The 171637-nt window shown below is 66.6% G+C and carries 159 protein-coding genes and 6 pseudogenes; 75 read left to right on the forward strand and 90 right to left on the reverse strand.

Going from position 1 to position 171637, the window contains the following annotated elements; translation table 11 throughout:
* Window positions 1–160, reverse strand: a pseudogene (locus WS61_RS00005) (ferritin-like domain-containing protein); the annotation flags it as partial.
* 29 nt (window positions 161–189) lie between these two features.
* Complete coding sequence (locus WS61_RS00010) at window positions 190–1137, reverse strand: fatty acid desaturase (RefSeq protein ID WP_059498681.1); 948 nt, start codon at window positions 1135–1137, stop codon at window positions 190–192.
* Between the two features lie 430 nt (window positions 1138–1567).
* Between WS61_RS00010 and WS61_RS00015 the strand changes: the two genes are divergently transcribed.
* Genes WS61_RS00015 through WS61_RS00125 form a run of 23 tightly spaced genes read left to right on the forward strand, consistent with a single transcriptional unit; the run spans window position 1568 to window position 25305 of the window.
* Window positions 1568–3343: a fatty acyl-AMP ligase gene (locus tag WS61_RS00015; RefSeq protein ID WP_257125981.1), complete on the forward strand. Its 1776-nt coding sequence runs from the start codon at window positions 1568–1570 to the stop codon at window positions 3341–3343.
* The gene (locus tag WS61_RS00020; RefSeq protein WP_059498683.1) at window positions 3340–4050 is read left to right on the forward strand and encodes an ABC transporter ATP-binding protein; all 711 of its coding nucleotides are present in this window, start codon (window positions 3340–3342) and stop codon (window positions 4048–4050) included. The genes WS61_RS00015 and WS61_RS00020 overlap by 4 nt, the downstream gene beginning before the upstream one ends.
* The gene (locus tag WS61_RS00025) at window positions 4022–5239 is read left to right on the forward strand and encodes an ABC transporter permease (protein ID WP_059498684.1); all 1218 of its coding nucleotides are present in this window, start codon (window positions 4022–4024) and stop codon (window positions 5237–5239) included. The genes WS61_RS00020 and WS61_RS00025 overlap by 29 nt, the downstream gene beginning before the upstream one ends.
* Window positions 5236–5979: an outer membrane lipoprotein-sorting protein gene (locus tag WS61_RS00030; protein ID WP_059498685.1), complete on the forward strand. Its 744-nt coding sequence runs from the start codon at window positions 5236–5238 to the stop codon at window positions 5977–5979. The genes WS61_RS00025 and WS61_RS00030 overlap by 4 nt, the downstream gene beginning before the upstream one ends.
* On the forward strand, window positions 5969–7297 hold the full coding sequence (locus tag WS61_RS00035; protein WP_059498686.1) for a hypothetical protein: 1329 nt from the start codon (window positions 5969–5971) through the stop codon (window positions 7295–7297). Before WS61_RS00030 ends, WS61_RS00035 begins: the two co-directional genes overlap by 11 nt.
* A gap of 13 nt (window positions 7298–7310) precedes the next feature.
* Entirely contained in the window at window positions 7311–8414 is a 1104-nt protein-coding gene (locus WS61_RS00040; protein ID WP_059498687.1) for a hypothetical protein, read from the forward strand.
* A gap of 58 nt (window positions 8415–8472) precedes the next feature.
* Entirely contained in the window at window positions 8473–8727 is a 255-nt protein-coding gene (locus WS61_RS00045; protein WP_011350104.1) for an acyl carrier protein, read from the forward strand.
* A 7-nt stretch (window positions 8728–8734) separates the two neighbouring features.
* Entirely contained in the window at window positions 8735–9610 is an 876-nt protein-coding gene (locus tag WS61_RS00050; RefSeq protein WP_059498688.1) for a hypothetical protein, read from the forward strand.
* 1 nt (window position 9611) lies between these two features.
* Window positions 9612–10241 (forward strand): hypothetical protein, encoded by a 630-nt coding sequence (locus WS61_RS00055; protein WP_059498689.1) that lies wholly within the window; start codon window positions 9612–9614, stop codon window positions 10239–10241.
* 1 nt (window position 10242) lies between these two features.
* On the forward strand, window positions 10243–11226 hold the full coding sequence (locus WS61_RS00060) for a ferritin-like domain-containing protein (RefSeq protein WP_059498690.1): 984 nt from the start codon (window positions 10243–10245) through the stop codon (window positions 11224–11226).
* A 1-nt stretch (window position 11227) separates the two neighbouring features.
* Window positions 11228–12217 (forward strand): 3-oxoacyl-ACP synthase, encoded by a 990-nt coding sequence (locus WS61_RS00065; protein WP_059498691.1) that lies wholly within the window; start codon window positions 11228–11230, stop codon window positions 12215–12217.
* Complete coding sequence (locus WS61_RS00070; protein WP_059498692.1) at window positions 12207–13382, forward strand: PLP-dependent decarboxylase; 1176 nt, start codon at window positions 12207–12209, stop codon at window positions 13380–13382. The genes WS61_RS00065 and WS61_RS00070 overlap by 11 nt, the downstream gene beginning before the upstream one ends.
* 20 nt (window positions 13383–13402) lie before the next feature.
* Window positions 13403–14986: an acyl-CoA ligase (AMP-forming), exosortase A system-associated gene (locus WS61_RS00075; protein WP_059498693.1), complete on the forward strand. Its 1584-nt coding sequence runs from the start codon at window positions 13403–13405 to the stop codon at window positions 14984–14986.
* On the forward strand, window positions 14983–16074 hold the full coding sequence (locus WS61_RS00080) for a hypothetical protein (RefSeq protein ID WP_059498694.1): 1092 nt from the start codon (window positions 14983–14985) through the stop codon (window positions 16072–16074). The genes WS61_RS00075 and WS61_RS00080 overlap by 4 nt, the downstream gene beginning before the upstream one ends.
* Complete coding sequence (locus tag WS61_RS00085) at window positions 16074–17921, forward strand: acyl-CoA dehydrogenase (protein ID WP_059498695.1); 1848 nt, start codon at window positions 16074–16076, stop codon at window positions 17919–17921. The genes WS61_RS00080 and WS61_RS00085 overlap by 1 nt, the downstream gene beginning before the upstream one ends.
* Window position 17922: 1 nt before the next feature.
* Window positions 17923–19161: a citrate/2-methylcitrate synthase gene (locus tag WS61_RS00090; protein ID WP_059498696.1), complete on the forward strand. Its 1239-nt coding sequence runs from the start codon at window positions 17923–17925 to the stop codon at window positions 19159–19161.
* Window positions 19162–19189: 28 nt separating this feature from the next.
* Window positions 19190–19852: a class I SAM-dependent methyltransferase gene (locus WS61_RS00095; RefSeq protein ID WP_027786439.1), complete on the forward strand. Its 663-nt coding sequence runs from the start codon at window positions 19190–19192 to the stop codon at window positions 19850–19852.
* Window positions 19853–19855: 3 nt separating this feature from the next.
* A complete protein-coding gene (locus tag WS61_RS00100; protein ID WP_059498697.1) occupies window positions 19856–20929 on the forward strand; it encodes a TauD/TfdA family dioxygenase in 1074 nt (357 codons plus the stop codon).
* Between the two features lie 11 nt (window positions 20930–20940).
* Window positions 20941–21954 carry an ATP-binding cassette domain-containing protein gene (locus tag WS61_RS00105; protein WP_059498811.1) on the forward strand — a complete coding sequence of 338 codons (1014 nt, stop codon included), beginning with the start codon at window positions 20941–20943 and terminating at the stop codon, window positions 21952–21954.
* Window positions 21947–23026, forward strand: a complete 1080-nt coding sequence (locus WS61_RS00110; protein WP_059498698.1) for an ABC transporter permease — start codon at window positions 21947–21949, stop codon at window positions 23024–23026. Before WS61_RS00105 ends, WS61_RS00110 begins: the two co-directional genes overlap by 8 nt.
* 37 nt (window positions 23027–23063) lie before the next feature.
* On the forward strand, window positions 23064–23606 hold the full coding sequence (locus tag WS61_RS00115) for a hypothetical protein (protein ID WP_059498699.1): 543 nt from the start codon (window positions 23064–23066) through the stop codon (window positions 23604–23606).
* 2 nt (window positions 23607–23608) lie between these two features.
* Window positions 23609–25027, forward strand: coding sequence for an FAD-binding oxidoreductase (locus WS61_RS00120; protein WP_059498700.1), 1419 nt, complete (start codon window positions 23609–23611; stop codon window positions 25025–25027).
* 32 nt (window positions 25028–25059) lie between these two features.
* Complete coding sequence (locus WS61_RS00125) at window positions 25060–25305, forward strand: hypothetical protein (protein ID WP_059498701.1); 246 nt, start codon at window positions 25060–25062, stop codon at window positions 25303–25305.
* Window positions 25306–25402: 97 nt separating this feature from the next.
* On the opposite strand, the gene WS61_RS00130 is transcribed toward WS61_RS00125, so the two are convergent.
* Genes WS61_RS00130 through WS61_RS00140 form a run of 3 tightly spaced genes read right to left on the reverse strand, consistent with a single transcriptional unit; the run spans window position 25403 to window position 28327 of the window.
* Entirely contained in the window at window positions 25403–26755 is a 1353-nt protein-coding gene (locus WS61_RS00130) for a TRAP transporter large permease (protein ID WP_059498702.1), read from the reverse strand.
* A gap of 4 nt (window positions 26756–26759) precedes the next feature.
* Complete coding sequence (locus WS61_RS00135; protein WP_059498703.1) at window positions 26760–27344, reverse strand: TRAP transporter small permease; 585 nt, start codon at window positions 27342–27344, stop codon at window positions 26760–26762.
* Complete coding sequence (locus WS61_RS00140; RefSeq protein ID WP_059498704.1) at window positions 27341–28327, reverse strand: TRAP transporter substrate-binding protein; 987 nt, start codon at window positions 28325–28327, stop codon at window positions 27341–27343. Before WS61_RS00140 ends, WS61_RS00135 begins: the two co-directional genes overlap by 4 nt.
* A 565-nt stretch (window positions 28328–28892) precedes the next feature.
* Between WS61_RS00140 and WS61_RS32255 the strand changes: the two genes are divergently transcribed.
* Window positions 28893–29087 (forward strand): hypothetical protein, encoded by a 195-nt coding sequence (locus tag WS61_RS32255; RefSeq protein WP_082741815.1) that lies wholly within the window; start codon window positions 28893–28895, stop codon window positions 29085–29087.
* A 35-nt stretch (window positions 29088–29122) separates the two neighbouring features.
* Here the strand turns inward: WS61_RS32255 and WS61_RS00145 are convergent, their stop codons facing one another.
* From WS61_RS00145 to WS61_RS35450, 3 genes are all read right to left on the reverse strand, one after another.
* Window positions 29123–30208, reverse strand: a complete 1086-nt coding sequence (locus WS61_RS00145) for a helix-turn-helix transcriptional regulator (protein WP_257125996.1) — start codon at window positions 30206–30208, stop codon at window positions 29123–29125.
* 280 nt (window positions 30209–30488) lie between these two features.
* Window positions 30489–30740 (reverse strand): hypothetical protein, encoded by a 252-nt coding sequence (locus WS61_RS35885; RefSeq protein ID WP_059498706.1) that lies wholly within the window; start codon window positions 30738–30740, stop codon window positions 30489–30491.
* 620 nt (window positions 30741–31360) lie between these two features.
* Window positions 31361–31831 carry a hypothetical protein gene (locus WS61_RS35450; RefSeq protein ID WP_257125999.1) on the reverse strand — a complete coding sequence of 157 codons (471 nt, stop codon included), beginning with the start codon at window positions 31829–31831 and terminating at the stop codon, window positions 31361–31363.
* A gap of 238 nt (window positions 31832–32069) precedes the next feature.
* Here WS61_RS35450 and WS61_RS00160 point away from each other — a divergent pair, with 238 nt between their 5' ends.
* A complete protein-coding gene (locus WS61_RS00160; protein ID WP_059498708.1) occupies window positions 32070–33161 on the forward strand; it encodes an NAD-dependent epimerase/dehydratase family protein in 1092 nt (363 codons plus the stop codon).
* Between the two features lie 267 nt (window positions 33162–33428).
* On the opposite strand, the gene WS61_RS00165 is transcribed toward WS61_RS00160, so the two are convergent.
* Entirely contained in the window at window positions 33429–33917 is a 489-nt protein-coding gene (locus WS61_RS00165) for a RidA family protein (RefSeq protein ID WP_059498709.1), read from the reverse strand.
* 227 nt (window positions 33918–34144) lie between these two features.
* Between WS61_RS00165 and WS61_RS00170 the strand changes: the two genes are divergently transcribed.
* Window positions 34145–34444 carry an H-NS family nucleoid-associated regulatory protein gene (locus WS61_RS00170; RefSeq protein WP_059498710.1) on the forward strand — a complete coding sequence of 100 codons (300 nt, stop codon included), beginning with the start codon at window positions 34145–34147 and terminating at the stop codon, window positions 34442–34444.
* 172 nt (window positions 34445–34616) lie between these two features.
* Here the strand turns inward: WS61_RS00170 and WS61_RS00175 are convergent, their stop codons facing one another.
* Together WS61_RS00175 and WS61_RS00180 are read right to left on the reverse strand one after the other, a co-directional pair.
* Window positions 34617–34949 carry a cupin domain-containing protein gene (locus WS61_RS00175; protein ID WP_059498711.1) on the reverse strand — a complete coding sequence of 111 codons (333 nt, stop codon included), beginning with the start codon at window positions 34947–34949 and terminating at the stop codon, window positions 34617–34619.
* A gap of 560 nt (window positions 34950–35509) precedes the next feature.
* Window positions 35510–36433 carry a LysR family transcriptional regulator gene (locus WS61_RS00180; RefSeq protein ID WP_059498712.1) on the reverse strand — a complete coding sequence of 308 codons (924 nt, stop codon included), beginning with the start codon at window positions 36431–36433 and terminating at the stop codon, window positions 35510–35512.
* Between the two features lie 67 nt (window positions 36434–36500).
* Here WS61_RS00180 and WS61_RS00185 point away from each other — a divergent pair, with 67 nt between their 5' ends.
* On the forward strand, window positions 36501–37118 hold the full coding sequence (locus WS61_RS00185; RefSeq protein WP_059498713.1) for a LysE family translocator: 618 nt from the start codon (window positions 36501–36503) through the stop codon (window positions 37116–37118).
* A 34-nt stretch (window positions 37119–37152) separates the two neighbouring features.
* On the opposite strand, the gene WS61_RS00190 is transcribed toward WS61_RS00185, so the two are convergent.
* Entirely contained in the window at window positions 37153–37785 is a 633-nt protein-coding gene (locus tag WS61_RS00190; protein WP_059498714.1) for an FMN-dependent NADH-azoreductase, read from the reverse strand.
* Window positions 37786–37917: 132 nt separating this feature from the next.
* Here WS61_RS00190 and WS61_RS00195 point away from each other — a divergent pair, with 132 nt between their 5' ends.
* Window positions 37918–38841, forward strand: a complete 924-nt coding sequence (locus tag WS61_RS00195; protein WP_059498715.1) for a LysR substrate-binding domain-containing protein — start codon at window positions 37918–37920, stop codon at window positions 38839–38841.
* A 6-nt stretch (window positions 38842–38847) separates the two neighbouring features.
* Here the strand turns inward: WS61_RS00195 and WS61_RS00200 are convergent, their stop codons facing one another.
* A complete protein-coding gene (locus WS61_RS00200; protein WP_059498812.1) occupies window positions 38848–40110 on the reverse strand; it encodes a trans-acting enoyl reductase family protein in 1263 nt (420 codons plus the stop codon).
* A 43-nt stretch (window positions 40111–40153) separates the two neighbouring features.
* Window positions 40154–41071 carry an acetoacetate decarboxylase family protein gene (locus WS61_RS00205; RefSeq protein WP_179949641.1) on the reverse strand — a complete coding sequence of 306 codons (918 nt, stop codon included), beginning with the start codon at window positions 41069–41071 and terminating at the stop codon, window positions 40154–40156.
* 244 nt (window positions 41072–41315) lie between these two features.
* On the opposite strand from WS61_RS00205, the gene WS61_RS00210 reads away from it, so the two are divergent.
* A complete protein-coding gene (locus WS61_RS00210; RefSeq protein ID WP_059498717.1) occupies window positions 41316–41723 on the forward strand; it encodes a DUF3224 domain-containing protein in 408 nt (135 codons plus the stop codon).
* 9 nt (window positions 41724–41732) lie between these two features.
* Here WS61_RS00210 and WS61_RS00215 read toward each other — a convergent pair whose 3' ends face one another.
* The 5 genes from WS61_RS00215 to WS61_RS00235 form a co-directional block, all read right to left on the reverse strand.
* Window positions 41733–43298, reverse strand: a complete 1566-nt coding sequence (locus WS61_RS00215; RefSeq protein WP_059498718.1) for a methyl-accepting chemotaxis protein — start codon at window positions 43296–43298, stop codon at window positions 41733–41735.
* Window positions 43299–43496: 198 nt separating this feature from the next.
* Window positions 43497–43907, reverse strand: a complete 411-nt coding sequence (locus WS61_RS35455) for a VOC family protein (protein ID WP_059498719.1) — start codon at window positions 43905–43907, stop codon at window positions 43497–43499.
* A gap of 103 nt (window positions 43908–44010) precedes the next feature.
* On the reverse strand, window positions 44011–44856 hold the full coding sequence (locus WS61_RS00225; RefSeq protein ID WP_059498813.1) for an MBL fold metallo-hydrolase: 846 nt from the start codon (window positions 44854–44856) through the stop codon (window positions 44011–44013).
* Window positions 44857–44874: 18 nt separating this feature from the next.
* Window positions 44875–45201 (reverse strand): hypothetical protein, encoded by a 327-nt coding sequence (locus WS61_RS00230; protein ID WP_034208937.1) that lies wholly within the window; start codon window positions 45199–45201, stop codon window positions 44875–44877.
* Window positions 45194–45724 (reverse strand): hypothetical protein, encoded by a 531-nt coding sequence (locus tag WS61_RS00235; RefSeq protein ID WP_059498720.1) that lies wholly within the window; start codon window positions 45722–45724, stop codon window positions 45194–45196. The genes WS61_RS00230 and WS61_RS00235 overlap by 8 nt, the downstream gene beginning before the upstream one ends.
* Window positions 45725–45894: 170 nt before the next feature.
* On the opposite strand from WS61_RS00235, the gene WS61_RS00240 reads away from it, so the two are divergent.
* Window positions 45895–46788 (forward strand): LysR substrate-binding domain-containing protein, encoded by an 894-nt coding sequence (locus WS61_RS00240; RefSeq protein ID WP_059498721.1) that lies wholly within the window; start codon window positions 45895–45897, stop codon window positions 46786–46788.
* A gap of 96 nt (window positions 46789–46884) precedes the next feature.
* Here the strand turns inward: WS61_RS00240 and WS61_RS00245 are convergent, their stop codons facing one another.
* Complete coding sequence (locus WS61_RS00245) at window positions 46885–47790, reverse strand: LysR family transcriptional regulator (RefSeq protein WP_059498722.1); 906 nt, start codon at window positions 47788–47790, stop codon at window positions 46885–46887.
* 116 nt (window positions 47791–47906) lie between these two features.
* Here WS61_RS00245 and WS61_RS00250 point away from each other — a divergent pair, with 116 nt between their 5' ends.
* Together WS61_RS00250 and WS61_RS00255 are read left to right on the forward strand one after the other, a co-directional pair.
* Window positions 47907–48497, forward strand: coding sequence for a flavodoxin family protein (locus WS61_RS00250; protein ID WP_059498723.1), 591 nt, complete (start codon window positions 47907–47909; stop codon window positions 48495–48497).
* 74 nt (window positions 48498–48571) lie between these two features.
* On the forward strand, window positions 48572–49627 hold the full coding sequence (locus WS61_RS00255; protein WP_059498724.1) for an aldo/keto reductase: 1056 nt from the start codon (window positions 48572–48574) through the stop codon (window positions 49625–49627).
* Window positions 49628–49640: 13 nt separating this feature from the next.
* Here the strand turns inward: WS61_RS00255 and WS61_RS32275 are convergent, their stop codons facing one another.
* Together WS61_RS32275 and WS61_RS00260 are read right to left on the reverse strand one after the other, a co-directional pair.
* The gene (locus WS61_RS32275; protein ID WP_257126003.1) at window positions 49641–49853 is read right to left on the reverse strand and encodes a hypothetical protein; all 213 of its coding nucleotides are present in this window, start codon (window positions 49851–49853) and stop codon (window positions 49641–49643) included.
* 97 nt (window positions 49854–49950) lie between these two features.
* Window positions 49951–50637: a TetR/AcrR family transcriptional regulator gene (locus WS61_RS00260; protein WP_059498725.1), complete on the reverse strand. Its 687-nt coding sequence runs from the start codon at window positions 50635–50637 to the stop codon at window positions 49951–49953.
* A 52-nt stretch (window positions 50638–50689) separates the two neighbouring features.
* On the opposite strand from WS61_RS00260, the gene shc reads away from it, so the two are divergent.
* Entirely contained in the window at window positions 50690–52726 is a 2037-nt protein-coding gene (gene shc, locus WS61_RS00265) for a squalene--hopene cyclase (protein WP_059498726.1), read from the forward strand.
* Here the strand turns inward: shc and WS61_RS35460 are convergent.
* The 5 genes and pseudogenes from WS61_RS35460 to WS61_RS00285 all read right to left on the reverse strand — a co-directional run.
* Window positions 52720–52910 (reverse strand): annotated as a pseudogene (locus WS61_RS35460) (LysR family transcriptional regulator); the annotation flags it as partial. The gene shc and the pseudogene WS61_RS35460 overlap by 7 nt on opposite strands.
* Window positions 52911–52954: 44 nt before the next feature.
* Window positions 52955–53617, reverse strand: coding sequence for an ankyrin repeat domain-containing protein (locus WS61_RS00270; protein ID WP_059498814.1), 663 nt, complete (start codon window positions 53615–53617; stop codon window positions 52955–52957).
* 92 nt (window positions 53618–53709) lie between these two features.
* Window positions 53710–54879: a class C beta-lactamase gene (ampC, locus tag WS61_RS00275; RefSeq protein ID WP_059498727.1), complete on the reverse strand. Its 1170-nt coding sequence runs from the start codon at window positions 54877–54879 to the stop codon at window positions 53710–53712.
* A gap of 416 nt (window positions 54880–55295) precedes the next feature.
* Complete coding sequence (locus WS61_RS00280; protein ID WP_059498728.1) at window positions 55296–56105, reverse strand: alpha/beta fold hydrolase; 810 nt, start codon at window positions 56103–56105, stop codon at window positions 55296–55298.
* Between the two features lie 70 nt (window positions 56106–56175).
* Window positions 56176–56634: a hypothetical protein gene (locus WS61_RS00285; RefSeq protein ID WP_059498729.1), complete on the reverse strand. Its 459-nt coding sequence runs from the start codon at window positions 56632–56634 to the stop codon at window positions 56176–56178.
* 400 nt (window positions 56635–57034) lie between these two features.
* Between WS61_RS00285 and WS61_RS35465 the strand changes: the two genes are divergently transcribed.
* Complete coding sequence (locus WS61_RS35465; RefSeq protein WP_006767081.1) at window positions 57035–57169, forward strand: hypothetical protein; 135 nt, start codon at window positions 57035–57037, stop codon at window positions 57167–57169.
* Window positions 57170–57344: 175 nt separating this feature from the next.
* Here WS61_RS35465 and WS61_RS00290 read toward each other — a convergent pair whose 3' ends face one another.
* Together WS61_RS00290 and WS61_RS00295 are read right to left on the reverse strand one after the other, a co-directional pair.
* A complete protein-coding gene (locus tag WS61_RS00290; protein WP_059498730.1) occupies window positions 57345–58532 on the reverse strand; it encodes a YncE family protein in 1188 nt (395 codons plus the stop codon).
* 519 nt (window positions 58533–59051) lie between these two features.
* A complete protein-coding gene (locus WS61_RS00295; protein WP_059498731.1) occupies window positions 59052–59234 on the reverse strand; it encodes a hypothetical protein in 183 nt (60 codons plus the stop codon).
* On the opposite strand from WS61_RS00295, the gene WS61_RS00300 reads away from it, so the two are divergent.
* From WS61_RS00300 to WS61_RS00315, 4 genes are read left to right on the forward strand one after another with little or no spacing between them, the layout of a single operon-like run.
* Window positions 59233–59949 (forward strand): ABC transporter permease, encoded by a 717-nt coding sequence (locus tag WS61_RS00300; RefSeq protein ID WP_059498732.1) that lies wholly within the window; start codon window positions 59233–59235, stop codon window positions 59947–59949. The two genes, WS61_RS00295 and WS61_RS00300, sit on opposite strands and share 2 nt — an antisense overlap.
* Window positions 59946–60857, forward strand: a complete 912-nt coding sequence (locus tag WS61_RS00305) for a glycine betaine ABC transporter substrate-binding protein (protein ID WP_059498733.1) — start codon at window positions 59946–59948, stop codon at window positions 60855–60857. Before WS61_RS00300 ends, WS61_RS00305 begins: the two co-directional genes overlap by 4 nt.
* 10 nt (window positions 60858–60867) lie before the next feature.
* Entirely contained in the window at window positions 60868–61521 is a 654-nt protein-coding gene (locus tag WS61_RS00310) for an ABC transporter permease (RefSeq protein ID WP_034208907.1), read from the forward strand.
* Window positions 61518–62693, forward strand: coding sequence for an ABC transporter ATP-binding protein (locus WS61_RS00315; RefSeq protein WP_059498734.1), 1176 nt, complete (start codon window positions 61518–61520; stop codon window positions 62691–62693). Before WS61_RS00310 ends, WS61_RS00315 begins: the two co-directional genes overlap by 4 nt.
* Before the next feature lie 226 nt (window positions 62694–62919).
* Here WS61_RS00315 and WS61_RS00320 read toward each other — a convergent pair whose 3' ends face one another.
* Window positions 62920–63279: a sugar ABC transporter ATPase gene (locus tag WS61_RS00320; protein WP_257126012.1), complete on the reverse strand. Its 360-nt coding sequence runs from the start codon at window positions 63277–63279 to the stop codon at window positions 62920–62922.
* Window positions 63280–63574: 295 nt separating this feature from the next.
* Between WS61_RS00320 and WS61_RS00325 the strand changes: the two genes are divergently transcribed.
* Window positions 63575–64555, forward strand: a complete 981-nt coding sequence (locus tag WS61_RS00325; protein ID WP_059498736.1) for a helix-turn-helix domain-containing GNAT family N-acetyltransferase — start codon at window positions 63575–63577, stop codon at window positions 64553–64555.
* A 182-nt stretch (window positions 64556–64737) separates the two neighbouring features.
* On the opposite strand, the gene WS61_RS00330 is transcribed toward WS61_RS00325, so the two are convergent.
* From WS61_RS00330 to WS61_RS00390, 13 genes are all read right to left on the reverse strand, one after another.
* Entirely contained in the window at window positions 64738–65343 is a 606-nt protein-coding gene (locus tag WS61_RS00330; RefSeq protein WP_059498737.1) for a hypothetical protein, read from the reverse strand.
* Window positions 65340–66587, reverse strand: a complete 1248-nt coding sequence (locus WS61_RS00335; protein ID WP_059498738.1) for an MFS transporter — start codon at window positions 66585–66587, stop codon at window positions 65340–65342. Before WS61_RS00335 ends, WS61_RS00330 begins: the two co-directional genes overlap by 4 nt.
* A 286-nt stretch (window positions 66588–66873) precedes the next feature.
* Entirely contained in the window at window positions 66874–67203 is a 330-nt protein-coding gene (locus WS61_RS00340) for an H-NS family nucleoid-associated regulatory protein (RefSeq protein ID WP_034208901.1), read from the reverse strand.
* Window positions 67204–67527: 324 nt separating this feature from the next.
* On the reverse strand, window positions 67528–68877 hold the full coding sequence (locus tag WS61_RS00345) for a reverse transcriptase family protein (protein ID WP_059498739.1): 1350 nt from the start codon (window positions 68875–68877) through the stop codon (window positions 67528–67530).
* A 394-nt stretch (window positions 68878–69271) separates the two neighbouring features.
* Window positions 69272–70027 (reverse strand): histidine utilization repressor, encoded by a 756-nt coding sequence (gene hutC / locus WS61_RS00350; RefSeq protein ID WP_059498740.1) that lies wholly within the window; start codon window positions 70025–70027, stop codon window positions 69272–69274.
* 50 nt (window positions 70028–70077) lie between these two features.
* Window positions 70078–71571 carry a histidine ammonia-lyase gene (gene hutH / locus WS61_RS00355; protein ID WP_059498741.1) on the reverse strand — a complete coding sequence of 498 codons (1494 nt, stop codon included), beginning with the start codon at window positions 71569–71571 and terminating at the stop codon, window positions 70078–70080.
* A gap of 7 nt (window positions 71572–71578) precedes the next feature.
* Entirely contained in the window at window positions 71579–72370 is a 792-nt protein-coding gene (locus WS61_RS00360) for an ABC transporter ATP-binding protein (protein WP_059498742.1), read from the reverse strand.
* A gap of 28 nt (window positions 72371–72398) precedes the next feature.
* Window positions 72399–73145, reverse strand: coding sequence for an ABC transporter permease (locus WS61_RS00365; protein ID WP_034208896.1), 747 nt, complete (start codon window positions 73143–73145; stop codon window positions 72399–72401).
* Between the two features lie 12 nt (window positions 73146–73157).
* Complete coding sequence (locus WS61_RS00370) at window positions 73158–73880, reverse strand: ABC transporter permease (RefSeq protein ID WP_059498743.1); 723 nt, start codon at window positions 73878–73880, stop codon at window positions 73158–73160.
* Between the two features lie 92 nt (window positions 73881–73972).
* Window positions 73973–74833, reverse strand: a complete 861-nt coding sequence (locus WS61_RS00375; protein ID WP_050016577.1) for a transporter substrate-binding domain-containing protein — start codon at window positions 74831–74833, stop codon at window positions 73973–73975.
* Between the two features lie 337 nt (window positions 74834–75170).
* Entirely contained in the window at window positions 75171–75464 is a 294-nt protein-coding gene (locus WS61_RS32295; RefSeq protein ID WP_257126018.1) for a hypothetical protein, read from the reverse strand.
* Window positions 75465–75563: 99 nt separating this feature from the next.
* A complete protein-coding gene (locus tag WS61_RS00385; RefSeq protein WP_059498745.1) occupies window positions 75564–76523 on the reverse strand; it encodes an SDR family oxidoreductase in 960 nt (319 codons plus the stop codon).
* 292 nt (window positions 76524–76815) lie between these two features.
* Window positions 76816–77229, reverse strand: a complete 414-nt coding sequence (locus WS61_RS00390) for a DoxX family protein (protein WP_059498746.1) — start codon at window positions 77227–77229, stop codon at window positions 76816–76818.
* 944 nt (window positions 77230–78173) lie between these two features.
* Between WS61_RS00390 and fliD the strand changes: the two genes are divergently transcribed.
* A complete protein-coding gene (gene fliD / locus WS61_RS00395; protein ID WP_059498747.1) occupies window positions 78174–79688 on the forward strand; it encodes a flagellar filament capping protein FliD in 1515 nt (504 codons plus the stop codon).
* A 123-nt stretch (window positions 79689–79811) separates the two neighbouring features.
* On the opposite strand, the gene WS61_RS00400 is transcribed toward fliD, so the two are convergent.
* The 4 genes from WS61_RS00400 to rbsK all read right to left on the reverse strand — a co-directional run bounded on the left by WS61_RS00400 (window position 79812) and on the right by rbsK (window position 84115).
* Entirely contained in the window at window positions 79812–80456 is a 645-nt protein-coding gene (locus WS61_RS00400; RefSeq protein ID WP_059498815.1) for a hypothetical protein, read from the reverse strand.
* Between the two features lie 439 nt (window positions 80457–80895).
* The gene (locus WS61_RS00405; RefSeq protein ID WP_059498748.1) at window positions 80896–81843 is read right to left on the reverse strand and encodes a dihydrodipicolinate synthase family protein; all 948 of its coding nucleotides are present in this window, start codon (window positions 81841–81843) and stop codon (window positions 80896–80898) included.
* Between the two features lie 43 nt (window positions 81844–81886).
* Window positions 81887–83188, reverse strand: a complete 1302-nt coding sequence (locus WS61_RS00410; protein WP_059498749.1) for an MFS transporter — start codon at window positions 83186–83188, stop codon at window positions 81887–81889.
* Complete coding sequence (rbsK, locus tag WS61_RS00415; protein WP_059498750.1) at window positions 83189–84115, reverse strand: ribokinase; 927 nt, start codon at window positions 84113–84115, stop codon at window positions 83189–83191.
* A gap of 241 nt (window positions 84116–84356) precedes the next feature.
* On the opposite strand from rbsK, the gene WS61_RS00420 reads away from it, so the two are divergent.
* Window positions 84357–85427, forward strand: a complete 1071-nt coding sequence (locus WS61_RS00420; protein ID WP_059498751.1) for a LacI family DNA-binding transcriptional regulator — start codon at window positions 84357–84359, stop codon at window positions 85425–85427.
* A gap of 207 nt (window positions 85428–85634) precedes the next feature.
* Here the strand turns inward: WS61_RS00420 and WS61_RS00425 are convergent, their stop codons facing one another.
* Both WS61_RS00425 and WS61_RS00430 read right to left on the reverse strand, forming a co-directional pair.
* Entirely contained in the window at window positions 85635–86756 is a 1122-nt protein-coding gene (locus tag WS61_RS00425) for a Fic family protein (RefSeq protein WP_179949642.1), read from the reverse strand.
* Between the two features lie 93 nt (window positions 86757–86849).
* Window positions 86850–87767, reverse strand: a complete 918-nt coding sequence (locus WS61_RS00430; protein ID WP_059498752.1) for a LysR family transcriptional regulator — start codon at window positions 87765–87767, stop codon at window positions 86850–86852.
* A gap of 126 nt (window positions 87768–87893) precedes the next feature.
* Between WS61_RS00430 and WS61_RS00435 the strand changes: the two genes are divergently transcribed.
* Together WS61_RS00435 and wrbA are read left to right on the forward strand one after the other, a co-directional pair.
* Window positions 87894–88619 (forward strand): pirin family protein, encoded by a 726-nt coding sequence (locus WS61_RS00435; protein ID WP_059498753.1) that lies wholly within the window; start codon window positions 87894–87896, stop codon window positions 88617–88619.
* Between the two features lie 61 nt (window positions 88620–88680).
* The gene (wrbA, locus tag WS61_RS00440) at window positions 88681–89283 is read left to right on the forward strand and encodes an NAD(P)H:quinone oxidoreductase (protein WP_012337108.1); all 603 of its coding nucleotides are present in this window, start codon (window positions 88681–88683) and stop codon (window positions 89281–89283) included.
* 98 nt (window positions 89284–89381) lie between these two features.
* On the opposite strand, the gene WS61_RS00445 is transcribed toward wrbA, so the two are convergent.
* The 6 genes from WS61_RS00445 to WS61_RS00470 all read right to left on the reverse strand — a co-directional run bounded on the left by WS61_RS00445 (window position 89382) and on the right by WS61_RS00470 (window position 93579).
* Window positions 89382–89687: a hypothetical protein gene (locus tag WS61_RS00445; RefSeq protein WP_059498754.1), complete on the reverse strand. Its 306-nt coding sequence runs from the start codon at window positions 89685–89687 to the stop codon at window positions 89382–89384.
* Window positions 89688–89910: 223 nt separating this feature from the next.
* Complete coding sequence (locus WS61_RS00450; RefSeq protein ID WP_059498755.1) at window positions 89911–90645, reverse strand: LrgB family protein; 735 nt, start codon at window positions 90643–90645, stop codon at window positions 89911–89913.
* Complete coding sequence (locus WS61_RS00455; protein ID WP_059498756.1) at window positions 90642–91013, reverse strand: CidA/LrgA family protein; 372 nt, start codon at window positions 91011–91013, stop codon at window positions 90642–90644. Before WS61_RS00455 ends, WS61_RS00450 begins: the two co-directional genes overlap by 4 nt.
* Before the next feature lie 256 nt (window positions 91014–91269).
* On the reverse strand, window positions 91270–92304 hold the full coding sequence (locus WS61_RS00460) for an alpha/beta hydrolase (RefSeq protein ID WP_059498757.1): 1035 nt from the start codon (window positions 92302–92304) through the stop codon (window positions 91270–91272).
* A 57-nt stretch (window positions 92305–92361) separates the two neighbouring features.
* Window positions 92362–92787, reverse strand: coding sequence for an organic hydroperoxide resistance protein (locus WS61_RS00465; RefSeq protein WP_034208878.1), 426 nt, complete (start codon window positions 92785–92787; stop codon window positions 92362–92364).
* Window positions 92788–93012: 225 nt separating this feature from the next.
* Window positions 93013–93579, reverse strand: coding sequence for a TetR/AcrR family transcriptional regulator (locus WS61_RS00470; protein ID WP_059498758.1), 567 nt, complete (start codon window positions 93577–93579; stop codon window positions 93013–93015).
* A gap of 290 nt (window positions 93580–93869) precedes the next feature.
* On the opposite strand from WS61_RS00470, the gene WS61_RS00475 reads away from it, so the two are divergent.
* From WS61_RS00475 to WS61_RS00485, 4 genes are all read left to right on the forward strand, one after another.
* Window positions 93870–95723, forward strand: coding sequence for an ABC transporter ATP-binding protein (locus WS61_RS00475; RefSeq protein WP_059498817.1), 1854 nt, complete (start codon window positions 93870–93872; stop codon window positions 95721–95723).
* A 19-nt stretch (window positions 95724–95742) separates the two neighbouring features.
* Window positions 95743–95967, forward strand: a complete 225-nt coding sequence (locus WS61_RS35370) for a DUF4262 domain-containing protein (protein WP_218921188.1) — start codon at window positions 95743–95745, stop codon at window positions 95965–95967.
* A complete protein-coding gene (locus tag WS61_RS35375; protein ID WP_218921189.1) occupies window positions 95945–96256 on the forward strand; it encodes a DUF4262 domain-containing protein in 312 nt (103 codons plus the stop codon). Before WS61_RS35370 ends, WS61_RS35375 begins: the two co-directional genes overlap by 23 nt.
* Before the next feature lie 192 nt (window positions 96257–96448).
* The gene (locus WS61_RS00485) at window positions 96449–97621 is read left to right on the forward strand and encodes a porin (protein WP_059498759.1); all 1173 of its coding nucleotides are present in this window, start codon (window positions 96449–96451) and stop codon (window positions 97619–97621) included.
* An 89-nt stretch (window positions 97622–97710) separates the two neighbouring features.
* Here WS61_RS00485 and WS61_RS00490 read toward each other — a convergent pair whose 3' ends face one another.
* The 3 genes from WS61_RS00490 to WS61_RS00500 all read right to left on the reverse strand — a co-directional run bounded on the left by WS61_RS00490 (window position 97711) and on the right by WS61_RS00500 (window position 100069).
* Entirely contained in the window at window positions 97711–98178 is a 468-nt protein-coding gene (locus tag WS61_RS00490; protein WP_059498760.1) for a hypothetical protein, read from the reverse strand.
* Window positions 98179–98235: 57 nt separating this feature from the next.
* Window positions 98236–98904, reverse strand: coding sequence for a hypothetical protein (locus WS61_RS00495; RefSeq protein WP_059498761.1), 669 nt, complete (start codon window positions 98902–98904; stop codon window positions 98236–98238).
* Window positions 98905–99091: 187 nt separating this feature from the next.
* Window positions 99092–100069: a LysR substrate-binding domain-containing protein gene (locus tag WS61_RS00500; RefSeq protein ID WP_059498762.1), complete on the reverse strand. Its 978-nt coding sequence runs from the start codon at window positions 100067–100069 to the stop codon at window positions 99092–99094.
* Between the two features lie 57 nt (window positions 100070–100126).
* Between WS61_RS00500 and WS61_RS00505 the strand changes: the two genes are divergently transcribed.
* The 3 genes from WS61_RS00505 to WS61_RS00515 all read left to right on the forward strand — a co-directional run bounded on the left by WS61_RS00505 (window position 100127) and on the right by WS61_RS00515 (window position 103215).
* Window positions 100127–101026, forward strand: coding sequence for a DMT family transporter (locus tag WS61_RS00505; protein WP_059498763.1), 900 nt, complete (start codon window positions 100127–100129; stop codon window positions 101024–101026).
* Window positions 101027–101670: 644 nt separating this feature from the next.
* The gene (locus tag WS61_RS00510) at window positions 101671–102825 is read left to right on the forward strand and encodes a branched-chain amino acid ABC transporter substrate-binding protein (protein WP_059498764.1); all 1155 of its coding nucleotides are present in this window, start codon (window positions 101671–101673) and stop codon (window positions 102823–102825) included.
* An 87-nt stretch (window positions 102826–102912) separates the two neighbouring features.
* Window positions 102913–103215: a hypothetical protein gene (locus WS61_RS00515; RefSeq protein ID WP_059498765.1), complete on the forward strand. Its 303-nt coding sequence runs from the start codon at window positions 102913–102915 to the stop codon at window positions 103213–103215.
* Between the two features lie 95 nt (window positions 103216–103310).
* On the opposite strand, the gene WS61_RS00520 is transcribed toward WS61_RS00515, so the two are convergent.
* Window positions 103311–106358, reverse strand: a complete 3048-nt coding sequence (locus tag WS61_RS00520) for an FAD-binding and (Fe-S)-binding domain-containing protein (protein ID WP_059498766.1) — start codon at window positions 106356–106358, stop codon at window positions 103311–103313.
* 153 nt (window positions 106359–106511) lie between these two features.
* On the opposite strand from WS61_RS00520, the gene WS61_RS00525 reads away from it, so the two are divergent.
* Window positions 106512–107402, forward strand: coding sequence for a LysR substrate-binding domain-containing protein (locus tag WS61_RS00525; protein WP_059498767.1), 891 nt, complete (start codon window positions 106512–106514; stop codon window positions 107400–107402).
* Window positions 107403–107424: 22 nt separating this feature from the next.
* Here WS61_RS00525 and WS61_RS00530 read toward each other — a convergent pair whose 3' ends face one another.
* Window positions 107425–108276 carry a LysR substrate-binding domain-containing protein gene (locus WS61_RS00530; RefSeq protein WP_059498768.1) on the reverse strand — a complete coding sequence of 284 codons (852 nt, stop codon included), beginning with the start codon at window positions 108274–108276 and terminating at the stop codon, window positions 107425–107427.
* Between the two features lie 111 nt (window positions 108277–108387).
* On the opposite strand from WS61_RS00530, the gene WS61_RS00535 reads away from it, so the two are divergent.
* Window positions 108388–109035, forward strand: a complete 648-nt coding sequence (locus tag WS61_RS00535) for a LysE family translocator (protein ID WP_059498818.1) — start codon at window positions 108388–108390, stop codon at window positions 109033–109035.
* Window positions 109036–109095: 60 nt separating this feature from the next.
* Here WS61_RS00535 and sfnG read toward each other — a convergent pair whose 3' ends face one another.
* From sfnG to WS61_RS32300, 3 genes are all read right to left on the reverse strand, one after another.
* On the reverse strand, window positions 109096–110199 hold the full coding sequence (gene sfnG / locus WS61_RS00540; RefSeq protein WP_059498769.1) for a dimethylsulfone monooxygenase SfnG: 1104 nt from the start codon (window positions 110197–110199) through the stop codon (window positions 109096–109098).
* A gap of 37 nt (window positions 110200–110236) precedes the next feature.
* The gene (msuE, locus tag WS61_RS00545) at window positions 110237–110797 is read right to left on the reverse strand and encodes an FMN reductase (RefSeq protein WP_059498770.1); all 561 of its coding nucleotides are present in this window, start codon (window positions 110795–110797) and stop codon (window positions 110237–110239) included.
* A gap of 184 nt (window positions 110798–110981) precedes the next feature.
* Window positions 110982–111284 carry a hypothetical protein gene (locus WS61_RS32300; protein ID WP_257126023.1) on the reverse strand — a complete coding sequence of 101 codons (303 nt, stop codon included), beginning with the start codon at window positions 111282–111284 and terminating at the stop codon, window positions 110982–110984.
* Here WS61_RS32300 and WS61_RS00550 point away from each other — a divergent pair.
* The gene (locus WS61_RS00550) at window positions 111274–112410 is read left to right on the forward strand and encodes a sigma-54-dependent Fis family transcriptional regulator (RefSeq protein ID WP_059498771.1); all 1137 of its coding nucleotides are present in this window, start codon (window positions 111274–111276) and stop codon (window positions 112408–112410) included. The two genes, WS61_RS32300 and WS61_RS00550, sit on opposite strands and share 11 nt — an antisense overlap.
* 279 nt (window positions 112411–112689) lie before the next feature.
* Here WS61_RS00550 and WS61_RS32305 read toward each other — a convergent pair.
* The 10 genes and pseudogenes from WS61_RS32305 to WS61_RS34645 all read right to left on the reverse strand — a co-directional run.
* Window positions 112690–112827: pseudogene (locus tag WS61_RS32305) on the reverse strand (IS5/IS1182 family transposase); the annotation flags it as partial.
* Window positions 112828–113138: 311 nt separating this feature from the next.
* On the reverse strand, window positions 113139–113603 hold the full coding sequence (locus tag WS61_RS00555) for a hypothetical protein (RefSeq protein ID WP_059498772.1): 465 nt from the start codon (window positions 113601–113603) through the stop codon (window positions 113139–113141).
* A gap of 1561 nt (window positions 113604–115164) precedes the next feature.
* Window positions 115165–115590, reverse strand: coding sequence for an NTF2 fold immunity protein (locus WS61_RS32320; protein WP_179949643.1), 426 nt, complete (start codon window positions 115588–115590; stop codon window positions 115165–115167).
* Between the two features lie 12 nt (window positions 115591–115602).
* On the reverse strand, window positions 115603–119865 hold the full coding sequence (locus WS61_RS00560; protein ID WP_059498773.1) for an RHS repeat-associated core domain-containing protein: 4263 nt from the start codon (window positions 119863–119865) through the stop codon (window positions 115603–115605).
* Between the two features lie 21 nt (window positions 119866–119886).
* On the reverse strand, window positions 119887–120345 hold the full coding sequence (locus WS61_RS00565) for a DUF1795 domain-containing protein (RefSeq protein ID WP_006482386.1): 459 nt from the start codon (window positions 120343–120345) through the stop codon (window positions 119887–119889).
* A 65-nt stretch (window positions 120346–120410) separates the two neighbouring features.
* Entirely contained in the window at window positions 120411–120854 is a 444-nt protein-coding gene (locus WS61_RS00570) for a hypothetical protein (protein WP_059498774.1), read from the reverse strand.
* 43 nt (window positions 120855–120897) lie between these two features.
* On the reverse strand, window positions 120898–121767 hold the full coding sequence (locus WS61_RS00575) for an ankyrin repeat domain-containing protein (protein WP_059498775.1): 870 nt from the start codon (window positions 121765–121767) through the stop codon (window positions 120898–120900).
* Window positions 121767–124766: a type VI secretion system Vgr family protein gene (locus WS61_RS00580; protein WP_059498776.1), complete on the reverse strand. Its 3000-nt coding sequence runs from the start codon at window positions 124764–124766 to the stop codon at window positions 121767–121769. Before WS61_RS00580 ends, WS61_RS00575 begins: the two co-directional genes overlap by 1 nt.
* Window positions 124767–124913: 147 nt before the next feature.
* Window positions 124914–126794, reverse strand: a complete 1881-nt coding sequence (gene tssF / locus WS61_RS00585; protein ID WP_059498777.1) for a type VI secretion system baseplate subunit TssF — start codon at window positions 126792–126794, stop codon at window positions 124914–124916.
* A gap of 277 nt (window positions 126795–127071) precedes the next feature.
* Window positions 127072–127260, reverse strand: a complete 189-nt coding sequence (locus WS61_RS34645; protein ID WP_157692660.1) for a hypothetical protein — start codon at window positions 127258–127260, stop codon at window positions 127072–127074.
* A 140-nt stretch (window positions 127261–127400) separates the two neighbouring features.
* Between WS61_RS34645 and WS61_RS00590 the strand changes: the two genes are divergently transcribed.
* Window positions 127401–127856: a hypothetical protein gene (locus WS61_RS00590; RefSeq protein ID WP_059498778.1), complete on the forward strand. Its 456-nt coding sequence runs from the start codon at window positions 127401–127403 to the stop codon at window positions 127854–127856.
* Between the two features lie 40 nt (window positions 127857–127896).
* On the opposite strand, the pseudogene WS61_RS00595 reads toward WS61_RS00590, so the two are convergent.
* Window positions 127897–128703: pseudogene (locus tag WS61_RS00595) on the reverse strand (DNA-binding protein); the annotation flags it as partial.
* Window positions 128704–128788: 85 nt separating this feature from the next.
* Between WS61_RS00595 and dhaL the strand changes: the two are divergent.
* Window positions 128789–130217, forward strand: a pseudogene (gene dhaL, locus WS61_RS00600) (dihydroxyacetone kinase subunit DhaL); the annotation flags it as partial.
* A 16-nt stretch (window positions 130218–130233) separates the two neighbouring features.
* Here the strand turns inward: dhaL and WS61_RS00605 are convergent.
* Window positions 130234–130521 (reverse strand): DUF1330 domain-containing protein, encoded by a 288-nt coding sequence (locus WS61_RS00605; protein WP_059498780.1) that lies wholly within the window; start codon window positions 130519–130521, stop codon window positions 130234–130236.
* A 264-nt stretch (window positions 130522–130785) separates the two neighbouring features.
* On the opposite strand from WS61_RS00605, the gene WS61_RS00610 reads away from it, so the two are divergent.
* Window positions 130786–132171 (forward strand): MFS transporter, encoded by a 1386-nt coding sequence (locus WS61_RS00610; protein ID WP_059498781.1) that lies wholly within the window; start codon window positions 130786–130788, stop codon window positions 132169–132171.
* A 302-nt stretch (window positions 132172–132473) separates the two neighbouring features.
* Window positions 132474–133406 (forward strand): MBL fold metallo-hydrolase, encoded by a 933-nt coding sequence (locus WS61_RS00615; RefSeq protein ID WP_059498782.1) that lies wholly within the window; start codon window positions 132474–132476, stop codon window positions 133404–133406.
* 141 nt (window positions 133407–133547) lie between these two features.
* Here WS61_RS00615 and WS61_RS00620 read toward each other — a convergent pair whose 3' ends face one another.
* The 8 genes from WS61_RS00620 to WS61_RS00655 all read right to left on the reverse strand — a co-directional run bounded on the left by WS61_RS00620 (window position 133548) and on the right by WS61_RS00655 (window position 142804).
* A complete protein-coding gene (locus WS61_RS00620; RefSeq protein WP_059498783.1) occupies window positions 133548–134942 on the reverse strand; it encodes an aspartate aminotransferase family protein in 1395 nt (464 codons plus the stop codon).
* A 20-nt stretch (window positions 134943–134962) separates the two neighbouring features.
* Entirely contained in the window at window positions 134963–136441 is a 1479-nt protein-coding gene (locus WS61_RS00625; protein ID WP_059498784.1) for an NAD-dependent succinate-semialdehyde dehydrogenase, read from the reverse strand.
* A gap of 121 nt (window positions 136442–136562) precedes the next feature.
* Window positions 136563–137033 carry an Lrp/AsnC family transcriptional regulator gene (locus tag WS61_RS00630; protein ID WP_059498785.1) on the reverse strand — a complete coding sequence of 157 codons (471 nt, stop codon included), beginning with the start codon at window positions 137031–137033 and terminating at the stop codon, window positions 136563–136565.
* A gap of 1 nt (window position 137034) precedes the next feature.
* On the reverse strand, window positions 137035–138084 hold the full coding sequence (gene doeB, locus WS61_RS00635; protein WP_059498786.1) for a N(2)-acetyl-L-2,4-diaminobutanoate deacetylase DoeB: 1050 nt from the start codon (window positions 138082–138084) through the stop codon (window positions 137035–137037).
* A gap of 3 nt (window positions 138085–138087) precedes the next feature.
* The gene (doeA, locus tag WS61_RS00640; protein WP_059498787.1) at window positions 138088–139296 is read right to left on the reverse strand and encodes an ectoine hydrolase DoeA; all 1209 of its coding nucleotides are present in this window, start codon (window positions 139294–139296) and stop codon (window positions 138088–138090) included.
* A 10-nt stretch (window positions 139297–139306) separates the two neighbouring features.
* A complete protein-coding gene (locus WS61_RS00645) occupies window positions 139307–140311 on the reverse strand; it encodes a cyclodeaminase (protein WP_059498788.1) in 1005 nt (334 codons plus the stop codon).
* Window position 140312: 1 nt separating this feature from the next.
* The gene (gene eutB / locus WS61_RS00650) at window positions 140313–141284 is read right to left on the reverse strand and encodes a hydroxyectoine utilization dehydratase EutB (RefSeq protein ID WP_059498789.1); all 972 of its coding nucleotides are present in this window, start codon (window positions 141282–141284) and stop codon (window positions 140313–140315) included.
* A gap of 107 nt (window positions 141285–141391) precedes the next feature.
* Window positions 141392–142804 (reverse strand): PLP-dependent aminotransferase family protein, encoded by a 1413-nt coding sequence (locus tag WS61_RS00655; RefSeq protein ID WP_059498790.1) that lies wholly within the window; start codon window positions 142802–142804, stop codon window positions 141392–141394.
* 601 nt (window positions 142805–143405) lie between these two features.
* Between WS61_RS00655 and WS61_RS00660 the strand changes: the two genes are divergently transcribed.
* The 7 genes from WS61_RS00660 to WS61_RS00690 all read left to right on the forward strand — a co-directional run bounded on the left by WS61_RS00660 (window position 143406) and on the right by WS61_RS00690 (window position 149987).
* On the forward strand, window positions 143406–143885 hold the full coding sequence (locus tag WS61_RS00660) for a MarR family winged helix-turn-helix transcriptional regulator (protein ID WP_059498791.1): 480 nt from the start codon (window positions 143406–143408) through the stop codon (window positions 143883–143885).
* The gene (locus WS61_RS00665; protein ID WP_059498792.1) at window positions 143882–146005 is read left to right on the forward strand and encodes an FUSC family protein; all 2124 of its coding nucleotides are present in this window, start codon (window positions 143882–143884) and stop codon (window positions 146003–146005) included. Before WS61_RS00660 ends, WS61_RS00665 begins: the two co-directional genes overlap by 4 nt.
* A 34-nt stretch (window positions 146006–146039) precedes the next feature.
* Window positions 146040–146252 carry a DUF1656 domain-containing protein gene (locus WS61_RS00670; RefSeq protein ID WP_059498793.1) on the forward strand — a complete coding sequence of 71 codons (213 nt, stop codon included), beginning with the start codon at window positions 146040–146042 and terminating at the stop codon, window positions 146250–146252.
* Window position 146253: 1 nt separating this feature from the next.
* On the forward strand, window positions 146254–147222 hold the full coding sequence (locus WS61_RS00675) for an HlyD family secretion protein (protein ID WP_059498794.1): 969 nt from the start codon (window positions 146254–146256) through the stop codon (window positions 147220–147222).
* Window positions 147219–148715, forward strand: a complete 1497-nt coding sequence (locus tag WS61_RS00680) for an efflux transporter outer membrane subunit (RefSeq protein ID WP_059498795.1) — start codon at window positions 147219–147221, stop codon at window positions 148713–148715. Before WS61_RS00675 ends, WS61_RS00680 begins: the two co-directional genes overlap by 4 nt.
* Window positions 148716–148898: 183 nt before the next feature.
* The gene (locus WS61_RS00685) at window positions 148899–149324 is read left to right on the forward strand and encodes a molybdopterin-binding protein (protein WP_059498796.1); all 426 of its coding nucleotides are present in this window, start codon (window positions 148899–148901) and stop codon (window positions 149322–149324) included.
* A gap of 75 nt (window positions 149325–149399) precedes the next feature.
* Window positions 149400–149987, forward strand: a complete 588-nt coding sequence (locus tag WS61_RS00690; protein ID WP_059498797.1) for a nitrogen fixation protein NifQ — start codon at window positions 149400–149402, stop codon at window positions 149985–149987.
* Window positions 149988–150654: 667 nt separating this feature from the next.
* On the opposite strand, the gene WS61_RS00695 is transcribed toward WS61_RS00690, so the two are convergent.
* Window positions 150655–151326: a ProQ/FinO family protein gene (locus tag WS61_RS00695; RefSeq protein ID WP_059498798.1), complete on the reverse strand. Its 672-nt coding sequence runs from the start codon at window positions 151324–151326 to the stop codon at window positions 150655–150657.
* 636 nt (window positions 151327–151962) lie between these two features.
* Here WS61_RS00695 and WS61_RS00700 point away from each other — a divergent pair.
* Complete coding sequence (locus tag WS61_RS00700; RefSeq protein WP_059498799.1) at window positions 151963–152547, forward strand: DUF2889 domain-containing protein; 585 nt, start codon at window positions 151963–151965, stop codon at window positions 152545–152547.
* Window positions 152548–152651: 104 nt separating this feature from the next.
* Here the strand turns inward: WS61_RS00700 and WS61_RS00705 are convergent, their stop codons facing one another.
* Complete coding sequence (locus WS61_RS00705) at window positions 152652–153143, reverse strand: flavodoxin family protein (RefSeq protein WP_059498819.1); 492 nt, start codon at window positions 153141–153143, stop codon at window positions 152652–152654.
* Between the two features lie 173 nt (window positions 153144–153316).
* On the reverse strand, window positions 153317–153970 hold the full coding sequence (locus WS61_RS00710) for a TetR/AcrR family transcriptional regulator (protein WP_059498800.1): 654 nt from the start codon (window positions 153968–153970) through the stop codon (window positions 153317–153319).
* A gap of 83 nt (window positions 153971–154053) precedes the next feature.
* Between WS61_RS00710 and WS61_RS00715 the strand changes: the two genes are divergently transcribed.
* Window positions 154054–155178: an MBL fold metallo-hydrolase gene (locus tag WS61_RS00715; RefSeq protein ID WP_059498801.1), complete on the forward strand. Its 1125-nt coding sequence runs from the start codon at window positions 154054–154056 to the stop codon at window positions 155176–155178.
* A gap of 129 nt (window positions 155179–155307) precedes the next feature.
* Complete coding sequence (locus WS61_RS00720) at window positions 155308–156324, forward strand: AraC family transcriptional regulator (protein ID WP_059498802.1); 1017 nt, start codon at window positions 155308–155310, stop codon at window positions 156322–156324.
* A gap of 347 nt (window positions 156325–156671) precedes the next feature.
* Here WS61_RS00720 and WS61_RS34650 read toward each other — a convergent pair whose 3' ends face one another.
* The gene (locus WS61_RS34650) at window positions 156672–156926 is read right to left on the reverse strand and encodes a hypothetical protein (RefSeq protein WP_157692661.1); all 255 of its coding nucleotides are present in this window, start codon (window positions 156924–156926) and stop codon (window positions 156672–156674) included.
* A 988-nt stretch (window positions 156927–157914) separates the two neighbouring features.
* Here WS61_RS34650 and WS61_RS00725 point away from each other — a divergent pair.
* Together WS61_RS00725 and WS61_RS00730 are read left to right on the forward strand one after the other, a co-directional pair.
* On the forward strand, window positions 157915–158610 hold the full coding sequence (locus tag WS61_RS00725; protein WP_006497839.1) for a ParA family protein: 696 nt from the start codon (window positions 157915–157917) through the stop codon (window positions 158608–158610).
* A complete protein-coding gene (locus WS61_RS00730) occupies window positions 158603–159634 on the forward strand; it encodes a ParB/RepB/Spo0J family partition protein (protein WP_059498803.1) in 1032 nt (343 codons plus the stop codon). The genes WS61_RS00725 and WS61_RS00730 overlap by 8 nt, the downstream gene beginning before the upstream one ends.
* A gap of 91 nt (window positions 159635–159725) precedes the next feature.
* On the opposite strand, the gene WS61_RS00735 is transcribed toward WS61_RS00730, so the two are convergent.
* Window positions 159726–161042, reverse strand: coding sequence for a replication initiation protein (locus WS61_RS00735; RefSeq protein WP_034208836.1), 1317 nt, complete (start codon window positions 161040–161042; stop codon window positions 159726–159728).
* 2437 nt (window positions 161043–163479) lie between these two features.
* Between WS61_RS00735 and WS61_RS00740 the strand changes: the two genes are divergently transcribed.
* Complete coding sequence (locus WS61_RS00740) at window positions 163480–163794, forward strand: hypothetical protein (protein ID WP_059498804.1); 315 nt, start codon at window positions 163480–163482, stop codon at window positions 163792–163794.
* A gap of 163 nt (window positions 163795–163957) precedes the next feature.
* Here the strand turns inward: WS61_RS00740 and gcvA are convergent, their stop codons facing one another.
* Window positions 163958–164863, reverse strand: coding sequence for a transcriptional regulator GcvA (gene gcvA / locus WS61_RS00745; RefSeq protein WP_059498805.1), 906 nt, complete (start codon window positions 164861–164863; stop codon window positions 163958–163960).
* Window positions 164864–165004: 141 nt separating this feature from the next.
* Here gcvA and WS61_RS00750 point away from each other — a divergent pair, with 141 nt between their 5' ends.
* From WS61_RS00750 to WS61_RS00760, 3 genes are all read left to right on the forward strand, one after another.
* Window positions 165005–166303, forward strand: a complete 1299-nt coding sequence (locus WS61_RS00750) for an adenylosuccinate synthase (protein ID WP_059498806.1) — start codon at window positions 165005–165007, stop codon at window positions 166301–166303.
* A gap of 259 nt (window positions 166304–166562) precedes the next feature.
* Window positions 166563–167513, forward strand: coding sequence for a LysR family transcriptional regulator (locus tag WS61_RS00755; RefSeq protein ID WP_059498807.1), 951 nt, complete (start codon window positions 166563–166565; stop codon window positions 167511–167513).
* 294 nt (window positions 167514–167807) lie between these two features.
* On the forward strand, window positions 167808–168779 hold the full coding sequence (locus WS61_RS00760) for an aliphatic sulfonate ABC transporter substrate-binding protein (protein ID WP_059498808.1): 972 nt from the start codon (window positions 167808–167810) through the stop codon (window positions 168777–168779).
* Between the two features lie 60 nt (window positions 168780–168839).
* Here the strand turns inward: WS61_RS00760 and WS61_RS00765 are convergent, their stop codons facing one another.
* A complete protein-coding gene (locus WS61_RS00765) occupies window positions 168840–169820 on the reverse strand; it encodes an AraC family transcriptional regulator (RefSeq protein ID WP_059498809.1) in 981 nt (326 codons plus the stop codon).
* 587 nt (window positions 169821–170407) lie between these two features.
* Here WS61_RS00765 and WS61_RS00770 point away from each other — a divergent pair.
* Both WS61_RS00770 and WS61_RS32340 read left to right on the forward strand, forming a co-directional pair.
* Complete coding sequence (locus WS61_RS00770) at window positions 170408–171301, forward strand: LysR family transcriptional regulator (RefSeq protein WP_059498810.1); 894 nt, start codon at window positions 170408–170410, stop codon at window positions 171299–171301.
* A 211-nt stretch (window positions 171302–171512) separates the two neighbouring features.
* Window positions 171513–171637: pseudogene (locus WS61_RS32340) on the forward strand (efflux transporter periplasmic adaptor subunit); the annotation flags it as partial.

Raw genomic sequence — 171637 nt, forward strand, 5'->3', positions numbered from 1 at the left:
GCAGCGCCGACCATTCGGTGATCGCGTTCATCTTGATCGTCTTCGCCTGCTCGTCGGTGAGCAGCGAAGCGTCGAACCTGTCCCACGGAATGTCCTTCTCCATGTCCCAGCGGACAGCTTCGAGCGATCTGAAAAGTTCCGGATAGAGCATCGTCGTCATCGTCGTCGCAACGCACTCGGCATCGGCGGTCACGCCGATTGCGTGGACGCCGGCGCGACCGCTTCGGCATCGGGCTCGCGGTCGTCCCGATCGTCGTCCACCGAGCGCGGCGACAGCCGGCCGCGCAGCAACGCGTAGTAGAACTGTCGATAGGTGCGGTGGTAATAGCGGATGCGCGGCGCGATCGCGCCATGCAGGTCGTGCAACCGCTCGATCGGCAGGCTCGGCATCATGTGATGCTCGACGTGATAGTTGTTGCCGTTCGTGAACCATGTCATGAACGCGTTGCTCTCGATCGTCCGCGTGTTGCGGAACGGGTCGGTGCTCGTCAGGTCGCAGCGGTAGTGCTCGGGCATCTCGACCAGCGCATGCACGGGCGCCGCGACGCACACGAGCGGCACGACCCACACCCAGACGGCGAACCAGATGTGCAGCGCGAACGACAGCGCGGCAAGCAGCGCGATCGCCGCGGCCATCAGCAGATAGTCGCGGCGAATCGCGCGCGACACGAGTGCGTTGTCGCCGAAGCGCGCGCCCGGCACGACGAGCTTCGCGACGTTCTTCGCGAACTGGATATAGTGCGCGGCCATCGACAGCCGCCACGCCCACAGCCCCACATTGACGACGGGGCTCGCGCCATACTGGTCGCCGTAGTCGAAGAACTCCTTGTTCTCCGGCGTGCCGAGCAACCGGTGATGGCGCAGGTGGCTGTCCTGGTACGCGTGGAACGACACGAGCATCGGCATGCCGAGCAGCACGCCGAACACCATGTTCAGGCGCTTGCTGCGGAACCCCTGGTAATGCAGTGCCTGGTGCTGCAGCTCGACGCCGTGCGCATACATCGCGCCGATCAGCAGGATGCCGACGATCTTCACGATCACGAGCGTCGACAGCGCGAACATCATCCCGTGCGCGACAAGCGCGACGTACACCGCCAGCTTCAGCGAGAAGACCACGCCGCTCGGGCGGCTCTTCATGTCTGCAACCGGTTTCGAGCGGGCAACAAGCGATGAGGTGACGGACAAGACGCTCTCCTTGAGCCGGACCCTGCCCGGCACGATGACGCGGCGACGCTGGCGCGCTGCCGGGATGCAATTCTTCTGTGAGTCGATGTTTCGGACAAGCGAATTTTCCGAACGCATTGCATGACGCCTGCGCATGAGCGAACCACATCGTGAACTAGACGACCGGTCGAATGAGACCGACCAGTCACCTCGCGCCCCGAGCACGCTAATCATGCGAATAAGGAACCTGCGCCGGCCTTCGTGGATGCGCTCCGCTCATGCATAGCCTGCATAGATTCCGTTTGTCGCAGCGGATCGATCCGGCAAGAATCCACCTCACTCGACGAACGGCGCCGCCGGCACCGTGGCGCGAGCGGCCGTGTTCCTCAAGGGGAGAACCCTCGTGACGAAGTACGCATCCACCATTCATCGCCTGATCGAATCGCTCGAGGACGTCGCGGGCGCCATGCATCGCATGACGTTCGTCGACGACGCGGGCCACGAAGCCGGCATCACGTACCGGCGCTTCGCGGAAGAGGTGTTTCGCCAGGCCGGTGCGCTGCGCGAGCTCGGTGTGCGCGAGAACGATCTGGTGATGCTCGCGCTGCCCGCGTCGGTCGAGCATGCGGCCGCGATGATGGCCTGCGTGATGACGGGCGCATTGCCCTGCACCGTGCCCGTTCCCGCGCGGCGTGCAACGGCCGGACGGCAGGTGGCGGACGTCGCGTGCGAGTTGTACCGGCCGCGCATCGTCGTTGCCGCGGATGCGCAGGCCGCGGCCTGGCACGATGCGGCGTTTCCCGCGGCGTCCACGCGCGTCGTCGATCTCGCGATGCTGTCGAGCGCCGCGGATGCCGGCACGCGAGCGCTGATCAGCGCGAAGAGCGGCCGCGATCCGCATCATGTCCAGCTCACGTCAGGTTCGACGTCGCATCCGAAGGCCGCGGTGCTCAGCCACGAGAACGTGATCGCGAACGTGCTCGGCATCGGCGGGTCGGTGCGCTTCGATATCGCGGCCGGCGACGGCACCGCATCGTGGCTGCCGCTCTATCACGACATGGGGCTGCTCACGCTGCTGTCGAACCTCCACTACCGCGCACCGCTGCTGATGATGCAGCCGAACAGCTTCATCCGGAATCCGCTCGGCTGGCTCAAGCGCATCGCGTCGGTGCGCGCGACGACGACGTCGGTGCCGACCTTCGCGCTGCGCTATTGCGTGCGCCGCTTCAACGCCGCCGCGATGGACGGCGTCGATCTGTCCGCGTGCCGCAATATCTTCATCGGCGGCGAACGCGTCGACGATGCGACGCTGCGCGATTTCGCCGCGACGTTCGCGCCGTATGGCCTGGCGGCGTCGGCGCTGCAACCGTGCTACGGGATGGCCGAATCGACGCTCGCGGTATCGATGCACCGTGCATGGCACGAAGGCGCGGTCGACGGCGCACCGTACGTGATCGCCGACACGCTCGACCGGCGCGCGCTGATCGAGCGCCGCGACGCGCAGCCGGCCGCCGCGAACGACGGCCACGAGACGGATACCGAAGCGGACACCGAAACGGTGCTCGCGATGGGCACGCCGATCGACGGGATGGCGTTCCGCATCCTCGACGACGGCGACCACGCGCTGCCGAACCGTGCAGTCGGCGAAGTCGCGATCCGCGGCACGTCGGTGATGCTCGGCTACCTGAACCCCGACGACGGCACGATCGCCGCGCCGCTGACGGCCGACGGCTGGTTCCGCACCGGCGACATCGGCTACGTCGCGGACGGCCAGCTGCATATCCTCGGCCGCAAGAAGGAAGTGATCATCATTCGCGGCAGCAACTATTTTCCGCACGAGATCGAGGAAGCGCTGGCGTCGCACGGCGCGCTGCGCAAGAGCACGTGCATCGCGTTCGGTCTGCCCGATCCGGAAACCGGCACCGAACGGCTGGTCGTCGCGATCGAGGCGCGGCCCGTCGACGCCACGCCGCAAACGCGCTCGGAGTGCCAGCAGCTGCTCGCGTCGCGCATCGGGTTCGCCGCGCAGGATCTGTGTTTCGTCGAGCCCGGCTCGCTGCCGCGCACGACGAGCGGCAAGCTGCAGCGCCTGAAGTGTCGCGATCTCTATGCGAACGGCGCGTTGCCCGTGATTCCCGCGTCGGCCGCCGTCGAAACGGGCCAGGGAGCGTTCGCATGACGGCCGCGTCGCCTGGCCCCGTGCTCGAACTGCGCGACGTCACCCGCGTGTACGAGGGCGCGGGCCGCGTCGTCGCCGTACGCGGCGCGACGATCTCCATCGGCCGGCGCGACGTCGTCGCGCTCGTCGGCCCGTCGGGCAGCGGCAAAAGCACGCTGCTCAACCTCGCCGGCTTTCTCGACGTGCCGAGCAGCGGGGAACGCTGGCTCGAAGGCCGCCGGATCGACGACGCGCCGGACACGCTCGAACGGATTCGCCGCGAACGCATCGGCTTCGTGTTCCAGCAATTCAACCTGATTCCGGTGATGTCGGCGCTCGAGAACGTCGAGCTCGGCTGCTTCGCGTGGGGCACGCCGCGCACGCGGCGCGAACGCGCCCGCGCGATGCTCGACGCGGTGGGGCTTGCCGCGCGCGAACGACACCGCCCCGGCGAACTGTCGGGCGGCGAGCAGCAGCGCGTCGCGCTGGCCCGCGCGCTCGCCAAGGAGCCGGCGATCGTGATCGCGGACGAGCCGACCGCGAGCCTCGACAGCGCCAACGCGCGGGCGGTCGCCGAGCTGATCCTCGACACCAACCGCACGCTGGGCACCGCCTTTCTGATTGCGTCGCACGACGATCGTCTGTGCGCGCACCTGCCGCGCCGCATCGAGATGCGCGACGGCGTACCGGGAGTGAATCGTGAACTGGTCGACGTTTGCGTGGCGTAACCTCTGGCGCAACCGGCGCCGCACCGTGCTGACGATGGCGATGATCGGCGTCGCCGCGTTTGCGTCGAGCCTCGCGCTCGGCTACGTGATCGCGACGTTCGACGCGGTGCGCGAAGGGTCGATCGACAGCGGCGTCGGCCATGTGCAGGTGTTGCATCACGGCTATCTCGACCTGATCGGCGAACGGCCGCTGCAGTACGGGCTGACCGCCGACGAGCAGGCTGCCGCGACGCGCGCGATCGCCGCGCTGCCCGGCGTCGCGACGACCGCGCGCGGCATCGACTTCGACGGGCTCGTATCGAACGGCGATCTGAGCTACGGCTTCGTCGGCGAAGGGATCGAGCCGAACCGCGAGCCGCCCGGCTTCTTCGACTATCACACGGTGCTGTCGGGCCGCTATCTGTCGCCGACGCATGCGGGCACCGAAGTCGTCGTCGGCGCCGAGCTCGCGCGCAAGCTCGGCGTGCACGTCGGCTCGGTCGTGCAACTGATGGCGTCGACCGCGCACGGCGGCATCAACGCGACCGACGCGCAGATCGTCGGCGTGATGAGCACCGGCAACAAGGACGTCGACGAACGGATCGTCGACGTGACGTTCACGGCCGCGCAGGCGCTGCTGCGCACCGACCGCGCGTCGCGCATCGCGGTGTTCCTGTCGAATACCGCTCACACGCCGGCCGCCGCCGCGACACTGCGCGCCGCGCTGCCGACGCTCGACGTGCGGACCTGGGACCAGCTCGTGTCGCTCTATCACCAGGTCGTCGCGCTGTACAAGAACCAGTTCTCGGTATTCGGCGCCATCCTCTGCGTGACGATCCTGCTGTCGATGAGCAACTGGATCCTGATGAGCATCGTCGAGCGGCGCCGCGAGATCTCGACGCTGCGCGCGCTCGGCGTGCCGGCCGCCACGGTGCGCGGCGTGCTGATCCAGGAAACCGCGCTGCTCGGCCTGCTCGGCGCGGCCGCCGGCATCGCGCTCGCGCTGCTGACGATGGTCGCGCTCAATCACGCGCAGATCCACCTGCCCGCGCCGCCCGGTCGCGTGAAACCGATCCTGCTCGAATTCACCGTGTCGCCCGCAGCCGAGGCCGCCGTCGAAGCCGCGTTCGTCGTGCTCGGCGTGGCCGCGGCACTGCTCGCGACGCTCGGGCTCGCGAAACGCAACATCCTCGAAGGACTCGCCCCATGAATCGCATTCGCGTAACGTTCGCCGCGCTCGTCGCATGCGCGCCGCTCGCCGCCCACGCAGCCGACGTGCCGACGGCCCAGACCATGCTCGCCCGTGCCGACGCTTACCGCAGCACGGCCGCCGACACGCAGACGAACATCCGGATCACCAACGAAGTCGGCGGACAATCCGGCGACGCGACCCGCTATCTCGTCTACACGCGCGGCAACGGCGACACGCTCGCGCTCACGCGCAGCGGAGAAAACGACGGCCAGAAATATCTCGCGACCACGCGCGGGCACTGGTTCTATGTGCCGAACACGCGCAGCGCGGTGCGCATCAACGGGATGCAGCGACTGCAAGGCGAGGTCGTGATCAGCGACATCACGCGCACGCACTGGGCGGACAGCTATCGCGCGACGGCGGCTCCGGGCACGACGCCGATCGACGGCAAGCCGGCCACCGAGCTCGACCTGACCGCGACCGACCCCGACAACGTCTACCCGACGATCAAGCTGTGGGTCACGCCCGATACCGACGTGCCGGTGCGCGCGCAGTTCTTCCTCGCGAGCGGCCTGCTGTTTCGCAGTGCGGATTTTTCCGCGCCGGTCGACGCGAACGGCCGCAAGGTGATCCGCAAGATCACGTATCGCAACGAGGTCGAGAAGCAGCGCGCGAGCGTCGTCGACATCCTCGACGGCCAGCCGCGCAAGATTCCGTCGGGCTGGTTCAACCCCGACACGCTCGCCGATGGTCAATGAGTACGACGCCGATGCCGACGCCCATCGTGACCGCCTCCGTTCATCGTCCGGCCGGGCCAGCCGCAACTGGCCGGGTATCGCGCTCGCCATCCCGCTCGCGCTCGGCTGCACGCTCGCGCATGGAGAATCGCTGATGGATCAGCTCGGCACGCTCAACGGTATCGGCTACGCGCGCTCCGTCGACAGCATGGACGGCCGTGCGCTGCTCGGCCGCCTGATCGGCGACTCGCCGCGCAATCTGCAGGAAGCCGGCCTGCTCGCACGCATCGACGGCGAAAACCTGTTCGCGAACGCGCGCGTCGTCGCCAGTAATCATTCGCTCGGCGCGCAAGCGAGCCGCTTCAACGAAGCCGGCGTGCGCTACGCGTTCGACAACGGCATCACGCTCACGGCCGGCAAGCGGATCGACGCGCTCGACACGTCGCAGGCGTTCTTCCCGCTCGGCTTCTTCCAGAAACGGGCCGCGACGGCCGACATCTACGACCGCTACGGCGACGTCGAAGGCACGCCGCTCGTCGAAGCGAAATGGGCCGGCGAGCAGACCACGCTGCAGTTCATCGCCGGCGAGAACCGCACGCTGCGCAACGACGTCGACAACCGCGACGTCGAAGGCGCGACGCAGCTCGTGCGCGGCGCGTACAACTGGTCGGGCGGCTCGGCCGCCTTGCTCGCCGGCCGTCACGCGGGCCGCGGCGGCGCCGGCGCGACGCTGTCGTTCGACGTCGCGCGCTCGAACACCGTCTATGCGGGCGCCTGGCTCGAACGCGGCACGACGCGACCGCTGCCGGCCTTCATCGCGGACGGCACGCCGCTCGATTCGGCGGCCGCGTACGACGCCGTCGATCGCCGCAACGATCGCCAGATCATGTGGCGCAGCGCGGTCGGCATGCAGAGCGCGCTGCCCGGCAACCTGTCGCTGATCGTCGAGTGGTCGCACGACGAAGCGCGTTACGACGCCAGCCAGTGGCGCCGGATGGTCGGCGCGGTGCAGGCGAACAACGCGCTGCTGCCCGTCGCGCCCGGCGCCGCGCTGGCGGGCCTCGGCGGCACGGCCAACTTCGTGAGCGTCGACGGCAGCCTGCGCGACTATCTGTTCGCGCGGCTCGGCAAGAAAATCGGCCGCGTCGAGTATTCGCTGCGCGGCGTCTATTCGCCGCAGGACAAGGGCCTGCTCGCGATCGCGCAGGTCGTCGCCGACGTGAACAAGCGCGTGAGCGTCGACGTCGCCGTCACGCGCGCATTCTCCGACAGCCAGTCCGAGTACCGGATGGTCGGTCTCGGCACCCGTATCGACGCCGCCGTGCGCGTGCGTTTCTGACAGGAACCCTGCCATGTCCACGCTTTCCGTTCCCGCTTCGACCGCCACGCCGCCCTCTCCGCCACTGCTGCGCGTGGCCGACCAGGCCGCGTATCCGGTGCTGCGCCACCTCGACAATCTCGACACGATCGGCGCCCCGCCGCGTGCGGCGGCCCGGCTGGTCGAAGCCGCCGCCGTGCGGCTGCTCGACAGCGAGATGGTGATCGCGCTGCGTGCGTCCACACCGGACGTGCTGCCCGATGCGTCCGCGTCGACGCCGCTTCGGCACGACGAGGCGCCGCTCACCGAAGCGCTGCTCGAACAGATCGGCCGCGAAGGGTTTCATCACCTGTTCAAGCCGTTCATGCGCGCGTTCATCCGCATCATGTTCGGGCTGTTCTTCTCGGACGACCAGAACCGCCGCGCATGCGAGTGCATCGACGCCGGCCACAACTTCGCGTTCCTGATGAGCGACGGCGGCGGCCCGACGCTCGCCGCCTGGCGCACCGTCGTACGCAGCGACGACAACGGGCTCGCGCTCACGGTCGACAAGGTGTGGGGCATCGAGGCGCACCGCGACTGCATGGCCGTCGTCGCGGCACGCCTGCCGGGTGTGATGTTCCCGGCCGCTTATCTCGTGTGGCCCGACGAGTACCGAAAGCTGACACGCGCGACCTGCGGCGCGCCGTTCCTCGCGGGCAACCTGCAGCTCGCGAACGTCGCCGGCCAGGTGCGCATCGCCGCCGAGGATCGCTTGCGGATCGGCGGCCCGACCGTGTTCAACAAATACCTGACCGTCGTGCGGCCGTACTTCGTCCGCGCGTTGATGGCGCACGTCGGCTGGCTCGAACGGACCGGCCGCGTCGAGCTCGACGCCGACGCACGCGCGGTGCACCGCTTCATCGCGGACGCCGCGCGCAACCAGACCGACGACGCGCACTACAGCTTCGGCAAGGTGCAGCGCGTGCTCGCGATCAAGCTGCTGTCGAACGAGTTCCTGAGCGCGCTCGTCCGCGACGGCAAGGTGCCGCTGTTCGACGACCAGCGCGACCTGCTGGCGTTTTCGAAGATGGAAGGCAGTTCGTACCGTTGTTATCACGAGCTTCGCAAGAGCCTGCGCTGCGAAGCCGGCAGTTGACCCACGCGACAGGCCGATCGATCCCGATCAATCCAACTCAACTCCAGGAGCTCCCCTCATGACGACCCAGAACGTTCCGGCCGACGCGCTCGACATCCTGTCCCGCGAAGTCGCGAAGATCCTCAACGTCGAAACCGTCGACACGGACGCCGGCATCGGCGAACTCGGCATCGATTCGCTGAACATCGTCGAGCTGATCGTGTTCTGCGAACAGCTTTACGGTTCGATCGATCCGGAAGCGCTGAACATCACGCAATACACGACCCTGCAGCAGCTCGACGCGCAACTGCGCCGCCAGCAGCACGCGGCCTGATACGGCGATGCTCGCGCCCCTTGCCCCCGCGGCGGCCGTCGTCGTCCAGCCGGCCCCGGCGACCGCGCTGACCGTGCAGGCGCTCGCGTACCGACGCGTCGCGCCGTCGCGCGACGGCGCGGCCGTGCCGCTCGACGACACGGCCCGCGCGATCGGCGCACTAGCGTGTGCCGAACGCGAGCGACTGTGCGGCGCGATCGCCGCGGACGACTACGTGGTCAGCTCGACGATCCTGTCGATGCTGCTGATGAACGACTCGCCGCAGCATCGCGTGTTCGCGCAGGCGCTCGCCGGTACGAACGACTACACGCCCGACTGGATGACGTGCTCGTACGAGTGCGCGGGCTGGGGCTACGTGCTGCGCCGCACGCTCGCGACCGCGGCCGAGACCGGGCCGCGCACGCTGCTGCTGCAGATCGTCGACATCGACGTGCACGGCTATACGTACTGGCACGGCAATCCCGCCTGGGGGCGCTCGGGCTTCGGCGTCTGCACGCTGCTCGTCGACGTCGGTCGCGAACCGGCGCAGTCGGTCGTCGCGGACGCCGCGCCGCCGGCCAGCGCGGTCGTGCGGCTCGGTCGCGACATCCGCACGTTCTGCGCGGCGCGCCCCGGGCTGCATGCGGCGCTGCCGTTCTTTCCGGCCACGTCGCGCCGCGCACTGCTCGCGTCGGTCGGCAAGACGCCGCTGCTGCCGGACGGCCACGGCCTGTTCGGTCATGCGTTCGGCAGCGACCCGTGGCTGTCGGTGCTGCTCGCGCACCGCGACGGCGACACGCCGCGCCGCGCGGCCGTCTGCTCGCTCGCGCTGAACGGCTATTACGCGATCGCCGACGTCGCGTTCGCGCCGGACGCGACGTTCTCTCTCGACGGCGAGGCGTGACATGGTGCGGCCCGTTCACTTCACGTACCGGATCGCGCGCGACGCCCGGCAGCCGGTTGCGGTCGCGGCCAGCGCATACCGGATGCCGCTCGACACGCCGGCCGACTACGCACGCGCCGCGCTCGCGGAAGCGGCCGGCGATGCGTATGACGCCGGCAATACGTACGACGTGGCCGGCGGCGAACGCCGCGTGCTGCTCGACCACGTGCAGTATTTCGCATTCCTCGCGGAAATCACGGCGCGGATACGCAGCGCCGTGCACCCGGACGCGCGCCTGTTCATCGAAGTCTGTGCGCCGTATTTCGGCGCGCTGCCGGCCGAACTGCTCGCGCCGCACGTGCTGCTCGGCGTGCACCTGTACGACGAAGCGCTGCGCGACGCCGCGCGCGGCGCGCCGGTCGTCTGGATCGGCGACCGCATCCTGCGCGATGCGGAATTCGCCGGCGACAACCGCGTGTGCTGCGCAATCTGGCCCGCGCGTCTCGCCGATGCGTTCGACGCGCAACTGCGCGGCGCGTGGCCGGCCTATGCGATCCGGCTCGACCCGCACCCGGGTGCGTCGCGCGCCGCCGCTCCGTTCATCGATTCCGTCCATCATTCCGGCGCCGCCGCGCGGCCGGGGAGACCCTGATATGAATGACACGCTTACCGTGATGCAGGACACGGCCGATATCCGCTGGTCGATGCCCGTCGACGCGCTGATGTCGAACGACTACGCGCTGCGCGAAGAGGCGCTGAACCGGCTGTACGAGAAGGCGAAGGCCGCGCAGTGGGATGTCGCGACCGACGTCGACTGGCGCCACGACCTCGACCCGGCGAATCCGCTCGGCATGCCCGACCCGACGCTCCTGATCTACGGCACCGAGCTGTGGGGCAAGCTCGCCGACGCCGACAAGCGCGAGGTGCGCCATCACGCGCAGGGCTGGCTGCTGTCGCAGATCCTGCACGGCGAGCAGGCCGCGCTGATCTGCGCGTCGAAGCTCGCGTCGGCCGAGAGCGGCCTGAGCGCGCGGCTGTGCGCGGCCGCGCAGATGATGGACGAAGCGCGCCACGTCGAGGCGTACGCGAAGCTCGTCAACGAGAAGCTCGACGTCAGCTACCCGATGAGCCGCTCGCTGAAGGGGCTGCTGCACGACACGATCACGAGCAGCGCGCTCGACATGACGAACCTCGGGATGCAGGTGCTGGTCGAGGGCATCGCGCTGTCGATCTTCCAGAGCGTCGTCGCGTACAGCACCGATCCGTTCGTCAAGGACCTGTTCTTGCGGATCCAGCGCGACGAGGCGCGTCACTTCGCGGTCGGCCGGATCACGCTGTGCCGCGTGTACGCGGAGATGAGTGCGCACGAGCTGCGCGAGCGCGAGGAATTCATCTGCGAAGGCGCGGCCGTGCTGTACGAGCACCTGTGCGCGGACGACATCTGGGAACCGATGGGGCTGTCGAAGCGCGAATGCAGCGCGATGGTGCGCGAATCGCCGGTGTCGAGCTCGATCCGCCGCTCGATCTTCCGGCGCCTCGTGCCGACGATCCGCGAGATGGGCCTGCTCACGCCGACCGTGCAGGCGACCTTCGAAAAGCTCGACGTCCTCGACTACGCGGCGATGCCGCTCAACTGACATGACGATGCCCTCCCCCCACGCATCCCGCGACGCCGGCTTCTGGATCGGCGTCGACGCGGTGGCCTACGAGCTGCCGGGCCCGCCCGTCGATATCGAGGCCTGGGCCGCCGAGCGCGACTATCCGGCGCAGCGGGCGGCCGCGATCGCGCAGTCGGGCAGCCGCTATTTCCATATGGCACTCGACACGAGCGAGACCGATCTCGCGATCGCGGCCGTCGGCCGGCTGCTCGACACCGCGCGCGTGCATCCGTCCGACGTCGGCGCGATCGTGCACGTGCACACGCAGCAGTTCAGCGTGCCGCCAGCGCCGCGCAGCCTGCCGCATGAAGTGGCCGCGCAATTCGGCATCGAGCCGCTGTGGCTCGGCTCCGTCGCGCAACTGAACTGCGTGTCGGTCGCGGCCGGCATCGAGACCGTGCGCGCGCTGATGCGCCGCCATCCGCAGCTCGATGCGGCGCTCGTCGTGTCGTCCGACCGCGTGTACGGCGAGGATTACCGGATGCGGCAGATGACGGGCGTGCAGTGCGACGGAGCGGCCGCGATGCTGATCGCGCGCAACAGCACGAAGAACCGGCTCGGCGGCATCGCGATCGAGACGCACGCGAAATGGCATCGCGGGTCGGACACCGTCGCCGCGAACGAGGCCGACCTGATCATGATGGAGTGGCCGTACACGCGCCGCGCGATCGACGCGGCCGTCGCGCTCGAGCCGCATGCGCTCGACGCATACGATCTCGTGCTGCCGCACAACGCCGATCTGCCCGGCTGGAACGCGCTGTGCCGCGCGATGCGCGTGCCGGCCGAGCGGCTGTATGCGGAAAACATCCATGCGCGCGGCCACGCGTGCTGTTCGGATTTTCCGATCAACCTGGCCGACGTGGGGCTCGATGCACTCGCGCGCGGCCGGCGCGTGCTCGGCGTGATGCAGTCGAACTGCGGCGCGTATGCGGCCGCCACGCTTCATCCGGTAGGTCGCCATGACGCCTGAGCGCCCGCTTCCGCCCGCCGGCGACTACGCATGGATCGCCGACCTGCGCACGCCGTGCTACGTGTACGAGCCGGACGTCGCGATCGCCCGCTACCGGTCGCTGAAGGCGCGGCTCGGCACGCGGCTGATCGTGTCGCTGAAGGCGAACCCGAACCAGGACATGCTCGCGCGTTGCGCGCATGCGTACGAGGACGGCGTCGAACTCGCGAGCCGCGGCGAACTCGACGCGGTGATCGGCCGGATCAGGACGCCGCGCTACCTGAACAATCCGTCGATGGACGAGATGTTCATGCGCGCGGGGCTCGCGTCGCGCTGCCATTTCGTGCTCGACAACCCGGACGCGGTCGCGCGTTTCGTGCCGCTCGCGCGCGAAGCGGCGGCCGGCGGCAGCACACCCGGCGCGGTGCTGCTGCGCGTGAACGCCGGCGCGCTGGCAGGCGTCCACGCGAAGGCACTGTGGCACGACCACTTCGGGATGACGCCGAACGAGGCGCACGACGCGGTGCGCACGCTCGCGGCCGCCGGCCTGCCCGTGGCCGGGCTGCACGTGTTCTCCGGCCCGCATTCGTTCATCCGCCAGGACGCGACGCAGCCCGACACGCTCGTGCTGCCCGAATTGCTCGCGGCGCTGGCCCGCGATCTCGCGCCGGCCAACGGTGCGCCGCTCGGCGCGCTGAGCCTCGGCGGCGGCTTTGCCGACGATCACCCGGGCGATGCCGCGTTCGAACGCTATGCCGCCGCGCTCGCGCCGCTGGCCGGCCGGTATTCGCTCGCTCACGAATCCGGCCGCGCGATCTTCGCCGATGCGGGCGTGTTCGCGACGCGCGTCGTCGCGGTGAAGGCGTGGCAGGACCGCACGATCGCCGTCTGCGACGGCGGCCTGTCGCATGCGTTCCTGCTCGCGCAGACCGAATCGGTGATGCGCCGCCTGGCCGCGCCGTCGCTCGTGCGCCGCGCACCCGCGCCTGCGCCTCGCGGCGTGCCGACGCTTTACGTCGGCAGCACCTGCAGCCGCGCGGACGTGATCGGCCGCGACGACACGGGCGCGCCGCCCCAGGTCGGCGACATCGCCGTGTTCGCACGGTGCGGCGCGTATCACCGCACGTACTCGATGGCGCATTTCCTGTCCCACGAAGCCGCGCACGTGTACGTGCGGCCGGCCTAGACCTTCCAGAGGAGCCGATCATGAACGCATTGATCAGCATCGCCGACCTGCTCGAACACGGCGCGCAGCGCTGGCCGCAGCGTCCGGCGTATGCCGACGGCGGCGGCACACTGACTTACGACCAGCTCGCCCGCGCGGTCCGGCGCGCCGCCGCCGTGCTGGCGGCGCGCGGCGTGCAGCCCGGCGAACGCATCGCGATCTACGCGCCGAAGCGCATCGAAACCGTGGTCGCGATGCTCGCGGCCAACGCACTCGGCGCGATCTTCGTGCCGGTCAATCCGCAGTTGAAGGAAGCGCAGATCGAACATATCGTCGCCGACAGCGGCGCCGCGCTGTTCGTGACCGGCGCGCAGCGGCTCAAGCGCCTGCCGGCGCTCGCCGCGCTCGTCGGCGAACGCGTGATGCTGATGGAGGCACTGGCCGATGCGATCGACTCGCCCGGCACCGACACGCCGGCATCGGCAACGGCCGCCGCCGGCCGCCCGGTCGACGACGATCCGGCCGCGCTGCTCTACACGTCCGGCTCGACCGGCAAGCCGAAAGGCGTCGTCGTGTCGCACCGCAACCTGGTGTCGGGCGCGTTCAGCGTCGCCGCGTACCAGGGGCTCGCCGAAGACGACGTCGTGCTCGGCGTGCTGCCGCTCAGCTTCGATGCGGGCCTGAGCCAGCTCACGACCGCGCTGGCGTCCGGCGCGTGCTATACGCCGCTCGACTTCCTGCAGCCGGCCGAAGTGCCGCGCCATTGCGACGCGTTCGGCGTCACGTCGATCACCGGCGTGCCGCCGCTGTGGATGCAACTCGCGTCCGCCGGCTGGAGCGACGCCGCGCGCACGCGGATCCGCCGCTTCGCGAATACCGGCGGCCATCTCGCGACGCCGCTGCTGCACCGTCTGCAGGCGCTGTTCACGCATGCGTCGCCCTACCTGATGTACGGGCTCACCGAGGCATTCCGCTCGACGTACCTCGCACCGGCCGACGCGGCGCTGCGCCCGACCTCGATCGGCAAGGCCGTGCCGAACGCGGAAATCCTCGTGCTGCGCGCGGACGGCAGCGAATGCGCGGCCGACGAACCCGGCGAACTCGTGCATCGCGGCGCGTTCGTCACGCTCGGCTACTGGAACCGGCCCGAGCTGACCGCGCAGCGCTTTCGCCCGCTGCCGCGCCGGCACGGCGAGATCCCGCGCCCGGACGTCGCCGTGTGGTCCGGCGACATCGTGCGGCGCGACGCGGACGGCTACCTGTATTTCGTCGCGCGCGGCGACGACATGATCAAGACGTCCGGCTATCGCGTAAGCCCGACCGAGGTCGAGGACGTGCTGTTCGCGTTGCCGCACATCCGCGAGGCCGCCGTGTTCGGCGTGCCGCACCCGGCGCTCGGCGAAGCGATCGCCGCGTGCGTCGTGTCGACGCTCGACGCCGCCGCCTGCCGCGCCGACATCGCGCGGGCGTGCCGCGACGCGTTGCCCACCTACATGAACCCGCTCGTCGTCGAGTCGCTGCCGGCGCTGCCGCGCAACCCGAACGGCAAGATCGACCGGCCGGCGCTGAAAGCGCAGTATCGCGACGCATTCGCGCGCCCGAACCTCGAGGAGACCGCCGCATGACCCTGTCGACGCTCGATGAAACCTGTATCGGCGCGCCCCGCGTCGCCGCGCCCGGCACGCTCGCGTTGTCCGGCGGCGTCGTGGTGCTGCCGCCCGCCGTCGTGTTCAGCGCGATCCAGGCGCAGGAGCGCCATCCCGGCTACCGGCACCTGCTGCTGCCGCAGGCGCGCTTTGCGCGGCCGCGCGGCACGGGCGCGCTGACGCCCGACGAAGGCACGCGCCTCGCGCCGGGCGGCCGGCCCGCGCTGCGCGTCGCGCCGCCCGGGCGTAGCCTCGCCGATCTGGCCGCCGATGCCGCGCTCGACCTGCGCGATCAGCTCGGCTCCGGCGCGCTTGCGCGCACGACGCACGTGATCGTCGCGAGCTGCGCACTCAACGAAGGCATCGGCGACTCGGTCGTCGGCCGCATGCAGTACGAACTCGGGCTGCAGCGCGTGACGCCGTTCGCGCTCGGCCAGAACGGCACGCTCGGCTGGTATTCCGCGCTGATGCTGCTCGACGGGCTGCTCGACGAAGGCGACCAGGCGCTCGTGATCCTCAGCGACAAGTGGCTCTATCCGTTCTTCCGCCAGTTCGGCGACCTGGTCGGCTACGGCGACGCGGCCGCGGCACTGCTCGTCTCGCGCGCGGGCCCGGCGCCGGAGCCGGCCGCGTGGGGCGGCGTCCGGGCGGTCGCGCTCGAATTCGGGCCATCGATCGCCGATCCGTGGGCCGATGCGCCGGTCACGCTGCGCGACACGCTCGCGCCGGTCGCCGCCCGCGCGATCCGCCGCGCGCTCGAGCAGGCCAACCTGCGCGCGAGCCAGATCGACTGGTGTGTGCCGCCCGGCTTCGATCCCGGCTTCGCGGCGCGCGTGGCCGACGCCGCGTCGATTCCGGTCGCCGCGCGCATCCAGCACGACGGATCGGGCCATCTGTCGTCCGCCGAATCGGCCGCCGCGCTGATCCGGCTCGCGGGCGCGCTGGACGAAGGCGAACGCCGCACGGTGCTCGTGTGGGACGCGGCGCTGCACGGCGCGGCGGCCGCGGCCGTCGTCGATCTGGCCGGCGGCCTCGACGCCGCGCTCGATATCGAAGGAGACGCATGATGAGCGCATACAAGGTCAGCCTGCGCGAACTGCGCTTCTTTCTGTGGGAACTGTTCGAGGCCGACCGGCACTTTCTCGAACATGGGCCGTACAGCGCGCACGACCGCGCGTCAGTGGATGCGCTGCTCGAACGCGCACGCGATTTCGCGCTCGACCTCGGCCGCAGCTACCAGCAGGCCGACGTCGAGGGCTGCACGCTGCTCGACGACGGCCAGGTACGGATTCCTTCGCATTTCCACGCGCTGTGGGCGCGCTTTCGCGACGAGTGGTCGAACACGCTGTTCGGCACCGCGCACGGGCTGCCGCCGATCGTCACGCAGATGATCTACGAGATGTTCATGGGCGCGAATCCGTCGTTCATGACCTACGGCGGCTTCACGCGCCCCGCGATCAAGCTGCTGCAGATGCACGGCACGCCGCACCAGAAAGCGCTCGTCGCGCCGCTCGAAGCGTACCGCTGGGATGCGTGCTTCTGCGCGACCGAGCCGCAGGCCGGCACCGACCTCACCGCGGTCGCGCTGCGTGCGACGCCGCTCGAACGCGACATCTACGCGATCGACGGCGAGAAAGTCTATATCTCGGCCGGCATGCACGAGCTGACGGAGAACACGCTGTACTTCGTGCTCGGCCGCATCGACACGGCGTCGCCGGATTCGTTCTCGCTGTCGTGCCTCGTCGTGCCGCGCTTCTGGCCCGACGAGGCAACCGGCGAGCTGCAACCGAACCACGTCGACTGCATCGGCCTGCCGCGCAAGATGGGGCTGAAGGGTTGCGCGAACACGCACCTCGTGTTCGGCGCGAACGGCACGACCAAGGGCTGGCTGCTCGGCGGCCGGCGCAACGTCGGGTTGCTGCAGTTGATGCCGCTGATGAACCAGGCGCGGATGAGCACCGGAATGTTCGGCGTCGGCGTCGCGTCGAGCGCGTACCTGCATGCGGTCGAGTATGCGGGCCGCCGGCTGCAGGGCCGGCCGATCGAGCGCGCGTCGAACACGAATGCCGCGCGCGTCGCGATCGTCGAGCACGCGGACGTGCAGCGCATGCTGGTCGACATGAAAAGCCGCGTCGACGGCTGCCGGGGGCTGCTCGGCAAGCTCGCGGCGACCGCGACGCGCGCGGCGATGCTCGAAGCGACGCCCGACGCCGACCCGGCCGAGATCGAACGCCATCGCAAGCTGCAACTGCTGCTGACGCCGATCTGCAAGGCGTTCATCTCCGACCAGGCGTGGCGCATCTGCGAGACGGCGATCCAGGTGCACGGCGGGCTCGGCTACACCGACGCGAGCCCCGTCGAGCAGAACGCGCGCGACGTGAAGATCCTGTCGATCTGGGAAGGCACGAACTACATCCAGGCGCAGGACCTCGTGCGCGACAAGCTCGGCTTCGGCCGTCATTCGCGGCTGATCCAGTACTACCGCGACGAACTCGACGCATTCCTCGCCCATCAGCATCAACCCGGCACGCATGCGGAGCTGCGGCCGCTGTTCGATGCGCTGCGTGCGGGCGCCGACCGGATCGCCGCCGCGCTCGACGACATCGCGCGCGACGTGCAGGACGGCCACACGCATCGCAGCAGCCAGTTCTACACGCGTTTCCTGGAGATGTTCGGCGTGGTCACGTCGGCGTGGGTGCTGCTCGAATCGGCGACGATCGCCGCGCGCCGGCTCGACGCGCCCGAAACGGCCGACGTGCCGGCCGAGCTCGCGTTCTATCGCGGCAAGTTGAAAAGCGCGCGCTACTACTTCGCGAACGTGCTGCCCGTCGTCGACCAGCACGCGGCCGTGATCGCCGCGATGGCGCACGCGGCGATCAGCGTCAGCAGCGACGAACTCGCCGCGGCGGAATGACATGGACACGACACTCGATTCCGGCACCTCCGTCCCCGCGGCCGGCGATGCACCGCGCAACCTGCTGGGCCGCCCGGCGACGCGCCATCGCGGCACCGACATCGACGGCGCGACGCTCGACCCCGAAGCGCTGCGCGTGCGCGACCTCGACCTGAACGCGCTGATCGGGGCGACGACGTTCGAAGGCGCGCTCGCGCATCTGTGGTTCGACGTCGCGCCCGGCAGCGCCGCGCATCGCGCGCACGAGGCGGCGCTCGGTGCGCGGCTCGCGGCGTTCGCCGACGCGCTGGCGCCGGGCTCGGTCGGCCAGTCGGTCGCCGCCGACCTCGGCGCGGCAGGCGTCGCGCCGGTGTTCGCGGCCGCGTCCGGCCTGCTGCGCGGCCTCGACGACGTGACGGCGCGCGTGCGCGGCCCGGCGCCGGACGATGCCGATCTCGACACGATGCTGCTGTGCGCGGCCGCCGCGCCGTTCCTGCTGCACGCGGCGATCGAGGGCCGGCCGTTCGCCGCCGGCACGTCCGGCCGCGCGTCGCTCGACGCAGCCGCGACGCACGCGCAACGCATGCTCGTGCTGACCGGCGCGACGCGCGGCGATGCGCCGGCGCAAGCGGCCATGGACATGCTGCTCGTCGCCTGGCACGCCGGCTTCGGCTACATCACGCCGACCGTGCTCGCGCCGCGCGTCGCGATCGGCACCGGCGTCACGCTGGCGCAGGCGATCGCGTCCGGCTTCCTCGCCAGCGGGCCGTCGCACGTCGGCGCGGCGCTCGAAGCGATGCAGTGGCTCGCGGCGCTCGCACGCTCGGTGCCGGGCGGCACCGGCGCGCCGCCGGCCGCGCTCGACGCGGCCGGGCGCGCGGCGATCGATGCGGCGCTCGACGCGAAACGCACGCTGTACGGCTTCGGCCATCCGCTGTTCGTCGCCGATCCGCGTCCGCCGCACCTGCGCGGCCGGTTCGCGGCATGCGGCTTCGACGGCGGCTACGTGACGCTGTTCGACGCGTGCTGCGCGCAGGCCGACGCGCGCCGTGCGCTGCGGCCGAACATCGATTTCCTGACCGCCGCGACGCTGCTCGAACTCGGCGTCGCCGCGCCGTCGTGGGGCGTCGGCGTCGGGCTCGGCGCGCGCATCGCGGCGATGGCCGCGCATGCGGTCGAACGGCGCCGCCGCCCCGCGTTCGGCGTCAACAGCGCGACCGCGCGACGGCTGCTGGCCGCCGTGCCGGTCGGCTGGCTGTGAACCCTCACCCTTTCGCACAAGGAACGTCATGCTGCTCAAGAACCTGCGCCCGGCGAACGACTACGATCGCTTCGCCACCGAAACGCTCGAACCCTGGGACCTGCTGTTCATCAGTCGCATCCGCCAGCTGGCGCGCGGGATGACGCCCGGCACGATCGCCGACATCGGCACGGCCACCGGCGTCGTGCCGGTGCGCCTGGCGACCGATCCGGCGATGCGCGGCTGGCGCTACGTCGGCATCGACCTCGATCCGGCGATGCTCGACGAAGGCCGCCCACGCATCCGCGAACTCGGGCTCGACGACACGATCGAGATGCGCGTCGGCGACGCGCTCGCGCTGCCGTTCGACGACGGCACGCTGACGATGGCGGTCGGCCGCGCGACGCTGCATCACCTGCCCGACAAGGCGCTCAGCCTGACCGAGATGTACCGCGTGCTGGAGCCGGGCGGCATCGCGCTCGTGCACGACATGCGCCGCGACGCGCCGCAGCACCTGCTCGACCGCTTCACCGAGATGCGCGCGGCCGCCGACTATCCGCCGACCCACGTCGAGGAAAAGATCACGCTCGACGAAGCGCACGCGCTCGTCGCCGCGGCCGGCCTCGCGGCGGTTGCGTCGATCTACAGCCCGAGCGCGGGGCTCGGCGCGCTCGGCTTCGAAATCCTGCTGAAGAAACCGGCGCTGGCCTGAGCGATGACCGATCTCGCCTTCCTCGCCGCCCATGCCGCCGCACGGCTCGGCGCCGACGACGTGCACTGCGCGGCGGTCGCGCCCGGCGCGACGCTGCCGCTGTGCGTGACGCCGCGCAGTGCCGAACTCGCGACGTCGCCGGAGATGTTCGTCGCGTGGTACCGCTCGCGGCTCGACACGATCGACACGCTGCTCGACGCATGCGGCGCACTGCTGTGGCGCGGCTTCGCGGTACCCGACACCGCCGCGTTCGGCCGCCTCGGCGCACTCTATCCGGCGCACGCGAACGGCTATACGGCCGGCGCCGCCCCGCGCCGGCAGATCGACGGCCAGGTCTACGAGTCGACCCGCATGCCGCCGCCGTTCAGGATCGGGCTGCATCAGGAGATGGCCTACATGCCCGCGTTCCCGCGCCTCGTCGCGTTCTACTGCCGGCAGCCGGCCGACGCGGGCGGCGAGACGCCGATCTGCGACATGCGCCGCGTGACCGCGCGCGTGCCGGCCGCGCTGCGCGAGCGGTTCGCCGAACGCGGCGTGATGTACCTGCGCAATTTCGCGGCGCCGGGCGACCGCGCCGACGGCCTCGCCGCAAACCCGAACCTGCCGTTCGCCGCCTACCATCGGCCGTGGGACGACGCATTCGGCACGATGGATCGCGACGAGGTCGAGCGGCTGTGCGCGGAGCGCGGCGTCGGCTGCCGCTGGCTCGACGACGGCAGCGTGACCGTGTCGCACGTCGGCAGCGCGCTGCGCACGCATCCGCGCACCGGCGAGACGGTGTGGTTCAACCAGGCGAGCGCGCAGCACCCGAATCCGCGTTCGATGGGCGAGCTCAGCTATCGCTACCTGCAGCGCATGTACGGCGCGCGCGCCGCGTTCCCGTACGAGATCCGCTACGGCGACGGCGCGCCGATGCCGTTCGACGATCTGGTGGCGATCTACGACGCGCTCGACGACGAGGAGCGGGCGTTCCCGTGGCAGGCCGGCGACGTGCTCATCGTCGACAACATGCTGGTCGCGCACGGCCGCAACCCGTACCGCGGTGCGCGCGACACGCAGGTCATGCTGTTCGACTGAGGATGCCCACGATGAGCGTTTCGCTTCTTGCGTCCGTGCGCGCGATGTTCGGCCCGCCCGCCGCGTTCGACCGGCCGCAGCGCGCGGGCCTGCCGCCGCTGCCCGATGCACATGCGCCGGGCGCGGCGCTCGGCGCGCGCGCGATCGACGTCACGGCCGGCGATTTCCGTTTCTCCGCGCGCCACGTGCGGTTCCGGCTCGGCGCGATCACCGCGATCGTCGGGCCGAACGGCTCGGGCAAGACCACGCTGCTCGAAACGCTGCTCGGCTTCCGGCGCGGCGGCAGCGACGTGCGCGTGCTCGACGTGCCGGCCGAACGCTTCATGCGCGATTCGCGGTCGCTGCAGCGGATCGGCGCGCAATTGCAGAAGGTCGAGTATCCCGATCATCTGCGCGTCTCGGAGATCGTCGCGCTGCACCGCGCGATGTACGCGCACACCGATGCGGCGATCGCCGATGCGCTCGGCATCGCCGAACTGCTCGACAAGCCGTGCCGCGCGCTGTCGAAGGGGCAGCGCCAGCGCGTGGACCTGTACGTCGCGCTCGCGCACCGGCCCGAGCTGGCCGTGCTCGACGAGCCGTTCACGGGCCTCGACCGCCGCTATGCGGGCGTCGTGATCGACCTGCTGCGCCATCGCGCGCGGGGCGCGAGCGTCGCGATGATCTGTCATTCCGAGGAAGAACTGAGCGTGGTCGACGATCTCGTCTGGGTGCGCGACGGCGGCGTGCGCTACCAGGGCGACCGGGACACGCTGCGCGCCGAGCTCGTCGGCGATGCGCGCGCGGTCCTGCATTGCCGCGACGAAGCCGACGCGCGCGCGCTGCACGAGCGGCTCGCGGCGCTGCCCGGCGTGACCGGCGTGCGCGTGTCGGCCGCGCACGTGGTCGAGGCGTTCGGCGATGCGACGCTGCATCCGAACGTGCACCGGATCGTCGGCGAACGCGGCATCCAGCATCTCGCGCTCGCGCCGAGCACGCTGGGCGACCTGCTGCGCCTGTGCACCGAGGGCCCGACCCATGACTAAGGTGTTCCTGATCCTCGTGCGCAACGAGCTGCTCGGCTATCTGCGCAGCCGCTCGTCGCTGTTCTGGACGCTCGTGTTTCCGGTGTTCCTGCTGAGCGTGATGCTGTTCGCGTTCGGCGGCTCGGGCTCGCTCGGCACGGCCGACATCGCGTTCGACGCGCCCGGCGGCGCGACGCCGTACAGCCGCGCATGCGAAGCGCAGATCGTCGACAGCCTGTCGCACAGCGACACGGTGAAGGCGACCTTCGGCGGCCGCGGCGCGCCGGCCGATCGCGTGACCGTCGTGCTCGGCGCCGACGAACGCACGCCGGCGACGATCCGCTACGACTTCAACGGCCCGCTCGCGGTCAAGGCCGCGTCGCGCGTCGTCGAGATCGCGCTCGCGCGCTGCGCCGCGCAGCGGCTCGGGCTGCCGGCCGCGCAGGCGCGCTTCGAGAATGCCGCGCCGACGCGCCGGCCGTTCGACTACGGCGCGTTCTTCGCGACCGGCATCCTGGTGATGGCGTTCATGGCGATCGGCCTGAACTCGACGACCACCGCGATCGCCGCGCTGCGCGAGCGCAATACGTTCAAGCTGTACGTGTGCTTCCCGGTCTCCCGCGGCGTGTTCCTCGCCGCGCTGATCGTCGCGCGCATGGCGATGATGGCGCTATCGGCGCTCGTGCTGCTGACGGTCGCACGCGTCGCGTTCGGCATCGCGCTGCCGATCGCGACGCCGGACGGGCTGCGCGCGTTGCCGATCGTGCTGCTCGGCGCGGCGATGGTGCTGAGCATCGGCGTGCTGCTGGCCAGCCGCACCCGGTCGCTCGCGGCGGCCGAACTCGCGTGCAACGTCACCTACTACCCGCTGCTGTTCTTCAGCGACCTGACGATCCCGATGCACGACGCGCCCGCGTGGCTGAAGGCCGGGCTCGCGTTCCTGCCGACCAACCAGTTCGCCGTCGCGCTGCGCGGCGCGCTGGTCGACGGCGCACCGTACGCGCAGCTCGCGCCGCAACTGCTCGGCATGACCGCGTGCACCGCGCTGTTCCTGTTCGCCGCCGCGCGACTGTTCCGCTGGCACGACGCCTGACGCGTCGCCACGCCGTTTCGACGAAGGAGAGACACCGATGAAATCGAACCATCCCATAACCGACTACCTGCTGCATGCGAGCAACTTCCTGCCGGCGATCGTGTTCCTGTTCTACGGCCGGCTCGGGCCGGAGCAGCCGGGCCTGCGCTGGACCCACGCGTTCCTGATCGGCGGCGTGCTCGCGCTCGTGCACGGCGCGTGGCTGATTCGCCGCGCGGAGCGCAACAGCATCGCGATCGGCGTCGACCTGTTCCTCGTGATCGGCGCGGTGCTCGCGCTCGTCTCGCCGACAGGTAGCCGTCTGTGGGGCGAGGAACTCGGGCCGGCCGCGATGCTCGTCTGCGTGCTGGTGGTCGGCATCGTCCATACCGCCTGGTCGGATGGCGGCTTCGTCGACGGTGCGTTCGTCGACCACGCGCGTGCGCGTTCGCTGTCGCTCGTGCTGCTCGCCGTCACCGTCGTCGCGCTCGCGGTGTCGATCGCGATGCGCCACAGCCCGCTGTGGGGCGGCGTCGTGCCGCTGATCGCACTGGTCGTCGTGCGCGGCCGGCTGCGCAAGCAGCTCGCGCGGGCAGGCTGACGATGAACGCGGTGCCCGCCCATGCGGCACACGCCGCGCAACGGCACGCGCTCGCCGCAGCGCTCGGCGACGGCTGGCTCGACGGCGCGGCGTGCGAGCCGTATGCGACCGACGTCGCGCGCTACGGCGGCGTGCCGCTCGGCGTCGCGCGGCCGGCGTCGACCGCCGACACGCGCGCGCTCGTGCGCGTCGCCGTCGCGCACCGGATCGCGCTCGTCGCCCAGGGCGCGCGCACCGGGCTCGTCGGCGCCGCCGTGCCCGATCGCAGCGGCACGCAATGCGTGGTGTCGTTCGAGCGGATGCGCGCCGTGCGCGCGTTCGATCCGGCCAATCGCAGCATCACGGTCGAGGCGGGCGTGCGGCTGTCCGACCTCAATCGGGTGGCAGGCGAAGCCGGGCTCTGCGTGCCGATCGATCTCGGCAGCGATCCGGCGGCCGGCGGCCTCGTCGGCGCGAACGCGGGCGGCAGCCGCCTGATCAAGTACGGCGACGTGCGCCGTCACGTGCTCGGCATCGAAGTCGTGCTGGCGGACGAAGCCGGCACCGTGATCGACGCGCTCGCGCCACTGCGCAAGCGCAACGCCGGCTTCGACGTCGCACAGTGCTTCATCGGCGCGAATGGCGCGAACGGGCTCGTGACGGCCGTGTCGTTCGCGCTCGCGCCGCTCGAACGGTCGTCGTGCGCGGCGTTCGTCGCGTTCGCGTCGTACGACGCGGCGCTCGCCGGCCTGCTCGCATTCGAGCGTGCATTCGGCGAGATGCTGTCGGCGTTCGAATTCATGTCGGCGGCGGCGATCGGTCGCGTCGCCGCCGTGTTTCCGGCGTTGCGGGTGCCGTTCGAGGCCGACACCGCCGCATGCTACGCACTCGTCGAGATCGCGACCGGCATGCCGGGGCTCGATGCGTTGCTCGAGGAGCGCGCGGTCGCGACGCTCGACGCGCTCGCGCAACGACGCGAGGTGCTCGACGCGGCGTGCGCGCCGGCCGAACGGTTCTGGCGGATTCGCGACGCGCTGCCGGCCGCGGTCGCGCAGGACGGCATGCCGCTGTCGTTCGACGTGTCGTTCCCGCGCGGCGCACTGGCCGGATTCGTCGCCGATGCCGAGCAATGGCTCGCGGCCGCGCATCCGTCGCTGCGCTGCCACGCGTTCGGCCATTTCGGCGACGGCGGCTGCCATCTCGTCGTGTCGATTCCGCATGCCGACGCGCAACGCTACGGGCCGCTGCAGCAGATGGCGCTGCGCGGCGCGCTGTACGACCGCGTCGCGCGCGCGGGCGGCTGCTTCAGCGCGGAGCACGGCGTCGGGCCCGTCAATATCGCGTACTACCGCAAGCACGTGCCGGCCGCGCAACGGCAGGTCGCCGCCGCCGTCCAGCACGCCGTCGATCCGCTGGGCCTGATCGGCCGGGTCCGCTACTGACGCGCCGCTGCGCGGCGCCACGGAGATTTCGCATGATGTTTCGACACTCGCCCGGCCCGCACACCATGGCCGAACCGGACACCGACGAGCATTCGTTCTCCGGCATCCCGGGCCCGTTGCCCGACTCGGGTGTCGTGGTGAACGTGCGCGGCGTCGCTTACGTGATCCGGTTGCCGCCGCGCGACCATGCGCGCCCGGCGCTGTGGCGCGCGCTGGCGGACTGGCGCGACGAACGGTCGGCCGACGGCGACGTCGAGCCGGATGGACGGCAGGATTGAGCAGCCGCGTCGCGACGGCCCGGCAAGCACGCCGCGCATGCGAGCGCGGCGCCGGACCACCTCGGTCGTCCGGCGCCGCGACGGGCGAAGCACGCCGTCAGAACACCGCGTGCCCGCTGATCAGGCTCGGCAGCCACGTCGAGAAGAACGGCAGGTACGTGACGATGTTGATCGCGCTGAAGATCGCCAGATAGTATGGCCACGCCATCTTCGTGGTCTCGCCGATCGACACGTTGCCGATCGCGCAGCCGACGAACTGCACCGACCCGATCGGCGGGTGCACGAGACCGAGCGAGCAGTTCAGCAGCAGCATGATCCCGAACTGCACCGGCCCGACGCCGCACGCCATCGCGATCGGCAGGAACAGCGGCGTCGTGATCAGGATGTGCGCGGCCATGTCGACGAACGTGCCGAGAAACACCTGGATGATGTTGATGTACAGCAGCATCAGCCACGGCGCCGCGGTCGACTGCTTCAGCAACCCTTCGATCGCATCCGGAATCTCCAGGTACGACATCTGGAAGCGCAGCATGTTGGACACCGCGATCAGCAGCAGCACGACGCCCGTCGTGCGCGCCGCATGCGACAGCGCGCGGCGCAGCTTCTCGGCGGTGAGCGTCCGGTAGACCACCGCGGTCAGCACGAGCGAGTAGACCACGGCGATCGCGGCCGCTTCGGTCGCGGTGGCGATGCCCTTCGCGACGCACACGAGGATGATCGCGATCACCATCAGCCCGGGCACCGCGCCGACGAAGCTGCGCAGCACCGCATACCAGCCGGGAAACCGCGGCAGCGCGGACGAGCCGTCTGCGCGGCGCGGATAGCCGTGACGCACGGCCTGCCAGTACGCGGCGGCGAGCACGAAGCCCATCACCCACAACACCGGCAGGAGCCCCGAGAACAGCAGGTCGCCGATCGACACGCCGCTCACCGGCTGGCCGTGCAGCATCCCGGTGATGCCCTGCGCGGCGAACGCGTAGATGATCATGTTGGTCGACGTCGGCATCAGCGCGCCGGCGAGCGACGCATGCGTGGTCACGTTGACCGCGTACGCGGCGCTGTAGCCTTCGCGCTTCATCAGCGGGATCACCACGCCGCCCATCGCCGACGTATCGGCGGTCGGCGAGCCCGACACGCCGCCGAACAGCGTGCACGCGACGACGTTCGCCATCCCGAGGCCGCCGCGGAAGTGGCCGACGCTCGCCTGCGCGAAGCGCAGGATCCGGTCCGCGATGCCGCCATGCAGCATCAGTTCGCCGGAGAAGATGAAGAACGGCACCGCGAGGAACGAGAACGCGTTCATCCCCGAGATCATCGCCTGCATCGCGGTCGCGATCGGCAGGCCTTCGACCATGTAGGTCAGCACGCACGAAATGCCGAGCGCGAACGACACGGGCACGCCGAGGACGAGAAATATCAGAAAACTGACGGACAGGATCGCGAGTTCCATGGCGTTATTGTCCCGACGAAGAACGACGAAGCGCGAGCAGGTGCTCGAGCGAGAAGAGGACGATCGCAACCGCCGCGGGCATCGCGATCAGGTAGCGCACGCCTTCGGGCAGCCCGATGATCGGAATGCGGTCGCCCATCGTCTCGGCGGCCATGCTGCCGCAGCCGATCATGATCATGATCGCGAACGCGATCAGGCTCAGGTGCTGGATCGCGACGACGACCGTGCGCGCCTTCGGCGACAGCCGGCGCACCAGCGAATCGAGGCCGATATGGCCGCCGTCGCGCACCTTCATCGCCGCGCCGAACATCGCGATCACGATCACGAGCAGCAGCGCGATCGGCTCGACGAAATCCGGTGCGTTGTCGAATGCGTAGCGCATCACGACCGCGTAGAACACCAGCACCGTGAGCACCGCGAGGCACGCCGACGCGATCACGGCCAGCACGCGAAACAGCAGGTCGTTCACGCAGCGCAACAGCGGCGCGGCGTGCGGCGGCGCCGCCGTTGCGTCGTCCGGGGCGTCGTCCGGGGCGGCGCCCGGCGCGGCCGCGGCCGCCGCGCCGTTCAGGGAAGTGCGACGCGTCACTTGGTGGCCTCGATCTCGTCGACGATCTGCTTCATCTGCGGCGTCTTTTCATACTTGGTCCACAGCGGCTGCATCGCCTTCACGAACGCCGCGCGGTCGATCTGCGCGGCCGGCAGGATCTTCGCGCCGCCCTTCGTCACCATCTGCTGCGCCGAGGCTTCGCGCGCGGTCCACAGCTTCTGGTAGTACGGCACCGAATCGGCCGCCGCCTTCCTGATCGCCGCCTGCTCCTGCGGCGACAGCGTGTCCCAGACCTTCTTCGAGAACACCAGCACTTCCGGCGTCATCGCGTGCTGCGTCTCCGAGTAATCGGGCGCGACTTCGTAATGCTTGGTTTCCTCGTACGACGGCAGGTTGTTTTCCGCCGCGTCGACGAGGCCCGTCTTCAAGCCCGTGTACACCTCGGCGAACGGCATCGGCGTGGGCGTGCCGCCCATCGCCTTGATCTCGTCGACCATCAGGTCGGACGGCTGCACGCGCACCTTCAGCCCCTTCATGTCCGCCGGCGAGCGCACCGGGCGCTTCGCGTAGATCGAGCGCGCGCCGCTCTCGTAGAACGTCAGCGCGATCATCCCCTTCGCGGTGAACGCATCGAGGATCTTCTGGCCGGCCGGGCCGTACATCGCCTTGCGGAAATGGTCGATGTCGCGGAACAGGAACGGGAACGACGGGATCAGCGATTCCGGCACGATCTCGTTGAACGACGCGCCGTTCACGCGCGCCATGTCGATCGCGCCGATCCGCACCTGGTCGACCGTGTCCTTCTCGGAGCCGAGCGCGCTGTTGCCGAACACCTTGATCGAATCCTTGCCGCCCGTCTGCTTCGACAGCTCGTCGCCCATGAACTTCACGGCCATGTTGGTCGGGAAGTTGTCGCCGTGCACGTCCGCCGAGCGGAACACGCGCGCCTGCGCGGACATCGCGAAGCCGGCCATCAGTGCGACGGCCAGGGCGGCACGGGAGCCGGGGAATCGGTGTTTCATGGTGAGTCTCCTTGATGGTCGATCGTTGTTGTGCCGCGATCCGCCGGCCCGCGCGGGCTTCGCCGATACGCTTCCTCGAACCGCAGAGTCATACGTCGTATGACGTGTTCAGCGAATGTACGTCGGTTAACCGTTTAACTCACTTGGTGCATACCCCTATAACCGCTGCCGTCCATGGTTTTCGGCAGGAAACAGGGAATCGCCTTCTCCAGTTTTACGCTTTTCTGCAAAACGTTTTCCGGAAACGGGTCGGCATGCGAATCGGACGCCGAAGGCGTGGCTTCCCGACATCCGACGGTCTTCTTTCGCTTCGCTTGCCATTGTTATAGGATGACTGATCACACCATCGCCACGCCGTTGCGATGCCACGAGCATGCGCCGGCCCGCATTCCGCATGACGCGATTCGGGCCCGTGGCGCACGGCCGACGACCCGCGCCGGCGGCCGCGGTTCAGGTGTAAGCCAATTCGCTTTCGCGAACGCGCGGGAACCCGTCGTCGCGCGCTCCGCCTGCCAGGCACGCGCGATGCTCGCCGTCATCGCATGCGACGCGAAAGGAGCCAGCGATGTCGACCACGAAGCCATCGGCGACCCCCGAGCCGGCTACCCCGCCGAATGCCGGCGACGAAGGCCCGGCCAATGCGCCGGGCATCGGCGAGGACACGTGCCGCGTCTGCCGGGGCACCGGCAGGGTGGAAGGTCAACCCTGCACCGTCTGCGGCGGGACCGGCAAGATACTGCAGGGAATCGGCGGCGGATAGGTAACAACGCCGCCGCATCTGCGCATATCGATCGCTCAGGTCTGCATGACCAGCGACGTGAGCTGGGCTGCGCGCGCCACGTCCGTTTTCGTGTAGATCGACTTGATCTGCGCGCGGACCGTGCCGATCGACACGCCGCGCAGCGCCGCACACTCCTGCGGCGAGCGCCCGTCGCAGCACAGCAGCACCGCGAGCTCGGCTTCCGCCGACGACAGCCCGTAGAACACCCGCAAGCGCTGTGCGCGCGCTGCCGGCGAACGCAGGTCGGCGGCCGTCATCAGTGCCGCGACGCCGGGCCGCTCGCGCGCGAGGCGTGACTGCTCGGGAACGGGAATCAGCGCAAGCGGCAGCGGCTCGCCCGTCGCACGACGCAGCAACAGCCCGCCGCGTGCGAATGCATGCCGCCATTGCGCGTCGTCGACGCAGCCTTCCGGCGCGAACCGGCCGCTCACGATCCGCAGCGCCGGTTCGGCGGCGATCAGTTGATCGGCCGCGCGGTTCGTATAGCGCAGTTCGCGCTGGGCGCCGAGCAGGAACACCGGCACCGGCACCGCATCGAGCGCCGATTCCGCGGCGGCCACGCGCGCTTCGAGCTCGCCGATGCGCGCGTGGATGCGCAGCGCGCGGCTGATGTGCGCGCCCATGATTTCGATGGTGCGACGCTGCTCGTCGGACAGCCCTTGAGATTCGAGGCCGCTCTGTACGCTGAGGAAAACGCCCGCACCGTCGCCGTGATGGATGTACAGGCCCGAGATGCCGCCGAGCCCGAACGGCTGCATGAATTCCCGATAGAACACGCCATGTGTGCGCTGCCGCACCGACAGGTGCTTCACGTCCTCGAACCAGCGCCCAGCGGGCCAGTCCGCGGCAACCGGCACGACCGGGTCGTACAGGTGGAACTCGGCGTTGTAGCGGTGCAGGCACGCGGCGCCCCATGACGGATCGTCGCCGGCCACCTGCTCGATCGCCGGCAGCCTTGCCGCATCGTCGAACGACAGCAGTATGGCCATGCGCACGCCGACCGACAGACGCAGCCCGTCCAGCACCGCTTCCCATCGTTGGTCGCCCAGCGCCGCAGCGTAGACGTCATCGATCCATGCCGACGGAACCCACCCGTTCATCTGCATCTGGCCACCCCGCGCCATGCGTTTTTGTCGAACGCCGTTCGGGCATCTTAGTCAATCGGCCTCATTGTTCAAATCGTCGATGCGGGTTTGATCGAAATACCACGTTTTCTACCGTTTCTCGTCTGACGTAATGGCCGTTTCGGACATGGCGACGCAATCCGCGTCGACGCAGAAGGGCGCCTGCGCAGCGTCGATCGACGCGATGACATCCGGATGAAAGCACGCAGCCGACGGCGCGACGAAACGTTTTTCGCTGCCCGACTCGACGATGCACTTACTTCATCGTCGCGAACCGCACTTCCATCTCGTCGATCTTCGCGAGCACCGCTTCGCTCAGCTTTCTGACGTGACGCGGCACGTCGGGCGTCGACATCAGTTCCTCGATACGCCCGCGCCAGTATCTCGGATGCCTGACGCGCCCCGCTCCCGACATCGACACGTTGTCGAGGTCCGTCTCGCTGTCCAGCAGCGCCACCATGCGCTGGATATGCGAGAGCTCTCGTTCCACATAGTCTCGTGCGAGCATAGTGATTGAAACTCCCCCGAAATACGGCATCAGGCCTTCGGTCATCAACGCGCCACCGCGCGCGGCGCCGACGATGCACCGCACACGTTGCACGCCAGCGTACGTGACGACCGTGTCAGTCGACTGTGCGAACGCGCACAGCGATCGACGAAGCAACGACAGACCTGTTCGAGTGTTCCGGCGATATCCGGTGCCGGTACCCCGGTGTTCATCGTAGGCGTACCGCCCGGCCGCGGCATCCCCAAAAGTGGGGATGCCGGCCGATATCGATCGGGTAATGACTGACGGAAATGCCGGGGAGCCGGAACGGCCGGAGTGGGTGGCCGGTCGGCTCCGCAGGGCGACGCTGCCGTGCGCTACCGACGATAAGGCGGCGGCGCGAGTTCGAGCGGATCGGGGTTCAGGCGCACCCACGCCACCGCGACACAGTGGCGCCGGGTCGCCGGATTGGCGCTTGACGTCCTGCACGACGGCTTCCACGTCTGACAAATCGGCCGCCGGCAGCGACGTGCCGGTGCGCACGATCGCCGCGAACGCATCGGCCATCTTCCTGAAATCGGCATCCCAGTTGCCACCGCCGTTGTGTTCGAGTTCATGCGCGATACGGCCCGAGATCCGGATCAGTTCGCCCTTCGATCGCGTCCGTATCGTCGGCCGTTCGTCAAAGTGTTAACGCGGTTTTGCATCCGTCGCCGGTGCGCGCGCAACCCGCCGCCCCCGTCAGTCCAGCGGCTCCAGCCCGTCCGGGAGCCCGGATGCGCCGCCGAGCTTCGTATGTTCCAGCGTGCGGCGTCGTTCCAGTCGTAATCCATTCGATAGGAAAACCGGGCATTGGCGCGAAACAGCGCGGCGCGGAATGTCCTGCCGTCGTTCGCGAGCGCGTCGCGCAGTTGCGGCCCGATGCGCATGATCCCGCCGATGAAATCGCGGTGCTCCATGGTCGACACCAGCTCGACGCCGGCCGCCGTCGCATATGACGCACGCGCGCCGTACCGCCCGTCGCCCGGTGCGCTGAAGCAAACGTAAACTTCGCGCCAGCCGGGAAAAGCGGATTGCATGTAGCCGATTACGTGCCTGGCGAATTCGATCACCGCTCTGTCGCGTCGTCGTTCATCGATCGGCCCCGACATGAGATCGGTGACGAGCGTAAACGGACACGACGCGACGCGTCAATGGCCGCCGGCATACCGCCGCGAGGCCCGTTCGCCGAATCCGGAACCGTCAGCGATCCCGAGCATCGCTGCAGGCCACCGGTATCGCGCCGCCTGTCACCCGTTGCATGTCGATCGACGCGCGTGGCGAGTGAAATGACGTGCAAAAAGCGGCATCATGGTGCATCCCCTCCGCAACGGAATCCCGTCCGTGAATATCGATACCGACCTCCCCGTCATGGTGACGGGCGCAACCGGATACGTCGCCGGCTGGCTCGTGCAGCGGTTGCTCGAGGCGGGCCTGACGGTCCATGCGGCCGTCCGCGACCCCGACAGCCCGGACAAGCTGAAACATCTCCAGCGCATCGCGGCCGGCAAGCCCGGCACGATCCGCTATTTCCGCGCCGACCTGCTCGAACCCGGGTCGTACGAGGACGCGATGACGGGTTGCGCGATCGTGTTCCACACCGCGTCGCCATTCACGGTCACCGTTCGCGATCCGCAGAAGGAGCTGGTCGATCCGGCGTTGCTCGGCACGCGCAACGTACTCGAGACGGCCAACCGCATGCCGTCGGTGCGGCGCGTCGTGCTGACCAGCAGTTGCGCGGCGATCTACGGCGACAACGCCGATCTCGCTGCGACGCCCGACGGTATGTTCACCGAAGCAATCTGGAACACCAGTTCGTCGCTCACCCATCAACCCTATTCGTATTCGAAGACGGTCGCCGAGCGCGAAGCGTGGCAGACCGCCCGCCGGCAGCAACGCTGGGATCTCGTCACCATCAATCCGTCGCTCGTGATCGGGCCCGGCATCAATCCGTACGCGACGTCGGAGAGCTTCGAGATCGTCCGGCAGATGGGCGACGGCACGATGAAGGCCGGCGTGCCGGATCTCGGCATGGGCGCGGTGGACGTCCGCGACGTGGCCGACGCGCATCTGCGTGCGGCGTTCTTGCCGAGCGCCAATGGCCGCTATATCGTCTCGGCGCACGACACGAGCCTGCCGGCGATGGCCGCCACGCTGCTGGAACGCTATGGCGCCGACTATCCGATTCCGCGACGCATCCTGCCGAAGTGGCTGGTGTGGCTGGTCGGCCCGCTCGCGAACAAGAGCGTGACGCGCCGCGTGATCGCGCGCAACGTCGGGCTGCGCTGGCGCGCGGACAACAGTCGCAGCCGCAATGAACTGGGCATCCGCTATCGCCCGCTCGCCGAGTCGATGAACGACTTCTTTCAGCAGCTCGTCGAAACCGGGCAATTGCGGCGATGAACCGCTTCGCTCAGCGGCGGCTCGGCGACGATGGCGCAAACTTCAAAACCCTGCCGGCGGTAAGTTCGCGCGAAGCTCGCGCGGCATGACCTCGATCGCCCGGACCTACCCTCCGGTCAGATCGCCTTCCTGCTCGGCTACCGGAGTCCGCATTCGTTCTTCCGCGCATTCGATGAACGGACCGCGATGACGCCCGAAGCCGCCCGCTCGCGCACGGCGCGCCGATCGACGCAAGGCGGCCCGTTCCGTCGGCGCGGCCATGCCCGGTCAACCAGCGGCGCCGCTGCGATTCAGCCCGAAAATGAAATCGGCTTCGACCGACGCGCCCTTCGGCAATTGCAGCACGCCGACCGACGTGCGCGTATGGACGCCGGCGTCGCCGAGCACTGCATACAACACGTCCGACGCACCATCGGCCACCTCGCTTTGCATCGTGAAGCCGGGCGCGCTTCGCACGTACACGGTCATGCGCGGCACCGTCGCGATCGCATCGAGCGTGCCGCACTGCTTGCGGATCAGCGCCAACGCGCGCAGTGCGGAAATGCCGGCCGCGCGACGGCCGTCGTCCAGCGAAACGGATTCGCCCACGATGCCGACGAAATGCACGACTTCCCCGATTCGCGGAATCTGGCCGGCGACGTAGGCCGTCGCTCCGTCGACCAGGACGGGCGTGTACTTTCCGCCGATCCTGATCGGTTCGTCCGGATCGAATCCGAAATCGGCCGCGACCTGTTTCAGTTTGTCATCCCTGTTCATCAGTGAATTCCCCAATCCTTCTGAAAAAAGATAAAGAATAATTGAGTCTCCGAAGCTTGTCCCGCATGAGAAGATCGGACGCAAACGATCCAATCAAACGACTTCTCAGGTGTTCGAAGCAGTCGTGCATTGCCATATCCGCAATACAATTCGTAGTCGGCGCAATTTTCTTCGTCATTTCCGGTTGAAACCGCTATCATGTATGGACACAACCTGAAGAGTGATATATGGCAACTTACAAGGAACTGAAAGCTCAAATGGACGCTTTGGCCGAGAAAGCCGAAGCAGCGCGCGCCGCTGAATTCCAGGCGGTCGTCGACGACATCCGCACCAAAGTCGCGGAATACGGCATTACCGAAAAAGACATTTTCGGTACGCGCCGCGGTCGGCCGGCCAGACAGTCGGGCGCTCCCGTGCAGGCAAAGTATCGCGATCCGAAGACCGGGGCGACCTGGTCGGGCCGCGGTCGCGCGCCCGCATGGATCAAGGATGCGAAGAATCGCAATCGATTCCTGATCCAGGAATAAGATTCCCCGCATGGGCCGGCGCGTGATTCGACACGCTGTCCGGCAATTTGGGCATTGATTGGCGCATCGATACCGGCGGCATTCCAAAGCCGCTCCGGTCGACGAGGTTTTGCCCGATCGGCGTGTCGCGCACAGGTCAATCCACCGATCGTGCCGCACGCCCATCCTTTCTTCAGCGTTCGTAATAGATCGCAAGCCAGACGGTTTGCACTTCGTCATGCGTCCATGCGACACGATGACGGCAATGCGGCTCGATCAGCACGTAATCTCCGGCGCGCATATCGAGCCGCGTCGCATCCTCTTCGAATTCGAGCACGGCCGCGCCGGACAGCAGCACGACCCATTCGGCCCGCGGGTCGTCATACCAGAACCCGTCCGGGCTCGCATGCCCCATCGATACGATCCGCTCGACGTTCACGCGCGGGCCCGTGACGAGCATGTCGATTCGCTCGTCGCCGCCGCGCCGCCCGTCGGCGGCGAATAAATTACCGGTTTGAAGTTGCATGGCTTCGCCTCGTCGTCGATCTTCGGGTAAAGGATGCGGATTTAAAGGCAACGGGAAATATTTGCTGCAGCCTGACGCGCCCCGGCTTGCCCATGTGCCGTTAAAAGCCGTGTCAAAAAGATGAAGAATGACGAGGATTTCATCGGCGCTCATTCGTTGCAAAGATAAAACACGCACCGGCATTCTTTTAGCGACACACGCACCATCACGCGTCATTTCCGGTAAAGCCGATCGACCTCCTGCCGGCCTCCGCAGCGTCGAGCCAGGGCAATCGGCCGCGAACATTCGGCCGGCAATTCGGTATCCTGCTTGCAGCGCGCGCCCCGCTCGATGCATTTTCCGTTCGCTGGCCGACACGAGCAAGCATCGGGAAGTCCATTCATGCTTTATTTCGATTCGCGGTGGCGTTTGCCCGACGAGCGGCGACATTGCCGGGGGCGTCGATATCGATGCGAGCGCCGACGAAGTACCGGCTCTCGCGGCGCGCAGGATCGCATGGTGTGCCGCGCATCCGGGCACGCGCTTCGCCGGTCATTCGAAAGCGCGCCCGACAGCCGTCGTCAGACCATCGCCCTCAACCATCCCAGCAACGCCGCGTGCGCACTCCCATCCATCGCCGGCGTCGGCGTCAACAGGTAGTAATCCGATCCATCCTCGACGAACCCCATCGGCGCAACCAGCACACCGCTTTCGATGTCGTCGCGCACCAGGTGCCACGGTCCGATCGCGACTCCCAGCCCCGCGACGGCCGCCTGCAGACTGAAATAGAAATGATCGAACCGCTGCCCGCGCCCATTCGCGGCCGGTTGATTCGCCGCCGCCGCCCAGGCATTCCATGCGTCCGGCCGGGTGCGTGTATGCAGTCGCACAGCGTCGGGCTTCAACGCGCGGGCACCGCGACGCGACGCAAACCACGCACCGACCTTGTCCGGCCGGCAAACCGGCCCCACGCGTTCGGCGAACAGATGCTCGGCGTGATACGCCGCCGGCCACGCAAAATCGTTGCGACGAATCGCCATGTCGATGCCGCTGTCGAACGAGAACGGCCCGCCGGCAGCGGCCAGATGGATATCGACGCCCGCATGCTGCGCCTGGAAATCCGGCCAGCGCGGCATCAGCCAGCGCATCAGGAGCGTCGGCTCGCACGACAGGACCGAACGCCGCGCCCGGGCAGCGTCGGTACGCAAGGCGTGGGCGGCGTGACGCATCAGGCCCAGGCCGTCATGGACGGCCTGCGCGAGGGTGCGGCCCGCCTCGGTCAGGAACACGCGACGGCTGCGCCGCTCGAACAGCGCCACGCCCAGATCGTCCTCGAGCAGACGCACCGCGCGACTGACCGCGCCATGGGTCAGGCACAGCTCGTCGGCCGCGCGGCTGAAATGCTCGTGACGCGCCGCCGCCTCGAAACACCGCAGCGCCATCAGCGACGGCAGGCCGGTACGGATCGATTGTGATTCAAACTCACCATTCTGGTCAGAAATCATCGTTTTTCCCGATGAAGCACGATGGATACGATTGTGCCATCAACATATCCGTCGCAGGAGCAACGCCATGACCGAATTGATAGTCGTAGTCACCATCACGCTGCTGGCCGTCATCAGCCCGGGGCCGGACTTCGCGATGGTCACGCGCAACAGCCTGATGCTGTCGCGTCGTTCCGGCGTACTCACCGCATGCGGGATCGGGCTCGGCGTGATCGTTCACGTGAGCTACACGCTGCTGGGCGTCGGGCTGCTGATTCGTCAGTCGGCGTGGCTCTTCAATACCGTCAAGCTGATCGGCGCGATCTACCTGGTCTACCTCGGCGCAAGGATGCTCATGACGAAAGCCGGCGGCGTGCAAGCCGACACCGCCGTGGCGCCGCTGTCCGATCTCGCCGCGCTGCGCACGGGCTTTCTGACGAATGCGCTGAATCCCAAAACCACGGTGTTCATCGTCAGCCTGTTCATGCAGGCAGTCCGGCCCGACACGCCGTTGATCGTGCAGATCGGCTACGGCGCATTCATCGCGGCCGCCCATGCCGGCTGGTTCGGCCTCGTGGCGCTCTGTTTCTCGGCCACGGCTGTCCGCGATCGCCTGCTGTCGCTGAGGCACTGGATCGATCGCACGTTCGGATGCGTGCTGGTGGGCTTCGGCGTCGCGCTCGCCATCGCCCAGGGCGGGCGCTGAGTCAACCCGCTCCGGCTGCGCGGGGCCGTCAACGTCAGAACGTCCGCGCGATCGCCCGTGCCTCGTCGATCGCCCGGCTCCGATCGACCTTCCCGTCCGCACCGAACAACGTGCGCTCGACGACGATTCCGGTGACATCCGTCACGCCCACGAACTTGAGCCACGTTTCCATGTAAGGGCGCTGCAGATCGAACTCGGCGGCCGGCGTAAACGACCCCGGCGCCTGGTAGGCGAGCCCGCGTGCATAGACCACCGCCGCCTTTTTGCCGGCCAGCTTGCCGGCAAACCCCGCTGCGTCGAACGTGAACAACACATCCTTCTGCGAGATCACGTCGATCAGGTGCTTGAGCTTGTACGGAATACTGAAATTCCACAGCGGCACGCCGAACAGGAATTTGTCCGCTTCGTGGAACGGCGCCGCGAGCCGTTCGATCTGCTGCCACGCTACCGCCTGCTCCGGCGTCAACGCCGTGCCGCTCAACCCGGCATATTTCGCGGCCAGCGCGGCGCCGTCGAATTCGGGCATCGGCAGATCCCAGATATCGAGCTTCCGAATCTCGTGATCGGGATGGGCATGCCGGTACGCGTCGAGAAACGCATCGCACACCTCGATGGACGCCGAATAAGCCTTGTTGGGTGAGCCTTCGATATAGAGTACGCGTGTCATGGCACCGGTCCTTGCCAAGGGTGACGACGGCGCGCCCGATGCGCGCTCGCCCACCGCGCTTCACAGCCTATCCGGCCGGCCTATAATCGGGAAACGATATTAATTGATCAAATTAACCCGGATTGGTGATGAATGAATCCTCCTCTCGACACGGCGCTGCTTCATACCTTCGTTGCGGTTGCCGACGTGCGCAGCTTCACCCGCGCCGGGCGGCGGCTGAACCTCAGCCAGTCCGCGGTCAGCGCGCAGATCGTTCGCCTCGAGGAACAGGTCGGGCAGGCGCTGCTCGTGCGCAATACGCGCAGCGTGACGCTGACCGCGCATGGCGAGACGCTGCTCGGCTACGCGCGGGCGATGCTCAACCTGAGCGAGGAAGCACGGGCCAGGCTGGGAACGGGTGACGCCGTCGATGCCAAGCTGCGGATCGGCGTGTCGGAGGACTTCGCAGGCGGCTGGCTTGCGGACCTGATGCGTCGCCACGGCGCCGCGCGGCGCGGCCTGCGACTGGATCTGGTCGTCGACATCGGCGACAGCCTGTTTCGACGGCACGCCAACGGCGAATTCGATCTCGTGATCGGCAGCCGGTGCTCGCACTCGGGCCACGGCACGACGTTGTGGCGAGAGCCGCTCGCCTGGGCGTTCGCGCGCCACGAGCCGCTTCCGGAAGGCGACGTGCCGCTCGCGTGCTTCCCCGATCCGTGCCCGTACCGCGGCGCCGCCATCAAGGCGCTCGCGCTGGCCGGCATGCGCTACCGGATCGCGTGCGAAAGCCCGAGCGTGACCGGCATCCGGACCTTCGCACGGGCCGGCATCGCGATCGCGCCCGTGCCGCGCAGTGCGATCGACGACACGCTCCGCGAATTGGGCTTGCCCGAAGGTTTGCCGGCGCTGCCGGAGATGGAATTCGTGATGATGCACGATGCGCGGATGCCGGCGGCCGCCGAATTCGCCGCGACGATTCTGGACGAGACGGCTGCCCGCACGGGCGCGGGCAAGGGTAGCCGCGAGCGTCGCCGCCGGGCGTCCACGACGCCCCCGCCCCGCTCGAATCGCTGACGCGAACTACGGTCGAATCACCTCGAAACGCAACCCGGCATGGCGAACCAGACGCTCGATATAGCGTTCGTCGAACATCGTCGCGGGCGTCCAGAAGCCGCCGCCGCGCCCGGTCTTCACGCCGTCGCGGTGGCAATCGAGCGCGAGACCGATCGCGGCCTGGCCGAGCATCTTGCCGGTGGAGCCGTAGCCGGGATCGCGATCGCCGGTGACTTTCACACGCAAGGTACGCCCGTCGTCGGCGCGGCCGAAGAAGCGCAAATCGTAGCGGCCGGCCTGCTGGGCGTCGATGCTCGGCCCCTCGCCCGGCTTCGGCAGCAGGAAGCGCTCCATCAGGCCGCGCAACGGCCCGACGAGGACGCCGACCATGAATGCGCCGAGGCCCGCCACCATCGTCAGCGCGATCATGCGCCCCTTCAGGCCCGTGCCCGTCATCACGGCTTCGTCATAGGTGAAGCGGCTGCCGTACGCATTGTCCGCCAGCGCATTGGAGCGGTAAACGACGCGCTCGTTGATCGCCGCCATCACGAACGGCGCGATCCACGCATCGCAGTCGCGATCGAATTCGGCGGACCGAACCGCATGCTGCCGCACCGTGAAACCATGCCGTTGCGGACACAACGAATAAGGATCGAGCAGTTCCCGACGCAACGCCGGATCGGCCGCCGCTTCTCGCACGACGTTGATCACGCTGGCCACGGTGCCCCCCGACGCACCGCCCTTCAACGTTTTGACGCGCATTTTCACGTGCGCGGCCGGTTCGCCCCACTGCCGCCGCGCCTGTTGCTGCAGGAAGAAAACACCCATGTCGGACGGCACCGAATCGAAGCCGCAGCAATGCACGATGCGCGCGCCCGATTGCTGGGCCGCGGGCTCGTACCTGTCGATCATCCGCCGGATCCACTGCGTCTCGCCGGTGAGGTCGCAGTAGTCGGTGCCGGTTTGCGCGCAGACCCGGACCAGCGGCTCTCCGTACAGCGCGTAAGGGCCGACGGTGGACACCACCACCCGCGTTTGCGCGCACAGCGCCCGAAGCTGCGTTTCGTCGGCCGCGTCGGCGACGATGATCGGCACGGATTGCCCGACCGCGCCGAGCGTATCCCGGACCTGCCTGAGCTTCGCGTCGGACCGGCCCGCGATCGCCCAGCGCAGCGTGTCGCCGGCACCGGCAGCCGCGCCGGACAGATAATCGGACAGGTAACGGGTCAGGATCTGCCCGACGAAACTGGTGGCACCGAATACGACGAGATCGTAGGTCGGTTGGGGCATGGACGACTCCTTGCGTGCGCGCGCGTCGCACGTATCCGTATCGTTAGCGTGGCTTGCCGGGCTCATCGAAGGCCGTCAAGGGTGTCGGCAGGTTCAGGACCAATTGTGCATCCTCGACCACGTCGAGACGCATGATCGTGGATGCGCCGAGCCCGTCGAGCAACTGGCTGAGCGGCCCACCGTGCCGCGCCAGCTCGACGTTGCGCGGCAACAGGCGCTGCGCAAACGACAGCATGTTGGTCTGGACCGACGACTCGTGCCATTCGCCGTCGATGCGATTGACCATCGTCGTCGTCGCCATGTGCGATTGCGACGGGACACGGCTCAGCGCCGGCAGCGGCACGCTGAGGCTCAGATCCGGTCGGCCTTCCGGTCCGGCGATACGCGCGCGGGCCGTCGCACCGACGTTCACGTCGATCTCGGCGAGCCACTTGGGCAACCGATAGCCGTGCACGCCGCGCACCCGCGCGATTTCCGTCGTGACCGGCAGTGCCAGCACGTGCGCGAAGAAACTCCGGCGCCGCATCGAGTCGATCAGTTCGAGCGCGTGCGAGCCTTTCGCGCCGGGCCGGCGGATCACCACCGCGACGGATACTTCGTCATACGGATCGTTGTCGCAGACCGCGTACGAAAAGAACGTCAGCGCGACGATCCCGTATCCGGGGAACGCCCGCAGCGGTTCGAGCGGGATCGGCAGCGTCGTCCGCAGGCGTTCGAGCGGCGCGAGGAACAGCAGTTGAATGCTGCTGGAACGGTAGTAGAAGTTCGGCGCCCACGTCGGGCCGACCCGCGAAGCGACCTGACGCTTCGGAAACCGCCGGAAAAAATCGATGTTTCCCGCTGCGGGATCGCGCGCCACCGCATCCAGGTCCGGATTCATCCGGAACCGGTCGTAATACCCGCCCTCGGGCACGTCGACCGTGTGCGGCCCGAATTCGACCTGTGTAAAACGCCTGTCCATGTCCATTGCCTCTCGTCGATGATCGACCGTGGCAAGCGAGATCCGAAGCCTGCCGCTGCCGCCAGCAAGCACTCTAAGCTTCAAGCCGACTTCAAGGTCAAGGTGACGAGTAGAGGAATCTGTCGGACGGCTGTGGCGCGGTCAATCGGGCTCGCGAAGGACGGCGACCGACGCACCGCGATCGGCCCACCGTCGACGGAGTCCGCTTATAGTATTGACTGCCCATTCGACGAGGAAAACAGTCATGAAACTGCAGGCCAGCGGTCCGTTCGAAGTGAAGCTGAATCCGGAACCCTTGAGTCACGTCGCGGAGAACAGCGGACTCGGCCGCATGTCGCTGGACAAACATTTTCATGGCGATCTGGAAGCCGTCAGCCACGGAGAAATGCTCGCATTTCGCAGCAGCGTTCAGGGTTCGGCCGGCTACGTGGCGATGGAAACCGTCGAAGGCGTGCTCGGCGGACGCAAGGGCAGGTTTGTCCTGCAGCACAGCTCCACCATGACGCGCGGGCAGCCGACGCAGTCGATCACGGTCGTGCCCGATTCCGGAACGGACGAATTGCTCGGCCTGTCCGGCGCGATGCGCATCGACATCGACGACGGCCGGCATACGTACCGCTTCGACTACGCGTTGCCGGACGCGCCGCAATAATCCCGCACGTCACGCGAGCGCCGCGTCGCGCAGACGGAACTGCGCGACCGCCGCGCTCAACCGCGAGCCCTGTTCGTCGAGCGACAGCGCCGCGGCCGCCGCTTCCTCGACCAGCGCGGCATTGCGCTGCATCGTCTGCTCCATCTGGATCACCGCGGCGTTCACCTGCTCGATGCCCGACGACTGCTCGTCGAATGCCTGGCTGGTTTCGCCCATGATCGCGTTCACCCGCTCGACCGCCGCGACGAGCTCGGCCATCGCCGAGCCGGCCGCCGCGACGAGGCCGCTGCCGTCTTCGACGCGTCGCGCGGAATGGCCGATCAGGTCGCGAATTTCCTTCGCCGCGGCTGCACAGCGCTGTGCGAGCCCGCGCACCTCGGTGGCGACGACCGCGAACCCGCGCCCCTGCTCGCCCGCGCGCGCGGCTTCGACGGCGGCGTTCAACGCGAGGATGTTCGTCTGAAACGCAATGCTCTCGATCACGCCGACGATGCCGGAGATGCGCGTGGAGCTGTGCGAAATCTCCGACATCGTCTCGACGACGCGCTGCATCGCTTCGCCGCCGCGCGACGCGATGCCGGCCGCGCCCTCGACGTACGTGCGCGCGTCGCGCGCGTTGTCCGCGTTCTGGCGCACGGCCGCCGTCAGTTGCTCGACGCTCGCGGCCGCCTGCTGCAGCGACACGGCCTGCTGCTCGGTACGCGCGGACAGGTCGACGTTGCCGCTCGCGATCGTGCGCACGTCGCCGACGATCGTCTCGGTGCTCGCGCGCACCTGGCTCACCGTATCGACGAGGCCGTCCTGCATCCGCTTCAGCGCATTCAGCAGATACGCCATTTCATTCTCGCCCGGGACGACGACGGCGCCGGTCAGGTCGCCTTTCGAAATTTTTTCGAACTGCTCGACCGCGAGATTGATCGGCTCGATGATCGCCTTCGCGAGCACGCGCTGGGCCAGGAACCCGACGACGAGCGCCAGCACCGCGACCGCTCCCATCCCCCACACGATCCAGTGGAAATGCCTGCCGGCCGCATCGTAGCGGGCCTTCTGGCGCGTGACCTGGAACGACTCGAGCGCGTCGATCGCCGCCTGGTAGGCGGCGAACAACGCCGGCGGCGCGGTGCGCTGCGTGTCGAGGAAGTTGAACGCGTCGTCGCCGTCGAGCTGCGACAGCGCCTTCAGGAACACCCGGTCGAGCAGTGTGCGCCGGCGGTCCTGCAGCGTGTCGAACAGCGCCTGCTCGCCGGCGTCGCGCGCATGCAGGCGCGTGTATGCATCCAGTTCATCGTTGCTCTGCTTGAGCAGCGTGTGAAGTTGCGCGACTTCCTCCTTCGCGGGCTGGCCGGCGCTGATGATCTGCGCGACGTCGCTCATGCGTTCGCGCAGCACCAGCATCCGCTCGGAGCTGGTCTTCAGGTGCAGCAGCGACGCGGTGTCGTCGCGGTACATCGCCTCGAGCGAGCCGTTGCCGATGTAGAGGGCCGCGATGCAGGCGCCGACCACCAGCACGAGCAGCACGGTATAACCGGCGATGGTCGCGACGAGTCCACCACGGATAGTGAGTTGTTTTCGCATGACGTTCCCTTGAGCCGGCCGGGCACGGCCAGCGGCGGAGGTGAATTCCGGAACACGAACGACGCGCGCCGTGGCGCAGTACCGGCGCGGGGCTGCGAACGGGTTAACGGCTCGGGGAACGGGCGGCTTTTATCCGCATGCGACGCGAATCTTGACGATTGCGACAGAGGGGGGGGGGGGGAAACCGAGGCAGCGCGACTAGCCGCCGTCGCCGAGCCTCGCACGAATCTCGTCGGCCGACAGGTCGCGCTGGTGCGTCGCGATCTGCCAGACGTTTCCCCACGCGTCCTTCACCATCGCCCGCCGGTCGCCGTACGGCATGTCGGCGGGCGCTTCGAGCGGGATCGCTTGCGCCGCGAGCGCCCGTCGATAGGTGGAGTCCGTGTTCGGAACATACACGTACAGAAACGCCGGCATCGGATCGCGCAGGCCGCCTCCGTCGCTGACCATCACGACGGAGTCGCCGATCCGGATCTCGGCAGGCAAGCCGGCACGGCATTCGCCTTCTGCGTCGAACACCGTGCGGATGAAGGCGACCAGGTTGCGCGGATCCGGCACGACGATCCGCGGCGTGACGGTATGCCATCCATCGGGTTGAAATGGAGCCATGATGTGCGACCTCCGACGAGATTTCAGGCTGGATTGTCCTCCTCGAACGGCAACCTGCAAAGCGGGCGCGCGGTATCGACCGCGAACGTTTCCGTGCATCGCTTCACGTGTCGGTCTCGTAAAACAGGCCGTATTCGCCGTTCGTTCGCCCGATTCGCGCGAACCCGGGTTCCCCCAGATGCATGCCGGCGATCAGCAGCCCTTCCGAGCTGGCCCGGTCGAGCAGTCGCGCACGCGTCGCCGCCGCCTGCGACGCATCCTGGTCGAACGCAATCGAGACGTCCGGCCGCTTGATCTGGATGTGCGGGAAATGCACGATATCGCCCCACACGAGCAGGCCCTGATCACCGGATTCGAGCACATAGCCGGTATGTCCGTCGGTATGCCCCGGTAGCGGGATCGCAGCGATTCCGGGCAGCACCTCGCCTTCGTCGAAGGTCCGAAGCGCGTCGCCGTAAGCGTCGAATGCCTGACGCGCGATCCGGAAATTGCCGCGGGCGCGCTCGCTGGCGCGGCTCAGATTGCCGTCGTCGCGCCAGAACGCGACCTCGCGTCGATGCGCGAGCAGCTCCGCATTCGGAAACGCAACGTGTCCGGCGGCATTCACCAGCCCGCCGATGTGGTCGGGATGGGCGTGCGTGAGCAAAACCGTGTCGATCTCGGCAGGATCGATGCCGGCCAGCCGTAAGTTGTCCTGCAGACGGCCGCCCCATTGCCTGATGCCGCCGGCTCCTGCATCGACGAGAATCGTGCGGCCCGCGCCGCGCACGACGTAGCAGTTGATATGCACGGCGGACGGCTCCTGCTGCCCGGCCGCGCGCTGCATGCCGGCAGCGTCGGCCACGTCGATATTCGACAGGAAATCGAGGCTGGCCGTGAGGTAGCCGTCGCTGATCGCGGTGATCGTGAAATCCCCGACACGCTGACAGGGAAACGTAACGTTGGACATCATGCTTCTCCGGTGCGGCTAGTTTCGCGCGTGAAGGTTCGGCACGGCATGACCGAAACAGCGGATGCGCGCCGTCAGCCCCGTGCGGCGAACGACGGCGCGATCCAGCGCTTCCATGAACGCGTCCATGACCGCGGGCGGACGGAACGATTCCACGCGATACCGGATTTCCGCGAAAACGGGATGCCCGCAGCCGTGCCGAACCGCCACGTAAATGACGTGGACGTTCCTGACTTCTGCCTGAAGGACACGCGTACAGAGTTCGATGCAATCGCCGGAAAGTTCGGCGAGGCGCGCGTCGGGCGGCATGCGTTCCGCATCGATATGGAAAGTCACGTTAGGCATCGCCGCGCTTCTTCGTCAGTTGCATCGTCATCGGTGCGTACAGGTCAAGGCCGGCCGGTACGTCGTCGACGAGCGGGGCATCGCTCCGGGGGAGTACCGCGAGCCAGCGGCGCGCCGGAAACCGCTCCAGTGCAACGGCCTCCATGGCCAGCGGCTTCAGGCCCAGTTCGATCAGCGGGCCGGGGCCGCTGTCGCTCAGCACGAGCAGTTCGTCGGCGTCGACCGCCGGCGCATGATCGATATCGCCGTAGAGATTGCGGTGCCAGTCGGTGATGTGCTGCTGCCAACGCGCGAAATTGCCGCCGCCTTTCCGTCGATATTCATCGCCGGTCAGCACGTCGAGACCGTCGATCGTGTGAATGGCCAGATAAACGGGGCAGCCGCCGCTTATCGCCCTGAAGCGCTGCGACGTGTGAAAGCCGGCGACCGAGATGAGGGCCGGCAGCTTGTCGTCGCTGTAGAAATCGTTCCATTCGGCTTCGCTGGCGGCGTCGGCGAAGCTGCATTCGACGGTATAGATCATTGGATCGTCCTTCGTGACGAGTGAGCATCCTGCACCTCGAATACGGGATATTCAGTGCAGTGACGTAATGCTAATCTGCTGTCTTTCACACAGATATCGACTTAAAGTCAGCCTTCAGTGACATTTGATCAAGCTGACCGTCGAACGCACCCCGACCGGCGAAACCCACGATGCGACGCAAGATCCCCAGCAATTCCGCGCTCCTGGCCTTCGAGGCGGCGGCCCGACACGGCAGCTTCGCCCGCGCCGCCGACGAGCTGGCGCGCACCGAAGGCGCCGTCAGCCGCCAGATCGGCCGGCTGGAGGCGTTCCTCGGCGTGACGCTGTTCGAGCGCGTCGGCAACCGGGTGCGACTTGCGCCCAACGGCACGCGATACGCGGTGCAGGTGCGCGAGATTCTGGATCGGCTGGAACGGGACAGCCTGTATCTGATGGGGCAGCCCGTCGAAGGCGCGAGCATCGACATCGCCGCGATCCCGACCTTCGCGACCCGCTGGCTGATCCCGCGGTTGAAGCGCTTTCAGGCGCGCCATCCGAACGTCACCGTGCACATCGCCGAACGGATGGAACCGTTCCTGCTGGCCGGCAGCGGGTTCGACGCCGCCATTCATTTCGACCATCCCGCGTGGGCCGGCATGCATCTGCATCCGCTGTTGGAAGAGGTGCTGGTGCCCGTCTGCAGTCCGGCGCTCATCGAAGGCGTTGGCGCGAATCCGTCGCTGGATGCGCTGCCGCGCCTTCATCGGCGACAGAATCCGGATGCGTGGCAGGTCTATGCGCAGGAAACCGGCATCGTGCTGACCAATTCGGCGGTCGGCCCGCGATACGATCTTCATTCGATGCTGATCGAGGCCGCGCTGGCCAGCCTGGGTGTCGCACTGGTGCCGCGCCTTTACATCGGGACGGAGCTCGAGCAAGGGCGGCTGGTTGCGCCCTGGCCGGACGGCAAGGCGATTACGAAAAACTTTTGCCTCGTGCTTCCCGAGCCGATCGAATTGAGCGCGGCGCCGGTGCGGGCGTTTGCGGAGTGGTTGCTGGACGACGCGCGGGACGCGGCGCGTTGATGCCGTTGCGGTGGATTTCGGCAAGTTTGCGTAACGCAAAGGGAGCGCGGCAAAGGAACCGCATCCGCCGACACGTCGAACCGCTCCACCACCCCGCTAATCCAGGTACGGCTTCAATACGCCCCCGATCCAGTCCATGAAAGCCCGCACGCGCGGCGAAAGATTGCGCCGATGCGCGACGACGAGCGACGCGGCAAGCGGCTCGGGACGCAAGTCCGGCAACACCTCCACGAGCGCGCCGCTTTCGAGGTGATGCGCGAGCGCCGAATAGCCGGCCTGGATCAGCCCGATGCCCGCCAGCCCCGCCGCGTGATAGGTCTGCACGCTGTTGACCTGCATCGCGCTGGGCAACGGCAACCACGCATAGCCGTCGCCATCCGGATATTCCCATCCGGGATGCCGCGCGCCGAGCGTCAGCGTGTAGTGGATCATCTTGTGCCCCTGGCTGTGCAGATCGGCGAGCGTATGCGGCACGCCATGCCGCGCGAGATAGGCAGGGCTCGCCGCATTCGTCATGCGCAGCTTGCCGAGCGGCCGGGCAATCAGCGTCTCGTCGGCGATCGGGCCCAGCCGGATCACGCAATCGAACCCTTCCCGAACGAGATCGACACGCCGGTCGGTGCTGGACAGCTCCAGCTCCAGATCCGGATGCGCGGCCATCAGTTGCGGCAGCGCCGGCACCACGACGCTGCGCGCCAATTCCGTGGGCATGTCCACGCGCAACCTGCCGCGCAGCGACGCGCCGCGCCCCGAGAACATCGACTGCAATTCCTGCATTTCGGCGAGCAGGTCGGTCGCACGCGCATAGAACGCGCGGCCGTCCTCGGTGAGCTGCACGCGCCTCGTGGTGCGATGCAGGAGTGCGACACCCATGTCCCGTTCGAGCGCACGGATGACCGTGGATACCCGTCCCTTCTGAATGCCGAGGCTTTCGGCGGCACGCGTGAAGCTCGCCATTTCGGCGACACGGGCAAAAATCAAAAGCGCATCAAGGTTCTGCATTGTTCATCCGGAAAGTAACGGAACGTTCAATCTGTCGTCGTTTATAACCCGATTGCGGCTCGGTAGAGTGGCTTCCCACGTCGTCTGAACGACAACCCGAACGAAAGGAAACCATCATGGATCAACTCTCCCCGCCGGCAAAAACGGTCGTCGTCTACCACTCCGGCTACGGCCATACGCAACGGATGGCCGCCGCTGTCGCGGACGGCGCCAGCGCCGCACTCGTCGCGATCGACGCCGACGGCAACCTCGCCGACGACGCGTGGCACACATTGGCCGACGCCGACGCGATCCTGTTCGGCTCGCCGACCTACATGGGCGGCCCGAGCTGGCAGTTCAAGAAGTTCGCGGATGCGTCGTCGAAGGTCTGGTTCGAAAGCGGATGGCAGAACAAGGTCTTCGGCGGCTTCACCAATAGCGCAAGCCTCAACGGCGACAAGCTCAATACGCTCAAATACTTCTTCCTGCTGGCCGGACAGCACGGCGGCATCTGGGTCAGCATGGACATCAAGCCGGCCAATCTGAAAGCGTCGGCGCGCGACGACCTGAACCGCATGGGCGCCTACATCGCGCCGATGGCGCAAACGCCGGCCGATGCGTCGCCGGAAGAGATGTCGCCGGGCGACCTCGAAACGGCCCGCCGCTATGGCGCACGCGTCGCGGCGATTGCCGGGCAGTTGCGGGCCGGCACATCACGCTCCAACTGACATTCCGACGTTCGTGCGGGGCGCCACCGGCCGACGCCTCGTATTGTGTCCGGCCGATTCCGAAGGGCGCAACAATGAAATACAAGCAATTGGGCCGCACCGGCCTGTACGTCTCCGAGCTGTGCCTCGGCACGATGACGATGGGCGGCAACGCGGATGCCGGCATGTGGGCGGCGATCGGCGCGGTCGGCCAGGACGACGCGAACCGTCTGATCGCCCGTGCGCTCGACGCCGGCATCAACTTCATCGACACCGCCGATATTTACTCGTTCGGGCAGTCCGAACGCGTGGTCGGGCAGGCACTGCGCGACCTCGGCGTCCCGCGCCACGAGATCGTGCTGGCGACGAAGACAGCCGGCGTGATGGGTGCGGGCCCCAACGACCAGGGCGCGTCGCGCGGTCACATCATGGATTCGGTGCAGCGAAGCCTGGAACGGCTCCAGGTCAACCATATCGACCTGTACCAGATTCACGCGAGCGACCCCGTCACGCCGATCGAGGAGACGCTGCGCGCGCTCGACGATCTGACGCGACAGGGGCTGGTCCGTTACGTCGGCGTGTCGAACTGGCGGGCGGGCAAGATCGGCAAGGCGCTCGGCCTGAGTGCCGCGCTTCACGCCACGCGCTTCGAGACGCTCCAGGCCTACTACTCGATCGCCGGGCGCGACGTGGAGCGCGAGCTGGTTCCGCTCGCCGTCGACGAGCAAATGGGGCTGCTCGTCTGGTCGCCGCTCGCCGGCGGATTGCTGTCGGGCAAGTTCGGCCCCGGCGCGTCGACCGAAGCAGGTTCGCGGCGCGGTCATTTCGATTTTCCGCCGGTCGATCCGGATCGGGCCTGGCCGTGCGTGGCGGAGATGCGCGCGATCGCCGGCGCGCACGGCGTCTCGGTCGCGCGGATTGCGCTCGCGTGGTTGCTCGCCAGGCCGGCCGTCACCAGCGTCATCATCGGCGCCAAGCGGATCGATCAGCTCGACGACAATCTCGGCGCGGTCGACGTCGTCCTGACCGACGAAGAACTGGCGCGCCTCGATGCCGTGAGCGCGTTGCCGCCGTGCTATCCCGGCTGGATGATCGCGCGTCAGGAAGCGGGCAGGATTCCCGGGCCGTTCACACGCACCACGGCGCAATAGGACCGGCGGCACTTCATCGGCGGTTCGGCACGGGCGGTGCCGAAACCGCCCGTGTCGAGCAGGCCGTGCCTGCGATGCGCGCTTGCATCCGGTAGTCCGGTTTCTTGTACAGCGTTGCGGAACGCGCCTCAATATCCGGACGATAGACTTTCTCCTTCCACTTGTCCGACGGAATTTCCTCGAAGCCGACTGATAGGGATTCCTCACCATAACCGAGTATCTCCATCACATCGCGCGTGATGGCATCCGCCAGACGTTGCTTCTGCTCCTCGGTTTCCCGGGCCAGGTTTCTCCGAATTCGACGATCGCTCCTGCGTCGCGCATCACTTCGGAAACACGCCTCGGCTCATCGCATCGAGCTGCCGGACGATCTCGGCGCGCAATTCGGCCGATACGTCGACGCTGTCGAGCAACTCCGATATCCACAACCCGTCGGCCGCGAGCCGGCAAATCATCAGCGTCGCGGCCCGCTCGAGCGGCACCGGGTCGGGCCGCGTCCATTCGCGCATCGGCACCGACCATCGCGCGCGCGTGTCCGTCTCGGTGATCATCGACGCGATCAGCACGCGCAGCACGTCGGTACTCGCGGCCGGATTGGCCGCATCGAGCACCGCATGCAGATACGCGCGCGCCGCCGCGCCGTCGCCGTCGGAATCCGCCGCGAGCCGCGCGGCCAGTTGCGCGCCGAACCGCTCGGTCGCCTGCCCGAACAGCGCGTCCAGCAGCCCCTGCTTGTTCGCGAAGTGATATTGCAGCGCGCCTTTCGTCACGCCGGCGCGCTCGGCCACTGCATCGAGCGTCAACGCGGCCACGCCGTGATGCGTCGCGATCTCCGACGCGGCCGCCAGCAATTGCGCGCGCACCTGATCCGGCGCTTTTTTCCGCCGCACGCCGGTCGCGGCGGTAGCCGGCGGCGCCGCTGATCCTTCAGAGGCCCGTGCAGCGGGCGTTTCAGCCGGTTCGACGGGCGCGGACACGTCGCGCGGCGCGGGTTCGAGGCGTTTTTTCATGGTGCGGATGGTAGCACCGCACGTCTCGATTTAAACATTCCGTCTGGATGGTATGATCCGCCGCATGAACAAATCGGCCCCCTCCCCCTGGTCCACGCTCGACACTGCCATCGCCCGTGGACGCGACGCACTCGTGCGCCTTCAGCAGCCCGACGGCAGTTGGTGTTTCGAACTCGAATCCGACGCGACGATCACCGCGGAATACATCCTTATGATGCATTTCATGGACCGGATCGACGACGTGCGCCAGGAGAAGATGGCGCGCTACCTGCGCGCGAACCAGCGGCTCGACACGCACGGCGCATGGGATCTGTACGTCGACGGCGCGCCGGACGTGTCGTGCAGCGTGAAGGCGTATTTCGCGCTGAAGGCGGCCGGCGACAGCGAACAGGCGCCGCACATGGTCCGCGCGCGCGATGCGATCCTGAAGCTCGGCGGCGCGGCACGCTCGAACGTGTTCACGCGCATCCTGCTCGCGACGTTCGGTCAGGTGCCGTGGCGCGCGACGCCGTTCATGCCGGTCGAATTCGTGCTGTTCCCGAAGTGGGTGCCGATCTCGATGTACAAGGTCGCGTACTGGGCGCGCACGACGATGGTGCCGCTGTTGGTGCTGTGCTCGCTGAAGGCGCGGGCGCGCAATCCGCGCAACGTCTCGATCCGCGAGCTGTTCGTCACGCCGCCGGACGAAGAGCGCCGGTACTTCCCGCCCGCGCGCGGCATGCGTCGGCTGTTCCTCGCACTCGACCGCACGGTCCGCCATATCGAACCGCTGATACCGAAGCGCCTGCGGCAGCGCGCGATCCGGCATGCGCAAGCGTGGTGTGCGGAACGGATGAACGGCGAGGACGGGCTCGGCGGCATTTTCCCGCCGATCGTGTACAGCTACCAGATGATGCAGGTGCTCGGCTACCCGGACGACCATCCACTGCGGCGCGATTGCGAAAACGCGCTGGAGAAGCTGCTGGTCACGCGGCCGGACGGCAGCGTGTATTGCCAGCCGTGCCTGTCGCCGGTGTGGGATACCGCGTGGAGCACGATGGCGCTCGAGCAGGCGCGTGGTGTCGCGGGGCCGGAAACCGGCGAGTCGGCCGGCGCGCTGCGCGAGCTCGATGCACGCATCGCCCGCGCGTACGACTGGCTGGCCGAACGGCAAGTGAACGACCTGCGCGGCGACTGGGTCGAGAACGTCCCGGCCGACGTCGAGCCGGGCGGATGGGCGTTCCAGTACGCGAACCCGTATTACCCGGACATCGACGACAGCGCGCTCGTCACCGCGATGCTCGATCGGCGCGGCCGTACGCGCCGCCACGCGGACGGCACGAACCCGTATGCATCGCGCGTCGCGCGCGCACTGGACTGGATGCGCGGGCTGCAATCGCGCAACGGCGGCTTCGCGGCGTTCGATGCGAACTGCGACCGCATGTACCTGAACGCGATCCCGTTCGCCGATCACGGCGCGCTGCTCGATCCGCCGACCGAGGACGTATCGGGCCGCGTGCTGCTGTGCTTCGGCGTGACGAAGCGCGCGGAAGACCGCGCGTCGCTCGCGCGCTGCATCGACTACGTGAAGCGCACGCAGCAGCCCGACGGCAGCTGGTGGGGCCGCTGGGGCACGAACTACCTGTACGGCACGTGGAGCGTGCTGGCCGGCCTCGCGCTCGCCGGCGAGGACAAGTCGCAGCCCTATATCGCACGCGCGCTCGACTGGCTGCGCGCACGGCAGCATGCGGACGGCGGCTGGGGCGAGACGAACGACAGCTACATCGACCCGAAGCTGGCCGGCACGAACGGCGGCGAGAGCACGTCGAACTGCACCGCGTGGGCACTGCTCGCGCAGATGGCGTTCGGCGACTGCGAATCCGATTCGGTGAAACGCGGCATCGCGTATCTGCAGTCGGTGCAGCAGGAAGACGGCTTCTGGTGGCACCGTTCGCACAATGCGCCGGGCTTTCCGCGCATCTTCTACCTGAAGTATCACGGCTATACCGCGTACTTCCCGCTGTGGGCGCTCGCGCGTTACCGGCGGCTGGCGGGCGCCGCGGCGGCGGCGCCGGCTGCCGTCGAAGCGGACGGCACAGCTATCGCTTGAACGACCACGTGCTCGATCGCGCTGCGCGCGTCGAAACCCGGCGGAAACGAGACAAACGATTCATCGCGCAGGTCGGCCCGCCGCGCGACGCACTTGTGCGCGCGCCGCTGCCCGCGCGGCACGATGCAGCACATCGCGTTTTGCGCGAGCCGCATGCGGCCGCATGCGGGACGGGCTCGGCGACTTCGACGTGGTGCGGTCTTGCGCCCGGCGAGACGATCGGCCGGATCAGACGAAACCCTCTTCGACCAGCGTACAGCCGTGGGCCGTGATCTCGTGCCGCTGGCCCGAGCCGCCGACCACGCGGCTCCAGCTCTCGGACACGAGCACCGCGGCATCGCCGTCGGTGCGCAGCGCGTAACCGAATCCGCCGTACATGCCAGGCACCGCGAACCACATGCGCCCGGCTTGCGCGTCGAATTCGAGCAGCGGTTCGAGTTCGGGAAAACGCAGTGCGTCGACCCGCAGGTGCGCGATGCGGCCACCGATCATGTCGTGGAAATGACGCTGGATGGCGCGCAGCGTGCCGTCAGGCACGAGGCGCCGCGGCTGCGGCGTCAACAGCGCGACCAGATGCCGATGCCCGCGCGACGCGGCAATGTCGACCGCGCGCTCGCCTCGCACATCGCGCAGCATGCGCCATGCGCCGAGCCGCAGCAATTCCGCGACGACCTCCTGCGGCGCGCCGCCATACGCGGCCTGATGCAGCGGCGCGTATAGCGACGTGCCTCCCGGCCGCGTCGCGTTGACGAGCGCGGGCTGTTGCGCGACACGCTCGATCAGTGTCGCCCATGCGCCGTCGCGCGCCGCATCGGCCAATGCGTGCCTGCTCGCCAGTTGCGCGTCGTCGAGCACGTCGGCGCCCGTGATTCCGTCCCATACGATGCTCAATCGGTTCTCCTCCGTCGCCCGGTGCGTCGCCCGCCGCGCACGCGATTGCCCGCCCATCATAAGCATTTCCCGACGCGGCGGGCGCGGCGACCTTACCGCCCGTCGCCGAGCGATCCGAGGATCCGGTAGGCAACCTTCACGCGGTCCTCGATCGGCACGCTGCCGTTCGCGAGCATCACGATCGCGATCCGCTTCGCGGGAACGAACGCGACATACGTGCTGAAGCCGCCGGTCGAACCCGTCTTGTTGATCCAGGTCGCAGGGTTTGGCGCAAGCGGCGGCTGGATCGCGCTGGCCGGCACCGCATCGAACAGCATCTTCGGCGCATTGCCCGCGAGCAGCGTGGGCAGCACGACCGGGTACGGATACTGTTCCCAGATCAAATCCTGCGTCAGCGGGCCTGCGCGGAAGTAGCCGGTATGCGTGCGTTCGATCGCGCGCTGCAGGCGCGGCGCGGTCTGGATCATCCCCATGTTCGCCTGCACGAAGCGCAGCAGGTCGGCCGCCGTGGTCCGCACGCCGTACGCCTGCTGCCACAGCATGCCTTGCGTCATCCGGGTCGGCTTGCCGTCCTTCGTGTAGCCCTGCGCATAGTCGGCCATGCGCGCGTCGGGCACGTCGATGTAGGTATGCGTCATCCCGAGCGCGGGAAAGAGCCGCTGCTCCATCAGCGTCGCGAAATCCTGGTGCATCGCCTTCGCGGTGAGCCAGCCGAGCATGCCGATCGCGACGTTCGAATACTTGCGCTGCGTACCAGGCGCATAGTCGGGCCGCCACGCGTCGAGATAGCGGATCAGGCCCGCGTCGTCGCGAATGCTGTCCGGTACCTGCAGCGGCGTCCCGCCGGGCGTGTGCGTGCCGAGCTGGAGCAGCGTCACGACGCCGAACGGCTTGCCCTGCACCTCGGGCAGATATTTGGCCACGGGGTCCGCGAGCGACAATTCGCCGCCCTCCTGCGCGTCGGCGGCGAGCGTCGCGGTCAGCGTCTTGCTCACCGAGCCGATTTCGAACAGCGTGTCGCCGGTCACCGGCTTGCCGGTTTGCTTCGACATCACACCGTAGTCGAACACGTAGGGCTTGCCGCCGGCGACGATGCCGACCGCCATGCCGGGGATCGCATACTGCTTCATCAGCGGCGCGATATGGCGGGTGACGGTGTCGTGGAGGTCGTCCTGCGTGACGGCGGCCGCACGACCGGCCGCGGCGGTCGCGCATGCGGCGACGAACAGGGTCGCGGCGAAGCGTGTCGCATTGAATCGCATGAGTGCGGTTCCTTTCGATTCCAGATGGTTGCATGGACAACAGATCTGGCCGCGCCGCGCGGAGCGGACGGCGGCCGGCCTGTCGAAGCAGGACTATCCGCTACCGCCCGGCCGCCAACAATCGACGATATGTTGCGCGAGCCGAAAGAAAAACTTATGAGGTACGTGACATGCCGGACGGGGCCGCGACTCCGTCGGCGCCGCATGCCTGTTTTTCAGGAAAACCGGTCGGTTTTGACGGCATCGAATCCGGGCACATGCAGCCGATCGCCCGCGAACGCGTGCTCGCCGAATTCCTGCGCTCGCGCGCCGGCACGCGGCTCGCCCGACAACTGCAACGCGTCACCTGCGCGATGGCGCTCGACATGCGAGAACGCGGCCGACGCACGCCTGCGCGTCGGCGGCCCGTGCGTGCGTCACCCCGGCAGCCGGTCGAGAAACGCCAGCATCGCCGCGTTGAACCGCGCGGGCCGCTGCAGCGGCGCGAAATGGCTCACGCCGGGCAGGATCGTCAGCGTCGCGCCGGGGATCGTTCGCGCGAGGTACGCCGCATGCTCGGGCCGGATGAATTCGTCGTGCTCGCCCTGCACGATCGCAACCGGCACGGCGATCGCCGCGAGATCCTGCGCGGTGTAATTCGGTTGCGTGCGCATCATTTCGCTGACGGCGGCCACGAACGCGTCGAACTGGTCCGGTGTCGCGGACAGTTGCGCATAGTCCTTGCGATGTCGCGCGAAACAACGGTCGATCAGCGGGCTCGGCACCATGTCCTTCGTGCCGCCCGGATCCATGTTGCACGCGAAGAAGAACACGCCGGCCGCGCGTTCCGGCGCACGGGCGGCCAGCACGAGCGCGATGCATGCGCCGTCGCTCCAGCCGACGAAGCGCGCACGGTCGACCTGCAGCGCGTCGAGCACGGCCAGCACGTCCGATGCCATGCGTTCGTACGAATAGGGTCGGTCGTCGCGCGTGCTGCGGCCGTGGCCGCGACTGTCGATCACGATCGCGCGGTAGCCGGCCGCGAGCAGCGCCGGTACCTGGTTGCCCCAGTTGCCGCCATGGCCGAGGCCGCCGTGCAGCAGCACGACCGCCGGCCCCTGGCCGAACGACGCGTGCCAAATGTGCGCACCGTCGTGGTCGATCCATCCTTCGGCATCGGCCGCCGGCAGCGGCGTGCCGCCGTGCGCGTCGAAGCGAAGGAGTTCGTCGTCGAATTCCGCATTCATCGTTCAGCCGTCCTCGAGAGGGAGACGCGCTTGCGATTGTAATGCGTGCGGCCGACGCCGCCGTCGCCGCTCAGGCCTGCGTCGACACCAGCCCGCCCGACGGCGAGCCGCCGGATTTTTCGAGCGCCGCGGCAAGTTGCGAGATCGCCGTCGCCAGCGCGGCTGAAATCGCGCTGGCTTCCGCACTCAGCGACTGCTGTTCGACGGCCGCAGCCGGGTCGTCCTTTGCGCGCTGGGCCGCGGTGGCCATCTGCCGCTCCAATGTCGCGAGCTGCTTTTGCAGCCGCTCGATCAGCGCCTTCAACTGGGCGACTGCCGGGTCTTGCGACGATGCGCCCGCCGTGCCGGGCGCGGCGCCGGTGGCGCCCGTCGACTCCTTCGTGCCGGTGGTGCCGGAAGTGCCGGTCGAACCCGTGGCGCTCGCGGCATCCGTCGCGCCACCGGTGGACGACGTCGCGGCGGGCGGGTTCGCGGTCACGCCGCTGTCCGCGAGCGGGAATTGCGGGGTCGTGGAGAAATCGATCTGCATCGTGTCGGTCCGTGTGTCGTCGGTAAGCGAAATGACAGGGGCGAGAATCGCCTTTCAATTGTTGACGGCATTCGTCACACGAAACTTGAATATCGGGGGTCGGGTGGATTGCCGGATGATGACCGCAATTGATCGCGAAAGGGCCAGATTGGCGGCACGATGGCGCTGGTAAAATCGGCGCTTCGTCGGCGCGGAACGCGCATGTCGGACGTCTATTCCAGACCCGACCGCGTGATATCGCCGGCTTCGACTCCCGGCCGGCATGCAACGTGTGCCGACGCCGCCACCGCGGCTTCCCGGATCGCCTTTTCCGTCGCTTGCGTGCACGCCTCGCTCACCGCTCGAGCGGCAAACGCCGCGCGGCACGCATTCACTTCATCACGCATTCGAGGAACACACGATGGCCCGCATCGGCGCCTTCTGCATCACGACGTGGCTCGCCGCCGCGATTCTCTACTTCGGCCAGCACTCCGTCGCGATGATCGTGCTCAGCGGTGTCGTCGTATTCGGCGGGTTCGATCTGCTGCGTCCGTGACCGCGCGGCCGTGCTGCCCGGTGCGGCCGTATCGGGCGCTTCATTCCCCGGCATTCTCGTGCACGCGTCGCCGGCTTGCGCGATCGACAACGCTTCGTCGAGCCGCGCGACGATGTTTTCCGCCATCTCGTGGCCGATCGACAAGCCGTGAGTGAACAGCGCCTGCGATGGCCCGTCAGCGCGGCAGCGTCCTCAACGAAGACGGCCCGCCCGTCAGCGCGATCCGCTTGCCCGTATCGCGCAGCTTGCCGCCCTCGACTGCATACAGCGCAAGCTGCCGTTCGACGTTGAACTGCACGATCACGTGCCGGCTGTCGGCGGTAAACACGATGCCCTGCGCGGCTTCGCCGCCCGGCGCCTCGCTCACCTTCACGGCCTGCCCGTCGCGGATTTCGAACAGCAGTACCTTGCCGAGCTTGTGGCGGCCCGGGTTGTCGGCCGTCAGGTTCGAGCCGTCCATCGCCTGCACGGCGATCCACTTCCCGTTCGGCGAAATCGCGACGCCTTCCGGCAGCGACGGCACCGTCAAATACTGGACCGTGCGGAACGGCACGCGCGATACGTCGATCAACGCGACCGAATCGGCGTCGCCCGCGAGCGTGCCGGCGTAACCCGGCAGCCCGGCGAGCCCGACGTTGCTGACGACGGCCCAGCGGTTGTCGCTCGACACGTCGATCGTGTACGGCGCAACGCCCGTGCTCAGGCGCGTGCCGCTGTCGGTTACCTTGCCGTCGTCGACGTTCAGCACTGCGATGCCCTGCTCGTCACGCAGCGACACGAGCGCATGCTTGCCGTCGTGCGTGAAGCTGATCCCGGCCAGCCGCTTCTTGCCGATTTTCAGGGCGCCATCGAGCGTCACGTGCGTGCCGTCGATGCGCAGGATCGACACGCTGCCGTCGACGTTGGCGACGAGCGCGAGCCGGCCCGAGCGGTCGATCGCGATCCCTTGCGGATGCGTGCCGAGCTCGACGCGCGTAATCGCGGGCGGCACGGTGTCGAGATTCACGACCTGCAGGAACGTGTCGAGCACGAGCTGCTTCGCGGCCGTGTCATAGCGCGTCGGCGCACCGACGAGCGCGAGCTTCGCGTCGGGCGTGATCGCGACGGCCTGCGGCGGCCCCTGAATGCCGTTCTCGACGTCGACCTGCAGCGCGACCTTCGGCGGGAAGGTGCTCGCGTCGAGCAGCGTCAGCGTATCCGCGGGCGGAGACGGCAGATAGGTGTCGCGACCCTCGACGCGCTGGTACTTGCCGTCGTTGCCGGACACGATCCAGTCGGCGGCGTGTACGGCAACGGCCGTCGTGGCGAGGGCCAGCGCGGCGAGCAGGCGCGCGCTGCGCAGGCGGAAAGGATTCGAATGCATGGCGGTCGGTTCTCCGGATCGGTTGCGGACGCAATGGATTGCCCGACCCTGCTGCCCGACGGGCCGGCGCCATCGCATGATGCCCGAAAGCGCGCGCGCCCGGCGTCTTGCGCCCCGTTTCCGTCAGCCCGTCGATCGTGCGACTGCCGACCAACATGAGCGACACGCGCGCACCACGACGACGGCTTTACCAATTGATTCGGTCTTCGAATCAATTTCCATGCACGTCGCGCTTCCCCATCGCACGACCGGCGACGCATCGCCGCGATCGTTCCCCACGGTAGACGCAATTATTTGATTGCTCTATACTCGCCTCAACTTCATCACAAAACGCATGATCTCGTGCGCAACGTGATGTCATTTCGCACTTCGGTGCGCATGCATCCGTTTCGCCACGTCAAAGGGGCCACCGGCCCCAGCGGTCGGCATCGAGCCGCCCGCATCCATGCCGCCTTCGCAAGGCGGCGCCCTGCTCGAACGCGCCTCGCCGTTACGGCGCCGCCGGGCTGAACCTGACAATCAGACGAACGCGTCGTCGCGTTCACCCGACCGCCAGCCGCATCTCGGTGCAGCCGGCAGCACTGTTTCCGTCAGTTCAATCGCGGCCATGCCGGGATCACGAACTTCCATCGCGACGCCATTCGGCGTCATCGCGGCGTGCGCGTGCGCGCGCCGCACCGGATTGAGGAGGCGTATCTTCATGACTCGACGCACTGTCCAACTGGTGGGCAGCCTGGTGGCAATCGTCGCAGCGGGATGGGCATTGGCGCGCGGCATCGGCGCCGAAACGTTCCATCAGCGCTCGGACGATCTCGCCTACTACGCGGGCCAGCACATGCTGCTGGTCGTCTATTCGATGACACTGGCCATCGCCGTCGGCGTGCCGGCCGGCGTGCTGCTGAGCCGGCCGCGATTCCGGCATCAGGCCGAACGCTTCATGCAGGTCTTCAACATCGGCAACACGATCCCGTCGCTCGCCGTGCTGGCCATCGCGCTCGGCATCTTCGGCATCGGCGACGTGCCCGCGATCGTCGCGCTGTTCCTCGCGTCGCTCCTGCCCGTCACGCGCAATGCGTACGAAGGCATGAAGAACGTGCCGGCCGCGCTGCGCGAAGCCGCCAAGGGCATCGGCATGACCGGCTGGCAGTCGCTGGTCCGCGTGGAACTGCCCCACGCGCTGCCGATCATCGTCGGCGGCGTGCGCACCGCGCTCGCGATCAATGTCGGGACGGCACCGCTCGCATATCTGATCGGCGCGGACAGTCTCGGCTCGCTGATCTTCCCCGGCATCTACCTCGACAACCAGCCGCTGCTGCTGCTCGGCGCGTCGCTCACCGCGATCCTCGCACTGGTGCTGGACGGCGTCGTCGCGGCCGGCAGCCGTCGCTGGCTCGCACGCCACGGAGGCGCCGCATGACGCTTCGACGCATCCTTCGATCGCTCGCGCGGCTAGGCATCGCCGGCGCGCTGTGCGTCGCAGCCGGCACCCCGGCATTCGCCGCGAAGCTCGTGCTGGGCGCGAAGAACTTCACCGAGCAATACGTGCTGGCGGAACTCACGTCGCAATACCTGCGCTCGCGCGGCTATGACGTCGAAGTCCGCGCCGGCCTCGGCAGTACGCTCGCACGCAGCGCGCTGGAGAATGGCCAGTTCGACCTGATGTGGGATTACACGGGCACCGCGGCGCTCGTCTACAACAAGATCCAGGACAAGCTGTCGCCCGACGAAATGTACCGGCGCGTCAAGGCGCTCGACGTGCCGCGCGGGCTCGTGTGGCTCGATGCTTCGCCGCTCAACGACACCTACGCGATCGGCCTGCCGAGCCGGCTCGCGCAGGCTACCGGCATCCGGACGGTGTCGCAGCTCGCCGCGCACCTGAAGACCGATCCGGCCGCGAAGCATTACGTATTCGGCATGGACGCGGAATTCGCGAACCGCCCCGACGGCCTGAAGCCGCTGCTCGCCGCCTACGGCATGCAGTTCAGCCGCGCCCAACTGAAACAGATGGATCCGGGGCTCGTCTATACGGCCCTGCACAACGACCAGTTGCAGATCGGGCTCGTCTACACGACCGACGGACGCGTGAAGGGCTTCGGCATCGTGCCGCTCGAGGACGACAGGCACTTCTTCCCACCGTACAACGCGACGCCCGTGGTCCGCAAAGCCACGCTGGAGCGCAATCCGAAGCTCGCGACGCAACTCAACGCACTGTCGGCCGTGCTCGACAACGACGCGATGCAGGGGATGGCCAAGGCGGTCGACCTCGACGGCCGATCGCCGCGCGACGTCGCCGATGCGTTCCTGCGCGCCCACCCGCTACCTTGAAGGAGGACCGATGAGCGTATTCGACTATCTCGCTTCGAGCTGGCCCGAGCTGCTGCAGCTCACGCTGCAGCACGTATGGCTCGTCGCGATCGCCGTGGGTTGCGCGATCGTCGCCGGCGTACCGCTCGGTATCCTGATCAATCGTCACGACTGGCTGGCCGGGCCGCTGCTCGGCCTCGCCACGCTCGTGCTCACGCTGCCGTCCATCGCGCTGTTCGGCCTGATGATCCCGTTCTTCTCGCGCTTCGGCCAGGGCATCGGCGCCGCGCCCGCGATCACCGCCGTGTTCCTCTACTCGCTGCTGCCGATCATGCGCAACACCTACCTCGCATTGCACAACGTGGATGCGGGAATCAAGGAAGCCGGCACCGGCATCGGCATGACGTCGTGGCAGCGCCTGCGTCTCGTCGACTTGCCGCTGGCGGTGCCCGTGATTCTCGCGGGCGTGCGCACCGCCGTCGTGATGAACATCGGCGTGATGACGATCGCTGCCGTGATCGGCGCGGGCGGCCTCGGCACGCTGATCCTGCGTGCAATCGGGCAGAGCAGCATGATGAAACTACTGGTGGGCGCGGTGCTCGTGAGCCTGCTCGCGATCGTCGCCGACCGGCTGCTGCAGATGCTGCAACGTGCATTGACACCGAAGGGAGTGCAGAAGACATGATCGAACTCGACAAACTGACCAAGACCTTCACACGCAAGGACGGCCAGGCCGTGCGCGCGGTCGACTCCGTGAGCCTGTCGGTGCCCGAAGGGGAAATCTGCGTGTTCCTCGGCCCGTCGGGCTGCGGCAAGACCACCACGCTCAAGATGATCAACCGGTTGATCCCCGCGACGTCGGGCCGCGTGCTCATCAACGGCGAGGATACGGCGCAACTGGACGAAGTCGACCTGCGGCGCCACATCGGCTACGTGATCCAGCAGATCGGGCTGTTCCCGAACATGACGATCGAGGAGAACATCACCGTCGTGCCGCGCCTGCTCGGCTGGGACAAGAAGCGCTGCGCCGAACGCGCGCGCGACCTGATGTCGATGGTCGCGCTCGATCCGAAGCTGTACCTGAAACGCTATCCGCGCGAGTTGTCGGGCGGGCAGCAGCAGCGCATCGGCGTGATTCGCGCGCTGGCCGCCGATCCGCCCGTGCTGCTGATGGACGAGCCGTTCGGCGCGGTCGATCCGATCAATCGCGAATCGATCCAGAACGAGTTCTTCCAGATGCAGCGGCAACTGAACAAGACCGTGATCATGGTGAGCCACGACATCGACGAAGCGATCAAGCTGGGCGATCGCATCGCCGTGTTCCGGCGCGGCCAGCTCGTTCAGTACGATCACCCCGACACGCTGCTCGCCCGCCCGCGCGACGAGTTCGTCGCGCAGTTCGTCGGTCAGGACAGCACGCTCAAACGCCTGCTGCTCGTGAAGGCTGGCGACGCCGCGACGCAGCCCGAAACGGCGCGCGTCGATACGCCGCTCGCGCACGCGCTGGCGGTGATGGACGAAACCGACTGCCGCTACCTGACCGTGCTCGACGACGCGGGCCGGGCGCTCGGCTACGTGACGCGCCGCGCGGCACGCACCGACGGCGGCGTGTGCGGCGAACGCGTGACGCCGTTCCCGGCCGGCGTCGCGGCGGACGACAACCTGCGCATCGTGCTGTCGAAGATGTACCAGTACAGTGTGTCGTGGATGCCGGTGCTCGACGCCGACGGGGCATGGCTCGGCGAGATCACGCAGGATTCGATCGCCGCATACCTGAGCTCCGGCCGGTCGCGCCGGCAAACCGGCCAGCCGCCGGGCAGTCCGGCCGATGCGGCGGCCGCGGTCGCCACGCCCTGAGTCGCGCCCGGGCCGGCGCTTCGTCGCACCGGTCTCGGGAAACGAACCGAATCGATGCCGCCCGTTGCAGAAAACGACGATCGTGTTCGTTCGGATCGTGCGTCGAAAAATCGGTAGCCCGAAACGAATCGGGAATTGAATTGAATCGACACGAGCGATCGGCTGTCGTACGGCCCGACGCACGCCGATCGGGAAACCCCATGCCGGCGTGCCGAACCGGCAAACGTCAGCGCAGCGGCGCACGGATCTTTCCGTCGACCTTCAACGTGCGGCGCTCGCGCGCGGCCTCGTATTCAACCGTCTGCCCAGGCGCTAGCGCGCCGTAGGACCGGCCGTTCACGTAGACGACGCCGTCGCGCAACTCGATCCTGTCGCCGTCGACGGTCGCAGTGGCCCGGTCGCCCTGCAAGACTGCGCCCGAACAGCCGGCGGTCGAGAAGCTGCGAACCGACGCGCCCGGCATCGCGGTGCTCCCGTCACCCCGAGCCGCCGAATGCGCGGCGCTGCACGGCGGCGCGTCCATGGTGTCGGCCGCGTGGAGCGGCGCCGGCCCGATACCGCCCCCGGCAAGCAACGCGATCGTCATCGGTAACAGCTTGTTCATGGTGATCTCCGTGGTCCGCAGTCGTCGATCGACGATCGGTCGACGCCCTGCTTGCGGGTGGCCCGCTCCGCCCAGTATGCGGCCGCTTCTCCACGCCCGGCCATCCGCTTCGATACCAGTCGCCCCGTCCCGGTTCGTCGCCCGCACCTCGCCCGCGCGACCGTCGACCGCACGGAAGCACCACCCCGAAAAAACGGCGCCCTCTCAAAATCCGCCTTGTCAAGGTTGCGACCCGCAACTATTATTGATTGCGATACGCAACTTTCAGGAGCCGTTCATGGACCTCATCGACGCGCCGGCCAAGCCGCGCGACGCGACCATTCTCGAGCTGCGCGACTTCTCGCGCAAACTGGTGCGCGAGCTCGGCTTCATGCGGGCGACGCTGGCCGACAGCGACTGGGCGCCGTCGGCCGTGCACGCGATCCTCGAGATCGGGATGGCACCCGGCATCAACGCGAAGGATCTCGGCGCCATCCTGCGGCTCGACAAATCGAACACGAGCCGGCAACTCGCGCGACTCGAAGCGGCCGGAATCGTGGAGCGGCGCGTGTCGAGCGAGGATGCGCGCGCGATCGAGCTGTACCTGACCGCCGAAGGCAAAAAGCTTCGTAAACGAATCGACACGTTCGCGACCGACCAGGTGTCGAATGCGCTGCGCCGCATGATGCCGGCCGACCAGCAGGCGCTGCTGCGTTCGCTCGCGCTGTATGCCGATGCACTCGCCCAGGACAACGCGGCCAGGGCGCCCGTCGCGCCCGCCGACGCGCCGTCGATTCGCGAGGGCTACCAGCCGGGCTGCATCGGCGACATCGCCAGCCTGCATGCACGCTTCTACGCGGAACACTGGGGTTTCGGCGCCTTCTTCGAACAACGCGTGGCGACCGAGCTGGCCGCGTTCGCGGGCGCGCTGCCGGCCGACGGCAAGGCGCTGTGGCTGTGCCGGGAAGACGGCCGCACGCTCGCGTCGCTCGCGATCGACGGGGACCCGGCAACGGGCGTCGCGCACCTGCGCTGGTTCATCGTCAACGACGCGTTGCGCGGCTCGGGCGTCGGACGCCAGTTGATGACGCTGGCGATGCGCTTCGTCGACGATCACCGGTTTCGCGAGACCTATCTGTGCACTTTCAAGGGGCTCGATGCCGCGCGCCATCTGTACGAGTCGTTCGGCTTTGCGCTGACGAGCGAGTGCCCGGGTACGCAGTGGGGGACCGAGGTGGTCGAGCAGCGCTTCAGCCGGCCCGGGCCGTCCGGCCGTTGAGATCGGCGGCCAGCCGTCGCGTCGTCTGTCGCCGTCGTTCCGCACCGCGTGACAGGTTCGACCCGCGAATTGCAGGAAAAAACCGGAAACATCCGCGCAGCGATTTATCCGACGGGGCCGCCCGGCAGGCCGGTCACCGCACACGCGCGTCCCGACGAAAGCAATCGCGGCGATCCCGTGAACTACCGGCCTGCTTGCGCCTGCTCCACCGCAAACGTATCGCCGACGAACCGGATGACGTCGTCGAGCGACGACGTGCACACCGCGTCCGCGGCAAGCGAGCGAAACGCACCGTCCGGCCCGAAGCAGACGAGCGGCTTGCGCCAGCGCTGCGCGAGCGCAATCTCCTCGGCCGTACCGTGCCCGCCGGGCAGCGCGACGATCAGGTCGCTGCTCAGCACGTTCACGTAGTTGCGGTTGATCGTGTTTGGCGCCGCCCCCGGCTCACGGCGCGGCAGCGGCGTGAGGACCGGAATGTCGACGAACGGATGCGGATAGCCGTCGAGCGGCACGAAGCCCGCGACCGGATCGGCCTGCGTCGGCAGGATGCCGATCGATCGGCCGGCCCGGCCGGGCACGCCGGCGAACGCGCGCGCGACCGCCAGCATCACGCCCTGCCCGCCGCCCGTCAGCAGGTTGAACCCGGCCTGCGCGAGCCACGCGCCGAGCGGCTCCGAAAACGCGAGCCACGGCTCCTTGCCCGAACCCATCACGCCGATCGTCCTGTTGTTCCGTTGCATCGTGGTTTCCGGTGAAATCGTGGCGGCGCATGCGCGCACCGCGCTCATTCGAGCTCGACGCCCTTGAGCTCGGGGATCAGGAACAGCGTCGCGACCATGTCGAGCACGTAGAGGCCGGCGAGCAGCGCGATTGCCGTCTGGAACGAATAGTGCGCGGCGAGCGCGCCGACCGCGACCGGACCGAAGCCGCCGACCGCGCGGCCGATGTTCCACAGCACGTTTTGCGCGGTCGCGCGTGCGGCCGTCGGATAGCCTTCCGACATCAGCGTCCCGTAGCCGCCCACCATCCCGTTGACGAACATGCCCATCAGCGCGCCGGCCCACAGCATCGCCGTCGGGTCCGACAGCCGCGCATACGCGACGACCGTCACGACCGAGCCGAGCTGATACAGCAGGAACGTCGGCTTGCGGCCGATGCGGTCGGCCAGTTGGCCGAACACCCAGACGCCGATCATCATCCCGACGACGGTCGCCGCCGTCCACAACCCCGATTTCGTCAGCGAGAAACCCATCTGCTTCGACAGGAAGGTCGGCAGCCAGATCATGATTCCGTAGTAGCCGAAATTCTGGACCGAACACAGGATCACGATGCCGAGGCTCGTGCGCGCGGTGCGGCCGTCGGCGACGAGCATGCGGAACGCGTTGGGCTTCGGCTGCGTCGCGCGCTGCACGAACGCTTCCGGCTCGTGCAACTTGTTGCGCATCACCCAGGCGAGCAGCGCGGGCAGCACGCCGACCGCGAACATGCCGCGCCAGCCGATGTGGAGCAGCAGAAACGGCGTCAGCAGCGCGGCCAGCAGCACGCCGGCCTGCCAGCCGAGCGCGACGTAGCACGACACGCGGGCGCGCTTGCCGGCCGGCCACGCTTCGGCCGCGAGCGCCATGCCGATCCCGAACTCGCCGCCGAGGCCGATGCCCGCGATGGTGCGATAGACGAGCAGATCCTCGAAGCCTTGCGCGAATGCGCACAGGCCGGTGAAGATCGCGAACAGCAGGATCGTCCAGGTCAGCACGCGCACGCGCCCGTAGCGATCGCTCAGCGCGCCGAACACGATGCCGCCCGCAACCGCGCCGATCAGCGTCCACGTGACCAGCGCGCCGGCCTGCCCGGGCGTCAGGTGCAGCGCCGCCGCGATCGCCGGCAGCATGAAGCCGAGGATCAGCAGGTCGAAGCCGTCCATCGCATAGCCGATCGCCGACCCGGCCAGTGCTTTCCACGCGTACGCGCCGACCCGCTCCACGCGCGGGGCCGACGGGCCGCCGAGCGCCGAAGATTTCATGTTTGCTGCCATGGTGTCCTGCCACGAATGTCCGGCGACATTCTAAGGCCTGTGCCCGCGAACGACGGAGGCGACGCGTCCTGCCCGCGCTGGCCGGACGGCTGGCGGGAAAACGGCGGAAAACGCGTGGAAAAAGAGAAAATGGAAAGGAAAAACGTGGATCCGGTGCGGCGGCGAGGCCGGCGATATCGCGATCAGGCCGGACACCGGATAAAAGACGGCCGGCCGGCGGGGGATTGCCGTCCGGCCCGCGTGCGCGAACCGGACGGCGCCGGATGGCCTTGCGGCGTGGCGGGCTTCAGCCCTGATCGTCCCCCGGCCACCAGGTCTTGGCCCCGCGGTCGACGGCGAGCGCTTCGAGATCCTTGCCATCGAGCCATTTCGGCCGCGGGCCGCGCCCCGACCACGAGCGGCCGGTAGACGGATCGTAGTACTTGGCAGGCGCCTTGCGCTTGCGCTGAACGATGTAGCCGAGCGCGCTCAGCACTTCCTGCTGCGAAATTCCCAACAGCTCGACCTGTTCCTTGAAAGCCGCGAGCGCAGCTTGCTTCTCCTTCTGCTTTGCCTCTGACAGCTTGATGTTCAGGTCCCGAAGTTGTGCTTCGAGTTCCTGCAGGGCCTGGGTCATGTATTCATCCTCTTTGGGCATGTTTTTGCAAAAAGCTCCGATGGCCGAACCTACCACGAAGTTTCACCGATCGGGGCTGTCAAATAGGTGAATCGTCCACCTGAGCCGGCATGATTTGCGCGATGCGCACGAAACGACGTCGTGCGTCACCGACAGACAGGACCAGGCCGGCAGCGGGCGGCACGCCGCGACGCTTGCACGGGCGAGCGGTGGCGGCAAATGATTCGCCGCTCCATGGCACGGGTGCGGCATGGCGCGAATGATAGCAGTGCGCGGCGTCGCGATGCAGAAGTTGCCGACAGGAATCGACGCGGGCCCGACGGTTCAGCGGTCCACGCCGCCGGCCTCCCATGCGATCCGGTCGAACAGCGCGCGCAACTTCGCGCCGCGCGCCGCATTCAGCGCCGTCGCATGCGCGACGCGCCCGGCCAGATGTGCACGAAAATCCGCATGCGCGTCGCGATTCTGCGACGCCGGGCCGCGCCGGATGCAGTTGGTCAGGATGGCCTTCAGGCGATCGAACGTGTCGCGCGGCAGGTTCGGATGACGATTGACGACCACGCCGGCCAGTTGCTGCCGCGTGCCGCGCCGCATCACACGGGTCTTGCGCAATTGCAGCGCGAAGCCTTCCTCGAGTGCGATCGCGGCGACCCGGACTTGCAACCGCCCGATGTCGCGCGCGAGCGCGCCGCCGCCGGAAAACGCGAGGTCGTCCGCATAGCGCGTGTAGGTCGCATCGAGCGAACGCGCGAGCGCGGCAAGCCGCATGTCGAACCGGAATGCGCACAGGTTCGCGAGCGCCGGCGACGTCGGCGCACCCTGCGGCAGATGCCGTTCGCGATAGCGCTGGCGGCCGATCCAGTCGAACCGGTCGCGCAAGTCCGGCGCGAGCAGCCGCGCCGACGGCACACGATTGGTGCACAGCCCGGTGAGCGTACGCGCGACTTCGGCCGGATACCCGAGCGTCGCGAACAGCGCATGGACGCGCGCGGCGCGCACCGACACGAAGAAATCCGCGAGATCGAAGCGCACGACGACATCGCGATCCGCATGCGGCGCCGCGAACGACACGATCCCGTGCCCCTTGCGAAAACCGTGTACCGCGCCGTGCGGCGCAATGCGATCGAGCAGCCCGTGCAGGATGCTGCGTTGCGCTTCGCGCAGCCGCCCCTTCGGGATTTCGACGAGGCGGCATCCGCCGCTGCGCTTGTCGACCGCGACGTACGTGTAGTGATGCAGCGGCGAGGCGCTGCCGCGCGCGTCGACGCGCCAATGATCGGACAGCCAGTCGAGTTCCGGCGTGCTCACCCCGAGCCAGCCGGCGAGATCGCCGGGCGTGGGCCATTGCGGCACGTCGCAGCCGGCGAGCGGTGCCGGCAACGGTCGCTGCACCAGCGGCCGCCGCACGATGCGGATCACCACCGGCCGACGGTCGCCATACCATGCGCGCACGAACGCGGGCGCCTCGGCCAGGACCGCCGCGAGCACGTCGGTGTCGGTATCGGCCCAGTGCGTGCCGAAGCGAACGAGCGCGAGGTTCGCGCATTCGTGCGCCCACGACGGCGCTTCGCCGAGCACGGCGGCCAGCCGGGCGACGACGCCGTCGCGTTCGGGCGGACCGGCGAGCATCGCCTCGGCAATCGTGCGGGTGGTGTCGCGCAGGAATGAATGCATGGATGGAGATGGGCGGGACGATGAGTCAACGTGGCCGGTACTGCGAGGGGCCGCGTTGCGCGACGCGCAACGGATCCCCTTGCGACGCATCGGAGTATCGATCTGATCCACGGGGTAGCCCCGTAGTCCTGGAACATCGGCTGCCTGTTCCGGGCGTGTGCTTGACCCACCGCCCCGCGTCGGCGACTTTAACGGCCGGCGCCGCCAGGTGTCAAATCGAGCCGGACGATGCGCGATGCGCGGCGGCGTCGCGCTTATGCGCGCCGGCAACCCGCGCAGTGTATCGCCTTTCGATGCAGATACGGCAGGGCTCCATCGCGACCCATGCGACTGCATCGGCCATCGCCCGCTGAAGCGGCATACGGTCCGCTCCGCCCAAGCCCGCCCTGCTTCCCTACATCGTGCCCGCCAGATGAAACCGCGACGCCGGATGCCACAGCCTGACCGACGTGGCGACCTGCTCGCCGACCCACGTACGGCGTCGCAGCAGCAAGCACGGTTCACCGATTTCCATCACGAGATGCCGACGCACCTGCGCATTGGGCTTCTCCGCGTAGATCCGGAACTCCGCACGCTGGATCGGTGCCAGGCGCACCATGTAATGATTCGGCGTCTCGATCGTGAAGTCCTGCTCCAGATACGCGGGAAACAACGCCGGATTGACGTAGCGATCCTCGAACTGGATCGGTTCGCCCTCCTCGTAATGCACGATACGAGAATGAAACACGGGCCCGGCGCGCAGGCCGAGCGCATCGATCGCGTCCGGGTCGACGCTGCGCTCGATCAGCAGGACGCGCGCACTGTGCCGATGGCCGCGCTCGGCGATCTCGTCCGCGATGTTGCGGATCTCCAGCACCGTCGATTCGTAATGCCGGCGCTCGACGAACGTGCCGGCCCCCTGGATGCGCGTCAGCACGCGCTCGGCCGTCAGTTCGCGCAGCGCGCGCGACACCGTCATCCGGGCCACGCCGAATTCCTTGACCAGCTCGGCCTCGGTCGGGATCGCGGCGCCGGGCTTCCAGTCGCCCTTCGCGATCCGCTCGACGACGTAGCGCTTGATCTGCTGATAGGCCGGCAACGCCCGCGCCGGTACGGTGTCGGCCGACGTCAACGCCTGCCGTGCGGAAAGTCTGCGTTCCGTTTCGCTCATGCGCCCTCGACCGAATGAATGGTGGGTGATCGGCCCGTCCTCGACCGTCGTCACTGCAACGGCGGCGGCACACCGGCGACGATGCCGGCCGCGACCGCGATATCGTCCGCGAGCGGCCGGTCGTCGTGATACGCCGGCACGCGTGCGCGCACGTGCCGCCACAGCGCGTCGGTCGGTGCGGCCCGCCCCGTTTCGTCCGGCTGCAGGTCGTACGCCTGCGCGGCGGCCAGCAGCTCGATCGCGAGCACGCGCGTCGTATTCTCGATGATGTCGAGCGCCTTCAGCGCGGCCGGCGTCGCATGGCACAGGTGATCTTCCTGCAGCCCCGACGTGATGCCGCCGTCGAGGCTCGCCGGCGCGGCAAGCCGCTGATTCTGCGCAACCAGCGCGACCGCCGTGTACTGCGCGATCATGAAACCCGAACAACTGCCTCCCGGCGCGGCAAGGAACGCCGGCAGCCCGCTGACGAGCGGATTCACGAGCCGGTCGAGACGCCGTTCGGCGATCGCCGCGACCTGGGCCATCGCCGCCGCGAGGCTGTCCATCGCGAGCGCGATGCCCGCGCCCACCGCATGCGCCTGCGAATGCACGGCCGGCGCCTCTCGCGTGCCGGCAACGATCGGATTGTCGGTGACGGACGCGAGTTCGCGATCGACCACCTCTGCCGTGACGTCGAACACGTCGCGCGCCGCGCCATGCACGTGCGGAATCGTGCGCAGGCTGAGCGGATCCTGCGTATGCCGGCCGCTCGCCGCGGCAAGCATGCCGCTGTCCGCCAGCAGCGCACGCAAACGCGCGCCGACCTGCCCGATACCGGGCGAAATCCGCAACGCGAGCGAAGCGGGATCGAATGCGGCGAGTTGCCCGCCCAGGTTCTCGAAGCTCATCGCCGCGATCCAGTCGGCCCAGTCGAGCAACCGCTCGGCGCGGGCCAGCGCCAACGCCGCCAGCCCCGTGACGCACGGCGTCCCGTTGACCAGGCTCAACCCTTCCTTCGCGCCGAGGACCAGCGGTTCGCGGCCGATGCGCCGCAGCGCCTCGTCGCCGCGCACGCGTTCGCCGCGATGGCGCGCATGGCCGTGCCCGACGCACACGAGTGCGACGTGCGCCATGTGGGTCAGATACCCGACCGAGCCGTGCGCCGGCACTTCGGGGAGGCAATCGTGCTCGAGCAGCGCGACGAGCTGTTCGACGACGTCAGCGCGGACGCCCGAATGCCCGTGCGCATAGTTGTTGATCGCGGCCGCGATGATCGCGCGCGTTTCGGCTGCGCCGAGCGGCATGCCGACGCCCACCGCGTGGCTCATCAGGATGTTGTGCGACAGCATGCTCTGCTGTGCCGGCGACACGATCACGTCGCATAGCGCGCCGACGCCGGTATTGACGCCGTATGCGCGAATCCCGCGCGCGACGATCTCGTCGACGAGTTCGCGAGCGGCGGCGACGCGCGCGCGCGCATCGTCGGCCAACGCCAGCGGCTCGCCGGCCGCCACGGCCGCAACCTGTCGCCAGTCGAGCGGCTGCGCCGCACGGAATACGGTCATGGCAGCCTCAGTTCGCGGTGCGGTCGTGGTGGCTCGACACGAATTGCCGGAAGCGCTCGGAGGTCTGCCCGCCGAACACTTCGTCGGGCGTCCCGTCCGTATCGACCTCGCCCTGATGCAGGAACATCACGCGGTTCGACACGTGGCGCGCAAAACCCATTTCATGCGTGACGACCAGCATCGTGCGCCCCTCCTCCGCCAGCGAGCGCATCACGCGCAGCACCTCGCCGACCAGCTCGGGGTCGAGCGCCGACGTCGGTTCGTCGAACAGCATCACCTTCGGATGCATCGCCAGCGCGCGGGCAATGGCGACCCGTTGCTGCTGGCCGCCCGACAGGTGCGCGGGATAGTGGCCGCGCTTGTCCGCGAGACCGACGCGTGCGAGCAGCGCCTCGGCTTCCTCCACCGCCTCCGCGCGACTGCGCTTCTGCACGCGCAGCGGCCCCTCGACGAGGTTGTCGAGCACCGTCATGTGGGACCACAGGTTGAAGTTCTGAAACACCATCCCGAGCTGCGAGCGGATCCGGTCGACCTGGCGCCGGTCGCTCGGATGCAGCTTGCCGTCGCGCGCGCGCTTCATCGCCAGCGCTTCGCCCGCGAGCGCGACGGAGCCGTCGTCGGGCGTCTCGAGCAGGTTCAGGCAGCGCAGGAACGTGCTCTTGCCCGAGCCGCTCGCGCCGAGGATCGAGATGACGTCACCCTCGTGCGCGTCGAGCGAAATGCCCTTCAACACATGATGATCGCCGAACGACTTGTGGATGTTTCTGACCGACAGCGCAACGGGAGCAGGGGTGTTCATCGGATTCTCTCTGAAAGGACGGGGACGCTCAGGATGCGGCGCGCCGGGGATTGGGCGTCGCCGCGGCGGGCGCACCGGACGGCTTCGGCGCACGCAGGTGCGCGGAGAGTCGCCATTCGAGCGCGCCGAGCAGGCGCACGACGATGAAGTTCAGGCACAGATAGATGATGGCCGCGCAGACGAACACCTCGGTCGTCCGATAGGTTTGCTGAATGATCTGCTGCGCCACGCCCGTCACCTCCCACACCGTGACGAGGCTCGCGAGCGCGGTCGACTTGACGAGCAGCACGGCCTCGGTCGAGTACGCCGGCAGGCACTGGCGCAGCGCGATCGGGCCAATCACGCGCCGCAGCAGCGAGAAGCCCGACAGGCCGATGGAATACCCGGCCTCGATCTGCCCGACTGGTACGGCCATCAACCCGCCGCGCAGGATTTCGGCCGTGTAGCCGGCGGTGCACAGCGCAAGCGACAGCACCGCGCATACGTACGGCTCGCGCAGCACCGGCCACATGAAGCTCTCGCGGATCACGCCGAACTGGCCGAGCCCGTAATACACGAGGAACATCTGGATCAGCAGCGGCGAGCCGCGAAACACGAGGATGTAGGCGCGCGCGAAGCGGTTCGGCAGCCAGTGCGGCGACACGCGCATCGTGACGATCACGAGCGACAGCAGGCCGCCGAGCACGAGCGAGGCGAAGAACAGGCCGAGCGTGGTCGGCACGGCCGCGAGCAGCTGGCGCAGCGTATCGACGAGAAAATCGAAATCGATGGACATGCCCGTTCTCCGTCAGTTGCGCGCGAAATTGCGGCGGAACGACCGGCCGAAGATCGCTTCCGCCCGGTTGAACACGCGGTTCGACAAGCCCGTCATCAGCAGATACAACGCACCGCCCGCGACGAAGAATACGAAGTACTGGTGAGTCGAACTGGCGGCGATCTGGCTCGTGCGGAGCAACTCGGCAAGACCGGTGACCGAGATCAATGCGGAGTCCTTCAGGCTCAGTTGCCACACGTTGCCGATACCGGGCAGCGCGAAGCGCAGCACCTGCGGAACCAGGATGCGCCGCAGCACCATGCCGCGCGGCATGCCGATCGAGCGTGCCGCTTCGAGCTCGCCTTTCGATACGGCGAGCACCGCCGCGCGATAGACCTCGGCCTGATAGGCGCCCGAGATCATCCCGACCGCGAGCGCGCCGATCACGAACGGCGGCACGCCGATGAACCCTTCCGCGCCGAACCATTGGCCGACGGTCGTCACGAGCGTCGAGCCGCCGAAGTAGAACAGATAGATGACGAGCAGTTCGGGCACGCCGCGAAATACCGTCGTATACAGATCGCCGAGCAGGCGGGCGGTGCGATAGCGCGACAGCTTCGCGGCCGCGATCGCGGCACCGATCACCGCGCCGACCGCGAGCGCGGCAAGCGTCAGCGCGACCGTCATCAGCGCGGCGAGCAGCAGCACGCCACCCCAGCCTTCAGTACCGAAGCCGAGCATTTCAAGAATCGCCATGCGTGCCTCCCGGCATGCGTTGAGTGAAACCGCTGGATGCGTGCCGCCGCGCGTCGTTCGACGAACTTACGCGGCGGCGGCCGAACGCGCGCTTACGGCGTGACGTCGGTCTTGAACCACTTGTCGGCGAGCTTCTTCACCGTGCCGTCCGCAAGCGCCGCGGCGATCGCCGTATCGAATTTGGTCTTCAGGTCGGCATCCTGCTTGCGGAACGCGAGCCCCTCGCCCGGCCCCCAGATCGGGCCGCCGAGCTTCGGCCCCGCGAGCACGATCGATGCGTTGTCCTTCTTCGCGTTGTTCGCCGCGTAGTACGTGACGTCGTCGAACGACGCATCGATGCGCCCGGCGACCAGATCGAGATCGCGTTCCGGCGACGTCTTGTACACGCGAATCGACGCGATGTCCTTGAAGCTGTCGTTGATGAATTTCGTATAGACGGTGCCCGACTGGATACCGATCGTCTTGCCCTTCAATTGCTTGCGCAGCGTGTCGACGGTGGGTTTGTCCGCGTTGGCGTCACCCGTCAGCTTGACGATCGGCGCGCCGGGCGCCGCCTTCGGCAGGATCTTCGTATCGGTGACGGCGAACGTCGCCGGCGTCGCCGCATACGGTCGCGAGAAGAGCAGAATCTTTTCTCGCTCCGGCGTGATGGAAATCGCATCCATCAGGATATCGAACTTGCCGGCCTGCAAGCCGGGAATCATCCCGTCCCAGTCCTGCGCGACCATGTTGCACTGCACCTTGATGCGCTCGCACACGTTGGCGAGCAGTTCCGGTTCGAAACCGCCCAGCTTGCCGCCCGGCAGCGTGAGGTTCCACGGCGCGTAGCCGCCTTCTAGCGCGACCGTCACCGTCTTCCATTCCTTTGCCTGCACCGGTGCGGCAAGCGTTGCCGCCGCAGCCGCGATGACGCCGATCGTCCTGATTGCCCATTTGATGCGCTTGCCGTTCACGAGGTTTCTCCTTGCGTTGAAGTTCGCCATCCCTTCGGTGCCAGCAAGCCGCCTCAGGAATTTGTCTATACAAGCATGCAAGAAGAAAAACAGCGAGACAAGCAGCGATCAATAAAAACACGGAAAACGCGGGAAATCCCCTAATTAAAGGGTTCTGACGTGCATCGTTGCAGGGAATTTCAGCACATGTTTGGTGCAATTCGGCAGGCCAAATTTCAAGGATGACTAGACAAATTCAGAATTCGATCGCCAGGTGGGTCATGTCGTTTGCGTTTCACGCACGCGTCGATGTCCGCCGGTTCGTCCGGGACGGATGGCTGCATCCCCCCAAGCCGCCTCATCGCGACGTTCTCGTCGAGGTGGCGCATCGACAACTGCACGATCGTGCAGTCGTCGTGAGGCGTGACGATCGCGTCGTCGCCGTGGCGGGCGATCTCGGTACCGCCTTCGCAATCACTTCGAGCCTCGTGAACGGCTGCGAGAATCGAAAATGCATCGAGCGCGCGACGACCGGCTCCGTGATCTCGATGGACTTCCGCCGCGCCGGCGCGGCTTGCGTCACGAACGCCGCGACATCGCCGCGCGCGACGGCGCCCGCCTGCAGCACGAAGCGCGCGGCGCTGTCGAGCATGGCCTGGCTCCCGAGCGGGCGGCAAGCGGCTGTACGAGCCTCGGCGAACGGGCACGTCGATCTCGGCGAGGACGCCGCGAGCCGCGCAGGGTGTCGATCCTACGGCGACTGCGGCGCATCGCGCAGCACGGTTCGCAGCGCAGTATCGAACGGCGTCGCGTAATCGATCCCGAGCGCGCGTACGCGCGCGGCGTCCAGATGGCAGTCGTACGGGCGCGGCGTCGCGTCGGTCGGCTGATCGATCGCCACGAGCGACGCGGCGATGCCGAGCGCGCCGGCGATGCGCTGCGCGATCTCGTACTTCGTCATCGGCTCCTCGCTCGACCAGTGTCGAATGCCCGTGACGGTTTCACCCGCGAGATGACGCAGCGTCAGGTCGCGGATGACCTGCGCGACGTCGGGCGTATAGGTCGGGTAACGAATCGCCCAGGCGTCCATGCCGACCGCATCGGCGCCCGGTCGCGCCGACGCGACGACGGCCGGCACGAGGCTCGTGACGGCCGATTCGCTCCAGTCGGCGATCGGGCCGAAGAGCAACGGCAGGCGCAGCACGCACGACAGTGGCGACGCGGCGAGGAGCGCGGCCTCGCCCTCCAGCTTGGTGCGGCCGTAGATGTTCAGCGGATTCGGGATGGCGTCTTCGCGGTAGGGGGCGGCCCGGCCGTCGAAGACGTAGTCGGTCGAGATGCCGAGCGTCCATGCGCCATATCGCGCGGCGAGCGCACCGATGCGGGCCGGTGCGGTGACGTTGATTGCGCGGGCCGCGGCCGGGTCGCGTTCGCAGACGTCGGGGCGGCGTTCGGCGGCACAGAGAATCACCACTGCGGGCCGGTGGATTTCAAAAACGCGTTCGAGCGACGGCTGGTCGAGAACATCGAGTTCGGCGATGTTTGCGGGTGGCAATGCGAGCAGCTTCGCGCCGGCGGTTTGCGGGTTCCGGATGGTGGCGAGCAGCGTCAGCGACGGTTCGCGGAACAAAGACGCGGCGACCGCGCGGCCCAGCAGGCCGGAGGCGCCGATGAGGAGGATGGTTTTGCGTACCGGGGATTGGTTTGGCATGGTGGCGATGAATCACGGAAACGTATGGATTATCGGCCCTATTGGATGACATGAACGGCTCGCATCCGGTCGGGAACCGGATCGACCTCCGTTCTTCGCCCCGTTCGTCGTCCATTTCGCGCCGACCGACGGTTTCGTACAGCGCGTGATCCGCGCTGCGGATTCCGGCCGCGCACGGGCGCGCTGCGTGCCGCGCTTCGGCACACGCCCCTACTCCTCCGTCGCCCCCAAAAACAAAACCCGGCACGCGTGCGCGCACCGGGCTCCCGATACCGAACGGAATTCCGCCGCGTTACTTCCGGTCAACGGAATACCGCCCCGGCCCGATCAACGCGAGCAACAACAGCCCGCCGATGATGCTCACGTTCTTGTAGAAGTTGATCATCGCCATGTACTGCTCCATCCCCTGCAGCGCCCAGTAGCGATGGCCGATCAGCGCGGTCGCGAGCGTATAGGCGGCGAACACCAGTGCGAGCGGACGCGTATAGAAGCCGATCGCGATCAGCACGCCGCCCACCAGTTCGACCGCCACCGCGATCGCGGCCGCCAGCTCGGGCGCCGGGTTCCCCGTCGACGCCATATACGCGACCGTGCCCGAGAAACCGTTCAGCTTCTGCCAGCCGAACAGCACGAACAGGATCATCATCAGTACGCGAGCCGCCAGCAGCAGCTCGTCCTTCTTCGACTCCAGCGAAACGTAACGCATAGCAATCACCCTTGAATTGACGGTTTGATGCATCCGGTGCCGCGGCACGCCCAATCGGCACGCCATGCCGGCCACGGACCACTCTTCGCACAATCGGACGGCAAGCCACGTGGCCTGCCGCCGAAGCATCCGTCCGGTCACGCCGCAAGTGGCGGCGAGCTCCGGATCGGTTCTGGCGAAGCACGGGTGCAGTCTACTGTCCTGCCAAAAATCATCAATCCGCCTAAATATGATTCGCTATCTCAAATTAGTTGACAATCAAGGAACGCCGATCCGTTATCCGACGCCTGGGCGGCCATGCAAGCCACCGGCCTCCCTGTTTCGGCAACGCGAAAGGTGTTCGTTTCTTTACGTTACGGGAATCAGTTGATATTTTTGAATCGAATCAAAACGCATCATCGAATTGGCACATTGCGCCATTTACTCACCAGCACCCATCAGCACGTAACGCCCCGATACGATCTTTCTGGTTACTCACCCTCTTTATCCGCGCCACTCAGTATCATTTTTCGAGTCATGAACATGGCGCCGAAATGGACTTTTCAATCGAAACGCGTCCGTCGTCACGCTGCCCATCCGCCTGCCATTTAGAGAAATCAACGAAAGGCATGTCATCGAATCTTTACGCTTCCGCACTTTTCTCTCTACCGAAAATCCTTTAACAAATACAACAAATATCATGCACGAATAGGAAACATCACACATTTCCATCACCCAACCACGCTTTCCCCAGGAATCACTACAACAAATTACTAACCAATACCGATTTAAGAATACGATAGCGCACCGATTCGTTCGTCCGTTTTCCCGACACTTCCGCGATCCACGCCCCGCGCCATACGAGAAAGCGGCATGCACGCGAATCGCCACGCGACCACCCCGATCGCCGCGGGCCGGCTCGACCGCCGTTCGCCACTGAATCGTCTTTCAACCGGAGTTCACCCATGCCAACGACCACGCCCGTCAACAGCGGCGCGAACGCGAACAGCCTGATGCAACAGGCGGCGCAATCGATCATCAACGGCTCGACCGGCAATCCGGCGATGGACGTCGGCTCGCTCGTCAAGACGCTCGTGAACGCGAAGACGGCCGGGCGCGCCGCGGCGCTTGCCGCTTCGCAAACGACCGGCAACACGCGGATCTCCGCATTCGGCGCGTTGTCGTCGGCACTCGGCGCGCTGGAGGCAGGCCTGACGCCGCTGAAGAATGGCGCACTGCAGTCGACGTTCAACGCCGTCGCGAGCGGCAAGGGCCTGACCGCGACGGCCGGCGCGGGCGCGGTCGCCGGCACCTACACCGTCGGCGTCACGCAGATCGCGACCGCGCAGGCGCTGTCGTCCGCCGGCTTCAACGGCAGCAAGGCGCTCGGCACCGGCACGCTGACGCTGTCGCTCGGCAGCCAGTCGTTCAAGGTCGAAATCGGCAGCGCCAACAACACGCTGGCGGGCATCGCGGCGGCAATCAACGGCGCGGCCGGCAACCCGGGAATCAGTGCGACGGTCATCAACGGCACGGACGGTGCGCACCTCGTGCTCGCGTCGTCGAAGACGGGCGCAGCGAACGCGATCAGCGTCGCGGTCGGCAACGTGTCCAACGACAGCGGCCTGTCGAATCTCGGCGTCACGTCGACGGTCGCCCCGTCCGGCGGCGCATCGACGATCGATTCGGCGAACGGCGCGGCCGCCTGGCGGCAGAGCGCCGTCGCGCAGGACGCGAAGTTCACGCTCAACGGGATCGCATCGACCAGCGCGAGCAACGCCGTGTCGGGCGTGCTGACCGGCATCACGCTGAACCTGTCGGCGGCCGCGGTCGGCGCGACCGATACGCAGACGCTGACGATCGGCACCGACACGAAGTCGCAGGCCGCGACGATCGCGAATTTCGTGAGTCTGTACAACACGGTCGTCAAGACGATGGGCGCGCTGTCGAGCTACACGCCAGGCGCAAGCTCGCAGGGCGCGCTGATCGGCGATTCGACGCTGAACACGATCCGCAACGCGCTGGCGTCGATCGTCGCGCGCGGGGTGGACAGCGGCGGCGCCGCCGAGAAGGGCAACGGACACGCGAACCTGTTGTCGATCGGCATCAAGCTCGAGCGAGACGGCACGCTGAACGTCGACGGCGCGAAGCTCGACAGCGCGCTGTCCGCCAACCCGTCCGGGGTCGCGCACCTGTTCAATCCGGAGAACGGGATCGGCACGCGCCTGGCCGAGCAGGTCACGCAGTTCACGAAGAAGAACGGGATGATCGACGTGCGCACGACTGCACTGAGCGCCGATCTGAAACGTGTCGCGCAACAGCAGTCGGATCTGTCCGACTATGCCGCGCAACTGACCAAGCAGTATCAGGCGCAGTTCACCGCACTCAACACCCTGATGACCCGGATGAACACTCATTCGCAATACCTGACGCGATTGTTTGGCGGTGCGAACAGTAGCGGCACGCTGTCCAGGAAGTGAGCGGGTCGCGCGGTGCGCGTGGCCCGGAGACATCGTTCATGCCCGGCAGCGCGCCAGCGCCCGCCGGCTTCGCATCGTCGCGGCCGGCAACCGGCCCGCAGTCGTCCTTGAAACAGGCACGCGTCAGCCGAGACCTTCGACGCGGTCAGCGAACAAATCGATTGCACGCGATACCTGACGCCCGAAATAGCCGGGGCGTTCGTGCTCGTACGCGCGCAGCAGCGACGTACATTCGCGCTCTGCCCAGCGCCACACCGGGCCCCGCTTTGCGAATACCGGATGGTCGTGCAACTCGGCAGGCACCGTGTGCTCGTCTTCCCAGCCCCAGAAATAAGCCTGGTAGGCACGGGTGAACGGCATGCCCAGCTGGTTCGCAACGGTCTCGTCGTGGCGCAGCGTGAAGTCGACGATCTCCTTGCGTGTGCGCCCGCCCACGTCGTCGTGGCGCGCCTCGACCCAGCAGTGATACCGCGCGAGTTGCGACAGATGCCGCGCGGTGCGGCGCCGCGCGCGCGTCGTGCACAGCGCATACAGGTTGCCGCCGCCGAAGTCCATCACCTCGCCGCCCGCGAACGGCCGATAAGGCTTCCCGGTCAGCAGCGTCAGCACCTGCGCGCCGACGATCGCATAGTCGGCGCAGCGCATGTAGCCGCTGCGCGTCGTCGCCTCCGACACGCTCCGATGGACGACCTCGTCGATCACGGCGTGCAGCATGGCATCAACCGGCGCCGCCAGAATCGGCGGCTGGCTTGTCGTCACGTGTTGCATGGGCGAATGCAGCTTCAGCGGTTCGTCGGTAAAGATCACTCCGCGGCATGGTATTACGAACCGCTATGACGGATGACCGCGGAATTGCGCAGATTTGTGCGCTTTTCTCGCCGCATGCGAGAACATGTCGACGGTCCGTCAGACATCGTCAATGCGACGCGCGGCAGGATGGTCGGACGAGCGTCGGCACCGCGCTCGCGAATCGCGGGCGGTTAGAGTTCGTGACGTAGCGAATGGCCGCCGAGTGATGGCCGGAGAGCGCGGCGGCACGTGGTGCCGCCATCGACGGATCAGGAGCCGCGACGATTTCGCCGCAATTGCATGTATCGCGCAACGTGGATCGTTTCAGCAGGCAATCGGCGAGCCGGCTGCACGCACGGCACGCGATGCGATCACGCACCGCGCTGCCGGCGCGGCGCGCGTCCTCCGTCACGATCCGTCACGACGCAGCGATCCGCCGGCGGAAATGTTCGGTGCCGGCCACGATCTTGTCGAGCACCGCGTCGAGCGCCCAGAAGCGTTCGCGCACGTCGTAGTCGATCGCACGGCATTTGATCGATCCGAACGTGCCGATCCGCTGGTGATAGAGCTTCGCGAGCGCCGGGTAGCCCAGCGCCTCCGATACCGCCGAGACGACCAGGAACGTCGACAGTTCGTCGGCGAGCGCCGGATTCGACTCGCCTCGCGTACGCAGCCACCGATAGAGATCGGGATGGAAGTTCGTGAACACGCCGTTGAAACCGGCGGACCCGGCCTTCATCGCATCCCACGCAATCGCGGCGTTCGCGTTCAGGATCTTCAGCGGCGACCCCGCGGCAAGCGCGACGCGCCGCCTCACCGTGGCGAGATCGCAACTCACATCCTTGAGCATCACGAACCGGCCGGTGTCGATGCACGCGCGCAGCTCGTCATCCGACAGAAGCCGCCGGTAAGGCGCCGGGCATTCGTACAGGCCGAGCGGGAGATCCGACGGCAGTCGCGCGAGCAGCCTGTGAAGATGATCGAGCAACGCGGCGCTGCCCTTGCGTTGCGGATCGAGACGATTGGTCACGAGCACGACGCCCTGCGCGCCCGATTCGGCCGCCGCGCACAGTTCGACGACCTGCGCGTCGATATCGTCGCTGATGTGGCCCGACGCGACGACCGGTACGCGCCCGGCCACCCGCTCGACCACGAAGCGCGCGAGTTCCGTGCGTTCGGCCAAGCTTAGGAATTGCATCTCGCTCGATTGCGCGACCGCGAACAACGCATCCGAGCCGTGCGCCAGATACCATTCGATGAGCCGCTCGAGCCCCGCGTAGTCGATCGAGCCGGCGTCGTCGAACGGCGTCAGCATCACCGGCACGATCCCCTCGACGGTCACGTTCGATTGCTGCGAGTGTTGCATCGGTTTCTCCTTCCTTCAGTGAATGCGAATGCAGGCTGCACGATTACGCCGGCAACGGTCCGGGTGCGGCGTTCGCGGCCTGTTCGGGAATCGGCTTGCGCACGAGCAGCAGGTAGGCCATCGCGGCGGCGAACGCGATCGCCGCCGCGGTGAGCAGCGCGGGCACGAACGACCACTTCTGCGCAATGACGCCGGTCAGGATCGGGGCAAGCGCGCCGCCGATAAAGCCGCCGAAATTCTGGATCGCGCCGAGCGACGCGATGCGGCTCGGCGGCGCGGCCGCCGTCGCGAGCGCCCACGAGCACGCCGACGCCGCGTTGGCGAGAAAGATCACCACCGAAATGCATGCGAGCGCAACCGTATTGCTCTGCACGAGCGCCGCCGGAATCGTGAATGCGACCATCCCGAGCATCGCGGCCACCACCGCATTGCGCCGGCTCACGACCGGCGACCGGCTGTGGCGCGTGACGAAATCCGACAGCCACCCGGCGGCCAGCGAACCGAAAAACCCGCACAGGAACGGCACCGATGCGGCAAACCCCGTGCGGATCAGGCTCATGTGCCGCTCCATCGTCAGGTAACCGGGCAACCAGGTCAGGTAGACCCAGTTCAGGTACACGGATCCGAAGAAGCCGATCAGCATCCCCCACGTCGTGCCGTGCGAGAACAGGCTGCGCCAGTCGGCGAAGGTCAGCTTCGGCGCCGCGACGACGCTTTGCGCATCGGCATCGAGGTAACCGCGCTCGGCGGCGGACAGTTGCGCGCGCACCGGATCGCGATACAGCGCGAACCACACGACGGCGACAACGAGGCCGAGTGCCCCGGTCACGATGAACGCCCAGCGCCAGTGGAACGACGCAACGAGCACCGACAGCAGCAGCGGCGCAAGCGCGGTACCGAGAGGCGACGCGGCATTGAAAATGCCCGTCGGCGTGCCGCGCGCGCGCAGCGGAAACCAGTTGCTCACCACGCGCGCGGCCGACGGGAATTGCGGCGCCTCGCCGATGCCGAGCACGATGCGCGCGACGATGAACCAGCCGAAAGTGGACACGATGCCGCCGGCCGCCTGCGCGAACGACCAGACGATCAGCCCGATGCCGAGCAGCCGGCGCGGGCCGATGCGGTCGACCAGCCCGCCAACCGGAAACTGGCACAGCGCATAGCTCCATGAGAATGCCGACAGCAGCAGCCCCATCTGCGCGAGCGACAGGCCGAGATCGCCGCGGATCGCCGAACTCGCGACGGCCAGCGTGCCGCGATCGAGATAGTTGACGATCCCGCTCGCCATCAACAGCGCGAGCGCGATGCGTTGACCGCGCCGAATCCGTGGCGGCGCGTGCGGAATTCAGGTATCCATACGGTTTACTTCGTCGAGCGTCGGAATCGACGTCTGCGCGCCGTGACGCGTGACGCTGATCGCGGCCGCGCGCTGGCCGAAGCCGATCGCGTCGTCCATCGACGCGCCGCCGGCCCGCGCGGCCGCGAACCCGCCGACGAACGTGTCGCCGGCCGCGGTCGTATCGACGGCCACCACCGCCATCGCACGATGGCGGCCGCTTCCTGCGCTACCGCGCCAGCAGACGCCGCGCGCGCCGAGCGTGACCAGCACGTTGCCGACGCCTTTCGCGCACAGCGCATCGGCGGCGCGCGCGGCCGATGCATCGTCGCCCACGGCGATGCCGGTCAGCGACTCGGCCTCGGTTTCGTTGACGACGAGATAGTCGACCCGCGCCAGCAGCGCATCGAAGAGCGGCTGCGCGGGTGCGGGATTGAGCAACACCGGCGTGTGGTGCGCGCTGGCGCAGGCAATCGCGCGCGCCACGCTGGCGACCGGTATTTCGAGCTGGCACACGAGCAGCGCGGCTCCGACGATCGCGTCACGCGCCGCGTCGATCCGGTCGGCGTCGACGCACGCATTCGCGCCGGGCACGACGACGATGCTGTTTGCGCCGCCGTCGTCGACCGTGATCGTCGCGACGCCGGTCGTCGTGCCGCCGATCCGGTGCAGGTGCGTCACGTCGATGCGCTCTGCCGCCAGCGCGCCGTGCAGGCGCGTACCGAACGCGTCGTCGCCGACGCAGCCGATCATCGCGACCGATGCGCCGAGGCGCGCGGCCGCGACCGCCTGGTTCGCGCCCTTGCCGCCGTGAACGGTCTCGAACGTCGTACCGAGCAGCGTCTCGCCCGGCACCGGCAGGCGCGGCGTGCGCGTGACGAGATCGATGTTGACGCTGCCGACGACGGCGATACGCGGTGACCGGAGACCGTTCATTGCTTGATGTAATCGCTTACATTTGCGGTCGACAAAATGACCGGAAAGGTCGTCGTCTCGGAAAATTTCGCCATACGGATCGAGCAGGTGTCTGACATAATAAGAAGCGGTAGCAAGATAGCGCTTACATTCTCGCAGGCTCGCTCGAGAATGCAAGCGGGGCCATCACGAATCGAGGGTAAACAATGACGCTTTTGACGGCACACGGTAGCGACGGGTCCGCCACGCGCGGAGACGGCCGATGAGCACGCCTCGGGCACGCCGCGGCAGCGGCCGCTCGGTGCTCGGCGACGTCGCGAAACTGGCCGGCGTATCGACCGCGACCGTCTCGCGCGTGTACAACGATCCCGGCAAGGTGTCGGCCGACGTGCAGCAGCGCGTGCGCGACGCGGCGCTCGCACTGAACTGGATCCCGAATGCGGCCGGCCGCGCACTCGCATCCACGCGCACCCACATCACGGGCGCGATCATTCCGACCCTCGACGACCAGGTGTTCGCGTCGCAGGTCGCCGGCATGCAGACGGTCATGGCCGAGCACGGCATCACGCTGTTCCTCGGCTGCTCGAACTACGACCCCGCGCAAGCGCTCGCGCAGGTGCGCGCGATGCTGTCGCGCGGCGTGGAAGCCGTGTCGCTGGTCGGCGAAGCGTATCCGCCGGAATTGTTCGAACTCCTCGCGATGCATCGCGTGCCGTACGTCGTCACGTATGCGTACCGCGACGACAGCCCGCATTGCTGCATCGGCTTCGACAATCGCGCGGCGTTCGCCCGGCTCACCACGCACCTGCTCGACCTCGGCCACCGCGATTTCGCGATCGTCATGCAGCCGTCGACGGACAACGACCGCGTGCAGGCCCGGCTGCGCGGCATTCACGACACGCTGGCCGCGCACGGGCTCGCGGTGCGCCCCGTGCATCAGCACGAAGGCGCGGCCACGATCGCGTTCGGGAGAGCGAGCCTGCGCGCGATCGTCGGCAGCGATGCGGCGACGCGGCCGACCGCCGTGATCTGCGGCAACGACGCGCTCGCGCTCGGCGCGTTGCTCGAAGCGCAGGCGCTCGGCATCGACGTGCCAGCGCAGCTGTCGATCACCGGCTTCGACGACGTCGCGCTCGCGCGCGAGATCCGGCCGTCGCTGACGACGATGTGGGTCGACACCGACGCGATCGGCCGCCAGGCCGCGCGCGCGTTGCTCGACGCGCTCGAGAACGACGCCACGGGGCCCGGCCATGCCGTCCTGCCCGAGCTGCGCATACGGGAATCGGCGGCGCCGCCCGCGCGGACGCAGGCGCACGCGACGCGCAAGAAATAGCGGGCCAGCGCCCCGCTTACTGCATCGACGATCCCGATGAACACGATCGCCCGAGCGCCGTCACGCCTGGTCGGCCCGTCGTCTTTCATCGACCGGAGCCGGATGCGCCGCGCGGCGACCTGCCCCACGCGTGTCGCAATCGCACTCGCCGCATCGGCCATGCACACGGCGCCTTCGCGCGCGGGACGAGACGAGCCGGCAATGACGTCAGCCGTCGAACGGCACCAGCTCGTAACTCGTGCTCCGCCCGCCGGACGCCGAGCGACGCAACATGCCCTGCTCGACGAGCTCCGTGATATCGCGCAGCGCCGTGTCTTGCGAGCATTTCGCAAGGGCGGCCCACTTGGTGGTCGTCAGCCTCCCTTCGAAGCCGTCGAGCAGGCGATTCATGACCTTGACCTGGCGTTCGTTCATCGCGACGCCCGCGCATCGCTGCCAGAAGCGCGCCTTGATCAGCACCGCATCGAGTGTCGTGTGCGCATGATCGATGGCCCGGCCCAGCGTGTTCAGAAACCACGCGAGCCACTCCGTGACGTCGAGCGAACCGCGCTGCGTACGTTCGAGCACGTCGTAATACGCGTTGCGCTCGCGCTGGATCTGCGCGGACACGCTGTAGAAACGCTGCGGGCTTCGGTCCGCGCGTGCCAGAACCAGATCGCCGAGCGCGCGCGCGATGCGACCGTTGCCGTCGTCGAACGGGTGCAGCGTAACGAACCACAGGTGGGCCAGGCCGGCCCGGATCAGCAAGGGCTCGGCCGGCGGCGCGTTGAACCACGCGAGAAAGCGCTCGATCTCGTACGTCAGGCGTGTGGCCGGCGGCGCCTCGAAATGCACGTGCTGCCGGCCGATCGGCCCGGAGACCACCTGCATCGGCCCGCTCGCGTCCGAGCGCCACCCGCCGACCGTGATCCGCGACAGCCCCGAATAGCCGGTCGGGAACAGGGCGGCATGCCACCCGAACAACCGCGCTTCGGTGACCGGTGCGGCCGCGTGGGTCGCCGCATCCAGCACCATGTCGACAACGCCTTCGACGTGGCGATCGACCGGCGCGAGCGCGCCGATGTCGACGCCGAGCCGGCGCGCAATCGACGACCGGACCGACGCGACATTGAGGTTCTCGCCTTCGATCGCGCTGGTCTTGACGACGTCATCGGTCAGCGCGGCCAGGCTCGCTTCGTCGCGCAACGCCAGGCCGAGGTCCGCCAATCGCCCGGCCAGCATGCCTTGCGCACGGCTGACGTCGGCGAGCGGCGTGGCGAGGGTCGGAAGATCGAAGCGCCATGCCGGCCAGTCGGCCGATTCCCAGATAAAGGTGTAATCTCCGCTCATGATGCGGAGATTATCCACCGATACGCCGCATGCCTCAACAATCTCCGCAAATTCTGCGGAGATTAATCACCTCATTCACCGCAAAGCGGGCGGCTACCGTACCCGGCCCGCCCCGCTCGCGTCCGTCGGCTCCGGCTGCCCGAGCCGCTCCGCGAGAAATCCGATGAACGTGCGCAGCGTGACGAACCCCTCCCGGTGCTGCGGAAACACGGCATTGAGCGTGATCGGCGGCGGCGCGTACGCGTCGAGCACCGGCACGAGCGCACCGCTGTCGAGCGCCGCGCCGACGATGAAGTGCGGCAGCAGCGCGATACCGAGCCCCGCGATCGCGGCGTCGCGCACCACTTCGCCGTTGTTCGCGACGAGCGGCCCCTGCACGTCGAACGTTCGCGCCGCGCCGTCGACGCGAAATTCCCAGCCCACCCGCCGCTCGCGCCCGTACAGCACGCACGTATGGCCGGCCAGATCGGTCGGCGTCTGCGGCGCGCCATGCCGCTTCAGGTAGGCAGGGCTCGCGCACGCGATCATCCGCCACGCGCCGAGCGGTCGCGCGATCAGCGTCGAGTCCTCGAGCGAGCCGATCCGCAGCACGAGGTCGAAGCCCTCGCCGATCAGGTCGACGCGCCGGTCGGTCAGGTCGAGGTTCAGCCGCACGGCCGGGTGCGCGGACAGGAATTCGGCGATCAGCGGCGACACGTGCGTGATCCCGAACGACAGCGGCGCGCTGATCTTCAGCGAGCCATGCAGCTCGGTGCTGCGCACCGACATCGCCTGCTCGGCGTCGGCGATCTCCGCGAGGATGCGCTGTGCGCGCACATAAAACTCCTGCCCCGATTCGGTCACCGCGAGATTGCGGGTATTGCGATGCAGCAGCCGCACGCCGAGCGACGCCTCCAGCGCCATCGTGCGCCGACTGACGAACTGCTTGGACAGCATCAGCTGGTCGGCCGCCGCGGTGAAGCTGCCTGCGTCGACGGTCGCGACGAAGATCCTCAGGTCGTTGAGTTCCATACTGTCCACTCCAGAGCGACAGTCATTATCTCTACAGCGATTTATTTGTCAAATCGATTGACCTAAGATTCATCTCAACGAACGGCCGGGCCCACTTCCGAGGTCCGGCGACTTGAGGAAAAAATCATGATCGACATCCGTGCAGCAAACCAACGTGGCCGTGCGGAGCATGGCTGGCTCAGCTCCCGTCATACGTTTTCGTTCGCCAATTACTACGATCCGAAGCAAGTCGGCTTCTCCGATCTGCTCGTGATCAACGACGACCGCGTCGCCCCGGGCCGCGGCTTCGGCACGCACCCGCACCGCGACATGGAAATCCTGTCGTACGTGCTCGAAGGCGCGCTCGAACACAAGGACTCGATGGGCACCGGTTCGGTGATCGTGCCGGGCGACGTGCAACTGATGAGCGCGGGCACGGGCGTGCGCCACAGCGAGTTCAACCACTCGCCGGACACGCCGGTCCACTTCCTGCAGATCTGGGTCGGGCCGGCCGAAAAGGGTGCCGAGCCGCGTTATCAGCAGACGAATGTCGCGGCCGACGACAAGCGCGGCAAGCTCGCCCTCGTCGTGTCGCCGAACGGCGACGCCGGTTCGCTGAAGATCCGGCAGGACACCCGGATTTACGCGGGCCTGTTCGACGGCGACGAAAGCACTACGCTGGAACTCGATCCGAACCGCTTTGCTTACGTGCATGTGGCGCGCGGCAGCGTGACGGTCAACGGCGTGACGCTCGGCGAAGGCGACGGCGCGCGCATCCGCGGCGAACAGGCGCTGACGATCGCGGACGGCAAGGATGCCGAAGTGCTGGTGTTCGACCTGCGTCCGGTCGAAGTGACGGCCGAATGGGCGTGACGCCCGTTCGGGAAACCGGGCTCCGCTGACCGCGGGGCCCCTTTAATCGGAGATTCGCAACATGGCCAAGGTTCTCGTTCTTTACTACTCGTCCTACGGGCACGTCGAAACGATGGCGCAGCACATCGTGGAGGGCGCGAAATCGGTGCCCGGCGTCGAGGTCACGCTCAAGCGCGTGCCGGAAACGATCCCCGTCGACCAGGCCCGCGCGATCGGCGTGAAGGTCGACCAGGCCGCGCCGGTCGCCACGGTGGACGAACTCGCCGACTACGATGCGATCATCTTCGGCACGCCGACCCGCTTCGGCAACATGGCCGGCCAGATGCGCACGTTCCTCGACCAGACCGGCGGCCTGTGGATGAAAGGCGCACTCGTCGGCAAGATCGGCAGCGTGTTCGCGTCGACCGGCACCCAGCACGGCGGCCAGGAAACGACGATCACGTCGTTCCACACGACGCTGCTGCATCACGGGATGGTGATCGTGGGCGTGCCGTACGCGTGCAGCGGGCTCGTCAACATGAACGAAATCACCGGCGGCACGCCGTACGGCGCGACCACGCTCGCGGGCGCGGACGGCAGCCGCCAGCCGAGCGCGAACGAGCTCGACATCGCGCGCTACCAGGGCAAGCACGTCGCGGAACTCGCGAGCAAGCTCGCGTCGTAACGCTGCGGCTCCGCAGTTCCGCAGTTCCGCAGTTCCGCACAGGACGAACGGCGCCGGGTCGACCCGGCGCCGTTCGTCCTGTGCAACGCGTTCGACCGTTACTGGCCCGAAGCCGGTGCGGCCGGCGCCGCCTTCGTCGCGGGCGCCTTCTGCACGGCGTTCTGCGGATAGTTGCTCTGGTCGTTGGTCAACCGGTAGCCGCTGCCGGTGCCGATCGCCTTCAGGTCCGACGCGTGCCGCGCGCGGGCCGCCTTGCGCGCCGCCTTCTTCTGCGCCTTGTCGAGCTGCTTTTGCGCCGGCGCGGACGCCGGGTCCTGCGCGTATGCCGTCGGCGCGACGGTCAACAACAGACCGAACGACGCCGCTACCGCTACTGCCACCGAAACCACGCGAGACTGCTTCATGGCCGATCTCCTTGTCGATTGTTGAGTGTGGGTCGGACACCGGCGTGCACGCGACGGCTTGCGACAACGGCGCCGATGCAACGTTAGCCGATCGCTGCGCAAATGTCCTTGGGCATTCCTGAATTCTCCTGATAACGCCGACGATACATGCGCGCCGTGAGCGCCATCCTGTCGGCCTGTCGTCCGCACCATCGGGGAAACCGATACCCCGGCGGCCGCGCGCTCAGATCCAGCGCGACAGCGCCGGCAGCAGGATCGGCACGACGAACGCCGTCAGCACGCCGTTCAGCCCCATCCCGAGCCCGGCAAACGCACCGGCTTCCTCGCTGACCTGAAACGCACGCGCGGTGCCGATGCCGTGCGACGCGACGCCGAGCGCGAAGCCGCGCACGGCCGGCTCGTCGACCCGCAGCAGATTGAGGATCCCACGCGCGCACACCGCGCCGAAAATCCCGGTCGAGATCACGAGCACGGCCGTGAGCGACGGAATGCCGCCGATCTCGGCGGCGACGGCCATCGCGATCGGCGTCGTCGCCGATTTCGGCGCAAGCGATGCGATCGTCTGGTGCGACGCCCCGAACAGCGCGGCGATACCGACCGCCGACACGATCGCGGTCAGCGAACCCGCGAGCAGGCCGACGAGCAACGGCAGCGCGGTACGCCGCAGCTTCGACCACTGGCGGTACAGCGGCAGCGCGAGCGCGACGGTCGCGGGGCCGAGCAGGAAATGGACGAACTGCGCGCCTTCGAAATACGTCGGATACGGCGTATGCGTGAGCGTCAGCAGCACGACGATCACCGCGACCGCGATCAGAACCGGATTCGCGAGCGGGTTGAAGCGTGCCCGCGCATAGACGGCCTGGGCGAACAGATACGCGACCAGCGTGATGGTCAGGCCGAGCAGCGGGCTCGCGGCGAGATAGACCCAGATCGCGCCGAGCTTCGGGAAGGCCGTCATTGCGCGCCCTCCGCAGTGCCGCCCGCGCGGCGCTGGCGTCGCAGCAACGCACGCGTGACGAGCGCCGTCACCGCGATCGCGAGCGTGGTGCTGACGGCCAGCGCGACGACGACCGCGACCGCGTCGCCGCGCACGCGGTCGGCCGACACCATGATGCCGACGCCGGCCGGCACGAACAGCAGCGACAGGTGACGCAGCAGCCCGAGCGCGGTCGGCTCGATCGCATCGGCCACCTGCGGGCGCAGCATCACGAAGCCGAACAGCAGCAGCATGCCGATCACCGGGCCCGGCACCGGCAGGCCGAACAAATAGGACACCCCTTCCCCGAGACACTGGAAGATCAGCAAGACCGCGAACGCCTGCAACATGAACCGTTTCTCCCGAACGTGGCCGCGCTGCCGTGCAGCCTCACGGCCGATGAGCCGGCGGCTTGCGACGCCGGCGTGAACGATACGCGCGATCGTACCAACAATGCCGGCGGCCGGGCGCGATCGTGCGATTGCGCGCTCGCCATTCGACCGTTTCCCTCGGCGCACGGCCGGGCATGAACGAAACGCCCTCATGCAAGGACGGCGGGCATGTGCCCGCCGTCCTGCCGTTCAGGTTCGAACGATCTCGATCGCGTTACTTCAGCCGCGTCGCGATTTCATTGGCCATCGCCTTGATCGCGGCCTTCGTCGGTGCATCGTCGGCCAACGCGTTCAGCAAACCGAAATCGTGGATCGTGCCGTCGTAGCGCGTGGTCGTCGCGTCCACGCCGGCCGCGTCGAGCTTGCGACCGTACGCTTCGCCTTCGTCACGCAACACGTCGAACTGCGCGACCTGGATCAGCGCGGGCGGCAACCCCTTCAACTGCGCAAGGCTCGCGCGCAGCGGCGACGCGTAGATCTCGTTGCGTTGCGCTTCGTTCTTCGTATCGGCGTCCCAGAACCACTTCATCATCGGCCGCGTCAGGAAGTGGCCCTGCTGATACGCGCGGTACGAGCCCGTGTCGAAGTCGTGATCCGTGACCGGCCACATCAGCCCCTGGAAACGGATCGCGGGGCCGCCCTTGTCCTTTGCCATCAGCGCGACGACGGCCGACATGTTCCCGCCGACGCTGTTGCCGACCACCGCGAGGCGGCTGCCGTCGACGCCGATCTCCGCGCCGTGCGCGGCCACCCATTTGGTCGCCGCATACGCCTGGTTGATCGCGACCGGGTAACGCGCTTCCGGCGACGGCGTGTAGTTCACGAACACCGCGACGGCGCCCGACTGCACGACGAGATCGCGCACGAGGCGCTCGTGCGTCGGGAAATCGCCGAGCACCCAACCGCCGCCGTGGATGAACACGAATACCGGCAGCGTGCCCGTCGCGCCTTGCGGACGCACGATCGTGACCGGCACCGACAGGCCGTCCTGCTCGATCGTGCGGTTCGACACGTCGATGCCGGACAGATCGACCTTCACGCCATTCTGCGCGTCGACCAGCACCTGGCGCGCCTTCGCGGGGCTCAGCGTTTCGAGGCCCGGGCCCTTCTGGCCGTTCAGCGCGGCGAGGAACGCGCTCGTCTTCGCATCGGGACGGACGGTGTCGGCGCCGGCGGCGAACGCGGCAGGTGCGGTGGACAACGCGGCTGCAACGGCGGCGGCGATCAGCAGCGGCTTGACGATCTTCATGGTGCGACTCCTTGGTTGATTCTACGAATGGCGATGAATGTTTTGCAGTGCGATCGATCAGACGAGCGTGAGCGTGACGTCGATATTGCCGCGCGTCGCGTTCGAGTACGGGCAGACGACGTGCGCGCGGTCGATCAGCGTTTGCGCGATGTCACGATCGAGGCCGGGCAGCGAGATCTTCAGTTCCACTTCGATGCCGAACCCGTTCGGGATCGCGCCGATACCGACGCTGCCTTCGATCGCGGCGTCCGCGGGCATCGCGATCTTGTCGCGCGCCGCGACGAACTTCATCGCACCGATGAAACACGCGCTGTAGCCGGCGGCGAACAGTTGCTCGGGGTTCGCGCCCGCACCGCCCGCGCCGCCGAGCTCGCGCGGCGTGGTCAGCTTCAGGTCGAGACCGCTTTCGGGCACCGTCGCACGGCCGTCGCGGCCGCCGGTGGCTTTTGCATGAGCGCGGTACAGCACTTTTTCGATCGACATGACAGACTCCTTTTCAGCAAATGAATGAAACAGCCTTCGAACCGGGGACCGCGTGCCGGCGGCTTCTCCGCCGGCATCGCATCAATTTATCTACTCATAGATAGACAAATTTCCCCAAAAAAATGCAGATGGTCGATCCATCTGCGCGAGCCATCTATCTACTACATGATAGATAGCGAGATTCATTAAAAGGGCGGCGAACCGCCCCACTGCTTGCGCCGCCCGTCAGGGCCGCGTTTTCCAGACGGCCTCGACGTCCTCGAGACGCGCCCGCGTGTGAAACAGCCGGCTGGCCAGCACGCTGCCCTGAAACGCCGCGTACAACGTGCGCGCCGCCGTGTCGGGCTCGCCGCTGAACTGCAGCGTGCCTTCCTTCGCGCCTTGCGCGAGCAATTCCGCCAGCCAGCGTTCGTTGGCCGTGAAGAATGCCTGCACGGCCTGCCGCACGTTCTCCGGCAACGTTTCGATGTCGGCCGCGAGCATCCCGCAGAGGCAGATCAGATTGCCGTCACCGAGCGTGCGACCGAACATCTTCGTGTACAGGCTCAGCTTCACGTCGGCCGGCAAGGCCGCATCGATCGCCCGCACGGCCGCGAGCACTTCGTCGCTGTACGCCGCCACCGCTTCCAGCACGAGATCGTCCTTCGACGGGAAGTAGTAGTGGATGCTCGACGTCTTCACGCCCACCAGGTCGGACAGGTCTCGATAGCTGAAGCCGTTGTAACCGCGCTGCATCATCAGCGTGATCGCGTGGTCGAGAATCTGTTCGCGGACGGTCGGTTTCGTTTCCATGGATCGAACTTTATCTACTCATAGATAGATAGTCAAGCGGTTTTTTAGGGGCGCGATGTCCATTCCTGAGGACCCGATGCGCGAGTACGGCGCCGTTCGTGCGGCCGGCGACGGCTTACAACCCGCCTGCAGCGCGGTCGAATCAATGCGACACTTCGAGCCGGGCCACGCGATCGCGGCGTAACGTCCGTCGGCCGAAAGGAACATATCGGCACACGATGACCGCATCGCATCCGGTCCGGCATCATCGGCCCGCCCGTCGCGTCGGGCCGCATCAGGAGAACAAGTCGATGTATTCGTGGTTTGAACGGCGCCTGCCGACTTTCCCGCTCGAAGATCCCGTCACGCCGCCGAAGGGATTCTTCTCGTTCGTCTGGGCGTGCACGAAAGGCGCGCGCGGCTGGATCCTGCTGATCGCGCTGACGTCGGCCGCGCTGGCCGCGTACGAAGCCGCGCTGTTCGCGATGATGGGGCACGTGGTCGACTGGCTGTCGTCGTCGACACCGACCGAATTCGGCGGCCGTCACTTCGCCACGCTCGCCGGTTTCGCGGCGATCCTCGTCGGCAGCGCGCTGCTGATCGCGCTGCATACGATGGTCAAGCACCAGGTGCTCGCGATCAACTTCCCGATGCGGCTGCGCTGGCTGTTTCACCGGCTGATGCTCGACCAGAGCCTGTCGTTCTACGCGAACGAGTTCGCGGGCCGCGTGACGACCAAGATCATGCAGACCGCGCTCGCGGTGCGCGACGCGCTGTTCATGTCGGTCGACGTCGTGATCGGCGTCACGGCCTACCTGATCGGCATTCTCGTGCTCGCCGCCAGCTTCGACTGGCGGCTGATGATTCCCCTCGCGCTGTGGGCACTCGGCTACGGCGCGGCGTGCGCGTATTTCGTGCCGCGCCTGGGCGCGGTCGGCAGCCGGCAAGCCGACGCGCGCGCGCTGATGACGGGCCGCATCACCGACGCGTATTCGAACATCACGACCGTGAAGCTGTTCTCGCATACGCGGCGCGAAGCCGACCACGCGCGGCGCGCGATGGAAGCGTTCAAGGCGACCGGCGACGCGCAGATGCGGCTCGTCAGCGCGTTCGAGATCGTCAACCACCTGCTGTCGACGCTGCTGCTGGTCGGCTCTGCCGGGCTCGCACTCGCGTTGTGGATGCACGGCGAGGCGAGCGCGGGCGTGGTCGCCGCCGTGATCGCGATGGCGCTGCGCCTGTCGAGCTACTCGCACTGGATCATGTGGGAAATGACCGAGCTGTTCGAGAATGTCGGCACGATCCAGGACGGCATCAACACGTTGACGAAGGTGCGCAGCGTGGTCGACGCGCCCGATGCGAAGCCGCTCGCGGTGCAGCGCGGCGAAATCGTGTTCGACAACGTGCAGTTCGCACACGAGGACAACGATCGCGCGGTATTCGACGGGCTGAACCTGACGATCCGGCCCGGCGAGCGGATCGGATTGATCGGTCGCTCGGGCGCCGGCAAGTCGACGCTCGTGAACCTGCTGCTGCGCTTCTACGACGTCGGCGGCGGCACGATCCGGATCGACGGGCAGGACATCGCACACGTGACGCAAGACAGCCTGCGCGGCGCGATCGGGATGGTCACGCAGGATACGTCGCTGCTGCACCGGACGATGCGCGAAAACCTGCTGTACGGCCGCCCCGACGCAACCGAACGCGAAATGCAGGATGCGGCCGTGCGCGCGGAAGCGGCCGAGTTCATCGGCCGGCTGCGCGACCGCCATGGCCGCAGCGGCTACGACGTCGAAGTCGGCGAGCGCGGCGTGAAGCTGTCGGGCGGCCAGCGGCAGCGCGTCGCGATCGCGCGCGTGATGCTCAAGGACGCGCCGATCCTCGTGCTCGACGAAGCGACCAGCGCGCTCGACTCCGAGGTCGAAGTCGCGATCCAGCGCAGCCTCGACAGTCTGATGCGCGGCAAGACGGTGATCGCGATCGCGCACCGGCTGTCGACGATCGCCGCGATGGACCGGCTGATCGTGCTCGACGAAGGGCGCATCGTCGAGGAAGGCACGCACCAGCAATTGCTGCAGGCGGGCGGCATTTACGCGGCGCTGTGGGCGCACCAGAGCGGCGGGTTCCTCGGCGAAACGGCGGAAGCGGAAGACGTGGTGCAATAGACCGGCCCAAGGAGCTCCCATGACCACGCGACCGGATATCGCGACCGCGCTCGATGCGCCCGATTCGGTGCTCGAGGAAGACGAGCAGCGCTTCGTGCATCAGATTCGCGAGCACGGATGGTTCCGTACGGAAGTATTCGCAGAAGGCGACGCGCCGGGTTTCTCGTTCACGACCGGGCTGTGGGTCAACCACGGTTTCCCCCGAAATCATCGTTTTCTCGTTGCCGCCACGCATCGTCCATGACGTGCTGTGGGACGTCTACCGGAAGGTCGCGGCCGGTACGCCGCCACCGGTCGGCGAAGTCACGGCCGCCGTCTACGGCAACGCGAACGCGCTGCTGATGCCGGTCGAGAAGAAACACTACGAAGCCCATCTCGGCTGGAACCGCTGGTTCTACGGCAACGACGACTTCCCGTGCGTGCAGTTGCTATGGCCGGACCGCAACGGAATTTTTCCGTGGCAGCCAGAGGCGGACGACGCATTGAACGCGGCGCAGCCGCGCCTGTTCGCACCGGGCGACGCGCGCCACTGACCTGGCGCGCCGGATCGCGCGGCACGTGTGCGATGCACACGCTATCCGCGCGCCGCTCGTCGATCCGTTGCGCGCGCATCCATCGCCGCGCCGCCTCATAACGATCCGACAATTTATTGGTTCCCTTGACGCCGTGCCGTCCGTATCGTGCACCGACTCGTCAGACCAATCGACCAACGGGGGAATCCAACCATGAAACAGATCCGGTCATTCGCACTGCTCGCGCTGCCGGCCGCGCTCGTCGCCGCGGGCGCCCACGCACAAAGCAGCGTCACGCTGTACGGCATCGCCGACGCGGGCATCGCGTACGTCCACAACGCGCAGAACGCGAACGGCAGCAACGCGGCGAGCCTCGTGAAGTTCAGCAGCGGCAACCTGTCGGGCAGCCGCTGGGGGCTGCGCGGCGTCGAGGATCTCGGCAGCGGCCTGTCCGCACTGTTCCAGCTCGAGAACGGCTTCAACATCGGCACCGGCGCGCTCGGCCAGGGCCAGCGCGAATTCGGCCGCAAGGCCGTCGTCGGCCTCGCGAGCAGCACGTACGGCACCGTGACGCTCGGCCGCCAGTACGACCCGGTCGTGGATCTCGTGCAGGGCCTCACGCAAGACAACTACTTCGGCGGCGTATTTGCGACGCCGGGCGATCTCGACAACTACGACAACAGCCTGCGCGTCAGCAACTCGGTGAAATACACGAGCCCGCTGATCTCCGGCTTCCAGTTCGCGGCCCTGTACGGCTTCGGCGGCGTCGCGGGCGCGACCGGCAGCGGCCGTACGTACAGCTTCGGCGCGAGCTACGCGAACGGCCCGCTGTCGCTCGGCGCCGGCTACTTCTACGCGAACGGCGGCACGACGGTTGCGGGTGGCGTGCGCACGTGGTCGAGCAGTTCGGACACGCTGTTCAATACCGTGATCAACCAGGGCTTCTCGAGTGCGAAGTCGATCCAGATCGTGCGCGTGGCCGGCCAGTACGTGGCCGGGCCGGCGACCTTCGGCCTCGCGTATTCGAATACGCAGTACGGCGCGGACACGCTATCGGCATTCAGCCAGAACGCGAAGTTCAACAACGGTTCGGCATTCTTCAACTGGCAGTTCACGCCGGCATTGCGCGCGGGCGTCGGCTACAACTACACGTCGCTGACGGGCCCGGCTTCCGCGCACTACAACCAGGTCAACCTCGGCGCGGATTACGCCCTGTCGAAGCGCACCGACCTGTATGCGCTGTTCGGTTATCAGAAGGCGAGCGGCAACACGCTCAACGCGAGCGGGGCGACCGTGAAGGCGGCCGCATCGGTCGGCTCGTACGGCGTGAACGCCGGCACCGATACACAGGAACTCGCGATCGTCGGCATTCGCCACAAGTTCTGATCGTCACGTCGCAGGACGATCGCCGCAGGTCATTCCAGAGATCACAAGACGGACGACGGTGGCAGTGCCCGCGGCGATCGATGCCGGGATCAGCGTGTAGCGTGGCGTCCGGCAACGCAGTAGACAACTGCGGCCGTGATCCCGAATACCAGATGTGCGATCAGCGTGATCGCGCCGCGAACCGGGATGAACCACGGAAAGATCGCCGTGAAGCCGTACAGGTTCACGCCGTACAGCAGGAGCCCGAACGCGCCGCCCGCGAACGCGGCGGCCACGCACGACAGCCCGTGGACCAGCCGTACCAGCGCGCCCGCATAGATGAGCGAAAGCGCCGCGTGCACGAGCGTCGCCACGCCCATGACCAGCGGATCGAAGCCGCCGGACGTATCGAGCACGCTTCGCCCCATCACGATCGCAGCCGTGAGGCGCGCGTCGCGCAACAGATTCCGGACGGCGTCATCGCCGGCGATTGCCCAGAGCAGCAACTCGACGACGGTCGATCCGACCGCTGCGCCGAACGCTGCCCAGAGCATCGGGATCACACTCGCTTGTTTCAATGGTCGTCCTCGTGGCGGCCCCGTCGATGCGTCGAACGAGCCGCCGTGCAGCGCGGTTTACGACGCCCCTTCGCAGTCCGACCAGTACGCAAACGGGTCGCGATGTTTCGGATAGTGCTCGTCGAGCCATTTCAGCAGCGTCGCCCGGGCATTGTCCATGTCGGCCTTCAACGACGACGTCGTCAGCTCATGCACTTCGACGGACTTTTCCCGATCGACCACGAAGCAGTTCCAGTCGGGGCCGTCGAGATCCGGATCGTCGGATGCTTTCGACGACTTCGTCCAGCCGAAACGCTTGCGCGCATCGATGTAGTAGCGCGGATACACCTTCAGATACGACATCTCGCCGCCCTGCAGGCTGCTCTCGGCGCGCAGCACGTCGCGTTCGTCGACGATCTGCGTGACTTCCGGAAGCCGGCGGGAGCGCCATCCGGCAGGCAGCGTCGCCACCGCGCGGACGCTGTCGTAGGTGCCCCACTCGAGGCCCCACGCTTCGGCCATGCGTTTCATGAACGCGTCGGCGCTCGGATAACCGCGCAGCTGGATGCGGGTCGACAGCGTGACTTCCACCCCGCCGCGACCGCCGGATGCATTCGACACCTCGTCGTCCGCTTCGAACGGATTGCCCGGACGCGGCGATGCGCGCTTCGCGTCCGCAGGCGCCAGGCCGGAAAAAAGTTGATCCAGCGCCGCACGCGCTTTCGACGATTTGTCTGGTCTATTCATCGGTTCCCTTTTGTGCAAATTTGAACCCGTACTGCAATGGTTGGTGATTGCCCTGCCGTCGGGCAAAGGCGCGATTCCGCTTCACTGCGGCGATCTCGCCGTTTTCCGCGGCTGCATTGTAACGATTCGGCGTCCGGGGCCGAACGAACGGAACGGGCGGCCGCCTCCGCGAACCGCCGGGTGCGCGCTACCGCAGCGCCTTCACCATCCGTTCCATCAACGCGAGGACCTCCGGCCGATTCTCGCCTTTCGCATGCACGAAGTGATAGCTGAGCGGCGAATCGACCTCGTGACGGCTCACGCGCACGAGCGCGCTGCGCTGCAGATACGCATCCGCAAGCGGCGTTCGCGCAAGCGCCACGCCCAGCCCCGCTTCGGCCGCCGCCAGCACGAGGTTGTAATCCTCGAACCGGCGATCCTGCGCACGCGGCTTGAACGGAACGCCGAGCGCATCGAACCACGTGCGCCAGCCGGTCACGTCGGAATCGTGCAGCAACGGCATGTCGAGCAGCGCGGCGTCGCCCGTTGCGCGGCGCATCCTGGCCAGTTGCGCGGCGAGCCGCGGATGCGCGACCGGATAGAGCCGCTCCGGCATGAACGGGCGGGTGTCGAGACGACGCCAGTTGCCGCGCCCGTACCGGATCGACAGATCCGCTTCGCCGCCCGCGATATCCACGTTGCGCAGTTCGATGCCGAGCTCGATGCGCAACGCGGGCGCTTCATTCTCGAGCGCCTGCTGCCGCTCCAGCAGCCGCAGCTGCGCGAATGCGGGCACCACGCTCATTCGCACCAGCCGCGGCGTGCGCGGCGTGCGCCACTGATCGGCCGCGCCGTCGATGATCGCGAATGCCTGCTCGATGCGGCCGACGAAGCGCTGCCCGTCCGGCGTCAGGCGCACGCCGCGCGCATGCCGTTCGAACAGCGCCATCCCGAGCCAGTTTTCCACGGCGGCCACCCGTCGGCTGATCGCGCCGTGCGTGACGCCGGAGACGTTGGCCGCCGCGAGAAACGAACCCTCGCGCGCCACCGTGCAGACCGTCTCCAGGCTCGCGAGCGGCGGCCGCGGGCCCGGCATCGGCGCGGCGACCGACAGCCCGCCGGCCGCCTGACGCGCACGCGCCGAGCCGTCGGGCCGCCGCGGCCCCGAGCTGTGAGCCATATTCATATCCGGGTGTTGATCTGTGCGCTAGCTTAACATCTCGCCACGCCGCATCATTGCCGCATGAATACCCTTTCGTCACCGACGTCGCGCGGCGCGCGACAACCGCTCGTCGCGGCAGCCACGGTCTCGTTCACGATCGTTTCGTGGGCGTCCGCGTTCCCGTTCATCCGGATCGGCCTGCACGGCCTCGCGCCGCTGCAGCTCGCGGCCGCGCGCTTCGCGACCGCCGCGTTGCTCGTGATCGCGTGGCTCGCATGGCGACGGCCGCCGCTGCCGGCGAAAGGCGATGCGTGGCGCTTTCTCGCGTGCGGCCTGCTCGGCATCGCCCTCTACAACGCGCTGCTCAATACCGGCGAACGGACCGTGTCGGCCGGCGCGGCGAGTTTCATCGTGAACACGCTGCCGATCTTCACCGCATTGCTGGCCGCCGTGTTTCTGCGCGAGCGCTTCAATCGCTGGGGCTGGCTCGGTTCGCTCGTCAGCCTCGCCGGCATCGCGGTGATCGCGCAAGGGCAACCCGGCGGCCTCGTCCTCGGCTCGGGGAGCACGCTGATCCTCGGCGCGGCGCTGTGTTCGGCCAGCTATTTCGTGTTACAGCGGCGGTTGATTCCCGTGTACGGCGCGCTGCCGTGCACCGCTTACACGCTGCTGGCCGGCGCGATCCTGCTCGTGCCCTGGCTGCCCGGCGCGCTCGTGTCGCTCGGCGGCGGGTCGCGCGACACGGCGCTGGCCGTCGTCGTACTCGGCGTCTTTCCCGCCGCGCTCGGTTACGCGACCTGGGCCTTCGCGCTCGGCTACTTCGGCGCGGCGCGCGCGGCCAACTTTCTCTACTTGACGCCGGCGGTCGCGACGCTGCTGTCGGTGGTGCTGACCGGCGAGCGGCCGGGCATCGCGACGGCGTGCGGCGGCCTGCTGGCGATTGCAGGCGTGATCGTCGTCGCATTGCGCGGACGGTCGTAAGGTTGCGCGTGCGGCGAATTGCGGGCGGCCGACGCGACGGTCCGGATTTGCCGCGACGCCGGCCCCAAAACGCCCCGGTTTCTGCCGATCCCGATGGACGGTTCGGTCGGTGTGATCGGCACCCACTCGCCGGCGCGGCCGAACTTGACCGTTAGTTGCATAACGACGGCGATCGCACTCGATCGAGCACGACCATGAAACCGGATACGCCATTCGCCATTGACCAAACTGTGCAGACAAATCGACCGAACAGTTCCCGATTGACCGTGCGCCAGTGTCCATGGCTTCGCCGTGGCGACCGGCCGAATAATGGATGCGGCCGTAAGGCCGACGACAGCGAACCGCAATCCGGGGGCCGCTGCGGCGCATGGTTTCCGGTATCCGGAAGCCTCGACATCCGCGCGTCGGCGCATGCCGCAACGGTCCGCCATGCGGTGCGCCGCAGCACGCAGAAGCGGGTTCCGATATATTCATACGAATTGCATGGCGTGCGGCACCCGCCCGCTCGCCCGGGCGGCAGTTCACCCCGGCCGGACACCATGCAAGCGACGCCCGTGACGGGTATGGAAAATCGTCCGATCGCCCCGGCCCGCGGCCGGCCGGTCGAGACGTCAATAGAAAGACATTCAATTCGGAGATGGCAGATGGAACGAAGCACTGTCGGCATGCGCTGCAAACCCCTGATCACCGTTGCACTGGCTGCCGCCGCGTTCGCGGCCGCGTCGAGCGCGATGGCCGACCAGGTCGTGAAGATCGGCAGCGTCGAACCGACGACGGGCGGCATCTCGCACCTCGGCAAGGACAACGAGAACGGCGCGCGCCTCGCGGTCGAAGAAATCAACGCGAAAGGCCTGACGATCGGCGGCAAGAAGATCACGCTGCAACTCGACGCGCAGGATGACGCGGCCGACCCGCGCCAGGCGACGCAGGTTGCGCAGAAGCTCGTCGACGACAAGGTCGTCGCCGTCATCGGCCACCTGAATTCGGGCACGTCGATCCCGGCATCGAAAATCTACAGCGATGCGGGCATCGTGCAGATCTCGCCGTCGGCCACGAACCCGACCTACACGCAGCAGGGTTTCAAGACGACCTACCGCGTCGTCGCGACCGATGCGCAGCAGGGCCCGGCGCTCGCGAGCTATGCGCAGTCGAAGGGCGTGAAGAGCGTCGCGGTGATCGACGATTCGACCGCATACGGCCAGGGCCTTGCGAACGAGTTCGAGAAGAAGGCGAAGGCGCTCGGCCTGAAGGTGCTGTCGCACGACGCGACCAACGACAAGGCGGTCGACTTCCGCGCGATCCTGACGAAGGTCAAGGGCGAAAACCCCGACGCGATCATGTACGGCGGCATGGACGCCACCGGCGGCCCGCTCGCCAAGCAGGCGAAGCAGCTCGGCCTGCGCGCGAAGATCCTGTCCGGCGACGGCGTGTGCACCGACTCGCTGGCCGAACTGGCCGGCCCGGCGGCCGACAACGTGCTGTGCTCGCAGGCAGGCGCTGCGCTCGAGAAGATGCCGGGCGGCGCGAGCTTCCTCGCGAAGTACCAGAAGCGCTTCAACCAGGGCATCAAGTTCGACGCGCCGTTCGCGTATGACGCGGTCTATATCGCGGTCGACGCGATGAAGCGTGCGAACTCGACCGACCCGGCGAAGATCCTCGCGGCGATGCCGGCGACGAAGTACGACGGCGTGATCGGCACGACGACGTTCGACTCGAAGGGCGACCTGACGCACGGGGTCATCTCGATCTACGGGTACAAGAGCGGCAAGAAGACCTTCCTCGACCAGGTGAAGATGTAACCCGACGCGGCGCCGGCACGACGGGAACGCCACCCGTCGGCGCCGGCGCCGCGCGGGACGAATTCTGATTCACGGAGACGAAGCATCATGTGTGCAATGGCGTATGCGGAATTCCAGCAGGAGTTGAAGAAGGCGCAGTTGACGGCGCGCGAGTTCGCCCGCCTGATCCGGATGAACGAAAGCTCCATCACGAACTATTCGAGCAAGGGCACCGTCCCTTCCCACCTCGCGGTCATCGCGAAACTGATCGGTACGCTGGCCGCGCACGAGATCGACTTCCGGCGCGTGATCCGGCAAATGCGGATCGAGCCGAAACGGCCGCGCGGCGTCGGCGTGCTTCCCGCAGCGGACAAATCGCGGTCGCGGAAAGCTGCGAAAGCCGACGCCTGACCAGCGCCGGCGAAGGTCGACAGCGGCACGGGGATTGCCGCTCGACGCTCGATCGTCGCCGCCTCAAGGGCCGCTCGGCCCGCACCGCCCCGTCGTCACCCCACCGCCCGCACATGATCCAGCAGCGCCTGCAACGGATGGCGCACCTGTTTCGACGACAGGCGTTTCACCTGGCTGCGGCACGAATACCCGGTCGCCAGCGCTTCACCCTCCTCGTCCGGTGCATCGACGTGCGCGGCCCACGACTGCGCATAGATCGTCTTCGACGTCGCGAGATTGCGCGCCTCGTGCCCGTACGTGCCCGACATCCCGCAACACCCGGCCGCCTGAACCTGCAGGCGCAACCCGCGACGCGCGAACACCTGCGCCCATTGCTTGCCGCTGTCCGGCGCATTGGTTTTCTCGGTGCAATGCGGCAACAACCGATATGAAACCGTCGCCCCACCCGCACCGGCTTGCGGCAGCGCATCCAGCAGCCACTCCTGCGGCAGCGCGACCTTCGGCACGTCGGCGAGCCCCGTCACTTTCAGGTATTCCTGCCGATACGTGAGCGTCATCGCCGGATCGAGGCCGACCAGCGCGACGCCCGAGCGCGCCAGCGCGGCCAGTTGCGTCGCGTTTCGGATCGCCGCCTTCGCGAAGGCTTGCAGAAAGCCCTGCACGTGCAGCGCCTTGCCGTTCGGCGCGAGCGGCGCGAGCCACACCTGATAGCCCAGGCGCGCCGCCAGCTCGATTAGCGTCGCCAGTTGCTCGGTATCGAAATAGCGCGTGAACGTATCCTGCACGACGACGACGCTGCGCGCGCGCTGCGCATCGCTCAGCGCTGCGAGCGCATGCGGGTCGGCCGGCTTCACGCGCCACGCGCGGATCACGGCCGCGAGATCGAAGCGGCTCAGCAGCGGGCTGTCGACCATGCCGACCTGACGCTCGAGCAGCGCCCGCATCCAGCCGGATCCCATCAGCCCGTTGTACAGCGCGGGCACGCGCGCCATCCACGGCATCGTGAATTCGAGCGAGCCGATCAGGTAGTCGCGCAGCGGCCGCAGGTAGCGCTGGTGATACAGCTCGAGAAAGCGCGAGCGGAACTCGGGCACGTTGACCTTGACCGGACACTGTCCCGCGCACGACTTGCATGCGAGGCATCCGGCCATCGCGTCGTACACCTCGTGCGAGAAATCCGTGTCGCCACGACGGGCGTTGCGGCTGTTGCGCCAGCGCTCGACCAGGCCGCGCAGGACCGGTTGCCGCGTGCGCGCCGCCGCGACGACGTCGACGCCGGCCTGCCCTTGCAGGCGCAACCATTCGCGCATCAGCGACGCACGCCCTTTCGGCGACTGCACGCGTTCGCGCGTCGCCTTCCACGACGGGCACATCGCGTCGTCCGGATCGAAGTTGTAGCACGCGCCGTTGCCGTTGCAATGCATCGCGGTGCCGTAGCTCTGCCACACGCGCTCGTCGATCTGCCGGTCGTGATCGCCGCGCGTCGGCACCTCGTCGATCTTCAGCAATCGCAGCGTGCGATCCGGCGGCGTCGCGATCTTGCCCGGGTTGAACTGGTTGTGCGGATCGAATGCGGCCTTCAACTGCTGCAGCGACGGATACAGCTCGCCGAAAAACGCCGGCGCATATTCGGAGCGCACGCCCTTGCCGTGCTCGCCCCACAGCAAGCCGCCGTGACGCTGCGTAAGTTCGGCCACCGCGTCCGACACGGGCCGCACCAGCGCCGCCTGCTTCGGATCCTTCATGTCGAGCGCCGGGCGCACGTGCAGCACGCCCGCATCGACGTGGCCGAACATCCCGTACTGCAGCCCGTGGCCGTCGAGCAGCGCGCGGAATTCGGCGATGTACGCGGCGAGGTTCTCGGGCGGCACCGCGGTGTCCTCGACGAACGGTTGCGGGCGCGCCTCGCCCTGCACGTTGCCGAGCAGGCCGACCGCGCGCTTGCGCATCGCATACACGCGCTTCACCGCATCGTCGCCGGCCGCCAGCGTATGGCCGAGACGCTCCACGCTCGTATCGGTGCGCAGATGCTCGACGAACGCGCGCACGCGCGCATCGACGTCGTGTTCGTCGTCGCCGCTGAATTCGATCAGGTTGATGCCGAGCGTCGGGCGCGCGTCGTCCTGCGGAAAATACTCGGCCACGCTGCTCCACACGAAGTCCTTCATCGCGAGCATCAGCACCTTCGAGTCGACCGTCTCGATCGACAGCGGCCGGTGTTCGAGCAGCGCGCGCGCGTCGCGCAGCGCGTCCATGAAGCCCGCGTAACGCACGTTGACCAGCACCGAGAACTTCGGGATCGGCAGCACGTTGAGCTTCGCCTCGACGACGAAGCCGAGTGACCCTTCCGCGCCGCACAGTACGCTGTTCAGGTTGAAACGGCCGTCCGGTTCGCGCAGGTGCGCGAGGTCGTAGCCGGTCAGGCAGCGGTTGAGCTTCGGAAACTTCGCGTCGATCAGCGCCGCCTTGTCGTCGCGGATGCGCCGCGCGGTGCGATACACGTTGCCGACGCGGTCCTGCCGCGCACAGCGGCGTTCCAGCTCCGCATCGTCGAGCGCGCCGCTGTGCAGCCGTTCGCCGCCCATCAGCACGAAATCGAGCTCGAGCACGTGATCGCGCGTCTTGCCGTACGTGCAGCTACCCTGCCCGCTGGCGTCGGTGTTGATCATCCCGCCGACGGTCGCACGGTTCGACGTGGACAGCTCCGGCGCGAAGAACAGCCCGTGCGGCTTCAGCGCCGCATTGAGCTGATCCTTGACGACGCCCGCCTCCACGCGCACCCAGCGCTGCGCGACGTCGATTTCGAGGATCCGGTTCATGTTCCGCGACAAGTCGACGACGATGCCGTCGGTCAGCGACTGCCCGTTGGTGCCGGTGCCGCCGCCGCGCGCGGCCACCGCGACGTCGCGGTGCGCGGGCTCGGCCAGCAGCCGGGCCAGCAGCTGGACGTCGTCCGTATGCGCGGGGCAGATCACCGCCTGCGGCAGGCGCTGGTAGATCGAGTTGTCGGTGGCCTGCACGGTGCGGTTCGCGTGATCCGTACGGATTTCGCCGGCGAAGCCGGCCGCCTGCAGCGCGGCGAGAAAATCGCGGTAAACGTTCGTGGACGGGCTGGCGGGGCGAGGCAACGGGACGATCGACATGGGGCACAAACGCAATGTGGGTGGAGCAGGCCGGTTCGTGCGCACCGAAACATGATTTTTTGGCAAGTTTCCGTGCAACCGGGAATTCCAGTATCTTTCGATACTTCGTTATAAACAAACGAATTCTCCCTCGGCGAAGCTTGCATAAAACTCATGAATTACCGCCGCCTCACCCCCTCGATGTCGCTGCTGCTCGTGTTCGAGGCCGCCGCGCGGCATGAAAGCTATACGCGCGCGGCCGAGGAGCTGTCGCTGAGCCAGAGCGCGATCAGCCGGCAGGTCCAGACGCTCGAGGATCAGCTCGGCGTGCCGCTGTTCCGGCGCGAGGGCCGCTCGGTCAAGCTGACCGACGTCGGCCGCCGCTACTTCGGCGAGCTGACCGGCGCGCTCGGGCGCATCCGCGGCGCGACGTTGCAGGCGATGTCGCATCGGGCGGGCGCCGGCTCGCTCCGGCTGGCCACCTTGCCGACCTTCGGATCGAAATGGCTGCTGCCGCACCTGCACGGCTTCTATGCCGCGCACCCGGGCGTGACCGTGCACCTTCATTCGCGAATCGGCGCGATCGATTTCCTCAACGACGACCTCGACGCGGCGATCACCGTCGGCGCCGGCGACTGGCCGGGCCTGCATGCGCACCGGCTGTACAACGAGTTCCTGATCGCGATCGCGCCGCCCGCCACGGGCAGCGGCCGCAAGGCCGACGCGCGCACGCCGGCCTGGGCCGCGAAGCAGACGCTGCTGGGCGTGACGAGCAATCAGCAGGCCTGGGCCGAGTGGTTCTCGCACTATCGGCTCGATCATCGCAAGATGCGCATCGGCCCGAGTTTCGAGCTGACGTCGCATCTGATCCAGGCCGTGCATGCCGGAATGGGGATCGGGCTGGTGCCGAAGGTGCTCGTGGAGGACGAATTGGGCCGCGGCGAGCTCGACTCGATCGGCGACGCGATTACCAGCCAGCGCAGCTATTACCTCGTCTACCCGCCGGGCAACGAAACGCTGCCGTCGCTCGTCGCCTTCCGCGAATGGCTGCTGACGTCGTGCTGACGCGCCGCCGGCGACGGGCCGGTCAGGTGCGCCATTCGCCGAGAATCTGCTCGGCGAGGTAGTCGCACGGCGGGCGCGCCGACTGCGCGCTGCGGGCGAGCACGACCTCGAGTTCGCCGAGCGACGGTAGCCCGTGGCTCTCCGTCAGCTGCAACAGGTGATCGGGCACGCAGCAGCGCGCGAGCGGCGCGACGGCGAGGCCGGCCTCGACCATGCTGAGCAGGCCGAGAAAGCTCGGGCTTTCGTATGACATCCGGTACGGAATCTTCCGCCGGTTCAGCGCCCTGACCGCGTGATCGCGGGCCATGCTGCCGCCGTGCGTAAAAAACGCCACCGGCAGCGGCCGCTCTTCCCACACGTCGCGTTTCGCCGAGCCGGCCCAGACGAGCGGCTCCATCCGGATCAGCTCGCCCGTCACGCCCTTGATTCGCGTGAGGCATGCGAGGTCGACCGTGTTGTCCTTCAGCATCGGCACGAGCGCGCTGCTCGGCTGGCCGATCACGCGCACTTCCACGCGCGGATGCATCGCGGCGAACTTGCCGAGCACCTGCGGCAGCAGCGACGAGATGTAGTCGTCGGGCACGCCGATCGTCACGCGGCCGCGCATCTCCGGACGCACGACCGACGCCCACGCCTCGTCGCGCATCGCGAGCATCCGGCGGCCGTAATCGGCGAGCATCCTGCCGTCGTCGGTCGCCGTCACGTTGCGCGTGTCGCGGATGAACAGCGGCTTGCCGAGCGCGTCTTCCAGCGTCTTGATCTGCATGCTCACCGCCGACGGCGACCGGTGCACGGCCTGCGCGCCCCGCGCGAACGATCCGGATTCCGCGACGGCCACCACCATCGCGAGCACATCGAGGTCGAGCTTCTTCATGTCGATTCAGAAAAACTGATCAATTGATTCAGTTTATCCCGTTTTACTGTTCACCTCCATCGCCGGACAATCGACGCCATCAGCACTCATTCGATGCAGGAAGCGGAAAACATGCACACGTCCGGATCGCTCTACGGGTTTCTCGTCATCGGCGGCATGCTCGCGATCACGCCGGGGCCGAACATGGTCTACGTGATGTCGCGCTCGATCGCGCAGGGGCGGGCGGCCGGGCTCACTTCGCTCGCCGGCGTGATGATCGGCTACCTGTTCTACATGTTCGCCGCCGCATTCGGCATCACGACGCTGTTCATGAGCGTGCCCTATGCAGGCAGCGTGCTGGGCGCGGTCGGGGCAACCTATCTGCTGTACCTCGCATGGCAGGCGGTGCGGCCCGGCGGCCGCTCGCCGTTCGAGGTGAAGGCGCTGCCCACCGAGCAACCGCTGCGGCTGCTCGCGATGGGCGCGACGACCAGCGTGCTGAACCCGAAGCTCGCGATGCTGTTCGTGTCGCTGCTGCCGCAGTTCATCGATTACGGGCAAGGCAGCGTGTTCGGCCAGTCGCTGTTTCTCGGCTCGCTGCTGATCGCCGCGTTCGCGTCCGCCAACGGGCTGGTGGCGCTCTGCTCGAGCGGCCTCGCGACGTTCCTGCACGGCCGCCCGACGCTGCTGCTCGCGCAGCGCTGGGCGATGGGCATCATCCTCGGCAGTCTCGGCGTGCAGATGGCGATCGAGGCATCGAGGCTGGCGGGCGTCGCGTGAACGTCACGCCGCCGCGCGGCCCTGCGCGATCGCAGGCCGCGCGCGTGCGTCGGACAGGCGTCACGCGGCAACGGCCTGCCGACGCGCCTCCAGTTCGCGCACGAGCGGCAGCACGCGCCGGCCGAAGTATTCCACTTCCTCGATGAAGTGCAGGAAGCCGGCCAGCACGAGATCGACGCCGATCGCCTTCAGCGCGACGATCCGCTCGGCGATCTGCTGCGGCGTGCCGATCAGGTTCGTGCGAAAGCCGTCGTTGTACTGCACGAGATCCTCGAACGTCGATTTCGCCCAGTTGCCCTCGCCTTCGGGCGAGGCCGTGCCGGCCTCCTTCACCGCATCGCCGAACGCGTGCACGGCTTCGACGTGTGCATGCCGGATGATGTCGTCGAGCACGGCCCGCGCTTCTTCCTCGGTGTCGCGCGCGATCACGAACGCATTGACGCCGATACGCACGCGATGGTCGTTCGCGGCCGCCTTCGCGCGAATGTCGTCGATCTGCGCCTTCAGGTTCTCCGGCGTATTGCCGTTCGTGAAATACCAGTCCGACACGCTCGCCGCGTTGTCGCGCGCCGCGCGCGAGCTGCCGCCCTGGAAGATTTCCGGATGCGGCTTCTGCACCGGCTTCGGGCTCAGCGTGTAATCGTTGAAGCGGTAGAAGTCGCCCTTGAACGTGAAGTTGTCCTGCGTCCAGATGCCCTTGAGCGCCTGGATGAATTCCTTCGAGCGCCGATAGCGTTCGTCGTGCTCGAGCCACGGCTCGCCGATCGCGGTGAATTCGCCCTTGAACCAGCCGCTCACGACGTTGATCGCGATGCGCCCGTTCGAGAGGTGATCGATCGTCGCGAGCTGCTTCGCAACCACGGCCGGATGCCACGGCCCCGGCAGGATCGCCGCGAGCACCTTGAGCTTGGTCGTCGCATGCAGCAGCGCCTGGCTGAACGACACCGATTCGTGCTGGTATTCGGCGCCGTAGCCGGCCGTGAAGCGGATCTGGCTCAGCGCATAGTCGAAGCCGGCCGCTTCGGCCGTGCGCGCGAGCTTCTGGTTGTATTCGAGGCTCCAGTCGGTGCGTTGCTCGATCGTGCTGACGACGAGGCCGCCGCTGACGTTCGGCACCCAGTACGCGAATTTGACGCCGTCGGCGGAAGGGTCGGGAAGGCTCATGAAAATGTCCTGGTCGAAGGGGAAACGAAAAAGCGGCTTACGCGGCCGCGTCGGAAAGCGCGTGCGGGCGCAGTTGCGGCACCGCGCGGTCGACGGCGAGCGCGATGCGCTCGCGCAATGCGGGGCTGGCGATCTGGTACCGGTCGAAATCGCCCTCGGACGCGTACACGCCGATCGGCAGCGTGCGCGCCTGGAAGAAGCTGAACAGCGGGCGCAGCTGGTGGTCGATCACGAGCGCATGACGCTCGCTGCCGCCGGTGGCCGCGAGCAACACCGGCACGTCGACGAGCGCGTCGTGGCGCACGAGGTCGAACAGATGCTTGAAGAGGCCCGTGTACGACGCGCGATACACCGGGCTCGCGACGACGAGCGCATCGGCCGTCTCGATCGCGCGGATCAGCGCATCGAGATCGGTCGGCACCTGCGCGCGCGTGAGCGCGCCGGCCAGCCGGCTGCCGATCTCGCCGAGTTCGATCCGCCGCGCGTCGATCGGCAGCGCGGCGCCGAGCGCCGTGACGATCGCGTCGGTCAGCGCCAGCGTGCGCGACGGCCGCTGCAGGCTGCCCGATATCGCGACGACGTTGAGGGGGTGGCTCATGCGATGCGTTCCCGTGGTGAAGCCGCGTGCAGGGCGGCGATACCGGTTCGGGTCAGCAAGGAGCGTGCCATTGGCGCGGATACGTGGAGGAAATTTCATCCGGATGACGAAGTTTTTCACTATCGCCTGCCGGAACTGGCGTTCCGCCAAATGCGCGATAGTGGCAAGCATCCCGACTCACGCGTCACATCGATATTCCGCACCACGATGAACCGTGCGCAGCGGATTTGCTGATGCACTGCTGATCAGGCAGCAACGCATCTCGCGCGCCAGCGTCGAATTCGATGCTTTGACGTCGTCGCACCGCCGCTCGTGCGCGCCATTGCAGGTTCCGCAGCAATCGCGCTTTGGTTATCAGAAATCGATGCTTTTCGCGCGCGGCGAAACGTTCAACACTCTGCTGACTACGCAGCAGCCAGACCGCGGCGCCCGCCGGCACGGGCCCGCTTTGCCCGGCCATCCAACGGTTCATCGCCATGACTTCCATTTCCGCATCGCCGCGCCCGCTCAACCTTCGCGTCGTCACCGCGTCCCGCGACCCGGCCGGACTTCAGCCCGCCGAGCACGCGGCGCCGGTGCTCACGTTGCCCGAACGTCACGCGCCGGCCCGCGCGCACGCGCTGGTGTTCGCCGATCCGCGTTCGCTCGCGCTGCTCGAACAGGTTCGCCGCGTCGCGCCGAGCGACGCGAACGTGCTGATCGTCGGCGAGACGGGCACCGGCAAGGAGCTGATCGCGCGCCACGTGCACGCGCTCGGCGCGCGTCGCGACGGGCCGTTCGTCGCGGTGAACTGCGGCGCCTTCTCCGAAACGCTCGTCGACAGCGAACTGTTCGGTCACGAGAAAGGCGCGTTTACGGGCGCGTTCAGCGCGAAGCCCGGCTGGTTCGAAGCCGCGCACGGCGGCACGCTGTTTCTCGACGAAATCGGCGACCTGCCGCTCGCGATGCAGGTGAAGCTGCTGCGCGTGCTGCAGGAGCGCGAGGTCGTGCGGCTCGGTTCGCGCACGGGCATTCCGGTCGACGTACGGGTGGTCGCGGCCACCAACGTCGACCTGCAGCAGGCGGTCGCGGCCGGGCGGTTTCGCGGCGACCTGTTCTACCGGCTCAACGTCGTGCAGCTCGCGGTCCCGCCATTGCGCGACCGCCCGGGCGACATCCTGCCGCTCGCGCGCCACTTCTTCGACATTTACCGCGACCGGCTCGGCGGCGGGCCGCGCCGCATCGATGCGCGCGCCGAGCGCCGGCTCGAGGCACACGGCTGGCCCGGCAATATCCGCGAACTCGAGAACGTGATCCATCACGCGCTGCTGGTGAGCCGCCACGATGCGCTGCAGGACACCGACCTGCACATCGCGCCGCCGTGCCTGCCGACCGTTTCCGCGCCGGCAGCCGATTCGTCCGCCGACGCGCAGGCAGCGCTCGAACACGCGCTGCGCGACCTGTTCGACGGCGGGCACGGCAACCTGTTCGAACGTATCGAGGACACGGTAATGCGTGTCGCGTTCGAATTCAGTCACCGCAACCAGATCCGGGCCGCGCAGTTGCTCGACATCAGCCGCAACGTGCTGCGTGCGCGGCTGATTCGCGCGAAGGCGATCTCCGCGCTGAAATAGCGGCGCCAGCGCGCGCCGCCGTTCCGCTCCGGCGCCATGGCATCGCGATCCATGTCGCAACGTCCGAACCTGATGTATCGTGGCGCGAAGCGTACGCTTCGTTGCCCGATCCGCGCCGGTCGCCCGCCATGCGGGTGCATCGTGTCATGGAATCGCCACGAGTTCCACTGAAAAAAAATGTTTCCCGGGAGGATTCGCCCCTGTGCAACCCAGTAGCACCGCGATGTGCTGTTGAGCGTATTGTGGCCGGATTTGGGCGCGCTTGGCACTAGGGTCTGTTCACATTCTCACCAGCGGGCCAAAGGCACAGGCAAGCGAGGCGAAGGCGAGATAGTTGCCGGAAAGCTTGTCGTAGCGAGTGGCGACACGACGAAAATGTTTGATGCGATTGAAAAAGCGTTCCAGATGTTCCCGGTCCGATAAAGCACGCGGTGCGCGTTACGCCGCTGCCCACTTTGACATTCAGTCGATTTAGGAGATTCCACCGGTGAGCCAGTTCGTTCAAGTTGCACCGGGTGTCGTGTTCTCGTCCGACGTTCTGAGTACCGAGTGGACGCGCAAGCATTGCGGGGACGACGGCAATGCGGAGCGCCACGCGAATGCTCGATCCGCGATCCCGGGTAGCGCGCCGGTGGAGGAAAGCGACCACGCAGATCGCGTAAGCACACTGGGCCAAATGTCGTTGTTGTAGACCGCCGCGGATGGCGGCCACCTAGAACTGCACGTGCTCATTGTTCGATCGGCGGCTCGATCTCACCGCATTCGCCGAAAAGGTTCCGCTGCCCTGGCAGTGGCGTCGGCGGCCGACCTGCGGCGCGCGGCCGCATATGCCCTGCTCGCTTCAACGCGCGCGTGATAGCCTGCAACTGCTCCCACAGTTGATCGGCGTCGGCGCTCGACAACGTGTCGGCCGCCACCTCTAGCGCGCTGACAAGCGTCTCGAGCTGCCCCGCAGCGCAAGCAAGTACCGGACGCGCCTGCGTGCGTGCCTGGCTTTCCCGATAGACCGCGAGCCAGCGTGAGAGCGCTTTGCGCTCGTCGCGGGTCATCGCGTCTAGTATCGCGGAAGGAACCGGTTCATTGGCACGAAACGTTCCGATCACCTGTTCGCGTCGGCGCGTCCTAGCGGACGACTGCTTAGATGGATCGACGCGCAGCACCTTGATAAGGCGCCCCTGTTCTCGAATAAGCATCGCTCGTCTCTGATTTCATACGATCACACCCAAGCGTAACAAAACCGAACGTCATGAGCGATTGGCCGACGGCTCATATCCCATCGCGTCGTTGGTTGCCAAACACGCTCTCAATGAGCGGAAGCGCGCCGGCGCGCAGCTCAATTAGTTGAAGAAATTACTTCCCGACCGCTTCATGTCGTCGTCTGCGGCGAGTCCTTTCGGTTGTCGTGATGCTAATGAAATAACATCGAGCACACCAGTGGCCACGTCTAATCGTATTCGGTGTAGCGGGCCATCGATGGCCCAGGGCGCATTCCCACTCAAGTCTGGTCGCACTATTCACATAGGTCGTCGAGACACACTTGCCACCACGCCCGAGCGCAATGCTTTTCATCAACTCGAGCCCAAGCTTGGACCGGTCGCGGCTACACACTGGGCACCAGTGTCCCCGAACAACTGCCCCAGGAGCAGCCTCCCAGCGATGCCCGTGCTCGCACTCCCATTTCAGGGGTGTCGCCGCGTTTCGGTATGTTTCGGACAAGCACCGACCGCCCAGCTGCGTCGCCCGCTGGCGCATGTGCTCGATCCCAAAGCGCATCGGGTCCCGCTGACACTCCGGGCACCAAGCACCACGAAAGGTTCTCGCGCCTTGTGTTTCCCACTCGTGATCAGCACCACATCGGAACCTGTCGTAGGCTTTGCTGCCCTCGTAGACCTTCGAGAGACAAAGCCCACCATGACTCTTCGCTCGTTCACGTAACCTCGCGAGGCCGTCCTTGTGACGATATGCGTGCACCTTCTCTCGGTCCGCGCAAATGCGGCACCAGGCGCCCCGCACGATCTCACTACCGGAAGTCTCCCATTCGTGCCCAGCAGCACATCGGAAACGATAGCGCCCTGTCAGTTTCGTGTAGCCGGTCGACAAACACTTGCCGCCTCCCGCTTTTGCCGCGGCTCGCATGCGCGTCATCCCATCGGGATGGGCCATGCGCTTCGAATGTTGCGCCCTCGCGCAGACCACGCACCAAGAGCCTTTTCGCAGATTCTCGGCGGTCTTCTCGAAAGCGTGCCCTGCCTTACAGAGAAACTGGAGTGGCGTGCCGCGGCCCGCATACTGCACCGAAAGACAGCGGCCGCCCGCCTGGCGCGCGAGTTGATGGATCTGACGAAGCACCTCGTCAACACGACACGCCGGACACTGGACCATCGTGTAGAACAGATAGGAGCCGCATCGACTTGATTCGTGTCCCTTGCGACATCGAAATCGATACTGCGCGTGCCAACCTTTCCATTCTGATTCCAGCAACTTCAGTCCGTATGGACGAAGTGCCTCTCGCATTCGCTTCAACTGATCGAATGACAACGTCGCTGCTCCGCTAAATACCTTTCGTCAGCCTACTCGTGCATACGGGACAGGAAACCGACAAGCCCCAACTAACGAGTCTCACAAGGCAACCTCATCGAACCAATTAAAGCGCAACAAACCTACACAAACAGTTCATTGTTCAAATTTCACGCGCATCAGAATAGATGCCGGATTTAACAACGCCAGACCAGAGCAAAAGGTTGAGCCACGTTGTTAGAGAACTGAACGCTGCCATTTATCTTTAAAATTAAGGAACTCCTTTTTCTTCACCATCCATTTACCCGCCTTTTCCTTCATAGTGAATCGGGATATCGTCAACATTCCCAATGTCTGGCGAATGGTGAAAACCACCTCTCCGTCTGTGGATTCGACGCTATCTTCAACATCAGTTTCAGGATCGTATGTCGGCGGATCCGAACAACCCAAGTCAATTAAGCGACCTTGGTTTGTTTTTTCTTGGAACGCCCATTTCTCTAAAATAGCAGAAAGATCTTTCCGTGCACGGTCATCAATACCAGAAACATCGCCACCGCTTTTCAGAGCACCATGCTTTTTCTCGTAAAAATCCTTTTCCCATTGATTCATCTCCAACATAAATGATCGCAACGCCGCTCGTGCTTGCTCAACATTATCATCCATCATCTAAAACCTTTAATTATTGAAAATACTACCCATAATCTTCTGCCCATTCTGGAATACGTCATAGATTATTTGCGTAGGCCGAGTGCCACCGTTACCGTAGACGAATTGGATGTCAACATCAGCCGAGCCAGCCCTCTTCACATAAGCTGCGACCCGTCCCTCGAAATCCCTGAACAAACCACGGTTGATGCCTAGCAACTGAGGGAAGACACCGTCCTTTCCACCACTCCCGCCGAGAAGTTTTCCTAGAATGTGGCCCGCATCGTCAGTTGGATACCCCAATAATCTCGCCCACGCTCGAGACGACGCATTCGTCGCGGTTCCGGTGCCGAGGTCCGCAGCCGTGATCGTCGCGGTTGCACGAAGTGGCTGACCGGCGGCCCCACGCGAAACAGAAGGTGTAACACACCATCCCCACGGATCAATCCATCCGGTTGGATTGGGCGCATACGCGTACAGATTATCACCACCCAACAAGCCGATCGGATCTTGGTTGATGAACCGCCCTACGTCCGGATCATAGTATCGAAACGTGTTGTAGTGGAGGCCAGTGCTATCGTCGGCATATTGCCCTGCATAGCGCAACGGCTGATCGGTGCGCGCGACCGTCACTTGCCGGCCGCCTGGTTCGACCTTACCCCAAGCCGCATATTGGCCGGTCCACGCTAGCTCCCCCGCCTCGTCGGTCACTTCGAGCGGCGCCCCCACGAGATCGGTATGGAAGTAGTAGATCCGCGCAGCACGCTTGGCCGTGTCGATTGCCGCTGCAGCCAACGCCTCTGCAAGTACCGCGTCGACGCGCGCCACTGGCGAGTAAGGTGCGTCTGGACTGTACACATAGCTGCTCACACCAGTCTCGCGGACCTCCTGAGCCAGTCGCGCCCCCTCCCAAACAAACCGTTTCGTCTCGGACCGTTGCTTCGCGCCGCGCACATCGAAAGTGGTATCGGTTTTCGCGACGCGCCGACCGAGCGGATCGTAGGCAAAATGAGTTTCGACGACGCCACGCACGTCCTGCGTTCGGACCAGAATCAGCCGGTCCTGCCCGTCATACGTGAAGCGCTGCGTCCGGTTCGCCCCGCGAAACTTTGCCGCCAGATTGCCGAACGCGTCGTATTCAAAGCGCAGGTCCTGCCACATGCGCAGCCGATTGCCTTCGACGTACCCACGACTTCGCCGCTGCGCTTCGTCGAGCAGATTTCCGGCGGCGTCCCAAGCAAATTCCTCCAGCTGCCGGTCCACGGTGTTTGCGCGGCGAGTCAGTTGCCCAGCCGGATCGTAGTTGTACTGCGTGTTGCCGCGTAGGCTGTCGCTCATCTCGATCAACTCGCCAGCGGCATCGTATCCGTAGTTTCGCCACAACTGACCGCGCCCGCGTCCCAACGCTTCAGGTTGGAGGCCAGACGACTGCCAGACCTTACGACCGAGCGGATCATAGGCGGAGCGTTGAGTCAGCCGCCCCTGTGTACGCGTGATCTCACGATGCAAGTCGTCACGCTCGAAGTCGCTCACCACCTGATCGCCGCAGCGGATCTGGTGCACGTGCCCAGAGCCGTAACGCAACATCTGCAACGTCTGGTTGTGAGGCAACTCGAGCGCCATCACGTTATCGAGTGCATCGAGCGCATATTCGACCCTGCCATTCGCCCCATGCTCGGCAACCAGTCGACCGGCTTTGTCGTATTCGAAGTTCACAACGTCCGGCGAGATCCCAAGTGCTATGCCGGCTGACGTCGGCGTCCGCTCTACCCTCACTAACTGGTCGCCCTTGTTGTACTCGAAGCGCGTGACTTCGGTCGGCGAATATTGCACCTTCACATTTCCCATCCGGTCACGTTCCAATCGGATGGTTCGAATCGGACGATCTTGCGCCGAGCGGCCTTCCGGCGCACCAACAAAGTCTACAGCCAACAATTCACCAGCTTCCCCATACTCAAACCGCCGCTGCACGCCATCCGGACGTGTCTCGGTCAACAGGCGGCCGCCTGCGCTATACGTGAATGTGTAGTGGGCGTGGCCCTGTCGGAGCTCGCGAAGCCGTCCTTGTGCATCGTAGCGATAGCAAAGCCGCCTTCCGGCGGGATCGATCGTCTCGATTAGCTGCCCTCGAGTATTCCGCAGCAATTGCTGGACGTGTCCGCCACGGTCGACGTGTCTGACCATCAATCCTGCCGCATCGTGCTCGAATGTCTCCGCGCTGCCGTCTGGATACCTAATCTGGCGCGGCTCCCCGGTGGCGCGCAGATCATACGAGATGCGTTGCCCCAGTGCATTCTCGCGCGCGAGCGGCAGGCCGAACGCATCGAAAATCGTCCGCGTCGTTTTGCCGGAACAGTCCGTGTAGCGGACCAGCTCGCCGAGGCCGTTCCATTCCAGCGTCGAACGGCCGCCACGCGCGTCGACGTGCGCGATCGGCAGCGCGGTCAGCCCTTTGGGATATTCGTAGCGATTTTCCCGACCAAGCGGATCCTGACTCAACAGCAGCCGGCCCTGCGGATCGTATTCCGCGCGCCAGGCACCGCCGTCAGCCCCGACAACCTCCACGGGCCGCATGCTGTTGCCGTCATAGCGAGTCCGAGTCGTACGGCCCAGCGGATCGGTCTCGGCGACGATCCGGCCCGCGTTGTCGTACTCGAACTCGACCGTGCGCTCACCCGGCAGCATCAGCATCACCGGCATGCCAGCGTCGTTGTACTTGATCCGGTAGAGTCCGCCGTCGAAGTCGGTGTACTCGACAATCTGAAACTGTGCGTCGAAGCGCCAGTGCGCGGTGCGGCCATCGGCGTATCGAACGCGGGTTTGACGGCCTTCGATGTCGTATTCGAGCGTCGCGTCCTCGCCTTCGCTGGTGCGTGTCGCGACTACCCGCGGCTGGCCTTCTATCGTCGACCACACGTAACTCGACGTGAAACCCAGTGCGTTCACATGACTCGCCATCAGGCCGTTGGTATATGCGAACTGGCGCACGACCGCCCCATTTGCGTCAGTCACCGACGCCAGCTGGCCGTTCTCATCGTATCCGTAAGCGACGGCCAGCCGGCGCTCATTGCCATGAACGAGCGTGACCGCGCTAAGCCGTCCGTGTTCCTGCTCGTAATCGAGCACGGCATTCAATCCGCCGCACGTCAGAATCTCGGTGACGCGGCCGCGGCTGTCGCGCTCGAACTGGCACCACTGCCCAGCCTGATCCTCGATGCGGCGCACCCATGCGATACGGCCGGAGTCCGGATCGTATCGGCCGAAGTCGTAATACGTCTCGCCAATGTCATGCAGAATGTAACGTCCATCCGGCGTACAGGTCAGATATTGCTGCTCGGCTTCGCTGAAGGCAGCTTGCCCAGCCCTCAGCAGCGGAAACCCGCTCTCGCGTCCTTGTGTGTCAGTCAACCAGAGGCGCCCGTCACGAGCATGCAGACGGCGCTCCCACGGCAGCACCCACCCGCGGCCGAGCGTTCCCGCATAGTCAATACTGCTTGAATAAAATCGTTCGACCGAAACCGGCATCGGGCTCGGGATCACGAAGTCCGTTTCCGACTCGGCCTGCAGGATCTTCCGCCCGGTCGTCACGTCGACCGGGTTACCAAACATTCCGCCTATCGCCTTGTTTATCGCAGGGCCGGCGACGTAGCGCCCAAAGGCTTCTCCAAGAACAAACCCGCCGATGAACTTTGCGGCGCACGGTAGAACCGCGCGTGACAAGCCGCCAGCTGCCTTCAAGAGTCCGCCAAGCCCCCCGACCAGCCCCGCCAGCGCAAACGCCCAGTCGGTCGCGGTCCGTAACCAAGGCGGCACTTCGTCATCAACCGGTAGGTATGTCTGCGTGCCACCGTGAAAGAACGTGTCGTGCGAACCGTCACCGATCGTCGCGCCGCAGGTAATCTTGTCGTCCTTGCGCGCCGCAGGCCGCCCGTTGATGAAGATATTCGTCGATCCTTGCGCGACAAGCGGAATGGGATTGTGCTTGCTGCAGGCCACGCCGCTCAGCGTCGCATAGGCCGCCGAAAGGGAGTTGACGTAGACGTCCGGCGAACCAGTAATGATGTTGCCGGATTGCGAGCTGAACATCTTGCCAATCGACTCGCCTATTGATAGGAGAGCCTGCGCTCCGATACCGGCCATCATGCCCGCCAGCAACGCCACGCCGAATCCACATGTGAAAGTGGCGAAGGCGACTGCGGCGATCAGGGCAATGCCCAGCACGGCGCCGACCAGAAAGCCCGCCAGCGCGCTGGTGTGATCGATTGGATCGGTGACTCGTGCGGCTTCGTACACGATGATTGTCCTTTGCTGTTGTTATGCCGACTCTTGTTCTGCAGGACGGTAGCCGTCGAGCCAGTTGCGCCACAATGCATCGAGCGTTTCGCCGAAGCTCTTCGCGCTCGACGCGGTAAAGATCAGCACGCGTCCTGGGGCAACGATGAATGCGCCTTGCCGTTGAAAAACGGTCTTCGGACCGTTCCTATAGGCGGCGTCGATACGCTCCCCAGGCATTCCATCAGTTTCAGGCCCAAGCCGTTCAGCCTGGCGCGAAAGCACCCGATGTCCCTGCAACCTCGATTTGAGCAGCGCGATCTGCCGATCGATATACGGCGCAAGGGTCTCTCCGTCCTTCAGCCAGTCGCGTGCGACACTGAGGTTCGGCTGTGCGGCTGTATCGGCCGGCACGAACAGGTTGGTCGTGCGATCCTCGAAACCGTTCGGCAGAACGATGCTGCCTTCGTGAATCCGGATACGGTTTTCGGAATCCGTCATGCTGGTTCTCTCGTGATGTGTAGTTGTTGGAATGAGTGGAAATAAGCGCCCACTCGCGCCACCACTCATTTTCCTTGCAGCGCGACCGCGCTTTCCCGGCGCAAGTGCAAGCTGCCCGCTAGCAATACGACATGTGCGACGAGCCACGCGTAAAACGCAACGCCGTAGCCGGATATCGGCGTCGCATCTGCTTCGTTGAAGTACCACTTCGTCGTGAGCAGTGAACAGAGCGCACACGCGAGCGCAGCGGCAGAAAGCTGGCTCGCGCGGGTATATCGGCTCCGAGCGAGCTGGACGGCCGCGGCAACGTAGAGCGGATTGGCCAGCCATGCTGGATTGAGCATGAACAGTCCCCACCAGCCCTGGGCCAGAACCGACAGCCCACTGAGCGACGCTTCCTTTTCGAAATGCATCGCAGGCAAAGTCAGCGAGAGGAGGTACAGCGCCCCGGATACGCCGAGAACCGTCTCTCGCCTGATACGCGGCGTCGAATCAAAAGCGTTCATCATTTCCCGAATCCATTGGACGTCGCTACAGCCATCACGCGTGCGTTCAATCCGTCTGGCCGGCCGGCGTCACAACCTTCTCGCCGCGAGCGCGCATCGCTGCGCGTTGCGCCTTCGGATCGAGCGGCGGCCACGGCGCGCCGGCCGTTACGATCTTGCGGCGAATCTCTTCGATGCGCGCACGCGCCGGCGAATCCGAGGTCGTATGATTCTTCAACTCGTTCTGCAGCACCCAGCCGTACGACACGCCGAGCTGGCTGGCAATCTTTGGATCCGCGCCGTGCGAGAGCAAGTAGTCGACGACATCCCACTGCTGAATCATCGTCGCCTCGAAGAGTGCCGTCTTTCCGAGCGAATCGCGAGCATTCACGTTCGCCTTGTGCTCGATCAGCAGCTTCAGCTGAGGCAGCAGCCGGTTCTCTGCAACCGCGAAGATCATCGGTGTGTCGCCGTTGTACTGCCAGTTGGGATCGAGCCCGCTGTTCAACAACACGCGCAGAAGGTTGGGCGTATCGGCCCGCAATGCGACGTCGACCACCGATCCGCCGCTGGCACCGACCGGCGCCTTGGGGTCCGCGCCGTTCTTCACGAGCACCGAGATGATCTGGTAGCGCGGATTGGACGCGTCATTCTTGACCGGAACGATTTCCTGCACGGCATACGACAGCAGCGTCGTATTCTTCGCGCCCGGCGCATTCAGATCTGTCTTCGGCGCGAGCTGCTGGACGCGGCTGAGATCGCCGTCATGAATGGCCTGCGCCAACGTGAGTTGCTGCCCCGAAAAGAAATCTTCAGGTGCGTATCGCTTGAAGCCAGTCATGTTCGTCCCTTGGGCTTGAGTGGGCCACCAGAGCGGCGAGGACACTCCAACGAGTGCAGCAATCGCGCCGGCGGTTATCGCTTTTTTATATCGCATCAGTGAGATGAATTCAGTTGGGAGACCAGGTCGAGTTGATCTTTCGCGACCTGCTGGTTGATCCCGTTCGTCACGTCACCCATCAGGTGACGGCCGACCGTGGTCACACTCTCACCGTCGAGCGTGACGGGGCTGCCAACCGCCTTGGGCATCAGCGCCGCCGTACCGTCGCTGATCGGCCCGAGCCGGCCTTCCTGCAGGCCGGTCAGGATATCGCCGTCGACGCGGTAGGCCGTGATGTTGGCCGGCTGGGCGGTCCCGCCGTATTGCGCGACGGTCTCCGGATTGAGGCCAGCCGCATTGAAGGTCACAGCCGAACCGCCGCTGGCCTCGGCTGCAGCGGACGCCAGGCCACCGCCGAGCGAATGCCCGGTGAAATCGACGCCGGCCGACGCGCCCGTGGTCTCGATGTTCTTGCCGATCGTGACCGCATTGCGGTAATACGGCGCATCGGCGCCGAGCCCCTGCGCCATATTGTTGCTCATGTCTTCGCCGAAGAGCTGCTGTGTCCCCTTGAACGCGACCGTCGGCTTCATGCTGTCGCCGAAGACATTCGGATCCGGGATGTACATCTGCGATCCGAAGTTACTACCGCTTTTCTCGAAGTCGCTCGGCTTGAGCCCAAAAGCCTTCAACGCTTCCGGATCGTTGGTCGCCATCTTCCACCCGGTCGGCGGCGGATCGTTCGGGTGATACACGTGATCCGCGAGTTTCGCGAGTTGCTGCGCCTTCAGCGAACTCGCCAGCTTGGCCGCCGCCGCGCGCGTCGCCGGATCGGGGCTCGCCAGCCCCTTCGCGATCGTCGCCTGCTCCGCCGCCCACTCGAGCGCGAGCGCCTGTTCCGCGGACTGCGCACTGCCGCGATTCAGATGGATGACCGGCCCGTCGAGATAGATGCCGTTCGCGTTGATGACGATCGTTGACGGACCGAAGGTCAGCTTGATGCTGTCCGGCGTCATCGTCACGACGCCATCGCCAACACGATGCTCGATGCCGTCGCTCGCCTGATGGCTTTGCATTCCGGGCCCGGCCTTGCTCGCGATGGCCTTGGTATTGATCACGTTCGCCGTCGTGTCGCGAGTCAGCGCAATGGTTTCCTTCAATCCACCCTGCGCGATCTGCTTCGTCTCGCTGCCCTTGAGCAGCGACACCGTGCGTCCGCCGGCTTCGACCGTATGCGTCTCCGAATCCTTGATGACCGTGTTCATGTCCTTCTGCGCGTGCAGAAAGACCTCTTGCGCGCCGTTCACGTCGGAGAACCGCAGTTCGTTAGAGCCGGTGCCCTTGTGCGTCTGGCTCTTGATCCCCATCGTCTGCCCGGCAGCCCCGTGATAAGGGTTGCCCTGCTCGCCGTTGTAGACGCGGCCCACGATGACCGGATTGTCGGGGTCCCCTTGATTAAACGCGACCAAGACTTCCTGATTGATCCGTGGGATGGCGGCCGCCCCCCACCCGTCGCCCGCCCAAGGTTGGGACACACGGATCCACATCGAATCCGATCCGTCCAACTTGCCGCGACGGTCCCACAGGAAGTGCACCTTCACGGCACTGCCGTTCGTGTGAATTTCTTCGCCCTTTGGGCCGACCACAATAGCCGACTGCGTGCCGTGAATGACGGGCTTTGGGGTATTCCTGGCCGAACGATACGGAAACTTCTTCGGGAGCAGAGAAAATGTGTTGCGGTACGGAAGTTTTGCGTTGTGTTCCGTGTAGTCGTTCACGGCCTCGTGACGAACGTGCAGGATGGCGTATTCCTGATTGTTGGCCATGACCGGATGGTTCGTCACCGTCACGCTGCCCGCAGTTGTCATCCGCCACGCGTAGCCGCTACCCGTATAGCGATGTGCACTCGCCTCTTCGGCCTGCATCGCGATGCGGGCGTAACGGTCGCCGTCATCGCCGTGGTCGAACAACGACTGGTGTTCGAACCGCTCCGTCGTCTCGAGACCCGCATGGCGGAGATTCTCCGGCTCGGCCTGCGCCAGCATCAGCGGCGACGAGGGGTTCTGGTGATTGAAGTCGCGAAAAGCGATCTTGCCGACACCGAAACGCCGGCCTTCATGCAACTGGTCGATACCGTTGTCTTCACTCGCCGCGCTGGCGGCATAAGGCAAGTTGGCCAGCCCGTCGATCGGGCGAAAAACGAAATTCGTATCGCCGATGACGAGGAAGTGCTTTTCCTTCTCGTAGCGGTGCGTCCAGATCAGGCCTTCCTGCTCCATCAGACGCGCACAGAAGTTGTAATAGGACTCTTGGTACATCACGATGTATTCGAGCGGCTTCTGCGCGGTCCGGATGTCGAACTCGAAATCGGTGAACCCGTGATCCTGGAAAATCTCGGTGAGGATGTCCTGAGCGGTCTTGTTCTGGAAAATCCGGCAGTCGGTCGAACGCGTCAGAAACCAGAACCACGGCGCCACCGTCATTTGATATTGCGTCACCTTGCCCGGGTTGCCCGCCCGGTCGAACGATGTGACGTATCCGTCGAAGTAGCGAATGCTGTCGGCCCCGCCTGACGAGACGATGCGCTCGAGCGTGGATTGCCGGGCGCTTTGGTCGAATCGAATCTTGATCGGTTGCCCGATCAGCTGATCTGGCACCAGATCATGTTGGTGCGACAGCAAATCGAGGTGGATTTCCGGCAATCGATTGACGTGTTCATCAATGACCGCGGTGCTGACCAGCAGCACGTCCGGACCAAGCGGCGAGTCAATGGTCACGTATCGATTTAGCTGAGTCAGTCGAGCAACGCCGCCAGCCGCATTGTTGAGCGCGTCCGCAATCGCGGCCGGCGTTTTGTTCATTAGCGAGAAGCCGGTCTGCGCAAGTTGAACCGCGCGTTGCACGGTGTCGATATGACTCGCGACGCCGGCGAGCGGGCCAATCTGGCCCGCCACCGTGGATGCGATCGGCCCGGCAAGGCCGCCAAGCGCGCTCAGCGAGCCCAACAGATTCCCGCCGGAGCCAGCCGGAATGCCGCCATTCGGGGCGAAACTCATTTGAATTCCCTTTATTTTCGTCTCAGGTTCTGTCCCCAATTGGCTCACCAGCTTGAGGCCCCGCTACTGTAGGACAAAACGTTTGCCAGGGAAAGATACCTGAGATCCCTTTGCAATTTCCCTGCTGATACCCTTTCCACCCGCTAATCAAATTAGCGGTTGGGAACCGGCGCAGGGTTCACCGCGTCGCAGTATCGCACCGGTCTCTGCCGAGACCGATACGATTTGCACGAAGCTTGTAACTGGAACGTACGGGGAAAATAGTCGATCCATCACGCGCCCCAATCCGACGAGACTGAATTGGACGAAACGCTGCTCGTCGATCACGAGCCTGACTTCTAATCCTTGGACGAACGCTGAAGCCGGCTTGCCCGGCATCCAGCGCCGCACCCGTTCAGTCGAGAGCGACACGAGCGCGTCGAATCTCCGGCCGGCGTCGGGCGCGGACATGCCAAAGCGGGTGCACAAGCGCTTGAACTCATTGAGGCCTTCCGCGTTCAGCCGTGCTGCCTGCGGAACCAGCCACGACAGCAGTTCCCACAGGTCGCCGCGGCGGAGAATCGGCGCGGGACTTGCACTGGGCTGAGCCAACAACTCGATCTCGTCACCAGAGTCCCCATCGCGCACGGCTAACTGACGCTCGCGCATGTCCGCCAGGTTGCCATTTGTGCAAGACAGCACGATGTCGAGCTGGCGCTGCGCGGCCGGATCAACGGGCTCGCCGCGAGCGTTCACAAGCGCGAGTTCCAAGCCACGCAATCCGTCTGCGCGCGCTCCAGTTGCCTGTCCACGCAGCGCTTCCTGTCCCGGCTTGCCGGGCTCGGAAGGCGGCTTCGGCGCACGCCGGGCTTCGTCGCGCAAAACAACCCAATACGGGCCTGGCGCTGCGCCAAGCGCGTGCTGCAAGGATTCGAATGGCGGCAGAAGCGCGGCACCCTGGGCGGTCGTTATACGGACCTGATCAACTGACCAGATCTCGGTCGTGGCTGCGGCCTTCAGCGAAAACGGTTTCAGCGCATAGTACGCTTGCCCAGCCTTCGTTTCGATTGGCTCCGCATTGCACGAGAACAAGTTAACTACTGGTGTGCAAAACAGCCGGAGATTGTCGGCCGACGCTGCAATCAGTCGTTGGGCGCGACGTGAGTCAGGGTGGACGCCGGCAAGGGCCAAATGCAACGTGATCCGGCGCGCACCGCCCGCCAACCGTTTCAACCGCGCCAAATCCAGATCGAGGTTGTCAAATCGAGCGGGAAACGCGCCGTACTCCATCAGCAGATGAAACGGCGTAATCGAATTGTCACGAGGCGTCGGAAGCAGCGCGTCAGCATCGTCGGAACCTGCAGCCGCCAGCGGCATGTCCACCCGACGCCAGCGCCCGTTGCCGTCCAGTTCAACGAAGGCCCGCGTGGCGTGGATCAGCACGCCGTAGGCGAGCGCAGCCACTACCTCCCTCTCCCCCGCCAAGTGCAACCGCAGCATATCTGGAGCGATGGAGAACTGGGCTGACGGTGCCGTGAGCTCAAGGGTGAAAGACAAAATCCCCGTGGTGTCGGACGGCAGTGTGGTTTGCATCGGCGCGACGGCCGACGTCGCGTAACGTACAGCAGAAACGGTCAGCGGCACCAACGTGACGTCGGTGGCGGTGCGGAACACCAGTCGGGAATTCGGCGCCACCAATTGGGTGCCGCGTGGAACTATTCGCGGCTCGGTCTGCTTGCTGTCTCGATCCACGCGAAATTGGGCCATCGCACAAGACGGAAACGGCCGCAGGAACGCTCCGTGAATCGTATCAATCAACGCGTGCGTAAACTCCGGCACCTCATCTTCGAGCCGGATGTCGTGCCGGGCGCACATCAACGCGAACGATTGCAGCAGCCGTTCGACATGTGGGTCATCCGAGTGCTCACCTGCCATTGCAAGGCGAGCTGCAATTTTGGGGTAAAGCTCGGCGAATGCACGCGTCGAGCGGCGCAGCAGACCTAACTCGCGCTCAAAATGCGGTAGAAGATCCTCGGGTTCGATGGCCATACGCGTTTCAGACGGTCACGCCGATCTTTCAATTGGTACCGTGCTCATGGGTAGACGCAGCGATTCTAACCGGGCGTCGCGCACGCTTATCTCGAATTTATCGAGTCGAGAGCGAAGCAATCAGAGTGTTTGAAATCCGCAAGCCATGAGGCATGCCGTGAAGCGAGGGCCGCCACTATGGCCCTCGCGGCAGCCCTCTGGGCTTCGGAAGGTTCGGTTGCCCATCGCCAAGCAAGCAGAAGCGGCGGGCACGCTCTCGAAACTTGTCCGCACCCTCTCAGAGCATTTCCAGTCTTCGAGAGCGTTTAACGATTGTTTCATCGTCCGCTGGTGGCGCGTTCAGCATCGCTTGTTCACGAGCGAAAATCTCGCCTGCGGTTTCCTCGTTGACGCGCAGGCCGTGCCCCATTGAGCGTCGGACCTGTCGCCGCGCGAGGCAATCGAGGCCGCGCGAGTCTTCGATCATCGTCGCCCCGCTGTCCGGGCCTCGCGAGACGATCTCTATAACACTCCGGATAAGCGCTGCTCCCCCCGATTAAATCGTCCCCGCTTGCAAGATTAGGCGCACTCGCCTATACCCTACTCGATGCTACTCTGGAGTTCATCGTGAATGTGCCTGTGATGATTCCACGGCTTTTTTGTACCGCCTTTGAACAAGCGGGCGCAATCCACGACGATGAGGTATCAGTCGACCCTCGTAGGATCACTGCAATCCGCACGATGCTCATTTCGTTTTACGGAGCAGATCCCGGGCCGTACGAAGTCGCTCTCGCAACCGTGGCCACCGACGTTTTTTCCAACAAGAACACACGCGCCTGCTTCCTCGAACGGGTCGATGCGTTCGCCCAACTGCTAGCGGATAGAGGTTTAATTGACGCGTGGGGCAAGCACGGCTGGGTGCGCCGCAACCCGACCGATCAAGATCGGTTTGCGCCCGCTCGATTTGTTGTTGAAGCCGCAGCCATCTGCGCCTTGGACACCTATCACCGCGCGTTCGACCTGCAGGAATTTCACGCAGCTGCGTACAAGCGGGCCGCCGCTCGAGGAGTGGAATTTTGGTGACGATCGCCGTTTAACGGAAACGAAGTCCCAACGTAGGACGCTACTTCTTTCCATCCTCCGACTTCCTGTCAACGCGCTGCGCGTTCAACACTGCGCGTGCCCGTGGCCGGCCAATCGCTGCGCGTTGCCCAGTCCTCAGAAACTCGACCGCTGCCCGCGACTCTTTCAACTCCGCCCGCATTTCAACCAATTCGGCCTCCCTCTCCCGAGCATGTTGGCGGGCCTCGTCGAGCGTGCGCTCAAGTGCTTGTTGTGCTTCACGCGCGGCTTCCGATTTCGTGACTGCGACAGCTGACGCTTGCTCAGCTTTCACGCGTGCCGCGCGCTCGTGTTCCAAGACATCACGAACCCGCTTGAGCTCCTCCTCCAAGCGCGGCATTGCCTCCAGTCGAAGCAGCGCCTTGGCCAAGTCCGTACGGGCCGACTCTGCAGCCGCACGCTCGACCGATGCCTCATGTCGGGCTTCGTCTCGCTCCGCCTCGACCTGCGCAAGGCGCCCGGATAGCTCGGCCTTTTCCGCGTATGCCCCCTCAAGCGTTGCCGTCAAGTTCTCAACAATGGCGGCTTGCCGATCCGATTCCACGATGAGATCCGCATTGGCTCGGTTCGCGATTTCGAGGTCAGTCCGCAATTCGACCTTACTGCGCTCAACTTCTGCGGCAACAAATTCCAGCAGCCCGCGCTGCAACGCTTGGGGGAGCGCAACTGGCGCCTCCGCCGGCCGTACTTGGGCGTCCTGCCATGCCCGAAAGAACTTCAGCACCGTTGCCATCGAGCCCGTACCCAGCTGCTCACGAATCGCGCGCGCTGTCGGCCGTCCGCCGGCGTCGCGGATCTGCTCCACCGCCTTGCTAACTTGTTATCCCGTTACCGCAGACTTTGTTGCACTCGAACGGCTATTCTTACCTTCCCGCACACTTTGTTGTACGCCCATACTCGCCGCGATCCGCGCGAGCGCCGGCCCGAACGGCGCGCTGCTGATCGTGAAGAACTACACCGGCGACCGGCTCAATTTCGGGCTCGCCGCCGAGCTCGCGCGCGCGGAAGGCATTCCGGTCGAAACCGTCATCGTCGCCGACGACGTGTCGCTGCGCGGCCGCGTCGAGCGCGGCCAACGACGCGGGATCGCCGGTACCGTGCTGATCCATAAGCTAGCGGGCGCTGCCGCCGCGCGCGGGTTGCCGCTTGCCCGCGTCGCGAGCATCGCGCGCGACGCGGCGGCCGAGCTCGGCACGATGGGTGTCGCGCTCGACGGCTGTACGATCCCGGGCGCCGACAAGTCGGGCTTCAGCCTCGCCGACCACGAGATCGAGCTGGGCCTCGGCATCCACGGGGAGAAAGGCGTCGAGCGCCGCGCGCCGCTGCCGGCCGATGCGCTGGCCGACACGCTGTTGTCGAGCATCGTTGCCGATCTCGTGCTCGATCGCGACGAACGCGTTGCGCTGTTCGTCAACGGCCTCGGCGCGACGCCGGACATGGAGCTCGCGATCATGCTGCGCGCCGCGTTCGACAACCTGAGCCGGCGCGGGATCGTCGTCGCCCGCGCGTGGGCCGGCACGTTCCTGTCCGCGCTGAACATGCCCGGCTGTTCGATCTCGGTGCTGCGGCTGAACGACGGGCGCGCGGCGCTGCTCGATGCGCCGACGCAGGCGCGCGCATGGCCGGGCGGCGGCCTCGTGAACGCGCGGATCCGCGTGGCCGCGGCCGCGTCGCAGGACGCGCCGCAGCCGCCGCTCGATGCGGCCGGCCGCGCGCCTGCAACCGGCGCTGCACGCCGTGGCGCAGACGCTGATCGACCACGAGCAGACGCTGACGGATCTCGATGCGGCAGCCGGCGACGGCGATCTCGGCGCGAGCATGCGGCGCGCCGCGCGGGCGATCCTCGAATTGCCCGACACCGCGTACGGCACGCCGTCCGGTGCGCTCGCGGCGCTCGGCGCCGCGTTGCGCCGCGCGATCGCCGGCAGTTCCGGGCCGTTCTATGCGACCGCGCTGCTGCGCGCGTCGCGCCGGCTGGCCGACATCGCCGAGCCGTCGCCGCGCGACTGGGCCGCGGCATTCCGAGCGGTGGTGGATTCGATCGGCGAACTCGGCGGCGCGCGGGCGGGCGACCGGACGATGCTCGATGCGCTGGTGCCGGCCGTCGACGCATTCGGCCGCGCGCTGGACAGCGATCGCGATCTCCCGAGCGCATGGACGGCGGCCGTCGAAGCGGCCGAGCAAGGTGCGCAGGAAACGGCGCGCATGACGCCGCGCGCGGGGCGGGCAAGCTATCTGGGCGAGCGGGCGATCGGTACGCCGGACGGCGGGGCGGTGGCCGTCGCGTACTGGTTGCGGGCGTTGCAGCCGCACGTCCGGTAACGGCGCGCGGCCGCGCTCAGACGCCCTCGACCAGCACCGCGCGATAGCGGGCGCCCTTGAACCGGTGCTGGACGACCCGCTGGTATTCGGAGCCGTGATACCACGCGTACGCGGCCTCCTTCGACGGGAACTCGACGATCACGACGCCTTCCGGGCCGTCCCCCTCGAGAATCTCCTGCGGCCCATATGCGGCGAGCACCTTCACGGGATGGCCGGCAAGGGTCGCACCGACCTGGCTCGAATAGGTGTCGAGCTCGCGCTGGTCCTGCGTGCTTTCCCGCGTAAAAACGATGTAAGTCGCCACGATATGCGCTCCTGATGAATGGTGAAAAAAGGGACGCCACGCGCTGCACGGTCCGACGAATCCTGCGCGGCAGCGCGCAGCTTACCGCCGTTCGCCGCCCGGCGCCGCGAAGCGCCAGCCGCGGCCTGCGCGGGCCGCCCCGCCCCGGCACGGGAAAACCCCGATCCCCACATCGTCCTATGACATCGGGCATCGCAAATTGGCGGGATTACTTTGATCCTCGTCGGCGCCCGCCCGGGCGCATGCTGATAGCGAGGATCCCTCATGCGATACGTGCCATCGTGGACTTCAGTTTCCGCCGCGTCGTCGACTCCCGACGACGCGACCATCCAACGCGGCGACGAGCCGCACTGTCTGCCGCGGGTCGCGATCGCGGCCGCCGCCCTCGGCAATGCGACCGAATGGTTCGATTACGGTATTTACGCGTACGGTCTCGCGTACATTTCCGCCGCGCTGTTTCCCGGCAACACCGCGAGCGCGACGCTGTTCGCACTCGGCACGTTCGCGATCTCGTTCCTGATCCGCCCGCTCGGCGGCCTGTTCTGGGGGCCGCTCGGCGACCGGCTGGGCCGCAAGCGCGTGCTCGCGCTGACGGTCCTGACGATGTCGGGCGCGACGTTGCTCGTCGGCCTGCTGCCGAGCTACGCGACGGCCGGCTGGCTCGCCCCGGCCGCGCTGATCGTGCTGCGCATGGTGCAGGGGTTCTCGACCGGCGGCGAATATGGGGGTGCAGCCACCTTCATCGCCGAATACGCGCCCGATTCGCGGCGCGGCCTGTGCGGCAGCTTCCTTGAATTCGCGACGCTCGCCGGCTTCTCGCTCGGCGCGTTCCTGATGCTCGGCTTCGCACTGCTGCTCGGCGATTCGGCGATGCATGCGTGGGGCTGGCGCCTGCCGTTCCTGGTCGCGGCGCCGCTCGGCCTGATCGGCTTCTATCTGCGCTCGCGCCTCGAGGAAACGCCGGTGTTCCGCGAACTCGAGGAACAGGCGCACCGCCGCGAGAAAAACGTCGCCGCCGCGCTGCCGATCCGGTTGCTGCTGGTGCGCTATGCGAAGCCGCTGGTGCTGCTCGGCGGGCTCGTCGTCGCGTTGAACGTCGTCAACTACGTGCTGCTCGCGTACATGCCGACCTACATGCACAAGGAGCTCGGCGTCAGCGAGAACATGTCGCTGCTGATTCCGCTGATCGGCATGCTCGCGATGATGGTGCTGCTGCCGTTCGCCGGCTGGCTGTCGGACCGCGTCGGCCGCAAGACGATGTGGTGGATCTCGCTCGTCGGGCTGTTCGTCGCGGCCGTGCCGATGTTCACGCTGATGACGCACGGTCCGCTCGGCGCCTTCATCGGCTTCGCGGTGCTCGGCGTGCTGTACGTGCCGCAGCTCGCCACCATTTCCGCGATGTTCCCGGCGATGTTCCCGACCCACGTCCGGTATGCGGGCATGGCGATCGCGTACAACGTGTCGACGTCGCTGTTCGGCGGCACCGCGCCGATCGTCAACGATTGGCTGATCGGCAAGACCGGCAACGCGCTGATCCCCGCTTACTACATGATGGCCGCCTGCGCGGTCGGGCTGATCGCGCTGCTGGCGGTGATCGAGACGCGCGGGTGTTCGCTGCGCGGCGACACCCTTCCCGGCCAGCCGGGCTGACCCGCGCGCCGGCGGCGCCCGGCTTCCCATAAACGGCATCCATTGCATCGCCCGCCGTCCGGCAACGGACAGCGGGCGATGTGCATTTCGAGCGGCGAAGCCCCGCTGACGGATTGTTGTCGCCCGGACAACACGATGTGCACGCGTGCAGCGCTGTTGGCGTGTGTCGGCCGTCACTACAATCGCTGGCGACGCTCGATCGAAATCCGGTCGAACCGAAGCGCGCGATCGTCACGATCGCGCTCGCGAACCGCGCGGCGTCGCGCGGCTCGATCCACACTCGACGAACAGGATTACTGAACATGAACGCACCCATCCGCAACGTCCAGCCCGTCATCGCCCGCCTGGGCAACGAAGGTTCGGGCGAGCTCGTCTCGTCCCGTTACGCCGTGCGCATCGGCGAGGTCGACGTCGTGCTGATCAGCGACGGCGTGCTGCCGCTGCCGACTTCCACCATGTCGACCAATGTGAGCGAAGCGGACCGCAACGCATGGTTCGACGGCCGCTTCCTGCAACGCGACATGTTCGACTGGGCGCTCAACATCGCGCTCGTGCGCAGCGGCGACCGTCTGATCCTGATCGACTCGGGCGTAGGCGACGGCTTCGAATACTTCACGCGCGCCGGGCGCTCGGTCATGCGTCTGGAATCGGCCGGCATCGACCTGGCCGCGATCACCGATATCGTGATCACGCACATGCACATGGATCATGTCGGCGGGCTGAACGTCGACGGCGTCAAGGCAAAGCTGCGCCCGGACGTCCGCATTCACGTATCGGCCGCGGAAGTGGCGTTCTGGAAAAATCCCGACTTCAGCAAGACGGTGATGCCGGAAACCGTTCCGCCCGCGCTGCGCAAGGCAGCGGCGCGGTTCGTGGAACTCTATGGCGAAAACATCGTGCAGTTCGACCGGACCGTGGAAGTCGCCGCGGGCGTGTCGGCGCGGGTGACGGGCGGCCATACGCCGGGGCACTGCGTGGTCGACGTCGCATCGAACGGAGAAAGGCTGACGTTCGCGGGCGACGCGATTTTCGAGGTCAACTTCGACCATCCCGACTGGCAAAACGGCTTCGAACACGATCCGGACGCGGCGATCGACGTGCGTATCGCGCTGTTCAACGAAGCCGCGGACACCGGCGCGCTGCTCGCCGCGGCCCATGTCGCGTTCCCGTCCATCGGCCATATTGCAAGGCACGGCGACGGGTTCCGTTTCGTTCCGGTCGTGTGGGATTACTGAGGGACGGTCGGTAGCCGACGTGCACCGCAGGCGATGCACCGACGGCTTTTCCAGACCGTATCGGCAAGAAAAAACGCCGCCGCACTTGCATGCGGCGGCGTCGCCTCGCGCGCCGGAGCGCGCATCAGGGCCGCTTGAACATCACGCGACGGTCGACAGGTTCCGCTCGGCGACCTCGTCCACTGCATCCTTGACGATCGCGACGATCTCGTCGGCCTCTGCCCGCGTCATCACGAGCGGCGGCGCAAACCCGAGAATGTCGCCATGCGGCATCGCACGCGCGATCACGCCGCGCTGCAACGCGGCCGCGGACACCTGCGCACCGATCTTCAGTGCGGGATCGAACGGCGTGCGTGCGTCCTTGTCGGCCATGAACTCGAGCGCGGCCAGCATGCCGACGCTACGCACTTCGCCGACGAGCGGATGCGCACCGAATGCGTCGCGCAGCTTCGCCCCGAAGTACCCGCCGACGTCGGCCGCGTTGCCGACGAGATTCTCGCGCTCCAGGATCGCGAGGTTCGCGAGCGCGGCGGCCGCGCATACCGGATGGCCCGAATACGTCCAGCCGTGCCCCATCGGCCCATGCTCCTGCGAGCCGCGCGCGATCACGTCCCACACCTTCTCGCCGACGATCACGCCCGACAGCGGCGCATAGGCGCTCGTCAGGCCCTTCGCGACCGTGATCAGATCGGGCTCGATCCCGAAGTGCTGCGCGCCCATCTTCGAGCCGAGACGCCCGAACCCGCACACGACTTCATCGGAGATCAGCAGGATGTCGTGCCTGCGCAGCACGGCCTGGATCGCGGGCCAGTAGCCGGCGGGCGGTTCGATGATGCCGCCCGTGCCCATCACCGGCTCCGCGATGAAGGCGGCGATCGTGTCGGCGCCTTCGCGTGCGATCAGCTTCTCGAGTTCGTCGACGCAGTACGCGACGAACTGCGCTTCGTTCATGCCGGCCGGCGCCTTGCGATACCAGTGCGGACACACCGTATGCTCCACGCGATCGATCGGCAGGTCGAAATGCTGGTGGAAGCTCGGCAGGCCGGTGAGGCTGCCCGTCACGATGCCCGAGCCGTGATAGCCGCGTTCGCGCGAGATGATCTTCTTCTTGTTCGGGCGGCCGAGCACGTTGTTGTAGTACCAGACGAGCTTGACCTGCGTCTCGTTCGCGTCGGAACCCGACATCCCGTAATAGACCTTCTTCATCCCCGCCGGCGACCAGTCGATGATGCGCGACGACAGCTCGATGATCGCGTCCGACGCGTGGCCGACGTACGTGTGGTAGTACGCGAGCTGCTTCGCCTGTTCGTACATCGCGTCGGCGACTTCGGTGCGGCCGTAGCCGATGTTCACGCAGTAGAGGCCGGCGAACGCGTCGATATAGCGCTTGCCCTGGTGATCCTCGATGCGGATGCCCTCGCCGCCGCGCACGATCTTGCCCGGCAGCGCGCCGGTCTCGTGGTCGTATGCGTGCGTCGACGGGTGCATGAAGTGGGCGCGGTCCTCGCGCAGCAGTGCGTCGATCGATTTTTGCATGATGTGCTCCTTTGAATGGGTCAGGCCGTCGCCGCAACCGGCAGGCCGAGATTGCCGAGGCAGAAGTACTTGGTTTCGGTGAACGGCTCGAAGCCCTCGGTGCCGCCTTCGCGCCCGAGGCCCGATGCCTTCATCCCGCCGAACGGAATCGGCGCGCCGGTGAATTTCACGCCGTTGACCGACACCATCGCGAAATCGAGCCGCCGCACGAGCTGGAAGATCGTGTCGATGCGCGTCGCGCATACGTAGGCGGCGAGGCCGTACTCGGTGTCGTTGGCCGTTTCGACGGCTTCGTCGAGCGTGTCGAACGCGCTGACGGCCGAGATCGGCGCGAAGTTCTCCTCGTCGACCACGCGCATGCCGGGCTCGGCATCCGCGATCACGGTCGGCTCGTAGAACCAGCCGCCGAGCGCATGCGGCCGCCCACCCGCGACGATGCGCGCGCCTCGCGCTCGCGCATCGTCGACGCGCGCCACCGTCGCATCGAACGCGGCCTGATGCATCAGCGGACCGACGTCCACGCCCTGCTCGAACGCCGGCCCCGTCTTCAGCGCGCGCACCGCGTTCGCATACCGTTCGACGAACGTGTCGTACAGCGGGCGCGCGACGAGTATCCGGTTCGCCGCGCAGCAGTCCTGGCCGGACGTCTGGAACTTCGCGCCGACGGCAATCCGCACCGCCTCATCGACATCCGCATCCTCGGTCACGATGAACGGCGCATTGCCGCCCAGTTCGAGCGCGATCTTGCGGATGCCGGCCTTCGCGGCGGTTTCGGTCACGAGCCGGCCGACGCGCGTCGAGCCGGTGAAGCTCACCGCACGCACGCGCGCGTCGCCGACCAGCGTTTCCATCGCCATCTGCGGCTCGCCGAGCACCACGTTGAACACGCCGGCCGGGAAGCCGGCCTCGTCGGCGAGCTGCGCGAGCGCGAGCGCCGAGAACGGCGTTTCGTGCGCGGGCTTCACGACCGCGGTGCAACCGACCGCGATCGCGGCCGCCGCCTTGCGCGTAATCATCGCGGCCGGGAAATTCCACGGCGTGATCAGCGCCGCGACGCCGACCGGCTCCATCACGGTACCGAGATGCGCGCCGTCGATGTGGGTCGGAATCGTGCGACCGGCCACACGCTTCGCCTCGTTCGCGAACCATTCGACGAAGCTCGCCGCATAGCGGATCTCGCCGCGTGCTTCGGCCAGCGGCTTGCCCTGTTCCAGCGACAGCAGCGCGGCCAGATCGTCGACGTGACGCAGGATCAGCGCATGCCAGCGCAGCAACGCCGCGCTGCGCACCGCTTGCGGCGTCCAGCGCCAGGTTCCGTAGGCGCGCTGCGCGGCGTCGACGGCCGCGACGATCTGCGCGCGTTCGAGCATCGGCACGTGGCCGATCACCGCCTGATCGGCGGGGTTGACGACGGCGACCGTCGCGGCACTATCGCTGTGGATCCAGCGACCGTCGACGTAGCAAGTCGACTTGAACAGAACGGGGTGTCCGGGCAGCATGCTGCGTCTCCTCGTTGGTGGGCACGGACTTCATTGTGTCGCGCCCGCGCATGCGGAAATTTCGGTTTGCACCGCCGGAAATGCCGGTTTTTTCCGTATTGCCGCGTGCCGGCGCGAACTTTCACAGCCAGTCCGGCGCGCCGCCGGATCCGCACTTCACCACCTTCGTCACGATGTACGTGAAGTAGCGCTCGATGCCGAGGTCTTCCATCAGCAACGCATCGATGAAGCGCTGGTAATGGTCGATGTCGCGCGCGATCACGTGCAGCACGTAGTCGACGCCGCCGCCAGTCGCATAGCACTGTGCGACCTCGGGCGCCGCGGCCACACGATCCTCGAAGCGCCGCATGTCGGGCGCGGTGTGCCGCGACAGCGTCACCTCGACCACGATGCGGCTGCCGGAGAACGCGCCGATCCAGTCGACGTCCGCGCGATAGCCGCGAATCACGCCGCTTTCCTCCAGCTTGCGCACGCGCTCCCACGCCGGCGAAATCGACAGGTTCACGGCCTCGGCGAGCTTCGACTTCGTGATGCGCCCGTCGCGCTCGAGCAGGCGCAGGATCGCGAGGTCGTATCGGTCGAGCTTGACCACGTTATGCGTCGCTCCAGGCCGCCACCGGGATGTTGCGCTCGACGATGTCGGCCACCACCGCGATCGTGTCGCCCGTCTGCACGATGCCCGGAAAATGCCGCGCGGCGAGCAGCCCACGCCGCCGTGCGACGTATTCGACCGGCGTGACACCCGTGCGGTCGATGTCATGTACGCGCGCGAGCACGTCGCCGGCTTCGACCTCGCTGCCGAGATCGACGCACATCTCGAGCAGGCCGCGATGCTCGCTGGTCGTGTAGCAAGAGCCGTCCGGCATGTCGAGCAGCGTCGTCGTACGCGGCGTGCCGCCCGCGCCGGCGTGCTCGCCCTCGCGCCGCGCGAGCACGCCGGCATGCGCGAGAAAGCCGCGCACGCCGCGCTCGGCGATCGCGACGCTCGCCGCCGTCGACGTGCCGCCGCCGCCCAGCTCGGTCGACACGAACACCTTGCCTGCTTCTTCCGCCGCGCTGTCGTAAAGGCCGATGCTGTCGAGTTCCAGCATGCGCATCGAATACGGCGCGCCGAACGCGCGCATCGCGCGCTCGCAGCGCGCTTGCTGCTCGCGGTCTTCCAGCACGTGAATCGCCGCGAACGGCACGAAGTCGAGCGTGCGGCCGCCCGCGTGAATGTCCAGCACGTGCGTCGCGAGCGGCAGCAGGTGGCGCTGGAAGTAATCGGCGATCTTCTCGGTCACGGTGCCGTCCGGCCGGCCCGGGAAGCTGCGGTTCAGGTTGCCGGCATCGATCGGCGACGTGCGGCAACCGGCGCGGAACGCCGGGTAGTTCATGAACGGCACGACGATCACGCGGCCGGTCACGTCGGCCGCCTTCAGCGAACCCGCGAGCTTCGACAGCGCGACCGGCCCTTCGTATTCGTCGCCGTGATTGCCGCCGGTCAGCAACACCGTCGGCCCGTCGCCGCGTTTCACGACGGTCACCGGAATCATGATCGCGCCCCACGCAGAATCGTCGCGCGAGTAAGGCAGCTTCAGGAAGCCGTGCTGTTCGCCGTCCGCGTCGAAATCGACGGTCGGCGTAATCGGGGAAGCACGCATCGCCTACTCCTTCACGAACAGCTTGCGCGGCACGTTGCAGAACGTCTCGACGCCGGTCTCGGTGATCAGGATGCTTTCCGTGATCTCCAGCCCCCAGTCGTCGAGCCACAGCCCGGGCATGAAATGGAACGTCATCCCGGGTTCGAGCACCGTACGGTCGCCCGGACGCAGGCTCATCGTGCGCTCGCCCCAGTCAGGCGGATAGCTCGCGCCGATCGGATAGCCGCAGCGGCTGTCCTTCTCGATCCCCGCGCGGCGCAATACCGCGAAGAACGCGTTCGCGATGTCCTCGCATACGTTGCCCGGCTTCGCGGCCGCGAGTCCCGCTTCGATGCCCTCGACCACAGCGCGCTCGCCTTCGATGAAGTGCGCGGGCGGCTTGCCGAGATAGACGGTGCGCGACAGCGGGCAGTGATAGCGCCGGTAGCAGCCGGCAATCTCGAAGAACGTGCCGGCGCCGCGCGAGAATGTCGAGTCGTCCCAGGTCAGGTGCGGCGCGGCCGCGTCCGCGCCGGTCGGCAGCAGCGGGACGATCGCCGGATAATCGCCGCCGAAGCCGTCCGCGCCGCCGATGCCGGTCGCATAGATCTGCGCGACCAGGTCGCTTTTCTTCATGCCCGGCTCGATCGTCTCGACGATGTGCGCATGCATCCGCTCGACGATGCGCGCGGCCACACGCATGTACTCGATCTCGCGCGGCGACTTCACCGCGCGCTGCCAGTTGACGAGCGCGGTCGCATCGAGCCAGCGCGCCGCCGGCAGATGCTTTTGCAGCGACGCGTACGCCGCCGCGCTGAAGTAGTAGTTGTCGAGCTCGACGCCGATGCGCAGCGCGCTCCAGCCGCGCGCCGCGATCACCTCGGTCGACAGGTAATCCATCGGGTGGCGCGCGGTCGACTGCACGTAATGATCGGGATAGCCGACGATATTCTCGTGCGCCATGAACGCGGTGCGCTTCGCGCCGTTCGCGTCCTGGCCGCGGCCGAACCACACGGGTTCGCCGTCCAGCGCCAGCAGCACGCACTGGTGCACGTAGAACGACCAGCCGTCATAGCCGGTCAGCCAGCCCATGTTGGTGGGATCGGTGACGATCAGCAGGTCGATGCCGGCCCGCTCCATCGCCGCGCGCGTCTTCGCGATGCGCGCGGCATATTCGCTGCGCGCGAACGCGAGACGCGGCGCGGCGTTCTGGGTTTCGATGACTGCGGACATCTGTCTCCTCTCAAGTCGTGAGGTCGTTGTGAAAAATCGTGCCCACTTCCGCCGCGCGGGCGCGTTGCAGCGCGAGCACGGCAATCGCGGTGTCCTGCGCGCCGGTGCCGGTCAGGTCGCAGATCGTGATGTCGTCGCGATGCGTGCGGCCGTCGCGGCGGCCGGCGATCACTTCGCCGAGTTCGGGAAACTCGGCGTCGGCTGCGACGGCCCCGGCCGCGATCGCGTGCGCGAGTTCGCCGGCCACGCGGGTCTGCTGCAGCCGGTCGCAGAAATAGCGTGCCGCGCCAAACACCGACGGCGCGAGTTCGGTCTTGTAATCGGCGTCCGAACCCATCGCCGTCACGTGCAGCCCGGGATGCAGGTCTTCCGCGTGCACGAGCGGCGCGCGGCTCGGCGTGGTCGTCACCGCGATGTCCGCGTCGGCCAGCGCCGCATGCACCGAGCGGGCGACCGTCGCATCGATGCCATGCGCCGCGCGCACGTCGGCCGCGAATGCGGTGGCCCGCGCGGTATCGCGCGCCCACACCGTCACGTGCGTGATGTCGCGCACGAGCATCAGCGCGGCGAGCTGCAACCGCGCCTGCTCGCCCGCGCCGACGATCGCCGCGCGGTGCGCATCGGCCCGCGCGAGCCGGCGCGCGGCCACCGCGCCGGCCGCCGCGGTGCGTACGGCCGTCAGGTAGCCGTTGTCGAGCAGGACGGCCTCGGTCAGGCCGGTGCGCGCCGACAGCACGAGCATCAGCCCGTTCAGGCTCGGCAGCCCGAGCGACGGATTGTCGAAGAAACCCGGGCTGACCTTGATCGCGAAGCTGTCGAAGCGCGGCAGGTACGCCGTCTTCACGTCCACTTCGGCGTGGCGCTCCGGCAGCGCGAGATTCAGGATCGGCGGCATCACGACCGCGTCGGTCGCGAGCGACGCGAATGCGGCTTCGACCTGGTCGATCGCGGCCAGATCGAGCGGCACCAGCGCACGCAGTTGCGCCTGACCCAGCAAAGTGACGGGATGGGCCATGTCAGTTCTCCGAAACGAGCCGGCGATGCACGGCCATGTCGATGTTCGCGCCGCTCACGACGACCACGATCGGGCCGCTGCGGTCGCGGCGCACGATCCGCTCGTCCAGCAACGCGGCGAGGCCGACCGCGCCGGCGCCTTCGACGACGAGCCGCTCTTCCCGATACGCATGCGCGATGCCGCACGCGATGGACGGCTCGTCGAGCAGCACGACGTCGTCGGCCAACGCGCGCGTCATGTCGAACGTGTAGCGGTTGTCGAGACCGATGCCGCCCCCGAGCGAATCGGCCAGCGTGGGCTGCTCGTCGACGTCGACCGGGCGGCCGGCCGCGAGGCTCGCGTGCATCGCGGCGCCGCGCGCCATCGATACGCCGATCACTTCGATCGGCGGCCGGATCGCCTTCGCGGCAAACGCGACGCCGCTGAACAGCCCGCCGCCCGACAGCGGCACGACGAGCGTCGCCGTATCGGGCAGCGCCTCGAGTATCTCGACGCCGATCGTCGCCTGGCCCGCGATGATGCGCGGATCGTCGAACGGCGGCACGTACGCATGGTCTTCGTCGCGCGCGAGGCGCCGCGCTTCGACCTGCGCGTCGTCCTGGCTGTCGCCGACGATCACCACGCGCGCGCCGAGCGCCGCGACCGCCTCGACCTTGTTGGCCGGCACGAGCGACGACATGCAGACGGCCGCGTCGATGCCGAGCGCGCGTGCCGCATGCGCGACCGCGCGGCCGTGGTTGCCGGTCGATGCGGTGACCACGCGTGTCACGCCCTGCGCCGCGAGTTCCGCGAGCGCGTTGGTTGCGCCGCGCAGCTTGAAGCTGCCGGTCGGCTGCAGCGTTTCGAGCTTCAGGTGGACGGGTGCGCCAACGCGCGCGGACAGCGCGGCGGACGCGACGAGCGGCGTACCGTCGGCGCGCCCGGCGAGGCGGCGGCGCGCGCGGTAGACGTCGGACAACGACAGGAAGGACATGGAACGCGCGCCTCGCGACGAATGTGATGCGATCCAGTCTAATGTTCCAAATCGCGCTTTCGAATGTCCTGATACATTGCGCGCGACATCGCGGCAGCGCCGCCGGTTCAGTGGAAATCGTTCAGGTGCGGATACTGTTCGAACACGCCCGCGATCGTCTCGAGCGCCGCGTTGCATGCGGCATCGGACGTTTCGGCGCCGATACACACGCGCACCGCATTCGGCCGCTCCGTGCCGCCGACGAGAAACGGATCGGGCGACGTCACCGCGATCTTGCGGGTGCGCAATTCGCGTACGATCCGCTCGGCCTGCCAGTAGTCGGGCACGCGCAGCCATGCCGAAAGCGCATTCGGATGCGCACCGAGCACATACGGTCCCAGCGCGGCCCTCACCATCTCCTGGCGCACGGCGAGCCGCTGGCGCTGCAGTTCGACGAGCCGCCGCGCGGTGCCGTCGGCGATCCAGCGCGTCGCGATTTCCGCGATCGGCGACGTCGCCATCCAACTGCTCACGCGCAGCACGCTCTCGACGCGCAACGCGAGCCGCCGCGGCATCGCGAGATAGCCGGTGCGCAACCCGGTCAGCACCGATTTCGTCATGCTCGTGCAGTAGAAGCCGAGCTCCGGAATCAGGCTGGCGATCGGCGTGCCCGTCTTCTCGGGGAGCGGGCCGTACACGTCGTCCTCGATCACGTACACGCCGTAGCGCGTCGCGATGCGTGCGATCGACCGCCGCCGCGAATCGGTCATCAGCGACACGGTCGGGTTATTGAGGGTCGGCGTACACACGAGCGCGCTGATCCGCTCGCTGTCGCACATCTCCTCGAAATGTTCGGGACGAATGCCGTGCTCGTCCATCTCGAGCCCCTTCAGCGTAAACCCGAGCACGTTCGCGGAGCCGATCACGCCGTGATCGGTCAGGCTCTCGCACAACACGGTATCGCCCGGCCCGACGATCGACGCGAGCGCGAGAAAGATCCCGTGCGCCGCGCCGTTCGTGACCAGCAGCGATTCGCGATGCACCGGCATGTTCAGCGACGCGAGCCACGCGGCGCCGGCGTCGCGATGCGCGTCGAGGCCGGCGATCGGCCGGAACGAACGGATCCACGGCTGATCGTCGGTGCCGGCCAGCGCCGCACATACGCCGCGCCACGCGGCATCGTGTTCCGGCGTATGCACGATGCGGGCGATCGAGAAGTCGACCAGTTCGCGCTCGGTCGTATCGAGGATGTAGTTCGACATCGATTCGGTCACGCGCGCGGCCACGAAGCTGCCGCGGCCGACCTCGCAGCGGATCAGCCCCTGGCGTTCCAGCTCCTTGTATGCGTTGGTGACGGTCTGCACGCTGACGCCGAGGCTCGACGCGACGTCGCGCTGCGGCGCGAGCCGTGCGCCCGGCGCGAGCGCGCCGTTTTCGATGTCGCTGGCAATCGCCTTCACGAGCCGCTTGTATTTCGACTCGATGCCGTGCACCGCGCCGATCGCGTCGCGCCAGCCTGCCGATACCTCGGTCCGTCCCATCTCGATGTCTCCGTCGTGGCTTCCGCATGGTCGCTCAGAAAGACACCCCGAAAATATTGTCCTAGTGCAATCGCGCGCGAAAGCAGGACTTATGGGTCGAATCGGCGGCGCAATCGGCGTGCCCGTATGAGTACGGGGCCTCCGGCACTTTTATCGACGTCGCGGGACGCCTGCGTCGCAGAATGCGCGATGCCCAGGGATCGCCCGCGTGCCGACCATCCTGCCGTCGTCGAGTGCCGCCGCCGACGTGGGGAGCGGCATGCGAGGATGAGGTCGACACGCATGGAACCGCCCGCGCGCTCGCAGTGCCCCCGATTTGCACGCCACGGTCGTTTTGCGAAGTCCGGTTTTTCCCGAGCCGGGGCTTCGAATTTACTGAACGCGCGCGCCGTGCTGACGGACCGTTCTCGTCTGACGATTCAATATGGTCGGCGCGCCGGCGGCCCGGGATCGTCAGCCTTGCCGCCCGACCATGGCCGGCACGCCGCCCGGATGGCTTCAGACGGGCCGGCCGTGCGCATGCGGCATGTCGTCCGAGTGTCATCCGGATGATCGAAACCGATAGTTTGCTATCGAATGTTTTTGCCCTATCATCTCGCCCATGACCAATCTGCACGACCTCCGCCTCGCCGTCAGCAGCCTGCTCGTGCTCACCGCGCGCAAGTGGCGCCGCACCAGCGACGGCGTACTGACTGCGTACAACGTATCCGAGGCCTGCGCGACGCCGCTGCTGATCGCCGGCCGCCTCGGCGAAGGCGTGCGGCAAGGCACGCTCGCCGAGCACGTCGGCATCGAAGGGCCGTCGCTCGTGCGCCTGCTCGACCAGTTGTGCGCGGCCGGCCTCGCCCGCCGCGACGAGGATCCGCACGATCGCCGCGCGAAGACGATCTCGCTGACGGCCGCCGGGCGCGCAATCACCGCGAAGATGGAGGAAGACCTGCGCGCGCTGCGTGCACAGGTGCTCAAGGGCGTGTCGCGCGCCGATCTCGAAGCGACGCTGCGCGTGCTGAACGCGTTCAACGCGGCCGATCCGCATCCTTCGGCGTCGCACCCGTCCCGCCCCGTCGACTCCGCGTCATGACCTATCCGAGCCTTCGCGACTGGCTGTTCTCGGGCAAGACGTTCGCCGCGTCGATGCTGGCGCTGTACCTCGGCCTGTATTTCCAGTTGCCGCGCCCGTATTGGGCGATGGCGAGCGTCTACATCGTGTCGAACCCGTTCGTCGGCGCGACGCGCTCGAAGGCGCTGTACCGCGCGCTCGGCACCGCGCTCGGCGCGGCCGCCGCGATCTTCTTCGTGCCGCCGTTCGTCGAGACGCCGCTCCTGTTCAGCATCATCGTCGCGACCTGGTGCGGCACGCTGCTGTACCTCGCGATCTCCGACCGCACCGCGCGCAGCTACGTCTTCATGCTCGCCGGCTATACGATGCCGCTGATCGCGCTGCCGACCGTCACCGATCCGTCCACGGTGTTCGACGTCGCGATCGCGCGCACCGAGGAAATCGTGCTCGGCATCGTGTGCGCGAGCGTGGTCGGCAGCACCGTGTTTCCGAACCGGCTCGCGCCGACGCTGATCGAGCGCACCGACGCATGGTTCAAGGACGCCGCGTTCTACGGCCGCGAAACGCTGTCCGGGCATCTGGCCGGCAAGGCGCTGTCCGCGTGCCGGCAGCGGCTCGCCGCGACGATCACCGGCCTCGAATTCCTGCTGAGCCAGCTGGGCTACGACCATGCGCATCCGCGTGTGCTCGCGCGCGCGCAGGCGCTCGCGGGCCGGATGCAGTTGTTCCTGCCGCTGATGTCGTCGCTCGCCGATCCCTTGATCGCGCTGATGCGCGACCTGCACGTGCGTCCGCCCGCGCTCGACGCACTGCTGGCCGACGCCGCGAAGTGGTTCGACGCGCCGCTGCCGGCCGTCAAGACCGGCTCCGACGGCGACATGGCGCACGATCCGGTCGCGGACGACCTGCGCGAGCGCATCGCCGCGCTGCAGCCGCCCGACAGCGCGCTGGCGAGCTGGGACGGCGCGCTGCTGTCGAATGCGCTGTGGCGGCTGCGCCAGGTCATCGACATCTGGCAGGACTGCCGCTCGCTGCGCGCGCTGATCGCGAACGAGTCGGGCGTGTGGCAGCCGCGCTACCGGCACTGGAGGCTCGGCGGCACCGAGCGCTTCTTCGATCGCGGGATGATGCTGTTCTCGACGCTGACCGTCGTGTTCGCGATCGTGTTCGCGTGCTGGCTGTGGATCTCGTCCGGCTGGCACGACGGCGCGGCCGCCGTCACGCTCGTGGCCGTGTCGTGCAGCTTTTTCGCCGCGCTCGACGAGCCGGCGCCGCTGGTGTTCAAGTTCTTCCTGTCGACCGCCGCGAGCGTCGTGTTCGCGGGCCTGTACCTGTTCGTCGTGCTGCCGCACGTGCACGATTTCGCGATGCTCGTGCTGATGTTCGCGGGCCCGTTCATCCTGATCGGCACGCTGCTGCCGCGCCCGCAGTTCAACATGGTGACGATGCTCGTCGCCGTGAACACGGCCACCTTCATCAGCATCCAGAGCGCGTACGAAGCCGATTTCTTCGTGTTCCTGAACAGCAACCTCGCGGGCGTCGCCGGGCTGCTGTTCGCCTACGTATGGACGCGTGCGACGCGCCCGTTCGGCGCGGAACTCGCGGTGCGGCGCCTGCTGCGCTCGGGCTGGGAGGACGTCGCGCGCGCCGCGTCGACGCAGCCGCTCGACGATCAGCGCAACCACGCATCGCGGATGCTCGACCGCGTCACGCAACTGCTGCCGCGCCTCGGCGCGTCCGACGACCATCGCCACCCGTCGATCGAGAGCTTCCGCGACCTGCGCATCGCGCTGAATGCGCTCGACCTGCGCCGCTCGCGCCGCCGCCTGTCGGGCGACGTGCCCGACGCGATCGATCGCGTGCTGGCCGGTGTCACCGATCACTACACGCGCTGCGCGGCCGCGAACGCGCGCCAGCCCGCGCCGCCCGCGCTGCTCGCGACGATCGACGACGCGCTGCAGCGCGTGGCCGGTCGCACCCTGCCGGGCACCGCGCCGGCCGACGGCGCGCCCGCACCCGCGGCGCCAGCCACGCATCGCCGGCTGCGCGACACGCTGCACGCGCTCGTCGGCCTGCGCCTGTCGCTGTATCCGGCCGCGGCCGCGCAAGCGCCTCAGGCGCCGGACGGAGCGCGCGCATGAGCCGGCTTTCCACCCTGTCCTTCCGACCGCGACCATGATCGGCGAAATCGATATCTTCGGCGTGTTCGTGCCGGCCCCGCTCGTGCTGATGCTGATCGCTTACCTGATCAACATCGTCGTGCGCGCGCTGCTCGAGCGCGTCGGCTTCTACCGCCTCGTCTGGCACCGTTCGATCTTCGACCTCGGCATCTACGTGTTCGTGCTGGCCGCCGTCGTGATCGTGTCCCACCAACTCGTGGCTACCTAACGTGAAAAAAACCTGGCTCTCGGCAGGGCAAGTCCTGCTCACCCTGATCGTCGTCGTCGTGGCCGGCCTCGTGCTTTGGCGCATCATCAACTACTACATGTTCTCGCCGTGGACGCGCGACGGGCACGTGCGCGCCGACGTGATCCAGGTCGCGCCGGACGTGTCGGGCCTCATCACGTCGGTGCAGGTCGCCGACAACCAGGCGGTCAAGCGCGGCCAGGTGCTGTTCGTGATCGACCAGGCGCGCTACGCGCTCGCGGAGCGGCTCGCCGAAGCGACGCTCGCGCAGCGCCGCGCGACGCTCGCGCAGGCGAAGCGCGAATACGCGCGCAACCTGCAGCTCGGCAACCTGGTCGCGAGCGAACAGGTCGAGGAAAGCCGCACGCGGGTCGAACAAGGCGAAGCCAGCGTCGCCGATGCGCAGGTGTCTCTCGACACCGCGAAGCTGAACCTGCAGCGCACGACGATCGTCAGTCCCGTGGACGGCTACCTGAACGACCGCGCCCCCCGTGTCGGCGAATACGTGCCGGCCGGCCGCGCGGTGCTGTCGGTCGTCGACCGCAACTCGTTCCGCGTCGATGGCTACTTCGAGGAGACCAAGCTGCGCGGCATCCATATCGGCCAGCCGGTCGACATCATCGTGATGGGCGAGCCGCATGCGCTGCGCGGCCACGTGCAGAGCATCGTCGCCGCGATCGAGGATCGCGACCGCACGCAAGGCGCGAACCTGCTGCCGAACGTGAACCCGGCGTTCAGCTGGGTGCGGCTCGCGCAACGCGTACCGGTGCGCGTCGTACTCGACGAGGTGCCGGACGATTTCCGGATGATCGCAGGCCGCACCGCGACCGTGTCGATGCGCGGCGCCGAATCGCGCCGCGACGACAATGCGAAACCGGTTGCCGCCAGCGCCGCGGGTGCGGCCTCGACCGCATCCGGTACGGCCGCGAGCGCCGTGGGAGCATCGCAATGAAGCGGCACCGTCTGCGCGTCGCGGCGACGCTCGCCCCGCTTGCGCTCGTACTCGGCGCGTGCAAGTCGGTCGGCCCCGACTACAAGCTGCCGCAACAGGCGTACGTCAATGCGCCGCTCGCGAACCATGCGCTCGACGACGCGAACGGTGCGCTGGTGTCGCGCGACGCGGTGCCCGGCAACTGGTGGCAACTGTACGACGACCCGGTACTCGACGGGCTCGTGCGCGATGCGCTCAAATCGAACACCGACCTGCGCGTCGCCGCGGCGAACCTCGCCCGCTCGCGCGCGGCGCTGGCGGTCGCGAACGAACAGGGCGGCTTCTCGGGCCGCGCGGAAGCGGCCGTGCAGCGTGCGCAGGAATCGGCCGAGCAATACCTGCTCGAAAACAAGCTGCCGGTCGTCAACGAAGGTACGGTCGGCATCAACGTGTCGTACGAACTCGACCTGTTCGGCAAGCTGCGGCGCGGCGTCGAAGCCGCACGCGCGGACAGCGAGGCCGTCAAGGCGGCCGGCGACCTGGCGCGCATCACGGTCGTCGCCGACGTCGTGCGCGCGTACGTCGAAGGATGCTCGGCCGGCGACGAACTCGCGATCGCGAAGCAGTCGCTCGCGCTGCAGCGGCAGCGCGTCGCGCTGTCGCAGCGGCTGCGCGACGCCGGGCGCGGCAACCAGACCGACGTGACGCGCGGCGTAACGCAGGTGCGCACGCTCGCCGCCGACATTCCGCGCTTCGAAGGCCGCCGCAAGATCGCGCAGTACCAGCTCGCCGCGCTGCTCGCGCGCGCGCCGGCCGATCTGCCGAAAGCCGCCGCCGAATGCGAACGCCTGCCGAAGCTGCGTCAGCCGATTCCGATCGGCGACGGCGCCGCGCTGCTGCGCCGCCGTCCCGACGTACGCGAAGCCGAGCGGCAGCTCGCCGCCGCGACCGCGCGGATCGGCGTGGCGACCGCCGCGCTGTACCCGTCGGTCAGCATCGGTGCGTCGGCGGGCTCGGTCGGCGTCGCCGCCGACCTGTTTTCGTCCACCACGAATCGCTGGTCGTTCGGCCCGCTGATCAGCTGGTCGTTCCCCGTCAACGGCCAGCGTGCGCGCGTGCGCGAAGCCGAGGCCGCGACGGGCGGCGCACTCGCGCACTTCGACGGCGTCGTGCTGAATGCGCTGCGCGAAACGCAGTCGAGCCTCGCAACCTATGCGGCCGACGTGCAGCGCGCGGATGCGCTGCGCACCGCCTACGAATCGGCCCGCAATTCCGCTGCCGAAACGCATCGCCTCTATGCGGCCGGCCGCGAATCGTTCCTCTCCGATCTCGACGCGACGCGCACGTTGACGAGCGTGCAGGCGCAGGTCGCGGCGGCCGAAGGTCAGGTCGCGGCCGACCAGGTGCGGCTCTTCCTCGCACTCGGCGGCGGTTGGGACAGCGATGACGCAACGGCCGCAGCGGACGCCAGCGCCGCCGCTGCGGCACCCGCGACCGGCGCGTCGGCGCCGTAGCATCATCGCCGTCGGCACGAAACGCATGCATGGTGCAACGTGCCGTGACGGTGGGGGTTCCTGATTCGCGCGATGGCATCCGCGACGCAATGCGCACCCGCGTTGGCGGTACACTGGCCGACGCACTTCCATTGATCTTCCGCCGCGGCCGCTCCGGCCGCGGCATCCACCCGGAGAGTCATCATGCGAACCAGCGCCCGCAACCAGTTCGCCGGCCAGATCGACGCCGTCAAACCCGGTGCCGTCAACGACGAAGTCACGCTGCGCACGCAGGACGGCCTCGAGATCGTCGCCGTGATCACCCACGGCAGCGCCGCGTCGCTGGGCCTCGCGGCCGGCACGAAGGCGTTCGCGCTCGTCAAGGCGTCGTCGGTCATCGTGATGGTCGACGTCGACAGCAGCAAGGTGTCGGCCCGCAACTGCGTCGCGGGCACCGTCGCGTCGGTCGCGAAGGGCGCGGTCAATTCGGAGGTCGTGATCAAGTCCGCAGGCGGTGCGGAGATCGTCGCGATCGTCACCAACGACAGCGTCGATCGTCTCGGCCTCGCGCGCGGCACCGCCGCATCCGCGATCTTCAAGGCGTCGAGCGTGATCGTCGGCATCGAGTGATCGCGTAACGAACGCGATGGCAACTCATCGTGCGCCGCGTAGAAGTGCGAACGGGCTCTCGTCCGGGGACTGACGATGACCGCTTCGGCCGATCGCACGCATGAACGGGTGTTGCAGTCGTTGCAATCGGCAGCGACCAACGCCGACGTACCCGACGCGCAGTTGTTCGGTGCACTCGTCGCGGCACGCGCGGGTCGCAACGAACTCTCGCTGCTGGGCTTGTCTGCCGGCCAGTTCGCCGGCCTGCTGGCCCGGCAGTTTCCGCATCTGCGATCGATCGATACCGCCGCGCTCGCGCCGGCGGTCGCGCCGCCACCGTTGCTGGCCGCCCACTCGGCATTCGTCGCGACGCTGCACGCACGGCTGATGGCCGACGCGAATCCCGCCGTCGCCCGCGACGATGCCGACTGCCTCGCCTCGATCATCGCGCATGCATGCCTGCGCCCCGATCATCTGTGGCGCGACCTCGGGCTCGATGGGCGCGACGCGGTATCCGCGATGCTCGAGCGCTTTTTCCCGGCGCTCGCCGCGCGCAACGTCGCTCATCTGCGCTGGAAAAAATTCCTTGCGCAAGAAGTAGCCGCATCGCTCGGCGTGCCGCCCGGACCCGCACCCGGGTGCCCGGGCTGCGAGGATTTCGGTTTCTGTTTTCGTCGAGCGTGATGGTTGTCGCGGCGACGTGCGTGCCGATGTCTGTGGCGTCGCATCGTCAGCCGGAACCTGTCGTTACGCGACGTCGACGCCACCTCCCGCTTTCACGCAACCCGCAGATCGCCGGTATTTCACGCAACGACGACCGAATGTTCGTCAAACGTGCAGGCGGTTGCCGGAGCGCGTTCCGCACCTCCAACAGGATCCGGCGACGAGCGGCTTCCAGTGCGCGAATGCCAAGACGTGCCTCGACGACGTGACGGCACTCCGCATGCCGGGACCGACGATCGGCTGTTTGCGTTTCCCATAAACGGGAACCGAGGCTGATCGCGTAGACTCCGGGCTCCATCAGCATCGCCGCGACCGGTATCGCACATAGCGTCGATCGACGATTTCCACGCAAACATTGCGTAAAACGAATTTCAGATTGACGCGCCGAATTAATCAGTGATGCATATTATTTCGCAATCGAAGCGTCTTGCGCACCAACGTCGATCGATGAACGTCAGTCGTCCGGTTGGGTTGTCTGTTCGACGAGGGAGGTGATGTACCGGCAGGTTTTGCGCCAGGGGAGGCAGTCCCGATCTGCCTCTGTCGAGACAGGTCGGTCTGTCGTGTCATGCGCTGCATGCGACTTGCATGCGGGGAAGCACAGTAGGTTCGACGAGCGTCGTGCGAATTACTCGTTGCTGGCCGCTTGTTGTTCGACCTGCGGCGCGGCGTCGGTCTGGACCTTCGCTTCCGCTTCGGCTTGCGCCGATTGCGGCGCGACAGCGGTCTCAGCCTGCTGCTCGATCTTCGGCTGCTGCGGCGCACCCTTGGCCGATTGTGCCGCGCCCTTGCCGGGGCGGCGAGCCTTCAGACGGCGCGCACGCGCCGCATCGTCGTGCGTCACGCGCCCGGCTTCGTTGCCCTGCAGATCGACGCGCACCGCGTCTTCGACGAGGCAGGACCAGTAGCGGTTGCCGCGGCACCACGTCGACATTGCTTCGCGCAGTTCGGCTTCGTTGAGGCCGACGGCCTGCGCTTCGCGTGCGAGATCGTCCCAGATGCCGACCTTGAGCGGCACTTTGGGGGCCGGATTCTTCGGGAACGCGCGCGGAAACTTCCGCTGCAGTTTGCCGATTGCGACGATGACCGGATCGACCGGCGCCGACGGCTTCGCCGAAGCAGGCTTCGCCCGGTGCTGCGCCTTCGCGCCGGCAGCCGGCTTGGCGCCGCGGGACGGCTGGTCGCCGGACTTCGGCTTCGCGCCGGCGTCCGTCGGCGCAGCCGGCCGCTTCGCGTTGCGCTCCTGCTTGGCCTTCGCTGCGAGCTGCGCCCGCAATTCGGCAAGTTGTTCAAAACCCATAAATTCAATCCACCAGGAATATAAGGTGTGGTTCGTGCGGCCGTGCCGTGCGGCACGAAAGCGTCGCCGCCATGCGTGCGGCCGGCCTGCCGCCGGTGCGGAATACTACGGGGCCGCATCGTGCACGCCACTCTGTTTTCAGGCACCCGGCCTCGATGCCGGACAAGACAGGATTGGAAGTATACCGGTACGCGGGACGGCCGGTTGACTCGCCGGTCTGAATTTGCCCGATCCGCGACGCCGAAAATGCGTCCGCGCGGTCGTGTTGCGCATTATATGGATACGTTTCCGGATGTCACGCCATTCGCGGCTACCACCGGAAATCGGGCTGTGCGTGCACCCGACACGCAGTCTTCCGCGCGACGGCCGTCGAACAGCGTCGTGCCGCATCCGCAACCCGTTGCGTGGCCCGCCGACGTCGCGCGACATACCGACCGTCGTTTGCACCGGCATCGGCGCCCGACTCGTTGCGTCCGCATCGATCGCGTCGCGGACGAAGATATCGGAAAGTGCGTAGTATGGCCGAATCGACTTCGTTGGCAGCATGTCCCCGCTGTTTTTAACCGCGCGCCCGATCGGCTGTGCGCGATCCCGTTGCCTGCGAAAAGACCCGGTTACTAGCGATGGAGCGGATGCATGGTTTCCCAAGACGACACCCCGCACGACGATGTCACGCGCGAGGAGATTCACCATCGGCAGATCGACATGCGCGGCTATCGACGCAGCGATGGCCTATTCGAAGTGACGGCCTGCCTCGCGGACCGCAAGACCAGCGATTTCAAGCCACCCGGCGGCACGCGGACGGTCGCCGCGCTGACGCCGCTCCACGATCTCGGCGTGACACTGGTCTTCGACATCGACATGGTCGTGCGCGCCGTATCCACGTTCATCCGTTCGCACCCGTATGCGCAGTGTCCGGGCGGCGGCGACTCGCTGCAGGCGCTCGTCGGATTGAACATCGGCGCCGGCTGGAACAGCGAGGTTCGCAAGCGCCTGCCGTCCTGCGATACGTGCACGCACCTGAAGGAATTGCTCGGCCCGATCGCCACGACGGCTTATCAGACGATGGTCGGCATGCGGCGATCGTCGCTCGATTACCGCGACGGCGACGGCAAGCCGCTCAAGATCGACAGTTGCTACGCATACGGCGCGTCGCGCGATCTCGTGAAACGTCTTTGGCCCGAATATCACCAGCCTCCGGCGACGGCAAAGGGCAGCTAGCGCGCCGGCATTCGGCCGGTTCGGCGTTTGCGGAACGGCATCGAGCGAACGGCCGCAGAGCCTGCCTTCGTCGATTCGGCGGATCGGCGCCGCCGCATCCGTCATCAGAAAATGCCCAGCGCCAGCCCAGCGGCAAGCCCTGCGCCCAGTTCGGCGCAACGTGCGAGCGCGTCGCGGTCGATCGTCTTCGTCGCGAGAATACGCTCCGGCGTCTGCGCATGCGTGCAGACGATCAGGCCGGGCGCGACGTTTTTCAGCCGCCATCCGGTCGCAATCCGGTCGATCTGGCGCAATGCGTTCTGTCCGTCGCTTCCCGCGCAGATCATCGCCGCATACGGACGGCCGTTCACGCGATCGAGCGCCGCGTAGTAGCAGCGATCGAAGAAATCCTTCATCAGCCCCGACATCGCCGCAAGATTCTCCGGCGTCGCGAACAGGTACGCGTCGGCGGCCAGCACGTCGTCTGCACTCGTCGCGTCCGCGCGCTGCAGCCTGACGTCGACGCCGGGCTGCTCGCGTGCCGCACCGGCAGCCGCTTCGGCCATCTGCTGCGTGCCTCCGGTCATCGTGTGATAGACGATCAACAGCGTCTTCATGGATAGTTGCTCGCGATCGGCTTTGGATGCGCCGACGGTATCGTCGAGTTTGGCCCGATGGCCGGTCGGCACGGATGGACGCCATTTTTCGGTCGTTTTCCGCGGATTGGCCGGTTTCGCGCATTGCAACGATTTCGATTCGCCCGTGCTTGCGGATGCTTCCGGTCGCGCGTTCAGTCCTGCGTGCGATGCGATGCTGTGCCGTCGTCCGGTCGCGCGTAGTACGCGAGGAACATGTCGGCAGCCGATTCCGCCACTTTCTGCTGCTCCTGCGCCGTCAACGGCGGCTGACCCATCGTGATCTGCGGCCAGAATGCGAATGCCTTCACGGCCCCATGCAACTGATGCGCGGCGAACACCGGATCGGCGACCGACAGACGACCGGCGGCCGCAGCCGCTCGCACCCAGATCGTGACGTCTTCCTCGCGCTCGCCGAGGCGTTCGACCATGTCGCGCGCCCGTTCCGGCGAATGAATGGCCGCGCCGATCGCGACACGCGCCAGCGCGATAAACGCCTCGTCGTTCATCAACCGCAATTTGCGGTCGAGCAGCGCGAGCAGTTGCTCGCGCAGCGGCACGTCGGCGCAATAGGTCGGCGAGTTGCCCGTCCGGGTCGCATCCCACAGCTTGTTCAGGATCGCGGCGAAGAGCGTCTCCTTGCCCGGGAAGTGGTTGTAGACGGTGCGCTTCGACACGTCCGCGCGCGCAGCGATGCGATCCATGCTCGTCGCATCGTAGCCCGCCGCAAGAAATTCCTCGATTGCCGCGTCGACAATGGCTGCACGCTTCCGGTCGGTCAGACGCTGAGGGGGAGTGCTGGTATCCATTTGGAAATTTTACACCGGGCAGTTTACTTATCCCAAAAATAAACTACACTGTTCAGTGTACTTTATTCTCCGGACGAACCGACATGGCATCGCCTCTCGTTTTGATTCACCGCATTCTTGGGTTCGCGGCAGCCCGACGTGGCCGGACGCTGTCCGGCAGTTCGCCGCAGCACAATGGCGAGCGCTTTGCCAATGTCGCACCGCGGCCTGCCGAAGGAGTGGGCAAGACGTTGAGAATCGCGTGGAACATGCTGGTCAACAAGCCGCGTCATACCGTGCCCGCCGGTGCCTTGCCCGTCGATTCGCTGGCCCGCGCGGAGCTCGACGCGGCGCCCGATCGCAGCCTGTACCGGCTCGGCCATTCGACGCTGCTGCTGAAATTGCGCGGCGAATTCTGGCTGACCGATCCGGTTTTTGCCGAGCGCGCGTCGCCGTTTCGGCGCATCGGCCCCAAGCGCTTTCATGCACCGCCGATCGCGCTGGAAGACCTTCCGCCGCTGCGCGGCGTGATCCTGTCGCACGATCATTACGATCACCTCGACCGCGACACGGTGCTCGCGCTCGCCGCAACCACGAGCGTGTTCGTGACGACGCTGGGCGTCGGCGATCGGCTGATCGAATGGGGTATCGACGCGAACAAGGTCCGCCAGCTCGACTGGTGGCAAAGCATGGACGTGGCCGGGCTGACGCTGACGGCGACGCCCGCCCAGCACTTCTCCGGCCGTAGCCTGTTCGACGGCAACAGCACGCTATGGGCGTCGTGGGTGATCGTCGACGACGACCTGCGCCTGTTCTTCAGCGGCGATACGGGCTATTTCGACGGCTTCCGGGAGATCGGCGAGCGCCTCGGGCCGTTCGACGTCACGCTGATCGAAACAGGCGCCTATGATGCGCAATGGCCGTACGTGCACATGCAGCCGGAAGAAACCGTGCAGGCGCACATCGATTTGCGCGGACGCTGGCTGATCCCGATCCACAACGGCACGTTCGACCTCGCCATGCACCGCTGGCAGGAGCCGTTCGAGCGTGTCACGGCGTTGGCGCTCGTGCGCGGCATCGAGCTGTCGACGCCGAGGATGGGCGAGCGCGTCGATCTCGGCGCACCGCATCGTGGTGAGCGTTGGTGGCGTACGGTCGACGAGCGCGCGGCAGCGCCGGCGACGAAATCGCGACGCTGGCAGTTTTGCGCATCGCAGGCGACGAAGTAGTCCACTAGGGCGCTACGTGCCTTCCGGGCCGATGGTGGTGTCGCGATTCCGGGCGGTGCACGCGTTGTTGGCCTCCTCCTTGCACGTCGGCGGGCTGTCCGTCGTTCCGATTACCCGAGTAGAGAAGTCATGCATCCGGTACCCGTCCGATACATACCCGGCCAACGAGACGATGACGTCGGCATCGCGGCGTTTGATCATACAGGCCACCGTTCGACCCGCCGCAGCCGCGAGAACGAGCTGCGACAGACGCTTGCAGAGCGCGTCGCGAAATGGACCGAAGGTGTCGATCACTTCAACACGGCCATTCCCAACCTGAGCTTTCATCGAAGGGAAGCACCAACGCTGCCGATGGAATGCATGGTCGAACCGAGCTTCGGCCTCGTCGTTCAGGGCGCGAAGCGGGTCATGCAAAGCGGGGACGCCTATATTTACGACGCCGACCGCTTTCTGATCACGTCCCTCGATCTGCCTGGTTCGACGCAGATCATCGAGGCCAGCTCCGACAAACCGTTTCTCGGGCTGGGCCTCAAGCTCGATTTCCGCGTCATGGCCGAGTTGATGATGCAAGTCGCACCGGATCACGACGATACGCCTGCAGGCCGCGGACTCGTCGTCGGCGACATGACTGAACCGCTCTACGACGCGCTGAACCGGTTACTCGCGCTGCTGGACGACCCGAACGCCATTCCCGTTCTCGCACCGTACGTCGAGCGGGAAATTTACTATCGGCTGCTGACGAGCGATCAGGGCGCCCGGCTACGCCAGATTGCGTCCACCGGCAGTCAGTGCAACCGCGTGTCACGCGCGATCCGGTGGTTGCGCGCGCACTATGACGAGTCGTTGCGCGTCGATGATCTCGCGGCGCAGGTTCAGATGAGCAGTTCGACCTTCCATCACCACTTCCGTCAGCTCACCGGCATGAGTCCGTTGCAGTATCAGAAATGGATACGGCTCAACGAGGCACGTCGGCTGATGCTGGCCGAGCGGCTCGACGCTGCGTCGGCGGCCTTCCGCGTCGGGTATGCGAGCCCAACCCAGTTCAACCGGGAATATAGCCGGCTGTTCGGTAATTCTCCGCGAAGAGATATCGATAGCCTGCGAGGTGGCGCGGACGTCTCGCTATCGATCGTGGCGAGTTATTGATTACGCCAAGCGGCGGTGGAGATGTGCCGGCATTGGAGGGGCTCAGTAAAAGTTCGGATCGGCTGCTCGCATGCGGGTTAAGTGGACAATTCCTTTTCCGGAGACTACGTTGTACTGGTCGCCCCCAGGATTCGTTCCCGCTCCTTCGGCCTGAGCTTCTTCTCGCGATGCGTCGAGATTCCCGGAATCGGGGAGCCGACACATGCGTTGTCACGTGACAACTGGAGCTAAATATCGACGTACGTCGGGTGGATTGGCGACTCGACGCGATTCAAAGGGCACGGATCTTCTGATACGTCGACGACCTTCTGCGGCTCCCCGCCCCAAAACGTATCAAAAACCACAAATCACGTACTAATAAAAACGAATCTGCGCTTGGCCACATCGGTTTTCAACATTGGTGCGCCGAAATAGCATACAGCCCCATTTCTCAGCGTCAACGCGTCCATTTTGCGTGAAACAACATGAAGAATATGGCGCAAGCCATTGCTACACAAGGATTTCCGGCAGACATCGATTTTCGGAGAATGTTTCACGACCCGGCCTGTTTGGATCGTCACATCGAGCCGGCGCACGGATTCAGCGCCAATTGCTGCCCACATGCGCGGTAATCTCGCGCTTTGCGGTCCGCGTACAGCACCGATATTTGTAGCGAAGCCAGCCCCCGCCCTATTGACCGGCATGAGCGGCAACGCCAAAGTCTCCTCATTTAAATAGGGACATATCGACGTCGCTGCGATATCTCCGTAGAGACATGCCTTGGCATTTGCTTAGGGGCGTCGTGTCAGCGTACGGGCGCACGTGCGACGACAGAGTGATCAGCCGCCATCGGATCTGGGCCTCGCCATCCCAGCCGGTCGCGGTCCTTTTCAACTCCGGCCGGTGCGCATCACTTTATATAGCTTCCCGCTGCCCAGCTACCAGACATCGGCTCTTGTTGTCACGTGACAACTCATCGATGCGCTCCCGAGTCCTGCGGACCCAAAGCTACCGACGATGCCTCCTCCGAGCATATGCTTCCTACGCCCTGAGGGTTGGCTCAACCATGACTACGCCTTAAGGATCGCAAAGTCGCTCCGGGGTCGGCTTCGAGGCGTTTGTCACGTGACAACTCATCTCGTTGCCACATCAGCGGACGTCGTCACGGGCCCTAATCGGAATAAAGCAATTTCTCCGCCGCCCGAGTCGCAATCGCGTCAAGGACTTCTCTGCAACGTACATCTCTAGAAAGAATCGAGTGCCAGGCGACTTGTCACGTGACAACTGTCTGTTTTCGCGCCGCAGACAACACACGGGCATGCGTTCATATCGAGCCACGAGTGAGATCAACGCACGATGAGGCGCCAAGTCTCCGTGCAATGGCTTCGTTACTGATGCCAAAGACAGTTGGATTTCTGTTGTTTATTGTTCTTTCTTCAATCTTGATCGATGGCCTTTATCGAATCACTGTCCGTGTATAGCACCCGGCCATTCGGCCTATTTGTCACATAACAACCACAACGATCAATAGAACATTCGTGATGCGGAGCAATTTTCTGGACATTCGAAGAATAACTACATATATTACGCAAAACTCCGTGGAGGAATTCAATGGCTTTCAAGATCGCCGTCAGTAATCAAAAAGGTGGAACTGGAAAGACAACCATCTCCGTCAACATCGCGGCTGCGTTCGAAGCCGGCGGCAATAAGGTCGCGCTGATCGATGCCGACCCTCAAGGCACTTCGGTCCGTTGGGTCACAAGTGGCGAGAACACACTCCCGATGACGGTCCTGTCGCTGGCGCCCGCCGGCCGCGGCATCGGCGGCGAGATCAAGAAGCAGGACGCAAATTTCGACGTAATCGTCGTCGATTGCCCTGGGAACCTCGAAGATCCGCGTATTGCATCCGTCCTCGAAGTGGCGGACTTCTGCCTCGTGCCGCTTTCGCCGTCGCCGGCCGATCTGTACAGCACCGTCGCGATGATCCGCATGATCGAGTCGATGCGCGCCGTTCGAAATCCTCAACTTTCTTCCGCATTAATGCTGAATAGCGTCAATGGAAAAACTAAAATGCGTGAAGAAATTTTAAAAATTCTAAGAGCTGAAGAAATAGGGGAGCATCTGCTCGATAGCCAGATCGCGCAACGCGAGGTCTATCGTCAGACGTTCGCACTGGGCACCACGATCCATCACCACAATCGATACCTGAAGGGCTTGAAGGAAGCCCGCGCGGAAATCGAAAAGCTGGTCACGGAAATGGCCCAATACATCGCGTCGACGCGCGCTACCGGAGCCGCCCATGGCTAAGGACACCTCGAAAGACAAGAAGCCTGCCGGCAACCTGCATCTGGCAGCCGGCCTGTTGCGCGGGCTCGCGCAGGAAAATGCGGCACTCGAGACGCGGCTGCCCGAGCCGGCGGCCGCATCGGCTGCCGTCGTCGAAGCGACGCCCGCCAGTGCCCCGGCAGCAACCGCGCCCGCCGGTACGCCCGATCTGGGCGCGCCGCAGAAAGTGCTGGTCAAGGACTGCATCCCGAACCCGTTCAACCCGCGCGTGTTCTACTCGGAATCGAGCCTGCACGAACTCGCACTGACGTTGAAGCGGGAAGGGCAGATCGAGCCGATCAAGGTCACGCGGCTCCCCGAGTTTCCCGGCAAGCTCGTCGTGATCGACGGGCAACGCCGACTGCGTGCGACGAGCATCAACGGCGACGAAACGATCAATGCGACGTTCCGCACGGATCACACGCCCGAGCAACTCTATACGATCGCGTATCGGGCGAACCACGACCACGAACGCCAGACGATCTTCGACGATGCGGTCGCGTGGAAGCGCCTCCTGGACGAAAAAGTCTTTGCTGACCAGAACACGCTGGCAGAGAAAATCGGCAAGGACAAGGCATCGATCAGCAAGACGCTGTCGCTGAATGCGTTGCCGAACACGCTGCTGGAACGGATGGCCAGTGCGAGCGACGTGGTCGGTCTGCAGGCCGCGTACTTCCTGAAGCTGATCTTCGAACGCCTGGGCGAGCCGACGGCCGACCGGCTGCTGACGGCCGTGATCGACCGGAAGAAATCCGTCCGCGATCTCGAGAATTTCCTGCGGACGCAGAGCGACGGCGCCAAGAAGGCCGGACGCACGCGCTACAGCGTTCGTCATGACTTCGCGCTCGAATCGCGCGCGATCGGCCAATTGAAGACTTATCCGGACGGGCGTCTGGACCTGCAGCTCAAGGGCGTCGACGCATCCCACCAGGAAGCGCTTGCCGACAAGCTCAAGACCGTCATCGACGCGTACGTCGCCGATCTGGCGACGGCCACGTCGAAGTAACGCGCCACCGGCACAAGGCCTCGCCTCCGCGCTGCGTCGCGAAGCCGAACCGCACGACGGTCCGGCGCACGGCACGGTAGCGAGGCCTCGTTCAGTTGCCGGCGAGGCTGCTTTTGAGCAGGAATTCCAGCAGGTCGTCCGAGGTCGGCTCGCCCCAGGTGTCGAGCGCGAGCCATCGGAAGAAGCTGGTCTGCGCCAGCTTGCTCGCCTTCTTTTTCGGCGACAACGTCAAGTCCTTCGAACCCGCCACCGTCTCGTTGTAACGCTCGATCAGCTTGGTCTGGTCGTCGATCTCCAGTTCGCGGAAATACGCACCGGCTTCCTCGACCTTCGCCGCCAGATACTTGTCGCGAATCTGTTCCTGCTTGCTCTGCGCGGATTCCTTCGCCGGCGCGACCGTTTCGGTTCCCTGCCCATCGGCCAGCGTGTAACCGTGCGTCAAAGCCTTGCGGAAATACGCGGCCACGTTGTCGACGGGCGCCGCATTCTTCTTCGTAGTCCGATTGAGCGTATAGGCGATCGCCGCCTTGATGCGCTGCACGCCGTATTGCGTGATCAGCCGGCGCGCTTCCGAGCGCGGAATACCGAACTTCGCGACCTCGTCGACCAGCGCTTCGTTCTTGACGTCGCCGTCTTCGACCGTATCGGTGCTTTCCTTGCGTGTCACCTTGAATTGCACCGCTTCCACGCTGCGGCCGGATTTGTGTTCGATCAGCTCGAGCGTGTGGTCCGATACTTCGTTCACCTCCTGGATGCACGGCACCAGCACCTTGCTCTTGAACAGCTTGTATTCCTTGTACGACTGCGATGCCTTGTCCTGACCGAGAATGAGGTCACGGAATTTCGGCAGCGGAATCTTCGCGGTGATGCCGATCCCTTCGTAGCGCACCGTGTTTTCCCACAGCGCGAGCGAGTGCGACCGCCGGAACTCGCGAGCGATCCGCATATCGATCAACGCGTAGATTTCGGGATTGAGCAGTTCGCTGCGGATCTGGTCGGAGAAGCTGTACTTCAACACCGATTGCTCGAGTTCGGCGCCGGCGAGCAGGCCCGACGCTTTCCAGACCGTCGAACGGTCCGCGGCCAGGTAGTCCCAGTTGACGACGGTACTGATCAACGAGTTGACCGTGTCCTTCACGTACTTCGTGTTGTTGCTGTTCAATCCGCTCTCGTGCGACAGCGACGCGATCGAGATCGAGAAGCTCGTCCGGCCCGGTTCGAACGCCTCCTGCCGCAGCGCGTTCTTGATCAACGAGCTGAACATCTTGCGCTGCTGCAGACCGATCTTTCCCGACTTCGGTGCGATATGAATCGCCTGGACCGCCTTGCGCAGCAAGTCGGGAGGCTCGGGTGTCTGAAACAGCGAAACCTGTTTGTCTGAGCCTTTGCTTGCGGGCTTGCGCGGCATCGTGGTGTCCGGGTAAGGTTGCCTTATTGAAAGCGGACTTTATACCTTTTCGTGCCGCGGAGCAACGTCCTCGTTCCAGCATCACTTTCACTATCCGGCCTAACTACCGGATATAAAAGGAAAAACCTCGGCTGCGCGATTCGTGCGGGGCCCCATATCCGTCTACCTTTTGGTCAAAAAGCCTCCCAAAAGCCGCTACCTTTCCCGGGTGGACAGAGAAACCCGGCACAAGATTTGCCACCGCGAAGGTAGCCATCCATGGGAGAAAATGAGCGGAATCGAGATCGCCGGAAGGATACGTGGTGCCCTGCAACACGACCGAGGTTTCTCCCATAAATTGCTACCTTCATCGATTCCCATAGGAGGCTACCCGTCAGCACCGTCGACGGAATTGTTTTTCGTCCTGACGGTAGAAAACGCTCCCATAAACGGCAACCATCTATTTTCCCCATAAAAGGTAACCTGTCCACGGCCTCGGCCCTGTCTATGGGAACGCTTCGCGGGATCCTTGTGCAAAAGGCGCCGAATTGATCAAGACCGACTCCCATGAATGGGTACCTTCGAGGCTTCCCATAACTGGCTACCCTACGAAAATCGCTGTGCCAATATCCAACTACCGACCGAGAAAAACATCCCAGAAAAGGCTACCTTCATGGGTTCCCATAGACGACTACCCAGCGCGATCTACGGTCGATTTCCCATAACCGGATACGTTCGTCCCATATCCACAACCCTGATTCCCCACAACCCGGTACCCCAAACCCCAAATCCACAGACCTGAAACCCCATGTCCTTCCACCTGTGCTCCCATAAATGGGTACCGAACACCGCTCAAACCCTTACCCGACAAGGCTGTGAGCCGTCTAAAAGTAGTTAAAGAAGTAAACGTGGTTTACCAAAGATGTAAACACACGTGTGCTTGCACAGAAAGACGAACCCCATAAACCGCTACCAATGGGAGCCGTCTGTGGGATACCAAACGCCCGGAACGCTCGACTCAGGCTGACGTGGCCCCCGTTTGAGGCCTGTTCCGGGACGACTTCAAGCCTGACAAGACTTCCCGAAGAGGTGAGCGCCCACTCACAAATATCGAAACGTAGAAACCTATGGGAAGAAATCCCCGGATTCAGCGTAGAGGTTCCCGTTTATGGGACCCAAAAACTTGCCCGGTGACCCTCTTGGCACCTGTGATTGACCGGCGGCATGGATCCCTCGCTTTCCTCCACTGCAGTTCGAAATCATCCCGGATTGCCTGCGAGTGGTTTTTTGTACTCGCGCCGCATCGTCTGCGGACAAGTTTTGTCGATCGCCTGTGATGCCGCTCGTCAAATTTAGCCTGTGGACTGTGCCGCGAGGAATCCGCGCCGGGCTGTTTTTCATCTCCACGCCCATCCGTTTTTCTACCTTTGGAGCCCCCACCCGGGAAGTCGTGCTGTACCCGTCACAGGCAACGAGGGACCCACACGAGGCTCGAAAACGAACCGGGTGCCGAAATGCCCCCGCACAGAGTGGGGCCGCCGGGGACGATCTTGACGGGATGCATCGAGATCGTTGCGAGCCAACGTGAAGATGCCGTCGGTGCCGAAGCTCACCGTAATCGAATTCCACGATGCTCCCGGACATGCTCACCTTTCCGAAAACCGGAATCCCGTAAAAGCTCACCGATCAAGCGAAGCACAGGTATCAGCAAGCTGTGTAGATTGCCGTTCCGTCCGCCAAAGCATCATCGACGGGTGCAAACAAGAAACGATCAGCATCCCCATACGTGACGCCCGATGCGTCGGCAAGCCCGGTCGTCGCATGGGCAGACCGGCCTTCACAGAGCCATGTGCACATCCGCGAGACGAGCGCTGCTCGTTCACGATGGATTTCGGCCCATTCGTGTAATCAATCATGCGACGTCTTCACCGCTCGCACAGCCCCGCCATTTTCGTCAGACCTTGCCAGTCGACAACAAGCCGTGCCTCCACGGCTAGCCTTCTGCATTGCAAGGCGGCAACGGTTGCCGGACGAATCGCCGCATGCCGCAACGACGCAACATAAGCGTGATCGCCGACGACGCGAATCGTGGTCGTTTATGGGAGGAACCGCCGTTCGAGCCGCGTCGAACGATGACGCGACGCACGGATCGACTACTGTGCGGCGATCGTGCAAGCACGACGATACCCACGTCGCGCACGAGTGTATCGATATCACCACCAGTGAAACAGCCGTCGGCGCCGCGCGTCGCCGCGTGCCCAACGATTTCCGTCATCGAACCCGCGAACCAAGGGTCTCCCATACGTGTATCCCAATTCCGTCAGCACGTTGGCGCCACATTTTTTGCGACACGGTTATGATGCTCTGGTCCTGACCGCGACATGACGACTGGTCAGGGCAGGGGCGGTATCTCGATGGTTTTCAAACCGTGATGGTCATCAAAAAAGAGAGTTCAGCGATGCGAATCCAGATCAGAAAACTCACGCTGGCTGCGACTGCAGCCGCTTTCCTGTTCGGCTCGGCCGTTCCGGCGTTTGCGCAGACCGACGCCGCCAGCGCACCGGCTGCACAGGACGCCAAGGCCGCGAAGAGCGAAGCGCGCAAGGCGGCCAGGGCCAAACGCAAGGCCGAGCACAAGGCTGCGCGTGCGAAGAACACCGCCGAGCTGAAGAAACTCGAAGACGCCGGTTACAAGCCGGCGGCCAATGATCCGAACTATCCGCAGAATCTGCAAAACGCGGAAAAGAAGGCCGGCGCCGCAGCCAGCCAGTAAGTCAGTAAGCGTTGTCCGGCGGCAAGCCACGGTTCGATCCGCGGCTTGCCGCGTGCGTCGCGGTCGCGATGCACGAAGGCAAGCACGTCCGAACGTTTACCCGATTCGATTCGGAATCCTGCCTATCGTGAAGAGGCACGGCACGACACGCATGCAGCTGCTGTCAGCGCCGCCCGCCCGACGCAGTAGCGCTTCCCGTTGCCTTCAACCAGTCCTTGAACGCGCGTACGGCGTCGTCGTCCGCCCGCGCCGACGCCACATACGTGAAGTAGCGCCACGGCGGCAGCGCCGGTTCGCTGAACGGCTGAACGAGGCGGCCTTCGGCGATGTCGTCGGCCACGAGCGCGATCGGCCCCATTGCGACGCCGAGACCGTCGAGCGCGCCTTGCAGCGTCAGGTAGAAATGCTCGAGCGTGAGCGAGTGTCGCGGGACGAGATTCGGGTGCCCGGCCGCGGCGAGCCATTCAGGCCACATGCCCGGATAGGTTGCCGCGTGCAGCAGCGTGAAGCCCGCGAGATCGGCGGGCGTATCCAGCGACCGGCCCTCCAGCAACTTCGGCGCACACACCGGCAGCCGGATTTCGGACAGGAACTCTTCCGCGACGTATCCATCGATGGCCTGCGGGCCGCCGCGAACGATGAGGTCGACCTTGTCGCGCAGCTTTTCGATCGGCTCGTTCGACGTCGACAGCCGCACCTCGATAGCCGGATGCGCAACCTGGAACGACGACAGCTTGGGGACGAGCCAGCGCAGCGAGAACGTCGCGGGCGCGCTGACGCGCAGTACGCGCTGCTGTGCATGGCCGAAGTGCTGCGCGGTGGCGAGTGCGATCCGGTCGAACGAAGCGCCGACCTCGGCGAGGTACGCGCGCCCGGCCGCGGTCAGTTCGACGCGCCGGTTGTGGCGTTCGAACAGCGGCCGGCCGAGCCATGCTTCCAGTTGCTGCACATGCCGGCTGATCGCGCCGTGCGTGACGCACAGCTCGTCGGCGGCCAGCGTGAAGCTGCCGAGCCGCGCGGCGGCTTCGAACGCGCGCAGCGAATTCAACGGAGGGAGTCGTCGGGCCATTGCATCGGTTCGCGTGAAATTTACTCACACGATGGTTCAGGTTTAATCGTTTGATCGGGCGATTCGGCTACGCCAATATGGCACACAAACGGCCGACCTGGGCTGAACAAGTGTCTGAATTTCTCACATGGAGTACGGAACATGCCGAACGTGGTGGTCGTGGGCGCCCAATGGGGCGACGAAGGCAAGGGGCGCATCGTGGACTGGCTGGCGGCACAGGCCGATCTCGTCGCGCGCTACAACGGTGGCCACAACGCGGGTCACACGCTGGTCGTCGGTGGCCGCACGTACAAGCTCGCGCTGCTGCCGAGCGGCATCGTGCGCGGCAAGCGCGGCGTGATCGGCAACGGCGTGGCGCTCGACCCGGAAGCGCTGCTCGCGGAAATCGGGCGAATGGCCGCGCTCGGGTTGTCGGTCACGCCGAACAACCTGTCGATCGCGGAGAATGCGACGCTGGTGCTGCCGATTCACCGTGCGATCGATCAGGCGCAGGAGCGTTTGCGCCGCGAACCCATCGGCACCACGCTGCGCGGGATCGGGCCGGCCTACGAGGACAAGGTCGGGCGTCGCGGGCTGCGCGTCGGCGATCTCGCGGAACCGGGCGGGCTCGCGGCCAAACTCGACGTGCTCGTCGACCATCACAACGCGTGGTTCCGCGGCTTGGGGCTCGACGCGTACGATCGCGACGCGATGCTGACGACGCTGGTTGCGCTTGCACCGAAGATCCTGCCGTTCGTGCGTCCCGTCTGGGCCGACCTCAACGACGCGGCCGATCGAGGCGAGCGCATTCTGTTCGAGGGTTCGCAGGCCGTGATGTTGGACATCGACTGGGGCACGTATCCGTTCGTGACGTCGTCGGGCACCGTCGCGTCGGCCGCGGCGGCCGGCACCGGGCTCGGTGCGGCGAAGCTCGGCCACGTGCTGGGTGTCACGAAGGCGTATGCGACGCGGGTCGGCGGCGGTCCGTTCCTCACCGAGCTGACCGACGCGACCGGCGAAACGCTGCGTGCGCGCGGACAGGAGTTCGGCGTCAATACCGGCCGGCCGCGACGCTGCGGATGGCTCGATGCCGCGCAACTGCGTCAGGCCGTGAGGGTCTCGGGCATCGATTCGCTGGCGCTCACCAAGCTCGACGTGCTCGACGGCTTCGAGTCGATCGAGCTGTGCGTCGGTTACGAATTCGACGGCGTGCGTGTCGACCATCTGCCCGCGAGCCTCGACGCGCAGTCGCGCGCGAAGCCGCTCTACGAACGGTTCGAAGGCTGGCAAGGCTCCGTGAAGGGCGTGCGCGAGCGTGCGGCGCTGCCCCGAGCCGCGCAGGATTTCATCGCGCGCATCGAAGCGGTGGCGGGCGCGCCGGTTTCGATGATCACGACCGGCGCGGAGCGCGACGATACGATCGTGTTGTGCAATCCGTTCGATGCGGCGGGCGCCGCGTAACGCGCGAGAGACGCGAAGGGCACCGATCGCGAGGGGCTCATGGTCGGCGGGTGGTTTTTGCCGACCGCTTCCGTTGGCTGTCGGCACCTTCGATACGCATGTACGCGCGGCTCGGCGGCACGATTCCGCATCCGGATCGTGCCGCATACGGCGAACTGGACACGCCTGCAACGCTGCTGTACTGTTCCGCACGATTCGCGCCAGACCGGCGTGTGCCGGCGGCACGGTGGCGCGACGTGACAATCCCGGGGACAGGTCGATGGACACGTTACAGATGATGCGCATTTTCGTCCGGGTCGCGGAGGAGGGCAGCTTCACGAGCGCGGCCCAGCGCCTGGACATCACGACGGCCTATGCGTCGCGCTCGGTCGCGCAACTCGAAACGCATCTGCGCACGCGGCTGCTCAACCGCAGCACGCGCCGCATCGCGCTGACCGACGCCGGGCAGCGCTATCTCGACCGCTGCCAGCGTATCCTCGGCTATATCGACGAAGCGGAAGCCGAGGCGGCCGATGCACAGGCGAAGCCGTCCGGACGGCTGCACGTTCACGCGACGACGAGCTTCGGCCAGTCTTACGTGGTGCCCGCGGTCGTGCGCTACCGTGAGCGCTTTCCGTCGGTCGCGGTCGAGCTGACGCTGTCGCAGCACGTGCCCGACATCATCGACGAAGGCTACGACGTGTCGCTGCAGCTGAGCACGACGGAGCTGCCCGATTCCGGGCTGGTGTCGCAGCGGCTCGGCGACGTGGGCAGCGTGTTGTGCGCGTCGCCTGCCTATCTGAAGACGCGCGGCACGCCGCGCACGGTGAGCGATCTCGCCGGCCATGCGTGCCTGCAGATCGTCACGCCGCTTTTTCCGCGCGACCGCTGGCATCTCGACGGCCCGAACGGTCGCGAAACGTTCGAACTGCCGGTGCCCGATTTCCAGGTGAATATCGCCGATGCGCTCGGCGCCGCGCTGCGCGCGGGGCTCGGGATCGGCTCGCTGCCGATACCGGCTGCGCTGCCCGCGCTCGCGAGCGGCGCACTGGTGCGCGTGCTGCCCGACTACCGGCTGCAGAAGCTGACGGTCTATACGTTGTATGCGTCGCGTCAGTATCTCGATGCGAAGATCCGCACGTTCGTCGATTTCCTGCGGGAATGCGTTCCCGAGCTGCTCGCCGCCGACGAGGCCGCATTGAACGCTTGCTGCCCGTCCCGTCACTCCTGATTTACGCAAGGCCTGATTTACGCAAGGTCGGTATCGTGAGTACCGACCACCGTCTTCCGGCTCGATGTAATTGATTCGGAATCCTGCATTAAAACCGGGAGGCGAATGCATGTGCACACGGACGGTTCCGGACAACGCTGCTCGTGCCGGTGGCAGGTCCTTATGAAAACGCTTGCTTTCGATATCGAACATCGTTGGTTCGGCGTGCGGCGGCCGCCTTTTAGAATCGGTTCGACCTGCTTCATCGCCTGCGCGCGCTCCCGCTCGCGCCCACTTCATCGAACCCGAAACGACATGGCAGATCGATACTCCAGTACCCGCCGCCGGCTGCTTCATGCCGGCCTGGCAATCGCGGCAGGCGCCGCCGCCCACTCGGGCCTTGCGCTGGCCAGTGCGGCCGGCACGCGTACGTTGCGCATCGGTTATCAGAAAGGGCCGCTCAGCCTGCTGAAGGCGCGCGGCACGCTGCAGGGCAAGCTCGCGACACTCGGCGTGAACGTCACGTGGACCGAATTCCCGTCGGGCCCGCCGCAACTCGAGGCGCTGAACGCGGGATCGATCGATTTCGGCGATGTCGGCGAAGCGCCGCCGATTTTCGCGCTCGCGGCCGGCGCGCCGCTCGTCTACTACGCGCAGACGCCGGCCGGTCCGGCAGCCGAAGCCGTGGTCGTCGCGAAGGATTCGCCGGTCAAGACCTTTGCCGACCTGCGCGGCAAGCGCATCGCGCTGGTGAAGGGATCGAATACGCACTTCCTGCTGGTCCGGCTGTTGCAGGCCGCGAAGCTCGGTTATACCGACGTCACGCCGGTCTGGTTGTCGCCGTCCGATGCGCGGGCCGCATTCGAGAACCGCTCGGTCGATGCGTGGATCATCTGGGATCCGTTTCTCGCGGTGGTCCAGCAGGCCTTCGGCGCGCGCATCGTCGCGGACGGTACGGGGCTCGTCGAGAACCGCGGCTACTACTTTGCATCGCGCACGTATGCGCAGCGCAATGCCGACGTGCTCGATGCGGCCGTGTCGGAACTGGCGACGATCCAGCGCTGGCTCGATGCGAACCGCGCGCAGGGCGCGGCCGAATTCTCGAAGCTATGGGGGATTCCGGAGCCGGCCGTGGCGCTCGCATTCCGCCGCGCACGCTTCGGTGTCGAGCCCGTCACCCGCGACACGCTCGCGTACCAGCAGCGCATCGCGGACGTATTCCATCAGGCCGGCATCCTGCCGAAGCGCGTCGACGTCAGCCTGGCCGCACCGCCCTCGCTCGCATGAGCCGGGAGCCGGCCCGACGATCGGGTTCGCGGTGAGCAGCGAGCCCGTTGCGATATCCGTTCATGGTGCGACGCGCGACAGCGGTACCGCTTCGCCGCGCAGTCTCGCGACGTCGCGGCCAGGCGCGTCGCCGAACAGCCGCGCGTATTCGCGGCTGAACTGCGACGCGCTCACATAGCCGACGCTTCGGCACGCCTGCCGCGCGTCCATCGCCGACAGGCACATCAGGCGGCGCGCCTCCTGCAGCCGCAGCACCTTCTGGCATTGCAACGGGCTCATCGACGTGACCGCACGGAAGTGATGGTGGAAAGTCGACGGGCTCATCTCCACCCGTCGCGCGAGCGCGTCGACCGCTATCGGATCGAGGTAGTGGTCGCGAATCCATGCGACGGCGCGCGAGATCCGTTGAGTCGTCGAACCGGCGTCGCCGATCTGCGCGACGCGTGTGCCCGACGGGCCGCGCAGCAGCCGGATGAGGATTTCGTCGACGATCAGCGGTGCGAGCAGGTCGAGGTCGTCGGGCTGTGCGATCAGTTGCATCAGCCGCGCGACGGCGTCGACGATTTCGGGCGTCGCGTCGAGCGTGTCGAGCGCGCGGTAGTCGACGGTTTTCGGCAGCCCGTGCGGAAAGACCACCGGCGTGAGCGCCGCGATGCGGTGCGGATCGAGCGCGAGTTGCGCGTAAAGGAACGGTTCGGCCGGGTTTGCGCGGGTCACGCGTCCGGTCACGGGCAGGTCGGCGGTGGCGACCAGCATCCGCGATTCGTCGATCGGGTAGGTCTCGTCGCCGACCCGCATCGACTTCGCGCCTTGCCCGACGATGCTCAGGCACGCGTGGTGCACGCCGTGGTTCCACTGCGGCGACGGCGCGCAAGCGCGCGCGACGCGCATGCCGCGCAACGGGAGGTCGAACATGCCGTCGTGCGGCGCGTACGCAGCGATCAGCGCCGCGAGCCGGGCCGCGGGCGACAGAGCGCGCGTCCGAGCATCGTGATCAGGCGGGTTGCGCGGTTGCGGTGGCGTTTCGGCGTCGATTTCCATGTTGCGTAAGCGGGTGGCGGCGTGGTCGATGCAATGTGCGCGGCTGCGATCCGTTGTCGCGGTGCAGGCACGGCGGTCACATCGTACGGCCAGTTGCGTGCGCGGGATTGCCTAAACCTGTCCGAAATTAGCCCGATCATCCGGACCTGCATGGTCGGCGATCGTGCCGTCGTCGTTGCACGGTGTGCAGCGCACAAATTCGGAAATTAAGGCAAAACAATCGCAGGATCGGGCAAGCCATTTTTCGGTGGTTTCCCTACCATTGCACCTGCTGAAGGAAATGCGATTCAGCGCGCCCGGATGATGCGGGCAACATCGTCCGCGTGATGCGCGGCCGCCGCCATGCCGCGTGCGTCGCCCCGCGAATCGCCGGAAAAGACTCAGGACTGCTATTGAACGATCGTGCATCGGGCTTGCCGAGGCCGGTTTGCGTCCGTTGCAAGCCGGCCCGTGCGTGTCGCACGTGTCGACCGACCCGGCTGAGCCGGTGTCGGTGCCGCCGCATTGGCCGGGCCGTTGGGGGCCGGCTGTGGCGCGGCGGCGGTGCAGGCATACGGGCAGTCGTTCGCGCAGGGAAATCCGGACAAATGGACCAACTTCAATCGATTCGGGCATTCGTGACGGTGGCAAGAGAAGGCGGGTTTCGCCGGGCGGCGACGCGGTTGCGCGTGTCGACGGCGATGGCGAGCCGGCTGGTCGATGCGCTCGAGACGCGCCTCGGTGCGCGCCTGCTTCAACGCAGCACGAGCCACCAGTCGCTGACGGAAATCGGCGAGCTGTATCTCGCGCGCGTCGAGCGGATTCTCGGCGCGATCGACGAGATCGACGGCCGCTTCGTCGCGATGGGCAGCAAGCCGGAAGGCGTATTGCGCGTGGCCGCGCCGGTCGCGTTCGGGCTCAGCCAGTTGAGCGCGTTGCTCGATCGCTTCGTGCACCGGTTTCCGGACGTGCGGCCGACGGTGACGCTGACCGATACCCACATCGACCTGACCGCCGAGGACATCGACGTCGCGTTCCTGACGGACGACATGCCGGTGTCCGGCGCCCATGCGCTGCATACGCTGGCCGCGTACGAATCCGTGCGGGTCGCGGCGCCAGGTTACGTCGCCGCGCACGGAGGCGCGGCTGCGTCGGGCGACTGGCCGGACATCGCGGCCGTGCGGCTGGAGCAGCCGACGGCTGACGACGATCACGCGGCCGGGAATCGATCCGGCGCGACGCCCGGCAATACGGGCGTTGGCCATCTCGAGATGGCGCGGCGGCTGGCCGTGGCCGGCATGGGTGCGACGGTGCTGCCCGCGTATCTCGTCGACGCCGATCTGGCGGCCGGCACGCTGGTGCGTGTTGCGCCGGCCCACCCGCTCGCGCCCGTCACGCTGAAGCTCGCGCATGCGCGCGCTGCGCGTCTGCCGGCCGCCGCTCGTGCGTTCATCGAATTCGTCGGCGCTGCGTTCCGGCCCGCGAGCCAGCGGTCTGGCTGAACCCGCGGCAACGTGAGCCCGCCGGACCGCGGGCTTGCCGTTCTTTTTCGGAAGCAGTTCGGTACACGAACGCTTCGCAGGGTGCAACGCACACCCGCAACACGCGTCCGCATCCGCGGTGGACAGGAAGCTGCAGGTCCGCCGCGCGTCAGGGCCATGAGGAGATCTGGTGATTCCCATTGAAGGTCGTCTAATTGTGAGAGGTCGCTCCATGCGCGTCGAACGGGTTCCATACCGCTTAATCACCGCCGCAACGGCTGCCGTTTTCCTGGCCGCGTGCGGGAAAAAAGAATCGGCACCGCCGCCGCAAACGCCGGAAGTCGGCGTCGTCACCGT

It is taken from the genome of Burkholderia sp. ABCPW 11, from assembly GCF_001523445.1.
In the GTDB taxonomy this organism is placed as follows: Bacteria; Pseudomonadota; Gammaproteobacteria; order Burkholderiales; family Burkholderiaceae; genus Burkholderia.

What these genes read in the sequence shown, in the direction of transcription:
- WS61_RS00010 (WP_059498681.1), bottom strand. Translation starts at nt 1,137, where the DNA reads ATGAAGAGCCGCCCGAGCGGCGTGGTCTTCTCGCTGAAGCTGGCGGTG.
- WS61_RS00020 (WP_059498683.1), top strand. Translation starts at nt 3,340, where the DNA reads ATGACGGCCGCGTCGCCTGGCCCCGTGCTCGAACTGCGCGACGTCACC.
- WS61_RS00030 (WP_059498685.1), top strand. Translation starts at nt 5,236, where the DNA reads ATGAATCGCATTCGCGTAACGTTCGCCGCGCTCGTCGCATGCGCGCCG.
- WS61_RS00035 (WP_059498686.1), top strand. Translation starts at nt 5,969, where the DNA reads ATGGTCAATGAGTACGACGCCGATGCCGACGCCCATCGTGACCGCCTC.
- WS61_RS00040 (WP_059498687.1), top strand. Translation starts at nt 7,311, where the DNA reads ATGTCCACGCTTTCCGTTCCCGCTTCGACCGCCACGCCGCCCTCTCCG.
- WS61_RS00045 (WP_011350104.1), top strand. Translation starts at nt 8,473, where the DNA reads ATGACGACCCAGAACGTTCCGGCCGACGCGCTCGACATCCTGTCCCGC.
- WS61_RS00050 (WP_059498688.1), top strand. Translation starts at nt 8,735, where the DNA reads ATGCTCGCGCCCCTTGCCCCCGCGGCGGCCGTCGTCGTCCAGCCGGCC.
- WS61_RS00055 (WP_059498689.1), top strand. Translation starts at nt 9,612, where the DNA reads ATGGTGCGGCCCGTTCACTTCACGTACCGGATCGCGCGCGACGCCCGG.
- WS61_RS00060 (WP_059498690.1), top strand. Translation starts at nt 10,243, where the DNA reads ATGAATGACACGCTTACCGTGATGCAGGACACGGCCGATATCCGCTGG.
- WS61_RS00065 (WP_059498691.1), top strand. Translation starts at nt 11,228, where the DNA reads ATGACGATGCCCTCCCCCCACGCATCCCGCGACGCCGGCTTCTGGATC.
- WS61_RS00070 (WP_059498692.1), top strand. Translation starts at nt 12,207, where the DNA reads ATGACGCCTGAGCGCCCGCTTCCGCCCGCCGGCGACTACGCATGGATC.
- WS61_RS00075 (WP_059498693.1), top strand. Translation starts at nt 13,403, where the DNA reads ATGAACGCATTGATCAGCATCGCCGACCTGCTCGAACACGGCGCGCAG.
- WS61_RS00080 (WP_059498694.1), top strand. Translation starts at nt 14,983, where the DNA reads ATGACCCTGTCGACGCTCGATGAAACCTGTATCGGCGCGCCCCGCGTC.
- WS61_RS00085 (WP_059498695.1), top strand. Translation starts at nt 16,074, where the DNA reads ATGAGCGCATACAAGGTCAGCCTGCGCGAACTGCGCTTCTTTCTGTGG.
- WS61_RS00090 (WP_059498696.1), top strand. Translation starts at nt 17,923, where the DNA reads ATGGACACGACACTCGATTCCGGCACCTCCGTCCCCGCGGCCGGCGAT.
- WS61_RS00095 (WP_027786439.1), top strand. Translation starts at nt 19,190, where the DNA reads ATGCTGCTCAAGAACCTGCGCCCGGCGAACGACTACGATCGCTTCGCC.
- WS61_RS00100 (WP_059498697.1), top strand. Translation starts at nt 19,856, where the DNA reads ATGACCGATCTCGCCTTCCTCGCCGCCCATGCCGCCGCACGGCTCGGC.
- WS61_RS00105 (WP_059498811.1), top strand. Translation starts at nt 20,941, where the DNA reads ATGAGCGTTTCGCTTCTTGCGTCCGTGCGCGCGATGTTCGGCCCGCCC.
- WS61_RS00110 (WP_059498698.1), top strand. Translation starts at nt 21,947, where the DNA reads ATGACTAAGGTGTTCCTGATCCTCGTGCGCAACGAGCTGCTCGGCTAT.
- WS61_RS00115 (WP_059498699.1), top strand. Translation starts at nt 23,064, where the DNA reads ATGAAATCGAACCATCCCATAACCGACTACCTGCTGCATGCGAGCAAC.
- WS61_RS00120 (WP_059498700.1), top strand. Translation starts at nt 23,609, where the DNA reads ATGAACGCGGTGCCCGCCCATGCGGCACACGCCGCGCAACGGCACGCG.
- WS61_RS00125 (WP_059498701.1), top strand. Translation starts at nt 25,060, where the DNA reads ATGATGTTTCGACACTCGCCCGGCCCGCACACCATGGCCGAACCGGAC.
- WS61_RS00130 (WP_059498702.1), bottom strand. Translation starts at nt 26,755, where the DNA reads ATGGAACTCGCGATCCTGTCCGTCAGTTTTCTGATATTTCTCGTCCTC.
- WS61_RS00140 (WP_059498704.1), bottom strand. Translation starts at nt 28,327, where the DNA reads ATGAAACACCGATTCCCCGGCTCCCGTGCCGCCCTGGCCGTCGCACTG.
- WS61_RS32255 (WP_082741815.1), top strand. Translation starts at nt 28,893, where the DNA reads ATGTCGACCACGAAGCCATCGGCGACCCCCGAGCCGGCTACCCCGCCG.
- WS61_RS00145 (WP_257125996.1), bottom strand. Translation starts at nt 30,208, where the DNA reads ATGAACGGGTGGGTTCCGTCGGCATGGATCGATGACGTCTACGCTGCG.
- WS61_RS35885 (WP_059498706.1), bottom strand. Translation starts at nt 30,740, where the DNA reads ATGCTCGCACGAGACTATGTGGAACGAGAGCTCTCGCATATCCAGCGC.
- WS61_RS00160 (WP_059498708.1), top strand. Translation starts at nt 32,070, where the DNA reads ATGGTGCATCCCCTCCGCAACGGAATCCCGTCCGTGAATATCGATACC.
- WS61_RS00165 (WP_059498709.1), bottom strand. Translation starts at nt 33,917, where the DNA reads ATGAACAGGGATGACAAACTGAAACAGGTCGCGGCCGATTTCGGATTC.
- WS61_RS00170 (WP_059498710.1), top strand. Translation starts at nt 34,145, where the DNA reads ATGGCAACTTACAAGGAACTGAAAGCTCAAATGGACGCTTTGGCCGAG.
- WS61_RS00175 (WP_059498711.1), bottom strand. Translation starts at nt 34,949, where the DNA reads ATGCAACTTCAAACCGGTAATTTATTCGCCGCCGACGGGCGGCGCGGC.
- WS61_RS00180 (WP_059498712.1), bottom strand. Translation starts at nt 36,433, where the DNA reads ATGATTTCTGACCAGAATGGTGAGTTTGAATCACAATCGATCCGTACC.
- WS61_RS00185 (WP_059498713.1), top strand. Translation starts at nt 36,501, where the DNA reads ATGACCGAATTGATAGTCGTAGTCACCATCACGCTGCTGGCCGTCATC.
- WS61_RS00190 (WP_059498714.1), bottom strand. Translation starts at nt 37,785, where the DNA reads ATGACACGCGTACTCTATATCGAAGGCTCACCCAACAAGGCTTATTCG.
- WS61_RS00195 (WP_059498715.1), top strand. Translation starts at nt 37,918, where the DNA reads ATGAATCCTCCTCTCGACACGGCGCTGCTTCATACCTTCGTTGCGGTT.
- WS61_RS00200 (WP_059498812.1), bottom strand. Translation starts at nt 40,110, where the DNA reads ATGCCCCAACCGACCTACGATCTCGTCGTATTCGGTGCCACCAGTTTC.
- WS61_RS00205 (WP_179949641.1), bottom strand. Translation starts at nt 41,071, where the DNA reads ATGGACAGGCGTTTTACACAGGTCGAATTCGGGCCGCACACGGTCGAC.
- WS61_RS00210 (WP_059498717.1), top strand. Translation starts at nt 41,316, where the DNA reads ATGAAACTGCAGGCCAGCGGTCCGTTCGAAGTGAAGCTGAATCCGGAA.
- WS61_RS00215 (WP_059498718.1), bottom strand. Translation starts at nt 43,298, where the DNA reads ATGCGAAAACAACTCACTATCCGTGGTGGACTCGTCGCGACCATCGCC.
- WS61_RS35455 (WP_059498719.1), bottom strand. Translation starts at nt 43,907, where the DNA reads ATGGCTCCATTTCAACCCGATGGATGGCATACCGTCACGCCGCGGATC.
- WS61_RS00225 (WP_059498813.1), bottom strand. Translation starts at nt 44,856, where the DNA reads ATGTCCAACGTTACGTTTCCCTGTCAGCGTGTCGGGGATTTCACGATC.
- WS61_RS00230 (WP_034208937.1), bottom strand. Translation starts at nt 45,201, where the DNA reads ATGCCTAACGTGACTTTCCATATCGATGCGGAACGCATGCCGCCCGAC.
- WS61_RS00235 (WP_059498720.1), bottom strand. Translation starts at nt 45,724, where the DNA reads ATGATCTATACCGTCGAATGCAGCTTCGCCGACGCCGCCAGCGAAGCC.
- WS61_RS00240 (WP_059498721.1), top strand. Translation starts at nt 45,895, where the DNA reads ATGCGACGCAAGATCCCCAGCAATTCCGCGCTCCTGGCCTTCGAGGCG.
- WS61_RS00245 (WP_059498722.1), bottom strand. Translation starts at nt 47,790, where the DNA reads ATGCAGAACCTTGATGCGCTTTTGATTTTTGCCCGTGTCGCCGAAATG.
- WS61_RS00250 (WP_059498723.1), top strand. Translation starts at nt 47,907, where the DNA reads ATGGATCAACTCTCCCCGCCGGCAAAAACGGTCGTCGTCTACCACTCC.
- WS61_RS00255 (WP_059498724.1), top strand. Translation starts at nt 48,572, where the DNA reads ATGAAATACAAGCAATTGGGCCGCACCGGCCTGTACGTCTCCGAGCTG.
- WS61_RS32275 (WP_257126003.1), bottom strand. Translation starts at nt 49,853, where the DNA reads ATGGAGATACTCGGTTATGGTGAGGAATCCCTATCAGTCGGCTTCGAG.
- WS61_RS00260 (WP_059498725.1), bottom strand. Translation starts at nt 50,637, where the DNA reads ATGAAAAAACGCCTCGAACCCGCGCCGCGCGACGTGTCCGCGCCCGTC.
- shc (WP_059498726.1), top strand. Translation starts at nt 50,690, where the DNA reads ATGATCCGCCGCATGAACAAATCGGCCCCCTCCCCCTGGTCCACGCTC.
- ampC (WP_059498727.1), bottom strand. Translation starts at nt 54,879, where the DNA reads ATGCGATTCAATGCGACACGCTTCGCCGCGACCCTGTTCGTCGCCGCA.
- WS61_RS00280 (WP_059498728.1), bottom strand. Translation starts at nt 56,105, where the DNA reads ATGAATGCGGAATTCGACGACGAACTCCTTCGCTTCGACGCGCACGGC.
- WS61_RS00285 (WP_059498729.1), bottom strand. Translation starts at nt 56,634, where the DNA reads ATGCAGATCGATTTCTCCACGACCCCGCAATTCCCGCTCGCGGACAGC.
- WS61_RS35465 (WP_006767081.1), top strand. Translation starts at nt 57,035, where the DNA reads ATGGCCCGCATCGGCGCCTTCTGCATCACGACGTGGCTCGCCGCCGCG.
- WS61_RS00290 (WP_059498730.1), bottom strand. Translation starts at nt 58,532, where the DNA reads ATGCATTCGAATCCTTTCCGCCTGCGCAGCGCGCGCCTGCTCGCCGCG.
- WS61_RS00300 (WP_059498732.1), top strand. Translation starts at nt 59,233, where the DNA reads ATGACTCGACGCACTGTCCAACTGGTGGGCAGCCTGGTGGCAATCGTC.
- WS61_RS00295 (WP_059498731.1), bottom strand. Translation starts at nt 59,234, where the DNA reads ATGAAGATACGCCTCCTCAATCCGGTGCGGCGCGCGCACGCGCACGCC.
- WS61_RS00305 (WP_059498733.1), top strand. Translation starts at nt 59,946, where the DNA reads ATGACGCTTCGACGCATCCTTCGATCGCTCGCGCGGCTAGGCATCGCC.
- WS61_RS00310 (WP_034208907.1), top strand. Translation starts at nt 60,868, where the DNA reads ATGAGCGTATTCGACTATCTCGCTTCGAGCTGGCCCGAGCTGCTGCAG.
- WS61_RS00315 (WP_059498734.1), top strand. Translation starts at nt 61,518, where the DNA reads ATGATCGAACTCGACAAACTGACCAAGACCTTCACACGCAAGGACGGC.
- WS61_RS00320 (WP_257126012.1), bottom strand. Translation starts at nt 63,279, where the DNA reads ATGACGATCGCGTTGCTTGCCGGGGGCGGTATCGGGCCGGCGCCGCTC.
- WS61_RS00325 (WP_059498736.1), top strand. Translation starts at nt 63,575, where the DNA reads ATGGACCTCATCGACGCGCCGGCCAAGCCGCGCGACGCGACCATTCTC.
- WS61_RS00330 (WP_059498737.1), bottom strand. Translation starts at nt 65,343, where the DNA reads ATGAGCGCGGTGCGCGCATGCGCCGCCACGATTTCACCGGAAACCACG.
- WS61_RS00335 (WP_059498738.1), bottom strand. Translation starts at nt 66,587, where the DNA reads ATGGCAGCAAACATGAAATCTTCGGCGCTCGGCGGCCCGTCGGCCCCG.
- WS61_RS00340 (WP_034208901.1), bottom strand. Translation starts at nt 67,203, where the DNA reads ATGACCCAGGCCCTGCAGGAACTCGAAGCACAACTTCGGGACCTGAAC.
- WS61_RS00345 (WP_059498739.1), bottom strand. Translation starts at nt 68,877, where the DNA reads ATGCATTCATTCCTGCGCGACACCACCCGCACGATTGCCGAGGCGATG.
- hutC (WP_059498740.1), bottom strand. Translation starts at nt 70,027, where the DNA reads ATGAGCGAAACGGAACGCAGACTTTCCGCACGGCAGGCGTTGACGTCG.
- hutH (WP_059498741.1), bottom strand. Translation starts at nt 71,571, where the DNA reads ATGACCGTATTCCGTGCGGCGCAGCCGCTCGACTGGCGACAGGTTGCG.
- WS61_RS00360 (WP_059498742.1), bottom strand. Translation starts at nt 72,370, where the DNA reads ATGAACACCCCTGCTCCCGTTGCGCTGTCGGTCAGAAACATCCACAAG.
- WS61_RS00365 (WP_034208896.1), bottom strand. Translation starts at nt 73,145, where the DNA reads ATGTCCATCGATTTCGATTTTCTCGTCGATACGCTGCGCCAGCTGCTC.
- WS61_RS00370 (WP_059498743.1), bottom strand. Translation starts at nt 73,880, where the DNA reads ATGGCGATTCTTGAAATGCTCGGCTTCGGTACTGAAGGCTGGGGTGGC.
- WS61_RS32295 (WP_257126018.1), bottom strand. Translation starts at nt 75,464, where the DNA reads ATGCTCGACAGCGCCGCGCGCTTCGTGCTGCAGGCGGGCGCCGTCGCG.
- WS61_RS00385 (WP_059498745.1), bottom strand. Translation starts at nt 76,523, where the DNA reads ATGCCAAACCAATCCCCGGTACGCAAAACCATCCTCCTCATCGGCGCC.
- WS61_RS00390 (WP_059498746.1), bottom strand. Translation starts at nt 77,229, where the DNA reads ATGCGTTACGTTTCGCTGGAGTCGAAGAAGGACGAGCTGCTGCTGGCG.
- fliD (WP_059498747.1), top strand. Translation starts at nt 78,174, where the DNA reads ATGCCAACGACCACGCCCGTCAACAGCGGCGCGAACGCGAACAGCCTG.
- WS61_RS00400 (WP_059498815.1), bottom strand. Translation starts at nt 80,456, where the DNA reads ATGCAACACGTGACGACAAGCCAGCCGCCGATTCTGGCGGCGCCGGTT.
- WS61_RS00405 (WP_059498748.1), bottom strand. Translation starts at nt 81,843, where the DNA reads ATGCAACACTCGCAGCAATCGAACGTGACCGTCGAGGGGATCGTGCCG.
- rbsK (WP_059498750.1), bottom strand. Translation starts at nt 84,115, where the DNA reads ATGAACGGTCTCCGGTCACCGCGTATCGCCGTCGTCGGCAGCGTCAAC.
- WS61_RS00420 (WP_059498751.1), top strand. Translation starts at nt 84,357, where the DNA reads ATGAGCACGCCTCGGGCACGCCGCGGCAGCGGCCGCTCGGTGCTCGGC.
- WS61_RS00425 (WP_179949642.1), bottom strand. Translation starts at nt 86,756, where the DNA reads ATGAGCGGAGATTACACCTTTATCTGGGAATCGGCCGACTGGCCGGCA.
- WS61_RS00430 (WP_059498752.1), bottom strand. Translation starts at nt 87,767, where the DNA reads ATGGAACTCAACGACCTGAGGATCTTCGTCGCGACCGTCGACGCAGGC.
- WS61_RS00435 (WP_059498753.1), top strand. Translation starts at nt 87,894, where the DNA reads ATGATCGACATCCGTGCAGCAAACCAACGTGGCCGTGCGGAGCATGGC.
- wrbA (WP_012337108.1), top strand. Translation starts at nt 88,681, where the DNA reads ATGGCCAAGGTTCTCGTTCTTTACTACTCGTCCTACGGGCACGTCGAA.
- WS61_RS00445 (WP_059498754.1), bottom strand. Translation starts at nt 89,687, where the DNA reads ATGAAGCAGTCTCGCGTGGTTTCGGTGGCAGTAGCGGTAGCGGCGTCG.
- WS61_RS00450 (WP_059498755.1), bottom strand. Translation starts at nt 90,645, where the DNA reads ATGACGGCCTTCCCGAAGCTCGGCGCGATCTGGGTCTATCTCGCCGCG.
- WS61_RS00455 (WP_059498756.1), bottom strand. Translation starts at nt 91,013, where the DNA reads ATGTTGCAGGCGTTCGCGGTCTTGCTGATCTTCCAGTGTCTCGGGGAA.
- WS61_RS00460 (WP_059498757.1), bottom strand. Translation starts at nt 92,304, where the DNA reads ATGAAGATCGTCAAGCCGCTGCTGATCGCCGCCGCCGTTGCAGCCGCG.
- WS61_RS00465 (WP_034208878.1), bottom strand. Translation starts at nt 92,787, where the DNA reads ATGTCGATCGAAAAAGTGCTGTACCGCGCTCATGCAAAAGCCACCGGC.
- WS61_RS00470 (WP_059498758.1), bottom strand. Translation starts at nt 93,579, where the DNA reads ATGGAAACGAAACCGACCGTCCGCGAACAGATTCTCGACCACGCGATC.
- WS61_RS00475 (WP_059498817.1), top strand. Translation starts at nt 93,870, where the DNA reads ATGTATTCGTGGTTTGAACGGCGCCTGCCGACTTTCCCGCTCGAAGAT.
- WS61_RS35370 (WP_218921188.1), top strand. Translation starts at nt 95,743, where the DNA reads ATGACCACGCGACCGGATATCGCGACCGCGCTCGATGCGCCCGATTCG.
- WS61_RS00485 (WP_059498759.1), top strand. Translation starts at nt 96,449, where the DNA reads ATGAAACAGATCCGGTCATTCGCACTGCTCGCGCTGCCGGCCGCGCTC.
- WS61_RS00495 (WP_059498761.1), bottom strand. Translation starts at nt 98,904, where the DNA reads ATGAATAGACCAGACAAATCGTCGAAAGCGCGTGCGGCGCTGGATCAA.
- WS61_RS00500 (WP_059498762.1), bottom strand. Translation starts at nt 100,069, where the DNA reads ATGAATATGGCTCACAGCTCGGGGCCGCGGCGGCCCGACGGCTCGGCG.
- WS61_RS00505 (WP_059498763.1), top strand. Translation starts at nt 100,127, where the DNA reads ATGAATACCCTTTCGTCACCGACGTCGCGCGGCGCGCGACAACCGCTC.
- WS61_RS00510 (WP_059498764.1), top strand. Translation starts at nt 101,671, where the DNA reads ATGGAACGAAGCACTGTCGGCATGCGCTGCAAACCCCTGATCACCGTT.
- WS61_RS00515 (WP_059498765.1), top strand. Translation starts at nt 102,913, where the DNA reads ATGTGTGCAATGGCGTATGCGGAATTCCAGCAGGAGTTGAAGAAGGCG.
- WS61_RS00520 (WP_059498766.1), bottom strand. Translation starts at nt 106,358, where the DNA reads ATGTCGATCGTCCCGTTGCCTCGCCCCGCCAGCCCGTCCACGAACGTT.
- WS61_RS00525 (WP_059498767.1), top strand. Translation starts at nt 106,512, where the DNA reads ATGAATTACCGCCGCCTCACCCCCTCGATGTCGCTGCTGCTCGTGTTC.
- WS61_RS00530 (WP_059498768.1), bottom strand. Translation starts at nt 108,276, where the DNA reads ATGAAGAAGCTCGACCTCGATGTGCTCGCGATGGTGGTGGCCGTCGCG.
- WS61_RS00535 (WP_059498818.1), top strand. Translation starts at nt 108,388, where the DNA reads ATGCACACGTCCGGATCGCTCTACGGGTTTCTCGTCATCGGCGGCATG.
- sfnG (WP_059498769.1), bottom strand. Translation starts at nt 110,199, where the DNA reads ATGAGCCTTCCCGACCCTTCCGCCGACGGCGTCAAATTCGCGTACTGG.
- msuE (WP_059498770.1), bottom strand. Translation starts at nt 110,797, where the DNA reads ATGAGCCACCCCCTCAACGTCGTCGCGATATCGGGCAGCCTGCAGCGG.
- WS61_RS00550 (WP_059498771.1), top strand. Translation starts at nt 111,274, where the DNA reads ATGACTTCCATTTCCGCATCGCCGCGCCCGCTCAACCTTCGCGTCGTC.
- WS61_RS32300 (WP_257126023.1), bottom strand. Translation starts at nt 111,284, where the DNA reads ATGGAAGTCATGGCGATGAACCGTTGGATGGCCGGGCAAAGCGGGCCC.
- WS61_RS00555 (WP_059498772.1), bottom strand. Translation starts at nt 113,603, where the DNA reads ATGCTTATTCGAGAACAGGGGCGCCTTATCAAGGTGCTGCGCGTCGAT.
- WS61_RS32320 (WP_179949643.1), bottom strand. Translation starts at nt 115,590, where the DNA reads ATGGATGATAATGTTGAGCAAGCACGAGCGGCGTTGCGATCATTTATG.
- WS61_RS00565 (WP_006482386.1), bottom strand. Translation starts at nt 120,345, where the DNA reads ATGACGGATTCCGAAAACCGTATCCGGATTCACGAAGGCAGCATCGTT.
- WS61_RS00570 (WP_059498774.1), bottom strand. Translation starts at nt 120,854, where the DNA reads ATGATGAACGCTTTTGATTCGACGCCGCGTATCAGGCGAGAGACGGTT.
- WS61_RS00575 (WP_059498775.1), bottom strand. Translation starts at nt 121,767, where the DNA reads ATGCGATATAAAAAAGCGATAACCGCCGGCGCGATTGCTGCACTCGTT.
- WS61_RS00580 (WP_059498776.1), bottom strand. Translation starts at nt 124,766, where the DNA reads ATGAGTTTCGCCCCGAATGGCGGCATTCCGGCTGGCTCCGGCGGGAAT.
- tssF (WP_059498777.1), bottom strand. Translation starts at nt 126,794, where the DNA reads ATGGCCATCGAACCCGAGGATCTTCTACCGCATTTTGAGCGCGAGTTA.
- WS61_RS34645 (WP_157692660.1), bottom strand. Translation starts at nt 127,260, where the DNA reads ATGATCGAAGACTCGCGCGGCCTCGATTGCCTCGCGCGGCGACAGGTC.
- WS61_RS00610 (WP_059498781.1), top strand. Translation starts at nt 130,786, where the DNA reads ATGCGATACGTGCCATCGTGGACTTCAGTTTCCGCCGCGTCGTCGACT.
- WS61_RS00615 (WP_059498782.1), top strand. Translation starts at nt 132,474, where the DNA reads ATGAACGCACCCATCCGCAACGTCCAGCCCGTCATCGCCCGCCTGGGC.
- WS61_RS00620 (WP_059498783.1), bottom strand. Translation starts at nt 134,942, where the DNA reads ATGCAAAAATCGATCGACGCACTGCTGCGCGAGGACCGCGCCCACTTC.
- WS61_RS00625 (WP_059498784.1), bottom strand. Translation starts at nt 136,441, where the DNA reads ATGCTGCCCGGACACCCCGTTCTGTTCAAGTCGACTTGCTACGTCGAC.
- doeB (WP_059498786.1), bottom strand. Translation starts at nt 138,084, where the DNA reads ATGCGTGCTTCCCCGATTACGCCGACCGTCGATTTCGACGCGGACGGC.
- doeA (WP_059498787.1), bottom strand. Translation starts at nt 139,296, where the DNA reads ATGTCCGCAGTCATCGAAACCCAGAACGCCGCGCCGCGTCTCGCGTTC.
- WS61_RS00645 (WP_059498788.1), bottom strand. Translation starts at nt 140,311, where the DNA reads ATGGCCCATCCCGTCACTTTGCTGGGTCAGGCGCAACTGCGTGCGCTG.
- eutB (WP_059498789.1), bottom strand. Translation starts at nt 141,284, where the DNA reads ATGTCCTTCCTGTCGTTGTCCGACGTCTACCGCGCGCGCCGCCGCCTC.
- WS61_RS00655 (WP_059498790.1), bottom strand. Translation starts at nt 142,804, where the DNA reads ATGGGACGGACCGAGGTATCGGCAGGCTGGCGCGACGCGATCGGCGCG.
- WS61_RS00660 (WP_059498791.1), top strand. Translation starts at nt 143,406, where the DNA reads ATGACCAATCTGCACGACCTCCGCCTCGCCGTCAGCAGCCTGCTCGTG.
- WS61_RS00665 (WP_059498792.1), top strand. Translation starts at nt 143,882, where the DNA reads ATGACCTATCCGAGCCTTCGCGACTGGCTGTTCTCGGGCAAGACGTTC.
- WS61_RS00670 (WP_059498793.1), top strand. Translation starts at nt 146,040, where the DNA reads ATGATCGGCGAAATCGATATCTTCGGCGTGTTCGTGCCGGCCCCGCTC.
- WS61_RS00680 (WP_059498795.1), top strand. Translation starts at nt 147,219, where the DNA reads ATGAAGCGGCACCGTCTGCGCGTCGCGGCGACGCTCGCCCCGCTTGCG.
- WS61_RS00685 (WP_059498796.1), top strand. Translation starts at nt 148,899, where the DNA reads ATGCGAACCAGCGCCCGCAACCAGTTCGCCGGCCAGATCGACGCCGTC.
- WS61_RS00690 (WP_059498797.1), top strand. Translation starts at nt 149,400, where the DNA reads ATGACCGCTTCGGCCGATCGCACGCATGAACGGGTGTTGCAGTCGTTG.
- WS61_RS00695 (WP_059498798.1), bottom strand. Translation starts at nt 151,326, where the DNA reads ATGGGTTTTGAACAACTTGCCGAATTGCGGGCGCAGCTCGCAGCGAAG.
- WS61_RS00700 (WP_059498799.1), top strand. Translation starts at nt 151,963, where the DNA reads ATGGTTTCCCAAGACGACACCCCGCACGACGATGTCACGCGCGAGGAG.
- WS61_RS00705 (WP_059498819.1), bottom strand. Translation starts at nt 153,143, where the DNA reads ATGAAGACGCTGTTGATCGTCTATCACACGATGACCGGAGGCACGCAG.
- WS61_RS00710 (WP_059498800.1), bottom strand. Translation starts at nt 153,970, where the DNA reads ATGGATACCAGCACTCCCCCTCAGCGTCTGACCGACCGGAAGCGTGCA.
- WS61_RS00715 (WP_059498801.1), top strand. Translation starts at nt 154,054, where the DNA reads ATGGCATCGCCTCTCGTTTTGATTCACCGCATTCTTGGGTTCGCGGCA.
- WS61_RS00720 (WP_059498802.1), top strand. Translation starts at nt 155,308, where the DNA reads ATGCATCCGGTACCCGTCCGATACATACCCGGCCAACGAGACGATGAC.
- WS61_RS34650 (WP_157692661.1), bottom strand. Translation starts at nt 156,926, where the DNA reads ATGTGGGCAGCAATTGGCGCTGAATCCGTGCGCCGGCTCGATGTGACG.
- WS61_RS00725 (WP_006497839.1), top strand. Translation starts at nt 157,915, where the DNA reads ATGGCTTTCAAGATCGCCGTCAGTAATCAAAAAGGTGGAACTGGAAAG.
- WS61_RS00730 (WP_059498803.1), top strand. Translation starts at nt 158,603, where the DNA reads ATGGCTAAGGACACCTCGAAAGACAAGAAGCCTGCCGGCAACCTGCAT.
- WS61_RS00735 (WP_034208836.1), bottom strand. Translation starts at nt 161,042, where the DNA reads ATGCCGCGCAAGCCCGCAAGCAAAGGCTCAGACAAACAGGTTTCGCTG.
- WS61_RS00740 (WP_059498804.1), top strand. Translation starts at nt 163,480, where the DNA reads ATGCGAATCCAGATCAGAAAACTCACGCTGGCTGCGACTGCAGCCGCT.
- gcvA (WP_059498805.1), bottom strand. Translation starts at nt 164,863, where the DNA reads ATGGCCCGACGACTCCCTCCGTTGAATTCGCTGCGCGCGTTCGAAGCC.
- WS61_RS00750 (WP_059498806.1), top strand. Translation starts at nt 165,005, where the DNA reads ATGCCGAACGTGGTGGTCGTGGGCGCCCAATGGGGCGACGAAGGCAAG.
- WS61_RS00755 (WP_059498807.1), top strand. Translation starts at nt 166,563, where the DNA reads ATGGACACGTTACAGATGATGCGCATTTTCGTCCGGGTCGCGGAGGAG.
- WS61_RS00760 (WP_059498808.1), top strand. Translation starts at nt 167,808, where the DNA reads ATGGCAGATCGATACTCCAGTACCCGCCGCCGGCTGCTTCATGCCGGC.
- WS61_RS00765 (WP_059498809.1), bottom strand. Translation starts at nt 169,820, where the DNA reads ATGGAAATCGACGCCGAAACGCCACCGCAACCGCGCAACCCGCCTGAT.
- WS61_RS00770 (WP_059498810.1), top strand. Translation starts at nt 170,408, where the DNA reads ATGGACCAACTTCAATCGATTCGGGCATTCGTGACGGTGGCAAGAGAA.